Source organism: Floridaenema evergladense BLCC-F167, from assembly GCF_041929205.2.
Taxonomy (GTDB): Bacteria; Cyanobacteriota; Cyanobacteriia; order Cyanobacteriales; family Aerosakkonemataceae; genus Floridanema; species Floridanema evergladense.
This window is the reverse complement of record NZ_CM171625.1, coordinates 5,568,610-5,799,295: the sequence shown is the minus strand read 5'-3', so window position 1 is coordinate 5,799,295 and position 230,686 is coordinate 5,568,610. Positions and strand designations below refer to the sequence as shown.

Below are 230,686 nucleotides of genomic sequence, written 5' to 3'. Positions count from 1 at the left end.
CTAGCGAAACTGCGGCACTAAAACGCACTAACCAATCAGTGTCTTCGTAAAAAGCACGGGAAAGGGGTTCAAATGCCCGTCGATCTTCCAAATAACCTAACGCACCTGCTGCATCCGCACGAATTCCGTAGTCTGGATCGTTCTCCAGTAATTTTACCAGAATTGGATAACATTCCTCAGTTTGCTTCAACCCTAAAGCAAATACTGCCATTGAGCGAACCTGCAAATTTTTATCATGCAAAACTTTTTTAATCAACGGTACTGCTTCGATCGCTGGTACATCTCGCAATGACGCTAACGCAACCATTCGATCGCGGGAAGAATCGCTATCAAGCTGAGCAGAAATTTGTTCTAGCTTAGAATTACTCATGTTTGTGAAATCATTCTTTATATTTATTAATATAACTTATCCAAGACTTAACTAAGCTACAAACCAACAGAGCATAAGCAGCTGGAGACAGAAAAATAGCTACCGTAATTTTACGGATATAGTATCTGAACAAAAATTAGGTCAGTCAGACAAGAATAGGGAAGTGTTAACATTTCTAATATCATTAGGTCTAATCTGATTTGATAGCACTCGGAAGCGGGGATAATCTTAATCAGGGGATAAAAATTGAAATATGGAAACAGAAGGAATTAATAGCTTATATGAAAATCGCTTGAATCATCCGATCGATCAAGCTGCCTTACCGATTATACTGGCACGACAAGTACAGCCCCAAGGAGAAATGAATATTGATTTTCCTGCATCACTACTGGAACATATAAATTGTGCTTTAATTGCTACAGATAAAGATGGGACTATTACCTATTGGAACCGCTATGCAGAAACTCTTTATCAATGGACAGCCTCAGAAGTAAAGGGTAAAAATATCTATCAAATCACGTTAGCAGAAGAATCCGGGCAGCAAGCTTCAGCAATAATCGAGCAGTTATTAAGAATTGGTTTTTGGAAAGGAAAGCTTTTTTCCAGAAGAAGAGATGGGAGTAGGTTTTGGATAGAAATTACAATTTCCCCCATAAAAGATGATAAAGGCGAAGTAAAAGGTTTTGTAGGAGTTGCTGACGATACTGAAGTATTGACAATTACTAATAATATAACAGAAGGAAAAACTGCTAATGAACAGTTAGCAAAAAGTGAAGATCGTTATCGAATTGTTTCAGAATTGATTTCCGATTTTGCCTATGCTGCGAAGATAGATAGTGATAGTAACTTTAAAACGGATTGGATGACGGGTGCAGTGAGTCGCATTACGGGATATAACTGCGAAGAAATGGCAAATAGGGGAGGTTGGCAAAGTTTAATTCATCCCGAAGATTTGCCCAGATATTTAGAAAGAATGCAAAATTTATTGCTCTGGCAATCAGATATTAGTGAGTATCGAATTATTACTAAAGAAGGGGAAATTCGTTGGTTGCGTGATTATCGACAACCAGTTTATTGTGAAGATAGAGAGCGATCGCTAGTTGTTTATGGTGCAGCACAGGATATCACTGAACGTAAACAAGCAGAGGAAGCACTGCGTCAACAAACCGAACGAGAAAGACTGTTAGGAATGATTCACGAACGCATTCGTCAGTCTTTGAAAATAGATGAAATTTTAGGGCAAGCAGTAGAAGAAGTTCGCAGCTTTTTGCAAGTAGAAAGAGTTACTATTTATCAACTCGATGAAAGTGGAGATGGGCAATTTGTTGTAGAATCAGTAGCGGTAAATTGTGACTCAATAATTGGTTTGCCGTTTAAAGATGATTGTTTTAAAACCGAGTATGTAGAAAAATATCAACAAGGGTATATCTCGGCTATTGATGATGTTTACCAAGCTAACCTTACTGCTTGTCACTTGGAAATATTAAGCAAGTTTAAAATTCGCGCTAATTTAATAGTGCCGATCGTATTTAATAATAAATTATGGGGTTTGTTATGCGCTCATCATTGTTCTGAACCAAGGCATTGGCAACCATTTGAAATAGAGTCGTTGCAACAATTGGCGGTGAAAATTGCGATCGCGATCGAACAATCGGAATTGTATCAACAAATTAAAAAACTGAACGAAGATTTAGAAATCCAAGTCCAAGAACGCACGGCTGAATTAGAAAAAGCTTTGGAATTTGAAGCAACTTTAAAACGCATTACTGATAAAGTCCGCGATAGCTTAGATGAAAATCAAATTCTCCAAACAGCAGTCAGAGAATTAGCCATTGGACTAGGTATGAATTCATGTAATGCTTCAGTTTACGACTTAGAAAAAGACACATCTACAATCTGTTTTGAGCACGTAATTTGTGGGCCACAATACAAAGGTAGAGTGGCACAAATGGGAAATTTCCCGGAACTGTATCACAATCAATTATTGCAAAAACACTACTTTCAATTTTGTTCAATTCCCATCAATCCCGAAAGAGGACGAGTAGCAATGTTAGCTTGTCCAATTGTAGATAATCAAGGAGTATTGGGGGATTTGTGGTTAGTTAATCATCATGATTATGGTTTTAGTGAATTAGAAATTCGCTTAGTACAACAGGTAGCAAATCAATGTGCGATCGCTATTCGCCAAGCCAGACTTTACCAAGCAGCACAAACTCAAGTAGAAGAATTAGCCAAACTAAATCAACTTAAAGATGACTTTTTAAGCACAGTTTCCCATGAATTGCGAACCCCAATGGCGAACATGAAAATGGCAATTCAAATGCTGAAGATTTCTCCACCAGGCGATAAACAACAACGTTACTTACAAATTTTGCAATCAGAATGTAATCGGGAAACTGAACTAATTAATGATTTACTAGACTTACAAAGATTAGAAGCAGCATCTTATCCAATTTCCTTAGAAGAAGCGATCGACATTCCCGAATGGCTACCCGGAATTGTCGAACCATTTATTAGCCGTGCCCAAGAACGAAGTCAAATTTTACAAACACAAATGGCGCTTGACTTACCCGTACTAATTACCGATCGCGCAGGCTTAGGGCGAATAGTCGCAGAACTCTTAAATAACGCTTGCAAATACACATCTTCAGGAGGCAAAATTATTCTCAATATTTGTCAAGAAGAAGAGATTAAACCAACTTCAGAACCAGAAACAGAGTCAAATGATTTTACATTAGAAAATCTTCAAAATACTGTTACTGAAGTTATTACCTTTAGCGTAAAAAATCAAGCAGAAATTCCCGCAGAAGAGATACCCAACGTATTTAAAAAGTTTTATCGAGTGCCAAAATCCGACCTTTGGAAACAAGGTGGTACAGGTTTAGGACTTGCCTTAGTGAAAAAATTAGTAGACCAAATGAAGGGTAAGATTAACCTAGAAAGTCAAGAAGGTTGGACTACTTTTTATGTGAAATTACCAACCAAAATCAAATAGGTTCGTTGTGACGGCTTCAGTCGTACTCTAATCCTAGAACGCCGATTCAGTATTGTAGTCGGGGATGAGAAATCGGGTTCTTTCCCTAGCGCAGTCGATATTTTGTTACCCCAAGCCAAAGAAACCCGGTTTCTGGGATTACTGAATTGGTGTTCTAGATGAAAACGACTAAAGTCGTTACAACGAACTGAGAGAATTACTAATCTTTGGTATTCAACTTTCTTTCTCTAAGTTTGAGTAAAATTTCTGCGTGAACTTCGCGAGTAATGGGGTAAAAATAGGTTAAAATTAAACCCAAAATTAAAGATATAGTGGGCAAAGGGCCGATCGCAAACTTAATAGCAAACAACACAGCATCTGGTTGAACTGGGGGAGGATTGTTAGCTATAGGTTTGAGATATCCTGCCCAATCTAAACTTTTTAAAACTAGGAAAACTGCGATCGCCAAACAAACCTTTTGCAACAACACCACAAAACTATAATAAATTCCCTCCCGACGTTGCCCAGTTTTTAATTCATCCAATTCAATCACATCTGGTAACATTGACCAAGGAATTAAATAAGCAGTGGAAACACCAAAACCAGCCATAATTGCTAACACAAACATTAAAGTTACTTGAGTTGGCTGCAAGAAAAATAAACCAGCTTGGGCAATAATCCATAAACCCATACCCATAAAATAAACGCCTCTTTTCCCCACTCGCTGACTAACTGCACTCCAGACATATAACATAGCCAAAGCAGTTCCTTGAACGGCGAGAATTACTTGGGCAGTAACACTATCTGGCAACCGCATCCAAGAAACTACAAAATAAGGGATAATTGCCGCTGTTAATTGTACGCCTAACCAAGAACAAAGATAAATCCCAATCACATATAAAAATGGGCGATTACGCCAAACTATTTTTAATTGTTCCCAAATCGGTAAAGTAACAGCTTCTTCAATTTCTGGATGTCGGGAAGCTACTGCCAAAACCCGATCGCGAACTCCCCAAATGCACCAATAAATTGGTAAAATCGAAATTACCGCACAAACCAAACCAACTATTAAGAATTGCCGAACGCGATCGTTAGGAAACATTGCCGCAATAATCGCCACAATAATTACTGAAACAATACTGCCACCGATCGAAAAGCCAAACCGAAAACTATTTAATTTTGTCCGTTCGTCATAATCCAAAGTTAATTCTGGAGTCAATGCCGTGTAAGGTAAATTAATTACCGTATAAAACGCATTAAACAAAATCGAAACTATCACGTAATACCAAAACAATCCCCATTGATTCTCAGTATTAATTCCAGCAAAATTCGGCACGATCCACTGTAAAAAGAACGTAATTCCAAAAGGAATCGCCCCATAAAGCATCCAAGGCAACCGCCGACCCCATCTCGATTGAGTTCGATCGCTAAGTACACCTACGATCGGATCGTTAATCGCATCCCAAATTTTCCCAACCAGCAACACCCAACCCGCCAAACTCGGATTTAAACCAGCCACATCAGTCAAAAAATAAGCCGTATAAAATATCCCAATATTAGCTGTAATTGCTGCGCCCATATCACCCGCACCAAAAGCGAGTTGAGTACCCAGGTTCAGCTTTTCACTATCAGGGGTTTCATTAGCAAAATCGTCAGATGAGTTGTGCATCACTTAATTATATTTTGGATAAAAAGTACGTTGTTGCACTTTAGCGCTAAAATTTTACAATAAAACCAACCAAATTAATCGGAAAACACATAATAAAAAAATTTAATCTAATTCAGGAAAACCGATCGCCTATTTTACAAAATATTTCAAGAATACCCAATCACTCAGTTAGAGAGAACTTAATTGATTTATAAAATTAAATGATAAATTGTAGAACCGAACAAAATTTAATCTACAAATAACAAATTTGTAGTTAAGTTTGCTCAGTTAAGCCATTTGCTGCTTTATTATGATTGCATTAGCAAATTTACTCATTGATTGCGAATTGCTATCTCTAAACGGCTGAAAATCGGACAACAGATACTTGGAACATGGTTAAAGTATGTCATCTTCTTTAAGTCATAACTTTAGTCTTTCTCAACCAATGGAGAAAGAAGATTCGGCACAACAGTCGGCAAGAGATTGTCAATGGCAAACGCTTTTTGAGACTGCCTGGGATGCGATCGCGATCGTAGATAATCAAGGGCGTTACCTAGAGGTTAACCCCGCTGCCTGTGAATTATTCGGATTAGAGCCAGAAAAGCTACTAAAATGCTCTATTTCTGAGTTTACAGAACCAGAATTTGATTTCCTAGCCAGATGGCAACTTCCACAACAGCAAAAAATTCGCGGTGAGTTGCGGATATTGCGACTTGATGGCGAAATTCGCACAGTGGAATATGCAGCGACAGCGAAATCTTCGCCCGATCGCTATCTGTTAGTAATGCGAGATATTACCGAACGCAAACAAGCAGAAGCGCAAGTCGAAAAACTTACCCACCAACTATCACAAACTCAAGCTCAACTCCAGGAAACAGGCATTGAACCTGGGGGGAATGCTGCGGGAGAAACTCATCGCCTAGAGCAAATTGCCCGCCATATTCCCGGCGTGATTTATCAATTTCGGTTGCGTCCTGATGGGAGTTCCTATTTTCCTTATGCTAGTGAGGGGATGCGAGAAATTTATGGTTTTGCGCCAGAAGAATTGCGGGAGAATGCCTTAAAAGCTTTTACGGTTGTTCATCCTGAAGATTTAGATCGCGTCACTCAATCTATACTCAAATCAGCTGAAGACTTGACTCCTTGGTATTGCGAATATCGAGTGCGTTTTTCTGATGGAAGAATACTCTGGTTAGTTGGTCATTCTACACCCCACCGAGAACCCGACGGCAGTACTCTTTGGCACGGCTATATTCGGGACATTAGCGCTCAAAAAATCGCACAATTAGAACTAGAGCAATTTTTTAATGTTAGCCTCGATCTTCTCTGTATTGCCGATGTTAATGGTTATTTTCGCCGTCTGAATCGCGCTTGGGAAACTACACTTGGCTATAGTGTCAAAGAATTAGAAGGTCAACTCTTTCTCGATTTCGTTCATCCCGACGATCTTGCTTTCACTTTAGAGGCAATTTCTGAGTTGACTGAACAAAAACCCGTTTTACAATTTACTAATCGCTATCGTGCCAAAGATGGAACTTATCGATACATTGAATGGCGTTCCATAGCTTGTGGAGATTTGATTTATGCGGCAGCTAGAGATATCACAGAACGCAAACAGGTAGAAGAAGATCTGCAAAATTCCCTGAAACAATTATCAGATATTAAATTTGCTTTGGATCGAGTGGCGATCGTTGCTATCACTGATGAGCGAGGAACTATTAACTATGCCAACGATAATTTTTGCCAAATTTCTCAATATTCTAGAGAAGAACTCATTGGTAAAAACCATCGCTTGATTAAATCAGGTTATCATCCGCAAGAATTTTTTCAAAATCTTTGGCAGACGATTTCTACAGGGCAAGTTTGGCAAGGAGAAATCAAAAATAAAGCTAAAGACGGAACTTATTATTGGGTAGATACGACGATCGTTCCTTTGCTCGACGAACATGGTAAACCAAAACAATATTTAGCAATTAGAATTGATGTTACATCACGCAAAGAAGCAGAGGCAAAATTAATTGAAACTACCCAACTCCAACAAGTAATTTTAGATGGTGCTAACTACACGATTATTTCCACTGATACAAATGGCATTATCAAAACTTTTAATGCTGCTGCTCAAAGACTTTTAGGATATTCTTCAGCAGAAGTAGTAGACAAACTTACACCAGAAATTATTCACGATTCAGAAGAGATTAGACAAAGAGCGATCGAATTAAGTGCAGAACTAGGCAAAACCATTGAACCAGGATTTGAGGTATTTGTGGCTAAGGCACGTTTCGGAGTCGTTGACGAAAAAGAATGGTCTTATATTCGTAAAGATGGTTCGCGTTTTCCGGTGCAACTTTCTATTACTCCTTTGCGCGATCGAGAAGGAAAAATCACCGGATTTTTGGGTATAGGAAATGATATCACCGATCGCAAGCAAGCCGAAACAACCCTAAGACAAAAAACTCAAGAATTAGAAACAACTCTAAGTAAATTGCAAACTACCCAAACCCAATTAATTCAAGCGGAAAAAATGTCAAGTTTGGGGCAATTAGTCGCTGGGATTGCCCATGAAATTAATAATCCGGTGAGCTTTATTTATAGCAATATTCAACACGCAACTGATTATGTTAATAACTTATTTGAGTTAATTGACCTTTACCAAAAGTATTGTCCAAATCCACACCAGACAATTTCTAAATTTATAGAAGATATCGAGCTTGAGTATTTAAAAACCGATTTTTCCAACTTACTAAAATCAATGAAAAAGGGATCTACACGCATTCGCGATATTGTTAAATCCTTGCGAACTTTTTCTCGCTTAGATGAAGCAGATTTAAAAGAAATAGATATTCATGAAAATATCGAAAGTACCCTATTGATTTTGCAGAATCGGTTAAGCGGTAGGTTGGGAACATCAGAGATTATTGTTAATAGAAATTATGGGAAACTACCCTTAATCGAATGTTATGGTGGTTTACTAAATCAAGTATTTATGAATTTGTTGGTCAATGCGATCGATGCGATCGAACAACAAAGACAAAACCTAAAACATTCCCAAAATTTAGATTATATAGGCACGATTAAAATTACTACTACTAAAATTTCCGAAAATCGGGTTTCGCTCTCTATTCAAGATAATGGTTGTGGGATGACTCCGCAAGTAAAAGAAAAAATATTTAATCCATTTTTTACTACTAAACCTGTCGGCAAAGGGACAGGTATGGGATTAGCAATTAGCTATCAAATTATCACCGAAAATCATCAAGGTGATTTGCAGTGTTTTTCTACACTGGGAAAAGGAACTGAATTTCGGATTGTCTTGCCGATTCGCGAACAGCGATAATCCGATCGGCAAGAACAGCCAAAGATTTATTCAATTCATTCGCTCTCGTTATCAAGACCGAAGATGGCAGGCGTGATAGGTTTTGGCTTCTTGCCGTTTTGCGCTTCGCGAAACAGCCCTGCCCATCTCCTTACCTCCCCATCAGTTAGCCCACATTTGGATATTCGATATTAGAACTAACAGACTTTTTCAGTAAGCTCTAAGTACAATTAACAGGAAAAGAACCCAGATTTATTACAAGATATTAATTAGTTAACCAGGAAAATTACTTACTTTTATATCCGTTAGTGCTGATATTATCAGTAATAACTCGTAGAAGTAATTATGTATTTTTTGGGTAATTACTAAGAAATGATTTGTTGCTCTTTGGCAACAGTTATAACCCGCAAATTTATGAAATCTTATTTTTGAAATTTACTCAAAAAAAGGAACATTAAAACGTAAGACCCTATACTAGCAATAGTTTTCAGAGAATTTAAAGAATTGTATCTATATGCAAAAATATGTTGTTTTTGTAAAGACTGTCAAAATCTCTGGCATAACCAATGAGCATTGAATAATACTTGTATTTAGAAAAGAAAAAAAGCTTAATACCTGAATAAATCACCATAATGCCAAAAAAGATTAAGTGATTTTTACCAGTAACTAAGCTTCTAAATTATTCAAATAATGTGTGTTAATTGGAGAGCGAAATGATTGCTATCAAATCGGAAAACCTAGTCAAAAGTTTGACAACAGCCAGACTGAGTATTGGCGTTCGGGCAGCCTGTGTATCATTGGCAACACTAACAATGGTGACAGTTGCTAGCGTTCAAGCTGCTCATGCTGGGGCAATGCGACGTGATTTAACTTATACCCCGCAACAAACCTTACCAGGTAACGATGATGGCAGTACCGGGAGAGTTGATATTGGGTTTACAGCTAACTTCTTTGGTTTAAATTTCAACCAACTTTACGTTAACAACAACGGTAACGTTACCTTCGATCGCGCTTTGTCAACATTTACTCCGTTCGGTCTAACTAGCACTGCTAGCCAAATTATCGCACCGTTCTTCGGTGATGTTGATACTCGGCCTGGAAACCCTGTCACCTACGGACAAACTACTGTAAACGGTCGTCAAGCTTTCGCAGTCAACTGGGATAACGTTGGTTACTTCAGTTATGGTACAGATAGAACAAACAGCTTCCAGTTGGTGATGGTCGATCGCTCTGATACAGGAGTAGGAAACTTTGACTTTGAATTCAACTTCGATCGAGTTCAGTGGGAAGCTGGTAGTGCCAGTGGTGGAAGCAATGGGTTAGGTGGAAGCCCTGCGCGTGTAGGCTTTTCTAACGGTACTGGTGCGCCCGGTTCATTTTTTGAATTGGCTGGCTCAGCGGTGAATGGTGCCTTCCTTGATAGTAATCTCACCACTGGTTTAATCTACAATAGGTTAAACAGCGATGTAGACGGACGATACGTATTCGCAGCCCGAAATGGTAGTATTCAAACCGAAGTTCCCGAACCTTCTTCAATAATTGCTTTATTTACATTGGGTGCTTTAGGAGTAAATGCACTACGCAAGGGAAGAAAGGAAAGTAAAGTATCAAATTAAGCCAACGTTAATTATAGTTCGATAATAAAGGATGGTTAATTGTTCATTAGAACACTGATGAGCAATTAACCATCCTTTAGCTATTGCATATTAAACATCTGTAACGAAAGGTGTCGTATCATTTTTATATCAGAAATTACGACTTTATATGTCCGATCTTTACGTTTCCTGGTCAGATTACTACTCTAATATTGAAAAGTTGGCTGTGAAAATCTATCAGTCCAACTGGAAATTTAACCAAATTGTTTGTCTTGCTAGGGGTGGACTGCGAATTGGAGATACTCTCTCCCGAATTTATCATTTACCTTTAGCGATTTTAGCAGTGAGTTCTTACGGTGGCCCAGAAAATCGAGTGCGGGGTGCGATAACTTTTGCGAGTTACATTACCATGACTACTTCTCATTTAGAAAGTCATGTTCTGTTAGTGGATGACTTGGTTGATTCTGGGGTAACTTTGGAGGAGAGCGTAATTTGGTTAAAGCAGAATTTTGGCGACCAAGTAAAAGAAATTCGTACAGCTGTACTTTGGTATAAGGATTGTTCTACGATCGCACCAGATTACTATGTAGATTATTTGCCGGATAATCCTTGGGTACATCAGCCATTTGAATGTTACGAAAATATGGATTTAACTCAGTTAGCTGCTAAATACAGCGTTGAGTTAAACTCCAAACAGCCAGAGCCACAGGGGTAAAGTAAAGAAAAGTCCCATACAACCTACTGCAATTCCGGTTACGGCTAATTCGCGATCGAGATTGTAAGCTTCAGCTAAAATCAGCGTGGCAAAAGCTGGTGGCATCGACATTTGTAACACCATAACAAGCCGGGGAGAGCCAGTCATCCCCAGCATTGTTAGACCAATACCCAGAACTAGAGGGACTAACAGCATTTTAATGCACAAACTAACCAAGATTTGCGATAATCCCCGCAAAGAAGTTAATTGACTTAAGCGCATTCCTATCAACACTAAAGACAAAACTATTACTGTCCAACCAATTATTTGCAGAGTTATTTCTACAACATCAGGTAACGGTACTTTTCGGGAAGCAAGTCCCAATGCTAAACTCCACAAACCTGGATTTTTAATCACTGCAATGACAATTTGTTTGTAACTGGTGACACCCATGCCAAAACGCGCAGCTAAAGCTACAGCAAAGCCATAAGTACCTACCATACTACCTAAAAGGTCGTAAAATAATGCCCAACCAAAATATTGTTGTCCCAGTAAAGTGAGAGTAACAGGATAACCTAAATAACCAGTGTTTCCCACCATTGATGCTAGGAGAAAGCTGCCTTGGTTCGGTTTGTTCGTTGCATTTCTGGGCAATTTTCCCAGGCGTTGATTAATTTTTAGCCAAGTCCAAGCTAGTCCGGCTCCTAATAAAATTGCTGTCCAAGATACTAAAGGTGCAATCCATATTTGTCCAGACAAATTGGCACGGCGCAAAAAGCCAAAAATACCTATGGGGGCACCAATCCAAAACAGAAATTTTCCTAAATAAATTGGTGATGTTTTGGGAAGGATACGTCCAAGCAACCATCCTAAGAACACTCCTCCTGTCAGAGGAATATAGAGTTCCAGAAGTTTAATTCCTGGGCTGTTCATCTTGATTCGTTAGTTAACTATGTCCAGATTTTAAAGTTTGACAATCTCAAAAGGAAAAGAGTCTGGCGGTTAAAACCGCGACTACACAAACTAAGTCCGCCTACGCGGACTCCTATCATGAACCTGCGTCGGCAGGTTTTGTCTGTGTAGCCCGCGACTTTAGTCGCTAGGGCGATTCAAAACTATTCTTTTCAGACTTGTCTAAACTAGCTAACAAATGTTACCTAGTAGAAAAGCAGTCTTTCTAAACCGCTCAATTAGGTTGTTGACAAATGTTTGAAGGATTTTGGGAGAATATCTCTCGTTACCCCCGTTATTTTGTAACCATCATTCTAGGTGTATTCTTAAATACCTTTGGGTGGTTAGCACCGTTGTTTAAGCGTCCGGTTACGGCGATCGCTCTAGTTGGCTTTGTGGTGGCAGCCTTAACCTTTGTCACGCTAACCCTGAGAGCGATGTTAGGCTTAAGTTCGGTTTAGTTAGGATTGTAAAGCATTACTCATTCTGTCTTGAAGGCAGCGGATTACTATGGCTACGAGTCGTCGGGTTTCCCGCGTGGGCGCATTAATTAAACGGGAAGTCAGTCAAATGTTGTTAAACGGCATTAAAGACGATCGCGTAGGTGCAGGAATGGTCAGCGTTACAGATGTTGACGTTTCGGGCGACCTGCAACACGCGAAAATCTTTGTCAGCATTTACGGTACGGAAGAAGCGAAAGCGGAAACAATGGCTGGACTAAAAGCTGCAACTGGTTATGTTCGCAGCGAGTTAGGGCAAAGAGTCCGTCTGCGTCGGACTCCAGAAGTGATGTTTGTCGAAGATCGCTCGTTGGAACGTGGCGATCGCATCTTATCCTTGATAAACCAAATCAGCCAAAATCGACATGAAGAAGACTTCGCAGAAGATGAAGATGATGAGGATTATGTAGTTTCGGCGGAAGAAGAGGACGAGAAAGCTTGAAATCTTCTTTTTTACCCGAAATTGACACTCTTTCGCTACCAGAACAGGTAGCCCAAATGGTTATAGTCCGAGCTTCCGGCTATCTGTTCGATCATGAAATTAAGTATCCCCAATGGGAACTTCCTGCCGCCAAACTCCAGCATTTAATTTCTGATTTGGGTGTTGGCGGTGTTATTTTATTGGGGGGAAGTGCGATGGAATTGGCTTTGCGATCGCAACAATTGCAAAGCTGGGCAAAAATTCCCCTCCTCGTCGCCGCTGATATTGAAGAAGGCGTAGGACAACGTTTTTCTAGCGCCACTTGGTTCCCTCCACCAATGGCATTAAGCGCAGTTGCTCAAAAAAACCTCGAACTAGCTCTACTCTACGCCGAGCAAATGGGTGCAATTATTGCTCAGGAAGCTTTAGCAGTTGGGATTAATTGGGTACTTGCGCCAGTGGTGGATGTGAATAACAATCCTGATAACCCAGTGATTAACATCCGTGCTTTTGGCGAAACTCCCGAAATTGTCAGTCAATTAACTGCTGCTTTTATTCAAGGTGCGAAAAATCACCCAGTTTTAACGGTTGCCAAGCATTTTCCCGGACATGGCGATACAGCTGTAGATTCCCATCTAGAATTGCCGATAATTCCCCATGCTGAGGAAAGGTTAGCAGAAGTTGAGTTAGTGCCTTTTGTGAGTGCGATCGCCCAAAGTGTAGATGCCGTAATGAGCGCCCACCTGTTAATCCCCGCTTGGGACGAACACCTTCCAGCCACCTTATCCCACCAGATTTTAACCCAGCAATTACGCCACAAGTTAGGATTTGCAGGTTTAATCGTCACCGATGCCTTAGTCATGGGTGCCATTACCAACCGCTACGGTGCAGAAGAAACAGCAGTTTTAGCCGTAGAAGCTGGAGTAGACATTTTGTTAATGCCTGTGGACGCAGAAGCCACCATTCAAGCTATCTGCAATGCCGTCACCTCTGGACGCATCCCCCCCGAACGGATTCGCGCTTCTGTAGAGCGCATTTGGCAAGCAAAGGGCAAGGTTTTTGGGAGATGGGGAGATGGGGAGATGGGGAGATGGGGAGATGGGGAGATGGGGAGATGGGGAGATGGGGAGATGGGGAGAGGGGGAGATGGGGAGATGGGGAGAGATCTAGAACTAGAAACTCCCCCCATCCCCCTACCTCCCCACCCCCCCACCTCTTCATCTCCCCCCAGTCCCCCGCTCCAAATCGCTCAACCTCTAGCTTTGGAAACGGTAAATAACATCTTGCGGGACTCTACTCAAGTTTTTGGGTCACTGCCTTTAAGACTAGAAAATCTAATTAATTTACGAAACTTAATCCTGGTAGATGACCTTTTGGATTGTAAATATCTCTCTCGCCAAGCTCCCGCTGTGACAATACCGCAACGTTTGGGTTATCGGATACAGCTGGGCGATCGCAATTCTCCCGTTACTTCCAGCAGCGAGACTCTGCAACCAACACTCTTGCAAATCTTCCTTCGTGGCAATCCGTTTCGCGGTAGTGCAGGCTTAACACAGGTAGTTGAAGACTGGTTTAAAACTTTGTTAACTAATGGTGAACTGCAAGCTTTGGTAATTTATGGCTCTCCATATCTGAAAAATCAATTTCTGCCTTTTCTGCCGCCCGAAATTCCCTGTATTTCTACCTTTGGGCAGATCCCATCCGCGCAAGCGATCGCTCTAGAATTGCTATTCGGTAATAATCATTGATGAAATAGTAATTCTTATTCTCAATCCAGAAGCTACAACCTTGATATTTCGGCTGTTTTGCCTTAGTCGATCGTTTAAGTTTTCAATTACTTAAACCTTAACTATTTCCTAATCCTCTGGAGATACGCTTGAGAAAGGATGTTATTGGGAAAGCTTATGTTATGGAATCTTGATTGTCAAGATTTGATGACTTTTTTTACATCTATTAATATATTAAGATAGCAGTTAGCGTAAAAATGAAAATCGTTTAGTATAGCGAACTACAAACTATCTGCTTTTTCAACGATTATTTCTAGTCCTCCTAGCCGAAGAGTGAATAACAATGAGCGTGAATATAGTCTCTCCCACACCAGTTCAGTACTCTCTAGACGTGATTAAAGAAGAAGCACGTCGTTTCGTGCAGAAAGGTGTGATCAGCCGTCAACAGCCTATTTATACCTTGTGCCAGTACATTCCCGCCCGTGAATGGGCTTGGGTAGAAAGTGAGTTAGAGAAGAGTAACTTTTTGCTGCGCGATCGCATTGGTGATTTAATGGGACATGAAGAATGGGAAAATGACTAAAGCAAACTTTAGAGCAGTGTCGCAGAAACGATCGAGCAGTTGAAAATAGATGAAAAAATATAAAAACCTTTTTTCCTTCTGCCTTCTGCCCTCTGCCTTCTTTTAGTTGTGCCCGTTTTTCGCCAGATTTTAGTAATTACTTTATTTAACCGTCAGGTTTTTCCTGTTTACTACCTAGAAAATTAGCGACAAAAAGCTAACCGAACAGTTTTAGATTTGGGTTTCAGCTACCAAGTTTCCTGTCAAGAAAAAACTCAACATCTAAAATTTTAAGACTGATGATTTTCCGATCGCAGCTTTTCCAGTTCTTTACGCAAAGCAGCAACTTGATCTGTGAGTTCTTGTAACTCTTGCTGAACGTTAGGAGAAACTACCGGGTTATCTGTTGTGGTAGTTGCAGATGTTCCCGGTACATCACTTGACGTTTGACTATCTGGTTGACTTGGTTGATTTTGTTGGTTTCTCTGTTGCCAAAGAGAATCGACAAACTCCCTAGCCTCTTGTTCAGTAATTTCCCCTTTATCCGTCAATTCTGCCACTAGTTCGCTAAGTTCCGAGTGCATCAACTTAGCCAAAAATTCTTCTCGCTTTTGCGAGTCTTGCAAGCTTTCAATCAAAGCAGCAGTTGCGCCTACAGAGAGGCGAAACCCATTTTGCAAAAGTTGGATCACTGAGTCAGAGTTCATCGGCAAAAGTTATACGTGCCCTAGAACAAGTGAGCTAATCTTACAATACTTTGAGTAGAATTTATCGCCTTGTCAAAGCAGACTCCCTGGAGACTATCGATGAAATTGCTCTAAATACTGGTTGACATCTTCAATGACGCGAGTTAGTTCCGCCTCAGTAGAAAGGCGAATTCGCTCATCTCGCAGGGTGATTAACACTTTAGCCGCAAAGGGATTTGCCCAGATATTGGGATTGCAGAAAATTTCCAGAAATACATCACCAGTGTATTGGTATTCGATTGGTTCTTGGGGGCTGGTGCCACCACCGCTGGCAACTTTAGCGCTGGCAGCTTTCATGCGTTCTGTAAGTTCTTGGAGTGCTGCTTTTAGATTATTTGCGGCTGCGGGAGTAAAGCTAAAGGAAACCGAACCTTCCATGAGGTTGAATGTAATTGCTGAGGATGACATGGGGGATTATTTTTAACTTGTTGATTATTAATGCTAAAAGATTTGGCTACTGAGATAAAGGATTAGAACGAAAAGTTCAACAATCTTAGGATTGGTAATTTAAAATAAATCTCAATTAAACTTGAGTAAAAGCAGTTAAAAGACAGAATTAGCAAAAAGTCAAGTAATTTTATTAGATTTTAGTTCTACACTAGATTTAGAGAATTCGCTGCTTTAAGCAGGAGAATTATGAAAGATAATCGCGCTCAAGTCCGGCGAGTGTTATTGATTACCCTGTTGTTAAATTTATTTGTGATGTCTTTGAAAGCAACGGTAGGATGGTCAACAAATTCTCTGAGTTTGCTAGCAGATGCGTTACATAGTGTGGTTGATAGTTCGAGTAATTTGTTGGGGTTATTTATTAGTCATTTTGCTTCGCCAAAGCCCGATCGCGATCATCCCTACGGACATTTGAAGTATGATGCAGTGGGGGCATTAGCGATCGCTGCTTTCCTATTAGTAGCTTGTGTGGAAATTATCCAAGCGGCTATAGAAAGAGTGCTGATGGGAAGTAAACCAGTGCAAATGTCAGCTTCAGTATTATGGTTAATGTTGGTAGTCTTGGGAGTGAATATTTTTGTCACTATCTATGAAAGAAGTGTGGGAAAAAAAATTGGTAGTGGCATTTTGATCGCAGATGCTCAACATACTTTAGGCGATATTTGGATTACTGTATTGGTGATTGCTGGGTTAGTTGGGGTATGGATGGGTTGGCAATGGTTAGATGTGGCTTTAACTTTTCCGGTGACACTGTTAGTGTTTTGGAGTGGTTGGGAGGTGTTAAAGGAAAATTTGCCTTGGTTAGTTGATGAAATGGCGATCGCACCGGAGACAATATATGCGATCGCAATGGAAGTACCAGGCGTGATAAACTGTCATGAAATCGCTTCTCGCGGAGTTGTGGGTAGACAAGTGTTTGTGGAAATGCACTTGATTGTAGATGTTCCCGATGTGGAAACCGCCCACCGCATTACTGAGGAAGTAGAATCAAGGTTGCAAGAGAGATTTTCCCCGGTGAGAGTTCTGATTCATGTGGAACCACCTGCTTACAAAAGCGATCGAATTACTTATGACTCCCCTGAAAATCAAGGTAGTTTTCCACAGACTTAGTTACTTTTCCACAGAATTTTTCCAAGTTTTCCACAAAAAGTTAAGAAAACATCATCCTTAAGTATTTGCTCTATATCGATTTTTTACCGAAAACATCTGTTTGCTGGATCACAAAAAAGTAGAATGAGAATGTAGAAGAAAGAAGATTGAAACAAAGCTTTTTCACTTGTTCCTAAAAATTATAGCCGCCGATCTGTTTAGGAATTGTGTCCTAGCGATCTCTGCCTTCTGGTGTTAGTCTCCTTGGGGGTAGATTTCCCAGAGATTAGTAGTTTCGCGCAAACTTAGATGTTCGCCATTCCCTAAGATTAAATGATCTAATACAGGAACCTTCAAAAATTGCGCTCCTTGTAATAACTGAGAAGTTAAATGAATGTCGTCTTGACTTGGTTCCATGCTTCCTGAAGGGTGATTGTGGGCGACAATAACTTTGGTGGCACCTTGGCGAAGGATGTCGCGGAAAATTTCACCGGGATGAGCTAATGTTTCTGTAGCTGTACCGATAGTTAGGACTTGAGTGCCTAATAAACGATTTTTAACATCTAATAAGATGACAGCGAATTTTTCTTGAGGTTGCCACATTAATTCGTGACTGAGAGTGGCAGCGGCAGCAGATGGGCTATCAATTGCGGTACGTTCTAAAGGGCGAGTGGCAAAAGCTCTTTTTCCCAGTTCGATCGCTGCTAGAATTGTAGTCGCTTTGGCAGGGCCAATTCCCGGAATCACCATTAACTCAGCTGCGGTGATATCCCGCAGTACGACTAAAGGATCTCGCCCATGTTGACTTAATTGTTGCAAAATGTGTTGACCTAGACCGATCGCAGACAGTTTCCCCGCACCTTGACCCGTACCTAACAAAATCGCTATTAACTCAGCTGTGGTCAAATGTCTCGCACCATTGGTCAACAAACGCTCTCGCGGACGTTCGCTAATCGGAAGATCGGTAACTCTCAAACTATAGGTCATAAAAGACGAAGTAACGGAGAAAAATAGGAGCATTGAATTTATTTATCTCCTATTTTTCGGCAAAAATGACCCGTAATTCCGCCATTATTGGCTATACTGAGAATTACTGTATTTTTGCTGAGTTATTAGTCGCTATTCGTAAAATTTACTGAAAATTTGAGTTGGGACATGGGGAATAGAGAGTGAGATTCCTACAAATCAAGCATTTTACTACTGGCAGTAGGAGAGGCAGGTAGGTTTAGCTAGAACACTCAAGTAATACCTGTCGCCCAAATAAAGCTCTATGATTAATAACTGTAGGCTTTAACCTTCTTCGTTGCTCCTTCAACACCTTTAAATACTTAAATATGCTGAACTGGAAACATCAAATCCTCGCCCCGCCTCAAGAAATTGGCTATGATTATTTAACTAACAAAAGTTCCCCTACAAACTAAAATGCAGCGGAACAAAAAGCAACAGTGTGAGCAAGAAATAATTTAATTTTGGGAATTTTTTAACCTAGCCAAAGTCAAGAGAGAGAGGTAATATAGTGAAAAGATCGGGTTTGTTGCTAACGTCGGTACTGTTTGGTTTAATAGGATTGATTTCTTCCTTTATTTCTGGAAGTACAAATTGTAATCGAACTAGCCAAGAGTGCATTGTAGGTTCGCCAGATAGCGGTGTTGTGATTAACTCTGGCATAGCTCAACTAATAAATTTTCTCCCTATTATTTGTTTAATATTGGGTGCAGCTTTTTGGTTAGCTGGGTTTGTTCAATCTAGAAAAAACCAAAAGCGAAAGTTATTAGCAGCTGCTAAGACTGCAAGTGCTGCAAAAGAAAAAGGCGAAGCTTGGCATACTTTAGATGTGGAAAAAAGTTTGCGAGTTTTGGATAGCGATCGCAACACGGGTTTAACTAGCGAACAAGTAAAAGAAAGATTAGAAAAATATGGCCCCAATGAACTAGAGGAAACAGCGGGACGTAGTTCTTGGGATATTCTCCTCGATCAGTTTAAAAACATCATGTTATTAATGCTGATTGGGGTAGCTTTTGTTTCTGGTTTCTTGGATATTTTCAAGTTACAACAAGGTGATTTAGCAGATGGCGAAGTTCCTTTTAAAGATACGATCGCCATTTTGTTAATTGTAATTCTCAACGGCGTATTAGGTTATCTTCAAGAAAGTCGTGCGGAAAAAGCACTCGCCGCCTTGAAAAAAATGTCTTCGCCAAAAGTGCGAATCATTCGTGATGGCAGAACTTTAGAAGTAAGCGCTAAGGAATTAGTTCCCGGCGATATCATGCTGTTAGAAGCAGGGGTACAAGTAGCAGCAGATGGCAGATTAATTGAAGAGTCAAATTTACAAATTCGGGAAGCAGCATTAACCGGAGAAGCACAGTCGGTTGAAAAGCAAGCAGATTTAATTTTAGGAGAAGAAACGGCGTTGGGCGATCGGATTAACCTAGTATTTCAAGGTACAGAAGTTGTCCAAGGTCGTGCTAAAGTTCTAGTTACTAATACCGGAATGCAAACCGAACTAGGACGCATTGCCGAAATGTTGCAATCAGTGGAAAGCGAACCCACACCATTGCAACAAAGAATGACTCAGCTAGGTAATGCTTTAGTTACTGGTTCTTTAGTGCTGGTAGTTGTAGTTATCTTAGTTGGTTTAATCCGTACAGGTTGGAACTTCGCTACTTTTATTGCTTTAGTCGAAGTTTCTTTAAGTATGGCAGTTGCAGTAGTACCGGAAGGTTTACCTGCGGTAATTACAGTAACTTTGGCATTAGGAACTCAGCGCATGGTGCGGCGTAATGCCTTAATTCGGAAGTTACCAGCTGTAGAAACTTTGGGTTCGGTAACTACTATTTGTTCCGATAAAACTGGCACCTTGACTCAAAATAAAATGGTCGTGCAACAGGTAGCAACAGTTAACCAAAAATTCCACGTAACTGGTGAAGGTTATACTCCCGAAGGTGAATTTTGCTTAGAAGATAAAGCAGTAAATGTCAGTCAATATCCTGAATTGCAAACTCTGTTACTCGCTTGTGTAGAATGTAATGATGCAGAGTTACAATGCGAACCAAATAATGCACCGGGAAATAGTGGAGGAACCTGGAAAATTTTAGGAGATCCGACAGAAGGTGCGTTATTAACTTTAGCGGGTAAAGGTAATTTTCGGAAAGAAAATCTCAACCAACAAATGCCGAGAGTGGAAGAAATTCCTTTTTCTTCTGAACGCAAACGCATGAGTGTAATTGTCAAAGATGAATCTAAATCTTTGATGAAAAATTCAGCTAACTTTATTCTGTTTTCTAAAGGTTCCCCAGAATTGATTTTGCAACGTTGCACTTCCTATTTAGAAGGTTGGCAAACTGCACAGTTAACCGAACATCAACGCACAGAAATTCTGGAACAAAATAACCTGATGGCGAGTAAAGGTTTGCGAGTTTTAGGGTTTGCTTATAAACCAATGGACAATAAACCTTCAGGAGATTTATCGGAAGATGAATTAGAAAAAGAATTAGTTTGGTTAGGTTTAGTGGGAATGCTCGATGCGCCTAGACCGGAAGTGCGCGATGCGGTGGCAAAATGTAAGCAAGCGGGAATTCGTCCGGTAATGATTACTGGCGATCATCAGTTGACTGCGAAGGCGATCGCTTATGATTTAGGAATAGCACAAGAAGGCGATCGAGTTCTCACAGGTCAAGAATTACAAAAAATTAGCCAAGAGCAATTAGAACAAGAAGTAGATGAAGTTTCAATTTATGCTCGTGTTGCTCCCGAACATAAATTGCGAATTGTGCAAGCATTACAAAATCGGGGTAAATTTGTGGCAATGACTGGCGATGGTGTTAACGATGCACCTGCTTTGAAACAAGCTGATATCGGTATTGCAATGGGTATTACTGGTACTGATGTGAGTAAAGAAGCTAGTGATATGGTGTTGTTAGATGATAACTTCGCCACGATCGTTGCTGCAACAGAAGAAGGACGAGTTGTTTACACTAACATTCGTCGTTTTATTAAATATATTCTCGGTTCAAATATTGGGGAAGTTCTGACGATCGCAGCTGCACCAATTTTACTGCCAACAGGCGGAGTACCTTTAACACCGCTACAAATTTTGTGGATGAACTTAGTAACCGATGGAGTTCCGGCGTTAGCTTTGGCGGTAGAACCAGCAGAACCAAATGTAATGAAACGTCCACCTTTTAACCCCCGCGAAAGTATCTTTGCTAGGGGTTTAGGTTGGTACATGGTGAGAATAGGGGTAATTTTTGCGATTCTGACGATTATTTTAATGGAATGGGCTTATACTCATGCTCAAGGAAGTGGCGATCCTAATCGTTGGAAAACAATGGTATTTACTACTCTTTGTTTAGCACAGATGGGTCATGCGATCGCCATTCGTTCCAACACTCAACTAACAATCGAATTAAATCCCATGACTAACATCTATGTTTGGGCTGCGGTGATTTTAACCACAATATTACAGCTAATGTTAGTCTACGTTCCACCCTTAAGAGCTTTCTTTGGTACTCACTTTTTGGACTTAGGAGAACTGCTAATTTGTCTTGGTTTTAGTATGTTAATGTTCGTCTGGATTGAACTAGAAAAACTGTTCATCCGTTGGTACAAATCTAGACAATAAGAGGCAGAGGGTTAGGAGAAACAAGAAGAATCAAGAAGAATTAAAAAGACACCTGAGGTAATTGAGGGTCTTGTCGCAACGATCTCAAATTTTGCAGATTTGCTTTACTCGTGGTGAGAAAACGGTAGGTTTCTTGATACATGGTTTGCCAGTAGTGGTTGCTCATACCTTGGCTAACTTCCGTGGGGTCAACCATAGGGTGCGGCACTAGGTCGGCGCGGGGGTACATATAGCAGTAGTTACCGTTGCCTTCACCACCAATTTCCCGAAAGAATTTCTGGTTGGTCTCAATGTCGGCAGCATCCTCGTTTTCGGTCAGCACCATGAAGGTTGGTGTTTGCCTCAGCCTTTGAGCTTTATTGAAAACCTGAGTTTTGCCAAACCTAGCTGCTGCGGTCAGGGCACCAACTGGAAAGCGTAGATTAGGGTCCCAGCCGAGTTCCTGGATGTCAAGTGGGCCTGCTAGTTCGACATATTGCCGTCGGTCTTCGCCATAGATTTGTAATAACGGCGCATAGGCTACGCAACGCTTGATGCGTTGGGGTTGGTCAGCCGCAATTGCCAGTGCCACAGAGCCTCCGACTGACAGACCTGCCGTGTAAATGGGGTCGGGCATCGAGCTCAACTCATTCAGGCGATCGCGCGCATCCGTCAAGTAGCCCAGGTGAGATGAAACAAAGTAGCGATCGAAGTTGGGGTCATTATCGCGCTCGATCGCCAGGATAATTTCAGGCAGACGTGGCTCCAACTCTGTCAGGCGTGCCATGAGTGCCAGACGCTGCATAAAGCTGGGGCGTACAACCTGGTTATTGGAATTATTGCTCAGGTTAGCTAGATAATTTTGCAATACTGGGTCTTGCTGAATCTTCTGCTTCAATGGCTCCGCAATTTCGGGGCGTAGGTCGATCTGACACCAATTTTTGGCGGGATTAATGTATGTATGCCCAGATATTGAAGGTTGGTAGACATTGAAGCCATTGCGGAACAGGTAGTCTGCCAGTCGCCACATCTGATGTGGTTTAGCACTGAATCCGTGAAACACCATGACAGTGCCCAAAATAGGCTGACCTGGTGGATGGAACAGATAATAAGGATAGGCTCCTTTGCGGCGTTCGGGATTGGCATCAATGCGCTGAACATAGGCAGCGATCGCTGCTTTGGTCTGGTTAATCTGATCGGCAGTGGGGGCTATTTGGGGCAATAAAGTTGTAGTCATAGCGTGAGAAGGTAGTCACAATTGCTACTATTTAGTCAATAAGAATTAGGCTAACTCAAGCTAGGGGTAAAACACAATCTTCGAGAGGAAAATACTATTGACCTCATCGTAGCCTTGTTCTACCGTATTGGTCAGCACCCCGCAATAAATTGACGGCTGCGATTCGTTCTCTCGAAATGAGCAAGAATACTCAAGGATGAGAGGCAAGGAAGAAAGAAGGGGAAACCCAACAGAACCTTGACAACGCTTGCTAGTTCCTTGTTCCCAGTCCCCAGTCCCCAAAAATGTACTTAAAAAACTTACACTTGCTTCAGTTCCGCAACTATCAAGATCAATGGGTGGAATTTGGTGCGCCAAAGACTATTTTGGTGGGAAATAATGCACAGGGAAAATCTAATTTGTTGGAAGCGGTGGAGTTACTTTCGACTCTGAAAAGTCATCGGGTGACGCGCGATCGTGATTTAGTAAAAGAAGGTGCAGAATGGGGGAGAATTGTCGCTACACTGGAACGACAAACAGGCGAAATTGATTTATCTTTAACTCTGCGTCGGAATGGTCGTCGTACTGTTACTCGTGGTAGCGAAGCTCTTCATAGGCAAATCGATTTTTTAGGCACAATTAATACCGTACAATTTTCTAGTTTAGACTTAGATTTGGTCAGAGGTGGCCCGGAACATCGCCGCAGTTGGTTAGATACTTTAGTTATTCAATTAGAGCCTTTTTACGCTCATATTTTGCAGCAATATCATCAAATTCTGCGACAACGTAACGCTTTATTAAAAAAAATTCGGGAACAAGGAACGGTCAATGATACGTCTATTTCTTCTGTTTCCCGTTCTGAGTTAGCTTTATGGGATGCACAGTTAGTTACAGCTGGAGTGCGAGTGATGCGTCGTAGATCCAGAGCTTTACAAAGGTTAACACCTATTTCTTACTATTGGCATCAAGCTATTAGCGGAAGCACAGAAAAATTGGAGATTAAATATTTACCTAATGTGCCGATGGAAAATGATGATTTAGAATTGTTAAAACAAGCTTTTTTGGAGAAAATTCAACAACGAACTATTCCCGAACAACATCAAGGTACTACATTAGTAGGGCCACATCGCGATGAAGTAGAGTTTACTATTAATCAAACTCCAGCTAAACAATATGGTTCTCAAGGACAACAGCGGACTTTAGTGTTATCTTTGAAGCTGGCGGAATTAAAATTAATTGAAGAAGTAATTGGCGAACCACCTCTGCTTTTATTAGATGATGTTTTGGCAGAGTTAGATTTAACTCGTCAACATCAACTGTTGGAAACTATCCAAGCGCGATTTCAAACTTTAATTACTACTACTCATTTAAGCGCCTTCGATCCAGTTTGGCTGAATGCTTCACAAATTCTCTATGTGGAAGCGGGACATCTTTCCGTTCATGCTTGGTGAAGCAATATACAATTTAATATGGTGGTATGGCTCGTGCAGAGTCGCCAAGTGCTAAGAGATACACTTTTTAAATTACTTGTCCTCTGTATCTGAACATTAAACTCAGATCTGGCAGCCTGTGAGGTAGAACCTCCCAGATCTGGCAGCCTGTGAGGTAGAACCTCCCAGATCTCGTTACCAGGTTGAACCTGGTAACGAAAAATGGAGGCTCTGCCTCAAGGTAAAATATCTCAGTTAAAGCTGTTAGCTTTTTGTAAATTGCGAATTTAATTAACGAATTTAATAAACATAAAAATGGTAAAATTTGTCACCGATCGGCAAAAAATTAAAGAACTCGCTGAGTCTCTGTACCAAGTTAAAACTAAAGAACCGGAACGTATCTGGTTTCAAGGTAAAGATTTCTACTTTGATGTGTTTTTTAAAGTGGAAAATGAGGAAATTATTTGGTTTCAATTTACTTGGCAAGGAAATGTTGTTTCTTGGGATAAAAGCGAACCGAGTTTGAAAACTGGCGTAACTAATGAAATGAATCATGACCATTGCCTTTATCCCGCCAGTAAAACGGTTAAATTCGATTCTTGTCCTAATCAAGAATTGATTGAATTTGTGCAAGCGATCGTGAGAATTTGTGCGATCGAACAACCAATTTTTGCCCAAGCATTAAAGTTATTTAATTAAAAACTTGTTTTATCAATAATTAAATTCTTGCAAAAGTTCAAAATCTAGTTTTTTTAACCAGAGATAAACACAGATGAAATTAGTAATAATATCGACTTTTGCAAGAATTTTAGGCAATTAATGATGAATTTCCAAATTTAAAATATAGCGGCCTAATTGGACTTTTTCTGACCATAAATCGTATTCTAGGCGCAGATGTTCTGGCAAGGGATGTCCTTGTAAAACTAAGCTGCGGGTGAAGTTACGCAAGCGCAATTGCCAGTTAGTTTTTAAGGAATCATTATTTAACCAATAGCGACTTAAACCATAAACTCCCTTTTCCCAAAAATGGCGATAGCTTAATTTGCCGTTTCCCTGCATGGTCATAATTACGCGATTGGGAGAAATTTCTAACCACAAAAGACGGGGAGAGGGGGTTGTGAGTGGAGAAGCGATCGCCAATTCATCCGAGTTTTGTGGCATCCCCAGTCCGGGTTCTGTCAGCAGCAAATGAAAGCGAAGACGGTCTTTTTGATAAAGCGTCGCGGAAGTTTCCACCACCGACCAAATTGGCAGATCGGTGGAAATCAGAGATAGACACACGGGTTTACGATGATGCGTCAGCATAGTAAAGGAAAAGGAGAATAATTTAAGTGAAAATTTCCCAGTTGGGCAAAGAAAAGGGTAGGATCTAACATCACAGTCCACCACCAGTCTATCCCAATGTCAGTTCCTTTCGTCAGGCTAAAAGTTGTAGAAAATCAGCAATCTTTGGTAATTGAAAAACCTGTCTCTGGGTTGTCGCTACATGGCAATATCCAAATCCCAGGAGATAAATCTATTTCTCACCGTGCTTTAATGTTAGGTGCTCTTGCTCAAGGTGAAACCCAAATTCAAGGATTACTCTTAGGAGAAGATCCGCGCAGTACTGCTGAGTGTTTTCGCGCTTTGGGTGCAGAAATTTGCCCGTTAAATACTGAGTTAGTGCGGGTGCAAGGTATTGGTTTGGGTAATTTGTTGGAACCTTTAGATGTTTTAAATGCAGGTAATTCTGGGACAACTTTGCGGTTAATGTTGGGAATTTTAGCTTCCCATTTAGGAAGATTTTTTACAGTGACGGGGGATAGTTCTTTGCGATCGCGTCCGATGTCCCGTGTGGTAAAACCTTTACAAGAAATGGGTGCGAAAATTTGGGGACGCAAAGACGCTTCTTTAGCACCTTTAGCAGTTCAAGGTAAGCAATTGAAAGGGATTATTTATCATTCTCCCATTGCTTCGGCACAAGTAAAATCTTGTATTCTGTTAGCTGGATTAATGGCGGAAGGAGAAACTACTGTCATTGAACCTGCACTTTCTCGCGATCATAGTGAAAGAATGTTGCAAGCTTTTGGAGCTAAATTAAGTGTAGATTCAGAACGAAATAGCGTCACTATTTTTGGTGGCGCGAAACTGACAGGACAAACAGTAATTGTACCGGGAGATATTAGTTCTGCTGCTTTTTGGTTGGTTGCGGGTGCGATCGTCCCTGGTTCAGAATTATTAGTAGCAAATGTTGGCGTTAACCCCACTCGCACCGGAATTTTGGAGGTTTTAGAAATGATGGGTGCAGATATTCAACAGGAAAATCAAAGAATAGTTGCTGGGGAACCTGTAGCAGATTTACGAGTCAAATATAGCAATTTGAAAAGTTGCGAAATTGCGGGAGATATTATTCCCAGATTAATAGATGAAATCCCGATTTTGGCGGTAGCTGCTGTATTTGCTGAAGGGACAACTGTAATTCGCAATGCAGAGGAGTTAAGGGTTAAGGAGAGCGATCGTATTGCAGTTATGGCATCTCAATTAAACCTTATGGGAGCAAAAGTTACTGAACTACCCGATGGTTTAGAAATAGCTGGCGGAACTCCTTTAACTGGCGTTGATGTTGATAGTTACACCGATCACAGAATTGCCATGAGTTTAGCAATTGCCGCGTTGAATGCTCAAGGTATTACTACCATTAATCGCGCCGAAGCTGCTGCCATTTCCTACCCAAATTTTACCTCGACCTTACAACAAATCTGCCAAAGCAATTAACCCGTTCGTTGTTCCCAATGCAGTGGGAACAACGAACGGGAGTAACGGGAATTGAAATAATTCACACAAAAACCTGAGTATTGATTATCCTAGAATTTGAACTTAGCCAAATACCTAACAAAGTTAAATGCTATGAAAAGATTACCTTGGTTACGTTTAACTTTAAGTCGTTTGTTTCTTGGTTTCCTGTTAAGTTTGGGAATATTAGCACCTGCTACCGCAGTAGAAAAATTAACTTTGCAGTTAGGGCCTTTTCAACAATCTATTAGTGTATCTGATTTAGAACGCTTTGCCAAAACAGGCGAATTACCAAGAAATCTTCAACCTTTGTCTGTAGTTTTGACTCCTAAAGTGCAACAATTACTTTCTCAACGGTTGCAACTCGATCCGCAAATGACGGATAAAGTGTTACAGGAGTGGTTGCGATCGCCAATGTCAGAACAGCTACTCAAAACTTTAGGACGTGCTTTTCCTAATACTAAAATCGAAGATTTACAGGCGGCAATTTCTTTAGCTGCTAGACAAGCAAATGGATTAAGTTTAGTTGGTGTATTACGAGCAATTCCGGGAGAAAATGTTACAATTGAGGCCACTTCTTTAATAGCTATTGCTTTAAAGTTTAACCCTTCTTATTGGCAAAGTGAAGCTCTCGGCCTTTTATTTAAGCGAGAATTAAATGTTACTAATCCCCGATTTAATCCAGATTTTAACCCAGCAGAATTAGGTATAGAAAAAGTAGAACAGCAAATTTTATACTTGAAAGATTCCCAGCGCAATCGCTTGATTCCGGTAGATTTATATTATGCTAAAAATGCTCAAGGCCCATTAGTAGTAATGTCTCATGGTTTTGGGGCCGATCGCAAATTTTTAAACTATTTAGCTCGTCATTTAGCTTCTTATGGAATTACTGTAGCAGCATTAGAACATTCAGGAAGTAATGCTACTTGGGTTTCTCAAGCATCAATTAGTAATAAACCACAGGACTTAATGCCTGCTTCGGAGTTTGTCGATCGACCAAAAGATGTTAGCTTTTTACTAGATGAACTAGCCGAAATAAATCAAAAATCTGGCGAATTACAAGGCAAATTTAATACTGAAAAAGTTGTCGTAATCGGTCATTCTTTGGGTGGTTATACCGCTTTAGCTTTAGCTGGAGCCGAATTAAATTTACCAGCATTACGTCAAACTTGTAAATCTATTGTTCCACTGCTTCAATCTCCCGGAGAATGGTTACAATGTGCTGCTACTGATTTACCAAAAGCTCCAAAATTAGCAGATTCGCGGATAGTTGGTGCGATTATTTTGAATCCAGTTGTGGGTCAACTTTTTGGTGAAACAGGATTAAGAAAAGTCAGAATTCCTACCGTAACTTTAGCTAGTACAGAAGACGCTTTTACTCCAGCAATTACTCATCAATTAGAACCATTTCAAGAACTAGGAGGTAAAAAGTATTTGATTACAGCAGTAGGCGCAACACATTTAAGCGTAGGAAATCCTGAAAATTTAGCTCAACAAATTACTTTGCTCAAAGAACGTACCGGAGAAGAAGTTGAACCTTTACGGCAATTAGTTCGGGGTGTTAGTCTAGCTTTCATCAAACAATTTACCCCAGAAGCTGGCACTTACCAACCTTTTTTAAGTCCAATCTATGCTGAATCTCTTTCTACGCCTAAATTAGCATTACGATTAAATACGGAATTACCATCAAGTATTTCTCAATGGTTAAAATTTACTGCCAAATCCCAGAAAAATTAACACAGGTTAGAATAAGAGAGGAAAGGGAGGGCAATTCCAGTAAAACTTCGGAGAAATTATGATTGAAAGTATCATATTTATAATTTTTTTAGTTACTATTTTGGGTACTATCTATTTTTTCAGTTCGGCAAAGGTGATTAATCAAGGTTCAGAAGCATTAGTAGAACAGCTAGGAAAATATCATAAAACTTTGAAACCTGGGTTAAATTTTATTGTGCCATTTTTGGATACAATTGTGTGGGAAGAAAGTATGCGGGAACAGGTTTTAGATATTAAGCCACAAGAAGTGATCACCAAAGATATTGTTTCTATGACAATTGATGCTGTCGTGTATTGGAGAATAATAAATTTAAAGAAAGCTTATTATGAAATTGAAGACCTTGAAGAAGCAATCAAAAATTTAGTTTTGACGACGTTACGTTCCGAAATTGGTGGCATGGAATTAAAGGATACCTTTTCTAATAGCAGAAAAATTAATCAGGCGTTGTTAAATGAATTAGATGATGCTACAGTGAATTGGGGTATCAAAGTAATGCGCGTAGAAATTCAGGAAATCACACCTGTTAAAGCAGTGTTAGAGTCTTTACAAAAACAGAAAGCAGCTAAAATTCAAGAAGAAGCATCTATTAGTGAAGCGAAGGGAGTTGCTAATTACATAGAATTAGTTTCTGAGGCACTGAAAAGATCCGAAATTGACGGGAAGCAAGCGTTAAACTTTTTATTAGCTTTAAGATATGTGGATGCCAATACCGAATTAAGTAAAAGTAATAATTCTAAAATCTTATTTATGAACCCAGGAGCTTTGAATGAAGCAATATCAGAGTTGATGAAAAAGGATGATGATAATAATAATAATGGTGTTTAACTAAACTCGCCATATTGCATCAGCAACTAGGGAAACATCGCGCATTTCTTTAACATCATGAACTCGGAGGATATCAGCAGAATTGGCGATCGCAGCACAACAAGCCGCACCAGTTCCCCAAACTCTTTGTTTCGCATCAGGTTGATTTAAAATATATCCAATAAAACTTTTGCGCGATACTCCCACTAAAATCGGACAATTTAAAGCGCTAAATTCTGACAATCTTCGGATAATTTCCAAATTTTGCTGATAGTTTTTGGCAAAACCAATACCCGGATCGATAATAATTTTATTAGGCTCTACCCCAGAAGTTATAGCAGCATTAATTTGTTGTTTAAGAAACTGCGAAATTTCCTCAATTAAATCTTGATAATCGGTCAAACTTTGCATATTTTGCGGTGTTCCCCTGATGTGCATTAACACAATTGGTACGCCCAATTGCGCCACAGTTGGCAACATTTTTGAGTCAAAAGTAGCCCCAGAAATATCATTCACAATATCTGCACCAGCCAGAATAGCAGCTTTAGCTACTTCTGCTTTTGTAGTATCTACAGAAATAGGAATTGTTGAATCTTTACGAATCACCTCAATCACAGGTAAAATCCGATTTAGTTCCTCTTCCACAGAGACTTTTTGGGAACCTGGACGAGTTGATTCTCCACCAATATCAAGAATATCGGCACCAGATTCTACCAAATATTTCGCCTGAGAGAGCGCGGCATTTAAATTGTAGAAATCTCCACCATCACTAAAACTATCTGGAGTGACATTCAAAACAGCCATTAAATAGGTGCGTTTTCCCCAGACAAAAGTGCGATCGCGAATAATTAACTCGTCATTAGTCATTTGTCAATTGTCATTAGTCATTTGTTAATTGTCATTTATCATTAGTTATGAAAAAAAAAGATTAATCACCAATGACTAATGACTAATGACCAATGACAACGAACGTTACTTATAATTTACAATTCTGGCAAAACTGCTAGGTTCGAGGCTAGCACCTCCCACCAATGCACCGTCAATTTCTGGTTGAGCCATAATTTCATCGATATTATTAGGCTTAACAGAACCGCCGTACTGAATGGTAACATCAGGATTAGTTAATTGAGAGCGAATTAACCCAATCACTCGGTTAGCTTCGATCGCTTCGCAGGTATCACCAGTGCCGATCGCCCAGATCGGTTCGTATGCAATAATCACATTATTTTGATCGACATCCTCTAAACCTTTTGCTAACTGACTAATAATCAAAGACTCCGTTTCTCCAGCATCTCTTTGTTGCTTACTTTCGCCAACACAGAGAATAGGAGTAAGTCCATAACGTTGTGCTGCTATAAGTCGCAGATTCACAGTTTCATCAGTTTCGTTGAAATACTGACGGCGTTCGCTATGACCGACGATCGCATATCGTACCCCAATCTCCGTGAGCATGGGGCCAGAAATTTCGCCAGTATAAGCACCTTGTTCTTCCCAGTGAACATTTTGGGCTCCGAGTTGCACGCGACTACCATGCAAACTCTTGGATAAAATACCCAAATCAGTAAAAGGAACACATAGAATAATTTCCCGGTCTTCCGGGGTATCTTCTAAAGTGTGTAAGAAATTCAGTAGAAACTCCGACGCTTCCGCCTGAGTCTTGTACATCTTCCAGTTGCCAGCAATAACTTTTTTTCGCACAGTTACTTTGTAGGGACAAACATTATAGGGTAAATTCCAGTTTACGGCTTCTGGGGTCAATTTTGCTAACTAGTTGGGTAGTTGGTAGTCGGTAGTGGGTAGTGGGTAGTTGGTTATTCTTGCTTTTCCTTGGTTTTCCTGCTGCAATTATTGCTAATTGCGATCGCTTTCCAATTGCTCACCAGGAAAAAACTCAGCATCTAATATTTTTTCTAAACTATAAGGGCATTCTTGTGGAAAGTTTTCCTCTTTTAAAGATGTCTCTCGTAAAGCTAAGTCTAAAGCATCTGGATAAATTTCTGCTAAAGCTTTAGGTAAGTAAGGTTGCAAACTAGGATTTCTGCCAATTAATCTAAGAATCTTTCGTCTTTGTTCCCGAATCGTGAAAAGCCAACTTTTAGAGCGTTTACTCGGTTGGAATTCCCATTTTAGCAAATGCCCAATTAAAACTTCTAAACGACTTTCTAACTGACTTTGCTCCTGTCTACCCAAAGACTCAATCTCCTCAACCAAATTAGGGATATCTAAATTATTCCAATCTTCCTTTCGCAAAAACTTTGCTTGTTCAAGAGTCCAAGCATAAAAATCTATTTCGTACAATTCGCTTGTTTTATGTTCAATTCCTGATAAATTTTGAGTCATAATACTTTGTCCCACTCCATCAAATTGTAACTCCTCCTTCTTTTCTCTGCGCTCTCTGCTTCTGAAGCGGTTCAAAAAAATAGTGTTCACAAATAATGTAAGATTGCAATCATTACTCACCAGGAAAAAAGTCAAAATCTAATATTTGTTCTAAACCATAAGGATATTCTTGAGGAAAAGTTTCTTTAGATAAAGAAGTTTCATCAGCAGCTAACTTAAGCGCGTACTTGTAAACCTCACTGATAGCATCAGGTAAATAAGGGTTTAAACTCGGACTTTCTTGCAAAAGACCTAAAATTTGAAAACGTTGTTCATCAATAGTATTTGCCCAACTCTTAGAACGTTTATCAGATTGAAATTCCCACTTCAGCAAATGACCAATTAAAACTCTTAAACGATTTCTTAACTCTCTGCGGTCTTGTTTACCCAAAGATTCAATCTCCTCAGCTAAATTAGGAATATCTAAATTATTCCAATCCCTATTTCGCAAAAAATTTGCCTGCTTAACAGTCCAAGCATAAAAATCATTTTCGTATAATTCACTTGTTTTATCTTCTATTTCCGATAAATTTTGATTCATAAAAAACCTATTTAATATTATTTTTTCTCTGCCTCTCTACTCTTAGAACCCTTAAGTTTCCCCCCTTTATCCCTCCAAAGGGGGGTAAATTTTGCGGATAATTTAGGTGGCGATATCCGCGATCGCATTTTTCACTGTTGCTCTTTTATCTATTAACGATTTGCCGCCGATCGAGCCGCCGCAGCTTCATCCGGGTGAATGCCTAAGCGAGTTAAATTGATCCGCCCTTTATTATCAATTTCCCGCACTTTTACAATCACTTCATCGCCAACTCCCACTTCATCTTCCACTTTACCAACACGGTAATCTGCTAATTGGGAAATGTGAATCATGCCTTCTTTTCCGGGCAAAAATTCCACAAAAGCACCAATAGGAATAATTCTCGTCACCCGACCAACGTAAACATCACCTTCATTTAACTTTCGAGTTAAACCTTGAATCATTAATTTGGCACGTTCTGCTTTTTCCACATCAATAGCGGAAATCGTTACTGTACCATCATCATCAATATCGACTTTGGCACCTGTTTCTTCAGTAATTCCCTTGATAGTTTTACCACCAGGACCGATTACTAAACCAATCAATTCTGGATCGATTTTAATGATTAGTAAACGTGGCGCAAAAGGCGACATTTCGCTGCGTGGTTGGTCGATCGCAGCCAGCATTTTTTCTAAGATATGTAATCTGGCTGGACGTGCTTGGTGAATAGCTTTAGCAATGGTTTCGATCGGCAAACCATTGATTTTCATATCCATTTGTAGCGCAGTAATTCCTGTATCTGTCCCCGCTACTTTGAAGTCCATATCACCTAAAAAATCTTCAATTCCTTGAATATCTGTTAAGATGCGAACTTCATCACCTTCTTTAATTAATCCCATTGCTGCACCGCTAACAGGTTTTGCCAGCGGAACTCCGGCATCCATTAAAGCTAAAGTAGAACCACAAACGGAACCCATTGAAGTCGAACCGTTAGAAGAAAGTACTTCCGAAACAACCCGAATTACGTAAGGGAATAGTTCTTTTGACGGTATGACTGGGACGATGGCGCGTTCTGCTAAGGCACCATGACCAATTTCTCTTCTTCCGGGGGCACGTAAGGGTTTAGTTTCGCCAACGGAGAAGGGAGGGAAGTTGTAATGGTGCAGGTAGCGTTTTTCGTCTTCTGGGTGCAAGTCGTCGGCGAGTTCTTGCGCGTCTCCGGGTGTACCCAAGGTGACAATTGACATAACTTGGGTGAGTCCCCGGTTGAATAAACCGCTACCATGAACTCGGCGAGGTAAGATGCCAACGCGACAAGAAACTGGTCGAACTTCATCAAGTTTACGACCATCGACGCGTACGCCTTCTTCCAGAATTTGACGGCGCATGAGTTTCTTGGTCAATTCTTTGAAGAAATTACTCAAGGCTTTAGTATCTTCCGTAGATGCGACTCGGATGGAGTCTTCTTCCGGCAATTCAGCTATTCCCGCTTCGATGCTGGCTTTAACTTCGTCTAATGCTTCATCTCGTTGGTTTTTGTCGAACTCAAACCGCTTGAGGATTTCTTTGATTTGGTCGGTGGCGCGATCGCGGATATAATTTTTCAGTTCGCTGTCTATAACTGGTGGTTCTTCGTGAACTGTGTCAATTTCCAGTTCTTGAAGCAACTCTTTCTGCGCCGCAATTAGGTCGAGTACTGCTTCGTAACCAAAATCGATCGCCTCAATAATATCAGCTTCCGGCAATTGATTCGCCCCTGCTTCCACCATAATCACGCCTTCTGGGGAACCCGCAACTACTAAATCTAAATCCCCAGCATTGATTTCCGCATAAGTAGGATTAATGATAAAATCATCTCCTACCAGACCAACCCGCACAGCCGCCATTGGCCCATTAAACGGGATCTTTGCCAACATTACCGCAATCGAAGCGCCAGTCACCGCTAACACATCCGGTGGTACTTGCTCATCCATTGACAAGGTAGTAGCCACAATTTGAATATCATCCCGCAACCAACTGGGGAACAAAGGACGCAAGGGACGGTCGATCAACCGACCTGTCAAAGTTACCTTCTCTGGTGGACGACCTTCCCTTCTCAAAAACCCACCAGGAATTCTTCCAGCAGCATAAAGTCTTTCTTCGTAGTCCACTAACAAGGGGAGAAAATCGATCCCTTCTCTGCTTTCCGCCCGCGTCGCCGTCACCAATACACAAGTATCACCAGATTGAATAAGAACGGAACCACCAGCCTGTGGAGCAAGGAGGCCAACCTTTAATCTAATATCCCTCCCGTCAAAGGATATTGATTTGTCTAACTCTATCATTCGATCCTTCACTATCACAATTCTTTATCTGTCGCAATCGTAGCACTGTTACAGTGTCTCAGGGGAAACTTGGGGAGATGGGGAGATGGGGAGATGGGGAGATGGGGAGATGGGGAGGTGGGGAGGTGGGGAGGTGGGGAGGTGGGGAGGTGGGGAGGTGGGGAGATTTTTGGGAATTCATCTTACTGAGTCTAGGAAAATACGGAAAGGAGAATTGCCTAATTTTTTCTAATTTCCGCAATTATCCTGATGTACTTACTATCTGGATGGAAGCACAATATATACAGAGCAAAGGTTAATAACTTTAAAGTCCTATACAGAAACGAACCCCTCATAGAATAAAGTCTGTGAGGGTTTATATTTTTTGATTAGTTTGCTCTGTTGAGTACGAGTGAAAAAATCAAATTAATTATCCACTTCAGCCATTTCAATTGTACGGTCTTCCCAATCTTTTACTAAGAAGTTTAATGGTTTTTCTGTACGTAGTTTAAATCGCAATCCTCGAACTTGGATTCGCATTAATACTTGTTCTAAACAGTCGCGATCGAAACAAACATGACGTTGGCGATTTTTTGCGCCTAAACTAGCACCGGAAATAACGTGCAATTGAGTATTTTTTTTCAGTTGATACCACAGTCCATCGGATTCATTAAATTTGTTAGTAGCAGTCAGACTGGGGCCTGTTGACATATTATAAAGTGGGTCGATCGCAGCAGTGCCGATAGTTTGCTCGTAGTTGTAATAGTAGTGCAGAGGTACGTCGGCTGCGGGCAAATCTAGGACACCTTCATAAAATTTACGGGCAATCTCAAGGTCTGACACCATAATTGTATGTACTTTGGGGGCGCTGGTGAGGAACATCCACATTGCACCTGCGTAAGCTACCAGCAGCATTACCATGATTCCTTGGGTAGAAAACAGGGCATCGAAAGGTAAGGAAAGTAAAAAAGTGCTATCAGTAATGGAGGAAACCAGAGAGGTAATTACGTTGACTGCTAGAACCATGAATTTACAAAGGGTGAATGATCTGTAATTCTAGTCTATCAAGCCTCAAGGAGTGCGATCGAGTTCCTTAGAGATGGGGAGGATAGGGAGATGGGGGGATGGGGAGATGGGGGGATGGGGAGATGGAGAGGTTGATTAAGGTAAAATTTAAAACTTACATTTCAAAGCTAAAAATTTGTGCTTCAACAGTATAGTATTTGGTAAAATCTGATGATTTGATTGATTAGTCAAAGGGTAAAGTTGTGCAGATTCCTTATTTTACTGAAACCGATCATCCACAGATCAAGTCTCTGTCTCATTATAGCGATCGGGAACTATTGACTTTCTTCCAACGCTATCCCGAAGAAGGAAAATATTTTACAGCAATTTTTTGTCGATATAGTCCGATCGTCTATACTCTAATTGCCCACTCTGGTCGTTCTCCGGTACAGGTTGATTATTTATTTGCCCTGACTTGGCGACATATCTATTACGCGATGATGGAATTAGATTTGCGGGGGTCAAGTGCGCCCGGAATGGAAAATTTTAACCTGCAAAATTGGTTAATTAATATTACGGCACTTTGCATTAACCAAGCAGAAGTTCCACCTGTAGAATCAATTCATTATTCTTTAGAAGCTGCTTCTCCGCCTTTGTGGTGCTATACCCATCAAGCGTTAGATTTTCTACCTCCTTTGCAACGGTTAATTGTATTAATGTCGCAAACTTTTCAGTGGAGTGAGGCGCGAATTTCTGCTTATTTGCAAACGGAAGGGGAGACGGTTTCACCGCATCAGGTCAGGTCTTTGTTAATATCTGGTTTGCAAGAGTTACAACGGTCTTTGCCTGCTGATATTCGGGAAATTTATTTAGGTGAAGATGGCACGGTTGAAAAGCAGGAATCTTTGGTATGAAAGGTCTTGATGAATGGCGAAATAGCAAGAAGAATGGGGTAAAAAATTTACCTCACTCTCCATTTTTTGCATCTAAAAGATTAGCTTCTATTCGGAAGATGCGGGCAGAAGTTAAGCGAAAGAGATTGTTTTTTCTGTGTTTTATTCTGCCTTTTTACTTTCTGCTTTTAGGTGCGGCTGACCTAAACGAACAATTGAATATTCGGATTAATAATGGGACGCAGGGAGAGAGCCGAAATGAGGCCGATCGCTTAGTACGTTTGGGAGGTCAAGCACAACAAAAAGGTTTGTTAGATAAAGCAATTCCCTATTGGTTAACAGCCATAACTATTTATTCGGAAATAGGCGATCTAGAAGCAGTAGGTCGAACTTATGATTATGTGGGTTTAGCTTATGCTGATTTGGGTTTGTTCCGACAAGCTGAAGATGCACTGCGAAAAAGATTAGGTGTAGCGAGAGCAAATAGGGATTGGCAAGGTCAAATTTTTGGCTTGAATAATGTTGGTTCGCTTTTGCTAAAACAACGCCATATTTCGGCAGCGAAAACAACATTTAATGAAGCACTTTCTATTGCTCGTGCTACTAACAGTCCGGCTGGAATTGGATTATCTTTAAATAATTTGGGTTTAGTCGCAGCCAGTCAAAGAGATTATAATCAAGCGATTAGAAGATATGAGGAAGCTTTGATATATCGCAGTCGTGCTAGTGACCCGGTGGGAGAGGCAAATACTTATAATAATTTGGGTGATGCTTACCGGGCTACGGACAATTTTTGGGAGACTATCAAGGCTTATGGTGCGGCTTTGAGAATTGCGCGATCGGCGATCGATCGCCCCAATCAATTTCGTGCTATTGATGGATTAGTTAATACCTACAATTGCGCGAAAAATTACACCCGGACTTTAGATTTGTTGGAAGAACGTTTAGAAATAGCTCGCGCTTCCGAAAATCCTTACCAAGAGTTAAAATCACTCAAGTTATTAAGTCAATTTTACCGACAACAAGGTAAGAATCTGGAAGCGCTAATGGTACAACAACGGGCAGTTTATTTGGCACAAGAATTAAATCAACCTGGATTAATGGCAGAGTTATTAGGAGAATTGATTCAAATTCCCGTCAACAATTAATTCAAATAAACTGCACCTGTAGGTTGAATAGTCAAGGCAGATTTGTCCAAACTAAAACTGCTGGTGCGGTCAAATCTCACTTCTAAAACTCCCGGAGAAACAGGACGAGGATTAACAAATAAAAAGCCTCCGTCTGGACGGTAAAAAGTGAGAGTTGTGGGTGTATCAATTGAGCGTAAAGTAATATTATTGTTACCCGTTAAATAACGAGGTTGAGTTTCACCAATTACCTGATAAGTGATATCAGCGCCAGAGTTGTTAACTAACCTTAAATTGACTACTCCGTTAACTGGTCTAACACTAGTAATTGCCGCTTGTTGTTGTTCTGGTGTTGGGATTACTGTTCTTTGATTGGGTGCAGAATAGTTATTTTGTCGAATTAGTTGTTTGTTACCAACCTTTAACTCTTTACTTGCTCTTTGTTGACGTTCGATCATGTAATTGGAACAAATTCGTGCGGCATCAGTTTCGGTAGGTGCGGCAAAACTACCATCACGAACAGAAGGTGGTTCGCTAACACTACCAGAAGGCAAAGTTTCCAAAATAGAAGCAGGTTGGTTGTGATTTCTTGCCGTTGGATTTTGCCGATTTAGCGGAGATAAATTTTGTCGATCGAGAGAAGTACTATTAATATACTCCGCACAAATCCGGCTGCGTTCTAAAGGAGATAATCCATCATTTTCTGGTGTTTGATTCTCTGGTAAAGGGTTCATATTTCCAGGCATTCTAGGACTCATTTGAGCAACTGCTGGAACCGCAAGAATCAAGCTGCTAAAAATTACTCCTACTAGTCCAATTTGTTTCTTGATTTGCCGATTTGGTAAATTCATTTTATCCCTCAAGTTTTTATTAAATAAAGTGAAAGTATTTTAAAAAGGGGAGGTAGAACCTCTTACATCTCGTTACCAGGTTGAACCTGGTAACGAAAGATAGAGGCTCTGCCTCTTGGCGCAAGATCTCAGTTTTATGCTTCTTCCCAGAATTGGCGAACTTTTCCAGGTAGCCAGTCAGCTATTTCTTCAATTCTTTCTTGGGAAAGTTCATCTTTAGTCGCTGAGAACACGGCTTTCACTACTTGTTCCCGATCGACATTTGGTGGCATTCCACCTTCGTTAGCGACGCGGAATAAAAAGCGATCGTCGTTAATTTTAAAGATGCCGGGACCTTGCCAAGGTGGACGAACCCGACTTAAAAATCCGACAATGGGATTGGTATCTCTCCACAGGTCGGTAATTTCCATTTGCAGCGCTTTATCTTCTGTTGGCATTGCTTCTTCGTGGAGTTCTGCGGCGACGCGATCGGCTGCATCAGTTGTCATTAAATCACGCATGACTCGATACACGACTTCAGTCAAATCTCTGGCATCATAAGGTTCTGTTAAGCCAGCTTTTAACATGACTTTATGTAAGAAAGGCATATCTTTATCAGCAATTGGTACTGCTGGGCCTTTCTTTAAAGATTCAGGAGGATTTGCCTCCATTTCTTCTAAAGCTTTGCGACCTTTCTCAGTTAATTCTGCCTTTTTAAAAGTAATTAAATGAGGCAAGGGACTATCTGGAGCACCGTAAGTATTAGCAATTCTGATATCAACTTCTTTCGGGTTAACTGCATCAGGAACATCTTCCTGATTACCGTAAGCATTACCGCTAAATTCAGCGTTGATATATTGCTTTTGATTTAGATAATCCAAATGTCCTAAAAATTCTGCTGGAGTCAGTTCTCGACCAACAAAATCTCCTTCATTGAATTTAACTGCGTGCATCTCGTTGTTGTTACCAGTTTCGCTGATTTTCTTCAGCATTATGTAGACAACATCCTCTCTTATTCCTATTGTCATACTGCTATTAAACGTCTCCTAATCACTCTACTCATGCCTTGAGGCTAATATGAGAGCGGTATTAATTACCTCTGTCACAGGAGACATTCCCTTGTGAGTTGTTTTAACCCATTTTATTGTTAAATTTTTTCGCCGATCCCTGACTTAAGATAGATGAAATTAGTAAGAAAGTTAAGTAAGGATTAATAATAATTGATTAGGAATTAAATGTTTCTAAACGCTGTTGAGGTAAGGTGACAGTAACAGTTGTTCCTTGATTAATCATACTATCAATGCGAATATTGCCGTCATGATTTTGGGCAATTGCAGCTGCGATCGCTAATCCTAAACCCGAACCTGTCACTTTTCCCCGACTGCGTGCCGGATCGACGCGATAAAAGCGATCGAATAGATGAGGTAAAGCATCTTCAGGAATACCAATTCCGGTATCAATAATTTTGACTTGTAACTGAGGAAAACTACCCCGACGAAAAATTCGCTGCAATTCGATATTGACTTTACCTTTAGCTGGCGTATATTGCAGCGCATTACCGATCAAGTTGGTAAATAATCGTGCTAGTTGATCCCAATCTCCTAAAAGGGTAAAAAAGTCTTCTTCAGTTTCTTCTAAATACTTTTTCCCAACTCCAGATCCACCAATCTCTGCTTTTAAATCTAAGGAAAGTTCAACATTTTTTTCCTGTGCGACTAACTGTTGTTCTTCCACTACTTCCATTAGCAAAGCATCCAACGGACAAGCGGAAAACCGAGGTTGAATAATCCCACTATCTTGCCTTGCCAAAAACAATAAATCATCTACCAAACGTCCTAATCTTTGGGTTAATCTTTCGATTACTTTTAAGTGTTGGTAATGGGGTGCTAACTTTAATTCTGGATCGGCTAAAGCTACTTGGACGTTAGTTTGAATCATGGCGATCGGACTTCGCAATTCGTGAGAAGCATCAGAGGTAAATTGCTTTAAACTTTGGTAAGATTCCCTAACTGGTTCCATTGCTAAACCGGAAAGCAACCAACCAATTGCTGCTACACAAATTACCATAAAAGTTATGCCTAAACTCAAATCTAAGATTAACTGACGACTGGGTTTAGTAACTTCAAACCAAGGATGACTAACGCGCAAATATCCGATGACTTGTCTACCAATTTCTACTCTTTCTGTGATTTGGCGTAACAGGATAATGTTAGAAGAATTAGTATCACTTTTTCTCTCTATTCTTACTGTTTCTCCAGTGCGATTAGCATGAATGGGAATGTTTAAAGGTTCGGAAAAAGTAGACCAAAGTAATTCGCCATTGGGACTAAACCATTCTAAGTCAATGCGATCGTCTTCTACAGTATCCGCATTATCTCGAAAACTAGCTTCTAAGTTAATGCGGAATTTGTTTTCTGTAGTGTTTGATTCGATGACTAGCGATCGTTCCACCACTTCCACAACATGATTTAGAGTATCATCAACTCTTTCAACTAAAGTACTCCGCACATAAAGATAAACCCCAGTTGCAAATAATAGTAATAACACAGCAGTAACAGCGGCGTACCAAATAGCTAAACGGCGGCGAGTAGTTTGAAACATAATAATAAATTTGCTCAGTATTCTAATAATTTTCTAAATTATATAGCCAGTCTAAATGAGTCATGAAAGAAGTAAAAGGGTAATCTGGTAAAATAAGAACGGCTTGTAACCGAGAAGTAGAAATGAGAGCAGTAGAAGATTCAGAAGTTAGAAAACAGCTAAAGACTCTCGAAGATTTTATTAAAAGTAATCCAAAATCGGCAGAAATGAAGAGAGCATTAGCAGCTAAATTGGCGTTAGAGGGATATCGCTATGAGAAAATTAAAGAAATTTTAGCAGTCTCAGTAGGGTTTATCAGTAAATGGTTTAATGCTTTTAAAGTCGGCGGTAATGAAGCTTTAAAATCCAGGTATAAAGGCACAGAAAGTTATTTAAGCCCAGAAGAAAGAGCGGAAACAATTGCGTGGTTAATTCAGCAAAAAGCTTGGGATATTTCCGAATTAGAAACTTATTTAATTGACAAATATGATGTAGTTTTTCAATCGCGACAAAGCTATTATCAGATTTTTCAAGAAGCGAAAATCTCTTGGCAAAAAGGAGAACAGGTGAATCCTCGATATGATGCAGAATTAACTAAAAAAAAAACCAAGAAATTGCCGCACTTCTCGAAAAACATCGCACCGAAATAGAGGCCAGAAAGCTGGTGGTGTATATTATTGATGAATGCCATCTACTCTGGGACGATATCTGTGGTTATCTGTGGAACTTCATCAAAGAACCAGTGAAAATTCCACTGTTGAATCCCAAAGAAAGACAGACTTATTATGGAGCTTTAGATCTATTAACGAAAGAATTTATTCTCGACCCTTATCCCCAAGGAAATGGAGAAAACACTGTCAATTTTGTCACTCAACTACAACAAAGAAATCCGGGAGCCAAAATTTTATTGATCTGGGATGGAGCTAGTTATCATAGAGGAGAGGAAATGAAAAAATTTTTAACTCAACAGAATCAAGAAATGACTCCCGAAGAATGGAATGTTACTTGTCATAGATTTGCGCCTTACGCTCCCCAAGAAAATCCTGTAGAAGCAATTTGGCTACAGTTAAAAAATTTACTAAGAAGATTTTATCGGTTTGGTAAAAGTTTTGCCATTGTGAAGCGGTTATTTCAGCTTTTTGTTGATTTCAAACTTTTTAATGTTCCTAACTTTAAAAACTACGATGCTTTTTCACAATTCATTTAGACTGGCTATATATCTTCTCGATCGTAATAATTTTACATTAATATAGTTAAATAGCTACAACGAGGATAATCACTATGACTGCTACCCAAATCCATTTGTGGACGGTAGAAGAATATCACCGAATGATCGACGCTGGGATTCTTACTCCTGAAGATAAAGTTGAACTTTTAGAAGGTAAAATAATAGAGATGAGTCCTCAACGTCCACCTCACGCAGGTACAACTCAAAGATCGTCTGATTACTTGAAAGTAAGATTTAGAGGTATTGCTCATGTACGAATGCAGTTACCTATTACTCTCTCAAATTCAGAACCAGAACCAGATATTGCGGTAGTTAGGATCGATCCAAATGCTTATGGCGAAAATCACCCTAATCAGAATGATATCTTCTTATTAATCGAAATTTCTCATACTACTTTAAATATCGATCGCGAAGAAAAAGCACCTATTTATGCTAGAGCAAATATCCCTGAATATTGGATTTTAGATATTATCAACCGATGCGTTTATATTTTTCGTAATCCAACTGAATCGGGTTATCAAGAAGAAATTATTCTCATTGTAGATGCAGTGATCGCACCCTTAGCTTTCCCCGAAATAGAAATACCATTTTCTGAACTGTTTTTGCCTTAAATTTGTCTTTAAATAAGGATGCAGAATTTGCGAATTCAGCCGATCGCAGAGATACAAAAAGTAACAATAAGGTGCGACAGTTGATTTTATTTCAATAATCGAATAAATCCTGCTTGTTCAAAATGATGATCTGTCGTAAGTGCTTCTTGTAACCCAAGCTGCTGGATGATTATAAAAGAAGTAGCATCGACTAAAGACCAAGTTTTGTCCGCTCTATTTTTGAGTAAAGACCAAGCGGCTGTTTCTATCGCTGCATCTATGTAAATAACATTAACATAAGAAGCCGTTTTCACAGCATCTACATATTGAAATAGTTGCGAACGAGGCACACGCAAAGGACTATTTAGTAAAGCCACTAATTCAGCCACAATATAGTTACTTGTGACCATTTCTCTCTTTTGTTTTCTGGCTTTGGCGAACCATTCTTTTGCTTGTTGATGATAGGATTCACTGGCTACAAATAGTTCAGCCCATCCAGAAGTATCAATAAAGACTTTACTCAGCACTGGCAATTTCCTGTTGTAAAGCACTACCGATATAGCGATCGTGATGTTCACCAATGTCCTTAACTTCGGCTGTTAATGTACCCAATAATGGTGAAATTGGATCGAATTCATCTGGAGTTGGTGAACTTGCTAATTGAATTAGAGACTGCAAAACTAAGCTTTCTAAGGATATATTCATACTTTTTGCTCTTTGCAACAACTGTTCCTCTAGTTCGTCGGGAAGTTGAATTTCTAAAGTTTTGCTCATACTTTTAATTCTCTCGTATTTCTTATTATTTTCATACAAAAACGATTTAATTGCTAACTAACAATGAGATGCGTTGCACTTTTTGCGATCGCATTTGATCGCTCCCCAGAAAACTACACAATTAAATTATGCCAAGTACTTACTTATAATGTTCTGTTCATTATAAATTCTTTATAGCGATTCCTACTCAAGTGAGGTACAGCAAAACCCTTGATTAATCAGCAATTTAGCTCTTAGAGCCGTACCTCATCAGATCGAGAAATGCTATATTAGCTGGAATCATTTTGTCCCGAATAGCGATAAAATAATTCTCCCAGTGCTTCTTCTCCCCCAATTTCCCCATTACTAACAAACTTTTCTACTTCTATCGAACCATCATTCAAAATTCAACTTCCCATCTTTCTCCAGGTACAGCCACTGTCACCATAATTGCTTCATCTCGATGATGTGCTAAAGTGTAGCTGACTTTTTCTTGAGAATAATTCTGCAAGCGCAACTTTGCTACTGTCGCTTCAATCCATTTCAAATAATCTGTTTCGTACAAAGTTTTACTCATGCTGCACTCGCTTTTCCAAACTGAGTTAAGAAGCGGAACGCTTTCACTACAAAAGTAGCACAGGTATAGGGAGAGGTTTCATAAAAAGACCGCCAAGCAGCTGCTTTATACTCATCATAGCGATCGCTTTTATCAGGGAATTTCTCCAAAAATGCTAACCTGACAGCATGACCAATTAAAACATCTAAAACGATGTAATCTTCAATTTTTAAGTCAGGGTTACGTTCTGCGATCGCTGATAATTCCATTAAAGTTTCAATATTAACTTGGCGGTACTCTGGCGCAACAATTTTGTTCAATAAATGCTCAATTTGCAAAGCAAAATTCTTTTCACCCGAAGTCATTTCCGCCAGCAACCATTCACTATCTAAACGGTTGCGTCTCTCCAATTTATCCCCAATTACTAACCCTTTGCAATGTTTCAATAATTGCCAAACGCGAGGATAAAAATCTGGCGGAACTCGGTTTAAAGCGCCATCTCTTTGACGTTTGTGCAACCATCCGCCTTGTGATTCTGTTGTTTCTTCTTTTTCAGGAAGCACCACCCATTCGATATCTTTTTCTGATTGTTTGACGTGCAAAGATTCTTGTTGTCGTAACAACTCATTCATGTCTTCATAACCTGCAATTACTTGACGCACACGGCTTTTTACTTCAAAAGGGCTTAATGTCATTAAATGTTCATGCGCTTCGTCTTGAGTAATTTTTAATTCCTGTGCTAATTCACTGGTGATTAACAGAATTAAATACCCAACTCTTAAGGTTAGCAACCCGTTAAATAAGTCTGGTTCTGACTTGATTAATAAACCAAGATAGATTAAAATTTCTTGGGTGAGAACGCGATCGCGAATATCTTCCCCACAAAACTCTTTAATTTTATCACTAATTTCATGGTGCGACATTGGGCGAGTAATTAAGGAAGCTTCGCTATAAGCTTTACCCACAGAAATCTGTTTTTGGCGCACTAAAATATCCGTCACTGCATCCGATAAACCAATATCCACCATTCCCCTTAAACCTGCGGTGCGGCGAATTACCGTCCAGTGAATTATTGATTCCTTAGAGGTTTGATTAACTACACCTCTGACTGCTTTTTCGTAAATTTCTTTGAGTAAATCTGCTACTGTTACTGGATGTTTTGGCCCTCCTAAACCAGCATCGAAATTTACGCCTTTCAACCGAGTTAATGTTTGCAGTAACTCAACTTGTTCGTAAATATTTTGTGAATCTCGCAAACAATTAATCAAGAATCTGGTATCAGTTTCGTACTCTAATTTGAATTCCTGAGTATGACCCAAAGGCCAGTTTTTTTCCGGGTTATAAGTTAAATAATACTTAGCTGATGCTGTATTCTGAACCGGAGATTGAGTGAATTCAAAATCATGGATAAAATCAATTCTCTCTTTAGCTGATGTTTGCAGAAATTGTTGCAAATTGCCCAATTTAATCTGCACGCCATTGCAATAACCAGAATTTAGTTCTTGCATTAATGCCAACAATGCTTCACTTCCCGTTTCCAGCATAGAATGAGTTAACAATAAGGTCATTGTTGGTCTTCCCAACTCCATCCAATTACGCTGAATATAAGCTAATTCGCTTCTGATTTGATCTAATAGAAAATGGTAATCTAATGTCAAATAGAACTGTTGTTTATCTAAAAATGCGGGTAAGAAAACAATTGTTTCTCCGCGAACTCGGAAAATTCTCGAAGTAGTTAAACTGCGTAATCTTCGCACTGGACGACCAGTTAAACCCAATTTATCATTGCGTCCAATTTGGGTGTAAACTGTTGATAATTCACTTGCTTGACGCACTTGAATTGGTTCTACTTGTCGGGGTGTTTGGGTGGGAATTCCGTAATCTGCTAATTTAATTTGTAAGTCTTCATCTTCTGCTAAAAGGGCAATTTGTACTAAAGGTTTAGATTCTTTTCCAGTACACAAATGTCTACTTAAAGGATCGATATCTCCGATCGCAATTAACCCTTCATTTAATAACTGTCCTAAATAATACAGACTTTGCGCCCAAACTAAGGGAACATTTTCGTTAGGTAAGCGTGTTTGACTTTGGGGGTGCGATCGCTCAGCCTCGATCTTATCTTTTGGTACATAATAAAGTTCAGGTAATAATCGCAAACCTTCTCTTTCTATCAACAAACTCTCTAACTTTTGTTGATAATCTTGCGCTTGTTCCCTATCCCCACGAAACAAACCATCTAAAAATAGATAAGTGAAAAACAAAGGCCATTCACATTCTATATTTTCAAATTGCTTTAATTCCCAAGGTTCATAATGCAAACGGGTATGATCTTCGATCGCAGTTTGATGTCCATCTCTCAAGAAACGTTTACAACCGTAACAACCTCCTAATTTGTCTATAATTTTCTTTTTAGTACGTTCTACTAATTGTTCGTTCTCAACCGCAAATGCCGGAAAACTAATTACACTCAATAAAGCAGCATCCACTTCTTTGGAGCTAGATTCCCTTGGTAAAATCGACTTTAAAGTAATTCTAGCTCTAGCAATTTCATCTGGCAAAACGTGAATTACCGAAGCTTGACTACCTCTAATTCCAAACAAATTTATGCCATTAATTGCTTCTAAAGCTGCTTTCGCCATTCCCACCGAACTAGCATTTAATTCTGGGTTTCCGTGATTAATTTTATTGCCTCTTTCCCATAAACCATAGTCAGGTGTCCGGTAAGCTCGCCCGATATAGTAAACTAAATTCTGGACAAAATTCACCTCATCTAGCGTATAAATAATATGTAATCCTGAAGCCGTCATTTGTGCTAACATCAGCAGAAACAATGAAGTTGCATCTAACTGCAAATGTCCCCACTGATCGTCACCAACCACAATATCACCCGTGTTGGTATTGTATTTGGCGTGTAAAGCATCTAAAGGAGATTGAGTTTCTTTAAAACGTTCGACTTTGTGAGACTGACGCATCATGCAAAACAACAGTCCCCGCATCAATTTAACGACGCTTTGTTCCAATTCATAACTGCGTCCAAAGTCATCATTTAACTTGCTATATCCTAATGCTAATCCCCAAACAGCCAAAATACTGTAAACATTATCTCTCACCCAAGCATCTGTATAATCTCCGTGAGCATTTATGGCTGTAGAGGCTGGTAGTAAACCTGTAATCGGATTTTGCCGATCGAGAATTACAGTTTGAATTTGCTGATAGTAATAATCTAAGCGTACTTGCAGTTCGGAGAGCTTGTTTTTCATCATATTTTTGGCGATTTTGGCGAAATAATTGTCGATCGGCTTGAAGTTAATTGATCAAGTAGAAATTTACTCGAATTTAACAGACTAACTTAATATTTATTCTTTTTCCTACTATTACTTTATTAGTTTATTTCAACTAGTAAGTATTTGGCTAGTATTTTTAAATCTATTTTGCTAATTTTTGCACAATCTTTATAAAAAATCAACCAATCTTTCCGGTAACTTTAACAACAGTTTTGTAGAACATAAGTAGGGAATAAATCAGAATTCAACTTAGACCCAGAAAGTTTTAAAGTTGTCAACCTAGAGCAAAAGCAGGTGACGGATATGTGTACGAAATACAATAAAAATAATTCACCTTTTGTGCGGATTGTTTATTCTAAAGTGAAAGTTAACGGTAAAGTGGAGTTAGTGCCTTTGGAACTTTATGCAGATGGTTCTGTAAAAAAGGCGGTCTGAAGATTACAAAACTACTAACATTAAAGAAGAAGTAGTAGAAACAGAGTCTAATTTTTTGAGAAACTACACAGTAATGCAGCGTCAAGGTAAACTATGCTGCATAGAGAACGTGAGGAGAGTTTGTGCAAGAACAAATCATTACTAACACGCCTAGCTTTTCTGTACTGGGACTGCCAGTACATTTATTAGATGATTACCCAGGTTGGCTAATCGCGCAGTTGCACCAGCAATTAGGCGGGCACGTCATTACGCTAAATGCAGAAATGACTATGCAGGCGGAAAAGAACGCCACTTTAGCCCAAATTATTCAGCAAGCGGATTTAGTCATCCCTGATGGTTCTGGAGTCGTCCTTTACCTGTGGTTAAAAGGTAAAAAAGTGAAGCGTTGTCCAGGAATTGAGTTAGCAGAAACTCTTCTGTTATATGCGGGACAATTAAGTAAACCAATGCCAGTATTTTTCTTTGGTGGTGCGCCTGGGGTTGCAGCTAAAGCAGCCGAAATGTGGCAGGAGAAATGTCCAAAATTAGCGATCGCAGGCACTCAACACGGTTATCTCTCAACTGTAGAAGAACAACAACTACACCAAACTTTAAAAGAACAACAACCGAGTTTAATTTTCGTCGGGCTGGGAGTACCCCGTCAAGAACTCTGGATCGCTAAACATCGCCACCTCTGTCCTAAAGCGATCTGGATTGGCGTAGGTGGTAGTTTAGATATTTGGGCCGGGACAAAAAATCGCGCCCCCGCTTGGTTCCGAGAAAATCATTTAGAATGGCTATATCGGCTTTACCAAGAACCTTGGCGCTGGCGGCGAATGTTAGCTTTACCCCTGTTTGCTTGGAAAGCTTTAATAAGCAATTTTTTCCACAAATAAAGACGTTGCAAAATGGCACATCTCCACCAACGTCGTTCCGAAAATGTGAACGGCGATTTTTATGTCGATCGCACCTGCATTGACTGCGATACTTGTCGGTGGATGGCACCGGAAGTTTTTTATGAAGCAGGAGAACAGTCAGCAGTTTATCATCAACCTGCCAACCCCAGCGAAAGAGTCAAAGCAATCCAGGCTTTATTGTCCTGTCCCACTGCTTCCATTGGCACAGTTGAAAAACCAACAGATATTAAAGAAGTTCAAGAAACTTTCCCGATTTTAGTCGCCGAAAATGTTTATCATTGCGGCTATCATTCCGAAAAATCCTTTGCTGCTGCCAGTTATTTCATCACTCGTCCCGAAGGGAATATTTTGATAGATTCCCCTCGATTTACTCCGCCCCTTGTCAAACGTTTGGAAGCAATGGGTGGGATTCGTTATTTGTATTTAACACACAGAGATGATGTAGCAGATCATCAAAAGTTTCAAGAACATTTTGGTTGCGATCGCATTTTACACCAAGACGAAATTAGCACGGGAACTCGTAATGTAGAAATTCAAATTTCTGGAACCGATCCCATTGAATTTGCCCCAGATTTGTTAATTATTCCCGTTCCCGGACATACCAAAGGTCACACAGTTTTACTTTACAAAAACAGCTTTTTATTCACAGGCGATCACTTAGCTTGGTCGGAAACATTAAATCAATTGTATGCTTTCCGCCAGCATTGTTGGTACTCTTGGACAGAACTATTTAAGTCCATGCAAAAATTAGCAAGTTATCAGTTTGAATGGGTATTACCCGGACATGGCAGACGCTATCATGCTGATAAAGAAACCATGCAAAAGCAGATGGAAAAATGTGTTAGTTGGATGAAAAGCTAGAGAGCAGGGGAGCAAAGGAGCAGAGGAGCAAGAAAACTTCTTAACTCAGATCTTGCACTCAAAGGAGGTGGAACCTCCTGTGTTCTCGTTCCCAGGTTCAACCTGGGAACGAAGAATAGAGGCTCTGCCTCTTGGTGCAACGAAGAAACTTTCTTCTGCCTTCTGCCTTTCCCAGTCCCCAGTCCCCAGTCCCCAATCACATAGCGATCGATCGCTGTTGTTGCCGCTGTTTAATTCTTGCCAAACTGCCTGTAGGAATAGAATTAATTAACTGACGAGTGTATTCTGTTTTCGGTTGACGATAAATCATATCGGCAATATCAATTTCTTCGATTTTGCCGCTATTCATTACCATAATTCGATCGCTCATAAACTTAACCACACTCAAATCGTGGGAAATAAAAATGTAAGTCAAACCAAATTCTTGCTGAATTTCCTTTAACAAATTCAACACTTGCGCTTGTACAGAAACATCCAAAGCCGAAACCGACTCATCACAAATAATAAACTTTGGATTTAAAGCCAAAGCCCTAGCAATACAAATTCTTTGCCTTTGTCCCCCAGAAAATTCGTGAGGATAACGCTTCATCCAGTCAGGATTTAGACCGACTTTTTCTAACAGATAAGCGGCGCGATCGCGTCTTTCCCGATCTTTCTTTCCTATTTCGTGAATTCGCAAAGGTTCCATTACTGCATCGCCAATATTCATCCTTGGATCGAGAGAACTAAACGGATTTTGAAACACAATTTGCATCTCCCGACGCAACTTTTGTAAAGGCGCACCTTTCAAATTAGTAATATCACGTCCCTCAAAGAAAATCTGACCGCCCATTGGTTCAATCAAGCGCAATAAAGTCCGAGCTAAAGTAGTTTTACCGCAACCCGACTCTCCCACCAAACCCAAAGTTTCGCTCTTATAAACATCAAAAGAAATCCCATTTACAGCCATAATGTAGCGTTCTGTTTTCCCAAACATTCCTCGCACCGGAAAACCCACCTGAAGATTTTTTACAGACAAAATTGGCGCATCAGAAGTGTGAACTCGTGAGTGAGGACGAGAAACTGGGAATGGCGTACTTGAAACTCCTATTTGCTGATTTGAATTATCGCTTTTCTCCTCAATTTTCCATTCGCCATCATCAGTTTCTACCACTTCCATAAAATCAGAAACCGTTGGCAGATAGCGCACATTGCGATCCAAACTGGGACGACAAGCTAATAAACCTTTAGTATAAGGATGTTGAGGAGCCGAAAAAATTTGCCAAACCAGACCATATTCAACTATTTTGCCCCGATACATCACCGCCACAATATCAGCAATTTCAGCAATTACGCCCAAATCGTGAGTAATAAAAATCATCGACATTCCCCGACTCCGGCATAACTCGCGCAACAGTTCCAAAATAGTTGCTTGAACAGTCACATCTAAAGCCGTAGTCGGTTCATCAGCAATCAACACTTTAGGATTACAAGAAATTGCCATAGCAATCATAACTCGCTGCATTTGCCCCCCAGAAAGTTCGTGAGGATAGCGATCAAGCATCGCCAACTTCTGCTGATTAATATACTGATTAATTTCCTTCTCACTAATATCAACCGCCCACTCTCCAGCAGCAGAAGTATTAAGTTGTTCTTGTCGTCTAATCTCCAAAAAACCTTGCCGCAAATCCTCATCACTCGGCAGCAACTTCACCTCTTGTAACAGAGAAACCGCCAACCTTCTAGCTTGCGCCTCCGAAACATTTTGGTGCAAGCGAATTGCTTCTGTAATTTGAAAACCAATAGTATAAACCGGATTCAAAGAACTCATCGGTTCTTGAAAAATCATGGCAATCTCACCGCCTCGATACTGCTGCTTTCTGCGTTCCGGCAATTGCAGCAGATTCACAGCTTCAGCACCTTCTCCCGAACCTTGAAACCAAATTTCACCCAACACCCTGCTTGGACTCGGCACCAAACCCATGATTGCTAAGGAAGTAACTGATTTACCAGAACCCGATTCACCGACAATTCCTAGAGTTTGCCCCGGTTTCACCTGAAAAGAAATACCATCAACAGCTTTCGTAACCACAGGTGTTCTACCTGTACCTTTGGCAAGGAACTGAACTTGCAAGTTGCGAACATCGAGAACGGTGTCAGTCATGGAAGTCAAGCATCAAAATAACCACATCTTAACAGTGCAGAGGCTCAGATTTGTAGTACCAAGTACTTTAAATCCCCAACTTCTTAAAGGAGTTGGGGATCTCGATAGACAACTTTACCATGCTCGCAGCCAAAATCAGGATTTTTTGGCTATTTTTGCGAAGCTATTCCATATTTAAATGGCCTTATTTGACAAAGACGGAAATAATTGCTTAAATTATCGCCCTTGCTCTCCTATCCCCGCAAAGATGTGAGACAAACTACTTAGGCATAACGTTATTTGGGTTATCACTTTGTCTAAGTTGAGCATTGGCAGGCAAATTAGTGTTACCAGAAACCTTATTAAATACCAAAGCCCCTTTACCAAAAGTAGCTGGTCTAGGTTTTCCGGCTTCGATACCCTGTAGTTCCATTCGCAGTTTACCGTCGGGAGTAAACTCAAAAATCGTTTGGGCAGTTTTGTTGTTACTTGTCGTCAAATCCAATTGCATTGGTTTGCTAGTTGCAGAAGCAACTCGGTACCGCAGTTGTAAAGCTTGAGCTTTTTCTGAGTTTGATGGCAAGACAATAAATAACTTACCATCTTGTCCGAAAATAAAAGTGAGATTCTGAGTTGAAGAAACTCGGCTTTGCCAACTTCCCACCAATTTCTGGTTTATCGGGGTTGTAGCTTGATTGGTTGGTGGTGTTGACTGTGCTGTTGATGGTAGAACATCAATATTTGTGTTAACTGTACCAATTAAGCCCAAGAGTAAGCTAGAAACGAAAAGTTTCCTGAATGTTGGTACTGCACCCGAAAAATGATCGAAATTGATGATAGGGTTACGCATGGTGTTTCCACAGAGAATTCAACAAGAGATTACAGGTACGCACTTCTATTGTTAGGTTAATAGAAGGCTAGTCTTTGTGAAAGACGCAGTAGTTACCTCATTTGTGCCAGAGGCAGATTGCATCCACATAATATTCTTCGGGGTCATCTTAGCAAAACCATCGACAAATAATGATAACAGCAGGAGTTTTTTTAGATATAGTTGAGTTTCAGACAGAATCAAAGATCTAACTTTCATCGAAGTGTATTCATTTGGTTAGACATTTTTCCGGGGAGTGAGTCTCATGGTTGCTGAAGTACAAAAGCGGAATATGCAGAGTTTGCAAACAAATGCCGTTGATTTGTTAGGGCTGGTTGGTTCGTTATTACATCGTGTGAGTACGGCGCTGAGTTCGGATAGTGCTAGTGAAAAGTATGCCAAGTTTCAGCGAGAAGTTGCAGATGCGACTCGGAATGTTTCGGATTTAGAGTTGAGGATGGCAATTGTTGCGCCGATGAAGGCGGGTAAATCTACGATTATTAACGCTATTGTTGGTCAAGAATTATTGCCGAGTCGCAATGCAGCAATGACAACTTTGCCTACGGAGATTATGTTTGAGCCGCAATTGGCTGAGCCTGTTTTGATGTTGACTTCGCAGATGCAAGATATTTTTCGGGACACTTTTGTGGCTTTACAGCGCAAAATTGCTGAGTTGGGTTTAAACCGGGTGCAGGAAAGGATGGCACAGTATCCCCATTTGGCAAAGTTGCCGGAAAAGATTCAGAGTATGGGGGGAATTGCTATTGAGAACAGAATTTCTGGTCGGTTGTCTATTATTAATAGTTTACGGGGTTTGAATGATATTGTTCGTCTTTGTAGTGTTTTAGATCCGTTTTCCGATCCTTTGCAGTCGCTGATTGATGTACCAAGAATTTACACTCCTTTTTATCGATCGGGAATTACAGAAAAGGCAGATATTGCGGGTAAATTGGTAATTGTGGATACTCCGGGGCCGAATGAAGCGGGGGAAAATTTAAAGTTAGTAAATGTGGTGGCGGAACAGTTACAGGCGAGTTCGGTAATTTTAATTGTTCTGAATTTTACGGAGTTGAATACGAAGGCGGAAGAGGAAATTAAAAAGGATGTTGCTAGGGTAACTGAGTTGCGGGGAAAGGATAATTTATATGTTTTGGTGAATAAGGTCGATCAGCGCAAAGAGGGGGATATGACTCCCGAACAGGTGCGTCAATTTGTGGCGGCGGAGTTTGGGATTGGGGATGGAGAGGAGAACGATCGCGTGTTTGAAATTTCAGCGAGATGGGCGTTTTCTGCGGCTAATTTTTTGACAGAGGTGCAGCAACGTCCGGGTGTGGATGTGGGACAATTAAAGACGGCGCGATCGCTCGCTCAAGATGTTTTCCCTTTAGATTGGGAAGAAGAATTACAAGAAGTTACAGTCGCCCAACTAAAAAAGAAAGCCGAAAAACTTTGGCATAAATCTGGCTTTGATGCCTTTTTAACTAATGCCGTCAATGCTTTGATGACTGAAGCAGCACCCAGATGTATTACCTCTTCTTTGAAAATTGCTAAAGGTCGATTGCTAGAACTTTTGGAAGATACCCAATTACGCAGTCGAGCTATTAATGAAGATGGGGAAAAATTGCGGGTAGAAGTGGCAGCATTAGATGAAGATATTGATAGCATCGAAAACTGCCGTCACAGTTTGCAAGAAATTGAACAAATCAAAATTGATTTGCAGGCAAATTTAAATAATATTTTAGAAAAATTGCAACAAGAAGGTAAATTGAGTGTAGAAACATATTTGTTGCAAGAAGACCAACAAGTTGCTGATTTTGTGGAAAAAAGTGGGACAACTGGCAGAGCTTTTGTTAACTGGATTTCGCAACAAAAACAAGAAGTAGCAACTGAGTCTAAGCGACTCAGTTCAATGGAGTTTACTACTTTAAGGGAAGCCGAGGAATTTGCTGCCTTAGCTGTAGCTTATGCCAAGCGCCGAGTTGATTTGCTGTTAGAAAAAGTGCAGGAAAATACTGGTCAAGTAATTGATGAATCTCGGCAAAAAATGATGGAATTTTTAGAAAAGCAAACTAAACCAATTATCGATCGAGCTAGGGAAAGATTGAATGAAAATTTCCATTTAAATCTTTCTCTGCCTAATCTCAGATTTCATTCGGATTACTACATCGATCTGAACAAACCTTTAGTCATTCGCCATACTCGGAAGATCGATCAAGGTTACAGTGAAGTGGTAAAAAAGAAAAGGTCGTTTTTACATTTTATGTGGTTAGTTCCTTTTGAAATTACAGAAAAAGTCAAAAGACCGCACAAAACTGAGAACTTTTACACGGTTTCTTTGCAAGGAATAATTTATGAAATTAACAAGTTGATCGATCAAAGGATTAATGACATTAAACAGGGAATTAGTCAATATTTGGATGAAGATTTTCAGCAAAGAATTGATGACTTTTTTAATGATTTGGATGCTTACTTGAGTAACTATCGCGATAGTTTAAAACAAGCTCAAGTAGACCAACAGCTTTCTATTGAAGCCAAAGCTAAGTTAATTCAATCGCTTAATTCTTTAGTTCCTGAAGTTAAAGAACAGGTGAAAAAAGCTGATGGTTATCTCAGATATATGCAAGAGTTAGTGTCTAGTAATTAGGGGATAAGAAACAGAATAGGGGATGTAAGATAAAAAACAGAGCAAAACTATTTGCAGGTGGTGGAACAATCATGACTATTGCATCTCAAAAAATGTCTTTGGCAGAGTACCTTAACTTTGACGATGGTACTGATACTTGGTATGAATTGGAAAATGGGGAGTTAGTTGCCATGCCTCCAGAAAGCGATCGAAATCAGCGGATAGCATCTTTATTATTTGCCTTTTTTCTAAACCAAGGAATTTCTAGCTATCGGTTAAGAATTGGAACTGAAATAGTGGTAAGTAGTTTGCGGGCAACGACACGCTTCCCGGATTTAATCGTATTATCTGAAGAGTTAGCGACGGCATTGGAGGGGGCAAATCGATCGACCATTACACTCGATATGCCACCACCATTGTTAGTAGTTGAAGTAGTAAGTCCGGGACAAGAAAAACGCGATTATCGCTACAAAAGATCGGAGTATGGGGCGCGAGGGATTGCCGAGTATTGGATTGTCGATCCGATGCAACAAAAGGTGACAGTATTGGAGTGGGTAGAAGGTTTGTATGAGGAAAAGGTGTTTCAAGGAGATAGTGCGATCGCTTCTCCACTATTTGGTATTCTGAATCTTACCACTGCACAGATTCTACAGTAACAATGAGAAATTCTCAGTTAATCCGGGTGATACCGAGCAGAATGCCGCTGCTTTCTGTACCAACGATACCATTCTCCAGAAGAGCGAATTGCCAGCCAAAGTAGGATCATAGCAATTAATCCTCCCTGTCTGGGTGCGTCAAAGGCAAGTAACACTAAGACTACACATAAACCATCTTGGATAAAAACTAACCAAAGGGGTAAACCCCGCAGACGAAAAAACCAACCTGTTTGTACAAGTTGCAACACTAAAGCTAGTAATCCGCCGATCGTACCAACAAGTACAATCATCCATCCATCAAGGTTAGCTGTCTGCGCCACAAAAGCGCCAACAATTGCTCCCACTAACGGACTAAGTAAGAGATGAATAATTTGTAGAATACGCTGACCAAGGAGTTTTTTGGAAGCAAACAATTCAAATAATGACCAACTGGTGAGTATTCCCACTACTACTTGTGGATGAATGTGAGAAAGTATTGGTACGCGAGACCAGAGATTGTCTCCTTGCAAAAGTCCAATTAATAATAATGGTAGGGCAATTCTCCCTACACCTACCGCAGCGGAAGCAGAAAGCGCAGCAAGGAGTTCAATCATATTTACTGTTCTGGTTGTACTCTTAACCGAAAAGGGTAAACGCAAGTTTTTAACTTAATCGTTTCTTAATTGTAACCCTTTTTTTGTTGATAAGTCGATCGCTAATTTCAAGGGTTAATAATTTACTACATTATGTGTAAAATAAACTTTGTTGCTTCAATAGATTTAGGGCAACTCAACAGTGGATAATGGCGCGATATAGCATTATTCAACGCTAAATTACTCCCGCAGTTGTCACCAGAAAACCTGTCACTTTTAGCGATTTTCTTACCCAAGTTTGATATTTGTTGCAGATGATTGGGGCTGATAAAGTTCATAAGTTAGCTTACGATCGTGAAATATATTTATTAATGTAGCCTCCCATCCTGAGTAGAGTCTAAGTTTTCCATTGATTCTTTGTAGTACAGGTTGTTCTCCGTTGAACAGCAAAACTGCATCTCCTTGAAACCGATCGAGTAAGTCCAAAGTACCTTTTATTAAAGTATCTTTACCTTCTTTATAAGCATCTTTCGGATTAATACGGAAATCTACAACTATGCTTGGTTGAAAACCAAACTCTTCTGCTATAACTTCCTGCCCTATTTGACTTTTTAGGGTTGCGTATACAATAACACCTAAGCCAGCTAAACTATCTTTTTTGTGCCATTTTAGACCAAGATATTTGGAAATTATCTGCAAAGCCTCTACTGGTTTAATATTAGCTTCCAAGTTTAATATATAGTTTAATGCCATTTCTACCTCTCAGGATATTATCAATTTACAAAAATGAAATTTGCACCAACAATTCCACCTTTCAAGATGATAGCGTTATTTTTTAGTACAAGAATCTCTTTAAGACCTACAATAGGATAATATTTGAAGCTATATTGCGTACCCTTAAAGAGGTTGGTGCATAACAGTCAAATATTCGTCTTCCTATTCTGTAGTCAGGCTCCTTCAGTCCACGAACAGATGGATTTTGCCTCACTGTGTACCCTAAATTAGCAAGAGTTACTGCTGATTCGTTTTCTCGCATTAGTGAACGCAACACTTCAGGAGTTTGATTGGGGTACATTCTAGTAGGAGTACCTAGCAGTTTTCCTCTACCGTCTCGTGAAGGTTTAACAATATCAGGTAGTAAATTGTAGATCAACTTATAGCTGCCCTTGTAGATAGGTGATTACACTTTGCTTTCTGTAATTACTACCACAAAGTAAGTGTTTTTAGCTCATATAATTCGATAATTTTCAGCAAAATTTCTTTTTTATGCGTATTGATCTACAGTTGGCTTTCTTCTAAATATACTTTTCAGGTAATCTTTATAATAGAAAGTTTACCATAGTTAGTGAAAGTAACCAGTGATGCTGTTTTTCCAAATTGTCTTGCTCATCTTATTTAGCGGCTCGATCGCTTTTTACATTACCTGTGCCATCTGCACTCTCAAATTTTTTGCACCTAAACAACAGATGATCAACTCTTCCGAAGATCCTGTTTCGCTCATGATACCAGTTTGTGGTATTGATGAGGGAGCCTGGGAGAATTGGTCATCTTTTTGTCAGCAAAATTATCCTAACTATGAAGTGCTTTTTGGAGTGTTAGACCCGGAAGATTCAGCGGTTCCTTTGTTAAAAGAATTAGCGGCGAAATATCCCGATCGTGTCAAGCTATTAATCGGTTTAGAACCGCGAGGAATCAATTACAAAGATAGCAATTTAAGTTATCTTTTAGAAGCTGCCCAACATGAAATCATCATCTTTGCTGATAGTGATATTCGGGTAATTCCCAAATATATTAGTATTGTTACTGCTCCTCTAAAAGATCCCAAAGTTGGTTTAGTAACTTGTGGATATGTTGGCAAAAATCCTCGGACGATCGTAGCAGCTTTAGCTTCCTTTGGTCGGTGTTTTGATTTTATTCCATCTGCCTTAATTTCTAGGGTTATTGATGGTGGTTTTAAATTTGCTGTTGGCCCAACAATGGCAACTCGTAAATCATCTTTAGCAGAATTTGGAGGCATACATTTAAGCCGCATTGGGTCAGATTATAATTTAGCTAAACGAGCAGTAGAAGCTGGTTATCGCATAGAATTTTCTCGACATATTTTAGAGTCGGATACAACTGGCGAAAGTTTTTGGTCATTCTTTCAAAGAGAGGTACGTTGGGCGAGAACTATTCGGTTTAATCGAGGTTCACAATACTATGGAATGGTGTTTTGTTACGGTACTGTATACAGTGTTTTGTTATTGTTTATATCGGGATGGCAAAATTGGGCGATCGCACAGTGCCTACTAACTTTTATCATTCGCTACATTCAAGTACTAATTGCCATCTTTACTATCAACTGTCCCAAACTGTTACTTTGGCTTTGGTTACTTCCTATCAGAGATATTATAAGCCTAATTGTTTGGGCAATCGGCGCTTTTGGGCAACATATATATTGGCGTGGCAGATGGTTAAAAATTGAAAAAGACGGCTTGATTGTTCAAGGAGATAGTTAATCTGGGAACTGGGATACGGGCAATTGATGAATTGCCCCTACGACTGGGAACTGGTATTTATTATGGAGCAAACACTTGATTAAAATTCCCCTTTCCCTGTTCCCTGTTCTCTTATGTTGATAAAACCAAATCTTCTCCCTGCATTACCTGATAAGTATTAAGTAAGTAATTGGGCTGAAACAAAGTAATGAGATAACCTACTAAAATTAGTATCAAGGAAGTAATTACAATCGGGATAGCAAAAGGCAAATAAAGTAAATTGATCGGTTGTTTGATTAACATACCGCTAAATCTTTCCCAAAAAGCTTGCAGTTTGCTTTTGGTGTCCAACATTAAAGTAGAGTAAGATTTCCCTGAAGTTGAAATAGCGGTTTTCAGAAGAGATTTTTGCCAGTAATAATCATGACCCATCAGTAAAAAACGCCAGAAAAAATGCGAAATTCCTGATGGTGGTGCATGATTAGCCTTAGCTTGTGGATGTTGCCAAATGGTATAACCTTGTTCGAGTAAGTGATAAGCGTGAATCACGCAGTTGCCACGATATAAAGGTATGTCCAAAGGAATAGGATGTTTGAGTAAAAAATCTCTGCGAAAAGCGACATTATTTAAAAAGTATTGAGATGTTTTAGCTAAACTTTTTTTGTCAGAATATTGGGGAAAAATGTAGGTCAAAGCCATTGCTGTACCATAAGGGCCATTGCCCCTAGTGACGGTTTCTCCGGCTACGATTTGAATGTCATCCTCCTGATTAAAGGAAGTCAGTAAATTTCTTAGCCAATCTTTTTGGTATATGCAGTCAGAATCGCTGTAAACTATTATTTCCCCTGTCACTAGTTCTGCACCCAGCATTTTGGCTTCATAATAGCTAGTCTTGATGTTAGTGTGATGAACTTTGATCCAAGGGTACTGTTCGCAAAGCTGTTGGAGTAATTCAGGAGGAGTATCGCCGCTTTCAAGCAACAATACCTCGTTGGCTAACTTGGGGGAAATATCCTGATTTGCCAGTGAGTTCAGAGATTTAGCTAAGTCCCGAGGATTAGCGTTCGCCAAATTTTCGGTTTCCAGGACGATCGAAAAACTAGGTATATTCTGCATCAATGGTGCTTGTAAATCTTCCATCAGGTATATTCTCGATAACAATTTCTTATGAATATAATTTATTTTCTCTTGCGTTCGTCCTGGAAAATGGTCACTCTGGCTATTGTCACAGGTTTTCTCAGTGGTGCTAGTAGTGCTGGTTTGATAGCCTTGATTGGAAGTGCTGTCAGTAACAATCGTCACTCTTCATCAGCAGTTTTGGCTTGGGGATTTGTGGGGTTAGTGGTGCTAGTGTTGCTGACGAGTATTTTCTCTCAGGTGGTGTTAATTAAGTTAGCTCAGGATGCGGTCTTTCAAATGCAGTTGCGGTTGAGTCGGCAAATCTTGGCTTCGGAGTTGAGTCAGTTGGAAAAGTTAGGGACACCAAGGTTGCTGGCGACTTTGATTGAGGATGTGCAGGCAATTTCTCAAGCGGTTTTTAGTTTGCCTTTGATCTGTATTAATTTAGCGATCGTCGGTGGGTGTTTACTGTATGTTGCTTGGTTGTCGCCGCAAGTTTTGCTGATGATTTTGGTGTTGTTGGCGATCGCCATCAGCAGTTCCAATTGGTTTTTCAAAAAAGGCAGACAAATTCTAGCTTTAGCCCGTGAAGAACAGGATATCCTATTTAATAATTTCCGCACAATTTCCGAAGGAATCAAGGAATTAAAGTTAAATTATCAGCGTCGTCAAGATTTTTTAGTCGAAGATTTAACAGTTACAGCGGCAAATTTTCGACGGCATAATTTTCGCGGATTGTCTCTGTTTGCGGTTCACGCTAGTTGGGGTAAATTAATCTTTTTCTTTGCCATAGGTGCGGTATTATTTTTGCTGCCAAATGTGATTATCATTAACCCAAAAACACTCACTGCTTATGTCCTGACTTTCACTTATTTGATTTCTCCAATGGACATTATTGTGAATAAATTGCCTTTATTAACTAAAGCAGATGTAGCGTTAAAAAAGATTGAGGTATTAGGTTTAGCTTTAGCTAGTTATGCCGAAGCAGAACCAACTACGCCTGTATTGGTTGATTCTGCTAACCAAGATTTAAAACCGAATTGGCATAGTTTAGAATTGCGGGAAGTGACTCATGGTTATGGGAGCGATCGCGAAAATCTAGACTTTACCCTTGGCCCCATTAACCTAAGTTTTAAACCCGGAGAAATCGTCTTTTTGATTGGTGGCAATGGTAGCGGAAAATCGACTTTAGCTAAACTAATTACCGGACTTTATATTCCCGAATCCGGCAAAATTTGTTTAGACAATCAACCAATTACTCAACAAAATCGGGAATGGTATCGTCAGCATTTTTCAGTGGTGTTTTCCGACTTTTATTTATTCGAGCGACTTTTAGGTTTTGCTAAATATAATATTGATTCAGTAGCAGAAACATATTTGCGTCAACTACAATTAGACCACAAAGTAACAGTGGAAAATGGAAACCTTTCCACCACCGCACTTTCCCAAGGACAGCGCAAGAGATTAGCATTACTTACCGCTTATTTAGAAAATCGACCAATTTACCTGTTTGATGAATGGGCATCAGATCAAGACCCAATTTTCAAAGAGTTATTTTACACAAAATTTTTGCCCAAACTGCGAGATAAAGGTAAATTAGTGTTAGTAATTAGTCACGACGATCAATATTTTGGATTGGGCGATCGCATCATCAAACTCGACTACGGCAAAGTAATTTATGATAGTACATTTGCCTGAATTGGGGATTGGGGATTGGGGACTGGGGATTGGGGATTGGGGATTGGGGATTGGGGATTGGGGATTGGGGATTGGGGATTGGGGATTGGGGAATAGGAAAATTCAAAACTCAACACTTGGATCGGGATTTATGGATTTACATGATGAGCAGAATTAATTAATAAATTTGGTAAATCTGTGAATCGGGATCAAACTTTCTTCTGGTAAGGACAATTCATCAATTCTCCCTACTTCCCAGTCCCCAGTCCCAAGTCCCCAGTCCCCAGTCCCCAGTCCCAAGTCCCCAGTCCCCAGTCCCCAGTCCCAAGTCCCCAGTCCCCAGTCCCCAGTCCCCAGTCCCCAGTCCCCAGTCCCCAGTCCCCAAGACCTACAACAATCCTACTAAATGCAATGGCCCATGACCGCTAATTAACTCAATTAATAAAGCAATCAAACCAAGCATTGCTAACCGTCCATTCCAAACTTCCGCAGAAGGAGTTAAACCCCATTCCCAACGTTCTTGAGGGTACATTTTCACTTTCTTCTTCATTTGGGTGACTTCGGAAAGCAATAGTCTGGGAGAGTTGAGAGCGTCAACAACCAAATCTGCTAAAGCATTAATAAATACTGGGTGAGTATTTAAAGCGGGGACTCGACGGAAATTATGAATACCTGCTTCTTCAGCTATTTCTCGATATTCAATGTCGATTTCTTGCAGAGTTTCAATATGTTCAGAAACAAAGCTAATCGGTACTACTAATAAATTTTGTACGCCTTCATTAGCTAGTTCTTGAATGGCATCTTCTGTGTAAGGTTTGAGCCATTCCACAGGGCCAACCCGACTTTGATATGCTAATACGTGGGGATTTGGGCGATTTAAGGTTTGCATGATTAAATCTGTGCATTCCTCAATTTCTTTCTGATAAGGATCGCCTGCTTCTTCGACGTAACTAACGGGAACGCCGTGAGCGCTAAAGAAAATAGTTACTTCGTCGGGGTTGGAAAATCGATCGAGTTCCTCAGCAATCAACTGCGCCATTGCTTGTAAATAACTGGGTTGCTCGTACCAGGAACGAATTACAGTGTAATTAATTCGGTTTAATGAAGGGTCTTCTTGCCAAAGTTTTTCTAACAGACGGAAGCTAGAACCGCTGGTGCTGATGGAAAATTGCGGGTAAAGCGGTAGGATTACTAGTTTTTCGATGCGATCGCGCTTAATCTTAGCAACCGCTTCCTCAGTAAAAGGATGCCAATAACGCATCCCGATATAAATACCTACAGGTTGTCCTTTTTCCTTTAAGTTTTCTTGTAAAGCTTCTGCTTGAGCTTCCGTAACTTGACGTAAAGGAGAACCACCACCGATCGCCAAGTAGTTTTCTTGCGATTTTTTGGAGCGTAAACTAGAAATTAGCCATGCCAGAGGTTTTTGCAACCAAGGAAAAGGCAAGCGAATAATTTCCGGGTCAGAGAATAGGTTAAAAAGAAAAGGTCGGACATCATCGATTTGCTCTGGCCCACCTAAATTAAGTAGTAATACTCCAGTACGCCCCATAACGATTACAGTTTTCTAATGTTTTCATATTTGTTACCGATTTTAACAATATATCGCTTTAATTGTTTCAGTTAGCAACAATAAATACACAATTTTGCAGGAGAAAGGTTTTGGCGACTATTTTACGAGACTGGAGTTACCAGTATCAATGGCTGTACGATGCTATTTCCCGAATAGCAGCTTTAAGTGTGGGTGGCGAAGGGCGATTTCGTCAACTAGCTTTAGAAGGTTTAGGTATTAACTCACAAACAAAAATTTTGGATCTCTGTTGTGGTAGCGGTCAAGCTACTCAAGTTTTAGTGCAATATTCCCAAAATGTGATAGGACTGGATGCTTCTCCTTTATCTTTGCGACGAGCAAAAAATAATGTCCCGGAAGCTGAGTATGTGGAAGCTTTCGCTGAAGATATGCCTTTTGCAGATAATACTTTTGATGTGGTGCATACCAGTGTGGCAATGCACGAAATGAAATCGGAACAGTTAAGGCAAATTTTACAACAAGTTTATCGAGTGTTAAAACCAGGAGGAATTTTTACTTTAGTTGATTTTCATGCTCCCACAAATCCGCTGTTTTGGCCTGGGATATCTATATTTATGTGGTTGTTTGAAACGGAAACTGCTTGGGAGTTAATTAATACTGATTTGGTTGGGTTGTTGCGTTCTTTTGGTTTTCAAGAGTTGCAGCAACGTTTGTATGCTGGGGGAAGTTTGCAGGTAATTCAAGTTAGGAAATGAATCAAGGGAAAGATGAAATATGACTCAAGAATTAATCGATTTAAGAAAAAGTATTTTGGAGGGACGTTACAGTGATGCTTTGGCAATTGTTGATGAGTTAGAAGGAATGAGTAGACAAGCAATTCTGCGGAATATAAAATCCTACTTACGGATTTTGTTGATTCATTTAATTAAAAATCAAGTTGAACAGCGATTAACTAGTTCTTGGGCTAATTCAATTCGCGTTGCTATTGTAGAAATTAAAGAACTGAATCTCAAAGAGAATAAAACATCCTATTACGTTAAGTTGGATGAATGGCAGCAGTTATTGGAAGAGGAGATTGTGGAGAATGCGATCGCTCTTGCCAGCGAAGAAATCTTCAATGGAACCTACAATCAATTCCAACTTTCAGAAATAGTCGATAGAACGCAAATAATCGAAATTGCTCAGAATTTATTAAGTTTGACTTATACTCATTCAGCCAAAGAATTACCCACAGCTTTAACGGAAAATTTAATTCAGTTACCAGGCGGCGAAGATTGGATAAACAGATAAAAATAACATGGCAAAGGAGGGATCATAAAAGTTATGACTCAAGAATTAATTGATTTAAGAAAAAGCATTTTGGAGGGACGTTATAACGATGCTTTGGCGATCGTTGATGAATTAGAAGGAATGAGTAGACAAGCAATTCTAAGAAATATCCAATCTTATCTCAAAATTTTGTTAATTCACTTAATTAAAAACCAAATAGAGCAGCGGTTAACTAAATCCTGGGCTAATTCGATTCGCAATTCAGTTAGGGAGATTAAAAAACTGAATTTACAAGATAATAGAACTTCTTACTATGTCAAAGTAGATGAGTGGGAGACAATGCTTGATGATGAATTTGAGGAAGCAATTTCTTTAGCTAGTGAGGAAGTCAGAGATGGATTATACAGTCCTTATGAGCTTATGGATTTAGTCGATCGAGAGCAAATTATAAATACAGCTAAAAGCTTGTTGTTTCTCACTTACGATTACTCAGTAAAAGAGTTATTTTCAGTGGTTAATGATTATTTAACTCAGCTTCCTGGTGGGAAAGATTGGCAAATTAAAAAGCGCTAATGTTTCATGTGAGAAAACCGTTGCGGCTTGAATCTTTATTGAACGTTAGTTACAAGGGAATATAGTCAATTCTGTCTTTATATTCATCTTCAAAAGATGCTTCTGCTATCAAAATTAAATCTTGGATAACTTGACCAATATCTGCATTTTTCCGCAATGCTAAAATACTGGGTATATATCTGGATCGCCAATAGTGCAGACAATTAAATCTGGTTTCCTCGCTAAAAGTTGCTGTTTATAGAGCGGTAGCATATTTTCATCAATCAGGTATTTGCAAATTGTCATTTTTAAATTTGCTCAACCTCGCTTACTAATTTTTTCTGAGCTTTCAACTCACGGAGTTTAGCAACAAATGGAGGTGGATTTTTATCATATTCTGCTTCGGCTTTTTCGCAATAGTCTAACCAATCTTGGAAATATTGTCCGACAGTCTCTTTATTAGCAAGATAGTACAAAATTGTGGCGTAAACCTGTTCCAGAGTTACGGTGCTGAAGCTCTGCTCTATTTCTTCTGGGGTTTTATGATTATGAATGTATTCGTTAAGAATATGTTCGATACCGACGCGAGTTCCTTTGACGCGAATATCGTCTGGTCTTTGGAAATCAAAATAATCTTTTAGTCCTTGCATGGTTTTCATTCTGTTAATTATAATTCCCATATTATAACTTTATAAACAAATTATTTAACCAGTCGGTTGCAGCTTTGGTCGATCGCAATCCCAAAACCTTACAATAAGAATATTCCGGTTGTGCAAATAAAATCGGATATTCCTTCTGGCTAAAGTTGTTTTACCTGTTTCACTTGTACCAATGACAAAAATGCGCTGAGGTTACATTATTTTTACGGTTTTCTTTGAGTTCTAGAAGAACCAACTTTTGCTTCTAATGTTTGAATTCGTTCCTTTAATTCTATTACCAAAGTAGATAATCTTTGAAATAGGGGATCGGATGATAAAGTAGATGTGCTACCCCGATAAGGAACTGTTCGGGAAGTAGGCGGACGAACAGGAGTACTTAAGTTAGATCTAGATGGAGTTCCACCCTGGTATTGATTTAATTGGGATTCTATGCGCGTAAGTTGCGATCGCACTTGAAAATTTTCTGTTTCTAATCTACCAAGACGAGATTCTAAACCTGCTGATACTTGAGCTTTCACCTGAATAGGTATAATTACCATCATTCCGATAATCAGAATTAAGCAAAGTAGACGAAATTTGTTTATCATTATTATCTGCTCCTAGTAATTGCATAACCTTCTTCTATTCTAAGAAATTCACATGACAAGATCCGACCAACTCAATCGCTTTGACCGTCAGCTATGGAATCGATTTATAGCGATCGCACAGCCTTACTGGTATCCTACTTCCGGTAGAAGTAGCGCAACTTTTTTGATTTTGTTAGCGCTTTTGTTAATGTTTCTAGCAGCATTTTTGTTTGTTGTAATAGCTATTGTTAGCTTAAGTAGTCAATCTATCTTTCCGAAAATTTTTAATAACATTGCTCCTGGGTTAGCCCAAAATATTACTAAGCTGATCAATTCTCCAGGAATTCTCGTCATTGTCGCTACATTACTAGCACCAAGCATTGTTTTCTTCATCTATCGCGGGAATTTAATTCCCCGTTGGCGACCTTGGGCTTTGTTATCCATACTGCTATTACTTGCCTTTTCAGTCAGCGGTTTAAATGTAATTATTAGTTATGTAGCAAGATTTTTTCAAACTGCTTTAGCACAAAAAGATCAAGCAACTTATTGGCGATTTTTGTTTGTTTATGCCAGTGTTTTTGTAGTAGGAACACCGATTGTTGTTTACTATAATTATGTGCGAGAAAAACTAGGTGTAAATTGGCGAGATTGGCTAACAAATCGCTTTTTAGATGATTACTTTAGCGATCGGGCTTATTATGACATCAGCAATAACAGTAAAATTGATAATCCTGACCAAAGAATCACTGAGGACATTCGCTCATTTACTCGCACTTCCCTGGATTTCTTACTAATAATTCTCGGTTCAATTATTGATTTGATTGCTTTTACAGGTGTCCTTTGGACAATTTCTTTACCTTTGGTGTTAGTGTTAATTTTCTACGCCACATTTGGGACAGTTGGTACTATTTTAATTGGAAAACGTTTGATCGGAATTAACTTTACCCAACTGCGGCGAGAAGCAGATTTCCGTTATGGTTTAGTTCATGTGCGCGATAACGCTGAATCTATTGCCTTTTATCGAGGTGAAGACCAAGAATCTGTTGCTGTAAAACAGAGATTTATTGAAGTGCTACGTAATTTTAATATTTTGATCGGCTGGCAAAGAAACTTGCGGTTTTTTACTACGAGTTACAATTATTTTGTAGTCATTGTACCTGCTTTAGTTGTTGCTCCTAAATATTTTACTGGAGAAATAGATTTCGGTGCAATTACCCAAGCAAGTTTCGCTTTTAGTCAGGTTTTATCTGCTTTATCTCTGATTGTTACTCAGTTTGAATCATTGAGTGCTTTTGCCGCTGGTGTGAATCGTTTAGGTGAATTTGAAGACGCAATGATTACAAATGCAAAAGAACGTCCCGAAGGTGCAACTACAATTGACATGACAATTGATTCTCACTTAGCTTTGGAGCACGTTACTTTGGAAACTCCAAACTATCAGAAGATATTGGTAAAAGATTTGTCGTTAGATGTTGAACCTGGTGAAGGTTTATTAATTGTGGGACGCAGTGGTGCGGGGAAAAGTTCATTACTTCGCGCAATTGCTGGTTTGTGGAACTCTGGTACAGGAAAATTAGTGCGTCCTAAACTGGAAGAAATGCTATTTTTACCCCAACGTCCTTACATGATTCTTGGTACTTTACGTGACCAATTGTTGTATCCTTTTGCTAGTCGAGAAATTAGCGAAAGTAAACTGAGGGAAGTGTTAGTTAAAGTTAATCTTGCTGACTTACCAGAAAGAGTTGGTGGGTTTGATGCCCAATTAGATTGGTCAACGGTTCTTTCATTAGGAGAACAACAACGTTTAGCTTTCGCTAGGTTGTTATTAACTGAACCTAATTATGCAATTTTAGATGAGGCGACTAGTGCTTTAGATTTGCGAAATGAGGCTGAACTTTACGAACAAATACGCACTGGTAAAACAACATTTGTTAGCGTAGGACATCGGACCAGTTTGTTAGCTTTTCACAAAAAAGTTTTAGAACTTGATGGTGCTGAAGGTTGGCGAATTCTCTCAGCAGAAGAGTATGCGGCTCAAGAGAGTTAATTTGATTTAATGCTAAGATAGGGGCGATCGCAATTTCATTGAGTATTGCGATCGCTCTTTCCAAATTCATCCGTAGTGTCAATCTAAAATTCCATGACTCAAGAACTAATAGATTTAAGAAAAAGCATCCTTGAGGGACGTTATGTAGATGCTTTGGCGATTGTTGATGAATTAGAGGGAATGAGTAAGCAAGCAATTCTGCGAAATATTCAATCATATCTCAAAATCATGTTGATTCATTTAATTAAAAATCAAGTCGAAAAACGATTAACTAATTCTTGGGCTAATTCAATTCGTAACTCAATTAGAGAAATTAAAAAATTAAACCTACAAGACAACAAAACCTCTTATTATATTAAACTAGACGAGTGGGCATTGACCATAGAAGAAGAATTTGAAGAAGCTATTCGTGAAGCTAGTTTGGAAGCATTTAAAGGCATTTATAATGAATTTGAATTTACTCCAATGGTGGACAAAGCACAAGTAATCGAAATCGCACAAAGATTATTAGCTTTGACTTATTCTTACTCAGTTAAGGAATTACCTGCTATTGTGGCAGAGAATTTAACTCAACTTCCAGGTGGCGAAGATTGGAAAGCAGGAAGGAGATAATAAAATTGTGAACCAAGAAAGAATTAATTTCAGAGAACAAGCAGTTAACAAATTTATTGAGTTTGTTTTGTCCAGATTTATAGATGCAGAACAGCTGCAAGTTCGGATTAAATCTAATCTCAAACAATTAAGACGGGGTGAATTAGACGCACTGACTATTCAAATGTCTAATTTTCGGATGCAACCAAACTTAAGAGTTGCTGAATTTCAGTTAGATATCGGTGCTTCTGCTGTAAATATGCAAAGCATAATTCGCCGCAAAATTGAGTTGTTACATCCTTGTGAAGGTAAGCTCAGAATTGTAATTTCTCAAGAGCAATTAACTGTTGCGCTTAATGGCGAATTGACAAATTTATTTAACGATCGACAGCAAGAAATTCAATTTCAACAGGTTAGTTGCCATCTGCAAACAGAAAGCGCGATCGCATTTAATTTCAACTGGATTTCGTCAGGAAAAATTGAATCAGGAACCTGCATTACTAAACCCGAAATAGAGTCAAATAATCGTGCAATTGTGCTGATTAAACAAGATTTTCTCACTCAAGAACCACCAACAGAGTTTGTGAATTGCGCGATCGCACAAGTAAGCAATATTTTGAGCTTAAACGATCTTGCTAATCGTGGTACAACCTTTAATATTCAAAAAATAGAGATTGGAGCAGGTAAAGTTACAGTAGAAGCTAACGCCAACATTGAACAATTCCCATCTCCATAAAGTACGTTGTTGCGCTTTAGCGCTAATAAGAGCGCTGAAGCGCAACAACGTACATAATATCAATATCTTTTAAGGGTTAATAATTCTGTGCATATCCAAAACTGGTGGTGCAATTTCCGTTTGAGTTAGCATATCGTGAATTTGTCCGCGATGATGAGTTTGATGATTAAAAAAGTGAGTAATTAACAACTCAATTGGATCTTCATACAACTTTCCCTGATTATTGACATATTTAAGCGTCCCTTTGATAAACTCTTCAGTTAAATTAGCAGCAAAATTTTCAATGCGCCGATCTTCTAATGTTCTTGCTGCACTTAATTCCGCAAAGTCTTCATATAAAATTGTGTCGAGCTTAATAAAGGGGGTTTCTTGTCCAGTAAAGCGGCTTAACCAAATGCGATCGCCCACCATAATATGATTCAGCGTACCATGAATGCTTTTAAAAAATGCAGGTCTGACTCGCTTGAGTTCCACATCCGAAAGCAACGTACAAGTATCGTAAATCCGGTGATTCGCCAGAGTATTGTAACGCGCCAGCATTTGAAAGTGTTTTTGTAACATATTGTTTTTTAGTAAAAAAAGACACAGGATTTATTTCAAAAGTCTATTAAGATTCCAGAAATTAATAAATAGCTATTGACTGTTAAAATATTTTCCTTGTATCATACGTAAAAATACTGTGTGATCTAGGTTACTAAAAACGTTAAGCTATTATTAACAAAGCGGTTGGTAAACATATCAATCGCCTCAAAAGGACATTCGACAATGATACATTGGTTGACAACATTATCTGTCTGCACTGTTTTTTTGTATAATATTTTACTAGGAAATGTTCAGCAAGAATTAAGCCAAGGCATAAATTATTACTTACAGCAACTCAATGCGCTACCTGCGATCGAAAACATCAGTAGCGCAGAACTTTTCTTCAAAGATAGCAAAGTAGAAAGATTTCAGCGATTTTCGGAAGTAGTCAGAGACACAGATAAATTAGAAGGTTTATTCACGCTTTATCGCTGTCTGGAAGACGATCGAATTTACTTAGAAATTCAGCCAGAACAGTTAAATAAAAGTTACTTAGGTACAGTAACATTAGAATCAGGAATTGGCGAAAGTGGGATTTATAGTGGACTTGCTTTGCAAGACTTTCTTTTCTACTTCCGGCGCGTCAATAACAGCATACATTTTGTAATTCGTAACGTAAATTTCCGCACCACTTCCGAAAAACCAGAACACAAAGCATTAACTCGTTCATTTAGCGACTCAGTGCTTTATGCAGTTCCCATAGTTAGCATTTCTCACCATAAAAAAAGTATTTTAATTAATTTGGGTGACTTGTTAATGCAAGATTTTGCTGGAATAACTCCCCTATTAAAAAACTCATTATTCACGGACTATCAACTAGCAGAAAACAAATCATACTTTGGTGCAGTTAATAGCTTTCCTGAAAACCTAGAAATTGATTCAATTTATAATTTTTCGGCTAATCAAGGGGCAAATTTAATTACTTTACCTGATAGCAGAGCCCTAACTCTTCAAGTGCATTATAGCTTTTCCCAATTACCAGAAAATAACGGTTATATTCCCCGACTTGCTGACGAAAGAGTGGGATATTTTATCACTGCTTATCAAGATTTATCAAATTATAATAGCTCCGAATCTTTTGTACGTTATATTAATCGCTGGCATTTGGAACCAGCTGTTACTGATGCGCCTTTATCTGTGCCGAAAAAACCGATCGTATTTTGGATTGAAAATTCCATACCTTTGGAATATCGAGATGCTATTCGCGAAGGCGCTTTAATGTGGAATAAAGCATTTGAAAAAGCAGGTTTTTTCAATGCTATTCAAGTGCAACAAATGCCAGATGACGCTGATTGGCATCCCGCAGATGTACGTTATAATACGATTCGTTGGTTTAATTCGATCGATGCTTTTTTTGCCAAAGCACCAACCAGAGTTAACCCTTTAACTGGCGAAATATTAGATGCAGATATTATCGTAGATGCCAATATGGTGCGTTCTTTGCAACCAGAATATCGTACCTTAATCGAAGGAAGTTCAAATCAAAAATCCTGTAAACTTACAAATTCTAAAACCGAAGTTAGAGCAGACGATCGCTGTTATGGAATAGAATCTTCTTTACAAGCAGCGATCGGCGCAACAGCAATTTCAATGTTGCCAAATTCGGCGTTAGACAAGGAAAAAATGCAGGAATATGTGCATCAATATTTGCGTTCTTTAATTGCTCATGAAGTAGGTCACGCTTTAGGTTTGCGACACAACTTTCATGGTAGCACAATGTTATCGCCACAAGAATTAAACAATACTGAAATAACACATTCTAAAGGTTTAGTTAGTTCCGTAATGGATTATTTACCTGTGAATTTGGCACCACAGGGAACAGTGCAAGGTGATTATTTTCCGGCTACAATTGGCCCTTATGATGAATGGGCAATTATGTATGGTTATAAACCGAGTAATTTTGAATCAATTGGGGCAATTATTCCCGAAGCAGAAAAACCATTTTTAGAGCAAATTGTTGGGAGTTCGCAGCAACCAGAATTAGCTTATGCTACTGATGAAGATATCTGGGATATTAATCCTAATGCTAATGTCTGGGATATGAGTAATGATGTGTTGGTTTATTCTCAATGGCAAATGGATAATGCTCGTTTAATGTGGCAGAAACTTGACAAAAGTTATCTCATCAAAGGAGAAAGTTACAGTCAGTTACGGACGGTTTTCGACAAAATATTGATGTATTATTTCCGCAATGCTAATTTAATTGCAGATTATATTGGTGGGCAAATTTTTAGACGCAATTATGCTTTAGATGTAAATAACTGGGCTTTTGTACCCACAACTTTGACAAAACAACGTCAAGCTTTAGCTACTTTAAATGAGTATATATTTGCGGAAGATGCTTTTAATTTCTCGCCACAGTTACTCAATCAATTAGCACCTTCTCGCTGGAATCATTGGGGAAATTCTGTACCTATATCTCGTCTTGATTATCCAATTCACGATCGCATTTTGCGCGTGCAAAGTACGATTCTGCGATCGCTCTTAGATGGCGATCGCTTACATCGTTTATTAGACATAGAACTGAAAACCTTACCAGGAGAAGCGTTAACAATTCCCGAATTATTTGACACTTTGCAAAACAGCATTTGGACAGAAATTATCGGAGTTGAAGAACTAAAACCAATTTCTAGTATTCGCCGTTCTTTGCAAAGAGAACACTTAGATATTTTGCTGGAAATGGTGTTAAGAAAAACAGAAGTTCCTGAAGATGGGCGAACTCTTGCTTGGTACGAATTACGACAGTTACAAAAAGCGCTTTCTGCAAAGTTGAAAAAAGCAGAGGAAAAGCTTGATATTTATACAATTGCTCATTTGGAAGAAGTTAGCGATCGAATTACCAAAACCTTAAACGCTTCTTTGTTATCTCGATAACATAAAAAAGCAAAAACATTACCAATTATTTCACCCGACTATGCAAAATCTTGTAATTTATGCTAAATTCTCTGGCAATAGGGTGAAAATGAGGAAAATCGATGAAAATTGTAGAAGAGATCCCTTTGTTAGAAAAGATTCTTGGTGATTGGAAGGACATTATTGGAAGTCAATATGAACCTTATAAAAATCATGTGTATCGGGTGATAAATTTCTGTTTAATGTTTCATGAATGTAGCCAAGAAGAACTGGAAAAAATTACCATTGCTGGTTCTTTTCATGACTTGGGAATCTGGTCTAATAATACAGTTGATTATTTACCACCTTCTATAGAATTAGCGAAAAAATACTTGGAGGAGAGCGATCGAACCCAGTGGTCAACCGAAATCGCATTAATGATAGATGAACACCATAAAATTACCGAATATGCAGATAAGAAATATCCTTTAGTAGAGGTATTCAGAAAAGCTGACTGGGTTGATGTAACAATGGGTTTAAGAGCATTCGATTTACCAAAAAATGATGTTCAGGAGATAATAGATAAATTTCCAAATCTAGGATTTCATGCTAATTTAATGGAATTAACTAAAGCAGAGTTTATCAGACATCCATTTAATTTTCTGCCGATGATGAAATGGTAAAGCTGAGGAGCGATCGACTACTTCCTCTTTACTTATGACTGTTCCTTAATCTCCGGTTTTGCTACTTTCGGCAAGGCTTCAAATCGAAGATTTGTGATTTAATAAAAGTGCTAATTTAGTTGCGATCCCAAATTAGTTCTATTCGTTCCTAAGCTTTTTGTAAGGCTTAATTACTATTGCTCCAGGAATTATACATCTGTTTCCCAAGGATGTCGGAAATTTTCCCCAACAATAAACCTCGTTGTATTATTGGCAGGATAAGTTTTAACGTAAATAAGACAACCATTTTTTGAAGCTGGGCTATAAGGGCAATTTGATCCATACCGTAGCCAACTGTAAGTTGGGTAATCCCCTAATTCATCACTCCAAGTTCCTTCGATAACAAAGATTTCTTTCACCTCAGTCTCAACGACATTAGATAGCTTAGTACCAGGCTGCCACCGTTCAACCCAAACTTTTTCCGGGTATCCCACTTGCTTATAGAGAGGTTGAACCTCAATTTCTGCTACAACTCCAGTTTGCCAAGGCAAATCGAAAATATTCGTTCTTACTTGTTGACGAGTCTTGCCACCGTGTTGGCGTAATTTAACAAAAGTTAGACTCCTACAATTAAATAATTTATTATTATAACAATAAATTATTTGTTATCCCAAATTAGTTCTATTCGTTCCTGAGCTTTTTGTAAGGCTTTTTTGGGAGATTCACCTAACAATGCTGATTCAATTGCTCGACCAAGATTTTCTGATATACGGCTATATCCAGCAATAATTGGTCGATGTCCCGCCCATTTCATTTGTGCTAAAAAGACTTTTAACACAGGTTTTTGGGCGAGATAATTCTGATAAGCTTCACTTTGACTCGATTTGATGTTAATTGGCAAAAAACCAGTTCCAATACTAAATTCAGTTTGAAATTCTTCACTTAAAACATACTCTAAAAACTTTAGTGCCGCTTGCTCTCTTTCCGGCGTAGTTTTCATGACAAATAAGTTCCCTGTGCCCATTACTGTGGCTCTTTTTTTATCAGCAGGTATGGGAAATACATCAAAATCAACTTTACTTTTGATGATATATGTCCAAGGCCCGGTTAGCTGCATTGCCACGCGCCCATTAATAAAATCATCTTCTTCATAACCGCGTTCGGGAGCAGAAAGTTTAGCTGATCGATCTTTGAGAAAATCTTGCCAATATTCTAAGGCAACAATCGCTCCTGAATCGGTTAAATCTGGGCGATCGTCTTGTACTATTCTTCCTTCTGCACTCAACAAAAAAGGAAACCAAGTGAAAACTGTCCATTCTCCTTTACCAAATGGTAATAACATTCCATACTGTTCGGGGCGCTTGTCACCATTGCGATCGACTGTCAGTTTTTTCGCCGCTTTTCGCAACTCTTCCCAAGTTTTAGGAACCTCAGTAATACCAGCTGCGGCAAATAGTTTTGGTCGGTAAAAAACGGCAATATTACCAGTAGTATATGGCACCGACCACAGATGTCCATCTAGCCACAATTCCTTAATTGTACTTGGGATAATTTCTGACTTTATTGGTAATTTATCTAGCCAATCTTCCAGAGGTCGAATTGCACCCAGTTCAACAAATTGACCTGTAACTTGCGGATAAAATGCCAAAATATCTGGCGGAGCATTACCGACAACTGCTGTTAATATTTTCGGTAATTGCTGTTCTACTCCACCAGCAAATATAGATTCAACCTGAATATCAGGATGTGTTTTATTGAATTTATCTACCAGTTTTTCAAACACATCCCGATTAGCCGGAGGATTAATACCTTGCCATAGTGTCAAATGAATTATATTATTCTGTTTATTGATATTGATGGAATTTTGACAACTGGATAAAAATACCAGACACAAGCTGAGTAAAATTCCTAAAACAAAAATTTTCTTTTTGACCGCTACTGCTTGGATAAAAAAGGCTATGTGATTAAGGAAAAAATTTTTTAAGATCATAAACATTCTTTATCATAGATAAAATTAATTATCAACTTTTCTGATTGTCAATAAGTAAATTTTATGTGAAAATTCTTGCTGATGATGTATACTTAACAAAAGTTAAATCAAACAATAATACAAGTAAATTTACTAAGGCTAATTATATATTGATTGCCAAATAAAGAATTACTCAATGTTTGATTTTTTTGGGATTCGCGTCAGCATTAATTTATTTAGGGTTTCAATTATGAATAGTAACCTAATTCAAGAAAAAATTGAAAAATTTTTATCTTTTCTAAATAAAGAGTATCCTGATACATCAATAGTTATGTATGATGTTGGTGCTAGATATGGAATTCATTATCTCTATGCAGAATTATTGAAGTATCCAAATTTTAGCGTCATTGGATTTGAGCCAGATGAAGCAGAAGCATCTAAACTGAATGAGAATAATATGTCTGGAATCAGACAAACATTTCCGGTGGCTTTGGCTGAATCTGAAGGGACTAGAACATTGTATATTACTAAACATCCTGCTTGCTCCTCTCTTTACCCTCCTAATACAAAGATACTGAGTGATTATTTAATATCGGATTTGTTGGAAGTTGTTGATACTAGGTTGATCGACACCATATCACTTGATGAATTTATCGACAAATTTGAAGTAGCTAAACCTCATTACCTGAAACTTGATATTCAAGGAGCAGAATATGATGTACTCAAAGGCGGAAAATCAGCATTAACTAATAATATAGTGGGAATATTTTTAGAAACCCACTTGCAAGAAATATATCATGGAGCTGGCTTATTTTCTGATATTCATAACTTACTAACTCAGCTATGCTTCAAATTAATTTATTGTCAATATAATCCTAATTTGGGAGGAGAAATCGTTGAATTAGATGTAGCTTATGTGAAAAATATTCAGTCTTTAAATACCACGATCGATATCATGAGAGCAATAATGTTTTGTTTAGTTCATAGTAACTTAGAATTTGCTGCCAACATAGTTAGAGGTTCGATTCTTGATGAGACCAAGAAAATGAGTATTTTGGAAATTTTAGAGCAACCACTGCATCTTCAGGAGAGGGTAGTTGATTCAGAAGATTTATATATTAACAGTAAAGTAGAACTAAGAAAAATTCAAGAAGACTGGTGGAAATAAGATTATGCAAATATCAGCAAATAAATTATTGTTTATTTCTACTCCTGTTGGTGCGTTAGGTACAGGTATTGGAGGTGGTGTTGAACTGACACTATTTAACATTACCAAAGAGATGACGCGACGAGGATACAAGGTGGAAGTTATCGCACCACAGGGCTCTGTCATGCAGCCATTTATTGTGAAAGAAATTTCTGGGGAATTACAGATACCAGGACAAACACAAACCCGCACTAGCCCAATTACAATGCCAAAAAATTCTGTTTTGGCAAATATGTGGGAATATGCACGACAAGTGCAAGCTGAGTATGATTTAATTGTGAATTTTGCTTATGATTGGCTTCCTTTTTATTTGACACCATTTTTTCAGATTCCGATCGCTCATCTCATCAGCATGGCTTCTTATACAGATGCGATGGATCGGATTATTGAACAGGTAGCAACTAAATTTCCAGGTACTATTGGCGTTCACACTCAAACACAAGCAGCGACTTTTCAGTTGGAACAGGAATGTACTTGTTTGCTGAATGGCTTGGATTTATCGATTTATCAGTTTTGTGTTCAACCCAGTCATAATTTGGCGTGGGTAGGTAGAATAACACCGGAAAAAGGACTAGAAGATGCTGTAGCAGCTGCAAAAATTGCTGGCATTCCTCTGAAAATTTTTGGGGTGATACAGGATGAAACTTATTGGCAAAATATTTGTCAAGACTACCCAACTGAAACAATAAAATACATGGGCTTTTTATCTACATTTGAATTACAAAAAGAACTAAGTAAATGTTTGGGATTGTTAGTCACTTCCCGTGTAGTAGAAGCTTTTGGTAATGTTGCTATTGAAGCGTTAGCCTGTGGAGTGCCTTTAATTGCTTATCGGCGGGGTGGTTTGACAGAAATTGTCCAGGAGGGCAAAACTGGCTTTTTGGTAGAACCGGATAGTGTGCCAGGTTTGGTGGATGCTATTAGTCGGTTAAATGAAATCGATCGCTATGCTTGTCGGCAACAAGCAGAAGCAACATATTCTTTGGAGGCGATGGGCGATCGCGTGGAAAAATGGTTTAAAGGTATTCTCAATAGATGATGCCAGATCTTAATATCCGGGGTTTAATATTGGGATTTACTTTTCTAGGTACAAGCTATGCGATCGCTCCTACCTTAACAGCAAATTCTTGCATTTTGCCCCTACTCGCTGCCAAATCCTTGAGTAAAAATCCCATCTATTTCCGATTGAAAAATGTATTCATAATCAAACCTCAAAGAATGAGGATGGCGAATTATCGAAAATCCAAAATCGCTAACAACTTCTGTAGAGAAAGCAAACATAACTAGCTCGATTAGTCGCTTTTCAGCGATATTAGGTACTTGCACGAAGTAATCATGTTTTTCAAAGAAAACTTTTTCATGTTTGGGGACAATTATGCCATTTAATCTATGAGATGTTTGGATCGGTTTGATGATATTTTTAATAAAAGTTCCCGGAGATTTTTGCAAAGCTGTTAATCGTTCATGTTGTGCCCAACTCATTTGGTAAATCATTTTCAACAATTCAAAACCCAAAATGTAGTTGAAAACGCTGTTTCGTTCTTTAGTACTTAGAACTAAACGTAAAGCTGATTCCAAGTATAGATCGGGCTTGCGCCGTAAATCTTGAGAGGAATGAATAAAAGATTGCCGGACATAACTTTTTAAAAGTGTCTGATTAATCTCTGTATTAATATAAAATCTTTGTAAGTAGCTTTGTAATTGCTGTTGCGCGTCTCGATCTTGCAACATTCGAGCAACTAAACCATCAGCAGTATAATCATCTAAAAAGTCTGCTTGTACTTCTGGAGAAGCAGCGCATAGTAAATGACACAAAGACAAAACATAACGGCGCTGTTCCCAAGGTAAACTTTCAGCCCATTCTCTAGCAGGTGGGGGTAATTTTTCCAGCATACTTTTAGCAGTATTGGATTCAGCGAGGTGAGTTGTTTGAGAGTTGAGTTCAGTCATAACCTGAAACCAGGGGATAGTAAGGAAGAACTTGAGCCAGAATATTACTAAGGTAAAAAATGTTTAATTACTGGAACTCAAAAAGTACGCAAGTAATGAACTACCTTCGCCTTAGTTTTATTCCATCTACCACTAGTATTCCCAAAGATCTGCAAATAAACCCACTCTTTTGTTTAACTATTTTTAATAACTAAGTTAACTAAAAACTCCAAAAGTCGGTGACATTGTATCCAAGTTCGTCTAACATCCGACGCAGTAAGGGTAAGCTGAGTCCGATCACGTTGCTGTAACAACCGGAGATTTTTTCGATGAAAAGACCTCCTTTACCTTCTAATGCAAAGCATCCTGCACATTTGAGAGGTTCGCCAGTGGCAACATAAGCAGCAATTTGTCGATCGCTAATGTCAGCAAAATAAACCTCACTCACCTGATAACGGACTAAAGTTTTACCCTGTTGTAAGTCGATTAAAGCATGACCTGTTAACAATTCGCCAACTTTAGAACGCATTTTTTGCCAACGAGCGATCGCTTCAGCTGCATCAGCGGGTTTTCCGTAAATTTCTCCTTCCATTGCCAAAACTGAATCACAACTTAATACTAACCCTTCAGTTTGTTGCGCTGCCACTGTTTCCCCCTTTCGCAGCGCCAAAGTCTTCACTAATTCTTTAGGATCGCTAATATTTACCTGTGACTCATCATAATTACTGGGTAAAACAAGAGGATTAATTCCCACATTTTGTAACAGGCGAAGCCTTGCTGGAGAAGCTGAAGCTAAAATAAAATTTGGCATTTTTTTATTCATCATTTGTCATGGGTAATTGGTCAGTTGTCATTTGTCATCTGTCATTTGCGATCGGGATAATTTCTTGATTATTAATGTTTGGCAAAATGACCAATGACAAATAACCACTGACTAATTTAATAAACTTGGAATGAATCAACAACTTGCTGGAACTGATTTTTTATTTTTTGCCATCGCTTTTCGGTAGTTGAAGCATTAAAAGTGTAAAGTTTACCGTGATTAATAACTACACTAGCAAGATTATGTCGTTCTTGATTTGGCAATTTCACTGCATATTCTAAAAGGTAATAAGTTTTTCCGCCGCCTTCTCTTGCTTCTGCATTAACTAATTCTGCTTCTCTTCCCGATCCTGTTGGTGCGATCGCACTCTTAGACAATTTGTATCCTACCTCACCCGGAGTTCCCAAATCTGGAAGAGTTTTATCTGATGCAACTGGACTAATAACTACGCTCACATTTTCTGTTTCTTCAATTAAATCATGAAACACCACATCAGGGCCATTGGCTACTTGCACTGGACTCCAACCATTAGGGTATAAGAACTGATAGCCATCGCTGGTATCGATATAGCTTTTCAAACCGCTTGTCGGGGAAACACAACCATTTAAGGCAACAGTCAATACAATTAAAAGTAGCGCTACAATTCGGTTTAGCATTTGTCACATTCCCTGTATCAATGTTGTAATTTTCTTAGCGATCGTATTTTCCCATTTATGGGGTACTTTTTTTGGAACTAACAATTTTTGGAGGACAGATAATGTTGACTACCAGCGAAATTAGGTGGTTTTATCAAGGTGAAGTAGCGCCAGCAATTAAAAATTGGTTTACTAAGGACGTACTTAGAGAAAATTGTCAAACATTTGAACAGCGAGAAGATTGGTATTTACGAATACCTGGATGTGAGTTTTTGGGGGTAAAACTGCGCCAAAAGCAGTTAGAAAGTAAGTTGCGAGTTGCAGAATTAGGCGTTTTGTATTTAAGCAAAAATGTCATAGGCTCAGCTGAAAAATGGGTAAAATGGAGTTGCGACGATCCAGAAGCAGAGAGTTTAATTACTTCCGAAGTAGTTGCTAAAGGAGAATGGGTGAAGGTGGAAAAAGCGCGATCGCAAATTCGCTATTTAATCGCTGACGATGGTAGCTTAATTCCAACTTCAACAACAGGAACTTCTCAAGTAGGTTGTAATGTAGAACTTACTCAGCTAATTGTCGATCGCGATCGTTGGTGGAGTTTAGGTTTTGAAACTTCGGGAAAAAGTGATGATTTAATGCCTATTTTGGAAGCTGTAACTAATAAAGTATTTCAAACATTCCCCGAAGAAGAATTAAGTTTAAGAAATTCTTATGCTTATCCCAAATGGTTATCTCTGTTTGTTTAATTTTACCAGCCAGATCCCGATTTCTTCAAGAAGTCGGGGATCTATTTTCCTGCTTTTGCCAAAACCAATTTTCTTTAAGTTTTCTCATCCCTTGATTAGAGATATCCTCCCCATCCGAACGATAAACAAAACCTGTAATTACTTGAGAAAAGCGCGATCGATCTTGGCACGGAAAATAGGCTCTCCCGTACTTGTGGTGGAAAACTCTGGTTTTAGGGACTGGGGACTGGGGACTAGGGACTGGGAAACCTTGTGGAGTAAGCATTTGGCTAATTAATTAGGTTTACTTATCACCATGAGTACGCACCATGAGTACGGGAGAGCCAAATAAAACCAATAAAAATAAAAAATTAACCCAAAATAACCCAAAAAATTCCCATAATTTACACTTAAAATGCCGAAATATCAACTCCAAACAACTAACAATCAATACAATTAAAGTAAACCGCAAAACCAGAAAATTATTAGCGGAATTTCGCATATAATCGTAAAACTAAATTTTTTAAACCACAGAGGCATAGAGGACACAGAGAGTAGAAATAAAGAAATTTTCCCAATCCCCAATCCCCAATCCCCAGTCCCCAATCCCCAGTCCCCAATCCCCAATCCCCAATCCCCAGTCCCCAATCCCCAGTTACTCAGTCATTAAACTAATCTTACTCACCGTCCTCAAAATTTGTCCTGCCAAAATTGCTGCGCCAAAACCATTGTCAATGTTTACTACGCCGACTCCCGCAGCACAAGAATTCAACATTGTCAATAGCGGGGCAAGACCGCCAAAACTTGCGCCATAACCGACACTGGTGGGAACCGCAATCACCGGACAATCTGCTAAACCCGCTACCACGCTAGGCAAAGCGCCTTCCATTCCCGCTACCACAATCAAAACATTGGATTGGGCGATGACTTGACGGTTACTCAGCAAACGGTGAATCCCTGCGACTCCCACATCCCAGAGACGCTGTACCCGAAAACCGGAAAGTTCTGCGGTAACTGCTGCTTCTTCTGCTACTGGTAGGTCAGCTGTTCCGGCAGAAATAATGCCAATTGTCCCCGAATATTGAGGTTCTAAAGCAGCAGGAACGGTGGCGCAAATTCGGGCATTTGGGTAGTAGTAAAGTTGAGGAAGTTTTTCTTGTACTTCGGCGTAAACTTCGGGAGTAATTCTAGTTGCCATTACTACCGGATTTTCTTGTCGCATTGCTTGGAAAATTTGGGCAATTTGATCGGGTGTTTTACCGGGTCCCCAAATCACTTCAGGAAATCCTGTTCGCAGCTTTCGATGATGATCGATTCTGGCAAAGTCGCCCACTGATTCAAAGGCAAAATGCTTGAGTTTTTCCATTGCCACATCTGGGCTAACTCTACCATTGGCAACTGCTTCTAGTAGAGATTGTAATGCTTCAGGTTGAGTCATTTTGTTGGTTTAATTTTTGGCTAATGGTAGTTCGTAAATGTTCCAGAATGCGCCGCCTAATGCTGAGTATTTGATGCCTTTAATCCGATCGCGCACAGCTGCCAATGATAGCGGGTTAACCAAGTAAATTACTGGCAATTCTTCTTGGACAATATTTTGGAATTTGGCATAAATTTCTTTGCGTTTGTTTTCGTCTAATTCTTGTGCGCCTGCAATCATTAGGCGATCGATCTCTTTTTCCCAATCAGAAACTACCCAACCATTTATCGGCGGTTCACCTGGCGTTGGCCCTTGGTTAAAGCTATGCAAACCACCTGTGCTATTCCACACATTAGCACCATCATTTGGTTCCACTCCTCCAGTTAATCCTAGTAAATAACATTCCCAATCTCTAGTGTTAGAAAGTTTATCTACTAAGGTGCCAAAGTTAATCGGTGTAAAATCAACTTGAATCCCAATTGTACTCAAATCTTGCTTGATTTGTGCTCCCATTGCTTCCCGAATTTTATTACCGCTATTTGTCATTAATGTGAAGCGGACACGATTACCGTCCCAATCTAATAATTGCCCATCAGCGTTATATTTAAATCCCGCTTTTTGTAGTAATTCCTTAGCTTTTTCTAGGTTATAATTATAAACTTTCAGCCCTTTTTCGGGAGATAAGTAATAAGGACTTTGTACGGAAATAGGCGAATTTTGCGGTTTACCTAATCCACGAAAGACATTGTTAATCATGGTTTGGCGATCGATCGCATAAGCTACTGCTTGCCGAAATTCCCTAGTGTTAAACCACCGCGACTTTATGGGATTAACAATTGGTTGTCCATTAGCATTTTTCGCCTTATTTAAGTTAAAAGAAATAAAATTTGTGCCGGAAGCAGGGCCACCATTATAAATTGTAAAATTCCCCCGCTTTTCTTCTCGCTTTAGTAGGGAGAAAATGTCCGGTTGCACACTTATCGAATCCAAACTTCCTGAACGAAACTGCATTAAAGCCACATCAGTTGATTCTACAATTTGCCAAACCATTCTTTCAATATATGGCTGTTGCCGACCTTGACTATCTTTCCGCCAAAAATAAGGATTCCGACGAAAAATTATCCGTTGACTTGTGTCATATCGTTCTAAAGTATAAGGCCCATTAACTACTATTTCATTTGGTGGTGTATTCACTCCCCAAGTTGTCAGAAATACAGGTTTGCCATCTTGGTTTTTTTGATTAACATATTTTCTTAAAATATGCGCTGGTAATATCGGCAATCCAGTCACTCTTAAAAATGGGGCAAAAGGTTCTGGAACAGTAAATTCTACTCTGCGCCCATCTAATTTTTTTACTGTTGGCAAAGCCCGACTTGCACCAATTCTCAAAACATCTCTACTATCAGTAGGAATTCTTTCATTCAAGTATATTTCATTGTATGTAAAAATTACATCATCTGCCGTTAACGGTTTGCCATCTGACCATTTTAAATTCGGTTTAAGCGTAAAAACTATCTTTTTTTTATCTTCCGAAATTGTCCAAGATTCTGCTAAGTCTGGTTCAATTTTACCTGTCAAACCGTTTTCCGTAACCAATCCATCAAACATGATACTAGTAGGACTGGGTGCTTCTTGAACGAAAGGCGGGTTAAAAGTTTTTGGATCGCTAAGTATACTGGTAACAACTTGTGGAACTTGGGCACTGGCACTTTTAATTCTTAAGGCGCTACAGCTGCTAAGGGCGATCGCGCCAACGAACAACAACACTAAGAAAAATCCCGAAAACCTGATTCTTTTAATAGCCGAGTATTTCATCATCGATCTTCTCTAAAAATTAACTAATCTACTGAGTTTGTAGCCAACCAAGAAAATTTTTGCTTTGAGTAAAATAATTTATGCCTGCATCACCGAGAACTTGTTGAACTGCTGGCGTACTGAAGTCTCTGGTATTTCCACTCAGAAATACCTTGATTTCATCTGGATGTAAAGCTGCATGATTTAATATGGATTTGATAATCAAATTATCTACAATATCATCTTTAATCATCAAAGCTTCCGGTTGTGAAAGACTTATTTGTGATATCTCCTGAAGTGTATTTTCCTTTAATGTTATCATTTCTGCTTTTCTGAACATTTGAGTTACTGCTTCATTAAGGCGTTCCTGAATATCATTTAATCGATCTCTACTGCCAATTCTGGCTTGTTCAAGGGAGGAAACTAAAGACTTTGCATGAATTGATGTTCGATCTCTTTTTGATTCATTGATTTGTTTCTCCAATTCTCTCTGAAATTGCTGGCTATAAACTTTCTCTTTTTGCCATGTAGAAAGAATCTCCACATAACAAATACTTGGTATTGCTAGACGGACTGTTTCTGGTGTACTTCTTAGCAATATACCTGCTTCAGCATCTTGTCCTTTAGCAATACTCATCAGAAAATTAGTTTCAAGGTAAAGTATCACTTTCCAGTACTACCTCAGATTTTGTTGTTCCATCCGCTAACAGTTGTAATAAACCAATTTCTTCTACTCTATCTGATGCAGGTGGCTTTTCTGATTTCCAATGATAAGCTAAATCTCTTAACCACGCTTCCAGCAATGTTTCAAAATATGGATCGAAAATTCGTTTATTAGCAAATTCAGGATCGTAGTGGCTAAGTATATCCGCAGTTTTGAGATTCAGCAAAGCTTCCGAGATATTAACACTTTCTCCTGAAAAAATCTCAATCTCTGACAAATCAGCCAACATTAAAAAAGGGATAACTTTATTCAAATATTTACTGTATAATTTTAATTGAGAGAAGGCTTCCTGTTTTGCATGAGCTAAAGCTTTTACTTCAGCAATTAAAACCTCTTCTCCTTCATTATTGTAGGCAATAATATCGACCCATACTTTGCGAGTAAATTTTGCTGTTTCCATTACCTTTCATCCTTTTAACAAATCTCAGGTTTTCCAGCGACTTAATCAGCTGCTACCAGTAAAGCTACAGAATAGGCACAAATTCCTTCTTCTCTTCCTTCAGGGCCTAATTTTTCGTTGGTGGTGGCTTTAATGCTAATTTGGTCAGGTTTTAATTCTAAAACAGCTGCCAAGCGATCGCGCATTGCCGAAATATGCGGTTTCAATTTCGGACGTTCCGCGACAATTACCGAGTCAATATTACTCACTCGCCAACCTTTTTCCCGGACGAGTCGATCGACCTGACTTAACAACATTAAACTATCCGCCCCCGCCCATTTTGAATCGCTGGGCGGGAAATAATGACCGATATCCCCCAAACTTAACGCCCCCAGCATTGCATCCATAATCGCGTGAGTCAGGACATCAGCATCACTATGCCCTAATAATCCCATTTCGTGAGAAATCTGGACACCTCCCAAAATTAAAGGTCGTCCAGATACCAATCGATGAATATCGTAACCGTTACCTATGCGAATGTTCATGCTAGTTGCATCATATTTGCGTACTCACTTAACATTTCATCATAAGTTAGGCTCTCTGTGTCAGATTGGGGAGTCCAAAGTAACTCAAATACAGAAAGATATTCTGGTGGAGTAGCCGCAATTTTTTCTAATGCTTGCTTCAAATCTTGCGTTGAGTACACATCACCAAACATCGGGCGATCGTTCTCTGTCCCAATTAATAAAGTAACAACAATGTATGTCCCCGGTTCTTGTTCTGGTTTAACATCTTGTTTAAGTTGGCGCACTTTCCCCTTAACATTAGACAAGGTTTCTGCACTAAATTTCGTGCGTTCTTCTATGGAAATCTGATTGAAGAGTTTTTCCGCTTCTTCCCGACTCTTCACCGTTTTAGAACTAGCAGAAACGTGCGTCCAATTTTCTGGCGTTCGCAACAATGCTAACACCGACTCCTGCATTAATTCGGTTAGTCCTTCGGGAGTGTTAGTATCAATTTGCAAGCTTAAATCTGTTAGTTGTTTCTGCACTACATGGGCTTGTGCTAATAACCCAATTTGCACTTTACTTACAGTAACAATATTATTGTCTAATTCTTTGTTCCCAGTAGAATAAGTTACTATTTCTTCACCTGAACTGCTTTTACTGCTAATTGCGTTTTTCATGGCAAAAGCGATCGCCAACGCCAAAATTCCCAAAATCAAAATCAACACAATTATCGGCAGTGGTGAATAATAGTAACCATAGCCCCCACGATAATAACCTCCAGGCGCAACATACACATTCGTCGGACTTGTATAAGTCGGATTACTGCGATAACCTCCTGAATCATTATCAGAAAATCCTCGACTCGGAGCACTGCGGGAAGGCGAAGACCGATTAAAAGAACCTCCACCACTGCGCCCCCCACCCCGTTTTGCTAATGCTTCCTGACCAACATTTAAACTTACTTGTTTGTGAGTGGGCGTAAACTCAATGTTGACTGCATTAACTAACAAAAGAGAAACAGCAGCTGTACAACAAAATTGTAACTTAGACTTCATTCTCATAGGTCAAATTCAGAGCTTTACTCCGATCGTACTTCTTCCATTTAGATTGCCCTCACTCTCACTTACAATTTACTTATTTAATATTTGTTTACATAAATTTTTGTTTTGAATAAATACCCATCAAAATAAAAAACTTAAAGCTTCCTTTCTGCCTTCTTAATCAGCGGCTTCTTCACCTGATTGTTGCAGCCAAATTTGATATAAATCGGGACGACGATCGCGCGTTCTTGCAATCTGCTGTTGCGATCGCCAACGGGCAATCTCTCCGTGATTTCCTGATAGTAATACATCCGGTACTCGCCAACCACGAAATTCTGGTGGACGGGTATATTGAGGATAATCTAACAAAATCGCTTCAAAACTTTCAGCTTTCAAAGATTCTTCTTTCCCCACCGTTCCTGGCAATAACCGCACCACACCATTAATTAACGTTAATGCCGGAATTTCTCCACAAGTTAACACAAAATCTCCCAAAGAAACCTCACGAGTCACTAAATTTAACACTCTTTCATCAACCCCTTCATAATGACCGCAAATAATTACAATTTGCTGATAATTTGTCGCCAATTCTTTTAATAATGGTTGATTCAAAGTTTCCCCTTGGGGAGTCATTAAAATTACCTCCCGTTTTGGTAAAATTGGTAGAGATTCCACAGCCGCAAAGATCGGTTCTGGCTTCATTAACATTCCCACACCACCACCGTAAGGTTCGTCATCTACTCGTCGATGCTTATCTGTGGCATAATCTCTGGGATTTACCAGATTTACAGTAGCAATCTGTTTGGCTAAAGCTTTACCTAACAACCCGGAACTTAGTGGGGAAGTAAAAAAATCGGGAAACAGGGTAACAACATCTATCTGCACAATTTTATAATCTCTTGAAAAAGAACTACTATCTAGTGCAACGCCGCAGAAATAACCAATCAGTTGAAAAAAGGTAAAAGCCTTCTCTCCTTGGAACCCTCTGCCTTCTTGCATTAGTTTAGCTACAAAAGTTACCAAAAGATGGCAACAATAATGTTAAAAATTAGGACTCATTACCAATTTGGATAACTTAGTCCAATGGCAAGTTTTGTACTTTGATACTAACAGATTGTAGGATCTAGCTAATTTGTGAATAATGGCTAATTTCTGGCGATGAGGGACAAAAAATTTCATAAATGTTTAATAATAGGTTTTATAAACTACTATTATGTGTTAATGATTACGATCGAGAGCTTTAACCATACCAGTACTGAGTTCTGAGTAAGCAGTTACTTACTTTAGGATTATTAGCTTTCTCTTCATAATCGCAGGAGATGAGAAGGCGGAACTCAGGACAAAAATGAGGAGAACAAACATTTGTTAAGTATGGCTTAAAACTCAGGCTAACCGGAGAAGAGGAAACATAGAATGCTGCAATTAGAAGTTCAAGTACAGGAACAAAGAAAACCCCAACCGATGAAAACAGCAGTGATGGTGATTGGTGGTGCGGAAGATAAAGTACATGGTAGAGAAATTCTCCACGCTTTCTTTAATCGTTCTGGAGGAGCAGATGCTCAAATAGCGATCATACCATCAGCGTCTCGCGAACCTGCGATTATTGGCGAAAGATATCGGGTAATTTTTCAGGAGATGGGGGCGAAGCGGATCGAGATTTTGGATATTCGCGATCGCGTTCAGTGCGAAGAACCCGCTTACCATGAATTCTTAGAAGTTTGTACTGGTGTATTTATGACAGGTGGCGATCAGCTGAGATTGTGCGGATTGCTGGCTGATACGCCCTTTATGGAAAAATTACGCTTGGGTGTTTGGCAAGGTAGACTGACTTTAGCCGGAACTAGCGCAGGTGCAGCGGTGATGGGACACCACATGATCGCAGGTGGTGGAAGTGGCGAATGTCCCAACCGTTCCTTAGTCGATATGGCAACGGGTTTAGGTTTCTTACCAGAAGTAATTGTCGATCAACATTTTCACAATCGGAATCGTATGGCAAGATTAATGAGTGCTGTTTCCGCCCATCCCGATCGCTTAGGTATTGGTATTGATGAAGATACCTGTGCTTTATTTGAAGGAGACGGTATTATTCAAGTCTTAGGAAAAGGTACCGTCACCATTGTTGACCCTTCAGAAATTTCTTATACCAATCAACCATACATCGGTGCTACCGATCCGATCAGTATTTATAATTTGAGGGTTCACATTCTTAGTTATGGCGATCGCTATGATATGCGTCAACGCAAAATAATTCCTTCTTTAGGTGAAGGATGTGTCTCCGATCAAACAGGAACATAAAATTAACCTAGTGTTGTTCCTTTTGTCTGTGGCTGAAAATGTTGAACCTGAGTGCTGGCTATTCTAGTTAACTAGTAGTATTTTTAACGTTGTTGCTTAAGCAATTTCCTTGAAGCTATCAGGAAAAGCAAAAATGCTTCCAAAAAAGTGTTACTGGTGAACAGTTTAGTGTAGCCTCTGAATTTGAAACTAGATAATCGTGTTTACTGCTGTCCTGCTGCTCAATGACTCTCGGATATTGCCATGAAAATTCTTAAAATCCAGACGTTACGCGGTCCTAACTACTGGAGCATTCGACGACATAAACTTATCGTGATGCGTCTCGATTTGGAAGAACTTGCCGATCGCCCGTCGAACGAAATTCCAGGTTTTTATGAAGGATTGGTTCAAGTTTTACCTAGTTTAATAGAGCATTTTTGTTCCCCAGGGTGTCGTGGTGGTTTCTTGAGTAGAGTCAAAGAAGGCACGCTGATGGGACATATCATCGAGCACGTTGCCCTGGAACTACAAATGTTAGCCGGGATCGAAGTGGGATTTGGTCGCACTCGCGAAACGCCGGAACGTGGGATATATCACGTCGTAGTGGAGTACAAAGACGAACAAGCTGGTCGCTATGCAGTGCGGGCAGCGGTCAGGCTGTGTCAAAGCATCATCGACACAGGTACTTATCCCCAGGCAGAATTAGAGCAAGATTTACAAGACTTGAAAGAAATGGCAGCGGATGCTGCTTTAGGGCCAAGTACAGAAACTATTGTTAAAGAAGCAGAAATTAGGGGAATTCCTTGGACGGCTTTGAGTGCGCGTGCTTTGGTGCAATTCGGGCAAGGGGTATATCAAAAGCGCATTCAAGCAACTCTGTCTTCGCAAACGGGAATTTTAGGTGTAGAACTAGCTTCGGATAAAGAAAGTACCAAACAAATTTTACGGGAAGCGGGAGTGCCTGTTCCCAGAGGAACTGTAATCAATTTCTTGGATGAATTGGAAGAAGCGATCGCAGATGTGGGCGGATACCCGATCGTAATTAAGCCGTTGGATGGAAATCACGGACGCGGTATTACAATTAACATTGGTTCTTGGGAAGAAGCCGAAGAAGCTTACGATGCGGCAAAGGAAGTTTCTAAAGCTGTAATTGTGGAACGTTTCTATCAAGGACGGGATCACCGGATTTTAGTTGTCAATGGTAAAGTTGTCGCTGTTGCGGAAAGAATACCCGCCCACGTAGTTGGAGATGGGAAATCGACGATTCAAGAATTGATTGATGAAACTAATCGCGACCCAAATCGGGGCGTAGGGCATGATAATGTGCTGACGCGGATCGAACTCGATCGCACTTCCTGGCAATTGTTAGAAAAACAAGGTTACACCTTGGAAACAGTATTGCCAAAAGAGCGGATTTGTTATCTCCGGGCAACCGCTAACCTGAGTACAGGGGGAATTGCGGTCGATCGAACTGACGAAATTCACAAAGAAAACGTTTGGATTGCCCAAAGAGTAGCAAAAATTATCGGCTTGGATATTGCCGGAATCGATGTCGTTACATCTGATATCACTCGTCCATTGAAAGAAATGGATGGGGTAATTGTGGAAGTGAATGCCGCACCCGGATTTAGAATGCACGCTTCGCCTAGCCGGGGAATTGCGCGAAATGTCGGTGGCGCGGTAATCGATATGCTATACCCCCCCGGCACACCTTCCCGGATTCCCATTTTGGCTGTCACAGGCACGAACGGCAAAACTACAACTACTCGCTTGTTAGCTCATATTTACCGCCAAACAGGTGTGGTGGTAGGTTACACGACGACTGATGGCACTTACATCGGGGAATTTTTGGTGGAAAAAGGTGATAATACTGGCCCCCAAAGTGCTCAATTGATTTTACAAGACCCGACGGTAGAAGTAGCGGTGTTGGAAGCTGCTAGGGGTGGGATTTTGCGATCGGGATTGGGATTTGATGCCTCAGATGTGGGCGTTATCCTCAATGTCGCTGCCGATCACTTGGGTATTGCTGATATTGACACCGTAGAAAAATTAGCTCACGTTAAAAGTGTAGTAGCGGAAGCGATTCACCCCAATGGCTATGCAGTGCTGAATGCTGACGATCCGTTAGTTTCCGCAATGGCGCAACGGACAAAGGCACAGGTAGCTTATTTCTCGATGAAGCCTGAATCCCAGTTAATTAAAGAACATACTCGCTCTGGGGGAATTGCCGCAGTTTATGAAAACGGCTATATTTCGATTTTGAAGGGAGATTGGACGATTCGGATCGAACAGGCGATTAATGTTCCCTTGACAATGGCAGGAAAAGCACCGTTTATGATTGCTAACACTTTAGCCGCTAGTTTGGCTGCTTTTGTTCAGGGTGTGGATGTTGACGTGATTCGATCGGCAATCAAGACCTTCCGCGCTTCCAGCAATCAAACTCCCGGTAGAATGAATTTGTTTAACTTGGGCAAATATCATGCTTTAATTGATTATGCCCACAACCCGCACAGCTACCAAGCTTTAAGCGCTTTCGTTCGCAGTTGGCCCGGTGAAAGAATTGGGGTAGTGGGTGGCCCGGGCGATCGACGGGATGAAGATTTTGTCCAAATTGGGAAGTTAGCGGCAGAAATGTTCGATCGGATCGTCGTCAAAGAAGATGATGACAACAGAGGTCGGCAAAGAGGCGATGGTGCCAGGTTAATTATTGAAGGCATCAAGCAAGCTAAACCAGATTTCAATTACGAAACAATTCTTGATGAAACAAAAGCAATTAATGCCGCTTTAGATAGTGCCACTGTCAACAGTTTGGTAGTAATTTTACCCGAAAGTGTAAGTCGTGCTGTCAGCTTAATTGAAGCTCGTAATCCCATCCCTGACCCAGTACAACAACCCGCAACGGTAGAATCTAACAATGCAGTTACTTCCTCAGTAGGGAATTAGGGAACGGGGAACAGGGAACAGGTAAAATTTTAATTCTCCCCTTGTCCCCTTGTCCCCTTGTCCCCTTGTCCTCCTGTCTCCTGCTCCTCTGCTTCCTCCTGAGTTTTGTTCAATTCAGTTTTGAAACCCCTTAAAGTTTTACCCAAAGCACTGCCCATTTCGGGGATCTTTTTCGGGCCAAAAATTAGTAAAGCAACTACAGCAATAATGCCGATTTCTGGTAATCCTAATCCAAACATTTGCACCTCCAGGGAAGTAGATTAATTAATAGTTTATCTGATTAGGTGCGTTAGGAATTTTTTAGAACGCAGATGAAAGCAGATAAACGCAGATGAACGCAGATGTAAGCGCAAGTTTGTTGTGAGGACTTCAGTCCTTCTCTTTCCGGCAAAAAACTATTGATGTCAAATTTCAGTGAAGGTAAGAAAGGAAAAGGTACACAATTCTTTATAGTTAAATTTGATTACACTTTATTCCAAATAGTATATGAGTAAGGTATATTTAGTTCGGTTTTGGCATAACTCTTGATTAGCTGATTAAAATTACTCTAAATACTATGAATATTCCAGCTATTGTTGATGTTGTAATCGGGTTAATTTTTATTTACCTAATTCTTAGCTTGCTGGCTTCAGAAATTCAAGAGTTAATTGCTACAGTGTTGCAATGGCGAGCGCAACACTTAAAACAATCAATTATTAATTTGCTTGCAGGTGATACGATCGCCGATCGAAATATAGAGGCAGCTAAAAGACTGACAAAAGATTTGTATAATCATCCTCTGCTTAACGATATAAATCAAGAGGCAAGAGGATTATTTGCTATAATGTTTCGGAAAGTTACTTGGTTTGTCTCGTGGGTTTATCAAGGAATAACTGGTAGAGAGGGAGTTTTTGGGAATAAAGTTAGTGCGCCTTCGTATATTCCCGGAGAAACTTTTGCCACTGTTTTGATTGACAGACTAGGAATTGCTAAATTAGTTGAGCCGTTAGTTGAAGCAAAGTTTGATCGCTTTAGAAATTCAATTATTGAAAATATTGGCAATATTATTGATGGTAATGAAGAAATTCTAAACTTGCAAGAGTTGGAAGCGGAGTTAAACAAAAAATCTGCTAAAAATGAATATTATAAATTGCTGCAAGTTGATTTATACAGAATTTATAAGCAGTTTACTAATCGCGAGCTTACCCTAATTACAGCAGTAGATAAAATATCCCTAAGAATCGATCGCTTTATCACTCAATTACCAGATGAAAAGCCAAAGAAAGAACTAGCTATGTGGAAGCTAGATTTATTTGGAGTGCAGAATGAACTGGCGATCGCAAATGGTGGTTTAAAGCCTACATTGGAAGAAATTGCAGATTTAATCAATTTAAATAGTAGAACTTACCAAGCTTATAAAGAGCAACTTCAAACATATTATCGACAAAGATATCAGAACGTTGTTGACGAACTGCAAAATTTTCTGCTACTGTTCGATGCCAGTACTCGGATAATTATTAATCCTTTAGAAACCGACTTTTTGACAAAAGACAGTATCTTAGAATCGCCAGATTATGCGAAATTTTGGGCTAATGATTCAATTGACTCTGGTTTTAAATTAAGTATGCCTTTGTCTAGTATGGATCGAGAAGTAGTAAACATTATCCAAACTAAAATTCAAAACAATTCACCGGAACAAGATAAATTAGAAGCTTTTAAGCAAGGGTTTGGTGAAGAAGCTCGGAAAATGATGAGTTTCAAGCTGTTAAAGTTGAGACGGAAAGATATATTTTCGTTTGGGATTTTGCTAGGCTTTTTAATAGTTGCTTGGAATGCTGTTTTTCTTTGGGTAAATTTCTTTATTACACCTGAAGGAGGAATAGTTTTGGTTCTAATTATTATTACTACTCTTGGGTTAATTTTATTAGTTAATCAAGACCGTAATTCCAAGAATTTAAATCAGGAAGGAAATCTAGAAAATTTAGCGAGTACATTTTTTGCAACAGCTTCTAAGATTGAGAATAGTGAAGAAAATTTGATTAATCAATATACATCGGAATTTAAAAATGAAATTGGACAACTGAACAAAAATCCAGATAACCTTAACTGGGAGTTGATAAGATTAGGACAGTGTTTTCGGCAAAACTACCGAGTTTTAGTTAATGATAATGCAGATATTGACTTACCTTTTATTCCTAGCTCTGTAAAACAGAGTGTTGCTACGCTAGTTAGACGAGCAAAAACGAAGATCGATCGCACTGGAAACGAAGTAATTCAGCTACGGGAAGAGATAGAAATTTGGTTCGATCGATCGATGGCTCGCACATCAGGAGTTTATAAGCGCAATGCTAAAGGAGTTAGTTTATTAATTGGTTTTGGATTAGCCATTCTCACAAATTCTAACTCGATTTACATTGCAAATCAGCTGGCATACGATCGAGAACTACGACAAGCAGTAGCACAGGGAGCAGAGAGATTTATTGCCGATGAAAATCAACAATCTTCTTCGCTTTCGGAGGATCGCCTGCGCGATCGTAGTAAAATAGTTTCTCAAATTTTAGATGAACAACTTAAATTGCCGATCGGTTGGAGTCCAAGAATTTTAGGTAAACAATTGAATTGTGAATTACCGAGAAATGCTCGTGATGATGATTGGGAAAAACTATTTGATAAGTGCATTAAAACTAGCAAAAAAGATAGACCTCTAAATTTTGATGTAATTTACAATGCAGTTGCTAATGAGAGAAAAAAAGATAATCCCACTAGAATTTACGAACAAGCTCAGGAAAGATATAAAAAAGCTCGCGAGAAGAGTAGAAAATCGCCAATTTACTTTGTTCCCACTGCCATTTTAGTCATGATTATAAATTCAGGAAAATGGTTAGTTGGAATCTTATTTTTAGTAGGATGGTTTGTTACATCTGTAGCGATTTCAATGGGATCTTCTTTTTGGTTTGATATGTTGAATAAGGTAATAAATGTTCGCAATACAGGCAGTAAACCGCCTTCTTTAGCAAATCAAACTTCTGTAAATTCGGAGAAAAGTTCTTAGGTTTGTTGTGAGGACTAAAGTCCTCACAACTGAAATCGTCACAACGAACTAAATTTTTTCCTTATTGTTTCTTTTCATTCTATTCTTATATAAGGCTAAAATATTGCACTTTTTATTAACCAGATAATGTTACAAAATGTAAAATCTTCCCTACGGGAACAACAACACTCTTTAATTCGCCAACTTGCTGATTGTATTGAGTCTACTTGGGAACAATACTTACAATTAGAACCGTATCACCTCCCAGAAGATTTGGGATATGTGGAAGGGCGACTGGAGGGGGAAAAGTTGACGATCGAAAACCATTGCTACCAAAGTCCGCAATTTCGCAAAATGCACTTAGAATTGGCGAAAGTCGGCACTTCTTTAGATATTTTACATTGCGTAATGTTTCCCCGCCCCGAATATGCTTTACCGATGTTTGGGACAGACTTAGTTGGCGGTAGAGGAAATATTAGTGCGGCGATCGTCGATCTTTCTTCAACTAACCCCGATCTAACTTTACCAGAAAACTACAAAAATGCTCTTTCTGGGTTGCCTGCGATCGACTTTTCCCAACCGCGAGATTTACCAGAATGGGGCGATATTTTCTCGGAATTTTGTTTATTTATTCGTCCAGGAAATGCAGAAGAAGAAACGCAGTTTTTAACTAGAGTTCGCGACTTTTTAACTATTCACTGTCAGCAAGCAAAAATTGCCCAACCTGTTGACGAACAACGCCGTGAAGAAATTTTAAAAGGTCAACGTTATTACTGCACAAAACAACAAAAAAACGATAAAACCCGCAGAGTTTTAGAAAAAGCTTTTGGTAATGAATGGGCAGAACGTTACATGACAACAGTTTTGTTTGATTTTGTTTAGGTTTTTTGGTAGTGGGTAGAGTATTTGCAGAGTAAGGAGGTGGAACCTCCAGCGATCTCGTTCCCAGGTTCAACCTGGGAACGAGAAACAGAGGCTCTGCCTCAAGGTCGAGAAACAGAGGCTCTGCCTCAAGGTGTTCTTATCTCAACTACCAACTACCAATTAAGAGGCTTTTACCAAACTCTTATCAACAGCTTGAATTGGTAACTGAGGATGATAGAAAGCTGGGTGAATCAAAGATTGCGCTAATAAACGACGATAGAGGTCGCTGAGTTGAATAGCAACACCCGTCCAACTAAAGTTTTGTTGAACTCTGATTGATGCTTGTTTGCGGAGTTTTTGCGCCCAAATTTCATCGGCTAAAATGCGATCGATCGCCCCAGCAAAAGCCTCAACATTTTGTGGTGGAACTAACAAACCCGTTTCTTCAGGCATCACTGTAAACCGCAAACCGCCTACATCAGAAGCTACCACAGGCGTACCGCAAGCCATCGCTTCAATTGCTACTAAACCAAAAGGTTCGTAATGACTGGGAATTACACAAACATCAGCAGCAATGTAATACAAAGGTAAGAGATCGTGACCAATTCGCCCAGTAAAAATGGTATTGTTTGCTAATCCTAATTCTTGCACAATACCCTCAATTCTGGCTCTTTCTAAACCGTCGGCTTGACCAGGTTCGCTACCCCCGACAATGACTAATTTTAGGTTAGCGTAAGGATGCAAATCTTCTGCTTCTTGAGTTTCAATTTTAGCTTTTAGTTGAGCACAAGCACGCACTAAAGTTTCAATTCCCTTGCGTCGATCGAAACGTCCCACATATAAAACAATTTGTGCGTAAGGATCGAAACCTAGTTTTGTCCTTGCGTCTGCTTTTGGCATTGTAATACGGAAGTTTTCAATGTCTGTACCACAAGGAATAACTTCAATATTACCTTCTTGAGAAACTAAGGAACGGAGAATTTCTTCCTCTTGAGGACTGGTAGCAACAACACAGTTTGCCCGTTCTAAAATTTGTTTTTCAACTGCTAATCTAGTTTCAGCAATTGGGGGTTTTTTCCCTGTAGCTTGATACTTAACTGCACCAAGGGAATGATAGGTGTGAATTAATTGAATGTTGCTGCGTTCTTGTAAACGCAAACCTACCCAAGCGGAAAGCCAATAATTAGTATGAACTAAGGGATAATTTGTGCCTTCTTTAACTTGGAATTTTTGGAATGCTGACACAAATTCTGGCATATATTCCAGTAAGCGATCGCGCCCAATAAACTCCTGTGGCCCCGCTACTAAGCGAATTGTGCGACAATGAGGCGAATGTTGCACAATGGTTGCATCTTCCGGGTGTACTTTGCGAGTGAACATATCGACTTGCCAACCTAATTTGGCTAAAGCTTCACCCACTTGACGCACATAAACATTTTGACCGCCTGCTTCTTCCTTACCAATTTCCGCAGCAGGATCGCCATGATCGGAAATTAAAGCGATCGCTTGTCGAGAAGGAACTTCGATTTTTGTAGCGGCAAAATGTGTTTTTGGAGGTAAGGAAGATTTTCCTTGAGAATTCTTTGTAGAGGACTGTAAGGAAATTGTATTCATGACTTCACCTCTTTTAATGGTTAGTCATTGGTCAATAGTGATTCTTAGTTTATCACTAACCAACTCAATTAAAGAATCATTATTGACGAATGACTTTGTTTTTGTTTGCAAAAAATTAGTGCAAGTTTACCCTGTCAAATTTACTTAATGTAGCTAAAAGCGCTAAATTTTTGGTGCTATTAATTCGGAACAAAACCTCGCAAAATCAATTCCTACAAATTCTGATTGCTTAAAACTCGTGTGTGTAAATGTCCGTTGCTGCGTTCAAATTTTCCCGCTAAAATTTGTTGATAAACTGCCTCGTAACCATCAGTCATTTGTTTGACGCTGAAATTGTTGGCAATGTGTTCCCGGCAAGCTTGGCGATCGATCTGTTCAATCTTCTTCACAGCGTTAATACATTCTGTCACATCTTTACACAAGAAACCTGTCTTGCCATCAGCAATTACTTCGGAAGTTGAACCTAAATTTATCGCAATTACTGGGGTACCAGCTGCCATCGATTCAACCATCACTAAACCAAAAGGTTCTCGCCAAGTAATAGGGAATAAAGTAGCAATTGCCCTTCCCATTAATTCATTTTTTTGATAATGATTCGCTTCTCCTGAATACTGAATTTGTTCGCCGTCAATGTATGGTTCTACTTCTGTAGCAAAAAATTCCTTATCAACCACATCAACTTTACCCGCCATTTTTAATGGTAAACCCACAGCTTTAGCAATTGCGATCGCATGATGCGGCCCTTTTTCCGGCGACATCCGACCTAAAAAAGCTAAATATGGTGGTTCATCAGGTTGGGGATAAAACTTATGACTATCAACATCAATTCCGTTGTAAACCGTTGCTACATAATTTAACCCTAATCTAGGTTCCTTTTGCGTATGGGAAATACTGATGTAAGGTTGTTCCTTAGCATAGCTAAAGATTTTTTCGTGATCAGGAGTAAAAATTCCATGCAAAGTATGAACGGTGGAAGTTTTCACCAATTTGGCGTAAGGCAATGCCGCATGACCCGTATGCGAATGAATGATATCAAATTCTGAAGCCCGTTCATACACATGACTGAGTTGCAGCATTTCATAAACACCGTACTCTTTCACGCTCGGATCGAGTCTAATTGCACAAGGATGCACTGATTCAAGCTTAGCCAAGCTAACAGAATCCCCTGATGCAAATAGCGTTACCTCATGTCCCCGTCGAACTAGCTCATCAGTTAAAAGACTGACAACTAATTCAATTCCCCCGTATGCTGGTGGTGGCACTCTTTCCCAGAGTGGCGCAACTTGAGCAATCCGCATAATAAACCTCCTAAAATCGAAAATTTTCAGTTAGAAGCGCCTGCTTTTTTTGACTTCGGAGTGCGATCGAGCGACTCACTTGCATTAAAATTAGGGTTAGCGTTAAGCACTATGCTTTTGTGAGAATTTAACTTGAATTCTATATTTTCAAATCACTTCTTCGCCAATCACCTAAGTAGGGAAATCCCTATCTCTAACAGCCAAAAAATGTATTAGATTTAACTGATTTTTTTTCTGTTTTACCCTTTTGCCATCTATCTTCAGGCACAAAGCTAAATAAAATCGGCGGTATAACTCAGACAATAAATAGCTTTTATGACTGGAAACAACTGTAAATAAAGGACAAAACAGCTTTAGGAGGCGAGCCATATTTAGTTATTTCTGCAACTAAGGAAGATATTTCTTAGTTTTAATCTAATTCATGTTCGGTAAATACTACCTCCCGATCGAGAAAACACACATAAGTAAAGATTGATTAGAAACGAAAATTTGGTAATATCACCCTGAATTACTATTATCTGATAAACACCTCAGTAATCACTTTTTCAGAGAAATTAATCTGATTATTTCTTTGCTTTATTAGTTGGTTTCGTACCGGATTGACCACCTGGTTTAGCTGCGTCGTTATTTGGTGCTTTGGTTTTGTCTCCTGCTAGAGGTGTTGGGGGTCGTCTCATTGGCGGCGGCGGCGGGGTTGGCGCTGCTCCACCTGCGGCTTTAGGCGCATCTCGGCGAGTCGCAAAACTAACGTTAACACCATCATTAGATTGCTCTAAAACTAACAACGGTGTAGGTTTCGCTTTTTGATCCCATTCCATGTGGACAATTCGACCTTGAATTGTCGGTTGCCAATTATCTTGGTCTTCGCTGGGACTCAAGAAAGTTTCAATACAATCAATAATTTGATTGATGGTGGCAGAAGTAGCTTGGGTGGGTAATTTCATCAACCGAATTTGAATTCGGAACAACACAGCCTTTTTAACTTTTACTCCTTCTACTGGTACATACTCAACATCAAAAATTTCATCAACTTGTCTTCCAGAAGCACTAGCAATCCCTACAGCTGTTTGTTGAGCTTGGTTGGGACGGAGAGCAACGGCAATTTTTTCCTTGACTTTTACCTTGATTTGATTGACGATCGCAAAGTGAAACACCTCTTCTGCCATCCGCATCCGCAAATAATCTAGGTTGAACTCCCTGGAATAAACCAAGTCTGGATTAGTTTCCATCTTGCGAATCGTTTCCAGAGCTAACTTTAATTTTTTGTCCAGTTCTTTGATGCGGAAGTCTTCAAATCTAATCTTTTTATTCAATTTATCTATCTGAAGCTTGGAATATATACCCAAAGCTAGTAGCACTACAGCTAACCCTCCAGAGACTCCCATCCAAATGTCAAATGATGAATCGGTGGGATTTGGTTTCTTGGCAGGGGTTTGCGCTAACAGGGGATCTACGAGAATAATTGAAGCTGACATTAGTCTAATCCTACAGGGACGTAAGTATCTACTTATAGAATGCCCTTTCCAGAGGTAATTGCATCAACTAAGTCAATTAAAATAGAGAAATATAAATATATCAGTAATTTCACGTAAATTTTTATATATTTAATTAATTTAATATACAATTTACTAGACTAAAGGCAAGTTATGTCTCGCTACAAAGTTAACTAAGATGGAAAACAATACTGCTCGGTTAAGTATTTTTACCTTGTATGTATAAAAAATTATAACACTAAGAAAAATCAGTAAGTAAGAAAGGTAAGAAAGGTAAGCATTACTGTTACTATAAATTTTAGAGAAAATTTGTTGCTTATAATACTGTATGGTTCCCATTAAAGGAACAGGGTGGAAAAATTTAAGCTGGAAGTGTTATTTCGATCGCCTCAAAAGATTTTTTAATTTGGCGATCGTCCGAAGAATTGTATCTAGCGTTACTAAATAGAATCAATAAAAATGACAAGTAAAGCAATCAAACTAGAATTAACGAGACAACAGGCTGAAACTAACGAATCGCCTAATTGGTTAGCCCTTGTCTCCTTATTTGTCGGTATAATCGGCATATCTTTTGCGGCAATTTTTATTAAGTTAAGCGAATCCGAACTGAATCCTTATGCAACCATATTTAATCGTTTATGGATCAGTACTGTTAGCTTAGGATTAATCAATGGAATCCAAGGGATTCATCGGCGATACGCAACAGATCCACAAGAAGAACCTGCGCCCAAAAATAGTGACAACTTTACTAAATATATCTGGTTATTTGTGGGGTATGGAACTTTTTTTGCTGCGTCTCAAATATTTTGGGCTTGGTCAATCACCCAAACCAGTGTAGCAATCTCAACAGTATTGCATAATCTGACTCCACTGTTTACTTGTTTGTTAGCTTGGCTATTATTTGGTCAACATTTTGACAACAAATTTATTTTTGGTATGTTGATTGCCTTAAGTGGAGTTTTTGCGATCGAATTAGAGGATTTACAATTTGCCACAGGCAAAGTTCAAGGAGACTTAGCTGCTGTAGTTTCAGCGGTTTTAGTGGCTGGATATTTGCTGATTGTAGAAAGACTGAGAACTAAATTTTCGGCTAATAAAATTTTATTATGGGGTTCAGCGATCGCCACCTTAGCAACTATCCCAATCCTGTGTTTAACTCAAGAGCGAATTTTTCCCTATTCTTGGAAAGGATGGTTATTTGTGATTGGGTTAGCATTGGTTTGTCAAATTATTGGTCAGGGGTTAATTGTTTATAGTCAAAATATGCTGTCTTCGGGATTTGTGGCGATCGCCTTTCTCCTAGATCCAGTACTCACTTCCCTGCAAGCTTGGCTGATTTTTTCCGAAAGATTAAGTGTTTCTAGTTGGCTCGCTTTTGCGGTAGTTTTATTAGGGATATATTTCGCTCAACTTAGTAAATCAGCGGCGAAAGAAAAAAATCCGTAACCAAGTAGGGGTAATTCATGAATTACCCCTACAACGGGGATAAAATCCGAAATTTTCGGTAATTTGATTCAGATTGCTCGTATAACTCTTTTACAGCAAGAGTTATGAGCATTTTAGGGAGTAGAACAAGCCGTACATATAGTTCGGTTGTACTCACTGGAAAAGAAGTTTTGTAGTTTGTTAACTTTAAATTAAGAAACATGAAAGGACAGGACACTACTATGAACGATCTGTCAAACAAAAACCCCGACTTCTTTGACAACTCCGAAGGTAACAACCTGTTGTGGCAATATGTCAGATCTCTGCAACCGGAGATTATCAGCGAACTTTCCAAACCCTCCTTGGAAGCAGCTAAGGTAATGGAAGCTAACTTAATGGGGATGTTGGGAACTTTACCACCAGAACACTTTGGCGTAATGATTACTACCTCAAAAGAAAACCTGGGACGCTTGTTAGCTTCCGCAATGATGAATGGCTACTTCCTGCGGAATGCCGAACAAAGAATGGGTTTTGAAAGATATTTGCAAGCAGCAACAGAAAGCAGCGAAACCGATCGCTAATCAGCGAAGGCACCAAGGCAAAAGGCAGAAAGTAAAAACTAAGAAAAGCTGCCTTAACCTTCACTTCGCTAATAATTATCCCCGGAATGGAATATAAAAAATCATTCTCTGCTTAAATTGGTAATTTCTTCAAATTGAAAGTTATTTACCAATTCTGTTAATTTTTCTGTTAATTCTGCTTTGTCTGGAGGAATTTTGGCAATTAATTTCAAAATTTCTTCGTCATCGGCACAAATAGCGGCGTGATTTAATTGCGCTAACCATTCAGCAGACATGATAGAGAGGTCAGCCATTGTTAGTTTTTCGGCTGTTTTCACTGAAGTTTGGCTTTTGTGAATCTCTTGAGTAGGAATTGTTTGTTCGTATAAATAACGTACTCCTAAGTGTTCGCTAATTTTGGCAAGAATTTCTGGGATGCGGAAAGGTTTACTGACGAAATCATCACAACCAGCGTTTAAAATGCGATCGCGATCTTCACTAAAAGCATTAGCAGTTAGAGCAATAATTATTGGGTTATAGCTGGGTAATTTTTGAGATAGTTGTTTAATTTTTTCGGTTGCTTCTAACCCATCCATTACAGGCATTCGCACATCCATCCAAATTAAATGCGGTTGCCAACTGGTAAATAAATCAATTGCTTCTTTGCCATTATTGACAACACAAACTTCAAAGCCAACTGATGTTAATACCTTGTGTAAAAGTTGGCGGTTTTCTTGGTTATCTTCTACTACTAATAGACGATAAATTGGTTGGTCTGGCGCTAAGGCTATAACGTTGCCTACATTATTTTCTCGTTGGCGATCGCTAATAATCCCAATATTAACATTAATATCAAATTTTACCGTAGTACCTTTACCTAATTGACTGTTAATATTAATATCTCCACCCATTAATTGAACAAATTGGCGACTAATGGGTAAGCCTAAACCTGTACCTTCCATTGACTTTCGCCCAGTTTCACTTTGAAAAAATGGTTCAAACAAATAGTTAACTTCCTCTGGATCGATACCAGGGCCAGTATCTTCTACTTCAAACAAAAGTTTACATTTAATTGTCGATTTTTCTACATCAAAATGACGCGAACTTTCAATAACTTTTACTCGCAACTTTACTGTACCTTTTTGGGTAAATTTAATAGCATTAGCCAGCAAATTAATCAATACTTGCCGTAATTTACTTTCATCGGTTTTCACATATTGAGGTAGGTCAAGTTCCCGATCGAATAATAACTGTAAATTTTTTGATTTAGCTTTTAGCTGTAACATTTCTTCTAAACCATCTAGCAGATGATATAAATTAAAAGAATTTTCATTGAAAGTTATCAACCCAGCTTCAATTTTAGAAACCTCTAAAACATCATTAATTAAGGAAAGTAAATGCTCGCCACTGCGCCCAATAATTCCTAAATATTCTTGCTGTTCTTCATTTAAAGAATGCTGAGCTAAAACTTGAGTAAAACCTAAAATTGCATTCAGAGGAGTTCGCAGTTCATGACTCATTTTAGCTAAAAATTGGCTTTTGGCACGGTTAGCTGCTTCGGCTTCAACTGCTGCTTGTTGTAGTGCTGATTGGTAAAATTTTAAAATTGCAAACATTAAAGTATTTCTTAATTCGGCGGCTGCATCAATCTCAATTTGTTTCCAAGGCAAAGATTTTTCTCTAACTGTCTCTTTCCACAGTTCAAAAGAATTACGGGGCGAAAGATGTATAATTCCATCATCTTTTCTATCATCTTTAATTATGAGAGGTTCATTCGGATTTCCTCCCCAGTTTACTGTTTGAATTACTTCTGGTCTTAACCAAATTATTTGGTAAGTAATATCATCAACAAAAATAGAAATTGCTAGTAAACCGCTGGTTGATTCTTTGATTTGCTTCGCTGCGGGATAAACTTGGGAAAGGCAGTTTGTATGAAATACTTCTTTTTGGCTGTAATGTTGTAACCAATTAATTATACCTTGGCTTTGTTCTCTGGCTGGGGTTTTACCAACTAAAGTTAAATTTCCACCAAAACAGATAATCGCACCTTGAGCATTGACTAGTTCTAATAAACTATTTTGTTTTTCCCTAAAAATCTGAGTATTGACATTTTTAGCTAACAAAATAATTTTTAGCTCCTCCTGAATAACTTTGATTTTCTTGCTGTATTTTTCAAATTCTTGTTGTTGTTTATTGACAATTTCTAGGGACATTACTTGCCCAAGTAATTCACATACTTTACGAATCTCATAATTTACATATCGGGGCGAACAATGATGACAGACTATTAGCCCCCAAAGCTTTCTATCTGTAATTAACGAAGTACATAAAGATGCTGAAACTCCCATGTTTTGCAAGTATTCTATGTGAATAGGAGATACACTTCTTAAAACTGATAAACTTAAATTTAGAGGAGTATTTGTAACAGGATTATCTTTGGGGATAATTGGTACTGGCTGATAGTTTACATCAACAATTAATCTTAGCCAGTTTTTATAATATAACTGTCGTGCTTGTTCAGGAATATCAGTTGCCGGATAATGTAAACCTAAAAAAGGTTCTAATCCTTCTCGTTTATTTTCAGCAATTACTATACCACTTTCATCTGGCTCAAATTGATAAATCATTACTCGGTCATAACCAGTAATTTTTCTTACTTCCTGTGCTAATAATTCAGTCATTTGCTGAAAGTCATTAGCATTTTTAATATTCATAATTGCTGCTTTAGCTAAGTGATAAAAGCTGATTGTAGAAAAATTTTTTTTATCTAAATATTGCTCCATTTCCAAAATTAACACTCCCTCGTAGCGATGAATTATACATTCAACCTCTTTGTGAGAGTCAACAGTTTTGATGGAGAGATTCAGTGGATTATATATATCTATATTTCCTGTGGCTATATATTCCTGTAATTGATTCAGTTGAGCTTGATTTAGGAACTGACCTAAACTATGATTAATTAGTGATTCTGCCGGGATACCCAAAAATTCTGCTGTGTTCTGACTAGCTTGCAGAATAATTAAATCCGGTTCTTGAAGAGTTAACAGTACGCCATGAGGCTGGATGTAACCAGGGGTATGGATAGCCTGTAGCTCACAATTTGTTAAACCAATTAATTCTGAGGAAACGAACTCTGTAAGATCCATTTTTAAGAAATTATGAAGAAATAAATGCCGTTGTAGAAAAAATGATGCTATGATTCCTTTTTAACATAAGTTAGGTACGTAAGTAGTCAAATAAAACATTTAGTTACCAAAAGGTGTGAAGCAACTAAGTATAATTTTGCCAGTAAGAGCTAAAGGTTAACCGTGACAGTAAATCAGCCTCTCAAAAACTATATTAATGGGGAATGGCAGGGATCGAGTGCCAGCAACTACTTACAAGTAGTTAATCCTGCCACAACGGAAATATTAGGTACTGTACCTTTGTCACCCGCAAGTGAGGTAAACGCAGCAGTTGCAGCCGCAGCAACTGCGGGAAAAGTGTGGCGACAAACTCCGCCAACTGAACGAGTGCAGTATTTATTTACATTAAAAAACCTCTTAGAAGCAAGTTTCACAGATTTAGCAGAAACCATAACTATTGAGTGTGGTAAAACATTAACTGAAGCTAAAGGTGAACTGCGAAGGGCGATCGAAAATGTGGAAGTCGCCTGTGGTATTCCTATGTTAATGCAGGGATACAACTTAGAAGATGTGGCGCGGGGAATAGACGAATTTATGATTCGGCAACCTGTGGGAGTCACGGCGATAATTTGCCCTTTTAACTTTCCGGGAATGATTCCTTTTTGGTTTTTACCATATTCCATTGCCTGTGGAAATACGGTAATTGTGAAACCTTCGGAAAAAGTACCTTTGACAATGGAAAAAATTTTCCAATTGTTAGAGCAAACTAAACTGCCAAAAGGAGTAGTAAATTTAGTTAACGGTGCTAAAGAAGCGGTAGATGCTATTTTAGATCATCCTACAATTCGGGCAATTAGTTTTGTTGGTTCTACACCAGTTGCCAAGTATATTTATAGTCGCGCCGCTGCTAATGGGAAGCGCGTTCAATGCCAAGGCGGGGCGAAAAATCCAATTATAGTTTTACCGGATGCAGATATAGAAACAACGGTAAAAATTGCGGCTGATAGTGCTTTTGGTTGTGCGGGACAACGTTGTTTAGCGGCATCTTTGGCGGTGACAGTTGGAGAAGCAAAAGATAGTTTCACAGAGGCGATCGCAAACGCTGCATCTAAGCGCGTGGTAGGATACGGTTTAGAGCCGAACGTGGAAATGGGGCCAGTAATTTCTCCTGAGAGCAAACAAAGAATTGAAAATTTAATTCAAGTGGGTATTAATGAAGGGGGAAATTTATTAGTTGATGGCAGAAACCCGCAAATTTCCGGTTATGAAAAAGGTAACTTTATTAAACCGACAATTCTGCAAAACATTAATCCTCAAGGAGAAATTGCTCGTACAGAAATTTTTGGCCCGGTGTTAGGTTTAATTCATTTAGATACTATTGAGGATGCGATCGCATTTGTCAACAGCGGCGACTGGGGAAACATGGCTTGTTTATTCACCACAAATGGTGCCGCTGCTCGAAAATTCCGCTATGAAGCCGAAGCTGGTAATATTGGCATTAATATTGGCGTAGCTGCGCCAATGGCATTCTTTCCTTTTAGCGGTTGGAAAGCGAGTTTCTTCGGCGACTTACACGGACAAGGAAGAGACGCTGTAGAATTTTTCACCCAAACAAAAGTTATTGTTGAACGTTGGCCTAAAAATTGGTCAAGGCAATTTTAGAAATTGGTATGTTGTTGCGCTTGAAAGCTATTAATTAAGAGCTTTTATTTCATCTGTGAACAAAGATTCTAAATCACCCTTGATTAATCAGCAATTTAGTTCTTAGAACCGTACCTTATCAGATCGAGAAACGCTATAATTAGAAATTAACTATCAATGTTTAGCGATCGCTTCCAAGGAAATTTCCTCACCTAAATGTTGCTCTATATACTCAATTGTCTGCTTCAATGAGATTAAAATTCTTAAACTCCAGTTTCAAGAGGAACTAAAATAAGGGACATACTGTATGAAAATTGGAATTGTAGGTTCGGGAAATATGGGTGGAAGTCTGGGTAAAATCTGGGCAAAAGCTGGATATCAAGTGGTTTTTTCTTATTCCAGAGATGAGAATAAGCTACATCAATTAGCAGCTTCAGTAGGAGGAAATGCTACTGTTGGAACACCCGCCGAAGCCGTATCTCAAAGTGATGTTGTAATGCTTGCAGTGTGGGTTCCGGCAATAGAAGAAGTGTTGGTCAAAGCAGGTTCTCTTGATGGCAAAATTGTCATTACTTGTGTTAGTGGGTTGCGTCCTGATTTTACAGGTGAAACGATCGGAATCGCCACCGACTTAAAATTTTCCGTTGGCGAAACCATTCAAAAAGCTGCACCCAAAGCCAAAGTTGTAGAAGCATTTAACATGACATTTGCAGAAATTCTCGCTTCCGATTCTCGGCAATTTGGTAGCGATCGACCTAGTATTTTTTATTGTGGAGATGATGCAGAAGCAAAAAAAGTAGTAGCAGAATTAATTGAAGTTTGTGGTTATGAAGCTGTAGATGCAGGTAATTTGATAGTTGCCCGTTCCTTAGAAACCTTAGCAACTGCCTGGGTTCAATTTGCTGCTGCCAGTCATTTATTCCCCAATTTGGCACTAAAAGCCCTGCGAAGATAATAAATTTATCAACACTCTAGAGGCGAAGCAAACGGAGCAGAAATCTAGGGTTTGAGCCATAATATTGTTGCCCGAATGCTTCGCCCCTACCCTTAATTCGGGCTTGCTGTGTTAAAGATAATTTGTACAAGAGAAATCAGCAAACTTTCCTTCATGGTTGAGGAAAGCAACTTCATTTTCAATGCCGAAAAAAAACATACAGATAGTAGGTGAAACCGCTCATTTATTTACTATTGTAGAGTGCGTTACGCTGCGTTAACGCACTCTACAGTTTTAAAAGTTAATTATCCATTATTATTTTTTATTTCTGTTGAATCTTGAGAGTGTTTTGCTAACGGCATGACTAAGATTTTATCAACTCGGTTGCCGTCCATATCTACTACTTCAAAACAAAAATCTTTCCACTCAAATTTATCGGTAGCGATGGGGATTTTGCCTAAATGCGCCATTACTAAACCACCCATTGTATTGTAACTGCCTCTTTGTTCGCGAGTCAATTCTTCAATTTCAAACATTTCTAAAAATTCATCTACAGAAAACATTCCATCAATTAACCAAGAGCCATCATCCCGTTGCACGGCTGAGGGTTCGTCAGTATCGTAAACTGAGGGAATTTCTCCGACAATTTCTACTAAAATATCATTGAGAGTAACTAAACCTTGAATTACTCCGTATTCATCAACTACAAATACAATATGAGTCCCTGTTTGTTTAAACATTTCTAGAGTTTTTAACCCTCTAGTGCTTTCTGGAACAAACAAAGGTCGGCGCAAAGATGCAGATAAATCTAATGGTTGGGATTCTAAACAACGAGAAAGAATATCGGTGACTGATAATACGCCAAGGACATTATCTAATTCTCGTTGGCAAACAGGAAAGCGGGAATGTTGGCTGTTAGTAATTTTTTGTCGATTTACTTCTGTGGAATCTTCGATGTTTAACCAAACTATTTCTGGTCGAGGTGTCATTAATGCGCTGACTGGTCGATCGCCTAAGCGGAACACTCTTCCTACCATATCTTGTTCGGCTTCTTCAAAAGTTCCGGCTTCTGTACCTTGCTCAATTAATACTTTAATTTCTTCTTCTGTGACTTCGGGTTCTACAGAAGGTCTAATTCCTAATATTCGTAATACTAACTGAGTGGAAGCACCCAAAAAAGAAACAAAAGGCGCAGTAACGATCGCCAAAAATCGCATCGGTATAGCCACAATTGATGCGATCGGTTCGGGACTATTTAACGCCATGCGCTTAGGCACTAATTCACCGATGATTAACGTTAAATAAGTAATAATTAAAACGGCAATTACGGAGGCGATCGGATCGACGTAAGCTCTGAGAAAGGGGATATTAGCTAAGATTGGTCTGACATACCTAGCGATCGTCGTTTCACCAAAAGCACCAGAAACAATGCTCAACAAGGTAATGCCAATTTGCACTGTGGGGAGAAACTTATTCGGCGCATTTGCTAAAGATAAAGCGAGTTCAGCTTTATTGTCACGGATAGCCATCTGTTGCAAGCGTACCTTGCGGGAGGAGACGATCGCCATCTCCGACATCACCAGAAAGCCGTTCGAGACAATCAGCAGTAAGATAATCAGAAAATCGGTAGTTAGAGACATGGGATCTGAGAATATAAGGCAAAAAAAGGCTCCAAAGCAGATGGCAGAAAGGTTTGTTCAGCTTTTATATTCAGCTTTTATTCAATCATTTCTACCCTGCTGCACTAATTAAATGCTAAATCCTATAAAACGATAATCTACTTCCAGAAAGTTAAAACCTGGGGGTAAATGCAGTTTCCTTATTTAAAATGGTTCTTTAGAGGTAGAGCGATCGAAACTATTGCTTTCCCTACCTTCCGTCTTCCACTGTAAAGCAAACTCTTCAATCTAAAATCCAAAATCCAAAATCTAAAATCCAATGACCTTTTCTTCGATTATCCGTGCTTTGGGCCGATCGCCACTGACTAACGAAATTCTCACCAAGCTTAACCGACAACAGCATCTCAGGTTGAGCGGTGTTCCGCGTCTTCCCAAGGGTTTAGTCGCTTCGGCGATCGCGCAAACTGCGGCAAAAAACCTGTTTGTCGTCACCGCTACTTTGGAAGAGGCGGGACGTTGGACGGCGCAGTTAGAAGCGATGGGTTGGCAAACGGTGCATTTTTATCCGACTTCGGAAGCTTCTCCCTACGAACCTTATGCGCCGGAGTCGGAGATGACTTGGGGACAAATGCAGGTTTTGTCGGATTTGATTAGTCATGGGTCAGAGGAATCAGCGGGTAAAATGGCGATCGTGGCGACTGAGCGATCGCTTCAACCCCATTTGCCACCACCAAACGTCTTTCAAGAGTATTGTTTGACTCTGAAGTTGGGAGAAAGCACGGATTTGGATGATTTTTCCCGAAAGTTGGCGCTTATGGGTTATGAACGGGTTTCTTTGGTGGAAACTGAGGGTCAATGGAGTCGTCGCGGCGATATTATTGATGTTTTCCCGGTTTCGGCTGAGTTACCTGTAAGGTTGGAGTGGTTTGGCGATGATTTGGAGAAGATTCGGGAGTTTGATCCTTCTACTCAGCGATCTTTGGATAAAATTGAGCGTTTGTTGTTGACTCCGACGGATTTTACGGCGATTTACCGGGGAGTTTTGGGGGAGGAATTGAACCACGATAGCGAAGCGAAACGCGATAGCGTTTTAGACACGAAGGACACGAAGGAAGAGGAAGAGGAGGAGAGGGAAGAGGTTTGGCGGTTGTTGCGATCGGCTTTTGCGGAACCTGCTTGTTTGTTGGATTATTTGCCGGATCTTACTTTGATTGCTGTTGATGAACCGGAACAGTGTGAGGCGCATAATGCTGTTTGGTTTAATGCGGTTGAGGAACAGTGGAAGTTGGGGACTAGGGACTGGGGACTGGGGACTGGGGATGGATCTACTATTCCTAAGTTGCATTGTTCTTTTGAGAGTTGTTTGGGGTATGGTTCGCGGTTTCATCGGGTAGATTTGTCGGAAATTGCGGAAGATTCTTCGCTTAATTTGTCTAGTCGTCCGGTTCCGGCGACTCCCCATCAGTTTGCTAAGTTGGCGGAAACTTTAAGACAGGAAAGGGAACGGAATTTTGCAATTTGGATTGTTTCGGCGCAACCTTCGCGATCGGTTGCTTTGTTGCAAGAACATGATTGTCCGGCGCAATTTGTTCCGAATCCTCGCGATTTTCAAGCAATCGAAAAGTTACAGGTTCAGCATACGCCTGTGGCGGTGAAATATTCCGGTTTGGCGGAGTTGGAAGGGTTTATTTTGCCGACTTTTCGCTTGGTTGTTGTGACCGATCGCGAATTTTACGGACAACATTCTTTAGCTACACCAAGTTATATTCGCAAACGGCGACGTGCAGCTTCTAAACAAGTTGACCCGAACAAGTTACAAGCGGGTGATTATGTAGTCCATAAAAGTCACGGAATTGGCAAGTTTCTGAAGTTAGAAAAGCTAACAATTAATAATGAAACTCGCGAATATTTGGTAGTTCAATATGCTGATGGTTTACTCAAAGTAGCAGCAGATCAATTGGGTGGTTTGTCGAGATTTAGAAGTACGACAGATAAACCCCCAGAATTAAACAAAATGACCGGGAAAGCTTGGGAAAATACCAAGTCAAAAGTTCGCAAAGCAATCAAAAAACTGGCAGTTGATTTATTGAAATTATACGCTCAACGCGCTCAACAGGAAGGTTTTACTTATCCGGTTGATAGTCCTTGGCAAGAAGAAATGGAAGATTCTTTCCCTTACCAACCAACCCCAGATCAATTAAAGGCAACCCAAGATGTCAAACGGGATATGGAATCGCCTCGACCAATGGATCGTTTGGTTTGTGGCGATGTTGGTTTTGGGAAAACGGAAGTTGCAATTCGGGCAATTTTTAAAGCGGTGACTGCTGGTAAACAAGTCGCCGTTTTAGCACCAACAACAGTTTTAACTCAGCAACATTATCACACTTTAAAAGAGCGTTTTGCTCCCTATCCAATTAACGTCGGTTTGTTGAATAGATTCCGCACCGAAGAGGAAAAACGCGATATAATTCGCCGCCTCGCAACGGGTGAATTAGATATAGTTGTGGGAACTCAACAACTGTTAGGTAAAACTATCGCTTACCGAGATCTGGGTTTATTGGTAGTGGATGAAGAACAACGGTTTGGTGTTAACCAAAAGGAGAAAATTAAGAGTTTAAAAACGCAAGTTGACGTATTAACTTTGACCGCAACTCCAATTCCCAGAACTTTATATATGTCGCTTTCGGGAATTAGAGAAATGAGTTTAATTACAACTCCGCCTCCTTCCCGTCGTCCGATTAAAACACATCTTGCACCTTACGATCCAGAAGCAGTGAGAACAGCAATTCGTCAAGAACTCGATCGCGGAGGACAAATATTTTATGTAGTTCCCAGAATAGAAGGAATTGAAGAAACAGCGACAAAAATAAGAGAAATGGTTCCCGGTGCGCGAATTGCGATCGCACATGGTCAACTCGATGAAGCTGAATTAGAATCCACAATGTTAACCTTCAGTAATGGCGAAGCAGATATCTTAGTTTGCACCACAATTATTGAGTCTGGTTTAGACATTCCTCGCGTTAATACTATCCTGATTGAAGATGCACAAAAATTCGGTTTAGCTCAACTTTATCAATTACGAGGAAGAGTTGGTCGTGCAGGAATTCAAGCACACGCTTGGTTATTTTATCCCAAGAAAAGTCAACTTTCTGAGGCGGCGCGTCAACGTTTACGAGCTATTCAAGAATTTACTCAATTAGGTTCTGGTTATCAATTAGCAATGCGCGATATGGAAATTCGTGGCGTTGGTAATTTGTTGGGTGCGGAACAGTCGGGACAAATGAATGCGATCGGTTTTGACCTCTATACAGAAATGTTACAAGAGGCGATTCAAGAAATTCGCGGTCAAGAAATTCCCCAAGTTGATGATACGCAAATCGATCTGTCTTTGACGGCGTTTATTCCCTCTGATTATATAACAGATTTGGATCAAAAGATGAGCGCTTATCGATCGGTCGCAGCGGCTAAATCGAAAGAAGAATTAGAGCAAATTGTGGCGGAATGGAGCGATCGTTATGGCAATATTCCTCCTGCTGCAAGACAATTGTTAAGAGTAATGGAACTCAAACAAGTGGCGAGAAAATTAGGTTTTTCGCGCATCAAACCTGATGGGAAACAGCACGTTATTTTGGAAACTAAAATGGAGGAACCAGCTTGGAATATCTTAGCGGGGAATTTGCCGGAAAATTTGCGATCGCGTTTTGTCTTTACTCCGGGTAAAATAACTATTCGAGGCTTAGGTGTGGTAAGTGCTGATAAACAATTACAAAGTTTAATCGATTGGTTAAGCAAAATGCAGGGAGCATTACTAGAACCTGAACTCGCTCTTAATTAGTACGTTGTTGCGCTTCAGCGCTCTTATCAAGAATTGTTATAAGAGCGCTGAAGCGCAACAACATACCTGACAAAGGACAAAGGACAAATGACAACTTTAGAAACTCGTTTACGATTCCTTCAGGAAGTGGCTATTTTTCAGGAAATTGAACACAATGATTTTTTGCCAGAACTCGCTAAAAGTTTAGAAGAAGTTGTGTTTCCTGCTAATCACACAATTTTTACTAAAGGTGATGAGGGACAATTGCTTTATATTTTGGTTTCTGGTAAGGTCAAGGTACATTTAGATGATTTTACTCTTGCTTATTTAGAACCGGGTAGTTATTTTGGCGAAATGGCGTTATTTGAATCTCGGACGCGATCGGCTTCTGCTACTGCTATTGAAGAGTCTAAATGTTTAATTTTAACTGGGCAACAAGTCTATCAAGCAATTAAGCAAAGTCCTGATATTGCTATCAATATTATTCAACTTCTTGCCCAAAGAATTCGCAAATATAATCGACTTTTCGGCGCTTCTGAAGAACTATTTTACTTAAAATTGAAAAAGTCAGCTTGAGTATAACTCAGATCTTGCATCAGGGGAGGTAGAACCTCCCAGATCCTCGTTCCCAGGTTCAACCTGGGAACGAAGAATAGAGGCTCTGCCTCTTGGCACAAGATCTGAGTATAAGTCGAAATGTTTTACATTAGAAATTAGGAATGGGTAATTGCTTATGATGCTCAGTGAAACTAACCTGCAACTTTTACAAGGTATCCCAATGTTTCGGGATATTGAACGAGAAGAAGTTTTATCACGACTCGCTAATAATTTTTCAGAAGTAGAGTTTCCCGCAGGTTACACCATTTTCAAACAAGGCGGAACAGGCTCTTTCTTTTACATTTTAATTTCTGGTGTTGTACAAGTTCATTTAGGAGGTTTGCAACTAGCACAGTTAGAAACAGGCGCATATTTTGGTGAAATGTCCATATTTGCTCCTGAACCTCATTCTGTTTCAGTAACAACTTTGTCACCTTGTAAGTGTTTAGTATTAACCCAAGAACAAATTTATGAACTAATTAAAGAAAGCCCAGAAATTGGGGTGAATATTATTCGGGTACTAGCGGGAAGAGTGCGGATATTGAATCAACAATTTAGTGCTTGTTTGCGCGGTTTCCTCACAATAGCTTGGGCAGATGGAGAATATAATGAAGAAGAAAAAGAAGTCATTGAAAATTTACTCCAAGATAACATTTACCCCGATACAAATATAGGTTCTCTACACCCAATTTCTGCTACAGAATTAGCTGCTGCTTTACATGGCAATAAATCCTTAATTGAAAACTTTGTTAGAACCGCAGTAATTGTGGCTTTAGCTAATGGGACTTATTCGGAATCTGAAGATCGAGTATTACGAGAGTTTTGTACTGCTTTATTAGGTGAAAAATTAGATATTTTAGAAGCGTTAAGAACTCTACTAAGTCCAGAAAGTTTAGAGGTAAAAACACAGATTTCTGCAAAAGGAAAACCTATTTTCGTTACTCCAAGTGATGTATTACAACCTGTACGGAAATTTTTGGATGACATGGATATTGATAGCCCTTATATGGCGCGATTTTTGTGTAAAATGATTCCGCCCCAATGTCCTTTTGAACGGGATATAGTTTTGTTTGGACATAAAGTGATACATATTCCGCCAATGTGTAAGCTAAACCCATTGTACGAACAGTTAGTAGGTTTGCGTTTTCGGGCACTTTCTTATTTAGCTGATGAGTGTAAAGAGGATATTTCCCAATACATTTAATCAAAAAAAAGGTGGGTTTTATGCCCACCTAAGTTTATGAAGAAGTTGGAAAATGGAAAACTTGAAATTTAAACTTTTTCGCTTTGATAAACAGGAGTAACTGTGAGGGTAAATGTTGTAGTTGATTGTTTAAAATCAGTTTTTTTGGGCTTGGCTGAAACTAGCCCTTTGGCAACAAAAGAAGTTAAGAAAGTAATCAGATATAAAGGTACAACCAAAGGCCAAGAAATGGTGATTATAACTAATACTACAAAAGATAAGAAATAACTTTCTGGAGTTGGTGCAGCGTAAGGTTTAAAAAAATCTAACCAGTTTTTGCCAAAATAGAAACTGATTAAAAGATAAATAATTATTGAAGTAGCTATCACTAAGTTCACTGTAGTTCATCCTAAAAAACTTCCCACTAAGAAAATTGTAGTGTTTGCGAAAGTGATTTTAAGAATTTATCCAAATGTTTCACATAAAATTCATCAAATTTGAGTGTTTATAAAGTTTCTTTGAAATTAGCGATCGCTTCTTCATAAACTGCCAAAGTCTCTTGGTTCACTCTGGAAACATTTAACCACTCTAAATTTGTTTTAGCTTGATGTTGCCATTTGTGCAGCATTTCAGGCGAGTTCAACAAATTAGATAAAGCATTTGCCAAAGCACAACTATTTTTTGGAGTAACTAAAATTCCCGCTTTTCCATTATCCAATGCTTCCGGTATACCATCAACATTAGTTGCTACAATTGCACAGCCTGCTTCTCGCGCTTCCGAGAGTACTAAACCGAAAGGTTCTTGATGGGAAGCTAACACAAATATGTCGCAAGATAGAAGATATTTTTGCGGTTCTGGCTGAAAACCTACAAAGTGAATTCGATCGCTAAAAGCTGTATTTTGCGCCTGATTTTCAAATATTACTCTATCCGGGCCATTGCCGACTAAATATAAATGTAATCCGGGAAAGTTAGCGGCAATTTTGCTAAAAGCATCAATGAGTTCAGCTATACCTTTGCGATGATACATTCCGGCGACAGTGACGATCGCCGGACGTGATAAAACTAATGGTTGATACTCTGAAATATTGCGAGTGCGAGGACTACCCAAAGTGCCATTGTAAACTACAGAAATTTTGCTTTTAGGGATACCACGCCGCATCATAGAAAAGGCTACAGCATTACTAATTGCAATTACGCGATCGGCTAAACCCATTAATATTGCACTGCGTTGAAATTCATTATGCACCGTTGAAATTAAAGCATAATTAAACCCCGGTTTTAATAATCTTGCTAACACGACTCCTGTCATCATGTGAGCCTGTACAATATCCGGCTGAAATTCGCGTACTATTTCCCGATAAAATCGAGTGGCCTTAATTAAATTAACCGGATTTCTTGCCTGATTTAAAACAAAATGCTTCACTCCATATTGTGCTAACAAAACTTCAAATTCGCCCCCCGCAGAAGCAACAGCAACCTGATGACCTGCTTTAGCTTGGAGACAGGAGAGGTCGATCGCCACATTGATAATACCATTACCAATTTCTCGAACGTCATTTAAAAGATGTAAAATTTTCACGGTTAGGGACTAGGGATTGGGGACTAGGGATTGGGGACTGGGGAAAAGAAAAAATAATTATTCTTTCCTCTTTCTCTTCCTCTGTGTCCTCTGCGTCTGGAGCGGTTTAACAAATATTTATTACAACAAATTAGCCGACAGCTGATAATTTTTTTGAGACTCAACACCTAAAACTTTGAGATATTGATCTACAACATTATCCACAGTAAAATCTAAAGCTCTTTCCTGCAACAATTGCGAATTAGTTGGGTTTTTCAACGCCTCTAAAATAGCATTTGCCAAAGCATTCACATCTCCCACTGAAACTAACTTACCATACTTTCCATTTTCCAAAATTTCTGCTGGACCACTCGGACAATCAGTAGAAACAACCGGAGTACCAACCGCCATTGCTTCCGCTACCACATTACCAAAACCCTCCCAAGCAGAAGAAAGTACAAACAATTTCGCCTTTGCCATATAAGTATATGGATTATCTTTAAATCCCGGCATATCTACATCATTTTCTAATCCTAATTCTCGCACCAAAGCTTCTAATTGAAGACGCTTCTCTCCCTCACCTAAAATCATTAACTTAGCCGAAATTTGCTGTTTTACAATGGCAAAAGCTTTAATCAAAGTAGGAAAATCTTTTTGTGGGACTAATCTACCTACTCCTAGAATTACTGGCGGTTCTCCTGATGTAAACCAAGGGCGATCGATCGGTTCTTTTGCCTTCTCAAATAATTCCGGCATGACTACAGGATTGTAAATTACATCGATGTTATTTACAGGTACTCCTGAAATTTGCGAAACATCTTCAGCAACACCTTGAGAAGCGGCAATAATTCCATCAGCTAAAGGATACCATTGTTTGACTAAATAAGGTCTAATTTTGCTCATAATTCCAGAGTCATTTCGGAATTGTTGAGAAAGATTTGTTTGGACACACATAATTATTTTCGTCGGTGTGTCAGAAAGACGTTTTGCCCAAGTAGCAGCGCTGAGAATATCTAAAGCCGAAAGCAGAAATGTAGGCTGTTCCAGTTGCAAATAACGCCGCAAATTTAAGGTTTTCCAAAAGATGACTGGAGAGCGAGAATTTAAGTTAATTAATCGCACTTCTGGAGGGATTTTTTCTAAATATTCACCTTCAGCTTGAGCGAGTATTAAATCAGTTTTAATTCCCCGTTTGGCTGTACCTGTGGCTAAGTGTAACATGGCTCTTTCTGCACCGCCGCCATCAAGGTTAGGAAGGAAAAAACTGAGAGAAAGATTTGGGTTAGTCATAGGTTTAGGATGGGTAATCTTTGTTAAGGACTGAGCGCAAGTATTAATGCTTTATCTGGTATGTTCAAATTGATAGTTGAAGTAGAAGATATTGGCTGAGAAGACATATTGCCATTGTCGTCTAGGGAATAGCTAATTACTTCTTTAATCGGCGTACTCAAACTAATAGTAACGGGAATATCTGGGGGTGTAATTTCTCGCACGGGTGTACTGCTGATGTCGCCGTTAGAAATTTCATGCCAAAGTGCTAAGTAAAAGGTGCCATTTTGTTTTTGTAGTAAGAGGTGATGGAGGTATTGGGTGCGATCGTACTCTGGAGGCGGATTAACAGAAATGCTGTAATCTAACGAACTAGGAGTAAAATTAGCACCAGGATCTTTGAGCAAGTCAATTACATTTTTCAAAGCTGTGTAAGCAGGTTTTGGACTTAGATCGTTACGCAATAAACCAAAATTTGCTTCTGGATTATCAGGGTTATTGAACTCATCAAGAAATTCATAAGATGTAGTACGAATAATGCCTTTGCGAAAATATTCTAAAAATAATCGTGGCATATATTTGCCTTGCATTCGCTCAGAAATACCATTTCTAGAAGTGTTGTAACCTGTTTCTGTTGCTGCCATTGGTTTGTTACCAAATGGCGGTGCCCAAATATCAAAAGCATAAGGCCATTCATCAATATTAACTGCCGGAAAATTCCCCTGCCAAAAGTACTTTTCGATCGTGTTATAACTAAAAGGTGCGCTATAACTATTACCGCCACCTGGATAGGGGTGAAAACTCCCCCAATCAACATAATTAGTTAAGGTATCTTTTCCCAAAGGTGACTTAGTTTCGTAACCGTAACTTTGTCCTAATGCTGGCCCGATTACGGTAAGATTTTTCGTGTTAGGATCGCTTTTTAAAGTGGTATAAAGGTCTTTTTGAAAAGCAATTACGCCTTCAGGAAAACCTTGATTTTGATAAGAAATATTGGAACGAGGCCAAAAAATATCTGGTTCATTTGGCCCTTCTACAGAATCAATAGCAGCAGTGGGTTGATTAGCAGCTGCGATCGCATCTTTAAGTTGAGTAGGAGTACCTTCACTTGGTTGAACTCCCACTTGACTTTTAATTCCAACTGCGGCTAAATCTTGGATGCGAGGAGAGAGAGTATCGCGCACATGACGGATACCTAATTCCACTAATTTTTGCTTGACTTCTTCATATCTGGAACCGTAGGGAGTATCGGGATAACCCCAGTGAGTAACCACGCCAATACTATCAACAAAAGCATCGGCACTTTTAGCAATTTCAACATTGGTATTTGGTGCAGCTTGGGGATTATTTGATTTCATTTCCTGCCCTATTGAAACTACTAAAATAAACAGCAATGTGGCTGTAATTATGGTGATTAATCTCTGTTTATTCATCTGCGGTAAAAATTTCCTTTTCTAATCTTTCCTTTTCATTTCCGCAAGATATCACCCCGATCAATAATTGACTAATCTGTTGATTAATTGTTGTCAAGTCAAAGCGTTGACTAGCAACAATTTGCCCTTGTTGGGCAATCGTTTCACATAACTCTGGATGCTGGCGACAGTGATTAATAATTTCTGCCAATTCCAGAGAATTTCCAGGTGTTACCAACCAACCTGTTTTTTGATGTTCGACTAATTCGATCGCACCTCCAGCTTTAGCAGCAATTACAGGTTTCCTGCATAACATTGCTTCGACAATTACTCGCCCAAAAGGTTCAGGTGAAATTGAAGTATGAGTAATTAAATCGCAAGCTTTCATTAAAGGTACGATATCTGCTTGAAACCCTAAGAACTTCACCCTTTTTTCTAAACCTAAATTTGCTACTTGTTTGTGTAACTCTTGGACATAATCTTCTTCACCAAATAGGGCATCTCCAACTAAAATTGCTGTGACATTATCCGGGCAATGGGTAAGTGATTCAATTAAAATATGCTGCCCTTTCCAAGGAGATAAACGGCTAAAATGTCCAATGACAAATTGCCGATCTATTCCTAAATTTTGTCTAAGGTAGTAAATTTTTGATTCATCAATGTCATAAATTTTAGATGTAAAACCATTATAAACAACTTTAGTAATTTCTGGGTTTCCTCCTGCTTCGATAAATGCTGTTTTGGTTGCTTGAGAATTAGCTATTACTAATGATGCAAAACGATTAGCTAATGTAACAGCAATCTGACGGTTAATTTTACTGAAATGCTCTAAAGAGAGGATGTCATGTAAGTGATAAACTAGAGGACGATTGGTGAAGAAACTGGCGATCGCACCCACTACTAAAGCTTTTTGCGTATTAGCATAAATTAAATCATAATTATGGCTAATTTTAATTACTTCACTAATCAAAGGTGTAATTTGACCAAAACTACTCAAACCTTGAATCAAACTGCTCTCTTTCCTAACTTTGATTGCCTGATTTGTTAAAACTTGAACAGGAATTTCTTGTTGTTCTAGCAACTCTTTAAAAGCACCATCAGCAAACAAACCTACTAAACATTTATCTCGATAAGGTTTCGCAATATCCAACAAGCACAATTCTGCGCCTCCTGGTTTCCCGCTTTGATCAAGAAATAGAATTTTCATCATCAATTTATCGCTAGGTTAACTGTAAATTTTCCAAGGCGAATTATTAGCAAAAAGCATATTTTTTAAATGCTGACGACTCAAATTTTCCGAACAGTATTTTTCAGCAAACTTTTTGCCATTTTCACCAAGTCTCTGACATTTTTTCGGGTCATTCCAAAGATTAACAATTGCTTCTGCTAAAGCATCTGGCGCAAATGGTTTGCAGGTAACGCCATTATAATCGTCTATTACATAGTCACTAACTCCACGAGAATTAGTAATAATAAATCCTTTGCTAAGGTGCATTGCAGCAACTAAAGTAAAGTGACCGCAAGGTACTTCTGCACCTTTAAGTGGTAACACCATAAACCGAGAATGTTTCAGGATATTCATAGCATGAGGTTCAGAAATGTTCACCAAAACTTTGACATTTGGTGGAATTTCTAAATCTTTTCTATTACTAGGTCTAACCACAATAACCATCTTTAAATCTGGCAATATTTTCATAGCTTCCATGAGAGTTTTATAGTCTCGCGCATTACCCCCAATAGCACAGATATAATCGCTTTCTTCTAGTGGTGCTTGCGGTTCAACTCTTGGTGGATTCATACACCAAAGTTTCGTTTCAATAAGTTCTTGGGAAATCCCAAAATATTCGCTGTAAAGTTGCTTTTCTAATTGGGAATGAACGATGAATTGATTGACTTTTTTAAAAGCTATTTTCATGAATTGGCGTTTTAACCCATGAGGCAATTCATGAAAGTTGAAAGAATAGGCAATGTGCTTAGTTTTTACACCTAAGCAGAAGGCAAAAAAAGCACACCAAAATGATAATCTGGGATTGTGTGCAACCAGTAAATCAGCTTGATGTTGTTTTGCAGAACGAACTGCTTCTAAACAGGTACGAACTCCTGATAATCGAGTGTATTTTTCTAAAATTCCTCGTGGTTTATCATAATGAAAATGCCAATGGAGTTGATATTCGCTTAGTTCAGGTGCGAACCATTGCCAGTTTTCGCCCCAAGCAGGTGTACAGCAAACAATACTAGAAGGATTTTTCATGGTTAAAAATCAGGTTTAAAAACGAGTAAGTTGATGTGATTGATTGCGATTTTCTTGAGTTGTTGAATTAAGTAGATTGCCCTGACAAACCCAGAAGGTAAAAAACACTATTATTAGTACAAAAATAGCACTAATAATTTGTCCAGTTCGTTCTTCTAAACCAGCTTCTAGTGTTAACATAACCTGATGTTGTCCTGGCGGTATCGACACACTTAATAAACCCTCACCTGTTGATGGTTGTACTGGCAAAAGACGCGACTCACCGTTAATTTTGGCAGTCCAACCAGGATAGTAAAATTGATGGATACTTACCCAAAGATTAGTTGTGGCATTGCTTTGCAGAACTATATTTCTTGGTTGCCATTTTTCGACTGATAAATTACCTTGTCCGACAGCTATTTTTGCTCGTTCAAAGCTATTAGCTAATTGTCTAATTCCCGATTCTGCAAAGATTTCTGGAGATACCCATTTCGGGCGGTATTCCGGTGCATCTAAACTAACACTTAATTCTTGATTAACGTCTATTGGCTTTTCTAGGCTAGTGTATTTAATCAAGAGTTCAGAATTAGTATAAATATATGTGACTACAGCACCAGATAATAAAAGAATAGCAATTAGTGAAGCTGCGATCGCTAAAATTTGCTTAGTAGCAATGTTAATTGGTTTTTGAATTGCTGCAATTCCTAATGCTATAAGTGCTGTAGTAGCTACTGTCAAAATAGTATTAAATCGCCAAGGATGCTGAATTCTTTGAATTATAAAAAAGATTTGCCATATTGGTTTACTTAAAGGTAACGTCATCAAAAAAGCACTGACAGCAATGATAATCCAATATAGACTTTCTTTTCTAATTGTTGGTAAGGGATGCTTTTTAGCGATGACAAACGCTGCACAAGCTAACCCAGTTACAAGTACAGTTTGCAAACCTAAATATTGCACAAATTTAGAATTAAAGAAATGCTCTCCCCAAAACAAAAAGTTGCTATCATAAAAATATCTCCCTGTCGTTATTGCTGTCATGGAAATGTATTTTTGGGTAGTCATGGCAGGCAATAAGTAAATTGCCGACAAACCAATGCCAAGTAGCATAGCAATTATGAGAGATATTAAAGCTGATTTTCTTTGTTTTCTTGGAGTTAATACTAATAGATAAGAAATAGGAATAATGGAAAACATTAACACAGTTATTAAGTGAGTCATAATTAACAGAGCGTAGCTAATAGCAAAACCTACCACAGCAAATTTAGAGCCTCTGCTAATTTTGCGAGTGAAATATAAAAGTAAGGGAAGCCAAACAAAACTCCAGTGTTCTGCGTAGGCAAAACGAGTGTAAAAATCAACTGCCCAGTGATAAGGCAAAGCCATATAAAGAATTGCTGCCATAAACGCTGGAGTTTTATTAGTAATATCTTTTAACCAAATATAAGCAGTAATTCCAGAGGCTATGAGAGCTAAAGCAGCAGATAAACTTATTGGATGCCAACCATATTGATCGTTGGGGAAAAAAGGATGAAATAAACTACTAAAATAATAGGAAATAGGCCCATAAAAGAAAAAAGCTGGACTCCCTAAGCCTGAGTTCATATTTTGCAGCCATCTAGGGTAAAGTTCTCCAGCCCAAAACTGTTCAGCGAAATTTTTCGCCCATTTTAAATGAAAGGCAATTAAGTCATGTGCTTCGTAAACTTGCCCGAAAATTGCTGGAATAGCCAGGATAAATCCAATCAGGACTATTCCTAAAATATGAATTCTTGTAATCTGTTTCTTTTGAATTAATAACATGACAGTAATTTCCTGTAATTCAATGCTAAATACTTAAGTTTTTGCGGGAGTATTCTTTGGTTGAGTGTTGTATTTATGCGCTGCTAAAGCTATACCTAAAAATCCCCACAAAACAACACCAAAAACCCCAGCAGTTGCGCCATTTAAACCTATTTGAGCGAATACACCAAAGCTAATAGCACGAGCCGCACCCATAAAGGAATCAAAACGAACTTCAGGGTATTGTAATAAGCTAAAAATTAATAAGATAATTCCGCCTAAGTAGGGGAGAGCGCCCAACCAACCAAATGAGTAAAAGATGTCTAAAATGCCACTGTCAATATTAGGGCCTAAAGCTGCATTTCCTCCTAAGCCATTACCAATAATTTGTGTTAAAGCAATACCTAAATAAGTTTGATAGCGTTCAGATCTTTCGTTGTAACTTACATCATCGTCAGCATTAGAAAGGGATTGAATTCTGGGGGCAATTACGGAAGAGAAAGGTTCAACATTAGCTAAGGGAACTACGAGAATTACTATTACTAAAAGTGTAATAATTAATCGCATTTGCAATTTAGCTTTGAGTGATGAAGTTAAGATAAAAATTGCTACTAACCAACCTAACCAAACTGCTCTTGCTGATGATAAAAGTAGGGAGAGATAACCCACTCCGGCAGATGCAAAACGTAAAGATCCTTTGCCATTAAATAGTAGTAATAAACCTGCCATCATTACTACGGCAAAGGGTTGAGGAGAATTCATGGTACTAAATACCCGAATTCCTAAAGGTTCAGGCGATCCAAATGCAACTGCTCCGGTATTGACAATCCAAAATCTATCCCATTCAGGTGCTACTAAATATTGCCATACTCCGTAGCTTCCAGTTACTAATACTCCCCATAAAAAAGTGCGTTGAATATTTTGACTAAGTTGGGGATAATTTCGCCAGTTTATGAATAAATGAAATCCGAAAGCGATCGGAGTTAGCCAGTTAAGACAAGCAAGCATAGCAGAAGTAGGTGAGGCTTGAATTAAGCCGATTAAAAAAGCGTAACCAACTCCTAAAAAAGATAGGATAAAAGGCAATCCTCCTTGGTAATAACTTTGGGGAAGATAGCGTAAAAAAGAAGCAAATGTAATTAGGGTAACTAAGGGTGGTGCTAACAAAATTGGACTAGGATCTACCCAACCACTTTTGAGATCCACTAAGCGACGAATCCAAGGTGCGAGAAACCATATCCACCAAGTAAAACCTATGTAAAGAATGGGATATCTTCGATATAAAAATACTCCAACTATAAAAGATGCTGCGGGAAACATTAAACGTAAAATCCCACCTGCATTCGCCAATATACAGACTGCTATGAAGAGTGTGAAACCTAGAATTACTGTCCAAGCTTGGGCAGGTTGTAAACTAATATGAAAGCTTTTTTTGGGTAGGTAATTAGTCATTAGCGATCGCACTTTTGTTGACAAGCTTGTTCGTATAATCCCAGATTTTTCTGAGCAATTTTTGCCCAACTGTAAATTTGTGCAGTCGCATAAGCATTGCGCCGCAATTGTTCTAACAAAGAATGATTAGTAATCAAGTTTCGTTGGTGTAATAGGGAATTACTTTTACGCGATCGCGCACTCTTTGATCGAAATCTGCATAAACTTGCGCTGGATCGGGACATTCAAAACATTTTGTTCTTAAACTTTTAGCCAACTTTGCCTAATTCATGCTGCATTTGGTGATATTTCCAAAGTTTGCCTCGCTGTTCCAACAATTCGTTGTATTTTCCCTGTTCGACAATCTTTCCTGCTTCTAGAACTACCACTTTGTTGGCTCTAACGATTGTCGAAAGTCGATGAGCGATCGCAATTACTGTCCTACCTTGAGATAGTTTTTCTAAAGACTCTTGAATCAACCTTTCAGAAACAGAATCTAAGGCACTTGTCGCTTCATCTAAAATCAGAATTTCTGGGTCACGTAGTAACGCACGAGCGATCGCAATTCGCTGCCTTTGACCACCAGACAACCTCACGCCTCTGTCCCCTAATTGAGTATCAAAACCTTCCGGTAATTCCTGGATAAATTCCCAAGCATTAGCTAATTTAGCCGCTGTCAAAATTGCTTTTTCATCAGCATTTTCTGTGCCATAAGCAATATTATCTCGCACCGAAGCATTGAAGATAAATGTATCCTGACTCACCACCGCTAACTTGCGACGCAAGGAATTAATTTCAAACTCTCGCAAATCGATCCCATCAATTAAAATTTGCCCTGCGGTAGGATCGTAAAATCGGGGAATCAAATCTGCCAAAGTAGATTTTCCTGCACCTGAAGCTCCTACTAATGCCGTTGTTTTTCCCTTTTTAATGGTTAAGGTAACATTGTGCAGTACCAAATTATTTGTGTCATAACCAAAATCAACTGATACAAATTCAACGCCTCTTTCTAAACCAGTGAACGGTAATTTACCATCGATTAAATATGGCTTATCATCAGTTCTCAGCAGTTCCTTAATAGAGCTTAATGGCCCTTGAAAGCTGCTAATTTGTGCCCGCGAACCATTCATTTGTCGGATAATTGGCATTAAGCGAAATAAGACAAATAAAAATGTTAGTAATCCTGCCGGACTCAGTTGTGATTTAGGAATTAAAGTAGCGAATGCTAACAACAAAATTCCTACTAAAATTGCCGTCGCTCCCCCTTCAGCTAAAGGTTCAACAGATGCACTTGCAGCCAAGCCTTTAATTGCTGCTTTTTTCAGTCGCGAACTAGCATCGTAAAACCTTTTTCGCTCAAAATCTTGAGTGGCAAAAGCTTGAACTGTGCGAATCCCATTAATAAATTCCAGCGCTACTGAAGCATACCAACCGCCTGCTTTAGACCACTCAAAACTAGCTTCTCTAACCCTCCCTAATAAGGTAGTAATTGCTGCTGATAATAAACCAAACAGCATTATTGAAATAACAGTTAACTGCCAAGAGAGGAGAAGCATTGAAATGATATAAGCAATTAAAGTAGAGCTTCTAGTAATTAAAAAAGAAGTAATGCCAAAAGCATGGGATATTTGGTGTACTTCCGAAGTTAAACTATTAACTAACTCACCAGAACGAATTTTGGCAAAGTATCTTAAGCTGAGAGATTGCAACTGTTCAAAAATCCTTTTACGTAAGCGATCGGCTAAAGTGTGATTGGCAATTTCGCTGTATACTTGACCCAAATAAGTAAACCCAGTTCGTAATAAAGTTACTACTAAAATCAGGGCTGAAACTCGATAAAGTCGCTCCATATTTGAAGTATTTATTCCTAAAAACCAAATGTCAAACCAGTGAATTCCCGTTTGAATTGGCTTGGCTTGAGGGTCTGTTAAACTTTGGAGAAAAGCTAACAAAAATCCAACTCCAAATCCCTCAAAAGCTGCTGCCATAAAAGTAAAAAATAGAGCTAATAATGCGACTTTACGAAGGTATTTGAATTCTCGGAGAATTATGTAGTTTTCTTGCCAAAATCTTGTAGCTTTGAGTAAATTCCGAAGCGGTGTTAGCTGTTTAAGAGTCATGCAATTTTCCCAGGTCAGTTATGAATTAATAAGCGCCGAAACCCGAAATAACTTTGAGCATTGTTAGTGGTAATATTTTCAAGTCTCGCCACAAAGACCAGCTATGCAAATATTCTAAATCGCAACGATTTACAGCATCTAAATCTAACAAATTCGATCGCGCTTTTACCTGCCAATCTCCAGTTATGCCTGGTAGTGCATTTAATCTTTTTTGTCCTTTTTTGTTAATCCTGATTGCATCGTACAAAGCCCAAGGACGAGGCCCGACTAAACTCATTTCACCCCGTAATACATTAAATAATTGTGGCAATTCATCCAAGCTATATTTACGCATCCATCGTCCTAAAGGAGTAACGCGAAAATCATCTTTGCATTTGTGCAAACCTTTCTGATTTGCCATTACCTGATGGTGATACTTTTCTGCATCCACTATCATTGTCCTGAATTTCAAGATGCGAAATAATTTGCCTCTTTCTCCCACGCGCCATTGAGTGTAGAAAATTGGCCCTGAAGAATTAGCCCGGATTAGTATTGCCAGTCCCAGCATTAGTGGACTTAATACTGTTAGTAATAAAGCTGCAACGCTCCAGTCAAACACACGCTTGAGACCCCAGCTGAGGGGATTCCGCATTCTCGGTAATCCGTGAGCAGAAGGCAAGCGTAAATATACTGCTTTGTTAGCTTGCTCGCCCGCATCTGCCCAAAGTCTTAGTTTATCCTCGCTGATGTCTGGATCGAGTAAAACCAAGCGTACAGGCGAGTTTTGTAGGCATTTAACCAGTAGTTCTCGGTTCTCCAAGGCTGGTAAATATGGTTGATTTGTTCCAGGGCGGGAACTTACCAGTAACTTACCGAGTCTCCACTTAAGTATATACTTAGGCTCGGCATAATCAAAGTTTTGCCGATCGCCTGGTATCAATTCTTTTAAGGTACAAACTTTAAAAGTTGTCATCTGCTTTTCCCTTTTACGAAATCACTTTAAGGTAATTTGTAGTTAATGTTGCCATTGATTAAAGAGCCTGGTACTCAAGGTACTTGAACTAGTTCAATTTGTTTAGTATGTAATTGTCTTTGCTTTCATAGTCTAGTTATGAAGTTTTATTAAAACGTCTATCTAAAGGATGAAGAATCTGTTAGTTTACCTAATTTAAAATCAACATTAAATAGAGCTTGCTGAAAAAATTTTTGGGTAGCCGATCGCTGGATATACCAATTATTAGATTTCGGACGATCAAACATATCGTTATTAAATTACAAAGCAAAAAAAACTTAAACGTTGTTAAATTAAGTTGGTGTTTTTTGTAACAAACCAAATTGATGTAACATCTGTAACACAGAGCAAGTAAATAATTTTGCTATGCCTGGTTTTCTTAAACTTTATCTACTTTTAGATAGATATCCAACGGACAAGTTGTTGTTAGCTTTGTTCTAGCCTGATGTTTACATTCAAAAAATTTTTATAATTATGAAAATTGCTTTAGTACATGATTATTTAACCCAAAGAGGTGGAGCAGAGCGAGTTTTTGAACTCCTTTGCAAGCGCTATCCTAATGCCGACATTTTTACATCTTTGTACGACCGAGAGAGAACTATAGATTTAGGCGATCGCACAGTCTATACTAGTTTCTTACAAAAAATTCCTAAAGCATCAAAGTACTTTCGGCTCTTAGCTCCTCTATATTTTCCTGCATTTCGCGCTTTAGATTTACAAGACTACGATTTAATTATTAGTAGTTGTAGTAGTTTTGCCAAAGCAGTAAGAAAAGCTCCTCAAGCTAAACATATTTGCTTCTGTCATAATGTCACTAGATTTCTTTGGGATACTCAAACTTATCTCCGAGAGTATGCGGATTATAAATTATTTGCTCCGGTAATTGAACCGATATTCGACATTTTGCGACAGGTAGATTTAAACTACGCCCAAGAACCCGATATTTATATTGCTAATTCCCATACTGTAGCCAAGCGAATTCAAAAACATTATGGAAAACCAGCGATCGTAATTAACTATCCTATTAATACCAATCAATTTGTATTCTCTGAATCAAAAGAAAATTTTTATCTCGCTTCAGCACGCTTACTCGGTTACAAACGTATTGATATCATCGTCGAAGCTTTTAACTGGTTAGGATGGCCTATTTACATATTAGGTGATGGGCCTGAACGGGAAAATTTAGAATCTATAGCTTTAGAGAATATCAAGTTTTTAGGTCATGTTACTGATGCCGAACGCAGTCAATTAATGGCAAAAGCTTGCTCCGTAATTGTCGCAGCATTAGAAGATTATGGTTTAGTTCCCGTAGAAGCAAATGCCAGCGGAACACCTGTAATTGCTTACGGTGCAGGTGGCGTATTAGACACTCAAATTCCCGGAAAAACTGGAGTATTTTTTCATAAACAAACACCAGATGCGCTGCAAGCAGCGTTGCTGGAAGCTCAGAAAATTTCCTGGGATTATCACAAAATTCGTAATCACGCTGTAAGTCAGTTTTCTGAAACAGCTTTTTTTAGTAAAGTAGATAGAGCGATCGCAGAATTTATTTAATTGCTTCGAGGTTAAATATGGTAAACGTAAACGCAACTAACTTTAATCCGGCAGCTGAAACCGAACCAGGTTACGGGCAACTTTTGGCAATTTTAATGCGTCGCCGTTATTGGTTATTAAGTGTTCTCTCCGTAGTTTTAGCTATTACTACTATCATAACTTTAACCACCAAACCCACTTATAAAAGCTCTATGCAGCTATTAGTAGAGCCTAACTATCAAGGAAAACGAGAAGATTCTAAAAACACTGAAAATGACTTTGCTGATTCCAATGTAGAAATAGATTACGCTACACAACTTAACCTAATGCGAAGTTCGCAATTAATCCAAAAAGCAGTGGATTTACTCCGTCCACAGTACCCAAAAATTACAGTAAAACACATTAAAAATGCGTTGGTAGTCAATCAATTAAAAGAAGATAAAGTTAACACGAAAATATTTGAAGTTACTTATATAGATAATGACCCAATCAAAACTCAAAATGTCCTGCAAACTATTAAAAGTGTTTATCAAAATTATAACCGCGAACAACAGCAACTTCGGTTAACTAAAGGTTTATCTTTTATTGACGCTCAAATACCATCATTACGTGAAAGTACTGTCCGTACTGAAGCTGCTTTAGACAAATTTCGGAAAAGTCAAAACCTGATTCAACCGGAATTGCAAGCAAAAGCATTAATTGAATCATTAAAAGATGTTCAATACGAACTTCGCACCGCCCGCGCTCAATACCAAGAAGCTTTAGCTAGATTTCAAACATTAGAACAACAGGTTAAACGATCGCCACAAGATGCCGTAGTTTCCTCCCGCCTCAGTGAATCTACACGCTATCAAACCTTACTCAACGAAATTCAAAAAATCGAACTAGACTTAGCTAAAGAACGTCAGCGTTTTACTGATGATAATCCGACAATTCAAAACTTATTAGAACAACGTCAAAGACAGTTAGCTTTACTCCAAAAAGAACAACAAATAGTTCAAGGTAATAATCAAGTTACCCCCAACCAAACTAATAGTAACTTGCTCGAAAAAGGACAATTAGGCAAACTTGATGTTGACCTTTCTAGTAGACTTTTACAAGAACAAACTAACGCACTTGGATGGCAAGCAAGAGTACAAACATTAACCCAGAAAGCACGGCAACTTCAAACAGAATTGCAGCGCTTTCCAGGGATGTTATCAGAGTACAATCGCTTAGAACCACAAGTAAAACTGAATCGAGAAACCCTGGAACAACTGTTAAAAGCAAGACAAGATTTAAGCTTAGAAATTGCCAGAGGTGGTTTTGATTGGCAAATGGTAGAAGAACCACAATTAGGCTTGCAAATTGGTCCGAGTTTGAAGCGTAACTTGCTGTTAGGTGCAGTCGTTGGTTTAATGTTAGGTGGTATTGCTGCCTTTATCCGGGAAATGATTGATGATGCAGTTCACACCTCTGATGAATTGAAAAAACAAGTTGATTTGCCATTACTAGGAATCATCCCTCAGTTAACGCCTCATATTAGAACGGAACCAATTATTCACTTACCTTTCCGTCAACAACCAATCTTAACTTCTTCAACTATTGAATTAATTAGTTGGCAACCTTTTCGAGAAGCTTTGGATTTAATTTATCAGAATATTCAATTAGTAAATTCTGCTGGTTCTTTAAAATCTCTGGTTATTACATCTGCTTTAGCGGGAGAAGGTAAATCTGCGATCGCATTAGGTTTAGCAATTAGTGCTGCTCGTTTACATCAAAGAGTATTATTAATTGATGCTGACTTACGCCGTCCTAGTTTACATAAAGAACTGAATATTCCGAACGATCGCGGACTTTCCACATTACTAACCAGTGATGTTTCCCTGCGAGATGAAACTAGTATTCAAATATCTCGCCAACATAATAACATTTCGATTTTAACTGCTGGGCCAACTCCACTCGATCCAGCACAACTTTTAAGTTCGCAAAGAATGCGCGAATTAATGGCAAATTTTGAGCAATCTTACGATTTAGTATTGTTAGATGCGCCTCCAGTTTTAGGCATAGTAGACGCAATTTTAGCCGCATCTTTTTGCAGTGGTGTAGTATTAATTGGACGCATTGGCAGAGTTACTCGCACCGAATTAACTCAAGCTACCAATATGTTGCATAAATTAAATGTAATTGGTGTTGTTGCTAATGGTGCTGATGGATTTAGTAACGGTTACTCATCCTACCTACAACAAAATCAGGAATTATTACAGGCAAGAATGAGATGAAGATCAATAATCATCATCAAATTCATCGAGAAATTCTATGCTTTCAACAAATTCGTAAAGTTGGTCTTTTAATTCCTCAGTTTCATCCTCAATTTCTCCAGGTTCTTCATCATGAAGAAAATTACGCTGACAACTGACTACATACATATAATCATCCACATCAAAAACAACTATTCCTCGATAAGCATTTAACCTTATGGGAGGCTGACTATTGTGAGAAACAGTCATAGTTGAGCCTTCTGGCAGATCCACAACGGCAAAGAAAGCGCCAAAATTCAGGTCTGCTAGATATTGTTCATAGATGACTTTTGCATTAGGAATACCATTCACAATTGATTGAGAAAAGTATTCCTCTAAAATAGCTTTGAGATAGTTTTCTTTGCCTAAATTTTCAATTTTTTCTGCCTCTGCATCTACATCGATCGCTTGCCAGTAGTCAATTCTTAACAGAGTGCCAAAATCATCAGAAAATGTGACCGTTCCAGGTTGGGAATCTACCTTACCACCTTTTTCTAACTCGACGGGAACTGGTACGCTAAAATTACCTGTTGGCGCATCATAATATTCAAATTCAGATATTTCTAAATCATCAATCTCTGCTACATCTTCTAATACTGCATCAATAATTTCTTGAGCTTGTTCGTCTGGAATTTCTAGAGCTATTTGCAGTTCTGTTAAAAACTCTACTCCTTCATCGCTTACCTCTCCCCCGTCTACTAGCATAGTTGCTGCGGCTTCAAAGGCATCTAGCGTTAAATCATCTGGTAGATATTGATAAGCAGTATTAAATAATGTTCCTAAATCTTCCTGTTCGGCAATATCGAGTATTCGATCGACCAGTTCCGATATTTCATCTTTTGCGTAGTCAGCACAAAGGTCTGATTCCCAAAGAATATTTTCTAACTTTGTTAATTCTGCATCATCGTAATCGGGTTTTACTGCTTCAATAGCAACTATAGCGATCGCTGCAACAGTTTCTTCTGGACTCAGCATTTCTGTCAATCTATCCGAATTGAAAATACTATCATATTTGCCCATAAGTTTTACTCTCAATCTTTACAGCTGTGATATTTATAGCAAATTTTCACTTTTATTCAAGAGTACAGCATTACATCAAGGCTAATATTTTATCTACTTTTTGATTAAAAATTAGTGAGTTTCTATCAGTAAAATCTCATCTATTTTCTCGATCTATTGATTTAGTAACAAAAATTACCAAAAAACTTTTGCTTATAGTTCATGAAAACTTTAACCAATGATTGATTCTTTTTATCTGTTTCTTGATTGAAAAAATACTATTTGCCGTTATATTAATAATCAAGATGATAAAAGCACTGAACAAAAAGAAAAACTTATGAATACTATATTGATTAGCGATCGCGCCACCATAGCACAACGACAAACAACCAAGATTCAGCAATTTGATTTACTTCAACCCTTGCGTCAATGGTTTGATCGACTGGAGATTTCCAACCCCAAGTTAGCCAAATTCATCTACAAAGCGATTCCAGCGCAATGTCCCTTTGAACGCGATATCGTATTGTTCGATCGCAAAATCGCCCACATTCCCCCCATGTGCAAACTCAATCCCCTTTACGATCAACTAGTTGGCTTGCGTTTTCGCGCCCTTTGTTATTTAGTTGATCAATGTGGAATGGATATCAGCTAAACCAATGCAAAGTACAACCGAAATTAAAGTAATTCATCAACCGAGTCAAGAACAACTCAACCAATTAGGCGTATCCAAATGGCCTATTTGGGCAAAAGAAGTATCAGAGTTTCCTTGGACTTACGATGAATCCGAAACTTGTTATTTATTAGAAGGCGACGTAATTGTTACACCTGTAAATGGTGAACCAGTACAAGTAAAGAAAGGCGATTTAGTCACTTTTCCCGCTGGAATGTCTTGTACTTGGAATATTAAAAGCGACGTAAGAAAACATTATAAATTTGGCTAAAGATTGAGTACAACAAAGCTGGAATGTACGACTAAAGTCGCTACTACGAACGAACAATTTAGCCCTGAAAAGCTTACAATCCTGGGGACTTGACGATCGCTAAACTAACCACCATCAAGCCTCCAGGATTGTGAGAAAAAATGTAAGATTTCCTAACAAACCCGAAATTTAATGCAGAACTGCTCTCATTTATTCCGCAGTTGCTAATTCAGTTTCGGTGCTGCCACGAGTGCGTTTGCGGGTTAAGCTGTTGAACAGCATCATCCCGATCGCTTTAATCAAATTACCTTCTAATTCCATAAACATTTTCATGTTCATGCCAAAAGCAGCATTAGCTTCGTCAACAATGCGATCGGCAGTAGCTTCATCGATCGGCAATTCATTCAAAGCTTGGCGATAATTATTTTTAAAAGCCTTCTCATCAGGGATATCCTTGAATTCGTAGAAAGCAGTACCACCATCAGTTAAATTCATTGCCCGAACCGCAATGTTTTTCAGAATTTGACCACCGGAAAGGTCGCCCAAATAGCGGGTGTAAGATTGAGCAATCAGCAATTCTGGCTCATTTTCCGAAACTTCATGAATGCGTTGCACGTAGGCTTGAGCAGCTGGAGAAGGAGCCACTTGATCGCGCCAGTTTGCACCGTAATAATAGCTGAGGTCTTGTTCTAAGCTTTTTTTGCGATTGAGTTCCTTGAAGTAAATTTTGGAGAGGATGGGGTGATTTTTGTGCTTTTCCATCTCTTCTTCGATCGCACAATACACGAAGTAGAGGTTAGCTACTAATTTCCGATAAGATTCCTTTTCTACTACTCCTTTTAAAAAGCACTTGACAAAACCAACATTTTCTGCCATTGAGTGAGATTTTTTGGTGCCTTCACGCAATTTGGTTGCTAAGTTACTGCTCATACTAAATTACTTTCCCTTAAATCTTTTGAGGAGCGTGTCATCTTTGCCAAGGTTTAAAAAACCTGCCTTAAAGCAACATTAGACTGATTTGATGAGAATTTTCATTAAGTTTTTTTACAAACTTGTGAGGATTGAAGGTACTTTTGGGAATACTACTTAGAAAAAATTCCGGCTAATAAACAGAGTAATAGGGCTTCTGTCCACTCTACGACTGCTCCGTAAGTATCGCCTGTGTGTCCGCCTAATTTGTAATTAAACCAAGCACCTGTTAAAACTGCGATCGCACTGCCACCAAAAGCCATTCCTGCCGACATCAACCAGCGATCGCTATCTAAAATTAACAAAAATCCACTCAAACTTAAAAGTAACAATAGTCCCGGTATTAAGTCACGGGGAGAAAGATTTGATTCTTTATGAATTGCGCCTTTACCAGTAGGCTTGAGGTAAGGGTAACAGATAATTGCCACTAACTGTCCCCAACGTCCCCAACCAGCTACTGCCATTAAAGCTAACCAACGATGGGATTGAATATCATGCAGAGCAGCGGTTTTGAGTAGAATAATCGCGATCGCAGCCATCGCCCCAAAAGCCCCTGTAAGACTATCGGACATCACTTCTAAGCGCCGTTTGGGATCGGGTGTAGCTAATCCATCAGCAGTATCCATAGCCCCGTCTAGGTGCAAACCACCTGTTATACCAATTCCCGCTAAAATAACTAACACCGACTTGGTTAAAACTGGCATTCCCAACAGCTGCAAACCAGAATCTAACAATCCCAACATTCCCCCAATTATCACTCCGATCAAAGGTGCAAGGCGAGCGATGCCGCGAAATGCCAGCGTCCAACTACTTGGCACAGGTAAACAGGTATAAAATGCGATCGCAGCTGCTAAAGTCGCCGTTTGCTGCTGCAAAAATCCCAACACCTGTTTAGTCCAATGTTTGTTCTTAGTCATTTGTCATTTGTCATTGGTAATGGGGGACAAGGAAAAAGAGGTGGGGGGGTGGGGGGAGAGGAAGAAGTGGGGGAATGGGGGGGTAGGGAGGTGGGGGGAGTTTCTAGCTCCAGATCTCTCCCCATCCCCCCATCTCCCCATCTCCCCATCTCCCCATCTCCTCTGCTCCTCTGCCCTAATATATTACTGGGAAAAGTCGATCGGAAATTTCGGTATATATGATGATGGGTTACTAAAAAATTCTAAGATAAGATGATCTCGTCACCTAATTTAGGGTTAAGGCTCATCCTTAAAGAAAAATCCTACTACGGGCGTATCGTAGTAGGTAATCGTTACCTAATTAGTTGGGTTACTGAACAGGATTTTCTTGGCTTCTGAGTTTAGTATGCCCATCGGTAAGACCAAAATTTCATCGGTGACGAAATTCTATTTAAAAGTTTAGTGAGGCTGTAGGGCTTCACCCCTGTTGTTAGTTATACAACTTCCTTGCCAAGATAAAGGCGCATTAGATAAGAGGATTTTTGGTTATGACTTACGATCGATCTTCTAAACGGCTACCAGCTCCCTGCATTATAGATACCGGAATTGTAGTCAATAAACTAGATATGCGGCGACTCCTGATGGATTTGCGTTATGTTCGTTATATACATCTCATCGAGGGTAATTTACAAAGTCAGGGTGAAGGCTATGTCCTAGAAGTCTTTTCCGATCCGCAACGCTCCACTCTGGTAGCTAATCATGCACTTTACCTCAATGTTGATAGTTTTGATTACTTAGAATTACAAGTCTCTGGAGAAGGCGAATCTTATTTCGATTTAGTTCAAGACCATCGTCGCTTAAGGTTGATTCCACTAACCAATCTTCTGCAAGACCGTTCTAGTGCTAATCTAAATGCTTCTGACTTGGAAGCAGTAGTAGACCAAGTACTCTCAGCAAAGTGGGATCTCCAGATTGACGATGAAGGTGAAGATACGTTTTGATTAGCAGTTTTTCGTTTGTTTGTCAAGCTTGCTGTACCAATAGTCAAGCTAGAGCCGGAGTTTTTTCGACACCTCATGGTGAGGTAGAAACACCTCGGTTTATGCCTGTGGGAACTTTGGCAACTGTAAAAACTGTGACACCACAACAGTTACAGGCGACAGGGGCGCAAATGATTCTAGCGAATACTTATCATCTGCATTTGCAACCAGGAGAGCAAATTGTAGCTGGTGCAGGTGGTTTGCACAAGTTTATGGCTTGGAATGGGCCAATTTTAACAGATTCTGGTGGTTTTCAGGTTTTTAGTTTAAGCGAATTACGCAAAATAACGGAAAATGGTGTGACTTTCCGATCGCCACGAGATGGCAGAATTATTGAGTTAACGCCGGAAAAATCTATTCAAATCCAAAACGCGCTAGGGGCGGATGTAATCATGGCATTTGATGAATGTCCGCCTTATCCAGCAACGAGAGAAGATGTAGAATTGGCGACAGAACGGACTTATCGCTGGTTAAAACGGTGTATTGCTGCTCATCAACGTCAAGATCAGGCGTTGTTTGGGATTGTGCAAGGGGGTGTGTTTTTAGATTTGCGCCAGGAAGCTGCGATATCTTTGACTCAGTTAGATCTTCCAGGTTATGCGATCGGTGGCGTGAGTGTAGGAGAACCTCCAGAATTAATAGAGAAGATTGTTAGGGCGACTGCGCCGATGTTACCTGCGGAAAAACCCCGCTATTTGATGGGTGTGGGAACTTATCGGGAAATGGTGCAAGCGATCGCCGCTGGTGTAGACTTATTCGATTGTGTGATTCCTACCCGTTGGGCACGTCATGGTACGGTTGTGGTGGGTGGCGAGCGTTGGAATTTGAAAAACGCTCAATTTCGGGAAGATTTTACGCCTTTGGATGAGAGTTGCGATTGTTATACCTGTCAGAACTTCACTCGCGCCTATCTCTGTCATTTGGTGCGAACTCGCGAGATCTTAGCTTATACGCTGCTGTCAATTCACAATATTACTGAGTTGGTACGTTTTACGCAAAGAATTAGAGAAGCAATTTTGCGCGATCGCTTTACAGAAGAATTTGCTCAATGGCTGGCACCAACAGCATCATCTTTATAACCTTGTCATGTTAAGATATATGGCAATTCTGAAAACTGTGTTGGAAAGGAAGGTTAACTGATGGAAGCGGCGCTCTTACTAGCAAAATTGCCTGAAGCTTTTTCGATGTTCGATCCACTGGTGGATGTTCTTCCGATTATCCCCGTGTTTTTCTTACTGTTGGCTTTCGTTTGGCAAGCAGCTGTTGGTTTTAGATAAACAGATTAATAGTCTCATTTCAAAAAAATTTGTGTGGCTACTCGGAATTTTCGGGTAGTCACATTTTTTGTTGCGATCGCTCCAATTATAAAGGTAGATACTGAACTCGGTTAGCAAAGTCTTCAAGTTCGCACACTTTAGCAATTAATTCCAAATCTCGCACACAAACACCGATGGAAATAATAGATTTACGAGCATAGACGATGCCAGAAAAGTTTATTTCTTCCGCTTGACGACGGTTAGCCTCTGCTAGAAAATCTTGGTCTTGTGTAAATAAGAGGCGCTGAAGTTCAGTTGCTCGATCGAGTATGATCGGATCGGGAAAGCTAGTAAGCCCATCTTCTTGAACTGTCAGAACCTCTACATTTCGCTGACGTAATCCAGTTGTAATTTGTCGAGCTACGTTTTCATCCATGTAAAGAGCTAGACTCATTTGATTAATCCTTGTGCTCTGAGTCTTTTAGATACAGGAGATTCACCTGCTTCTTTTTGCATCTTTGCAGCGTATTCTTCTCGCCTTTCCATATCAGCGTCAATTTCTGCTTTATGTTCCCAGTAATAAGCTAAGGCGGAGTGAATTTGACTCATGCTTAAATGAGGATATTGAAAGTGTAATTCTTCAGGACTCCAACCGTAGGCGTAAACTGAGGTGATTAATTCAACTACTTTCATAGTGCTGCCAACTATAATTGGTACATTCTTGGCATCGAGATGTACATATTTGTGGTCGGTGGGTGTAAATTGAGAGTTTGTATTTGTTAGTTGAGTCATGATGGTTATTTTGATAGCTGTATTAATGCTTATTTTAAGCGATCGCACAGATTAACTACCTGGAATCACGCTGCTAAATAATCGTTCCACAGGACAAGTAAATCCTGGTAAAAGAGGGCTGGTTAAATTATCTTCTCGATATAATGTTACGGCTAATCTTAAAATTCCGTTTTCCCGACGATAAATTTCTATTTTGATTTGTTGGCGATCGAATATCCAATATTCTCGAACTCCTTGAGATGAATACAGTTTTAATTTTAATTCTCGGTCTCTTTTTTCCTGCACTTCTCCGGGAGAGAGAACTTCAATAATTAATTCTGGCGCACCTGTTAAATGTCCAGCTTCATCTAATATTTCTGCTAACCTTTCTTTACTTGCCCAAACTACATCAGGAATTACATTATCTGCATCTGTGAAAATAATGCCAGGGGCGAAGGCAGTTCTACCGCTATTAGTCTGAGTTGACCAAATTTCTAGCTCAGTAGCAATTTTTACGCATACTTCTTGATGTTTCCAGTCAGGTGCTCTAGTCACAAATAAGTCTCCATTAATTATTTCATAGCGTTTGCCATCGTCTGGAAATAATTTCAAGTCAGCAGTTGTCCAACTTACTTTATCTACTATTGTGGGAGACATAGGTGAAATCCAGATTGCTTGTAATTTAAATTTTGGCTCAGATGTTTTTTGATTAGAGCCAGCTTTCTTTATTTTATGATATTTTAGGCGATCGCACACACTAACCGCCCTGAATCACGCTGCTAAATAATCGTTCCACAGGACAAGTAAATCCCGGTAAAAGAGGACTGGTTAAATTATCTTCTCGATATAATGTTACAGCTAATCTTAAAATTCCGTTTTCCCGACGATAAATTTCTATTTTGATTTGTTGGCGATCGAATATCCAATATTCTCGAACTCCTTGAGATGAATACAGTTTTAATTTTAATTCTCGGTCTCTTTTTTCCTGCACTTCTCCGGGAGAGAGAACTTCAATAATTAATTCTGGCGCACCTGTTAAATGTCCAGCTTCATCTAATATTTCTGCTAACCTTTCTTTACTTGCCCAAACTACATCAGGAATTACATTATCTGCATCTGTGAAAATAATTCCCGGAGTTGTTGCTGCATCTCCTAATCCTGTCTGTCTCGACCATAACTTTAATTCAGTACAAATATTGTCAGCAACATTTTGATGCTTCCAGTCAGGTGCGCTAGTCACAAATAAGTCTCCATTAATTATTTCATAGCGTTTGTCGTCATTGGGGAATAGCTCCAAATCGGCAGTTGTCCAACGGACTTTATCTTTTATGGTGGGGAACATAGTAATGTTTTAGAAGTTTTTTAATTTGGAAATTACAATCAAAATGATTTTTATCAATTATAACTTACATCTATTAAAATTTTTGTTGATTGTGTTTTTCCTTTAAACATTCCCAGTTTTACCTAGACTTGGTTAAAATGACCTTGAACCCATAAAAGCCATTTAACAAGCTAAACTAGCAATAGTTAAATAAAATGCCGCAGAAAATCGAATCACTATGCCAACTTATAAAGGAATCTCCAGCGAAGCTTTTCGTCATCCGCTCGATCGCGAAGCCGAAGAAACTCTCCGCAATTTACCTGGCTTCGATCTGATCGCCAGCAAATTTGTCGAGTTTCTCTACGAACGTCCCCAATTTGTTTATCATCTGGGTAACAGTATTCAAGTTGGGCCAAGGCAATATTCTACCATTTATCAAATGTTTCGCGAATGTGTAAAAGATTTAGATATTTACCCAGAACCAGCTATATTTATTAGTCAATATCCTTTAGCTAACGCTTATGCTTTAGGTCAAGAACATCCTTCAATTGTACTAAATTCGGCACTTTTAGATTTGATGAGTGAAGCTGAAATTCGATCGGTAATTGCCCATGAATTAGGACATATTAAATGTGGTCACACTATCTTAACTCAAATGGCGCTTTGGGCGATTAGTACGGCTTCGTTTATTGGCGAAATGACCTTTGGTTTGGGTAATTTGATTAGTGGTGGTTTGATTTATGCTTTTTATGAGTGGAAAAGACGATCGGAATTGTCAGCCGATCGCGCTGCTTTATTAGTAACCGATCAACTTAATCCAGTTTTAATGTCAATGATGAAATTAGCTGGTGGTAGTCTCAAATATGGTAATGAATGCAGTCTACCGGAATTTATTCAACAATCACAAAGATATCAGAATTTAGATGAAGACGGACTGAACCAAGTTTATAAATTCCTGCTCTATAATAACCTAGCTCAAGGCGTTTTTCTCAGCCATCCTTTTTTAGTAGAACGCATTAGCCATTTACAACAATGGTCTGGTTCCGATCAATATCACCAAATTCGTAACGGTAATTATCAAAAATCTGCCGCCGAAGGTGCAGTTGATGTAAAAGCGGAAACACCGACAAGTCAAGAGGAAATTTTGCGCCGTCAAATAGAGGAGTTGCAGAAAGAGATCGATCGCATTAAAAAGAAACCTCAGTAATAGGTAATGGGTAGTTGGTAGTTGGTAATGGGAATAATAATTTAGCTCTTGCCAACTATTCTATTACCAAGGACGAATGACAAATGACAAATGAGTGTAAAATTTGTGAAGTCACTGTTTATGATAACCAAGCCTTAGTTACTAGGCGGGGTAAGTTTAGTTTAAAGGGTGGACAGCAGGAGATTGCGATCGACAATCTACCCCTAACTGTTCAGGCTGATTCTGTAACAGCAAGATGTTTAGGTAATGCAGAAATACAACTATTAGCAGTGCATACAGAACGGACATTTGCTAATGACTCATTACAGCAAAGAACTAATCAAATTTTAGGAAAAATTCGACAATTAGAAGAACAAAGACGCTTTCTAGAAGATAAAATAAACTCAGTCCAATTACAACAGGTTTTTATTCAAAATTTTAGCGAGAGATCTGTAGACAGATTCACTAGTAATTTAACTTCTGAACCAATTAATCTTAACGAAGTTCAAGAATTACTTGACTTCCTGGGTAAATCTTATCAAAATTATGCCCAAAGCATTTCTGAAAATGAAAAACAACTAACAGAAATAGAAAAGCGTTTAGAAATATTAAATCAACAATTAAAACAATTACAGCAGCCTGTTTCTAAACAAATTCACAGCAGCGTTAACATTGTAATTACCTTAGAAACACCTTTTCCTAAAGATTGTGAATTAGAAATTACTTATCTCGTCAGTCAGGTTAATTGGACACCATTTTATGACTTACGAAGTAATAGCAATGGCAAAGAAATAAATCTTACTTGTTTAGCAGAAATTAGGCAAAAAACTGGAGAAGATTGGACAGATGTTAATCTCACTCTTTCCACAGCTAAACCAACTTTAGTTACTCAACCAATAAAATTAGAACCTTGGTATATTACTGGTTATAAGCTTCCTTTTTGTTCGCAGAGAAATCTCCAAACTAATGATGATTTTGCTGAGTTAGAAGCTTTATTAGCAGAAGGGAATGATACTGACAAAAAACAAGATTTAGTGCGATTACAGAAACTAGTCGATCGCACAACTAAATCTATAGGTGTAGTTACATTTTACCTCAATAAAAATTACACTATTCTTTCAGATGGTACACCCCATAAAGTTACTGTTCTTAATCAAAATTTACCTTGTCGTAAAGAATATATTGCCATACCTCGACAAATGAGTTTTGCTTACTTAGAAGCAACAGTTACTAACAGTACAAATTTAACTTTCTTACCAGGAAAAGCTAATATCTTTTTTGATAATGCTTTGATTGGCACTACCGAATTAGAAAATATTGAGCCTGAACAAGAGTTTAAATTAAATTTGGGTATTGACCAAGATTTAAAAATTGAGCAAGATTTAGTAGAACGAAATATCGAGATAATTGGTAACTATCGTCGCACTACTTATGGTTATAAATTGACAGTGCTTAATTTAAAAACAGAAAAAGTTAAACTGAGATTGATTGTCCAATTGCCAGTTAGTCGCGATGAGAAAGTAAAAGTTAGGTTGCTTAGTACAAAGCCAGAAATTCATCTAGGAGAAATGGGACAATTAGAATGGTTACTTAATTTAAAACCAAAGGGAAAACGGCAAATTAAACGGGAAATTTATTATCAGTTTACTATTGAGCATTCTACTGAAATTACAGTAGAGAGTTTAGATATTTAGTGAGTTACGGGAAGGCTATCGCTTACATCTGTGTTCATCTGCGTTCATCTGCGTTTTTAAAATCAAAAATATTGCGCTTTACCAAGAATTTACTTACTTAATTATCCCCTTTGCGCGGAGTTTTTTCGCAAGAGGAGATTCTCCAGCTTGCTTGCGTAAATTTGCCGCATATTCTTCTCGCTGTTGTATATCTGCATCGAGTTCTTCTTTATGATCCCAGTAATAAGCTAGTGCTGAATAAATTTGGCTCATGGTTAAATAGGGATGTTGAAAATGGAGTTCTTCGGGACTCCACCCGTAAGCAATTTGTCCTGTTACTAATTCGATAACTTTCATTGTAGTTCCAGCGACGATCGGGATATTGCGATCGTCTAATTCTATATATTTATATTCTGTGGTTGTAACCCACATTCCGCACCCTCAACTGTCACAATCGGAAATTACGGAGAAAAGAAGGCTAAACAAGAGTAAAAAGAGACATATTCAGTCAAAAAAGACATTTGAGTAGCCCTAAATAATCCAGAATGGCATCAAAACCTATTCTCAATAAGTAGCAATAAGAATCCGTTGCAGATCTCTAGTTATTTGATAAATGAATGAGGATATTGAATGTCTAAATAATCAGTTAACCTAATATATGCTCTTAAGCCACCGGATTTTTTGACTCAATAAAGGAGAGCTACTCGTAAAAGCAACTAGCTCTTGGTAATCAGTAAAATGAATTAATTGTTAAATAAACAGACAAAAAAATTAGGTATTTAACTTATAGTAACGAAGACAATCATCTGGTAATAAATCCAGGATAAAATCTCTATCTTGAGTCCAATTAGAAATGTGAAGTTCCTGATTAAGTAGAACTAAATGAATTGACTGGAAACATTGAAATATCCATCTTAAAGTGGGACGGTTAGTAGCTTTACCCAACTGATTTTTAATGGTAGATTTGGATTTAGATAAAGCGGCTCGTAATTGTCTTTGTGCCAGTGTATAGACCAGCAAGCATAGACCCATAATCATGGCTAATGATTCAATTCTTTCCGGGCTTTTGAGAAAGATACTATCGGCAAAAAATAATGGGTCTTTCAGAAAGCCAAATCCCCGCTCACAAGACTGTTGAGCTTTATATTCTATAAGCATTGAATCATTGCTGAGTACAGTTGAGTCTAAAACATTTGTGGCAATAATGAAACGTCCGGCACTCAGAACATCGCTGTTAATTTTAGCTTCATTCCGGCAAACTGTAGCCCAGATAGAGTAAGCTTTTTCTGGTGGATTACCTGGTTTATTTATAGTAATTTCAGTAACTTTACTCGACTCTATTTGATGATATTTAAACGTTTTCGACAGTTTGGCTAATGCCTTGATTGCATCAGCCTCACAAGCAAATTTATCTTGGGATAACTGTTTCAATTCCTTTAAGGTTTTGGCTTGAGCTAATTCAATTTTTTGGGACAGCTTTCGTAAGTCTGATTCCCTTCTAGCTTCACTCTGCACTACCAGCCATCTTTGCTCTACTCCGGCATAAGTTGCTGTTGTTTCTCGAAATTTATATCCAGTCAAAGTACTAGGAACGAATTCTGATTCTGGTAAGGTTGATACTAATGATTGCGCTGATTTTATACTTAAAGGTACGCGACACAACCAGCGTAAATCTGACATCAACTTAATATTTGTTTCCGTATATAAAGCACAGTCTGCAACTATGAGACTATCAACTTCTAGTTGTTTTTGATAGTCTACTGCTATTTGACCAAAGCATGATGAGTCAGCTTGATTTCCCGATGCTAATTTCAAAAAGATTGGTATATCTCCATCTCCTGTACATATTAGCTCTATAATAAATTGTTTTAAATCTGGTCTGTGGTCACGGGAATAACCGTATGTTATGGTTATTTCTTTGGGTGATTTTACTGCTAATTCTTCTGGCGTTTGTGCATTGACTGTTGGTTGATTTACAAAACTTACTTCGGGTAAACTCGAATTGTATTCTCCATGTACGTGCATCGAGGATGAATCTAGATGTGATGATGACAAAGATACGTTAAATTTTTTAGCTGCATTTAAGGCAATTACTAAAAATATTGTATCTAGCCCTTTGCTAAATAGCTTATCCATGATTCTCCCCAGTTTATCATCATTGAGATATTCTGGCTTGACTCCAGTTCCTATCAAGTGTTCACAGGCAATGTTTTCAAAAAACTTAGGAAACATATATAACGGTTGAGATACAAATCCTAATCCATTTAAAATCATTGCTTTGACCACCTGACCAGGACTTACTTTTTCTCCTGATTCTTCACCGATTAATTCATTGATAATTTCTACTATCCCGATTGCGTCTACGATTCCTGCTACTATACCTAAATGGTCTAAGTTTTGAATCAGAATTTCTTGATTACTTAACATCACAACCTAATTCTCCACAACTTTATAGGTAATTTTCCCATTTCTCTGGTTGTGAGCAATCAATTTTTTTCAACTTTTCATTTAGCTCCTTGTTCCCCAATTTTTGTTGTCTGAAACACAAAATTTACCTTTTGACCCATTTCCACCACTTAATGCTAATTATTAGCATTAACCTTCTTAACTCTGGTTAGTCTTTAGTTCTTCTGTACTATCAAATTCGCTTTTTATGATCTGTGACAGTTGAGGGTGCGGAATGTGGGTTGTAAGAGTCATTATGATTGCTTGGTTGAGTTGGTTTTTTTATTTTATGCGCGATCGCACTTCACCATAACAGCATCAATCCTCTAAATCTACTTGTTTAACCTCATCCAAATTTAACTCTAACGCCTCAGCAATTTGCTCATCACTCAAGCCAAACAGCCTTAATTTATTAACTGTTTCTATTTTAGTTTTATCCTGGGATTGTTGAAGCTTAGGAGTCTGAGACTGATTTAGATTAGAAGTAGTAACTTTACTAGATATTTCCTTACTTAAATCTTCTATAACTTTTTCAACAATTGATAGCATATCCATCTCATCTACAATCTCAATTATGGCATTTATCAATCTATTGTAAAATGCTTCCTCGCCTGTCAATCTATACCAAAATTCTTTACCCATATACACTGTATAATCTCTTGACAGTTCTAAAATAAAAGAATTCATTTCACTTCTTTCCCCATAGATTGTACAAAAAACAAAGTCATCAGAGCTAATTTTAAGATTATTAGTTTTTGCTCTATTTCTTGCTTCTCGGAAATGATTTTTGATGGTAGTTACATCATCTCTATTAATTGAATCTGGGCCTGATTTCAATTGACAATATTTCTTTGTAAAATCAATTTGGTCTACAAACTCTATATCAATCCCAGGCGTTGTGGAACCAAAACCTTCAAGGACTGTAGATATAAACTTTTGCATTGCTGTCCCAAATGTAGTAGTTATAGATGTACCAAGAACTCTGGGATATATTAAAATTTTGGCGATGCTAACTGGCGATGTATCACCAGTCAAATATTTAGCTAAGTAAAACCATAAAAAAGGATTTATTTTAAACTCTTGAAGTCTTTTGAGCTTTAAAGTATTTTTTCTATGATTATTGATAATTTCATCTCTAAAAAAAGCTTTAAATTTATCTAATATCTCAGTGCGTTTATTGTCTGGAATCATAATTTTTTGTCAAATTTAACTTGGTTTAATAATGTTTTCATTAGGTGATAAACTACTGGAATCGGAACAGCATTTCCAAATTGTTTTTTGGCTGTATCTTCATTTTCAGCCATAATAAACCAATCGGGAAAACCTTGCAATCTACCAGCGTCTTTAGCAGAAATAGGCTTGAATTTCTTTTTTTTGTAAATCTCTTTAATAAATTTATTTTTATACTCTTCAGGATTTTCACATCCTTCTATAGAAATCTTGGCTATATAGTCTTTATTACCTGTAGCTGTCAAAGTAGGGATAATATCGGAATGAGGTAGAAATACTCTATAAACACCGTTGATTCCTGTAGAGTTTTTAGAATTGACAAATTCGTATCCTTCATTTTCGATATAACGAAGAATATTTTTTTCAATAAGCTTATTTAGTTCTTTTTGTTTAAGCTTTGGGATTAATTGTGCTAAAACTTCAAAGGATAAAGGATTTCCGTCTTTTGCACCATATTGCTTTTTTCTTCTATTTTTTAGAATTGTATAGCAGATCAACTTTTCTCTTTCGCTAGTCCTAATGATATCCCATGAATGAATAGTAGTGTGACCATCTCTTGTATCACAAAAAATAAAAAAATCATTTAGTTCATCATTTTTTTGAAAACGATTTCTGGAACGCGGTATCTTTTCACCAAACAAAATTTCTGCGGCTAATTTGCTTTTGCTAAATTTACTGCAATGCTGTACTCCTTCAATAAAGCTATATAATTTAGGTTTAATTTCTAAGGGTTCGGGAAAAGAAAAGTTTTTATGGTGTTCTAAATCATTTCTTATTCCTACTATAAAAACTCTTTCCCTATTTTGTGGAACTCCAAAGTCATAAGAATTCAGTAATTGCGACTTAACAGAGTAACCTATTATTGCAAAATAGTTAACTATATATTCAAAACTTTTTCTATTAATTGGTTCTATTAAGCCTTTGACATTTTCAAAGATAAAAACTTTCGGCTTATTTATTTCCACAACTCTAATAGTATCTAACCAAAGTTTACCTCTAGGATCTTCAAATCCTTTGAGTTTACCCGCTACAGACCAAGGTTGGCAAGGAACACCACCAACTACTACATCTACTTCAAAGGGTAACTTATTTATTTTACGAATATCTCCTAAACTTGCTTCTGGTAAATTCTTAAAATTACTCTCATAAACTTTTATAGCTTCTTTATCAACTTCTGAATAGCCTAAACATTTACCTCCTAGTTCTTCTAAGGCAATTCTAAAACCTCCTATACCAGCAAATAAATCTATAAAGGTAAAGTCAAATTTTTCATAAGTGTATTTAAAGGGATGAAACAATTCTAATTGTTTAACATAACACACTTCCTCAGTAATACTTTTCATTTGAAGTTAAAGAAATTTATACAAATTTAATATAAATTTTACTATAAATTTTATAATTGTCAATTAATGTAATCTAGACAAATGAAAATTAGGTTAGCACTCCCTTCTGAGAATAAACCCCGGAAAATCGATCGCACTTCCCACAATCCAGTTTCCAGGGGTATAATCATGAAAATTCTGAGTAAAGCCCAATATTCCTAATGTTAAAAACACAGATGAATATCGGACTTTGCTAGAAGTTATTTGCTGTTCCCATTACCATTAGCGTTACTTGCCACAACTTTTTCGGCAACTTTATCTGGTACTTCTTGCAAATGGTCGTATTTCCAATTAAAGAAACCTACACCCATTGTCAGACTGCGTAACTCAATAATAAAGTCACGCATTTCCGCTTGTGGCAAATAAGCTGAGATTTTATCCCAACCTTTCCAACCATCTTTTGCTTCGTAACCTAACACTTGTCCCCGTCTCCCAGTGAGCAATTGCAAGGCTTTTGCGGTAAAATCTTTAGGAGTGGAAATTTCGATCGCCGTAATAGGCTCCAACAAAACAGGTTGACACTGAGGTAGTCCTTCTTGCATTGCTAAACGTGCAGCTTGCTTAAAGGCTTGTTCCGAACTATCTACCGTGTGATAAGAACCATTAGTTAGCGTTACTGCTACATCAACAACTGGGAAACCTAATGGCCCATGTGCCAAATATTCGCGCACGCCTGTTTCTACACCAGGAATATATTGACGGGGCACTACTCCACCGACAATTTTTTCATCAAAGTTGAAACCTTCGCCACGACTTAAAGGTTTAATATCCAAGTAAACATCGCCAAATTGTCCATGTCCGCCGCTTTGGTGTTTGTAGCGTCCATGTACGGAATTAGCAGGTTTGCGGATGGTTTCTTTGTAGGGAACTTGCGGTAAATGTGTCGCCATTGGCAAGTTATACTTGCGACGCAAACGGTCTAAAGCTATTTGCAGGTGAATATCACCTTGTCCCCAAAGGATAACTTCGCGAGTGTCGCCATGTTGTTCCCAAGCTAAAGAGGGGTCTTCTTCGATTAACTTGGCAAAAGCCGTACTAATTTTAACTTCATCGTTGCGTTTTTCCGCAGTCACCGCTAAAGCATAAACCGGAGTCAACTGTTCCGCCTTGGGTAACTCAGACTCCGGTTGTCCGCTGTTAGTTGAGAGGGTATCGCCCGTTTTTATGCCCTCTAACCTGCCAATAGCCACAATTTCGCCAGCTTTCGCTTCTTGGACTCCCGTTTGTTGTTGACCTGTGAGACGATATAAACCACCTGCACGCACACCGTTGAGAGTTGTACCGTCAGTCAGAACACCTTGCCAAACTCTGACTAAAGAAAGTTTGCCACCTTGAGGAGTGAAGTAAGTTTTCAATACTTGGGCTAGGGGTGCTTCGCCTTTGAGGGAAATTCCGCGCCGTTCTTTGATTGTGTCTGGTTCTGGGGCTTCGCGCAAGAGGGCTCCTAGTAAGGGTCGCACGCCAAAGTCTTTTTCGGCAACTCCTAAGAATACGGGTACAATTAAGTCTGCACCTAGTTCCATTTTTAAGTCGGCGACTATTTCTTCTTGAGGCGGTTCAATTTCTTCGAGGAGTTCTTCGAGTAGACGATCGTCAAAGTTAGCTAACTCTTCTAACATTTCTTCCCTAGCGGCGTGTTCTTGTTCTTTGAGTTCTGCGGGGAAGAGTACGGGGTCAGCTGGCGCACCGGGATGATAATGATAAGCTTGTTCTGTTACTAGGTCAATAAACCCGATCAGGTTTTCCCCTTGACCGATCGGATATTGATGCGGAACTAAGGGACGACTAGAAACAGCTTTCAAGGCGTGCAACACATCCATGAAGTTGTTGTTCGCCCGATCCATTTTGTTAATGAAAACCAAGTGGGGAATTTCCCAGTCGTCGAGGAATTTGAACAGGGGGGCGAGGGTGAGGACGCGATCGCACGCTGGTTCACAAACTACCACTGCTGCGTCTACACCAATCAAAGCGTTACAAGTTTCTTGAGCAAATTCTACCGAACCCGGACAATCTAAAAATGTGAAATTAATGCCTTCGTATTTGGTGTTTGCTACCGATACTTCCACACTCATTTGGCGATCGCGTGCTTCAGCAGAACTATCTCCCACAGTATTTTTATCTTTGATACTGCCTTTGCGCGAAATCGCACCTGTAACGAATAATAAACTTTCTAGCAAGCTAGTTTTACCGCTTAAATAAGGGCCTACGATCGCAACATTCCGGCAGTTAGAAACAACTTTTTCGCTCATAAAATCCTCCTTTACGACTGCCCTTTTACTTGATCCCTATAGCAGTCGCATCTACTAACGTTTGCAATTGTTCTGTTGAGTTTTAGGTTTTAGACCTAACTAAAATCCAAAGGAAATCTAAAATTTTTTTTGCCCAGTTGTCCTTCAATAAATCTCCTATCTGTGAAGTTACCTCGGATTTCATCTGAGGTTAACCCCTATTTAACACACTGTCACAAAAAGCTAGTTTTGCTTTATATTTAGGTTTAACAAATATGAATATTTGAAAATATTTCTCTATATTTACAATCATAAAAAAAAGGGACTGGGGACTGGGGACTAGGGACTAGGGACTGGGAGACAAGGGGACAAGCTGACAAGGAGAATTTTTATCTTCTGCCTTGTGCTCCCCTGCTCCCCTGCTCCCCTGCACCCCTGCACCCCTGCTCCCCTGCTCCCCTGCTCCCCTGCACAATTATTGCTGCGAAGAAGTAGTCGCTGGACGAGATCCTCCGTTACGTTTGGCGATTTGTTGTTGCAAAATTTCCACAGCTTTTGCATATTGGGGATCTTGCAAGGTGCCAATTGCGTCGCGGTTCTTCACCAACTGTTGCTTTTGCGCGTCGGAAAGTTCAATCACCACGTTAGGAGCAATTCCGGCGTGATTAATGTCTCTACCGCTGGGGGTGAAGTACTTAGCAATAGTTACTGCTAATCCCGATCCATCTCCCAAAGGTCTTACCGATTGTACTAAACCTTTACCAAAGGTTTTTGTTCCCACCAAAACGGCGCGATTGTTGTCTTGCAGTGCGCCTGAGAGAATTTCGCTAGCACTAGCAGATCCACCATCAACCAAAATCACCAATGGTTTATCGGTTAATTGACGATGGTTGGCTTTTTGGCGTTCGCTTTCGCCTTGACGATCGACCGTTGAGACGATCGATCCCTCTTTCAACCACATCCGAGCAATATCAATACTGGAATAAAGCAACCCACCTGGGTTAGAACGTAAATCCAAAATATAACCAGCAACGCTTTGTTTTTCTAAAGCCTGAATCGCCGCACGCATTTCTGGCGCAGAATTGGCGCTAAACTGGTTCAAACGAATATAACCCAATCCCCCTGGTACATCTTTACGAGCGTTGTAACGTACTGGGTGAATTTCGATCCGTTCCCGTTTAAGTTTAAAGGTTTGTTCTTGATTCTTCCGCTTAATAGTCAGATTCACTTCTGAACCTACTGGACCGCGAATCAAGTTAACCACATCGTTGACATTCATCCCTGAAGTGTTCTTGCCATCAATCTTGACGATTTCATCTTTGGCAAGCACCCCAGCTTTCGCAGCTGGTGTACCTTCAATCGGAGCAATTACAACTATTTTCTTAGTTTGTTCATCCTGAGTTAACTGGATACCCACACCTGTCAATTCCCCAGAGGTATCGATTTGCATACTTTTAAACTCTTGGGGGTCCATAAACCGGGTGTAGGGGTCATCCAGCTTTTTCAGCATTTCCCGGATTGCTTTGTAGGCATCTTCTTTAGTAGCGTAAGTCCGGCTCAGGTATTCGTTACGGATGGCTTGCCAATCTACTTGGTTAAAGGTGCCATCTACGTAACTGCGATCGACAATCTGCCAAACTTCATCAACAAGTTCTTTAGGACTTTCTCTGAAAAAAGCTTGACTGGAAAGATGAATACCAGCGCCTGTGACAGCAACAGTCGTTAACACCGCAGCTGTCGCACTTACGAAAAGACCTTTTCTAGTTATTGTCATACTGTTTTTACTGAGCCGGAGGGAAAAAAACTGTTCTGCAAATTAAGCCCAATTTAGCACAGGCTTCTTAAGTCAAAGTTCAGTGCTTATGACTATTTTGCTAATGGCATATTTACTTTGTGACACGGTAGTTAAGGGTCAACCCAACGACCGTCTGCTTTGATTAAGTTGATTAACTCCTCCACACCTTGCGACTCAGGGACTTTTTTAATTTCTTCTCTGCCACGATACAGAGAAATATAACCGGGTTGTTTTCCGACATAACCGTAATCGGCATCTGCCATTTCTCCTGGGCCATTGACAATACAACCCATTACTGCTATGTCCAAACCAGTCAGGTGTTTAGTGGCTTCTCGTACTTTATGCAACACTTCTTCGAGGTTGAACAAGGTACGACCGCAGGAAGGACAGGCGACATATTCGACCATCGTTTTCCTAAGTCCCAAAGCCTGAAGAATACTATAGCAGACTGGAATCTCTTTTTCTGGTGCTTCGGTGAGGGAAACGCGAATTGTGTCACCGATGCCGTCAGCTAAAAGAGTGGCAATTCCCGCCGTAGACTTGATTCTGCCATATTCCCCATCCCCGGCTTCGGTAACACCTAAATGTAGAGGGTAGTCCATTCCCAGTTCATCCATTCGCTTTGCCATCAAGCGATAAGCGGCAATCATCACGGGTACGCGGGAAGCTTTCAGGGAAATTACTAGGTTACGGTAATCGAGGGATTCACAAATGCGAAGGAATTCGATCGCAGATTCTACCATCCCCTCCGGCGTGTCGCCGTAAGTAAACAGCATTCTCTCAGCAAGCGAACCATGATTAACCCCGATTCGCATCGCCTTACCTTGATCGCGCAAAGAAACCACCAAAGGTTCTAAAGTTTCGCGGATTTTTTCGCCAATTTCGTCAAATTCACTTTGAGTAAATTCGCTTCTATCCGGTCTGGGTTTCTCAAACACATATAATCCCGGATTAATCCGCACCTTGTCCACATATTTGGCGACTTCCAAGGCAATTTTCATGCCATTGTGGTGAACGTCAGCGACTAAAGGCACATCTTGGTAAGTTTCCCGGAGTTTTTGCTTAATTTCGCCAACTGCTTTAGCATGACCGACACTAGGAACAGTAACGCGCACAATTTCGCAGCCAATCTCATGCAAGCGACGAATTGCGGCAACTGAGCCATCAATATCCATCGTGTCTTCGTTAATCATCGACTGTACCACCACCGGGTAGCCCCCGCCAATGGTAACGTCAGCGACTTTCACCGGACGAGTTTTCCGCCGTTTGATTACGGTATCAAATTCCGGTTGACTGGTAGTAGCGGGATTGGGCAGTGTTTGCATAACCTTTTCTTTACTTTGCTGTTCCTCTCTGTTTTTCAGGTTGCCACAGAAGGGGACAATTTTGGTTAATCAGATTCAGGAAGTAGCTGCTGAAATTTGTGATGATAAAGATCAGCTTTCTCGTTTTTTACCAATTATGGCAGAAGGAATAGATTACACCAATTTACAAAACCTACTAGCTGCTGAAAAATGGGGAGAAGCTGATCGAGAAACAGCAAGGATTATGCTCAAAATAGCTAAACGAGAAGAAGAAGGTCGGCTAATTTCTGAAGATATGAGAGCATTTCCCTGGGAAAACCTCCGCACGATTGACCAACTTTGGGTAAAGTGCAGTAACGGACGCTTTGGCTTTAGCGTACAGCAAAAAATTTGGTTAAAAATCGGTGGTAAGCCAGATTATGACTACAAAGTTTGGAAAGAGTTTGCCGATCGCGTAGGCTGGTATGTGAAAGAAAAAGACGATTGGTTTGGAAACCTGAACTTCTCCCAAAATGCCCCCATAGGGCATCTCCCTTGGAGTTGTTTTTTGTGGGAGTCGTGTTTTATGGAGTGGGATGAATGTATAGAGGAGGTGTCTTTTCTCTTGTTCTCTCTTCTCTCGGTACTGAGAATGAAAGTAAAAGAAATCATTAAACAGATAGAAGAAGATGGCTGGTATCTTGTCAGAACTAGGGGAAGTCACCGTCAGTATAAACATCCAACAAAATCAGGTTTAGTTACAATTCCAGGTAAACCATCTGATGATTTAGCTCCTGGTACATTAAATAGTATTTGGAAACAAGCTCAGTTGAAACAACAATCAGAAAATACAGAACACCAAGAAGAAACTGAAGAGGAATCAAACTAATGCGTTATGCAATTGTAATTGAAAAAGCAGCAGAAAATTACTCAGTTTATGTTCCAGATTTACCGGGATGTGTAGCAACTGGTGTAACTATTGAAGAGGTTGAACAGCAAATTAAAGAAGCAATTTCTTTTCACTTAGAAGGATTACGTGAGGAAGGTTTACCAATTCCCGAAGCAACTACTTTATGCGAATATGTCCAAGTTTAGTTACTTATTAAATGTAGAGAGCAACGAAATTATATGACAACAAAAATAAATATCAGTAAGTTGGGTAATTCCCTGACTTTACAAATTCCAGATGAGATTGCTGAAACTCTCAAACTTAAAGTGGATGATACAGTAATCTGCACTCTAGAGAACGGCAAAATTGTCTTAGAACCTGTTAAGAAAAGCTTAGACTACACACTCGATGAATTATTAGCAGGTGAAATAGAAACCAGTGAAGAGGTTTTTTGGGGTAAAGCAGAAGGAGAAGAAGTTTGGTAAGCTATATTCCTGAACGCGGTCATTTTATTCGCCTCAATTTTGATCCTCAAGCTGGACACGAACAGATGGGAATTCGACCTGCTTTAGTCGTAAGCCAAACTCAATTTAATCAGAAGATGGGGTTTGTGTTTGTGTGTCCAATTAGTAATACTCAACGCAAAAATCCCTTTTATATTCCGATTCCAGAAGGTCAAGCGGTGACGGGTGTAATTATGACAGATCAATTGCGATCTTTAGATTACCTTGCTAGACAAGCAAGCTTTCTTGGTGATTGTCCAAAGGATGTATTTGAGGAAGTTTTGCGGCGCATAAAACCAATTTTGTTTGAAGTTGAGAAATCAGACGAACAAGAAGATACATCTTCTTAAAAAGAGCGATCGCACTTTCCCCCAAAACTCCCCACCAAAATGTAAAATAGTCAAATACAATTTCAATCCTGTATCAACTATTTGCTAATATTTAAAAGCAAATATCTCCATTTCGCTTATGACATTAGCAATTGTAGCTGAAAAAGCACCTCTGCATATTACTGCTGATGGTGTAGTTCGAGTAGGCAAAACTCGCGTAACCTTGGACACTGTAGTTGCTGTTTTCAAACAAGGAGCGACTACAGAAGAAATTGTTTACCGTTATCCATCGCTAAAACTTGCTGATGTATATGCGACTATTGCCTTCTATCTCAACCATCAAGATGAAGTTGAAGCATATTTACAGCTACGACAGCAGGAAGCTCAAGAAGTTCGTAATATGAATAAGGCGAGGTTTGATCCCCAAGGTTTGCGCGACAGATTATTAGCTCGCAAAGCTGAACGGGAAGTATGTTGAAATTCCTTGCTGATGAGAACTTTGATAATACCATTGTTAGAGGATTATTTCGCCGTAAACCAAGTATTGATATTGTCCGAGTTCAAGATGTTGGTTTATCAGGTGAGGAAGATCCAATTATTTTGGCTTGGGCAGCCCAAGAAGATAGAATATTGCTAACTCATGATGTTGCTACAATTACACGCTTTGCTTATGAAAGAATCAGGGAAGGTTTACCGATGCCTGGTGTGATTGAGGTGAGTACAGATGCACAAATTGGTCGAGTGATAGAAGATATTTTGATGGTTATAGATTGTAGTTTAGAAGGCGAATTAGAAGGACAAATTTATTATCTTCCGCTTTAATATAATCAGCAGGATAATGAAAACTCTAAGGTAAATCGAAAATCGAAAATTGAATTAGCGATCGCACCATCCCCCCCAAACTCCTCTCACCAAAATGTAAAATGGTAAAATGCGATGACACAATTTGTGGTTCTGACACATGAATACCCTACAAGATATTGAACAAGCTATTAAGCAACTTTCTCCAGAGGAACTCGCGGCTTTTCGTACCTGGTTTGCGGAATTTGATGCAGAAATCTGGGATAAACAGTTTGAAGCGGATGTAGCAGCAGGTAAGCTTGATGCACTTGCTGAGAAAGCATTAAAACATTTACTGGAAGGAAGTTGCACTGATTTGTGATTCAAATTATCCCAAGTGGAGAGTTTGCTGATGAGCCAAATTAACTATGATTCAATGTCTAATGCTGAGTTGAAACAGTATTTTCTCAAACATCGTGGAGATCAAGCTGCTTTGCAAGCGTACTTAGATCGAATTAATCAACGTCCACTGACAATTATTGCTAGTCCTGAAGATCCTGATTTTGATGAGAAGGTTCAAGCGGCTATTCGTCGAAAGTTAGAAGCGGCGAGAAATAAAAGTAGTCAATAGTTATAATGATTGGTTATTTACAATTAATATTGATGAATAATCAACGCAATCAGGAAAATCTAAAATCCAAAATTTAATTAGCGATCGCACTATCCCCCCCAAACTCCTCTCACTAAAATGTAAAATGGTAAAATGCGATCGCCAAAAATTTCAACTATTTTGATTCGGTAAAATCGGGAATTACCCATTGGGGTGGCTGGGACATTTTTTTTCTTAAAGCAGCTTCGGCTATTTCGTGCATTCTATCTAACGAGACATCGTTGATAAACTTGGATGCAGAGGCGACATATTCCTTATTTGGACATTTGTCACCCAAAACACAGCCATTAACGCAGGCTTCCGCACAGTTTATTGTGGTAGCTTCCATGTTCTCCTTCCTTAAGTTCCTTTTTTCATCAACCACGATACAAGACTGCGATCGAATGAAAATTTCTTTTACAAATTGTAATACATAAGCTTAATGATTGGCATCACACTCAAGAAATGGTTAAACTTCAGACATACTTATGATTAATATCTGGTATTTGGCAAAATTGACGATTATGATTGAGCAGTACCAGCCATTTTTTAGCTAATTGACAGGTAGGATCAACAATGGCTTTGCAAGTAGAAGTTTTACAAGAAACTTTCCAACAAATTAAAGAACAAACTGATGAGTTCGCCATCAGTTTTTATGAAAACCTCTTTCACGATTATCCTCAAATTCAGCCTTTGTTTGCGCGGACAAATATGATGGAACAACGCAAGCACTTAGTCCGCGCTTTAATGTTAACTATAGAAAATATTCGGGATACCGAAACGGTGAATGATGCTTTAAAGCAACTTGGTGAGCGTCATGTACAATATGGAGCGCTGAAAGAGTATTATCCTGATTTCTGTGCTGCTTTGTTGAAAACTTTTGAATTATATTTGGGAGAAAAGTGGACAACAGAGGTCAAGCAAGCTTGGATAGAAGCTTTTGCAGCCATATCTGAAATAATGTTAAAAGGTACAGAGAAAGTAGCTTGACAAAATAGTGTTTTTTAGCACTTGATGAGTTAAAATCTCTTAAACTTCCCTGTTGTGTTTACTTGATTCGTAAGAATGTCTAACTCTTCACCTCTGACTGTTGGCTCGAAGCTAGAAAATCGCTATGAAATTGTCCGTGAGTTGGGACAAGGTGGCTTTGGACGGACTTACTTAGCGATCGATATTAACCGTTATCAAGAACCTTGTGTTTTAAAAGAATTTGCTCCCCAAATTCAAGGTGCTAAGGAGTTACAAAAAGCGGAAGAGTTATTTGAACGGGAAGCAAGTGTCCTTTACAAATTGCAGCATTCGCAAATACCAAATTTTCGCGAGTTTCTGCGATCGCAATTAAACAGCAAACCAGCACTATTTTTAGTGCAAGACTATATCGAAGGTGAGACTTACGCACAACTTTTAAAACAGCGTTGTTTTAGTGAAGCGGAAGTAGTCCAATTGCTGCAACAAATTTTGCCAGTATTAGAATACATTCACTCTCAAGGTGTCGTACACCGGGATATTTCGCCGGAAAATTTGATGCAGCGTAGTGTTGATAAAATGCCAGTTTTAATTGATTTTGGAGGTGTGAAAAAAGCGGCGACAACTGCTGTTTCTAAGGCAACTGGACAACCTGTAGTAACTTTGTTGGGTAAGGAAGGTTATGCGCCACCGGAACAAATTCGCCAAGGAAAAGCTTTTCCTTCTAGTGATTTGTATGCTTTAGCCGTGACGGTTTTGGTGTTACTTTCTGGGAAACAGCCAAAGGAATTTTATGATAATTCTAAAGCGGTTTGGCACTGGCAACAATACATTAGTGTGAGTCCAGAGTTGGGGAAAATTTTAGATAAATGTTTGGCTTATAAACCGAGCGATCGCTATCATTCAGCCAGAGAAGTGTTGCAGGTTTTACTAACAGTTAGCAATCCTAATCCTCAGCCTATTGCTAATCCTAATCCTCAACCTGTTACTGCGGGTAATCTCAATATTTCCCAAATGCCAACTCTTAATTTTGTTGGTCGTAATTGGAAAACTAATGTTACTCAAGTTATTGCTAATGTAGGAAGAACGATCGTTAAATTACCTGCTAAAAAGCTATTTGGAGTAAAGTTTATAGCTAATACTTTGAAAATAGGTGTAGTTGTAGCGGTGGGAGTAGGCGCTTGGAATTTAGCTCAAGCAGAATTGTTAAAATTACCAAAGAAAATATCTTTTCCTTTACCTAATTTACCTAGTTTACCTAGTTTACCTAAATTACCTAATTCGACGACTTTAACTAAAGCTGAATTGGATCGTCAAGCGGAAATTATGCGACGGAGTAAAGCTTTAGGTGTAACGGATTTTTATACTCAAGTCGATCGCCTATTCTACAGCAAATATCCCGAACTAAAAAGACGTGCTTTAACCGAAAAACCAGAGGATGCTAAATATCGTCAGCGTTGGTATGATATTGCTGAAGATTTATTAGATAAATTAGAGAAAGAGAAATCTATTTAAAAGTGGGTAAAAAACAAAACTGATGTCACAGACATTAGCAACGAGTGGTACGATCGCAGCAATTGCCACAGCAATTGTTCCCCAACAAGGTAGCGTGGGAATTGTGCGAGTTTCGGGAACAGAAGCAATAGCGATCGCACAACAACTTTTTCATGCACCCAGTAAGCAAAAATGGGAAACTCATCGTATCCTTTATGGTTATATTCGCCATCCCCAAACTCAACAATTAATTGATGAAGCGCTACTTTTAATCATGCAAGCGCCTCGTTCTTTCACGCGAGAAGATGTTGTCGAATTCCACTGTCACGGAGGAATTATGGCAGTGCAACAAGTATTACAATTGTGCATCGAACAAGGTGCTAGATTAGCGCAACCGGGAGAATTTACCCTACGAGCTTTTTTAAATGGCAGAATTGATTTAACCCAAGCAGAAAGTATTGCTGATTTAGTTGGCGCAAAGTCGCCGCAAGCTGCACAAACTGCTTTAGCTGGATTACAAGGAAAGTTAAAAGAACCGATTCATCAATTAAGAATTACCTGTTTAGATATTTTGGCAGAAATTGAAGCCAGAATTGATTTTGAGGAAGATTTACCACCATTAAATGAGGAAAATATTGCTGCACAAATTGCCGAAGTTACCGCCAAAGTTCAGCAAATTTTAGCAACTGCCGATCGCGGAGAATTGTTGCGAACTGGGATTAAAGTTGCCATTGTCGGTCGCCCAAATGTGGGAAAATCTAGTTTGTTAAATGCTTGGAGTAAAAGCGATCGCGCCATCGTCACCGAACTACCTGGAACTACCAGAGATGTTGTCGAATCTCAGTTAGTTGTCGGGGGAATACCTGTACAAGTTTTAGACACTGCGGGAATCAGAGAAACTAGCGATATTGTAGAGAAAATTGGTGTTGAGCGATCGCGCCGTGCAGCGGAAGCAGCCGATCTAATTTTACTAACAATTGATGCCCAAATTGGTTGGACAGCAGCCGAAGCAGAAATTTATCAGGAAGTCAAAACTTGTCCGGTAATTTTAGTCATGAATAAAATTGACTTAATTACAGAAAATCAAAAGCAAAATTTATTAGCTGAAATTCCCCAATTTCAATTTCAAGTTTACACTGCTGCCGCACATAACCAAGGAATTGAAGAATTAGAAACAGCAATTTTAGCAGCGATTAATGCTGGTAAAGTGCAAGCCGCAGATCTAGATTTAGCAGTTAACCAAAGACAAGCAGCCGCCCTTACAAAAGCAAAAACTTCCTTAGAACAAGTCTTAACTACTATTGCCGAACAATTACCCTTGGACTTCTGGACAATTGACTTGCGTGGAGCAATTCAAGCATTAGGAGAAATTACTGGAGAGGAAGTAACAGAATCAGTACTCGATCGCATTTTCAGCCGCTTTTGTATTGGTAAATAGTAAATTCATTCTATTACCAACTAGCAAATTTAAGCAGGAGGGCGCAACAATTGTTTTACCGTTCCTACTAACTCTTGCGGATGAAAAGGTTTAGCGATGTAAGCATCTGCGCCTTGCTTCATCCCCCAATAGCGATCGAACTCCTCTTTCTTCGCAGAACACATCACCACAACTAAATTCTCAGTCTTCTTATCGCTTTTGAGACGACGGCAAACTTCATAGCCATTCATTCGTGGCATTATGATGTCCAATACCACTAAATCAGGAGGATTTCCGTCGATTTGTTCCAGTGCTTCGACACCATCACTAGCCTCGCTGACTTTTAGCCCCATCTTTTTGAGCAAGTCAGAGATCATTTCCCGTTGAGCTTTATTGTCTTCCACAACTAGAACTGTAGTCATAGGATTTCTACCCAAATTGTTTAGTTCAGGCACGTACAAGGTTAAGAAGGTTATGTATTTATCGTAACATTACTCTTTTTACGATAAAATCAACTAACCTTGTACCTCTATTATCACACTTCAACCAATCTAAGCAAATTTCCAGTTGACACATAGCTAATTGTTCGATAAGGAGCAGGGGGAGTTGAAGAGGTGGGGGGGTGGGGAGGTAGGGGGATGGGGGGAGTTTCTAGCTCTAGATCTCTCCCCATCTCCCCACCTCCCCATCTCCCCATCTCCCCAATCATCTAGGACGACCTAAAGTAGTGATGTACAAAACTGCTTCATCAGTGGGAATGCCCAAAACTTCGTTTACTTGATCGTCGAAGAAGCCACCGATGCCGCTGACTCCCAAGTTGAGGCGAATAGCAGCTAAATTGAGTCTTTGTCCTAAATGTCCGGCATCCATGTGTAGGTAGCGGTAAACGCGATCGCCATATTTTGCCACTGCGGTTTTTAAATCAGCTGTGTGGAATAGTACGGCTGCGGCATCTCTGCCTAATTCCTGTTGTAAACACAAATAATACAATTCGCGCCGGAAGTTTTTAAACCGTATTTGCCGCAATTCTTGAGCTTGGGGAGCATAATAATAGCAGCCTTCTTCTAACCCATCTACTCCACTTACAGCAATAAAGGTTTGAATTAAACTTAAATCAAAATAATCTGGCGATCGGTCTAAATCTTGCTCGATATAATGTTGCGGTTGATAAGTAAAATCGAGTAAAGCTTTCAGTTCGTCTAATGCCAAGTTAGCACCGTTATAAGCACGAGTGGAACGTCGGCGCAAAATCGTATTTTCTAGTAATTCTTGGTTTTCTCCCCAGCTTATTGGTTCAGTGATGGTACTCACTTTTAGGCAAAAAGGAAAATTATATTTATCTTCTAATGATGACTGATTAGTAACTTCAGTTTTTCCCGTTTCGGCAGAAATTTCTGTTGCTTGATGGAAGTATTTGATTAATTCTCCATCGGGAACTCGCGGATAATTTGTATCAATTGCAGAGGGTAATGCTGTGACTTCTAAAGATAGGTTTTGCTGGGGATCTAATAAGTCAGCTAAAGGAATTACGGTAGTTGTTCCTTCTTGTTCGGAATCAAGATAAAGTAGTTCGTTGAGTGCGCGATCGTTAAATCCACCAATTAAATGTGGACGATAATCAACCATTGCGCCAGCTAATTCTATATTGCCTAATAAATGTCCCGTGTCCAAAAAAATTCTCCGGTAAGCTCGGTCTTGGTAACGCCAAGCGGAACGATAAAAAATTGCTGTGGTGACGATCGCTAATTGCGTATTATTTAAAACTGGATGCCAAAAGCAAACTGTTTGCAATTCTGTCCAAACTTGATTTTCCCAAAATTGAATTAATGAATGGGTTTTTGGCTGATAATTGTACAATCCTGCGGGTAACAATGGGGTGCCACGCGAAATTAAATAAACTTCCGCTGGATATAAACCACCCGCCGAAGGAGCCGCTCTTAAGTAAACTGGTTCCCCGGTCATTGTCAACATTTTAGCGGTTAATCCATAACTGCAAAAAAGTAAGTGGGATAGCCGTTTCCACCAATCATCTTCTGAGGAGTTGACAATTGTTTCGGATTTTTCTGTAAGATATGGTTTGAGGTCAAAAGAAATACCAAGTCTATATTCTTTGAAAGGTGTAGGCTGGCGTGACCAATCTAACCCCTGACTCTTGGTTGCTATGGTTTTAGGATCGTATTTGGTTCGCTCGTGATAATGTTGAGCGATCGAAATTTTTGCTGTGGTCATACCAGTTTTCTTTCTGCTTCGCTTTTGATTTTGACATTAAGACGGTAAAAAGTGTTATGTCCAGAGATACAAAGTGACATACATTAAATAGGAAAAATGTCAATGATAATCTTATCAAGAAAAAAAGGTAAAATTACCGTGCATTTGTATTTAGATCCACATCCAAATCTAAAAAAAATATTAAAAAAAATATAAGTTTCTTTACAATGGTTTAAATTAGAATTTCACTTAAGCATAAATACTCTATGTTTTCCTCAAGTCATCAACTTAGTGGTGTAGTGACAGTATTAAAACCAAAATGCAGCATTTAAGTGCAGAAGAATTACTAGCTCAATATGCTAACGGGACAAGAGACTTTTCTCAAATTAATTTAATTCGAGCTAACTTGTTTGAAGTAAATTTATCAGATGTTAATCTCTATCAAAGCAATCTTCAAGAGGTGTATTTACCTTATGCTGATTTAAGCAATGCTAATCTTTGTCAAGCACAATTCCAAGCAGCTGAATTAAGTGATGCTAACCTCAATCAGACTAATTTATCCCAAGCTAATTTAGGGAATGCTAATCTTTGCAGAGCTAGTTTGCGATACGCTAATTTAAAAGGTGCAGATTTATCAGGTGCTAATTTACAAGGCGCAGATTTGTATCATGCCGATCTCAGTGACGCTAATTTAAAATATGCAGATTTAACTGGTGCTTATTTAGAAGCAGCTAAGTTAGATGGGGCGCAACTTACTGGTACTAATTTTTATCGTGCTAAAAAGGTAAACTTATCTGAAGCGAATTGCGATCGCACCACTGTTTTTCCCGATGGATTTTGTCGAGATAGTTAATTACAGCAAAGAAAGTTGGGTTGTATTTAGCAATTAGAAATTGATAACGCTGATGAATATTCTACACGATTGTAGTATTGGGAGAGGATCGCTTCTATTTTAGCGACTCCAATGGGTTTAGTTAAGTACTCATTAGCTCCAGCTGCTAAACAACGATCGCGTTCCCCTTCGATCGCTGTTGATGCAAGCATTACTACTGGTATATGAGCTAAAGCTGGTTGCGATCGCAGCATTTTTAATAACTCTAAACCCAGGAGATCGGTTGCTAAATCCATATCTAATAATATTAACCCAGGCTCAATTATTCGCACCTGCTCCAAAAAACCCTCACTGCTTGATAAATGCTCTACTTTGTAGTTCAAAACTTTTAAATAATTCTGTAAAGTTGTAGCACTTTTACGATCGTTTCCTATTAGTAAAATTGGTCTTTTTTCTAGCAATTCCTCTCCTAACAAAACCATTTCTCTATTATTTGTAATTTCTTCTTCTTGATATTGGTATGAATGAGCGAAAATATTTTTTAATGATAAATCTGGTAAATAAATAGTAAATTTGCTCCCCACTCCTAGCTGGGATTCCACAGTTAAATCTCCTCCATGTAGTCGAGCTAAACGACGAGTTAAAACCAAACCTAAACCAGTTCCCTGATATTGACGATTCAGTTTACTATCCAATTGGGAAAAAGGCTGAAACAGTTCAGAAATATCTTCAGAAGCAATGCCAATTCCTGTGTCAGCAACAATAAATGAAGTTCCTTTTGGTTGTTTTTTGACGATTAAAGTTACTTCTCCTGTTGGAGTAAATTTGATTGCATTGGAAAGCAAATTAAGTAACATTTGGCAAAGGCGACGTTGATCGGCAATAAAATGACTGACTTGCGGATCGATTTCACTTTTTAAAACTAAACCTTGACTTTTAGCTCTTTCTTCTACAATAGACAAGCAGTAATAACATAATTCTCTTATTTCCACACTTTCGAGCATTAGTTCTTCTTTCCCTGCTTCCACTTTAGCTAAGTCGAGGATGTCGTTAATTAATGAAAGCAAATGTTCTCCACTGCTATAAATGCAGTGCATATACTCTTTTTGTTTAGCGTTAAGTTGTCCATAAAACTCTTGTTGGAGCATTTGGGATAAACCCAAAATTGAGTTCAACGGAGTCCGTAATTCATGACTCATGTTAGCCAAAAATTCACTTTTAGCACGATTAGCTGCTTCTGCTTCTAACTTGGCTTTTTCTAATTCTTCGGTGCGTTGTTTAACTAAATGCTCTAAGCGTTCGTAGCTGATAGCGTTGTAAAGTGCGATCGTCGCTTGATCGGCAATTCTTTCTAGCAATTTAATTTCTTCATCTGTGAAGTTACGATAAGATAACGTTGTATGTAAACCTAAACCACCAAACAAACTATCATGGATAAAGATTGGTACGCTCAGAACTGAACGAACCTGATATTTGTCAATGCTTTCTTGTTGGGCAGGTGTTACGGGACAAGGTGGATAATGAGGTACATGAAAAGCTTTGCCATTATTAAATTCAGAATCAGGATCTACTAAATCAGGCCATTCAGAAATCGGTACTTTAAAATCTAACATTGAAGGAATTTCTGGGTTAGCTAACCATTCATTCAATACCTGAATTTGTCCTGATTCGGTATTGAAAATAATTACCCGATCGACACCGAAGCATTCACCAGTTAATTGCACAATTTGTTGTAAAATATATTCAAGATTCAGACTCTTATTGAGAAATCGAAAGATTTGATTTAAAATTTTCTCTCTCTCAGCTTGTTGCTGGTTTTTTAAGGCGGCTTCTTTATATTTGGTAATCTCCAAACGATCGATAATTAAGTTATTCTCTAGCTTTTTATTTTTAGTTTTCACTGCAAATGCTTGGAGTTCGCGTTTTATAATCGGCACTAACCTAGTTAAATTATCTTTAATTAAACAATCATTTGCTCCAGCTTTAATCGCAGCTACTATCATATCTTCACATCGTTTTTCCAAAAGTACGATAACTGGTAAGTCTAACCCTCTCATTCTAATTAGCTGCAATACTACCAAGGCATTAAAATCTGGTAACGAATTATCAGCAATCACAACATCCCAATCTTGTCTTGCGAAAGCTGCATTCATAGCTTTAGGTGTTTCTACTATCGTGGAAAATAAGGTATAACCACCACGCTTTAGTTCATTTGCTAACAAGTTAGCGTCATTTTCGGAGCTTTGAATTAGTAAAAAACGTAGGGGTACACTCATATACTTTGTTATTGAAATGAAAATGTTACTTCTGAAACATAGGTATTTAGTTTTTTAGTAGAATCATTTAAGTAAATACTCCTTTTACTTAAAGGCTCAATTAATTAACTTTTAGTTTAATAGTAACTTGACTTAGTAGCATAAGTCTACTACTCCTATAAAGTTGGCTGATTGTAATCAGATAGCGATCGCCTAATTCTTACCATAATTTCTCCTTTGTATATGTTGTGAAGACTACAACACTAACAATTTAAAAGAACGATAAAAAAAAATCCCGAAATTATTTACTAAGATAGCTTTGTAAATCTTACTTTGGTTCTTTAACTATCTTAATCCTTAAATCAATCAAAAATTTGCTTCTAAAGGCAAACTCCGTTTTATAAATTTGAATATGGTATGATAAAAAGTTTGCACATCATTAGTCAGTTTAAAATCAGGAGTTACCCTTATGGCTCGGATGTACTACGATTCTGATGCCAATTTAGATTTATTGGCAAATAAAACGGTAGCAATTATCGGTTATGGTTCCCAAGGTCACGCTCACGCCTTAAATCTGAAAGATAGTGGCGTTAACGTAATCGTCGGTTTGTATCCTGGTAGTAAGTCGGCATCTAAAGCTAAAGAAGCGGGATTGGAAGTTTACAGCGTTGCTGAAGCTGCTCAAAAAGCCGATTGGATTATGATCCTACTGCCAGATGAGGTGCAAAAAAGTGTTTATAAGAACGAAATTGAGCCATATTTGACAGAAGGCAAAGTTCTCTTTTTCGCTCACGGTTTCAATATCCACTTTGCTCAAGTAGTACCACCTGCGAATGTAGATGTGGTGATGGTAGCACCTAAAGGCCCAGGACACTTGGTAAGACGGACTTACGAACAAGGAGAAGGAGTGCCTTGTTTGTTTGCGGTTTATCAAAATGCTAGCGGACAGGCACGCGATCGCGCAATGGCCTACGCTAAAGGCATTGGTGGGACTCGCGCCGGAATTTTGGAAACTACCTTCCGCGAAGAAACCGAAACCGATTTATTTGGCGAACAAGTTGTCCTCTGTGGCGGTTTGAGCGCCTTAATTAAAGCAGGTTTTGAAACCTTAGTTGCTGCTGGATATCAACCAGAACTCGCTTACTTTGAATGCTTGCACGAAGTCAAATTAATTGTTGACTTAATCGTAGAAGGCGGGTTAGCGAAAATGCGCGACAGCATTTCTAACACCGCTGAATATGGCGACTTAACTCGTGGTCCCCGTATTGTCACCGATGAAACTCGCGCCGAAATGCAGAAAATTCTCCAAGAAATCCAAACAGGTCAATTTGCCAGAGAATTTGTCCTGGAAAATCAATCTGGCAAACCAGGTTTTACCGCCATGCGTCGTCGGGAAGCCGAACACGACATTGAGGAAGTTGGTAAGGATTTACGTGCCATGTTTAGCTGGCTGAAGAAGGACTAATCTTTGCCAGTAGGGTGAAGGGGGCAGGGGAGATGGGGGGATGGGGGGATGGGGAGAGAGAGATTCTGGAGCTAGAAATTCCCCCCACCCCCCTACCTCCCTACCTCCCCACTTCTTCCCAGTTCCCAATCACTGCCCTCCCCGCTCCTGTTTTTCAATGGCTTTTTCGGTGCGTTCGTAAGGATTTGTTGGTTGTTTTTTGGGAAACAAACCTAGCATGAAGTTGTTGATTGTGGTTCGAGTTTGTAAGCTGGCGTTACTAACGGGTGGGAAGGGAATGCGATCGCCCAGCAAAACAAACAGCAAAAATAGTACAATCAGCAAGGGAAACTTAGCTTTGGATAGCATAACAATAAATTAACTAAATAGTTAATCAATTCGCTTAATTCTATTGTTCCCAATTCTTGAGTCAACAGAGCTATTTTTTGAGTTTATTTAAGGGTGAAGTTTGCCATCAGGCATTTTGGCTTCTTGGAAGTTAGCCCCTTCTACATTAGCGCATCCTAGAACATTTAAACTGAGGGCGGCTGTGCGATCGCTGGCTTTAACATTTAAACCCAAATTAGCACTCCGGGGGTCGTCATTTGTTGGTGTAGTTCCTAATTTAAAACCTAAAGAACCTCCATCATTATTAGCTCTTAGCCTGAAACTAATACCCAAACAACCTAAATCAGCACGTTCTAAATTAGCTTTGGTGAAGTTGGCTCTTTTTAAGTTAGCATTTCCCAGTTTTGCGCCTTCTAAGTTAGCACCCTCTAGGTTAGCTCCTTCCAAGTTCACGCCGCTTAAGTCGGCTCCTTGTAAATTAGCATTTCTCAGGTCGCATCGGGGACATTCCCTAGTTTCTAGCAATTTTTCCACTCGCTTTTGAGTGTTGAAAGCAGAAATGTAGAAATACGACCCGACTCCTGCACCAAGTAAAATTATCAAAACGGTAAGATGCTTGAATTTCATGGCTAAATTATAGAAGCTGCTCTGGCTTCCTTAGTCAAGTAGTTGATCCTTACTACTAAAGTTCCCTCTTCCGATCCGGAAGTTCACATAAACTTAAGTAAAAACTCTTAGGCTTAATCTAGATCCCCGACTTCTTGAAGGAGTCGGGGATCTGAGTATTGTTAATTGTCAGCTGCTAATTTAGAAAGATTCTCACCTGTAACCCGACAAATTCGCCAGTCTGGTAACACATCGGCACCCATACGTTGATAAAAGCCGATCGCAGGTGCATTCCAATCTAATACGCTCCATTCTAAGCGACCACAACCCCGTTCAACTGCTAATTTAGCTACATGAATTAGTAATGCTTTACCAATACCTTGATGCCGATATTCTGGTAACACAAATATATCTTCTAAATATATTCCTGGTTTAGTTAAAAAGGTAGAATAGTTAGGAAAAAATAAAGCAAAACCTACTGCTTTGTCATCTAATTCAGCTAATATTGCTTCGGCGTAAATGCGATCGCCAAATAAGTGAGATTCTAAATCTGCAATATTCCCGGTGACTGCATGAGATAACTTTTCGTATTCAGCCAAACCTTTAATTAATTCAAATAAAGTTGGCACATCTTGGGGCGTTGTCGATCGCAAAATCAAATTTGTCATTGCTAATAGGTGATTAGTTAACCAACGTTATTTCTGAACACCACCTATTTTACCAGAGAATAGTCAAAAGAATTTAGATCTCCGACTTTTTCAAGAAGTCGGGGATCTGAATACATTTAAATTTATTTCAACCAACTTTTGAGACGTTGAGCAATTTGGGGACGGCGTAATTTTCGCATCGCTTTACTTTGAATTTGGCGCACTCGTTCGCGGGATAAATTGTACAAATTACCCACTTCTTCTAAAGTGCAAGGTTCGCTGGTTGTTAAACCATAACGCAGAGAAATCACGTCTTTTTCTCTCGGTGTGAGGACATCACCCAATACTGACCAAATCTCCTGACGTAACATGGTATCATTCATTTGTTCTTCAGGAGATTGGGTGTCGCTATCTTCTAACAAATCAACTAATTCTGTATCTTCTTCTCTTCCAACTCTGTGGTTTAACGAAAGCGATCGCCTGCGTAATTGTTGTAATTGATGCAGATGTTCTAAGGAAATTTCTAAAGCTCTTGCTACTTCTGCTTCTGTAGGGTTTCTTTTTAACTGCTGCTTTAATTCCCTTTGAACTTTTTTCAATTTATTTAATTTTTCAACAATGTGAATTGGTAAACGAACCGTTCTAGCATCATTAGCGATCGCTCTGGTAATCGCTTGGCGAATCCACCAGTAAGCATAAGTCGAGAACTTATAACCTTTATCGGGATCGAACTTTTCTGTAGCACGGTTTAACCCCATTGCACCTTCTTGAATTAAATCTAAGAATTGTACTCCTCGATTTAAATATCGTTTGGCGATCGACACTACTAATCGCAGGTTCGATCGAATCATTTTCCGTTTCGCTACTTTTCCCTGATACAAACGCTGCTCTAATTGTCGCTCTGTTAATCCCAGTCTTGCTGCTATCTCTGCTACCGTTGGCTGTTTACCCAATTCTTGATGTAAACTTCTTTGGGTTTCTTCTACTGTTACTAAAAATTGCACCCGCTTGGCTAATTCCACTTCTTCTTTTGGTTTCAGTAGAGGATATCTTGCCATTTCCTTAAAGAAAGCCCCTACCGAATCATCCGAATTCATCTTATGATAACCCGATGTCGGATAAGACTCTATTTCCTCAACTTCAACTGTTTCATCTGCGGTGGAAAGTTCTACTTCACTGTTAACTAAATCAATTTCCGAAGGTTCGATATTGATATCAACTTCTACATCAATATCAATATTAGTACCGATGGTTAATGGTTGGGTTTCCGACAAATCTAACTTGGTGATATTCATAAGCAAACTCTTTTTGTAATTTTGTTAAACTCACATCCCTAGAACCAGCGTTTCCTTTAATACATTCCATTCTTAATATCTACACAAATTGCCCCCTGATAGTGAACGAAACAGTTCGTATTTCTTTAGAAAAATTTAAGATTTTTGTCTTTTCGACCATTTTAGTCCGGTCAACTCAATCTTGCCAGTTTTTGTCTTTTTTGCTTGGGGAGGATGGTACCAACAGAGGAATACTTTATTAGACTACCGCAAGTGTTTTTTGCCATTGTTTTCCCAGTTACAAAATAACAACGTGAAAGCCTTAAATTGAAATAAACCTCTTTTACCGTTGTGACAAATGTTTCTCTGTAACCATTATATTGCTGAACTACTCAACAAAACTTTGTAAAAGTTTTCGATTTCGATCACAGCATCTCATGTAACATATAGCTTTGCTCTCTATCAATAGGTGTAAAATGACGGTCTTGCCAAAGTAAGAAAATGTTTAACCTGTTTTATTTAATAGTGATATGAAATACTAGGGAAGGGTTAGTTCTCTATTGAAAAAGCCTGTCATTAGATAGATATATTTAAGAAAGCAGAAAGGAGCAAGGCTTAGATCTTCAGCTTTTTACTTGTTTTTCATTTTTAAATCATTTTCTGTGACGCTGCACTAGGAAAATATATAGATGAGCTAAATTGATGGTGAATTTGTGATTTATTTGGGCGGAAAGGTAAGTTTTTAGTCAGCAAAATCAGCCCTTAGCTCGGTAGAATAAACTGGTTAAGTATCGATCGCCCCCAGAAACGAAGTATTGAGTGATTCACAATATGTCTAGTCCCCGTTGGCAGTTTTCCCCGATGTTAGCTGAACCAAAAGCAACTTATGAAACTACCATGTCGAGAAATAGATGGGTAGAGGTGCTGGTAGATTCCCCTGGAGCGCAGGAAGAGTCACAAAACCAAAAGTTGTACACTTACAGGTTGCCAGAGGATTTAGAAGTAAAACCTGGGGATATTTTGAGCGTACCATTCGGGGCGCAAGTTTTGGGCGCGATCGCCATTCGGTTACTCGAACACCCACCAGGAAATTTAGCAACCGAGAAAATACGGGATGTTGAGGAAGTTGTAACCTCCGGGTTTTTTCCGACTAACTACTGGGAATTACTGAAAAAGGTTTCTACGTATTATTACACACCTTTAATGCAAGTAGTGCGAGCAGCCTTACCACCGGGATTGCTGACGCGATCGCAAAGACGCATCCGCCTGATTCCCGAAGCTATTCCCCCGGGCGCAACAACCTTCCTCAACCTATCGGCGCGACAAATTCTTGAACTCCTGCAAGGTGCGAAAACCGGAGATTATACTTGGCAATATCTTCAATCCAAAGTTAGAGGCGGAAAACAAGGACTGAGAGAATTACTCAAACGAGGTTGGGTAGAAAGCTATTTAGAAACACCCAGACACGCCCAACCAAAACAAAAACAAGCTGTAACGCTAATTGCAGAGATTAACAAAATTGAACTCACACCCCGACAAGCAGAAATTTTGAGCATCTTGCAGCGTCAGGGTGGAGAATTGTGGCTCAATGAATTATTGCAGCTTTGTAAAGCCAGTTCCACAACTCTCAAAGCATTGGAACAAAAAGGCTATATTACAATTCAGTATCGGGAAATTTTGCGATCGCTCCAAGAACCAGAACAAGCACCCGACAGAGCAAAAGTTTTAACACCCGAACAAGCAGCAGCTTTGGAAACGATTAACAAGTTACAAGGATTCGCCCAAGTCTTATTGCATGGCGTAACAGGTTCCGGGAAAACCGAGGTATACTTGCAAGCGATCGCCCCCATCCTAGAACAAGGAAAATCCGCCTTAGTTTTAGTTCCAGAAATCGGATTAACACCACAGTTAACCGATCGATTTCGCGCCCGTTTCGGAAGCAAAGTCTGCGTTTATCACAGCGCCCTTTCCGAAGGCGAACGATACGACACCTGGCGACAAATGTTAGCAGGCGAACCGCAAGTAGTCATCGGTACTCGTTCCGCCGTCTTCGCCCCCCTACCCAAACTAGGTTTGATCGTCCTCGACGAAGAACACGACAGCAGCTTCAAACAAACCGCCAGAACACCCACCTACCACGCCCGCAACGTCGCCTTATGGCGTGCAGAACTGATCGACTGTCCCCTAGTTTTAGGTTCCGCAACTCCCTCCCTGGAGAGTTGGATTGAAGTCAGGGGAGCAGGGGAGCAGAGGGGCAGGGGAGCAGGGGAGCAGGGGAGCAGGGGAGCAGGGGAGCAGGGGAGCAGGGGAGCAGGGGAGCAGGGGAGCAGGGGAGCAGGGGAGCAGGGGAGCAGGGGAGCAGGGGAGCAGGGGAGCAGGGGAGCAGAGGGGCAAGAAAACTCTTTAACTCAAAACTCAAAACTCAAAACTCAAAACTTTCCAAAATACTACCTTTCTCTTTCCCAACGCATTCAATCTCGACCATTACCACCTGTGGAAGTGGTGGATATGCGTCAAGAACTGCGGGAGGGGAATAAGTCTATTTTTAGTCGATCGCTCCAAGAAGCATTACAACAATTACAAGAGCAACGTAAACAGGGAATTCTCTTTATTCATCGTCGCGGACATAGCACCTTTGTCTCTTGTCGCAGTTGTGGATATGTGATTGAATGTCCTAATTGTGATGTATCTTTGTCTTACCATCACACCGAAGAAAGAGCACCAGAAATTCTACGCTGTCACTACTGCAATTTTATCCGTTCTCACCCCGACAATTGCCCAGAATGCAATTCACCCTATTTAAAATTCTTCGGTAGCGGAACGCAAAAAGTAGCGGAAGAATTAAGAAAATTATTGCCTCAATTGCGAGTCATTCGTTTTGACAGTGACACCACTCGCACCAAGGGATCTCATCGAACTTTATTAACACAATTTGCCAATGGCGAAGCTGACTTATTAGTAGGAACTCAAATGCTCACAAAAGGGTTGGATATTTCCCAAGTTACTTTAGTGGGAATAGTCGCCGCTGATGGTTTATTACATTTCTCCGATTATCGAGCTACAGAAAGAACATTTCAAACTTTAACCCAAGTAGCAGGTCGTGCAGGTCGAGGGGACGATCGCGGTCGAGTAATTCTGCAAACTTACAACCCCGAACATTCAGTAATTCAAGCAGTGAAAAACCATGATTTTCAGTCATTTATCCAAACAGAATTACCTGTAAGAGCAGAATTAAATTATCCCCCTTATGGTCGGTTAATTCTCATTCAATTAAACAGCATAAATTCCGTAGAAGTTCAAGAAGCAGCAGAAATGTTAGCAGGTTGGTTGCGTCCTCCAACAAATAGTAATAGCTATGAAATTTTAGGCCCTGCACCCGCTAGTATTATGCGAGTAGCTAATAGATATTATTGGCAAATTCTCCTGAAATTACCAGCAAATATAATTGTGGATTTGCCTAACTTTAATGAATTGCGCGATTTATGCCCGAAATCAGTTAGTTTGACGATCGACGTTGACCCAATAAATATGATGTAAATAATACCAAATCCGACTTGAATACCCCCGTTATGTCTTTAGTCCGCGTAGGTGGACTTTGTTTGTGTAGTCGTGATTTCAATCGCCTAATAATATGGGGGTAGCTAAACCGGATTTGGTATAAGAAGCCGCTCGCCGTGCAAGTATAATCTATTGAGTAATTTTACTGAAAATCACTCTCTTTAGTTTCCCTTGTTCTCCTAACTTTCCATTTCCCAAAACTTAGACCATACCAAGAATTCGTCTGCCAGATATTAAAATAAATGGAAACTTGATACATAAAATATTTTAAGCAAATATACTTAAATTTAGTTTTTGATTTTTACCGACTACTCAAAATTCTGCTAAACCTCTGAATTTTTTCTGCAAGAATACACGCAAAGAAGTTCCAATTATGGCTGAAAAACTTTGCTATAACTTTGCTAAAAAAACCGTTTTTGTATCTTTGTAACTTCACAATGGGAAAACTAAAGTTGTAGACATAGCTTAAAGAAGTAAAGGCAGGACAAAGAAATGAACAATCATGTTGCATCAACCTTACTTAAAACTTTCGTTGCCACTGTTGGTGTTATTTCCGTTACAGGACAAGCAGCAAACGCCGGAGTTTTAAGGAATGGAACAACCATCAATACATTTATGGAATGTATTAATGATGGAATTGCTCTTGTTGTTGGCAGCAGTCCAGCCCAGAATGGTTGGTATTATGCTACCGATTCTAGTAATGATGGTTCTGGTGGCTCAGTATACGAAATATATGGTATGGGGATTAAGGAAACTGAGTCTAGCATTATGGTGGCGCTAAGAGCCAATATGCCCTTGACTGGAAATGATACAGGCGGTCCTGCTGACGGAAATATTGGCTGGGGCGATATGTTCTTCAATTTTTCCGGGCTAAATTTTATGGATGCGATGAATCAGGGTCAGATGTTTGGTGTTCGTTTTGCTGGTACTAATGATTCTAGGGTTTCGCAAGTTGGTTTATATAGTGGTGTTACTGCTACAAGCGTTACAGCAGAAAATTCTGGCTATGGTAGCATCGACGGTTATAACAGCAGCATGGGTTCCAATGCTAGTTTAGGCGATTTAGCTCGCGATACTAATTATTTTGACAGAACTAGAAGTTTGAACGCGATCGCTTCAGGAACATTTATTACCGGACTTAACTTTCTTACCACTACTCAATTAACTACTGCTGGCTTTGATTTGAACAGGTTTGCTGGTAGTCAAACTATCGCTTTCTCGATCGATAAGTCTAGTCTTCCTGGTGCATCTGTACCAGAACCTTCGGCAATTTTAGGTTTAACTGCTATTGGCGCATCTATTTTTGCCAGCAAGTTGGGTAAACGGCGTGCGATCGGTTCATAATCTCTACAATACCTTTTGTCCGATCGATTTTCTCCAATAGTTTAAGAATATTTGTCAATCTCCGTCTCAGAAAGTTACGGAGATTTTTATTTATAGCGATTAAGCGGGACAAACAGAGGTATTACTTCCGTCTGATTTTAGTTGTTGATATGTTAGGCTAAATCGTCCCACTGTACCCGGAGTTGCACTGGTTACTAATAAATCATAAGTTCCAGCGAGCGGTAATTTTGTCCTAATTATTGCATTGATGACATTTTCCTGTTTAGGCTGTTGCTCTAGCATCTGACCGTTAGGAGCATATAGTATCAATACAGGGTTAACTAATGATTGATTGATCTGTAATGTATCTCCGCGTCTTTGGGAAGCGCTACCTCCAACTAAACTCAATCGAATTAGTCGATCTTTTTGCCCATTTAACGAGAACCGTTGAAAACGTCTACCCTGAAATCGATAATCACTTGATGAAAGCCTACCTTGAATAGTTTTGTCACATTCTAAGCGAGTAGAATTGGAGATTCTCGCCGGAGATGGTAGTTGATTTTGGGCAATTAAAACTTGAGTGTTATTAGTTTGTTTCGGCATTAAAGCTTGAGCAAAACCATTAGGAAAAAAAAGCGGATTACTCAAGATGGTTAAACAAAAACCTAAAAGGCAACAAGCTAAATATACACTCAATTTGGTAAAATGACTTTTTTGTAACTTTTTTGCCACCTCTTAGTTTTCCCCACTATATCTAATTTTTGAGTCAAATTATAGCAGTTGCCAAAGCGGTTAGGACATTTTTTATTTCCCTTTCTTGTTGTCTATTCTCTTGAAGTCAAAAGATGATGTCCTAACCGATATGTCCGTTGCTATATTAATTTTTTAAGCAATGCCAGAGGGACTAGTCCATAGACGTTGTAGCATTCGATCGATCTCTTCGGCTTGTTCTTCCTTGCCCTGAGACTTAAACAAATCTCTGGCTTTTTTAAAAGCTTCAATAGCTTGGTCTTTTTGACCGGAACGATTCATAATTAAACCTAAGTTAGCGTAAGCTTCGGCAAATTCTGGCTGAATACGAATTGTTGTTTGCCACTGTTTAACTGCTGCTTCTATTTGTCCTTGTTGGGCGAGGACATTACCTAAGTTGTAGTAAGCTTTGGCATAGTTGGGATTAATTTTTATTGCTGCTTTATACTCTTTTTCAGCAGCTTTATAATCTTCTTTTTCCACTAGCATATTGCCCAAATTGTAATGAGCTTCTGCCATGTTTGGTTGAATACTTAAGGCTTTTCGATAAGCTGCCATAGCTTCGGTGTCTTTACCTTGAGTCGCGAAGGCTACTCCCATATTTAGATGCGCTGCTGCTAAGTTGGGATTCAATTCTAGGGCTTTTTGGTATTTGGCGATCGCTTCTGCCAATTTCCCTTGCTGTTGCAAAGAAATTCCCTCTTCATAATAATCTTGAGCTTGTTCTTTATTTTGGGAAACTTGAGCAACTACACTCTCAATTGTTGACCGATTTGTTCCCTGTTTCTGCCAACTTGACTCGGATAACGCTGGGGAAGCATGACTCAAAGTGATGCCAGTAACAGCCGCAGTTAACAGGTTGATGAAAAAATAAGTATTTTTAATCATTGACATGAAATGAAAAGTGTGTATTAGGAGCAGTAGCTGCTTTTTGCAGATTAAAACTAATGATATCGCCATCGCAAAGAAAAGCTAGTGTTTTACTAAAAGTTCTGCGGCGACTAATTCTTTTTGAATGGCTAAAACTGCGGCTTGAGTGCGATCGCGCACTTCCAACTTTTGTAAAATGGCATGAACATGAACTCGCACGGTGCCAATGGTAATGTACAGCAGTTCCGCAATTTCCTGGTTGCTTTTTCCTGCCGCTATCAGCGCCAAAATTTCCTGTTCCCGACGAGTCAGAGGATTTATTAACGCTTCTGATGATTTAGCATCAGAAGGCGAATTTGCAGCAAAAGCGGCGCGAATTTCCGTAGTAACGGTTTGATCCCACCAAGAAGCACCTGCGGCGACTGAACGCAGCGCTAAAATTAAAACTTCTGCCTCAATTCCTTTGAGACAATATCCTTGAGCACCTGCGGCAATTAAGCGTTCGATCAGAGGTTTTTGGGAATGGGAAGTTAAAACTAAAATTGGCAATTGCGAGTGTTGTTCTTTGATGCGGCGACAAGCTTCCACGCCGCCAATTCCCGGTAATCCCACATCTAAGAGTACGACATCTAAAGGATATTGATTTGCTAATTCTACAGCAGTTTCGCCGTCAGTTGCTTCTGCTACTATTTCTATTCCTGGTTCCTGTTGCAAACGCATATATAAACCCAGGCGAAATAATTCATCATCCTCAACTAAAAGTATCCGCAAAGGTGCAGGTTTCATTAGGAATTCTCAGAAATTGAAATTGGGAGTCGAAAACCAAACAAAGCGCCAGAAGGAGAAAGGTTTTCTGCCCAAATTGTACCGCCATGTGCGGCAATAATTTGCCGACTTAGATATAAGCCTAACCCAGAACCTTGACTTTGGCGATCGCTACTTCCTTGGTAAAATCGCTCGAATAAGTGAGCTAGTTCATCTATGGGAATTCCTTGTCCACTATCTAAAATTTTGACTACTTGTTGATGGGAATCACTTTCCAAAATCACGTTTATTTTACCGCCACGAGGAGAATGATTAATCGCATTAATTAGGAGATTGGTAAATACTCGCTGTAATTGTAAAGCATCTCCATTTACCCATAAGTTTTGCCGAAAATTTGATGCACCATAATTAAGTGTAATATGCACGCGACGCGAAGCTGCTAATTCTGTCAAAGTAGCGATTACTTCTTCAACTAACGATCCCAAATTGACTGTTGCTAGTTGCAGTTTTAACCCTTCAGAATCGTAATGATAAATATCTAAGAGAGTTTGGACTAATTGCAGCGTTGATCGATGAGAACGCACCATCATTTCTAATACTTTACGTTGAGCAAAACTACATTCACCAAATTGCCCTCTTTGAAAAGATTTAATTGTTTCAATCGCCCCTAAAATGGGAGTTCTTAAATCATGAGTCAGCGTAGAAACAAAATCTTCTCGCATACTAGCTAGTCGTTCTTGGTAAAGTAATTGAGTTTGCTGATTAGCTATTGCTTCTTCATAATAACGAATGCGATCGCTTAACCAACCTGTCACCACAAGTGCCAATACTGCAATTAACCGATTTGCCAAAGTTGGTAGAGAAAAATCGTAGTCAGGAATGAATAAATTTACCAATGTTAATGCCGAAGCTGCTAAAGTTACTTGTAAATTTGCTTTTCTACCCAAACGATAATTAGTCAATAAAATTGGCCCTGTATAAAGGTAGCCAAACACATATTCCGATGGTGTAGCATATTCTAAAGCGATGACGATCGCAAATGCGATCGCAATCATTATCCAGGTATTTCTGCGATCGTTCTTAGTAAAAATAGCTGCTTTCATCATTCACAATTTACAAATTGTAGGATGCGTTAGTAACGCACCATTCCCAATATTAACGTAAAACCTCCAAAAAAATCACAACTATACTTCCAGATATAGATCCCTTTATAACTCCAAATATAGGTAACAACTGAAAGCTATTTAAAAATATATAGACGCAAAATATACAAACCATAATAACCACACCTAAACAAATTTATATCACCGATCTAATGTAAACAATTCCCAAATAAACAAAAATGATTGTAGAAATTCCCATTGGCTAGAAACATCATGAAAACCATAAACATGATGAAACCTAGACTGACTCAAGTAACAATACAATTCAACAGTTGTTACTGCGGTTTACCCTTATCTGCAATTAAATTACCCAAACATTGCCTTTGTTTAGGAATCATCAGAAAAGATGAATTAATTTTAGCCAGCAGTGAACCAACAATTAACTGTGGAGACGACATTTTAGCCCTAGCAATTAAAGGAGGAAACGCCCCAGAACTTGAATTCATCCTCAGAAAACATCATCCAATTTTTTGGTCAGGTATCAGCTGCGATATAGCAAAAAAACACCATCCCGATCGCTAAGAATTATTCCAGTGTTAAAAGTTTTTTGTTAACTAGATTTTGGTAAATATTATATGTGGCAAGGATTTTTACAAATTGCACTAACTCTCGTCATTTTAATTATCATCACCCCCTTTTTTGGACGCTACATGGCGCGAGTATACTTAGGTAAAAAAACATTTTTAGAACCGATAATTTCTCCAACAGAACAACTAATTTATAAACTCAGTGGCATTGCTTACCCAACAGAAATGACAGGTTGGCAATATATCAAAGCCCTACTTTATAGCAACCTATTCATGGGGATTTTCGTTTATTTAATATTCCTGTTACAAGGAGTTTTGCCCCTAAACCCAACTAACTTAAGTGCACCTAGTTGGGATTTAGCATTACATACAGCAATCTCATTTTTAACTAACACAAACCAACAGCATTATTCCGGCGAAACAACCTTAAGTTACCTCAGCCAAACAGTAGCTATTACTTTTTTAATGTTCACTTCCGCAGCAACAGGATTAGCAGTTGGCATTGCCTTTATTCGGGGATTAACAGGCAGACCATTAGGCAATTTTTACGTTGATTTAATTAAATCAATTACTCGAATTTTACTACCGATTTCTTTAGTCGGGGCATTACTATTAATAATTTTTGGTGTACCGGAAACCTTAGCAAGTCCAGCTACAGCAACTACTTTAGAAGGTAACATTCAAGTAATAGCCAGAGGCCCTGTAGCCAGTTTGGAAATTATTAAACAATTAGGAGAAAATGGCGGTGGATTTTTTGGGATAAACTCTGCCCATCCCTTTGAAAATCCTAATGCTATAACCAATTTAATTGAAATCCTTGCTATGGTTAGTATTCCCGCAGCATTGATTTACACTTACGGGATATTTGCTAATAACACCAAGCAAGCGTGGTTACTGTTTTGGATGGTATTTATCATCTTTGTTTTCTTAATTGGAATTAGCGCCATTAGTGAATATCAAGGCAATCCTTTAGTTAATAAACTTTTAGGCGGACAACAACCGAATTTAGAAGGAAAAGAAGTGAGATTTGGTTGGGTTGAAACTGCACTTTGGGCAATAGTAACTACAGGAACAATGTGTGGCGCAGTTAACGGAATGCACGATTCTTTAATGCCTACAAGCGGTTTTTCCACCCTGTTTAATTTGTTTTTACAAATCATTTGGGGAGGTCAAGGAACGGGTACAGCTTACTTGTTTATTTATCTAATTTTGTCTGTGTTTGTCACAGGATTAATGGTAGGAAGAACTCCCGAATTTTTAGGGCGAAAAATTGAAAAACGGGAAATAGTTCTGGCTAGCGTTATCCTGTTAGTTCATCCAATTTTTGTGTTAATTCCAGGGGCAATTACCTTAGCTTTTCCGGGAATTTCGGGAATTACTAATCCTGGTTTTCATGGAATTTCTCAAGTAATTTATGAATATGCCTCCGCTTCAGCAAATAATGGTTCTGGTTTTGAAGGTTTAGGAGACAATACATTGTGGTGGAATTTAAGTGCTAGTGTCAGTCTTTTGGGAGGACGTTACATTCCAATTATTGCGCTTTTGCTATTAGCAGATAGCATGAAAAACAAACAACCAGTACCAGAAACTAGGGGTACTTTACGCACTGACACAGTTTTATTTACTAGTGTGACAGCTGGCGTAATTTTGATTTTAGGTGCGTTAACTTTCTTTCCGGTTTTAGCACTAGGGCCGATCGCAGAAGGTTTCCAAATAGCCAATTAAATCCCCTTAGATCCCCGACTTCTTGAAGAAATCGGGGATATCCAACCCTATATAACTAACAATAAGTAATCACAAAAATGAGCAATTCTACTTCTAAACCCAGACGTACACCCCAAGGCCCAAGAGATTCTCGTCGCCACACACCAAAAGTAGATACAACAGGGATTTATCAAAGGGCTATTCGCGATTCTTTCATCAAACTTGACCCCCGCGTACAAGTAAGAAATCCGGTGATGTTTGTCGTTTGGATTGGTACAATTATCACCGCATTATTAACAATCAATCCTTATTTGTTTGGCAATGTACCAGGGGAAAACTTGCGTTTTTTTAATGGTTTAATTACTGTAATTTTGTTTTTGACATTAGTCTTTGCCAACTTCGCGGAAGCAGTCGCAGAAGGCAGAGGAAAAGCCCAAGCAGATGCCCTACGTTCTACCAAATCAGACACCATTGCGAGAAAACTTTCTCCTGACGGCAAAGTTCAAGAAGTAAGTTCTACAACTTTGCGTCGAGGTGACATTGTTAAAGTAATTTCTGGCGATATTATTCCGGCTGATGGAGAAGTAATTTCTGGTGTTGCTTCTGTTGATGAATCTGCAATTACCGGAGAATCTGCACCAGTTTTAAAAGAACCTGGTTCTGATATTGCTAGTTCCGTTACAGGCGGTACAAAAATCATTTCTGATGAACTAACAATTAGGGTAACAGCTGACCCTGGAAAAGGTTTTATTGATAGAATGATTGCCTTAGTAGAAGGCGCAGAACGTAGCAAAACACCGAATGAAATTGCTTTAACTGTTTTATTAGCGGTTCTCACTCAAGTATTTCTCATCGTTGTAGCGACACTTCCTCCGGTTGCTAATTATGTAAAAAATCCGGTCAGTGTGGCGATTTTAATTGCCCTTTTAGTCGCCTTAATTCCGACTACAATTGGCGGTTTGTTGAGTGCGATCGGGATTGCCGGAATGGATAGAGTTGCCCAATTTAATGTAGTTGCTACTTCGGGAAGGGCGGTTGAAGCTTGCGGCGATGTCAATACTTTAGTGTTAGATAAAACCGGGACAATCACTTTAGGAAATCGCCTCGCAGAAGAGTTTATTCCGGTTAATGGTCATTCTCAAGAAGATATTGCCAATGTCGCTTTAGCTGCTAGTGTTTTTGATGAAACACCGGAAGGAAAATCAATAGTTAGATTAGCAGAAAGATTGGGTGCTAAAGTGAATTTTAACCACGAACAAGCTGAAGGAATTGAATTTTCTGCCAAAACTCGCATGAGTGGCACAGATTTACCAGATGGGAGAGAAATTAGAAAGGGTGCCGTAGATGCAATTAAAGGATTTGTTCGTTCTCGTGGAGGCAAATTAGCCGCAGATTTAGACCAAGCTTATGAAAGAGTTTCCCGCCTTGGTGGTACACCTTTAGCTGTTTGTCAAAATGGCGATATTTACGGGATTATTTATCTCAAAGATATCATTAAACCGGGAATTCGAGAAAGATTTGAACAACTGCGACGCATGGGTGTTCGTACAGTTATGTTAACCGGAGATAACCGAATTACTGCTTCCGTAATTGCCCAAGAAGCGGGTGTTGATGACTTCATTGCTGAAGCAACTCCTGAAGACAAAATTGCTGTAATTCAAAGGGAACAAGCTGAGGGAAAATTAGTAGCAATGACGGGAGATGGCACTAATGATGCGCCAGCTTTAGCCCAAGCAAATGTCGGTTTAGCAATGAATTCTGGTACTCAAGCGGCGAAAGAAGCGGCGAATATGGTTGATTTGGATTCTGATCCTACAAAATTAATTGATTTGGTGACAATTGGCAAACAATTATTAATTACTCGTGGGGCTTTAACTACTTTTTCTGTTGCTAATGATATCGCTAAATATTTCGCAATTCTGCCAGTAATTTTTGCGGCAGCGGGTTTACAAAGTCTGAATATTATGGGGTTGGTAAGTACTCAATCTGCGGTGTTATCGGCGTTAATTTATAATGCTTTAATTATTCCTGCTTTAATTCCTTTAGCACTTAGAGGAGTGAAGTTTAGACCTTTGACTGCTAATCAACTTTTGCAACGTAATATTTTGCTTTATGGTTTGGGTGGAGTTGTGGCACCTTTCATTGCAATTAAAGTTATTGATGTTTTGATTTCTGTTGTTGGTTTAGCTTAAAGAGAATAGAGGTAAAAATGATGAATTTGCCAGCATCGATCGAGTTAGTAAAAATTCAGTTACGCAGAAGACCTTGGGCAAGTTTAATATTTTTAGGAATGTGCTTAAACCTAATAATTGCTCCTGCTGTTTATGGGGCTGCTGGTGGGGAAATTGAGCGAAGTTCGGCTTGGGCGATCGGTCTATTAGGTTTATTAACTTTAGGTCTTTCTATTTATCTATTTGTTGTCATTTTTCAACCGGAGCGTTTTTAAAATGATTAGAGAAATTTCGCGGGCAATTCGTGTTAGTTTGGTGTTGTGGATATTAACAGCTATCCTTTATCCAGCAGTTATTTTAACAGTAGGTTTATTACCACCTCTGCAATATAAAGCAAATGGTAGCATCATTACTAATTGGCAAGGACAAATAGTTGGTTCAGCTTTAATTGGTCAACCTTTTACTTCAGATAAATACTTCTGGAGTCGTCCTAGTACTACCAATTACAGTAGTTTTACCAAAGAAGAATTTAATCCGACAAAACCAGAAAATATTACCCAAAGAACTGGTACTTCTGGTGCTAGTAATTTGGCTCCTAGTAATCCTGATTTAATTAAAAGAATTGAACCAGAAATCAATCGTTTAAAACAAGCTGGAATTCCACCAACAGCAGATTTAATTTATACTTCTGGCTCTAGTTTAGACTCTCATATTAGTGTAGAATCAGCTAAAGCTCAGATTACTAGAGTGGCAAAAGTGCGATCGCTAAATCCCAACCAACTAGAAATTCTAGTTACTAAAAATACTGACGACAGATTTTTAGGCATTTTTGGAGAACCCGGAGTCAATGTATTAAAATTAAATCTGGCATTGGATAATATACCCGTAGCTCGATAAATTTTCCAAGAATAAAGTTTGAAGATTTTGGCGGTTTTAACCGCAACTACACAAACAAAGTCCACCTACGTGGACTTTCAGAATTGGAACCTGCGTAGGCAGGTTTTGTATGTATAGCCGCGACTTTAGTCGCATGGGCAATACCAAATTTTCCCCGATAACCAACCATTTATGATTCATTCCAGTGAGATTTTCTATCAAGCTAATTCCCAACGTCGAGGCAAACACAAAATATTTATTGGTATGGCTCCCGGCGTTGGCAAAACTTACCGAATGTTAGAAGAAGCCCATAAATTAAAAGAGGAAGGAATTGATGTTGTAATTGGATTATTAGAAACTCATGGAAGAGAAGAAACAGCCAAAAAAGCAAGAGGTTTAGAAGTAGTTCTTCACCAGGAAATTATCCACACTGGCATTATTTTAAAAGAAATGAATACCAATGCCATTATCGCCCGTCAACCTCAATTAGTCTTAGTTGATGAATTAGCTCATACCAATGTACCAGGCTCAATAAGAGAAAAAAGATACCAAGATGTAGAAGTGATTTTAGCCGCCGGAATCAATGTTTATTCTACTGTAAATATTCAACATTTAGAAAGCCTCAATGATTTAGTGGCTAAAATTACTGGTATAGTGGTTAGGGAGAGAATTCCCGATCGCATTTTAGACGAAGCAGACGAAGTAGTAGTTATCGATGTCACCCCAGAAACCTTACAAGAAAGATTAAAAGAAGGCAAGATTTACACCACAGATAAAATTGAACAAGCTTTACATAATTTCTTTAAACGTCGCCACTTAGTCGCCTTAAGAGAATTAGCTTTAAGAGAAGTCGCTGATAACATCGAACAAGATGCCGTTACCGCCAGCCCAACTGATAGATATTGCAGCGTTCATGAACGAGTTTTAGTTTGTATTTCCACCTATCCTAACTCAATTCAATTATTACGAAGAGGCGCAAGAATCGCCACTCAATTACACGCCCGTCTTTATGCTTTATTTGTAACTCCACCAGATCGTTTTTTAACTAAAGAAGAAAGTATACACATTGAAACTTGCGAAAATATTTGTCGTCAATTTAATGGTATATTTTTAAGAGTAACTAGTACAGATATTGCTCAAGCGATCGCAGACACCGCCCACAAATACCACATTACCCAAGTCGTCTTAGGACAATCACAAAAATCTCGTTGGGAACTATTCTGGCGAGGTTCCCTAGTGCAAAAATTAGTCAAATATCTTAAAGACGTAGATTTGCACGTCATCGCCACCCAACAAACTAAATCTAAGTAATACAAAATAGACTTCTTGTAAAAGTCAGAAATCTTGATTGTTTAACCACAGATGAATACAGAGATTGTCTATTTTGGCAACAGTCTAATGTAGAGACGTTTCATGAAACGTCTCTACAGTAAGGGGTGTTCATTTTTGGTTACGCCTTCGGCTATAAAAATCGGTAATTAATCATGGATAATAATTAATTGGTTAACTTACTCATTACCAAATGACTAGAGTAATAGGTTTAATAAGCGGTACATCAGTAGATGGGATCGATGCCGCATTAGTAGAAATTTTCGGCACAGAACTAGACCTGAAAATCGAACTTTTAGCCGGGGAAACATACCCCTATCCGCCTGCATTAAGAGAAAAAATTTTAGCAGTTTGTGCTAACTCGGCTATTTCTATGGCAGAATTAGCAGAATTAGATGATACGATCGCCCAAGTCTTCGCCCAAGCCGCCCAAAACATTCAAACAAACCACCCAAAAGCCGAACTTATTGGCTCACACGGACAAACAGTTTACCATCGTCCACCCCAACAAAATTCTTTAGGTTACAGCCTACAGCTAGGACGGGGAGAAGCAATCGCCCAGTTAACTGGAATTAACACCATCAGTAACTTTCGCGTCGCAGACATCGCCTGTGGTGGACAAGGTGCGCCTTTAGTATCCCGTGTCGATGCCTTTCTCTTGAGTCATCCCACAGAACATCGCTGCATACAAAACATTGGTGGGATCGGAAATGTAACTTATTTAGCACCGAGAAATCAGGAAAATTGGTTACAATCTGTCTGCGGATGGGATACAGGCCCCGGAAACTCGCTTTTAGACCTAGCAGTGCAGTATTTAACAGGTGGAAGTAAAACCTACGACAAAGACGGCGAATGGGCGGCTAGTGGGACACCCTGCATTCCCTTAGTTGAATATTGGCTACAAAACCCATTTTTCCAAGAACCACCGCCCAAATCCACAGGGAGAGAATTATTTGGCGTAGATTACTTTCAACAATGTTTGGCAGATATTAAAAAATATGAACTAAGTTCTGGTGATTTTCTCGCCACCTTGACCGAACTTACCGTCGCCTCAATAGTACAAAGTTACAACAAATTCTTGCCGAAAATGCCAGACAAAGTGTTAATTTGTGGTGGAGGTAGTCGGAATCTTTACTTAAAAAAACGCTTGGAAACCAATCTAAACCAAAAGTCAGAAACAAAAATCCCTGTTCTCGCCACCGATGAAGTTGGTTTGAGTGCAGACTATAAAGAAGCGATCGCATTCGCTGTCTTAGCCTATTGGCGAAACCAGGGCATACCTGGTAATCTTACGCAGGTAACAGGTGCTCGAAAAGAAGTAACTTTAGGGAATATTTACCTTGTTACCGATCGACTCCGTGTTAGCATAGAGTCTTGATAATCGCGCGGTGAGCAATCGTAGCAAGGGATAGAAGCGTGGCTCACACCTTTCTGTTAGAGTCGGGGCGTTGGACGTTACAAGGAAACTGGCTTGAACGTAACGGAATGCCTATTATTGTTAAAGGGAAAACCCTGGTAGCATGGCGAGAAAACTGGTTCACAATGGTGACACAGTTAATGTTTCCCGACAGCGATCGGGAAAACATCACCTTCCAATACCGGGGACGTTTAGATCTAGGGGAACGCCAGTATACATTCGTGTTGCAGCATAATTTATTAGGGCGCGTCGAAGGAGAAGGTTGGATCGCCCCAGAATCGATCGTTCAACGATACTGGGTATTAGGCGATCGACAACGCCGCAGCGGTTTTGAAACCATGCACCAGATAACCGACAACCAATACTATATGTCCAGCAGCATACTAGCCGGACACTATCTAACCAGTATGATGGAAGTCACATTAGAACGTCAGCCAGAATAGAATTATCCTTGATTGTCAACTAGTGATGATTTGGTCAAATAAAAAAATGATTTAATTGGTGTGAGGTTTAGCAACCAAACCATCATTTACTTAACTCATGGATAATTTAAAAATTAACAATCCCTCTGTCTGATGGCGCTGACAGCTAGAGAATGCCAACACCAAAGGCGAATATCGTATGAAAGTTAAGGGGAAGTAAGGCTACTGTCTAAGGGGTAAAAAACATTTCTCTACCTAAGAAATCGAGGCAACTTCTTGATGTTCTGAAGATCGAAAAACTAAAAAACTGTTCTTATCCAACTGACCTGCTCTTATATTTCATTAACGCTCCTTTTTGAGCGGAGCTTTATCAAAATGACAGATCCGAAAGATCCAAATATTGGTCGCTTACTTGACGATCGCTATCAGCTAATCGAGTTGATAGGGACAGGCGCTATGGGTCGGGTTTATCTAGCTAATGACACATTGTTAGGAGGAGTCCCCGTTGCCGTTAAATTCCTGTCACTAGGAATTCAAAATCAAAAACTACGATTGCGCGAACGATTTGAACAAGAAGCCCGAACCTGCGCCCTTTTAGGTCAAAAAAGTTTACACATTGTCCGCGTCACAGATTTTGGCGTGGATGAAAACAGCACACCATTCTATGTAATGGAATATCTACAGGGAGAAAGCCTTAGTGATGTAATTCGCGCTCAAGCCTTACCATTACCCAAATTCCTCAGCCTAGCGCGACAAATCTGCTTAGGATTACAATGCGCCCATAACGGCATCCCTGTAGAAGGACAAATTTGCTCAATTATTCACCGGGACATCAAACCCAGCAACATATTAGTAATCCAAGACCCCAGTCTAGGACAATTAGTAAAAATTCTCGACTTTGGCATTGCCAAACTACGTCAAGCTGATAGCGACCAAACTAACTATTATTTAGGAACTCTGGCTTACTCTTCACCAGAACAAATGGAGGGTAAGGAACTAGACAACCGCTCAGACATTTATAGTCTGGGTGTCTTAATGTTTGAAATGCTCACCGGGAAAATGCCATTACAGGCAGAAACCCACTCTTTTGGAGGTTGGTACAAAGTTCATCACTTCCAGAAACCACGCTCTTTTGATTCCACAAATCCTGATTTAAAAATACCAAAAGCTCTAGAAAGCTTAATTATGAGTTGCTTGGCAAAAACACCAAGCGAACGTCCCCAATCAGTAGCAGAAATTCTGAAAGCTTTAGAACCTTTAGAACAAAGATTTAGTACAGGTAGGCAAATTGGTCAACGTATTGGGAGCAAGCTTTCGGAAATCTCCCAAGTACAGCAAGCAAAAGTGCTGAACACACCTTCAGCTTCACCAGAAGAAATAGAACGGTTGGCAAGAATGCAAACTTGGCCTCCAGATAAACCTCAAGCAGAAATTGTCTTTGCCAATTCTTTAGGTAATAGTAAACAGAAGTTAGCTACGCTCTGGGTAATGCTGAAAAAGGCGGACATTCAACAGCGCATGGTTTGCAAGCGCTATAATCAATTCTTGTTTTCCATGACTCCTCATCCGATGCTGCTGTGGATTACGGCACTTTATACTCGTGAGGCTGGTGCTAGGTGGTTGCGTTGTTATTTGGATATGAAAACCCCTCAAGGTGAGGAAATTACGCAACTTTTGGGAGAAACAGGTAAATATTTGGTATTGTTATTTCCTCTGGAGGAGCCGAAACGCTGTATTCATGTACTCAATGTGAGTATTGCTCCTACTCAATGCCAATTACTGCAACAGTGGTCACAAACTAGTCAGGCGTTGATCTCGACGGGTTCGCCAAAAATGAGTAAGGAGTTACTTCATAATCAGTTTGAAAGGATTAAGCCGCAAATGTTGATGAAATTAGAATCTAGTTCTTCTTTAGGTCAACTCGATGACAAGTTAGAGAAACAGAGCTAAGTTAACCAGTTAATTGGTAGAAAATAAGCTTATTTAGGGGAAAGTTATCGTTAATTTCCCCAAAAACCTTTGTATTGATAATTTAGTCAAATTACTTTAGCTTGATTGAGTTTGGTGAGGAGTTGGTAAGAGTTTTTCTTTGAAGCAAGGCCAACTATTTGAAATAATTGATTGTGGAGCGCTCTTGAATTAGAATCGTCGGAAAAGTGTAGATGAGGTTTTTTTACTACTGAGTCCGGTTTTGAATTGCGGGTTATTGTTTAGTTGACGCCCCATCATCCCCAGCTTCTTTCCCCAAGGAACAAAGCAAGAGAAGGAGGTCGCCTACTGCGACGATACTCTATTCAAAATGTGGACTTGGTTCTAAGCCCCACTGGTGCTTGAGTAGATGTTTGTAGGTCGCTTCTCTATAAACCATTTGTTCATAAAGCTTCATGAGAAAGTCTTGAGCTTGTTCCAGGCTCATTTGTTGTACTTGGGTCTGGAAGGAACGAATATTGAATTGCTGTTCTAGAGAAAGTTCGATAGGTTGATTCATGACTATCTCCTAAGAAAGAGTATAAGTGATAAGTGAATTGACTTTAGAAGTCTTTTTCCAATGCAGTTTGAGCAGATGCGGTAGTTAGGTTTCTACCTTATATTACAGAATATAACAATTATTTGACAAAATGCTCATACTGCTGTGGATGTATAGTTCTAAAATCAAAAGGAGGATAAGCGTTTCTGGACATTTCCATAGCGCTTAATGGTATTTTTAGCAAGTACTTAAAATAAAAATTGCTCAGGATGAACAAAAATGCTGAGTACAATTACCTAGATAGCCAAAATTTATTTGCTCTCAAGTGATGAAGAGGCTGGAAAGGGCTGGAGAAATAATATAAATGAACTGGATGTATAAATTTCTTCATCCAGTTACGATCGCATTTAGCATTTAAGTTTTTCTGGTTTTGCTCAGGAGTCTTGACTAACCAACTCTTCGATCGCCACAATAACCACAGTAATATTGTCTCGTCCGCCATTCTCTTTAGCGGCTTCTACCAGTGCTGTGGCGGCTTTGTTACATAAGGGATACTCTAAGAGTTGGGCAATGTTTGATTCTGGGACTTCTTCTGTTAGTCCATCGCTACATAAGAGTAGGCGATCGTCTTTTTGAACATCCAAAGGGTGAATTTCTACCTGAGCTAAATCTTCCCTTCCCAGACATTGGGATAACATATGTCGCCAAGGGTGAACTTTGGCTTGTCTGGGGGTCAAATCTTTAGACCTCATTGCTCTGGCGACCCAGGTATGATCTTCGGTGATTTGCTCTAATGTCGAGGCACGTAGACGATAGAGGCGAGAGTCACCGACATGAGCTACCCAAGGAGACTGTCCTCTAAAAACTAGTACCACAGCGGTCGTCCCCATATCTGACCGTTCTGGGTGTTCGCGTTGGTCTTTTAAAATTGCTTGATTTGCCTCGAAAAAGGCTGCTCCTAAAAGTTGTACAGAGTCTTGTTCGGAAGTCCAATATTTATCCAGATAGGACTGAATAGTTTCAGTAGCTATCCTACTTGCTTCTTGACCACCTGCGTGTCCGCCCATACCATCAGCGACGATAAAAAATCGTCCTTGTGGGTCAATATAATAAGCATCTTGGTTTGCCTTGCGTACCACTCCAGGGTCAGAAACACCATCAAAGCTACTTTTCATACCCTTGGTAATATACCAACAAAATAATTAACACAATCAAATTTAGAACATTCTTTCATAGCGGTCTAAGCGTCGTAGCAATCTTATTAAAGCTAAAGACACTATGACTGCTATTAGAGCGGCCACGATCGCTAGACCTACCTTATCATGAACAAATAAGATAGTAGCGGAAAGCGTGAAAGCACTTATTATTAAACCGTAAGTCGTACCCATTTGTGTACCGTTAATCCGCCGCAAAATGCGATCGGTTTCTGTAGAACGGACGCGCACGCGGATATCGCCCCGCTCTAATTTTTCTAGTGTATCCTCAATTCGCCTGGGTAAACCAAGGGCGGTGCTGCTAACTTGGGCAGCTTGACGACCGAGTTCTCCTAATAGGCTATTGGTGGGATCGAAACCGTTTCCTTCGCTCATAAGCTGCATTGTAAAAGGTTGAGCAACTTCCATAAAATTAAATTCGGGATCTAAACCTTTACCGACTCCTTCTAGGGTAGAAAAAGCTCGCATGACAAAGGTAAAGGTAGCGGGGAACCGAAAAGGCTGATCGTAGGCGATTTCGTATAGGTCATCTGCGATCGCGTTTACCGACTGAGTTTCAAACGGCTTATCCATGAAGTTATCCAGCATATACTGGATCGATCGCCGTACCGGGCCCATATCATCGGTAGGAGCTAAAGCACCGAGTTTGACTAGGGAGTTCATGACGCGATCGCCATCCTTAGAAGCAATCCCAAACAGCGTTTCCATCAACTGTTCCCGCACGTTGGTTTCAATTTTCCCCATCATCCCGAAGTCGTAGAAAATCAAAGCCCCGTCAGCACTAACAGCGATGTTACCAGGGTGAGGATCGGCGTGGAAAAAGCCGTAATAGAGCAATTGTTGTAAATAAGCTTTTGCTCCTAATTGGGCTAAAATTTTCCGGTCTAATCCTGCCGTTTCTATTGCTTCATAATGGCTAATTTTAATTCCCGGTAAATACTCCAGAGTTACTACTCTAGGTGAAGTATAACGCCAATAAACGCGGGGAACTTTTACCCAATCAGCATTGCGAAAGTTCCGCCGAAAAGTATCTGCATTACGTCCTTCATTTAGGTAATCTATTTCCAGCCACAAAATGCGACAACACTCTTCATAAATCCCTAACCAATCTCGACCACGACCCCATTTAGGATGATTTTGGAAATAGCGAGTGATGCCTTTAAGAATTTCTAGATCGATCGTAAATAGCTTCACTAAACCTGGACGTTGTACCTTTACTACTACCTCTTCACCGGAATGTAGTTGAGCTTTGTGTACTTGTCCCAAACTAGCTGCTGCTAGAGGAATCGGGTCAAAACTGCGATAGAGTTCTGGAACTTTTTTCCCTAAATCCTGCTCGATAATTGCTTCTACTTGTTCGTAACTAAAAGCCGGAACTTTATCTTGCAGTTTAGTCAATTCTTCAACATATTCGCTGGGAAATAAATCAGCCCTAGTGGAAAACAATTGCCCAACTTTAATAAAAGTTGGCCCCAAATCTAGGAAAGTATCTCGAATCCAGATGGCTTGTTTTTTTCGTCTCGCCGCTTTTTTGGCTTCTGTCATTCCCCCTGGATAACTCCAGGGTTTACTATCAAGCCATAGTTCAAACATGAGGGTGAGAACGAAACCCCAAATGTCTAAAAAACGGCGTTGACGCGAGTAATTTTCTCGATTCCAACGGTAGGCTTTATCTTTGTATGGTTTTCCCATATTCCAAGACCTGCCTGATACCTTTGGAAAGGCAACTCCTTCGCTGGGGGAAATTTTTTCTGAGTATGGGCGATCGCTATATCGCTTGGGCATGGGATGGTAGGCAGGACAGATATTCGCGTTTACAGCTTTACTTAACTAAATAGCTCAAGAAAATAATTTTCCTTGACTATGAAACGTACAGCAATTTAGCTACCGTCTCTTTTCTATACTATAAGACCTAAAGCGATTAGCGGGAAAAGCTTAAAAGAGAAAACTTCTCACTCTAAGATGACTTTATTTCCCTCAGAACCTTTCTAATTTACACCGAACGATTAATGCGATATCTTTGCAATTCGGCCCTTAATTCAGCAACTTCGGCTCTAAGTTCATCAATCATCGCTTGTAAATCTTGTTCTTGATTGAATCCAGAACTATAGGAAGAAGTATAGCCGCTAGACCGCCCCTGCATAGACAATTCTTCTTCTCTTCTTGCCCTTTCTAAAACTTGTTGGGTAAATTGGCGCAAGTTTTCCCTTTGTTCGGCATCAAATTTACCGACTTCACTCATAAAGTTAGTCAGGGCGGATTCTACTTGTTGGTTTAGAGTTTCGGCAACTGCTCTACCTACGAAAAAAGCTTGAATCAGAGGATTGCTCATGGAAAATTTTGCTCCTTGATAACCGACTGAATTATAACGCGCTCGGAGGAGGAGCGGGGACGTGAAGGGGTTTTAAATGGGAGCATCCCAATTTTGCCAAAATACCAAGCGATTAGAAATCGCGGCTACACAGACAAAGCCTGCCTCCGCAGGCTAAAAGTCCGCGCAGGCGGACTTGGTTTGTATAGCCCCAGACTTCCAGTCTGAGGGGCAATTTACACATTTGGGATGCTCCCTTTTCAACTAATCACCTATATTCGCATCAATTGAAACTGATAAAGCTCTTCACAACTTCGTGTCTCCACCTTCCTGTACTCCCTGTGTTTCCTGTGTTCCCTGTGTTCCCTGTGTTCCCTGTGTTCCCTGTGTCTCCACATCTTTGCGTCTTTGCGTTCCCGTATCCTCAGTGGCGGGGATAGGGGGCATGATTTGGACAGCTGGAGATGGGGGAGAGGATTCTTTATTAGGTGCAGTTTGATTGGTGGAATTATTAGTTGGTGTGGGTTGGGTTTCTGTTGGGGTATTTGCTTCTGGGGTGGTTGAGGAATTGGGATTGGAAGTTGTTGCTTCTGATGATGGGTTGGAGTTGGGGGTTTCTGTAGTGGGTTGGGGTGTGGTTTGGCTGGAGTCTGGAACAGGTTGTTGATTGCGCTGGTAGGAACGGACTCTGCGGCGAGGACGTTGTGGGTTGGGTTGTGCTTCCTCTGTGGATGTTCGTGGGAAATTTCTTTTAGTTGGTGTATTTCTAGTGCGCGAGTTTTTTGGGGATGGTTGTGGTTCGGGGGTGGGGGAGAGGGTAGGTTCGGTAGTGGGCCAATTGTTGGTGGGGGGGAAGGATTGGGGACGTTGGAAGATGGTGGTGCTGTTGCTAAAGCGGAGGGCTAAACCGAAGGCGATTCCGACTAGGGCGGCGATCGATGCGATAATGGCTAGGGATTTGAGTTTGGGATTTGGGATGCGGGGTGATTTCCTCGCCCCATCCGGCGCAATAGTTTCGGTAGCATTAGTAGTTAGCTCAAGATTTTCCGGTTCTGTGCTGGGCAGTAGAGACAACCAATTTTCTATAGTTTGCGGGCGTTTGGCGGCTTCCATTTCCATCCCGCGCAAAATTGCTTGTTCGGTTTGGCGGTTAATGTTGGGATTGAGTTCGCTAGGATTTGGTAGGGAAATTCGATCGCGCAAAGCAGATGCTACTGGTGGTTGTCCTGTCAGCAAAAAATACAGAGTAGCAGCTAAAGCATAAACATCCGTAGCCGGACTACGGCGAGCTTGTGGTAAATATTGTTCTATGGGTGCATATCCAGCAGATAATACGCCTGTGTGAGTTTGGGTAACTCCAAGAGTAAATTCCCGGGCAATCCCAAAATCGATCAAAATTACGGTTTCTGTACCTTCGCGCCGAATAATATTTTGGGGTTTGACATCTCGGTGAAGTAACCCATTTTTGTGTACTACCTTTAAAGCCGAACCAATTTGACGGATGTAGCGGATGGCTTGTGCTTCTGCTAAAGGCTGTCCTGGGGCGACCAATTCGGCTAAGGTCGGGCCAGGAATATAATCCATAACAATGAAAGACTGCCCTTCTTCCTCGAAAAAGTCTAGCACTCGCACAATGTTGGGATGCTGACATTTGGCAAGTCTTTGGGCTTCAGCAATAAATTGTTGCTGAAATCGTTCAAAATACCCTTCTCGGCGCAGTTCTTCGTTCAGGGTTTTAATCACAACCGTCTGTCCTAGATAGTTGTGGGTGGCTTTGTAGGTAATGCCAAATCCTCCCTGACCAATAGCGTTTTCTAGAACGTACTTGCCATTTTGTAGGACTTTACCAGCAGTGATGTTCATGGGCAACAAAGGAAGCAACTTTAAAGGGTGCCAGTCTCCTATAATAAGCTACTCTTTGGCAATTGCCCTAAAGATCTTATGACAGTATCAAAGAAAACTGTTTTTGGCTAGGGTTTTAGTGGAAGGTGTATCTAAGTTTGTTAGTATCATTTGTTCTACTAACTTTTTTGGTGTGAGGTTAAATGAATAATTGCTTGTGGGAGAGTTGGTTAATCAGTTCAACGATTTTAATTGCTAGTGGGTCGATATTTGGGAGTGCGATCGCAGCACAGGTGACAGACAATGGAAAAATTAGGGGAGAAGATGCGATCGTAGTTGCTCAAGTTTCGGGTTCGGGAGAAACTAATTCACTAGATTTTTCCGAAATAGACCAAGTAACATCTGTTTCCCAATTGCGCGATGTCCAACCGACTGACTGGGCGTTTCAAGCATTACAATCTTTGGTAGAGCGCTACGGTTGTATTGAAGGTTATCCCGATCGCACCTATCGTGGTAATCGGGCAATGACTCGTTATGAATTTGCTGCTGGATTAAATAGTTGTTTAGATCGAATTCAAGAATTAATCGCCTCTTTACCCCAAGGTGTGAGTCGTGAAGATATCGATCGTTTACGAAAATTACAAGAAGAATTTGCCGCAGAATTAGCAACTTTGCGCGGTCGAGTTGATGCTTTAGAAGCCAGAGTTAGTAAAGTAGAAGCCCAGCAATTTTCTACTACTACTAAACTTCGCGGTTTTGTTGCTTTCAACCTCAGCACAGCTGCCATTGCTGGAGATGAAGTTAAAGTCGAAGGTTTTAGTGGTCCACCAGCGATGGCTATGCGCGATCCTGTAACTAATCGTCCAATGGTAAGAAGGGCAGGTAATCCCAATACTACCTTAAGTGGATTAGCATGGTTAAATTTCAACACTTCCTTTAATGGCAGAGATTCCTTAGTCACTAAATTAGTAACTGGAAATGGTAATTCACCAGTCAATCAGTTGCTTTCTGCGGGATTATTTAACACTGCTGGCACACCATTTTTCGATCAAACTGCTGGTGTATTCGCCAATCAAGTTGTACTTGGTGAATTATTCTACAGTTTCCCCGTCGGCGATAATCTACGACTTACTGTTGGCCCAAGAATTAACTGGTTTCTTCACTTTGATTTTAATCCTTTCACTCTACCTTTTACAGGTGCTAATACCTTCAACACCATTAATAGCTCTTTTGCCACTTCTACTAAGCGGGGTGCAGGTGCAGTTGTAGAATGGACTATTTCCAAAAACTTCGAGTTTCGCACGGGCTATTTAGTAGAAAATATTGAGTTTATTCCTGGTGTTCGTCCTGCTGCCGATCCTAACCGAGGTTTGTTTAATGGTGCAGATACAATTACGGCTGAGTTGACTGTTAAACCAGCACCAACAGCTAATATTCGTTTCCTTTATCAACGTTCCAATTTAGCCAGAAATTTTCTCGGACAAATCGCTGCCCAGCCAATTTTAGGAGTAGCTGATGATGGTTTTGGTGGTAGAGTTCATGATGCCACTGCTGATACTTTCGGGGTAAACTTTGATTGGTTAATTACTAAAAGTTTTGCAGTTTTTGGTCGTTATTACTATTCCAGTACCAACATTAATCCGATTAATCCCAGACTTCCCGACGGCAATATTAACGCCCAAAATATCCAAGGTGGTTTAGCTTTTCCTGACTTAGCGAAAAAAGGTGCTTTAGGAACTCTAACTTTTGTCATTCCCTTTGATGTTTTGCAAGGTCGGAGATTTTTAGTTGCTGGTGGAGGTAATGGTGGAACTCAATACGAAATTGGTGCAACTTACTTCTTTCCTATATCCACAAATGTTGCCATTATGCCATCTTTGTATGTGATTGGGAATATCAACAATTTCGATGATAACCCAACAGTTTTTGTTGGTAACTTACAAACTCAATTCCGCTTTTAAAGCATATAAGTTCAGAATTGTTTGTTGTGAAGACTTTAGTCTTCTATTCTGGGAAGGACTGAAGTCCTCACAACGAACTTTTTTAGAAGGAAATGTCTGGTTGGGTGGGTTTATTTTGATAGTTGGGAGTAGTTGTTTGTAACCTGCGTCTTTGATTATTTCTCATGTTTTCGATCGCTTCTGGTGGGGTGTTAGGGCCGATCGCACCACAGTAATATAAATTCATCACAGCTTTAAATGCCCAATCATTTGGTGATACATCTCGAAAGGGAATGGGCAAAGTTTCAGGTCTACCTTGGACACAAGCATTAATTACTTGTTCTTCACTAACTTGTGCTGTAGTTTGAGGTGCGCTAGTTTGGGCTAACGTGGGTAATGCCAAACACAAGGAAGTGAACAGGGCGGAAGTAGCTATTTTCAAGGGTTTCATGGTTTTAGTTTCAGTTTTTCAGGATAGTTTGAGTTGATTAATAATAGAATCTTCTTCAATTTGTGCTTTAGCAAAACGTTTCGCTAAAGGGGGAACGTACACCAATGGATTACTAAAACCGGAGAAAATATGAATGCCTGTAAAATTGGGAATTTCTCCGATTACTGGTAAACGATTATGACTAAATGCTACTAAACAATGATGCCAAATTCCTGGTAAGGTTGCCAATTGGGGGAGAATTTTTCCGACTTGGGTTCGCAGGTCGGTTTCGCTGGTTTTAGGATCGATGTTAGCATGGCGATCGCTCAAAGTCCGGCTAATTTGTCCAATGATAATTCTGCCATTTTTAAATTGAATCGCCCCCGGATCTAAAATATACGGCACTATCTCTATTTCTGGTTTCTCCCACAGATGTTCAACTGCCGATGTGGTAGAATCTGCTTCTAGCTGAAACCGTTTTATTTGTGCTGGCATAACTAAAGTTTTTAACTTCATCTCAACGGGGGGAATTTCAATTAATTCAGAATGGGTAAAATACAATCTAACGTTGATTCCCGCAGCTTTAAGTAAACTGCGACTAACTCCCCCAGCACAAACTACAACATTCGCACTTTGGTAAGTTTCACCGTTCGTTTTTACTCCAAAAATTCGCTGTTTTTCCTGAAGAAAATCCAAAACTTCAGCTATTTGGATTTCTCCACCTAATCTCATCATTGCTTGAATGTAAGCTTTGGTAGTTAATTCTGGATTAATATGTCCATGTTTAACTGTTAAAGCACCATTGATAGACTCAGGACTTAATAAAGGTTCGACTTCACAAGCTTCTCTGCTATTTAGCAGTTTCGGGGGAATGGCAAATTGACTGTAAGCAGAGGCAATTTTTTCGGGATCTTCGCTGACATCAATTGTTAAAATTAAGTCTAATTCCCGAAACTCTGTATCAGCTTCTAATTCTTCCGATAAAATGCGATGACAGGCAATTCCTTCGGCACAAAGTTGACGAGTTAATTCTGTTGTTCCTGACCAATATGCTAACCCACCGTAGCTGTAACGAGTAGCATTTTGTGGCTGGACTTCTTTCTCTAAAAGTAGCACGGAAAAGCCTACCTTTGCGAGTTCGTAACTTAATGTTGCACCTGTAATTCCGCCGCCAACAACAATCCAATCGTATGTTTTCATTTGTCGATTTCACCCAGTAGTTAAAGATTTAATTTAGCAAGTTCTGCGGGTAATTTAAACTTGCCTTCAGCATCGGGAGGAAATGCGATCGCATCAATAACCGCATCAGTATTTAACGCCCCATAAATATGCGGGAACTTTTCTTCTCCTACCGCTTCATATTTAATTTCTGCTTGCACTTTATCTGAATCAATACAGAGTAAAACTAATCCGGTTTGATTCGCAAAAAATTTATTAGCAGTTTTTTCAACTTGTTGTATAGTTGAACAATGGATAAAACCTTCTGAATCTAGTGTATTGTTGTAGTAAGTTCCCCTAAGTTTCGCTTGTTCCCATTCTGCTTTTTGGGTAATGTGTAAAATCAGCTTCAAGTAATTTTCCTCCATCTAAAGCAGTAATTTTGTTACAGATCAACTAAACTTAACCTAAATATAAATTATAGATAACCTTAGTGCTAGAAAATAACAAAGAAAAGCAATGAATACCGACACCTCATTGGGACTTACGCCAAAAACGCAGTGCTGTTACCTGTTTACTAAAAAGAGTTCCGGTAAGCAGTTAACGGTCGCTAACCATTTTATGGTAAAGCGTAAGTCCTATTCATGTTTGCTATTTTTTAGAATTTAGAAGATATGATTAATTATGAGTGACTTTTCTGAAGAGAAATGGCAAAGAATTAAGTTTTTAGCTGCAAGATTACAAGCAATCAAAAATTTATTGAGTACTTTTATTAAAGAAGTAAATAATCAACCATTTGCGGAAGATTTACAGCCAATCAAAAGACAATTAGAATCTGATTTTGAAAAGACTCTAGATGAATTACTGCAATTAATCGATAATAACACTATTAATAACGGTAATAATGAAGTGAATAATCATTAGATTTTTAGGGAATAGAAAAAAATCAATTATTCTTACAAATATCTAAAAATCAAAGATAAACTAGAAAACACACTAAAAATTTTAGGAGTGTTTGGTGATGAATGGGGAAGCAGAAAAACCTGTTACTTATCGAGGTGGGTGTCATTGCGGCGCGGTGCGATTTCAGGTGATAGTCGATCGCCACGAAGTAGTTGATTGTAATTGTTCAATTTGTAAGAAGAAGGGTTTTTTACATTTAATTGTCCCGAAAGAACAATTTACCCTGTTGCAGGGGGAAGATGCTTTAACAACTTATACTTTTAATACGGGAGTAGCGAAACATCTGTTTTGCCGCATTTGTGGGATTCATTCTTTTTATATACCCCGATCGCACCCCGATGGCATAGACGTAAATGTGCATTGCTTGGATGAAGATGTCCTGTCACGGTTTCACATTGTTCCTTTTGACGGCGCAAATTGGGAACAAAATATAAATAAACTGCGAGAAAACTAGGAATTTGGGAACAATTAAATGCCAAAATAAATATTCTGCAATTTCAGACTCGAAACACTCATGGTACAATCACAAAGATACCGGATTACGCTTTTACCCGGTGACGGTATCGGCCCGGAAATAATGGCTGTTACAGTAGATGTATTAAAAGCAGTAGGTCGGCAATTAGATATCATCTTTGAATTTCAACAAGCAAAAATCGGCGGTGCTGCGATCGATGATACAGGCGATCCGTTACCCCCCGCTACACTGGAAATTTGTCGCAACAGTGATGCTGTTTTACTCGCTGCTATTGGGGGTTGGAAATGGGATAATTTACCTTCTCAGCAACGTCCCGAACGAGGACTTTTAGGATTAAGGTCGGGATTAGGTTTGTTTGCTAATCTGCGACCTGCGAAAATTTTACCCCAATTAATAGACGCTTCCACATTAAAAAAAGAAGTGGTAGAAGGTGTGGATATTATGGTAGTCAGGGAATTAACTGGGGGAATTTATTTTGGTCAACCCAAGGGAATTTTTGCTACCGAAACGGGGGAAAAACGGGGTGTAAATACGATGGCATATACTGAAAGTGAAATCGATCGCATCGGTAAAGTTGCCTTTGAAACTGCTCAAAAACGTAGAGGTAAACTTTGCTCCGTCGATAAAGCTAATGTGTTAGAAGTGTCGCAATTGTGGCGCGATCGGATTACCAAATTAGCCCCAGAATATCCAGATGTAGAATTATCTCATCTTTATGTAGATAATGCTGCTATGCAATTAGTTCGCGCCCCGAAACAATTCGACACAATCGTTACCGGAAATTTATTTGGCGACATACTTTCTGATGCAGCGGCAATGTTAACAGGTAGTATTGGTATGTTACCTTCTGCCAGTTTAGGTGCAAGCGGCCCCGGAGTGTTTGAACCAGTCCACGGATCTGCCCCTGACATTGCTGGTCAAGATAAGGCAAATCCCCTAGCGCAAGTACTTAGCGCTGCTATGATGCTGCGTTATGGACTTAATCAACCCCTCGCTGCCGATCGCATCGAACAAGCTGTATTACAAGTCCTAGACAAAGGTTATCGCACAGGCGATATTATGTCAGAAGGAATGACACTTTTGGGCTGTCGAGGCATGGGAGATACCCTACTGACAGAACTAGAAAACCTCCAATCCTAATCTTCCTCGTGTTAATTGGCAGCTATTAATATCAGCTGCCGCAGCACCTAAATAAATCCCAGAGAAAATGGACTAAAACTGTGGTACAAAGTGGAAATCAACAGCTAGATATTGACATCAGTTCAACAGCTATTCCAGCTTTACCTGACCCAGGTATACTGAAAGCTGCTCGGAACATTTATCGCCTCTACTACGAAGTACATCCCAATGTTTCGCAGCGTCCCTTGGGTGTGGTAATCAATCGTAAAAATTATCGAGGTAAACTGATTTTTTCCCAGAAGATAGTTCTCCTCCCTACAGAATGTTTTGTACCCTTTAATGAGATTGAATCAGAATTATACTAACATACTGATTCAACTATTGTTAGAGTTATAACTAAGAGCCTGTAAGTGTAAATTAAATAATTGTTAGGATTGCCTAGAGCTAAATTTAGGCAAAATCTATGTATGGAAAAGTTTTCAGATTTTAGACGATCTCCATTCAGTTGACTTAAATTGAACTTTCCCACCTCAGCGTAATATTTCATGTTATAAATACTACTGATCTTGCTAATAAAACTTTGCTAACACGGTTTAATTATTTTATATATTTTATAGATTTATTATTAATAATAAAATTTTCAGTATTAAAGAAATATCATAGTAACCATACAAACTTCTAGTGTAGCGTGGTAGAAATAACTTTACAGCGAAAAGGGTCTTGTTCAAACCCTGTTTCCGCTTACCCGCTGTACTCTACCTGCTTGTACCAGTAATGCTGATTCAGCATTTACCAGAAACTATGGAACCGAAACAGACAGAAGAAGCACTTAAGGAAAGCGAAGCACGTTTTCGCAATGCTTTTGATTATGCTGCCATTGGCATGGCAGTAGTAGGATTAGATGGACAATGGTTGGAAGTTAATCGTTCTCTATGCGAAATTGTTGGTTATTCAGAACAAGAATTATTAAATACTAATTTTCAAGCTATTACTCACCCAGATGATTTAGTAAAAGATGTTAATTTAATCCAGCAATTATTGACTGGTGAAATACGTTATTTTCATCTAGAAAAACGCTATATTCATAAATTAGGATACTCAGTGTGGATTTTTTTAAGTGGTTGTTTGATTAGGGATACAGAAAGTAAACCATTATATTTTATTTCGCAAATTAAAGATATTACTGAACGTAAATTAGGTGAAGAAAAATTGCGATCGAGCGAGGAAAGGTTGCATTTAGCTTTAGAAGCTTCGGGAGATGGTTTGTGGGATTGGAATGTTGTTACTGGAGAGCTTTATTTAAGCCCGCAATGGGTTAAGATGCTGGATTATGAAGTGACAGATTTGCCATATCACGTTAGTACTTGGGAAAGTTTAATTCATCCTGACGATCGACCTTGGGTAATGAATAAGCTGAACTCTCATTTACAGGATGATTCATTTTATTATAAGTTTGAATATCGGTTAAAAACTAAGTCTGGTGAGTGGAAATGGATTGCTAATTATGGCAAAGTTGTCATGCGCGATCGCAATGGAATGCCTCTGAGAATGATCGGAATTCATCGTGATATTAACGATCGTAAACAAGCTGAATTAGCTCTTATTTATAGCAGAGATCTCAAAGAAGCTATTTTTAATGAGTCTACCGATGCCATTTTTTTAGTTGACGCTGAAACTCTTTTGAATGTAGATTGTAATCGGCGAGCAGTAGAATTATTTGAAGTTGATAGTAGAGATGAATTACTTAATATAGAAGGACAAAGTTTGCAAAAGTTCCGATTCACAGATGCCGAGTTAACCAATATCGTCGCAGAAATTAGAACTCAAGGTTTTTGGAAACGAGAAATGGAATATGTGACTAAAAAAGGTAAAGTTTTTTGGGGGAATTTTACAACTAAACAAATTGAAGTAGCTGGAAAAAAATTCAATTTAGGAAGAGTTACAGATATTACTAACCGCAAACAAGCAGATGATAAACTTAGGGCTTCTTTAAAAGAAAAAGAAGTATTACTTAGGGAAATTCATCATCGAGTCAAAAATAATTTACAAGTAATTTACAGCTTACTAAATTTACAATCTAAATATATAAAAGAAGAAAAAATTTTAGAAATATTCAGAGAGTGTAAAAATCGTGTTAGAGCAATGGCAATGATTCACGAACAACTTTATATTTCTAAGAATATGTCCCAAATTAAATTAGATGATTATATTAAAAACTTGGCTCAAGAATTATTTCGCTCCTATAAATTACCAGGTAGTTTAATTAGTTTATATACTGAATTGGATGAAAACGTTTTTCTAGACACTGACTTGGCAGTTTCTTACGGTTTAATTGTTAATGAGTTAATCTCTAATTGTCTAAAATATGCTTTTCCTCAAGTAAGAAAAGGAGAAGTAAGAGTTAAGGCAAAGTTAGATTCAGAGAATAAATTAACATTAATAGTTGGTGATAATGGAGTGGGATTACCTCAACATTTTAACCTGGAAGAATCGAAGCATCTAGGTTTAAGAATAGTCAAGCTTTTAGCTCAACAAATAGGTGGTGAATTTAGATATGATAGTAACAATCAAGGTACAGAATTCAAAATTTTGCTAAATTAAATTCTAACCAAAATTCAAGCATAATAAATAAGGTAAAGATGGAACCAGCCAAAATTTTAATAGTCGAAGATGAAGCAATTGTCGCTATAGATTTACAAACAACTTTGGAAGATTTGGAATATATAGTGACAGCAGTGGTTGAATCGGGGGAAATGGCAATTGAAAAAGCTAGAGAAACTCAACCTGATTTAATTTTAATGGATATTAGATTAGCAGGGCAAGTTGATGGCATTGAAGCAGCTGAGGTGATCCGATCGCAATTAGATATTCCAGTAATTTATTTAACCGCTTATTCAGATAAAGAAACTTTAAACCGTGCTAGATTAACATTGCCATTTGGTTACTTAATTAAACCTTTTGAAGATAGAGAATTGCAAACTACTATTGAAATGGCATTGTATAAACATCAGATAGAAAAGCAGTTACGAGAAAATACTCAATGGTTTACAGCTATACTTAAAAGTATTAGTGATGGAGTAATTGCTAACGATCGTCAAGCTTGCGTTACTTTTATGAATCCGATCGCGGAAAATCTAACAGGTTGGCAACAGGAAGAAGCAATGGGGAAAAGTTTTTTAGAGGTTTTCCAAGTAATTAATGAAATCGATCGCACTCCCATTAATATTCCTTTAACAGAAGTGTTAGAAACAGGTAATACTATTAATTTACCTCCTGAAACTTTACTAGTGACAAAAAACGGTAAACTAGTGCCAATAGGAGATAGCGCCGCACCAATTAAAGATAATAAAGGTAAAATTAAAGGTACAGTCTTGGTTTTTCGGGATATTTCTGGACAAAAACAGGCGGAAGCTAAATTATCCTATCAAGCATTTCACGATTCATTGACGGATTTACCAAATCGAGCTTTATTCTTAACAAGACTGCAACAAGCAATCGAACAAACAAAACAGCAGCAAAATTACTTATTTGCGGTATTATTTGTAGATATCGATCGTTTTAAAGTAGTCAATGATAGTTTAGGACATATTATCGGAGATCAACTACTAATTGCGATCGCATCTCGGATCAAAAATTGTTTGCCCACGATTCATACGGTTGCTCGGTTAGGCGGAGATGAATTTGCTATCCTATTAGAAAATGTTGCCAATACTCAAGCTGTTTGTGCTATTGCCAACCTCTTGATTAGAGAATTAAGTCTGCCTTTCATCGTCCAAGATTATGAATTATTTGTTAATGCCAGTATCGGTATTGTCATGAGTTCGGAAACTTTTGACGGGAGCGAAACTTTGCTTCGTAATGCTAACATTGCTATGTATCGAGCCAAGCGATTTGGTGGATCTCAATATCAAATATACGATCGCTCCATGCACGCGCAAGTTATAGTACAACTACAATTAGAAACCGAACTTCGTAGAGCAATCGAACGCCAAGAATTTGTAGCTTACTATCAACCAATTGTTTCATTAACTAACAGCCGAATTATCGGTTTTGAAGCTTTAGTGCGCTGGCAACATCCGCAACGTGGTTTAATAAATCCTGGGGAATTTATTACTTTAGCTGAAGAAACTGGATTAATAGTACAAATTGATTGGTTAATCATGCGTCAAGCTTGTCAACAACTGAAATTATGGCAAGAGCAAATACCATTTGCTCAATCTTTAACTATGTCAGTGAATCTTTCCGGTAAACAATTTGCTCAAGCAAATTTGGTTGAAAAAATTACACAAGTTTTACAAGCTATTGATTTAAATCCCAGCTTCTTAGATATAGAAATTACCGAAAGTACCATTATAGAAAATGCTGAATTTGCGATCGCGGTAATTCAACAACTAAAAGAGTTAGGAATTGAAGTTCACATAGATGATTTTGGCACGGGTTATTCTTCCTTAAGCTATCTGCATCGCTTTCCTAGTAATACCCTGAAAATCGATCGCTCTTTTATCAGCAGTATCGATCAGGATACTCACAGTTTAGAAATTTCCAAAGCAATTGTAATCTTATCACATAACTTAGGCATAGAAACAATTGCCGAAGGAATAGAAACATTACCACAACTAACGAAACTCCGCGAATTAAACTGTGAATATGGGCAAGGTTATCTTTTTTCTGCACCCCTAGATTGGGAAGCAGCAACCAACTTTATTAGATCGCAAATGCAAAACTTACAGGGAGAATGAAAAGTGGATATTTTAATAGAATTATCCCTCAATATATTTGTATTTTTCTTAGGTTCATGTTTTGGTAGTTTTCTCAATGTAGTTATTTACCGATTACCAGCCGGATTATCCTTACTTCATCCACCTTCTCGCTGTCCTAAATGCTTAAATCAACTAAAACCTTATGATAACGTTCCGGTTTTTGGTTGGTTATGGTTGCGGGGGCGTTGTCGCTATTGTCACAGCAAAATTTCGCTCCGCTATCCTTTAGTAGAATTAGCAACGGGAATCTTATTTTTGTTAGTCTTCTGGCAGTTCGGTTTCTCCTTACAAACCCTTGCTTATTGGGCATTTTTATGCTGGTTATTAGCCCTGGCTTTAATTGATTTAGATACCATGACTTTACCCAATCCTCTAACTCAATCCGGGCTAATTATTGGTTTATTATTTCAATTTTTACTAGGCTATGTACCAAATTACGCTTTAACCCAAGGAATTAATCAGTTATTCGCAGGTATATTGGGTGCGGTTTTAGGAATTTGGATATTTGATTTGATTATTATTGTAGGTTCAACGATCTTCGGACAAGCTGCAATGGGCGGAGGAGATGCCAAACTAGCCGCTATGATGGGAACTTGGTTGGGTTGGAAGTATTTATTATTAGCTGGATTTTTGGCTTGTTTAATCGGATCGCTTGTGGGCGGAGGAGCGATCGCCCTTGGCTTACTCAGCCGACGACAAGCTATGCCCTTTGGCCCTTTCTTAGCACTGGGGGCAGCGATAACTGTTTTCTTTGGTGAGCTAATTTTATCAACCTATTTAAAAGTATTTTTTCCCTTGAGCTAGAACATCGATTCAGTATTGTCGTCGGCGATGAGAAACCGGGTTTCTTTCGCTCGCACAGTCAATATTTCGTTACCCCAAGTCAAAGAAACCCGGTTTCTGGGATTACTGAATTGGTGTTCTAGGAATTCGTTTGAGTTTGTTGATTCGGAATATGACTGTGTATAACTACAACCCATTTACCTGTCTTTGGGTCACGATACGTGGTAAAAGGATTCGGCTTTAAATATTTGTCGTAAACCTTCATTTGGCTATAGTCTCCCAATGGTAACTATGAAATATATTCTAGTTCGGAGCAGAATTCTCCTAGCGTGATTCCTAACAAGGAAACAAGTGACTTCCCTGATGTTTAAATGTAATTTATATCACATTAGAGTTGTGATTTGCTCCAAGCATTAGCATTAAATATACTAAAGTCTGGCGGTTTTGCCTAGATATTATGTTATAATTTCTAAATGCTGAAAAATAAAGCAATTTAAAAAACAGCTTGAAATCCTCCCTTCCTTGGTTGAAGTAGGAAAGAAATAGACCTCCATTCATACTAAGATCGAGTTTCCAAAGCAGTTTAGATAATACCCAGGCTTAGTTAGCAAAAATTATTTTCATGTCTTTATTTGATTGGTTTGCAAATCGGAAGAAATCCAACAGTCCCATTAGTCGAGAACGGCAAGAAAGAGAAATTGCCGATGGACTGTGGACGAAGTGTGAAGCTTGTGGTGTGGTGGCTTATACCAAAGACCTGAAAGCTAACCAAATGGTTTGTCGGGACTGCGGTCATCACATCAGAATTTACAGTAACGATCGCATCCGTCAGTTGATAGATAATAATACTTGGATAGCGATGGATGAGGGTGTGCGTCCCACAGATCCGCTGCAATTTCGCGATCGCAAAACATATCGCGATCGACTGCGAGACACCCAAGAAAAAACAAATTTAGTCGATGCAGTCAATACCGGAATTGGACTACTCGAAGGCGAAAGAATCGCTTTAGGAGTAATGGACTTCCGGTTTATGGGTGGCAGCATGGGTTCAGTAGTCGGCGAAAAACTGACTCGGGTGATTGAAAGAGGGACACTGGAACGCTTACCCGTAATCATAGTTTGTGCCTCTGGTGGAGCCAGAATGCAAGAAGGAATGTTGAGCTTGATGCAAATGGCAAAAATCTCAGCCGCCTTAGAACGTCACAGAGAAGCCAGACTGCTTTACATTCCCGTATTAACTCACCCGACAACCGGAGGCGTAACCGCCAGTTTTGCCATGTTAGGGGATATTATTCTGGCAGAACCAAAAGCGACGATCGGCTTTGCAGGCAAACGAGTCATCGAGCAAACCCTAAGAGAAAAATTACCAGAAGGTTTCCAGACTTCTGAGTATTTGTTACAGCATGGTTTCGTAGATGCGATCGTCCCCAGAACCAACCTTAAATCCACACTAGCCCAACTAATTCGCCTCCATCGTCCCCAACCAACCCACTCAACTAGCCATCACGTTTCCCTATCAGGAGTAATAAACGTCGGTACAGAACGCTACGCACCAGTTTCCCCAGAGTAAAATCTTTTAGGGGGGAAGCGATCGGAGCAGCTTCAGAAGCAAAAAGAGTTAAATTTATTAATTTGTAGTTGTCTGACTATTCCCGTCACATTAGCTAAGGAGAAGGCTGGACAATAATTTTGCCTTTTCCTCTAGCATTGTCAGTTACTTATTTGAGACTATACTCGTAGTAGCTTTCTATAGGGTTAATGGGCGAAAAAATGAAAACTAGTGCTCAATCAGCAATGTATGCCAAGCACGCGCAGCTAATGCAAGCACGCCAGCAAAATTATTTTGATAAGCCTAGTATTGAAGCTTTATCCCTGATTCCCGAAGATGTTCAGCGCGTATTAGAAGTAGGTTGTGGTGGTGGTGCAACACTACGGACTTTAAAAGAAAGTCGTCTTAAAGAAGGACGTATCTGTGAAGTTGTGGGAGTGGATATTGAGGCAGGAGCGATTTCACGAGCTAAGGAATATTTGGATGCTGCTTATTTAATGAATGTCGAAGAAGACGAATTAACTGACTATCCCCCTAGCTATTTTGACTTGTTAATTATGCAATATGTTTTGGAACACTGTGTTAATCCTTGGGCAGCTTTGCGCCAATGGTTAGCCTTATTACGTCCGGGTGGTTATCTGATAGCTGGAGTACCAAATATTGCTAATTATAAATTTCTGAAACGCTTAATATTAAAAGATGAATTTACTTACGAACCTGCTGGTATTGTTGATTGGACGCATTTGCGATATTTTACTCGCACTTCTTTCAACGAACTTTTAACAGGTGCAGGTTTAACAATTTGCGAAACTCTGGGATTGCCAAAAGAAGTAAAAGTTAGTAGTAAGTTCCGTTATTTGATGCGGTTATTTCCGGCGCTAAATCGCTTTACTTATTATGCCTATGTGGTGCTGGCACGTAAGGAAAAGGAAACTCCCGGAGATTATATTCCTTTTAAGAAAACGTACACCCTTTAAATTGTCTACAAAACCAAGGAAGAAATCGCTAATTTATGCCATTAATATCCGTAATCATTCCTCTATACAATAGCGAAAAAACCATTCGCGAAACCCTGGAATCAGTTCTTCAGCAAACATTTTCAGATTTTGAAATTATCGCAGTTAATGATGACTCAAAGGACTCTACGTTAGATATTCTTGCTACCATTAAAGACCCCCGACTTAAAGTATTTTCTTACCCGAATCGAGGTCTAACAGTGAACCGAAATCGAGGTCTGGCTCTAGCTCAAGGAGAATTTATTGCTTTCTTAGATCACGATGATTTGTGGACAGCAGATAAACTGGAATTACAGCTAAAAGCTCTGCAAGAAAATCCCCAAGCAGCAGTTGCTTATAGCTGGGTTGATTTGATTGATGAGTCGAGTCAATTTATTCGTTCCTGTCCCCACTTTAAGGATAGAAGAAATGTCTATGAAAGAGTTTTAACAGATTTTATTGTAGTTGCAATATCCAATCCTCTAATTCGGAAGTCAGCTTTAGAAAAAGTGGGATATCTTGACGAATCTTTATTTGGCCCTGACGACCTAGATTTATTTCTCCGTTTGGCTGAACATTTTGAATTTGAGGTAGTAGAAAAAACTCAATTTTTATATCGCATAACTAATGGTTCAGTTTCTGCTAGTGTGGTTAGGCAAGCAAGAGAAACTTTAAAAGTAATTGAATCAGCTTGCCAACGTTATCCTGAATCTACACAACACTTGCAAAAAAATCTGATTACCAATGTTTATATGCACGGTGCTTTTAGAGCCTTAGACGCAGCCAACGGACGACAAAATGGCATCGCATCAGCTAAATGTTTGTGGGAAGCAATGAAAAATGATCCTTCAGTATTGCGGCGCGGAGGTATAGGGATAGCATTATGTAAAATCGCCGCCTTACTTATATTACCTTCAGGAATGTATCCGAAATTGATTAACCAAGTTAAGCAGGTAAAAAAGTCCATGAATCCGAAAAATAAAACTCAAAGATAAGCCAACTCAAATAAATTATACATTAGTAATCAAACCCGATAACTGAGAATAAAATTAGGTGATGGTAATGCCAAAAGTTAGTATCGTTTTGCCAAATTACAACTACGCCAGATACTTGGATGAGCGCATTCAAAGTTTACTCAACCAAACATACAAAGATTTTGAATTGATTATTTTGGATGATGCTTCCACAGATAATAGTATAGAGATCATAGAGAAATATACAGCAGATCCCAGAGTCAAAACCAAGTATTTTAGTGAAAATAGCGGCTTGCCTTATCAGCGGTGGAACGACGGCGCAGATATGGCAGAGGGAGAATATTTATTAATTGCTGGCGCTGATGACAGTTGCCATCCAACTTTACTAGAAAAATTAGTCGATAAATTAGATAATCATCCTAATGTAGGTTTGAGTTTTAGCCAATCTTGGAAAATAGATAGTGAGGGAAAACGTTTGTCTTCTATGAAGAAATGGACAAATGATTTAAATAAAGAACGATGGAATCAAGATTTTATAGATGCTGGAAAAAATGAAATGCAATATTTGCTTTTCAAAAACACACTTCCCAATGCCAGCGCAGTCTTGATGCGGCGCAATGTCTTTTTAAAGGCGGGAAATTTTAATATAAAAATGCGATTGACTGCTGATTGGTTACAGTGGATTAAGATGCTGGAAATTTCAGATATTTCTTTTCTAGCTAACCCGCTAAATTATTTTCGTCACCATGAAGGTACAGTAACAAGTAAAGCTGTTAAAAGTGGTCTTAGTCTGGAAGAAGCTTATCAAGTTCAAAAATATATAATTAAGAATCCAAACTTGGGTCTTTCTAAAGAAATTATCGATAAAGCTTCTGATATATTTGCAGAATATTGGGTGCAAACAGTTGTTGATACCATTAAGGCGCGTTCAAAAATAGATTTCTCACGCCAAATAAGGGTTTATCGAATCGCCCATAGTATCGACCCAAAAATCACCGAACGGCTAATAAAAAAATTTTCCCGTCGTTTATTAAACTTAATCAAGTAAGTAGGAGACACAAATCTTGAATAAGCCCTCAATTCGCACACTAGTTATTACCAGAGAAATACCCTATCCGCCAATGAATGGATATCTTTTGCGGAATTGGCAAAATATTAGCATTATGACTAAATTTGGTGCTGTTGGTGTTTTTGCTACTTTTGACTCAAAGCAAAATTCAATTGATAGCCTTCCTGGTGTTACTTTGTGGCATCCTTGCAAAATTAATAAACCTTCTTCCTTTGGAGAAACTGTTAAAAGATTAAGTTGGCGGATACGTCCATCGGGAGATTTATTTGTATATAGATTATATAGTCAGACAGCTGCTCAAGAGTTAGAAGAAGTCATTAAAAATTTTCAGCCAGATTTGCTAATTTTTGAAGAAATATGGATGTATCGCTACTTGCCTGTAGTTAAGAAATATAAGTTGCCAATAATATTTGATAATCATAACGTAGAAGCGCTAACCAAAAAATTTTCTAGCAATCAAAGCTGGTTTTCTCAAATCAAAGAAAAGCTACAATTTTTTCAGCATAAAAACATTGAAAGAGAGTTAACTCACCAAGCTAAACAAGTGTGGGTATGCAGTGAAGAAGATACTCATCTCCTACAAGAAGTCTACGGAAAAGTATCAGATATTCGCGTAGTTCCCAATGGTTTGAATGTAGCAAATTATGATAGCGTTCGTTTGGGTAAATGCAGTCTTCCCGAAGGATTAGAAGAGAAACAGCGCAATTTTATATTTATGGGAAATTTTGCCTATCCACCTAATCGAGAAGCTGCTGAATTACTGATTAACGAAATTTACCCACAACTTAGCAAAATTTATCCAGATTGTCGCTTGCTTTTAGTCGGACAAAACCCAAATCAATTTATGCGAGAAGCAGCAAACAAAGAGCCGAGAATTATTGTTACTGGTAGAGTTCCAGAAGTGCTACCTTATCTCGCTGCTGCTAGCGTTGCTGTTATACCTTTGTTACAAGGTGGAGGAACAAGGTTAAAAATTCTCGAAGCTTTTGCTGCTGGATGTCCTGTAGTTAGTACCGCGAAAGGTGCGGAGGGATTAAAAGCTAAAGATGGGGAACATTTGTTAATTAGAGATCAGATGGATGAAATTGTTGCGGGAGTATCGCAAATTTGGTCTGAGCCTAATTTAGCAGAAAAACTTGCTAATTCTGCTTATGAATTGGTAAAAAATGAGTATTCTTGGGAAGCGGTAAGTCGCCAAGTGGAACCTGCCATAAGTGCAATTGTTTCGGGATTTACTCAAGGATAGCTATTTGGTGTTTTTGGGTGAATTTTGCCCAAAAATTTTATTTAGTCTAACTTTAATAGATGAGGATAATTTGTCGGGATATTCAATAAAATATCGCAATCTAATATTTAGGTATTCCCAAACAAGCAGCACTTTTTCAATAGGAGATAATTTGTTGATATATTGGGAGACAATGCGATCGTAGTTCTGAAAAGATTCCGATACATTATCGTAAGTTTTAGAACCTGTAATATAGCGATAGTTTCCCCAAGTTTCATCTACATACTTAACTGTTGCTGCTTGAACTGCTTCAAAGATAAAAATTACATCCATGACATATTTTTCTTCCAAGCTATACAACCCGATTTTTTCATGTAAGGATTTATGATAAAAATAGGCTACTGGATTGACCGGAAAATTACGTTCTGCCAAGAGTTGTACAAGCTTTAATTTGCTTGGCTTGTTGACATATTTTAGTTTACCACTATCTAACCAAACATTACAATTTCCTACAAGTAAGGTTGGTTCTGGCAGATTTTGAAAAAGTTCTTTAACGCGGTTTAATACGTTTGGTTCGTAGTAATCATCGACATTAAAAAATCCAATAATTTTATGTTTAGCCAGCGCAATCCCTTTATTCATAGCATCTGATTGTCCGCGATCTTTTTCGGAAATCCAGCGAATGTGTGGGTATTTTTCTGCGTAGTGCTGGACAATCTCTAAAGTTCGATCGGTTGAACCACCATCAACGATGATATGCTCAATATCAGAACAAGCTTGGTCAATCACAACTTTGATACAGGACTCGATAAAGCGATCGCCATTGTAAACTGGTGTAATTATACTAATCATGCTTACCTTTATAATAGTGGTATATATCTTCAACAACCATGTCTCTTAAATTATAGTGTTCCTATCTCACTTGGGGAAAAATTGAGTTATGGCAGAACAACCTAAGTTAAGCATTATCATCAATAACTATAACTATGGTAAATTTTTACCCGATGCAATAGATAGCGCCCTCAATCAAACTTACCCGCATACAGAAGTTATTGTAGTTGATGACGGTTCTACTGACAATTCACGAGAAATTATCACCAATTACCAAGACAAAATCATCCCTATTTTAAAAGACAATAAAGGACAAGCATCAGCTTTTAATATCGGCTTTGCTCAAAGTCGGGGTGAAATTATTTGTATGCTAGATGCTGATGACTTGTTTTTGCCGGAAAAAGCAGCAGAAATCGTGAAGATTTATCAACAGTATCCCGACATTGGTTGGTGTTTTCACACTCTTAAAGTAATGAATCCTGAAACCGGGAAAACTTTTAAAGTTAGTCGTCCTACAACTTTTGGGAATTTAGATTATCGAGATTACATTAAAAGCGGACAAAGACGCTTCGTTCATCCTGCCACATCTGGTATTACTTATCGACGTTCTTTATTAAGTTTAATTCTTCCTATGCCGGAAGAACCGCCCTTAAGTGACAATTATATAAAACTTGCTACATATTATTTAAGTTCAGGTTTTTACCTGGATCAAGATTTTGCTATTCAAAGAGTACATGGCGACAATGCCTACACTTTTAGGTTTGACAAATTGCCTTATAGAGCTAGATTAGATGTAGTAACAGCTTATTGGTTAAAGCAAAAATTCCCTGAATTATCCAAATTTACCAATAAAGTTTTTGCCGATGGAATTAGCACCTATTGGCGTTGTGGTGGAGTGGAAAAAGACTATAAAAAACTTGTGCAAAATTATTGGTCTTCTGTTTCTCCACTAGAAGCTTTAGAGATTTTGGGCAGATGCCTTTATCGCATTGTCAAAAAACAGTACAATTAACTTTAATTGGTTTTAGAAACGCCGAGAACTTCTAAATATTTTTGCGTGGCATATTCTAAGGTAAATTGCTGCAACCAAGTTCGATCGACTTTTTTATAATCACCAGCTAATACTCGCAAAATTGCTGCTGCCATTGCTTCGCTGTCACCCACTGGCACTAATTCCCCGTATTTACCATTATCTAAAATTTCCGCAGGGCCACTGGGACAATTAGTAGAAACTACGGGAGTTCCTGATGCCATTGCTTCTACTAAAACATTACCGAATCCTTCCCAAGCTGAAGATAAAGCAAGTAGCGCTGAACGCGCCATGTACGCATAAGGATTTGATACAAAATTGATCCAACCAACATGATTTTCTATGTCTAATTCTCGGACTAAATTATTAAGTTGCTCTCGTTCTTGTCCACTTCCTAGTATTAATAATTTAGCTTTGCGCTGTTTTAAAACTTTTGCAAAAGCCCGAATTAAAGTGGGATAATCTTTTTGAGCAATTAATCTTCCTACTGCTAATATTACTGGAGGTTGTCCGCTGGCAAACCAAGGATGTTCTACTGGTTCTTTTGCCTTTTCTTCTATGTCTGGTGTGACTACTGGATTGTAAATTACTTTGATGCGTTCTTGGGGAATTTTTGTGACATTTGCTAAGTCGGTGGCAACTCCTTGGGAAACTGCAATAATGCCATCAGCCCAAGGATAAAATAATTTTGCAGCTATGGGAGTTAGGCGTGCTGTTAACTGTGGTAAACGCTTGGCTTCTACTGATAAAGTGTTGTGTTCGGATACGATGATTCTAGTAGAAACTCCGGCTAAACGTTTTGCCCACAAAGCAATTTCACAGGGATAATGCAAGGCGGAAAGTAAGGCAAAAGGTTGCTCTTTTTTTAGGTAATTTGTGAGTTTGGGAATGCTTGTGGGTAATTTGGGTGCTTGTAAGTCTACTACTCGCACGTTGGGATGTACTTCCGCATCATAAGTAGCTTTAATTCTGGTAAGTACTAAGTCTACTTTTAATCCTTTTTCGACAAAGCTACGTGATAAGTTTACCATTACTTTTTCTGCTCCGCCTCCAGCTAAGGAGCGCAAAAAAATGGCAATGTGGGAGGGTGTTTTATTCATCTGAATAGGTGATTTTAAAGTTTACCTAATTTTGACTTGTCAAGTGTCTGAAAAATTAGTAACGCAAGTTGCTAGTTATTATTCCCCCTTGAGTAAGGGGGGTTAGGGGGGATCTAACGCTGTGGTTAATAGGTTTAGATCCCCCCAACCCCCTTACTCAAGGGGGGCTAAGAAAGAACTAGATTTATAATTAGCAACTTGAATTAGTATATCTGATTACACAGATTTTCATTATTATATGATATGTCAAATGACCAAAAAATGCAATTAGGAACAGCAAATTTTTTGGGCAATTTTTAAAATTAAATTCCTATTTAAAACCTCAGCCATAAGAGAAAATATTATTGCTTCTACATGAGTTCAATAAAGTTATGAAATTTAAACTAATGCCAGTGTTATTACCTTTGGCAGTTATCACTATGACTCTTTCAGTTTACTCTGCTGTGCCTGGTCACATTCAACAACTGCAACAAACTAAACGGTGTGAGAGATGTGATTTGAGTGGCGCTAACTTGCAAGGAGCTAATTTGAGTTATGCGAAAATAGATGGATCTAAATTGAACGGTGCTAATTTAAGCTCTGCAAATTTAAATTATGCCACCCTTAGTAGTATAGACTTCTACGGAGCTAACTTAAGCGGAGCTATTTTAACTAACGCTTATTTCAGATATGCTTATTTAGCAAATACTAATTTGAGTGGAGTGAATTTAAAAGGAAGTGAATTTGCAACGGCTTATTTATCACAAGGAGTTAACCTAAGTTCTGCTAATCTTTCTGGTCTAGATCTTAGCAATGTTACTTGGTTTCGTGTTAACTTGAGTCGTGCTAACTTAAGTGGTGCTAATTTAAATAATGCCGTATTAATTAATGTTGATTTGAGTGGAGCCAATTTAAGTGGAGCTAATTTGAGGTACGCTAAACTCCAAAACGCCAATCTTCAGGGAGCTAATTTGAAGGGTGCTAATTTGTGTAACGCTACTTTGCCGGGTGGACAAGTTTCTCAGCAGGGTTGTCGTTAAGGAGTTGCTGCGCTTTAGAACTCTTATTAGCACTGAAATAGTAGCGCTAAAGCGCAACAACGTACCTATCTTTATTCCTCGAAGTTCTCTTCCTCTTCATCGTCGGAAAATTCGTCGCCACCGAAGCGGGGTTGTGCGGGAATGGCGGCTACGATCGCATCAATCACCTTAGAAACCGGAACAATTTCTAAACCATAATCGGGGAATTTTTGACCTTTGGGAACGATCGCTTTTTGAAACCCAAGTTTCGCTGCTTCTTTTAACCTTAATTCCATTTGGGAAACAGAGCGAACTTGTCCGCCTAAACCGACTTCGCCAATTAACACGGTGCGAGGATCGACAATCCGATCGCGAAAACTCGCCACCACTGCGATCGCAATTCCCAAATCTACCGCTGGTTCTTCCACATTTAAACCACCAGCAGAAGCTACATAAGCATCCAATTTCGATAAAGGAATTCCCACCCGTTTTTCCAACACTGCCAAAATTTGTAACAGGCGATTGTAGTCAACTCCCGTAGTAGAACGACGGGGACTAGAATAACTTGTCGGACTTACTAAAGCTTGCAATTCCACTACTAACGGACGAGTGCCTTCACAAGCAACAACGATCGCCGTTCCCGGTGCAACTTCGTCCCGATTTCCTAAGAATAATTCCGAAGGATTGGCAACTTCTCTTAATCCCCGATCGGCCATTTCAAAAATGCCGATTTCGTTGGTTGCGCCAAAGCGATTTTTTACCGATCGCAATAACCGATGGGAAGCAAAGCGATCGCCTTCAAAATACAATACCGTGTCTACCAAATGTTCTAAAACTCTGGGGCCTGCGATCGCTCCTTCCTTAGTAACGTGACCCACAATTAACATCGTTATATCATCACGTTTCGCCACCTTCATTAACGCCGCAGTACATTCCCTTACCTGCGCCACCGAACCAGGCGCAGAAGTCATTGACGGTAAAAAAATCGTTTGAATACTATCAATTACAGCTAAATTTGGTTTCAGAGATTCTAACTCCTTTAAAATCTCCTCCAAATCAGTTTCAGCTAACACATAAAGTTTTGGTTCACTTACCTCCGGTAACTCCAAATTTTCTGCTGAATCTGTCGATTCTGACTTTTCCATCTCCGAATTAAAATTCTCACCAACACCCAAACGAGAAGCTCTCAACTTTACTTGTTGTCCCGACTCTTCGCCAGAAACATAAAGAATGCGTCGTTCCTCAGAAAGTCGATTTGCCACCTGAAGCAACAAGGTAGATTTACCAATTCCGGGATCTCCACCAATCAAAACCAAAGAACCCGGAACTACTCCCCCACCTAACACTCGATTAAATTCTCCGTAGCCAGAAGACCACCTTGCTTGTTGTCTGTCAGTAATTTGGGAAAATTTTAAAGACAACCTGGGCTTTGGTTCATCATGCACCGCTGATTTACCATTACTCCGAGTCCCTCCCTGCCAACTACCACGACTGGGAAGAGCAGATGATTGAGTGATGAGCTGTTCTTCGAGGGAATTGTAAGTATTACAGGCAGGACACTTACCAAACCATTGTGGAGACTCGGCCCCGCATTCATTACATATATAAGTAGTTCGAGGCTTAGGCATTGTGTTAATTGTAAAAAAGTGTAAACATTAGCTCCTAATTCTTAAATTAGCTTCAAATGCAGCAAGCATAAGAATTTCGGCTAAAAAGAACTGAACTCTTTAGGGTAATATCTTAATTAATGGTACTAAAAATTAATGAAGAGAAACGCTACAGATTTAAGGAGATTTGAGTAACTTGGAAAGCCACAAAGAGAAAATTTTGGTGGTAGACGATGAAGCCAGCATTCGCAGAATTTTGGAAACTCGTCTGTCGATGATTGGCTATGATGTCGTCACTGCTGCCGATGGGGAGGAAGCCTTAGAAACCTTTCGCAATGCCACTCCTGATTTAGTAGTTTTGGACGTAATGATGCCAAAACTCGATGGTTATGGTGTTTGTCAGGAATTGCGAAAAGAATCGGATGTACCCATCATTATGTTAACGGCTTTAGGAGATGTAGCCGATCGCATCACAGGCTTAGAATTGGGCGCAGATGATTATGTCGTCAAACCCTTTTCCCCTAAAGAATTAGAAGCTCGTATCCGTTCCGTACTTAGACGGGTAGACAAAAGCGGCATTTCCGGTATCCCCAGTTCCGGTGTCATCACAGTTGTCAATATTAAAATTGACACCAATAAACGCCAAGTCTACAAAGGTGATGAGCGAATTCGTCTGACTGGTATGGAGTTTAGTTTGTTAGAACTCTTAGTCAGCCGTTCGGGAGAAGCTTTTTCTCGCTCCGAAATCCTCCAAGAAGTATGGGGTTACACTCCCGAACGTCACGTAGACACTCGTGTAGTCGATGTTCACATCTCTCGTTTACGAGCTAAGTTAGAAGATGACCCAAGCAACCCAGAACTGATTCTCACTGCTAGAGGCACAGGCTATCTCTTCCAACGTATTATTGAGCCGGGAGAGGCTGAGAAGTAAGGGACAAGGGGACAAGGGGACAAGGGGACAAGGGGACAAGGGGACAAGGGGACAAGGGGACAAGGTGATAAGAAAACTCTTTAACTCAAGACTTTACCCAAGGGCAAAGCAGCAGAGGAGACAGTTGGAGCAATTTTTGCCTTATAAATTTCAAGGTTTGGATATTCCCCTTTCCTCTTTAACCTTTGAATTGTAGAGGAATATTAAATTTTTTCGATGAATTGACTTAATTAAATTCAAAAAGAGTAACAAATAATAGCTTTTGGTACTCAGTATGAGTTTAAACTAAACATAGGGACAAGAAATAATTCTGTAAAGGTTAACATCGGTTGCTTTCTAATAAACTATTAAAAAAATTTAACTTAACTAGAATTTGTATTATCTTAAAATAAGGTAGTAAAAATTAACAAATTGAAATCTTTAGGTTAACTAATTTTGGCAATGGAAAATCGTAAAGAAAAGATTTTGGTGGTAGATGACGAAGCCAGCATTCGCAGGATTTTGGAAACCCGCCTGTCAATGATTGGTTATGATGTGGTCACTGCTGCTGATGGTGAGGAGGCTTTGGAAACTTTCCGCAATTCTAATCCTGACTTGGTGGTTTTGGATGTGATGATGCCGAAACTTGATGGTTACGGTGTTTGTCAGGAGTTTCGTAAGGAATCGAATGTGCCGATTATTATGCTAACGGCTTTGGGAGATGTAGCCGATCGCATCACAGGCTTAGAATTGGGCGCGGATGATTACGTTGTCAAACCCTTTTCTCCTAAAGAGTTAGAAGCTAGGATTCGTTGCGTGTTGCGTCGGGTAGACAAATCAGGCGGTTCGGGGATTCCCAATTCGGGAGTAATTTCGATCGGTAATGTGAAAATTGACACCAATAAGCGGCAGGTTTACAAGGGCGATCGCAGAATCCGCCTCACAGGAATGGAGTTCAACCTTCTGGAATTGTTGGTGAGTCATGCAGGAGAGGCAATTTCGCGATCGGACATCCTGCAACAAGTCTGGGGGTATACTCCAGAAAGACTGGTAGATACTCGCGTGGTTGATGTTCATGTTTCTCGTTTACGGGCAAAATTAGAAGAAGACCCCAGCAACCCAGAATTGATTCTGACTGCTCGATCGATGGGTTATCAGTTTCAACGCTTGGGCGATTTTGGGGAAAACGAAAAATAATTATCTGTAAATGGCAAGGGACAACAACCAAGTTTTAAAATCTCTCCCGATCGTGGTTGGTGCTTTAGGAGGAACTTTACTCTTCGTCAACCGGATTCTTACCCCAGAATTGGCGGATTCTCAAGCTCGTTCTGATGCTTTAGGTATTTTGTTGAGTGCTTTGTTGATTTTCACTGGGTTACTCTGGCAACAAGTACAACCGCGATCGCCAGAAGCAGTAGAATTGATCGGTAAAGAAGGATTTGAACTCGCCCCAGATTTACCAGAAGCAGTGAAAACCGAACTAGCTTGGGCATCCCTGATGTTGTTAACTAATACTGCCACTCGCACGGTAGTAGTTTGGGATCGAGGTAAAGTTTTATTACGCCGGGGCATTTTGGGCGATAATCCAGAAGTGAAGCCAGGGGCAATTCTACAGCGAGTTATAGACAAGCAAAAACCAGTTTATTTAGTAGATTTAAAACTCTACCCAGGACGGATTGAATTTGATTACCTACCAAGAAATACTCAAGGTGTAATTTGTCAACCGATCGGTAAACGTGGGGTTTTAGTGTTGGGTGCTAATGCGCCACGCAGTTACACCCAGCAAGATGAAAATTGGATTGCCGGAATTGCTGACAAACTAGATGTATGCTTCAGCTGTTACTTAAATGATGTTACACCAGCTGAGATTTGACGAACGCAAATGATAATTTTGTATTGGCTACTGATTGTGTTGATGGTTGTGGGAATTATTGGGGCTTTAGTTCCGGGAATTCCAGGGGCTAGTCTAATTTTAGTTTCCATTTTTGTTTGGGGAGCGATCGACGGCTTTACCCAAGGTGTCTGGATAGCGTTAGCAACAGCCTTAGCAGTTCTGTTGCTGAGTTTGGGCATAGATTTTGTAGCTACTTACTGGGGCGGAAAACAAGCTGGCGCTAGTAACTGGGGACAAATTGGTGCTTTTGTCGGCTTAACTTTGGGATTCTTTGGCTTGCTACCAGCCTTACCTTTTGGCGGGCCACTTTTGGGTATATTAATTGGGCCATTACTAGGTGCTATTATTGGCGAGTTCCTGTATCGCCGTGATTTAGAGTTTGAACCTAGAATTAAGCTGGCAGCACAAGCAGGTGTGGGGATTGTAGTTGGTAATTTGGTTGGTAGGTTGATTCAGGGTGTATTGGCGATCGCTTCAGTAATAGTTTTCATCTTCACTACTTGGCCCCCCGGAGTCACCTAAACTGGCAGCGGAGTTCCGCCTTTTAATAAATTTAATTTGTCCATCTGGTTGAATATCAGCAGGTGTCCAACCAAGATGTAAATAAAATCCATAAGCCCTAATTTTTGGATCGTTACTTGTTAATAACCAAATCTGTTTTATTCCTTCTTGTAACCACAACCATTCTTCAGCTTGCTGCATTAAAGCACGTCCAGCACCACGACCTGTAAAAGAAGGCAAAATAAACATGGCAAAGATGGTTTTTTCGGTGGCATTTGCCATTGAAAAACCAATTGGTCGATCGTCAATTTCTGCAATCCAGGCCCGACAATCAGCGAGCAACATTTCTGCTATAGTTTCTGGAGTAATTCCTAAATCAGCTAACTCTTCACGAGACTGATAATTTTCAATCACGCTAGTTCTAATCTCAAAGAGAGTTTCTATATCTTCAATTTGTGCTTCTCGGATTTTCATGAAGCTGATGTTTATTGGTTTTTTTTACTTGTTCCGGTTAATTAAATTTTAGTACCCGGAGAATGTTGCCGACACTTAAAACAGATAAAATACTTCCGGCACTAAACACACTTAAAATAGTTCCGGCACTTCCAAAACTCAAAATACTGCCAACACCACCAATACTCAAAATACTACCCACACTACCAATACTTAGAATACTTCCAGCACTACCAATACTTAGAATGCTGCGGTAACTTGCTAAACTTAAAAAACCTTGTTCGGGAAGCAACCAAGATATATTCATAATTTGCTCTCCTTTGCAGTTAAATTAAAAAGCTTGAATCAACAACCTGTTCAATTGTAAAAGGCATTTCCACTGGAAAATTTTCCATTGGTTTTTCAGTTTCTTTAGCAGCATCTCTCCTAGCGCGTCGATAATATTTGTTTACCCATTCGGAATCTTCAATAAATCTTTTTAAACTCGGAGTATCTTCCAAACAATCCTGAATTTTGTCTCGGCAATTAGAGATTGTGTTATCCCAGCTTTTGGTTCTTTTTTCAGGTTGGTATTGACATTTCAGTAAGTGCATTAAAAGGACTTGTAAATAACTGCCAAGTTCTTTCTGTTCGCTGCGCCCCAAAGTTTCTAATTCCTCAACCAAATTCTCAATATCTAACTTTTCCCAGTAGCCTTTTTTCAATAATTCAGCTTGTTGTTCTGTCCAGAGTAGGAAATCGCGATCGTACAATGTAACATCTTTTGAAAAACTCATAATTTAGTAACTGAAGGCTCTAGATGAAAATTAAACTTCTTGCAAAAGTTTAGATTCGGAACTTTTACCATAGATGACCGCAGATACAGAAAAACACACAAAAATGAAAAGATATGGATACTTTGCTTTTGCAAGAAGTATAAATAATTTGGTGATTAGCTGTAAATTTTGCTGTAATAAGCTTGATACTCTTCAGATAACAAAGGTTTCCACCAAGCTTCGTTATCTAAGTACCATTGAACTGTTTTTCTCATCCCTTCTTTTACAGTAACAGAAGGTTTCCAGCCTAACTCTGTTTGCAATTTTGAGGAGTTAATTGCATATCTTCGATCGTGTCCGGGTCTGTCTTTAACAAAAGTGATTAATTCCTTACAAGGACGTACTGGTAAATTAGGTGCTAATTCATCCATTAACTCGCACAAAATGTGTACTAAGTCAAGATTTTTCACTTCATTATTGCCGCCAATGTTGTAAGTTTCCCCTGGCTTTCCACTATGAATTACTGTGTCTAAAGCCAGACAATGATCTAACACAAATAGCCAATCTCGGATATTTTGACCATCACCATAAACAGGTAAATTCTTACCAATTAAGGCATTAATACACATCAAAGGGATTAACTTTTCAGGAAATTGATAAGGGCCATAGTTATTTGAGCAATTAGTAATAATTGTCGGCATTCCGTAGGTGTGATAATATGCCCGTGCTAGGTGATCGCTGCCAGCTTTTGATGCCGAGTAAGGACTGTTGGGTGCATAAGGTGTAGTTTCGGTAAAAGCTGGGTCGTCGGGGCTTAAAGTACCGTAAACTTCATCGGTGGAAACGTGCAGGAAAAGTCCTGAAGTTAAGGAAGCATTTTTCCAATGTTGGCGGAAAGCTTCCAATAGCGTGAAAGTTCCGACTACGTTGGTTTGCACGAAGGCACCTGGGCCTAAAATTGACCTGTCAACGTGCGATTCAGCGGCGAAATGGGCAACTGTATCAATATTCTCTTCTTGTAAGAGTCGATCGACTAAATCTCGATCGCAAATATTACCTTCGACAAAACGAAAATTTTCCTTTCCCGCCAAAGATGCTAAATTATTACGATTTCCAGCGTAGGTGAGAGCATCCAATACGACCATTCGATCGTCTGGATAGCGATCGCACCAGTGAAGGACGAAATTAGCACCAATAAAACCCGCACCTCCCGTCACCAACAACCGACGAGGTGTTCTAACTTGATCTTTGGAAAAACTATCTGTCATTAGTTGCTATTTTCTCCTCTGTCCGGTTTAAACTTTTTTTCAGTCCGACTATAAACAAGTGTATCAGTTAGGTGTGAGGAGACAATTGTGACTCAGGTGGCTTTGAAACAGAAAAGCATTGTTACCCTGGCGCAGGAAGGCAATCCCGAAGCGATCGCTGCCTTAATTAATCAGGTGATTGCGAAAAAGGGCGTAACTGCGATCGCGAAAACAAAAGATAATTGGCTGCATATCGTTTTGGTTGCAGATGAAATTCCCGATCGATCGGTCTTATTTCGCTTCATTATTGACGGAATTACTCGCCTCAACCCGCGTCATATCGATTGCGTGAGGCTTTACGGGCGCAGAAGCGACCACAAATGGCCCACTTGGACGGAAGCTTTTGATTTAGCCCAAACTCCCTACTTTCCGCCCATTGCACCTCAATTCACTACAGTTCCTCATCCTCTAGAACAAAGAAAGCGCAAACCGCCAAAGTACACAAAAAAGTTCAAAAAAAAGGTTCGTTTAATGTTAGTGGGTGGGGTTACTTGGCTGATGGTAGCCATATTAGGGGTAGTTTTCAGCTATCAAATTAACTCACCTGTTCGCCACAAACGCCAGCAACTACAACCTTTAGAACAAAAAGATCCGACCACTCCAGAAACTCAAACTCCAACTCCTCAAGCTAGTAAAAAACCTACACCAAAAGCCACACAACAACCTGCTGTCGTAACTTCACCTGTCATAGATGATAAAAATTCTATTACGCTTAAAGCTGTGGGAGATATTGTTCCTGGCACCAATTTTCCTAATAATAGATTGCCGCAAAATAAGCAAGAATTGTTTCAAAATGTCAAAGCATATTTACAAGGAGCAGATATACTATTTGGCAATTTTGAAAGTACATTAACTAACTATCCTAATACGGCAAAAGATACTAGCCGTCCAATGGTTCATGCCTTTCGCAATCCGCCAGAGTATGCCAACCTTTTAAAAGAAGTTGGCTTTACTGTGATGAGCGTAGCTAACAATCATTCTTTCGATTTTACCATCAAAGGCTTTGAAGATACGATTAAAAATTTAGAAAGTGCAGGTGTGAAAACTGTAGGGAAGAAAAACCAAATTCTTTATAAGAACATCAAGGGTGTAGATATTGCTTTTATTGGCTTTAGTCATTTGTCTTGGCACAATTCTTTAAATGATTTGCCATCAGCGATCGCACTTGTCAAAGAAGCCCAAAAAAAAGCCAGTTTTGTAATAATTTCTTTTCATGGTGGTGCGGAAGGAACAGGTGCAATGCGAGTTAGAAATCGTCAGGAAAATTTCTACGGAGAAAATCGCGGAAACTTAGTACTTTTTGCTCGCACTCTGATCGATAATGGTGCAGATTTGGTGTTAGGACATGGCCCTCACGTTCCCAGAGCAATGGAATTATATAAAGGCAAATTGATTGCTTATTCTTTGGGAAATTTTGTCGGATATCGGACTTTATCTACTAGAGGTGTGTTAGGAGAATCCTTGATTTTAGAAGTTAAAGTCAACTCCCAAGGAGACTTTATTTCTGGCAAAATTACTCCTGTACAACTAGACAGAAGGGGCATTCCTTATCCCGATCGGGGTAAGAACAGTATTCCAATAATTCGTAATTTAACTAAATTGGATTTTCCCGAAACAGAACTGAAATTTGATTTAAACGGTCACATTATGAAACAGGAAGAAAGAAACGACTAAAATAGTTACAACGGACTAATAACAAAAGGTCTGTTGTAATAAATTCAGTCGTGCAAATTCCTAACAACAAACTAGCTTGAATTTAAAATTGCTCAAGTTCATCTAACAAACTTTCTAAAGCTGATTTAATTTCTCCTGATGTTGTTGTGGAAGTGCCGAATTTACGGATGACAATACTAGCAGCTAAATTGCCTAAAACTGCTGCTTCCCAAACTGAGGCACCAGCACATAAACTTAATGTTAAAGCAGCAACAACTGTATCGCCAGCACCAGTAACATCATACACATCTGTGCGGTTAAAAGCGGGTATATGGGAACTGGATGAATCAGTACGATCGAACAAACTCATGCCAAATTCTCCGCGAGTAATTAAAATTTGTTGCGCCTGAGTTAATGTCAACAAATCCTTTCCCGCTTGGTCTAAAATTTCCAGTGAAGAAATTGGATAACCTACCGCTTTTTCTGCTTCTGGCAAATTAGGAGTAAACAAAGTTGCACCTGCAAAACGTTGTAAATTTTGCTGGGTATCAACAATAGTTAAAGGGTGAGTTAAAGCTGCTGCAATTACCGGGGGAGTGAATACACCATCACCATAATCTGAACAAACTACTACATCAACTTTTTCTACTTGAGAGCGAATGTAATCAGCTAATTGTAATTGTAAACTTTCTTCTGGTAAATCGTCAGATTTGCGATCGACCCTAACAATTTGTTGCGTTACTGACTGACGTGCGTGCCCAGAAATTCTCGTTTTTGTCACCGTCGGACGATGCAAGTCTAAAAAAATACCACTAGTGTCAATTTCCGCAGCTTCAAAAATCCGTCGCAAAGCTTGACCTTGATCGTCTTTACCTAATAATCCTACTACCTGAACTTGCGCCCCTAACTTCGCTAAATTATAAACTGCATTAGCTCCTCCACCAGGCACTTGTTTAGTCTGTTCGTGACGGATAATTAAAACAGGTGCTTCACGAGAAACCCTTTCTACTTGTCCTGTCAAAAATTCATCAAGAGTTAAATCTCCCACAACTAACACTTTAACTTGATCAAAGTTCTCCACAAATGAAAATAATTTCTCTGAAGAACTATGCAGTTGTTTAGCAAAAGATGAATCCAGAATCATAGGCAAGTATTAAAGTTTAATTAGTTTAACGATTAGCAGCTTCCGAAGCAGTAGGTAAATCTTTTTGATCTATAGCAAAGCGATATTGGTAGATTTCATATTTGCCGCTAGCAGGAAAATCACGCTTTTTCACTTGATCGATCGCCAAGTCATTAAGTTGATTATAACCAGTACTCTGGATTAATTTTGTTTCCAAAATTTTGCCTTCTGGATCGACTAAAACAGCAATTCCTGCCTGACTAACAGATGGTAATTTTATCTTAAACGAAGAACGAACTGTATCGTCAAACGGTTTTTTAGGGGCATTTAACCTATTTGAATACTGTCTAACTTTGTCCTTCCACCAGTCATTAAAGGTTGCATTTGCGTCGAGTTCTCTTGTATTGGTAGCATCGTAACCATACGATACTTTAATTCGAGCTTCTACATCTTCTTGATTAATATCATTCCTCAAATTATTGCGACTTTGTAGGTCGGCTAAACTTATATCATCTCTATTTTGACTTTGACTCTGAGTACTTGTTTCACCCCCAACTAAATTTGGCTGCAATGGATTGCGATCGAGTAATTCCCCTGTTGTTTCATTATTTCGATTTCGATTTTGATTACCCCGAACTTGAGTTCTTCTTTGACTAGATTGAGTAGTTTGTGTAGATTGAGCAGATTGAGCAGATTGAGTAGTATTTAAATTTTGCTGTTGTTGAGCAAGATACCTTTTATAAGAGTTATAAGAGTCCTCAAATTGGCTAACAGACATTCCTCTATCTGGTTGAGATTGATTTCTTTGTTGTAGCTGAATTTCTGCTCTTTTTTGAGTTGGCGATGGCGAATCTAAATTTGATTGACGACTAGTTATTTTTTCATCAATTTGAGGCTGTTTTATCCGCGAAGATTGATTATTTCTCCGATTGTTTTTTACAGTTTCTTGAGGAGATTTAGGAACTGTAGTTCGATCGCGACGGCGCGAAGTTGGAGTTTTCACCTCTGGAGTTTTCACTTCTGGAGTAGGTAAAGGTGGGGAAGGATTGGGGTTGTAAATGGGAAAACTCGGTGGTGCTGGTAAAGTAACTTCTGATTTAGCTTGGGGCAAACTAGGCAAAAGATTGACAGGAGTTTGTTCCTGTGGCAGAGGTAAAGTTGGTTGCGTTCTCTGTTGGGCATATTCTGGCAACCTGAGAATTTCCTCTGGCGTTAATTGTACAACTCTCACGCTGCGTCGATCGCTTGCTACAGCTGTTGGTTTATCAGCCATTGGCACTACTGGTTGATAAAACCAAAATAGCGAATGCAGCCCAACAGAGGTTAATGCTGCCACAACTAACGGCAAATTTAGAGTTCCAGTTATGGTGTTGATGGGTGAAAGGTGAGACATAGCAGATAACTTAAGCTAAGTTTTGCGATCGATCGTGGGGACTGGGGACTGGGGACTGGGGACTGGGGACTGGGGACTGGGGACTGGGGACTGGGGACTGGGGACTGGGGACTGGGGACTGGGGACTGGGGACTGGGGACTGGGGACTGGGGACTGGGGACTGGGGACTGGGGACTAGGGATTGCTTATAGATCCAGCGTTTTAACCACTAATCTAGTTTACTTATTACCATAAGTACGAGAGATCTATATTTCATGTTAGCGACACAAAGTTTAGACTATCAGAAGTATCCCCTAGTTGGTTATATCTTAAAGGCACTAGACAGGAAATTTCCTTAACTCAAAACTCTCCCAGTCCCCAGTCCCCAATCCCCAGTCCCCAGTCCCTAACCCCTAATCACCTTGACAATTAGCAACGAAAAATAGTGCAATTTCAACTCGGAGCGATCGCGCAAATCATCATACACTACTTGCTCAGCTGTAGTTGCCCGTTCCACCACATAACTATGCTGCAACAAATCTCTTTGCTGTAACATTTGCCAAACCTGCGGATAAACTGAACTTACCTTCATTAACACCACCACATCCGCCCAATTTAAAACCGCTTCTAACTCTTCTACCCGATAAAGAGCAGGTAAAATCACCAAACGTTGATCCCTTATGGTTAAAGGTAGCCCCAAAGCTGACGCTGCTGCCATTGGCGAAGCAACTCCCGGTACTGTCTGCACCCTTACTTCTGGGTGTTGCTGCTGCAAAGTTGCTGCCAAATAAGTAAAAGTGCTGTAAAAACTAATGTCTCCCTCACAAACAAAAGCAACATCCTCTCCACGTTGCAAATATTCCCATACCTGCTGCGCCGCTAGTTGCCATGCCGAATTTAAACCTGCCTCATCCTGGATGTAAGGAAACTGTAAAGCTAACTGCACCCGATCGCATATCCATTGCCAAACAATAGTCTGCGCTATCCCCTTTTTACCCCCAATTCCAGCCGGAAAAGCCACAACTGGTACACTTTTGAGTAAATTTAATCCTTTTAGAGTAATTAACTCTGGATCTCCTGGGCCTACACTAATTCCGTAAAGAGTGCCTGTTTGCACGACGATCGACAAAATTTTTGATTGTTTACTTTTCTAAGGTAACAAAGGTTTTTCTAGCTCATGTATCCGTTTTTGCTAAAAATCTAAGTAATTATACAGATAAAAATTTCAGTTGATAAGCATAAAATTTTACTAGAAGTTAAATTAAGTAACTACTGAAAATACTTCTAGACACAAATTTACCAGTAAATTCTGAAATTAGAGCTATTAGAACCAAAATGCCATTACCTGTTGTTATTTTACCTGGATATCTTGAAGGGGCGACTGCTTACATAGCCTTAGAGAAAAGCTTACAAGAACTTGGTTTTCCTACGGTAACAGTACCATTACGAAAGAGAGATTGGTTGCCGACGGTGGGCGGTCGATCGATGGTGCCGATTTTACGCAGACTAGATCGTACTGTCAAACAAAGTTTGAAGCAAAACAACGCCTCTCAAGTTAATTTAATTGGACATTCAGCAGGTGGTTGGATTTCCCGAATTTACATTGGAGAAAAACCATATACTATTCATGGCGATGCGATCGAATCAGATCGGCTTTGGAGCGCTCATCCTCATGTCGCCTCACTCGTATCTTTGGGAACTCCTCACATTAGTTTAGAACGTTGGACAAAACGTAATTTAGATTTTGTTAACAGTAACTATCCTGGTGCGTTTTATCCCTACGTTCGTTATGTTTGTATTGCCGGAAAATCCGTTTTTGGCGCAAGAAAAAAAGGGAGTTGGTTAGCTTTTAACAGTTATCAAATCACCTGTGGTAACGGTGAAACTTGGGGAGATGGAATTACACCGATCGAAGCCGCACATTTAGAAGGCGCAGAAAATATCACCATTGAAGGCATTAGACATTCTCCGAAATCACCTGGAATGTGGTATGGTTCTCCTGAAATTTTGCCACTTTGGACAAAGTGTTTAGTTTAATTTGTCATTTCTTACTTGCTATTAGTCATCTATCCATTGAGTTTATTACTGTATTCCTCTTGTCGGCTTTAGATTTAAGCTTTTTCCAAAGAAGGTTCTCTTACTGAATAAGGAATTGGTACTTCTTCAACTTTTGGAAGTTTTTCTAATACTAAAGGAGAAGAAGGACTAGCACCAGATAAACGTTTGAGTAAATTCGGTCGCAAATCGTGTAATAGGTAGATAATGCGATCGCCAATCTGCCATTCTTCCGCCACCGGAACAATCATCAAATGTTCGTCTCTTTCCATTAGCAAAGGCACAAATTCTCCCGAATGAATTAACGCTTGCAAATGTGCCTGTTGAAAAGCAAAACCTTCTTCTTTTAATTCAGTTTCTCCCAACTTCACTTTGCCATCATTTAAATATTCATTCCAAGTTTTAATTTGTAAATGTTGCACAAAAGCTTGTTGAATTTTACTATGATGATTCTTATTTTCATTACTTAGTTGAGGATCGCGAGGGAATACAGCTAAAACTCTCGGAGGGGAAAACTCTTCAGTTGCTCTTTGCGCCAAAACTAAATTTACTTCCCCATTATTAGTCATAGAAATAAAGGTTCCCGCCGTAGCTAATCCAGCTTTTTCCAATACTTCCATATCCAAAGCACTACTTAAGAAAACTCGCAAATTTTCCTGTTCTGCTAACTTACAAGCTTCTGGATCGGTATCAATCAAAACAGCTGATTCACCTCGTTCTTGGAACATTCGTGCAATCAACCTTCC

General features: G+C 39.3%; 210 protein-coding genes and 1 pseudogene (2 of these 211 running past the window's edge). 104 read left to right on the top strand and 107 right to left on the bottom strand.

The window, feature by feature from the left end; translation table 11 throughout:
• A protein-coding gene (locus ACE1CA_RS27765; protein WP_413278292.1) for a HEAT repeat domain-containing protein crosses the window boundary here: on the bottom strand, positions 1 to 370 show its 5' portion. 296 nt of this gene lie to the left of the window's left edge; only the first 370 of its 666 coding nucleotides appear in the window; it begins with the start codon at positions 368 to 370; the stop codon falls past the left edge of the window.
• A 253-nt stretch (positions 371 to 623) separates the two neighbouring features.
• Between ACE1CA_RS27765 and ACE1CA_RS27760 the strand changes: the two genes are divergently transcribed.
• Positions 624 to 3,365: a sensor histidine kinase gene (locus ACE1CA_RS27760; protein WP_413278293.1), complete on the top strand. Its 2,742-nt coding sequence runs from the start codon at positions 624 to 626 to the stop codon at positions 3,363 to 3,365.
• Positions 3,366 to 3,564: 199 nt separating this feature from the next.
• Here the strand turns inward: ACE1CA_RS27760 and ACE1CA_RS27755 are convergent, their stop codons facing one another.
• Positions 3,565 to 5,013: an MFS transporter gene (locus ACE1CA_RS27755; protein ID WP_459563623.1), complete on the bottom strand. Its 1,449-nt coding sequence runs from the start codon at positions 5,011 to 5,013 to the stop codon at positions 3,565 to 3,567.
• A gap of 382 nt (positions 5,014 to 5,395) precedes the next feature.
• Between ACE1CA_RS27755 and ACE1CA_RS27750 the strand changes: the two genes are divergently transcribed.
• The 3 genes from ACE1CA_RS27750 to ACE1CA_RS27740 all read left to right on the top strand — a co-directional run bounded on the left by ACE1CA_RS27750 (position 5,396) and on the right by ACE1CA_RS27740 (position 10,615).
• A complete protein-coding gene (locus ACE1CA_RS27750; RefSeq protein ID WP_413278295.1) occupies positions 5,396 to 8,326 on the top strand; it encodes a PAS domain S-box protein in 2,931 nt (976 codons plus the stop codon).
• A 692-nt stretch (positions 8,327 to 9,018) separates the two neighbouring features.
• Positions 9,019 to 9,921, top strand: a complete 903-nt coding sequence (locus ACE1CA_RS27745) for a nidogen-like domain-containing protein (protein WP_413278296.1) — start codon at positions 9,019 to 9,021, stop codon at positions 9,919 to 9,921.
• 148 nt (positions 9,922 to 10,069) lie between these two features.
• Positions 10,070 to 10,615, top strand: a complete 546-nt coding sequence (locus ACE1CA_RS27740) for a phosphoribosyltransferase (RefSeq protein WP_413278297.1) — start codon at positions 10,070 to 10,072, stop codon at positions 10,613 to 10,615.
• Here ACE1CA_RS27740 and ACE1CA_RS27735 read toward each other — a convergent pair.
• Positions 10,583 to 11,527 carry an AEC family transporter gene (locus tag ACE1CA_RS27735; protein WP_413278298.1) on the bottom strand — a complete coding sequence of 315 codons (945 nt, stop codon included), beginning with the start codon at positions 11,525 to 11,527 and terminating at the stop codon, positions 10,583 to 10,585. The two genes, ACE1CA_RS27740 and ACE1CA_RS27735, sit on opposite strands and share 33 nt — an antisense overlap.
• 272 nt (positions 11,528 to 11,799) lie before the next feature.
• Here ACE1CA_RS27735 and ACE1CA_RS27730 point away from each other — a divergent pair, with 272 nt between their 5' ends.
• From ACE1CA_RS27730 to ACE1CA_RS27715, 4 genes are all read left to right on the top strand, one after another.
• The gene (locus tag ACE1CA_RS27730; RefSeq protein WP_413278299.1) at positions 11,800 to 12,006 is read left to right on the top strand and encodes a DUF751 family protein; all 207 of its coding nucleotides are present in this window, start codon (positions 11,800 to 11,802) and stop codon (positions 12,004 to 12,006) included.
• Between the two features lie 49 nt (positions 12,007 to 12,055).
• On the top strand, positions 12,056 to 12,487 hold the full coding sequence (gene rbfA, locus ACE1CA_RS27725) for a 30S ribosome-binding factor RbfA (RefSeq protein WP_413278300.1): 432 nt from the start codon (positions 12,056 to 12,058) through the stop codon (positions 12,485 to 12,487).
• 56 nt (positions 12,488 to 12,543) lie between these two features.
• Positions 12,544 to 14,214 carry a glycoside hydrolase family 3 protein gene (locus ACE1CA_RS27720; protein WP_486517984.1) on the top strand — a complete coding sequence of 557 codons (1,671 nt, stop codon included), beginning with the start codon at positions 12,544 to 12,546 and terminating at the stop codon, positions 14,212 to 14,214.
• A gap of 322 nt (positions 14,215 to 14,536) precedes the next feature.
• Entirely contained in the window at positions 14,537 to 14,776 is a 240-nt protein-coding gene (locus tag ACE1CA_RS27715; RefSeq protein ID WP_413278854.1) for a DUF4327 family protein, read from the top strand.
• A gap of 269 nt (positions 14,777 to 15,045) precedes the next feature.
• On the opposite strand, the gene ACE1CA_RS27710 is transcribed toward ACE1CA_RS27715, so the two are convergent.
• A complete protein-coding gene (locus ACE1CA_RS27710) occupies positions 15,046 to 15,462 on the bottom strand; it encodes a hypothetical protein (protein WP_413278855.1) in 417 nt (138 codons plus the stop codon).
• A gap of 93 nt (positions 15,463 to 15,555) precedes the next feature.
• Positions 15,556 to 15,909 (bottom strand): hypothetical protein, encoded by a 354-nt coding sequence (locus tag ACE1CA_RS27705; RefSeq protein ID WP_413278856.1) that lies wholly within the window; start codon positions 15,907 to 15,909, stop codon positions 15,556 to 15,558.
• A gap of 228 nt (positions 15,910 to 16,137) precedes the next feature.
• On the opposite strand from ACE1CA_RS27705, the gene cdf31 reads away from it, so the two are divergent.
• A complete protein-coding gene (gene cdf31 / locus ACE1CA_RS27700) occupies positions 16,138 to 17,058 on the top strand; it encodes a CDF family zinc efflux transporter Cdf31 (RefSeq protein ID WP_459563639.1) in 921 nt (306 codons plus the stop codon).
• Positions 17,059 to 17,292: 234 nt separating this feature from the next.
• On the opposite strand, the gene radC is transcribed toward cdf31, so the two are convergent.
• Positions 17,293 to 18,024, bottom strand: coding sequence for a RadC family protein (radC, locus tag ACE1CA_RS27695; RefSeq protein ID WP_413278869.1), 732 nt, complete (start codon positions 18,022 to 18,024; stop codon positions 17,293 to 17,295).
• Positions 18,025 to 18,883: 859 nt separating this feature from the next.
• Between radC and ACE1CA_RS27690 the strand changes: the two genes are divergently transcribed.
• On the top strand, positions 18,884 to 21,658 hold the full coding sequence (locus ACE1CA_RS27690; protein WP_413278870.1) for a cation-translocating P-type ATPase: 2,775 nt from the start codon (positions 18,884 to 18,886) through the stop codon (positions 21,656 to 21,658).
• A 40-nt stretch (positions 21,659 to 21,698) separates the two neighbouring features.
• Here ACE1CA_RS27690 and ACE1CA_RS27685 read toward each other — a convergent pair whose 3' ends face one another.
• Positions 21,699 to 22,874, bottom strand: coding sequence for an alpha/beta fold hydrolase (locus tag ACE1CA_RS27685; RefSeq protein ID WP_413278857.1), 1,176 nt, complete (start codon positions 22,872 to 22,874; stop codon positions 21,699 to 21,701).
• Positions 22,875 to 23,158: 284 nt separating this feature from the next.
• Between ACE1CA_RS27685 and recF the strand changes: the two genes are divergently transcribed.
• Both recF and ACE1CA_RS27675 read left to right on the top strand, forming a co-directional pair.
• Positions 23,159 to 24,304: a DNA replication/repair protein RecF gene (gene recF, locus ACE1CA_RS27680; protein ID WP_413278858.1), complete on the top strand. Its 1,146-nt coding sequence runs from the start codon at positions 23,159 to 23,161 to the stop codon at positions 24,302 to 24,304.
• Between the two features lie 294 nt (positions 24,305 to 24,598).
• The gene (locus tag ACE1CA_RS27675) at positions 24,599 to 24,982 is read left to right on the top strand and encodes a hypothetical protein (RefSeq protein ID WP_413278859.1); all 384 of its coding nucleotides are present in this window, start codon (positions 24,599 to 24,601) and stop codon (positions 24,980 to 24,982) included.
• Between the two features lie 117 nt (positions 24,983 to 25,099).
• On the opposite strand, the gene ACE1CA_RS27670 is transcribed toward ACE1CA_RS27675, so the two are convergent.
• Positions 25,100 to 25,588, bottom strand: a complete 489-nt coding sequence (locus ACE1CA_RS27670) for a hypothetical protein (protein ID WP_413278860.1) — start codon at positions 25,586 to 25,588, stop codon at positions 25,100 to 25,102.
• 96 nt (positions 25,589 to 25,684) lie between these two features.
• Here ACE1CA_RS27670 and aroA point away from each other — a divergent pair, with 96 nt between their 5' ends.
• From aroA to ACE1CA_RS27655, 3 genes are all read left to right on the top strand, one after another.
• Positions 25,685 to 27,037, top strand: a complete 1,353-nt coding sequence (aroA, locus tag ACE1CA_RS27665; RefSeq protein WP_413278861.1) for a 3-phosphoshikimate 1-carboxyvinyltransferase — start codon at positions 25,685 to 25,687, stop codon at positions 27,035 to 27,037.
• Between the two features lie 132 nt (positions 27,038 to 27,169).
• Positions 27,170 to 28,792 (top strand): alpha/beta hydrolase, encoded by a 1,623-nt coding sequence (locus ACE1CA_RS27660; RefSeq protein ID WP_413278862.1) that lies wholly within the window; start codon positions 27,170 to 27,172, stop codon positions 28,790 to 28,792.
• A gap of 58 nt (positions 28,793 to 28,850) precedes the next feature.
• Positions 28,851 to 29,657, top strand: coding sequence for an SPFH domain-containing protein (locus ACE1CA_RS27655; protein ID WP_413278863.1), 807 nt, complete (start codon positions 28,851 to 28,853; stop codon positions 29,655 to 29,657).
• Here the strand turns inward: ACE1CA_RS27655 and folP are convergent, their stop codons facing one another.
• The 5 genes from folP to ACE1CA_RS27630 form a co-directional block, all read right to left on the bottom strand.
• Positions 29,658 to 30,503, bottom strand: coding sequence for a dihydropteroate synthase (gene folP, locus ACE1CA_RS27650; RefSeq protein ID WP_413278864.1), 846 nt, complete (start codon positions 30,501 to 30,503; stop codon positions 29,658 to 29,660). It abuts the gene before it with no gap.
• 105 nt (positions 30,504 to 30,608) lie between these two features.
• Positions 30,609 to 31,334: a triose-phosphate isomerase gene (tpiA, locus tag ACE1CA_RS27645; protein ID WP_413278871.1), complete on the bottom strand. Its 726-nt coding sequence runs from the start codon at positions 31,332 to 31,334 to the stop codon at positions 30,609 to 30,611.
• A 153-nt stretch (positions 31,335 to 31,487) separates the two neighbouring features.
• Positions 31,488 to 31,976 (bottom strand): DUF29 domain-containing protein, encoded by a 489-nt coding sequence (locus ACE1CA_RS27640; RefSeq protein ID WP_413278865.1) that lies wholly within the window; start codon positions 31,974 to 31,976, stop codon positions 31,488 to 31,490.
• A gap of 112 nt (positions 31,977 to 32,088) precedes the next feature.
• Positions 32,089 to 32,556: a DUF29 domain-containing protein gene (locus ACE1CA_RS27635; protein ID WP_413278866.1), complete on the bottom strand. Its 468-nt coding sequence runs from the start codon at positions 32,554 to 32,556 to the stop codon at positions 32,089 to 32,091.
• A gap of 152 nt (positions 32,557 to 32,708) precedes the next feature.
• A complete protein-coding gene (locus tag ACE1CA_RS27630; protein WP_413278867.1) occupies positions 32,709 to 34,859 on the bottom strand; it encodes a polyribonucleotide nucleotidyltransferase in 2,151 nt (716 codons plus the stop codon).
• Positions 34,860 to 34,936: 77 nt separating this feature from the next.
• Here ACE1CA_RS27630 and ACE1CA_RS27625 point away from each other — a divergent pair, with 77 nt between their 5' ends.
• Positions 34,937 to 35,158, top strand: a complete 222-nt coding sequence (locus ACE1CA_RS27625) for a hypothetical protein (protein WP_486517560.1) — start codon at positions 34,937 to 34,939, stop codon at positions 35,156 to 35,158.
• Positions 35,159 to 35,264: 106 nt separating this feature from the next.
• On the opposite strand, the gene ACE1CA_RS27620 is transcribed toward ACE1CA_RS27625, so the two are convergent.
• Positions 35,265 to 35,864 (bottom strand): glyoxalase-like domain protein, encoded by a 600-nt coding sequence (locus ACE1CA_RS27620; protein WP_486517559.1) that lies wholly within the window; start codon positions 35,862 to 35,864, stop codon positions 35,265 to 35,267.
• A 242-nt stretch (positions 35,865 to 36,106) separates the two neighbouring features.
• On the opposite strand from ACE1CA_RS27620, the gene ACE1CA_RS27615 reads away from it, so the two are divergent.
• Together ACE1CA_RS27615 and ACE1CA_RS27610 are read left to right on the top strand one after the other, a co-directional pair.
• Positions 36,107 to 36,757 carry an RNA polymerase sigma factor gene (locus tag ACE1CA_RS27615; RefSeq protein WP_413282065.1) on the top strand — a complete coding sequence of 217 codons (651 nt, stop codon included), beginning with the start codon at positions 36,107 to 36,109 and terminating at the stop codon, positions 36,755 to 36,757.
• Positions 36,754 to 37,884 (top strand): tetratricopeptide repeat protein, encoded by a 1,131-nt coding sequence (locus tag ACE1CA_RS27610; RefSeq protein WP_413282066.1) that lies wholly within the window; start codon positions 36,754 to 36,756, stop codon positions 37,882 to 37,884. Before ACE1CA_RS27615 ends, ACE1CA_RS27610 begins: the two co-directional genes overlap by 4 nt.
• On the opposite strand, the gene ACE1CA_RS27605 is transcribed toward ACE1CA_RS27610, so the two are convergent.
• From ACE1CA_RS27605 to ACE1CA_RS27595, 3 genes are all read right to left on the bottom strand, one after another.
• Positions 37,881 to 38,714 (bottom strand): hypothetical protein, encoded by an 834-nt coding sequence (locus tag ACE1CA_RS27605; RefSeq protein ID WP_413282067.1) that lies wholly within the window; start codon positions 38,712 to 38,714, stop codon positions 37,881 to 37,883. The genes ACE1CA_RS27610 and ACE1CA_RS27605 overlap by 4 nt on opposite strands.
• A gap of 134 nt (positions 38,715 to 38,848) precedes the next feature.
• Positions 38,849 to 39,721 (bottom strand): DUF2267 domain-containing protein, encoded by an 873-nt coding sequence (locus tag ACE1CA_RS27600; RefSeq protein ID WP_459563743.1) that lies wholly within the window; start codon positions 39,719 to 39,721, stop codon positions 38,849 to 38,851.
• Between the two features lie 196 nt (positions 39,722 to 39,917).
• Positions 39,918 to 41,294 carry a sensor histidine kinase gene (locus tag ACE1CA_RS27595; RefSeq protein ID WP_413282069.1) on the bottom strand — a complete coding sequence of 459 codons (1,377 nt, stop codon included), beginning with the start codon at positions 41,292 to 41,294 and terminating at the stop codon, positions 39,918 to 39,920.
• Positions 41,295 to 41,416: 122 nt separating this feature from the next.
• Between ACE1CA_RS27595 and ACE1CA_RS27590 the strand changes: the two genes are divergently transcribed.
• A protein-coding gene (locus ACE1CA_RS27590) for an IS630 family transposase (RefSeq protein ID WP_459563618.1) occupies positions 41,417 to 42,480 on the top strand; the annotation gives its coding sequence in 2 pieces (ribosomal slippage) (positions 41,417 to 41,873 and positions 41,873 to 42,480; 1,065 coding nt in all).
• 74 nt (positions 42,481 to 42,554) lie between these two features.
• Positions 42,555 to 43,112 (top strand): Uma2 family endonuclease, encoded by a 558-nt coding sequence (locus ACE1CA_RS27585; protein WP_413279521.1) that lies wholly within the window; start codon positions 42,555 to 42,557, stop codon positions 43,110 to 43,112.
• An 86-nt stretch (positions 43,113 to 43,198) separates the two neighbouring features.
• Here the strand turns inward: ACE1CA_RS27585 and ACE1CA_RS27580 are convergent, their stop codons facing one another.
• The 4 genes from ACE1CA_RS27580 to ACE1CA_RS27565 all read right to left on the bottom strand — a co-directional run bounded on the left by ACE1CA_RS27580 (position 43,199) and on the right by ACE1CA_RS27565 (position 47,660).
• A complete protein-coding gene (locus ACE1CA_RS27580; RefSeq protein WP_413279520.1) occupies positions 43,199 to 43,618 on the bottom strand; it encodes a type II toxin-antitoxin system VapC family toxin in 420 nt (139 codons plus the stop codon).
• Positions 43,608 to 43,865 carry a hypothetical protein gene (locus tag ACE1CA_RS27575; protein WP_413279519.1) on the bottom strand — a complete coding sequence of 86 codons (258 nt, stop codon included), beginning with the start codon at positions 43,863 to 43,865 and terminating at the stop codon, positions 43,608 to 43,610. Before ACE1CA_RS27575 ends, ACE1CA_RS27580 begins: the two co-directional genes overlap by 11 nt.
• 379 nt (positions 43,866 to 44,244) lie before the next feature.
• The gene (locus tag ACE1CA_RS27570) at positions 44,245 to 44,421 is read right to left on the bottom strand and encodes a hypothetical protein (RefSeq protein WP_413279518.1); all 177 of its coding nucleotides are present in this window, start codon (positions 44,419 to 44,421) and stop codon (positions 44,245 to 44,247) included.
• Positions 44,418 to 47,660: a glycoside hydrolase family 15 protein gene (locus tag ACE1CA_RS27565; protein ID WP_413279522.1), complete on the bottom strand. Its 3,243-nt coding sequence runs from the start codon at positions 47,658 to 47,660 to the stop codon at positions 44,418 to 44,420. Before ACE1CA_RS27565 ends, ACE1CA_RS27570 begins: the two co-directional genes overlap by 4 nt.
• 327 nt (positions 47,661 to 47,987) lie before the next feature.
• On the opposite strand from ACE1CA_RS27565, the gene ACE1CA_RS27560 reads away from it, so the two are divergent.
• The 3 genes from ACE1CA_RS27560 to ACE1CA_RS27550 all read left to right on the top strand — a co-directional run bounded on the left by ACE1CA_RS27560 (position 47,988) and on the right by ACE1CA_RS27550 (position 49,876).
• The gene (locus ACE1CA_RS27560) at positions 47,988 to 48,119 is read left to right on the top strand and encodes a hypothetical protein (protein ID WP_413279517.1); all 132 of its coding nucleotides are present in this window, start codon (positions 47,988 to 47,990) and stop codon (positions 48,117 to 48,119) included.
• A 122-nt stretch (positions 48,120 to 48,241) separates the two neighbouring features.
• On the top strand, positions 48,242 to 48,994 hold the full coding sequence (locus tag ACE1CA_RS27555; protein ID WP_413279516.1) for a WecB/TagA/CpsF family glycosyltransferase: 753 nt from the start codon (positions 48,242 to 48,244) through the stop codon (positions 48,992 to 48,994).
• Positions 48,995 to 49,006: 12 nt separating this feature from the next.
• Positions 49,007 to 49,876, top strand: coding sequence for an MBL fold metallo-hydrolase (locus ACE1CA_RS27550; RefSeq protein ID WP_413279515.1), 870 nt, complete (start codon positions 49,007 to 49,009; stop codon positions 49,874 to 49,876).
• Between the two features lie 196 nt (positions 49,877 to 50,072).
• Here the strand turns inward: ACE1CA_RS27550 and ACE1CA_RS27545 are convergent, their stop codons facing one another.
• A complete protein-coding gene (locus tag ACE1CA_RS27545) occupies positions 50,073 to 52,019 on the bottom strand; it encodes an ABC transporter ATP-binding protein (protein ID WP_413279514.1) in 1,947 nt (648 codons plus the stop codon).
• A gap of 259 nt (positions 52,020 to 52,278) precedes the next feature.
• Positions 52,279 to 52,848: a hypothetical protein gene (locus ACE1CA_RS27540; RefSeq protein WP_413279513.1), complete on the bottom strand. Its 570-nt coding sequence runs from the start codon at positions 52,846 to 52,848 to the stop codon at positions 52,279 to 52,281.
• Positions 52,849 to 53,131: 283 nt separating this feature from the next.
• On the opposite strand from ACE1CA_RS27540, the gene ACE1CA_RS27535 reads away from it, so the two are divergent.
• Together ACE1CA_RS27535 and ACE1CA_RS27530 are read left to right on the top strand one after the other, a co-directional pair.
• Positions 53,132 to 55,510 carry a dynamin family protein gene (locus tag ACE1CA_RS27535; protein WP_413279512.1) on the top strand — a complete coding sequence of 793 codons (2,379 nt, stop codon included), beginning with the start codon at positions 53,132 to 53,134 and terminating at the stop codon, positions 55,508 to 55,510.
• 71 nt (positions 55,511 to 55,581) lie between these two features.
• Positions 55,582 to 56,145, top strand: a complete 564-nt coding sequence (locus ACE1CA_RS27530) for a Uma2 family endonuclease (protein WP_413279511.1) — start codon at positions 55,582 to 55,584, stop codon at positions 56,143 to 56,145.
• A 17-nt stretch (positions 56,146 to 56,162) separates the two neighbouring features.
• Here ACE1CA_RS27530 and ACE1CA_RS27525 read toward each other — a convergent pair whose 3' ends face one another.
• Both ACE1CA_RS27525 and ACE1CA_RS27520 read right to left on the bottom strand, forming a co-directional pair.
• Complete coding sequence (locus ACE1CA_RS27525; protein WP_413279510.1) at positions 56,163 to 56,738, bottom strand: DUF4126 domain-containing protein; 576 nt, start codon at positions 56,736 to 56,738, stop codon at positions 56,163 to 56,165.
• A 267-nt stretch (positions 56,739 to 57,005) separates the two neighbouring features.
• Positions 57,006 to 57,470 carry a SitI3 family protein gene (locus ACE1CA_RS27520; RefSeq protein ID WP_413279509.1) on the bottom strand — a complete coding sequence of 155 codons (465 nt, stop codon included), beginning with the start codon at positions 57,468 to 57,470 and terminating at the stop codon, positions 57,006 to 57,008.
• A gap of 605 nt (positions 57,471 to 58,075) precedes the next feature.
• On the opposite strand from ACE1CA_RS27520, the gene ACE1CA_RS27515 reads away from it, so the two are divergent.
• Entirely contained in the window at positions 58,076 to 59,215 is a 1,140-nt protein-coding gene (locus ACE1CA_RS27515; protein ID WP_459563662.1) for a glycosyltransferase, read from the top strand.
• A 111-nt stretch (positions 59,216 to 59,326) separates the two neighbouring features.
• Here the strand turns inward: ACE1CA_RS27515 and ACE1CA_RS27510 are convergent, their stop codons facing one another.
• Complete coding sequence (locus ACE1CA_RS27510) at positions 59,327 to 60,334, bottom strand: glycosyltransferase family 2 protein (protein ID WP_413279507.1); 1,008 nt, start codon at positions 60,332 to 60,334, stop codon at positions 59,327 to 59,329.
• 27 nt (positions 60,335 to 60,361) lie between these two features.
• Between ACE1CA_RS27510 and ACE1CA_RS27505 the strand changes: the two genes are divergently transcribed.
• Positions 60,362 to 62,011: a cyclic peptide export ABC transporter gene (locus ACE1CA_RS27505; RefSeq protein ID WP_413279506.1), complete on the top strand. Its 1,650-nt coding sequence runs from the start codon at positions 60,362 to 60,364 to the stop codon at positions 62,009 to 62,011.
• Positions 62,012 to 62,378: 367 nt separating this feature from the next.
• Here the strand turns inward: ACE1CA_RS27505 and hemH are convergent, their stop codons facing one another.
• Positions 62,379 to 63,542, bottom strand: coding sequence for a ferrochelatase (gene hemH / locus ACE1CA_RS27500; protein WP_413281468.1), 1,164 nt, complete (start codon positions 63,540 to 63,542; stop codon positions 62,379 to 62,381).
• 110 nt (positions 63,543 to 63,652) lie between these two features.
• On the opposite strand from hemH, the gene ACE1CA_RS27495 reads away from it, so the two are divergent.
• From ACE1CA_RS27495 to ACE1CA_RS27485, 3 genes are read left to right on the top strand one after another with little or no spacing between them, the layout of a single operon-like run.
• The gene (locus ACE1CA_RS27495) at positions 63,653 to 64,276 is read left to right on the top strand and encodes a class I SAM-dependent methyltransferase (RefSeq protein ID WP_413281469.1); all 624 of its coding nucleotides are present in this window, start codon (positions 63,653 to 63,655) and stop codon (positions 64,274 to 64,276) included.
• Positions 64,277 to 64,295: 19 nt separating this feature from the next.
• Complete coding sequence (locus tag ACE1CA_RS27490; protein WP_413281470.1) at positions 64,296 to 64,811, top strand: DUF29 family protein; 516 nt, start codon at positions 64,296 to 64,298, stop codon at positions 64,809 to 64,811.
• A gap of 33 nt (positions 64,812 to 64,844) precedes the next feature.
• Entirely contained in the window at positions 64,845 to 65,363 is a 519-nt protein-coding gene (locus ACE1CA_RS27485) for a DUF29 family protein (protein ID WP_413281471.1), read from the top strand.
• Positions 65,364 to 65,522: 159 nt separating this feature from the next.
• Here ACE1CA_RS27485 and ACE1CA_RS27480 read toward each other — a convergent pair whose 3' ends face one another.
• The 3 genes from ACE1CA_RS27480 to ACE1CA_RS27470 all read right to left on the bottom strand — a co-directional run bounded on the left by ACE1CA_RS27480 (position 65,523) and on the right by ACE1CA_RS27470 (position 66,588).
• Positions 65,523 to 65,648, bottom strand: a complete 126-nt coding sequence (locus ACE1CA_RS27480) for a hypothetical protein (protein WP_413281472.1) — start codon at positions 65,646 to 65,648, stop codon at positions 65,523 to 65,525.
• A 2-nt stretch (positions 65,649 to 65,650) separates the two neighbouring features.
• Positions 65,651 to 65,992, bottom strand: coding sequence for a DUF433 domain-containing protein (locus tag ACE1CA_RS27475; protein ID WP_459563722.1), 342 nt, complete (start codon positions 65,990 to 65,992; stop codon positions 65,651 to 65,653).
• Positions 65,993 to 66,204: 212 nt separating this feature from the next.
• Complete coding sequence (locus ACE1CA_RS27470; protein ID WP_413281474.1) at positions 66,205 to 66,588, bottom strand: hypothetical protein; 384 nt, start codon at positions 66,586 to 66,588, stop codon at positions 66,205 to 66,207.
• Positions 66,589 to 66,640: 52 nt separating this feature from the next.
• On the opposite strand from ACE1CA_RS27470, the gene ACE1CA_RS27465 reads away from it, so the two are divergent.
• The 3 genes from ACE1CA_RS27465 (at position 66,641) to ACE1CA_RS27455 (ending at position 69,941) form a co-directional block, all read left to right on the top strand.
• Positions 66,641 to 68,614: an ABC transporter ATP-binding protein/permease gene (locus ACE1CA_RS27465; RefSeq protein WP_413281475.1), complete on the top strand. Its 1,974-nt coding sequence runs from the start codon at positions 66,641 to 66,643 to the stop codon at positions 68,612 to 68,614.
• A gap of 93 nt (positions 68,615 to 68,707) precedes the next feature.
• The gene (locus ACE1CA_RS27460) at positions 68,708 to 69,226 is read left to right on the top strand and encodes a DUF29 family protein (protein ID WP_413281476.1); all 519 of its coding nucleotides are present in this window, start codon (positions 68,708 to 68,710) and stop codon (positions 69,224 to 69,226) included.
• Between the two features lie 7 nt (positions 69,227 to 69,233).
• On the top strand, positions 69,234 to 69,941 hold the full coding sequence (locus ACE1CA_RS27455; protein WP_413281477.1) for an LmeA family phospholipid-binding protein: 708 nt from the start codon (positions 69,234 to 69,236) through the stop codon (positions 69,939 to 69,941).
• Between the two features lie 69 nt (positions 69,942 to 70,010).
• On the opposite strand, the gene ACE1CA_RS27450 is transcribed toward ACE1CA_RS27455, so the two are convergent.
• On the bottom strand, positions 70,011 to 70,502 hold the full coding sequence (locus tag ACE1CA_RS27450) for a DinB family protein (protein WP_413281478.1): 492 nt from the start codon (positions 70,500 to 70,502) through the stop codon (positions 70,011 to 70,013).
• A gap of 204 nt (positions 70,503 to 70,706) precedes the next feature.
• On the opposite strand from ACE1CA_RS27450, the gene ACE1CA_RS27445 reads away from it, so the two are divergent.
• Both ACE1CA_RS27445 and ACE1CA_RS27440 read left to right on the top strand, forming a co-directional pair.
• Positions 70,707 to 73,397: a zinc-dependent metalloprotease gene (locus ACE1CA_RS27445; RefSeq protein ID WP_413281479.1), complete on the top strand. Its 2,691-nt coding sequence runs from the start codon at positions 70,707 to 70,709 to the stop codon at positions 73,395 to 73,397.
• Positions 73,398 to 73,498: 101 nt separating this feature from the next.
• A complete protein-coding gene (locus ACE1CA_RS27440) occupies positions 73,499 to 74,038 on the top strand; it encodes a hypothetical protein (protein WP_413281480.1) in 540 nt (179 codons plus the stop codon).
• A 188-nt stretch (positions 74,039 to 74,226) separates the two neighbouring features.
• On the opposite strand, the gene ACE1CA_RS27435 is transcribed toward ACE1CA_RS27440, so the two are convergent.
• Both ACE1CA_RS27435 and ACE1CA_RS27430 read right to left on the bottom strand, forming a co-directional pair.
• The gene (locus ACE1CA_RS27435) at positions 74,227 to 74,568 is read right to left on the bottom strand and encodes a cupin domain-containing protein (RefSeq protein ID WP_486517558.1); all 342 of its coding nucleotides are present in this window, start codon (positions 74,566 to 74,568) and stop codon (positions 74,227 to 74,229) included.
• 107 nt (positions 74,569 to 74,675) lie between these two features.
• The gene (locus tag ACE1CA_RS27430; protein WP_413281481.1) at positions 74,676 to 76,007 is read right to left on the bottom strand and encodes an ABC transporter substrate-binding protein; all 1,332 of its coding nucleotides are present in this window, start codon (positions 76,005 to 76,007) and stop codon (positions 74,676 to 74,678) included.
• A gap of 229 nt (positions 76,008 to 76,236) precedes the next feature.
• On the opposite strand from ACE1CA_RS27430, the gene ACE1CA_RS27425 reads away from it, so the two are divergent.
• Both ACE1CA_RS27425 and ACE1CA_RS27420 read left to right on the top strand, forming a co-directional pair.
• The gene (locus tag ACE1CA_RS27425; protein WP_486517557.1) at positions 76,237 to 77,154 is read left to right on the top strand and encodes an FkbM family methyltransferase; all 918 of its coding nucleotides are present in this window, start codon (positions 76,237 to 76,239) and stop codon (positions 77,152 to 77,154) included.
• A gap of 4 nt (positions 77,155 to 77,158) precedes the next feature.
• Positions 77,159 to 78,232, top strand: a complete 1,074-nt coding sequence (locus ACE1CA_RS27420) for a glycosyltransferase family 4 protein (protein WP_413281483.1) — start codon at positions 77,159 to 77,161, stop codon at positions 78,230 to 78,232.
• Positions 78,233 to 78,333: 101 nt separating this feature from the next.
• Here the strand turns inward: ACE1CA_RS27420 and ACE1CA_RS27415 are convergent, their stop codons facing one another.
• The 3 genes from ACE1CA_RS27415 to psbP form a co-directional block, all read right to left on the bottom strand.
• Positions 78,334 to 79,143: a cobyrinic acid a,c-diamide synthase gene (locus tag ACE1CA_RS27415; RefSeq protein ID WP_413281484.1), complete on the bottom strand. Its 810-nt coding sequence runs from the start codon at positions 79,141 to 79,143 to the stop codon at positions 78,334 to 78,336.
• Between the two features lie 199 nt (positions 79,144 to 79,342).
• Positions 79,343 to 79,945: a Maf family protein gene (locus ACE1CA_RS27410; protein WP_459563723.1), complete on the bottom strand. Its 603-nt coding sequence runs from the start codon at positions 79,943 to 79,945 to the stop codon at positions 79,343 to 79,345.
• 116 nt (positions 79,946 to 80,061) lie between these two features.
• Positions 80,062 to 80,601 (bottom strand): photosystem II reaction center PsbP, encoded by a 540-nt coding sequence (gene psbP, locus ACE1CA_RS27405; RefSeq protein ID WP_413281486.1) that lies wholly within the window; start codon positions 80,599 to 80,601, stop codon positions 80,062 to 80,064.
• Positions 80,602 to 80,702: 101 nt separating this feature from the next.
• Here psbP and ACE1CA_RS27400 point away from each other — a divergent pair, with 101 nt between their 5' ends.
• The gene (locus ACE1CA_RS27400) at positions 80,703 to 81,323 is read left to right on the top strand and encodes a hypothetical protein (RefSeq protein WP_413281487.1); all 621 of its coding nucleotides are present in this window, start codon (positions 80,703 to 80,705) and stop codon (positions 81,321 to 81,323) included.
• Positions 81,324 to 81,348: 25 nt separating this feature from the next.
• Here the strand turns inward: ACE1CA_RS27400 and ACE1CA_RS27395 are convergent, their stop codons facing one another.
• The 8 genes from ACE1CA_RS27395 to trmD all read right to left on the bottom strand — a co-directional run bounded on the left by ACE1CA_RS27395 (position 81,349) and on the right by trmD (position 88,050).
• Positions 81,349 to 81,588 carry a hypothetical protein gene (locus tag ACE1CA_RS27395; RefSeq protein WP_486517556.1) on the bottom strand — a complete coding sequence of 80 codons (240 nt, stop codon included), beginning with the start codon at positions 81,586 to 81,588 and terminating at the stop codon, positions 81,349 to 81,351.
• Positions 81,589 to 81,957: 369 nt separating this feature from the next.
• Entirely contained in the window at positions 81,958 to 82,740 is a 783-nt protein-coding gene (larB, locus tag ACE1CA_RS27390; protein ID WP_413281488.1) for a nickel pincer cofactor biosynthesis protein LarB, read from the bottom strand.
• A gap of 9 nt (positions 82,741 to 82,749) precedes the next feature.
• Complete coding sequence (locus ACE1CA_RS27385) at positions 82,750 to 84,534, bottom strand: ABC transporter substrate-binding protein (RefSeq protein WP_459563724.1); 1,785 nt, start codon at positions 84,532 to 84,534, stop codon at positions 82,750 to 82,752.
• A gap of 28 nt (positions 84,535 to 84,562) precedes the next feature.
• Complete coding sequence (locus ACE1CA_RS27380) at positions 84,563 to 85,150, bottom strand: PIN domain-containing protein (protein ID WP_413281490.1); 588 nt, start codon at positions 85,148 to 85,150, stop codon at positions 84,563 to 84,565.
• A gap of 13 nt (positions 85,151 to 85,163) precedes the next feature.
• Positions 85,164 to 85,637 (bottom strand): hypothetical protein, encoded by a 474-nt coding sequence (locus tag ACE1CA_RS27375; RefSeq protein ID WP_413281491.1) that lies wholly within the window; start codon positions 85,635 to 85,637, stop codon positions 85,164 to 85,166.
• 41 nt (positions 85,638 to 85,678) lie between these two features.
• Positions 85,679 to 86,161 carry a 2-C-methyl-D-erythritol 2,4-cyclodiphosphate synthase gene (gene ispF, locus ACE1CA_RS27370; protein WP_413281492.1) on the bottom strand — a complete coding sequence of 161 codons (483 nt, stop codon included), beginning with the start codon at positions 86,159 to 86,161 and terminating at the stop codon, positions 85,679 to 85,681.
• Positions 86,158 to 87,180, bottom strand: coding sequence for a DUF1517 domain-containing protein (locus ACE1CA_RS27365; protein ID WP_413281493.1), 1,023 nt, complete (start codon positions 87,178 to 87,180; stop codon positions 86,158 to 86,160). Before ACE1CA_RS27365 ends, ispF begins: the two co-directional genes overlap by 4 nt.
• 162 nt (positions 87,181 to 87,342) lie before the next feature.
• A complete protein-coding gene (gene trmD, locus ACE1CA_RS27360; protein ID WP_413281536.1) occupies positions 87,343 to 88,050 on the bottom strand; it encodes a tRNA (guanosine(37)-N1)-methyltransferase TrmD in 708 nt (235 codons plus the stop codon).
• Positions 88,051 to 88,578: 528 nt separating this feature from the next.
• Between trmD and ACE1CA_RS27355 the strand changes: the two genes are divergently transcribed.
• Positions 88,579 to 89,460 (top strand): cyanophycinase, encoded by an 882-nt coding sequence (locus ACE1CA_RS27355; RefSeq protein ID WP_413281494.1) that lies wholly within the window; start codon positions 88,579 to 88,581, stop codon positions 89,458 to 89,460.
• Between the two features lie 243 nt (positions 89,461 to 89,703).
• Positions 89,704 to 92,382 carry a cyanophycin synthetase gene (gene cphA / locus ACE1CA_RS27350; protein ID WP_413281495.1) on the top strand — a complete coding sequence of 893 codons (2,679 nt, stop codon included), beginning with the start codon at positions 89,704 to 89,706 and terminating at the stop codon, positions 92,380 to 92,382.
• Between the two features lie 29 nt (positions 92,383 to 92,411).
• Here the strand turns inward: cphA and tatA are convergent, their stop codons facing one another.
• Complete coding sequence (gene tatA, locus ACE1CA_RS27345; RefSeq protein ID WP_413281496.1) at positions 92,412 to 92,621, bottom strand: twin-arginine translocase TatA/TatE family subunit; 210 nt, start codon at positions 92,619 to 92,621, stop codon at positions 92,412 to 92,414.
• 317 nt (positions 92,622 to 92,938) lie between these two features.
• Here tatA and ACE1CA_RS27340 point away from each other — a divergent pair, with 317 nt between their 5' ends.
• Positions 92,939 to 95,413 carry a hypothetical protein gene (locus ACE1CA_RS27340; protein ID WP_413281497.1) on the top strand — a complete coding sequence of 825 codons (2,475 nt, stop codon included), beginning with the start codon at positions 92,939 to 92,941 and terminating at the stop codon, positions 95,411 to 95,413.
• A 126-nt stretch (positions 95,414 to 95,539) separates the two neighbouring features.
• A complete protein-coding gene (locus ACE1CA_RS27335) occupies positions 95,540 to 96,274 on the top strand; it encodes a phycocyanobilin:ferredoxin oxidoreductase (RefSeq protein WP_413281498.1) in 735 nt (244 codons plus the stop codon).
• Positions 96,275 to 96,436: 162 nt separating this feature from the next.
• Here ACE1CA_RS27335 and ACE1CA_RS27330 read toward each other — a convergent pair whose 3' ends face one another.
• The 3 genes from ACE1CA_RS27330 to ACE1CA_RS27320 all read right to left on the bottom strand — a co-directional run bounded on the left by ACE1CA_RS27330 (position 96,437) and on the right by ACE1CA_RS27320 (position 100,643).
• Positions 96,437 to 97,783, bottom strand: coding sequence for a glycosyltransferase family 4 protein (locus tag ACE1CA_RS27330; RefSeq protein WP_459563725.1), 1,347 nt, complete (start codon positions 97,781 to 97,783; stop codon positions 96,437 to 96,439).
• 299 nt (positions 97,784 to 98,082) lie between these two features.
• Positions 98,083 to 99,168: a glycosyltransferase family 4 protein gene (locus ACE1CA_RS27325; RefSeq protein WP_413281500.1), complete on the bottom strand. Its 1,086-nt coding sequence runs from the start codon at positions 99,166 to 99,168 to the stop codon at positions 98,083 to 98,085.
• Between the two features lie 563 nt (positions 99,169 to 99,731).
• Positions 99,732 to 100,643 (bottom strand): hypothetical protein, encoded by a 912-nt coding sequence (locus tag ACE1CA_RS27320; RefSeq protein ID WP_413281501.1) that lies wholly within the window; start codon positions 100,641 to 100,643, stop codon positions 99,732 to 99,734.
• Between the two features lie 477 nt (positions 100,644 to 101,120).
• On the opposite strand from ACE1CA_RS27320, the gene ACE1CA_RS27315 reads away from it, so the two are divergent.
• Positions 101,121 to 102,107, top strand: coding sequence for a DMT family transporter (locus ACE1CA_RS27315; RefSeq protein WP_413281502.1), 987 nt, complete (start codon positions 101,121 to 101,123; stop codon positions 102,105 to 102,107).
• 221 nt (positions 102,108 to 102,328) lie between these two features.
• The gene (locus tag ACE1CA_RS27310; RefSeq protein ID WP_413281503.1) at positions 102,329 to 102,667 is read left to right on the top strand and encodes a DUF760 domain-containing protein; all 339 of its coding nucleotides are present in this window, start codon (positions 102,329 to 102,331) and stop codon (positions 102,665 to 102,667) included.
• 101 nt (positions 102,668 to 102,768) lie between these two features.
• Here the strand turns inward: ACE1CA_RS27310 and ACE1CA_RS27305 are convergent, their stop codons facing one another.
• Positions 102,769 to 105,792, bottom strand: coding sequence for an ATP-binding protein (locus tag ACE1CA_RS27305; RefSeq protein WP_413281504.1), 3,024 nt, complete (start codon positions 105,790 to 105,792; stop codon positions 102,769 to 102,771).
• Between the two features lie 162 nt (positions 105,793 to 105,954).
• Here ACE1CA_RS27305 and ACE1CA_RS27300 point away from each other — a divergent pair, with 162 nt between their 5' ends.
• Together ACE1CA_RS27300 and ACE1CA_RS27295 are read left to right on the top strand one after the other, a co-directional pair.
• The gene (locus ACE1CA_RS27300; RefSeq protein ID WP_413281505.1) at positions 105,955 to 107,433 is read left to right on the top strand and encodes a CoA-acylating methylmalonate-semialdehyde dehydrogenase; all 1,479 of its coding nucleotides are present in this window, start codon (positions 105,955 to 105,957) and stop codon (positions 107,431 to 107,433) included.
• Between the two features lie 286 nt (positions 107,434 to 107,719).
• Complete coding sequence (locus ACE1CA_RS27295) at positions 107,720 to 108,367, top strand: NADPH-dependent F420 reductase (RefSeq protein ID WP_413281506.1); 648 nt, start codon at positions 107,720 to 107,722, stop codon at positions 108,365 to 108,367.
• 284 nt (positions 108,368 to 108,651) lie between these two features.
• Here ACE1CA_RS27295 and ACE1CA_RS27290 read toward each other — a convergent pair whose 3' ends face one another.
• Positions 108,652 to 109,986 (bottom strand): hemolysin family protein, encoded by a 1,335-nt coding sequence (locus tag ACE1CA_RS27290; RefSeq protein WP_413281507.1) that lies wholly within the window; start codon positions 109,984 to 109,986, stop codon positions 108,652 to 108,654.
• 298 nt (positions 109,987 to 110,284) lie between these two features.
• On the opposite strand from ACE1CA_RS27290, the gene mfd reads away from it, so the two are divergent.
• From mfd to ACE1CA_RS27270, 4 genes and pseudogenes are all read left to right on the top strand, one after another.
• Complete coding sequence (gene mfd, locus ACE1CA_RS27285) at positions 110,285 to 113,800, top strand: transcription-repair coupling factor (protein WP_413281508.1); 3,516 nt, start codon at positions 110,285 to 110,287, stop codon at positions 113,798 to 113,800.
• An 87-nt stretch (positions 113,801 to 113,887) separates the two neighbouring features.
• Positions 113,888 to 114,355, top strand: a complete 468-nt coding sequence (locus tag ACE1CA_RS27280; RefSeq protein WP_413281509.1) for a cyclic nucleotide-binding domain-containing protein — start codon at positions 113,888 to 113,890, stop codon at positions 114,353 to 114,355.
• Positions 114,356 to 114,512: 157 nt separating this feature from the next.
• Positions 114,513 to 114,803, top strand: a pseudogene (locus tag ACE1CA_RS27275) (cyclic nucleotide-binding domain-containing protein); the annotation flags it as partial.
• Positions 114,804 to 114,908: 105 nt separating this feature from the next.
• On the top strand, positions 114,909 to 115,580 hold the full coding sequence (locus tag ACE1CA_RS27270; RefSeq protein ID WP_459563726.1) for a Mo-dependent nitrogenase C-terminal domain-containing protein: 672 nt from the start codon (positions 114,909 to 114,911) through the stop codon (positions 115,578 to 115,580).
• Positions 115,581 to 115,648: 68 nt separating this feature from the next.
• On the opposite strand, the gene ACE1CA_RS27265 is transcribed toward ACE1CA_RS27270, so the two are convergent.
• From ACE1CA_RS27265 to hepC, 12 genes are all read right to left on the bottom strand, one after another.
• Complete coding sequence (locus tag ACE1CA_RS27265) at positions 115,649 to 115,957, bottom strand: hypothetical protein (protein WP_413281511.1); 309 nt, start codon at positions 115,955 to 115,957, stop codon at positions 115,649 to 115,651.
• A gap of 107 nt (positions 115,958 to 116,064) precedes the next feature.
• Entirely contained in the window at positions 116,065 to 117,141 is a 1,077-nt protein-coding gene (locus tag ACE1CA_RS27260) for a glycosyltransferase family 4 protein (RefSeq protein WP_413281512.1), read from the bottom strand.
• A 120-nt stretch (positions 117,142 to 117,261) separates the two neighbouring features.
• On the bottom strand, positions 117,262 to 118,410 hold the full coding sequence (locus tag ACE1CA_RS27255) for a glycosyltransferase (protein WP_413281513.1): 1,149 nt from the start codon (positions 118,408 to 118,410) through the stop codon (positions 117,262 to 117,264).
• Between the two features lie 23 nt (positions 118,411 to 118,433).
• Positions 118,434 to 119,822 carry a hypothetical protein gene (locus tag ACE1CA_RS27250; protein ID WP_413281514.1) on the bottom strand — a complete coding sequence of 463 codons (1,389 nt, stop codon included), beginning with the start codon at positions 119,820 to 119,822 and terminating at the stop codon, positions 118,434 to 118,436.
• Positions 119,815 to 121,008: a glycosyltransferase gene (locus ACE1CA_RS27245; protein ID WP_459563727.1), complete on the bottom strand. Its 1,194-nt coding sequence runs from the start codon at positions 121,006 to 121,008 to the stop codon at positions 119,815 to 119,817. Before ACE1CA_RS27245 ends, ACE1CA_RS27250 begins: the two co-directional genes overlap by 8 nt.
• 18 nt (positions 121,009 to 121,026) lie before the next feature.
• Positions 121,027 to 122,052 carry a glycosyltransferase family 4 protein gene (locus ACE1CA_RS27240; RefSeq protein WP_413281516.1) on the bottom strand — a complete coding sequence of 342 codons (1,026 nt, stop codon included), beginning with the start codon at positions 122,050 to 122,052 and terminating at the stop codon, positions 121,027 to 121,029.
• 15 nt (positions 122,053 to 122,067) lie between these two features.
• Positions 122,068 to 123,834 carry a 6-pyruvoyl-tetrahydropterin synthase-related protein gene (locus ACE1CA_RS27235; RefSeq protein ID WP_413281517.1) on the bottom strand — a complete coding sequence of 589 codons (1,767 nt, stop codon included), beginning with the start codon at positions 123,832 to 123,834 and terminating at the stop codon, positions 122,068 to 122,070.
• Between the two features lie 33 nt (positions 123,835 to 123,867).
• Entirely contained in the window at positions 123,868 to 125,265 is a 1,398-nt protein-coding gene (locus tag ACE1CA_RS27230) for an O-antigen ligase domain-containing protein (RefSeq protein ID WP_413281518.1), read from the bottom strand.
• Complete coding sequence (locus ACE1CA_RS27225) at positions 125,265 to 125,402, bottom strand: hypothetical protein (RefSeq protein ID WP_413281519.1); 138 nt, start codon at positions 125,400 to 125,402, stop codon at positions 125,265 to 125,267. The genes ACE1CA_RS27230 and ACE1CA_RS27225 overlap by 1 nt, the downstream gene beginning before the upstream one ends.
• Positions 125,399 to 125,521: a hypothetical protein gene (locus ACE1CA_RS27220; RefSeq protein ID WP_413281520.1), complete on the bottom strand. Its 123-nt coding sequence runs from the start codon at positions 125,519 to 125,521 to the stop codon at positions 125,399 to 125,401. Before ACE1CA_RS27220 ends, ACE1CA_RS27225 begins: the two co-directional genes overlap by 4 nt.
• On the bottom strand, positions 125,514 to 127,364 hold the full coding sequence (gene hepA / locus ACE1CA_RS27215; RefSeq protein WP_413281521.1) for a heterocyst formation ABC transporter subunit HepA: 1,851 nt from the start codon (positions 127,362 to 127,364) through the stop codon (positions 125,514 to 125,516). Before hepA ends, ACE1CA_RS27220 begins: the two co-directional genes overlap by 8 nt.
• A gap of 25 nt (positions 127,365 to 127,389) precedes the next feature.
• Positions 127,390 to 128,316 carry a heterocyst development glycosyltransferase HepC gene (gene hepC, locus ACE1CA_RS27210; protein WP_413281522.1) on the bottom strand — a complete coding sequence of 309 codons (927 nt, stop codon included), beginning with the start codon at positions 128,314 to 128,316 and terminating at the stop codon, positions 127,390 to 127,392.
• Positions 128,317 to 128,829: 513 nt separating this feature from the next.
• On the opposite strand from hepC, the gene ACE1CA_RS27205 reads away from it, so the two are divergent.
• Both ACE1CA_RS27205 and ACE1CA_RS27200 read left to right on the top strand, forming a co-directional pair.
• Positions 128,830 to 129,909 carry a glycosyltransferase gene (locus ACE1CA_RS27205; protein ID WP_413281523.1) on the top strand — a complete coding sequence of 360 codons (1,080 nt, stop codon included), beginning with the start codon at positions 128,830 to 128,832 and terminating at the stop codon, positions 129,907 to 129,909.
• Between the two features lie 17 nt (positions 129,910 to 129,926).
• The gene (locus ACE1CA_RS27200) at positions 129,927 to 132,149 is read left to right on the top strand and encodes a GumC family protein (protein ID WP_413281524.1); all 2,223 of its coding nucleotides are present in this window, start codon (positions 129,927 to 129,929) and stop codon (positions 132,147 to 132,149) included.
• A gap of 3 nt (positions 132,150 to 132,152) precedes the next feature.
• Here ACE1CA_RS27200 and ACE1CA_RS27195 read toward each other — a convergent pair whose 3' ends face one another.
• Entirely contained in the window at positions 132,153 to 133,187 is a 1,035-nt protein-coding gene (locus tag ACE1CA_RS27195) for a tellurite resistance TerB family protein (protein ID WP_413281525.1), read from the bottom strand.
• A 316-nt stretch (positions 133,188 to 133,503) separates the two neighbouring features.
• Here ACE1CA_RS27195 and ACE1CA_RS27190 point away from each other — a divergent pair, with 316 nt between their 5' ends.
• Entirely contained in the window at positions 133,504 to 133,818 is a 315-nt protein-coding gene (locus ACE1CA_RS27190) for a Mo-dependent nitrogenase C-terminal domain-containing protein (protein ID WP_413281526.1), read from the top strand.
• A 4-nt stretch (positions 133,819 to 133,822) separates the two neighbouring features.
• A complete protein-coding gene (locus tag ACE1CA_RS27185; protein WP_413281527.1) occupies positions 133,823 to 134,107 on the top strand; it encodes a cupin domain-containing protein in 285 nt (94 codons plus the stop codon).
• Positions 134,108 to 134,296: 189 nt separating this feature from the next.
• On the opposite strand, the gene ACE1CA_RS27180 is transcribed toward ACE1CA_RS27185, so the two are convergent.
• Together ACE1CA_RS27180 and cobS are read right to left on the bottom strand one after the other, a co-directional pair.
• Complete coding sequence (locus ACE1CA_RS27180) at positions 134,297 to 135,016, bottom strand: biliverdin-producing heme oxygenase (protein ID WP_413281528.1); 720 nt, start codon at positions 135,014 to 135,016, stop codon at positions 134,297 to 134,299.
• A gap of 152 nt (positions 135,017 to 135,168) precedes the next feature.
• On the bottom strand, positions 135,169 to 135,972 hold the full coding sequence (gene cobS, locus ACE1CA_RS27175; protein ID WP_413281529.1) for an adenosylcobinamide-GDP ribazoletransferase: 804 nt from the start codon (positions 135,970 to 135,972) through the stop codon (positions 135,169 to 135,171).
• Positions 135,973 to 136,499: 527 nt separating this feature from the next.
• Between cobS and ACE1CA_RS27170 the strand changes: the two genes are divergently transcribed.
• Genes ACE1CA_RS27170 through ACE1CA_RS27160 form a run of 3 tightly spaced genes read left to right on the top strand, consistent with a single transcriptional unit; the run spans position 136,500 to position 138,268 of the window.
• A complete protein-coding gene (locus ACE1CA_RS27170) occupies positions 136,500 to 136,952 on the top strand; it encodes a hypothetical protein (protein ID WP_413281530.1) in 453 nt (150 codons plus the stop codon).
• The gene (tgt, locus tag ACE1CA_RS27165; RefSeq protein WP_413281531.1) at positions 136,949 to 138,070 is read left to right on the top strand and encodes a tRNA guanosine(34) transglycosylase Tgt; all 1,122 of its coding nucleotides are present in this window, start codon (positions 136,949 to 136,951) and stop codon (positions 138,068 to 138,070) included. The genes ACE1CA_RS27170 and tgt overlap by 4 nt, the downstream gene beginning before the upstream one ends.
• A gap of 60 nt (positions 138,071 to 138,130) precedes the next feature.
• On the top strand, positions 138,131 to 138,268 hold the full coding sequence (locus ACE1CA_RS27160; protein WP_073592768.1) for a photosystem II reaction center protein K: 138 nt from the start codon (positions 138,131 to 138,133) through the stop codon (positions 138,266 to 138,268).
• Between the two features lie 85 nt (positions 138,269 to 138,353).
• On the opposite strand, the gene ACE1CA_RS27155 is transcribed toward ACE1CA_RS27160, so the two are convergent.
• The 4 genes from ACE1CA_RS27155 to ACE1CA_RS27140 all read right to left on the bottom strand — a co-directional run bounded on the left by ACE1CA_RS27155 (position 138,354) and on the right by ACE1CA_RS27140 (position 140,360).
• The gene (locus tag ACE1CA_RS27155) at positions 138,354 to 138,701 is read right to left on the bottom strand and encodes a DUF5615 family PIN-like protein (RefSeq protein ID WP_413281532.1); all 348 of its coding nucleotides are present in this window, start codon (positions 138,699 to 138,701) and stop codon (positions 138,354 to 138,356) included.
• Positions 138,698 to 139,039: a DUF433 domain-containing protein gene (locus ACE1CA_RS27150; protein WP_413281533.1), complete on the bottom strand. Its 342-nt coding sequence runs from the start codon at positions 139,037 to 139,039 to the stop codon at positions 138,698 to 138,700. Before ACE1CA_RS27150 ends, ACE1CA_RS27155 begins: the two co-directional genes overlap by 4 nt.
• Positions 139,040 to 139,090: 51 nt before the next feature.
• Positions 139,091 to 139,675: a Uma2 family endonuclease gene (locus ACE1CA_RS27145; protein ID WP_486517555.1), complete on the bottom strand. Its 585-nt coding sequence runs from the start codon at positions 139,673 to 139,675 to the stop codon at positions 139,091 to 139,093.
• Positions 139,676 to 139,775: 100 nt separating this feature from the next.
• Positions 139,776 to 140,360 (bottom strand): Uma2 family endonuclease, encoded by a 585-nt coding sequence (locus ACE1CA_RS27140; RefSeq protein WP_486517554.1) that lies wholly within the window; start codon positions 140,358 to 140,360, stop codon positions 139,776 to 139,778.
• A 217-nt stretch (positions 140,361 to 140,577) separates the two neighbouring features.
• Here ACE1CA_RS27140 and ACE1CA_RS27135 point away from each other — a divergent pair, with 217 nt between their 5' ends.
• Both ACE1CA_RS27135 and ACE1CA_RS27130 read left to right on the top strand, forming a co-directional pair.
• Positions 140,578 to 141,546: a M48 family metallopeptidase gene (locus ACE1CA_RS27135; RefSeq protein ID WP_413280666.1), complete on the top strand. Its 969-nt coding sequence runs from the start codon at positions 140,578 to 140,580 to the stop codon at positions 141,544 to 141,546.
• A gap of 83 nt (positions 141,547 to 141,629) precedes the next feature.
• Positions 141,630 to 143,219 (top strand): mucoidy inhibitor MuiA family protein, encoded by a 1,590-nt coding sequence (locus tag ACE1CA_RS27130; RefSeq protein ID WP_486517553.1) that lies wholly within the window; start codon positions 141,630 to 141,632, stop codon positions 143,217 to 143,219.
• A gap of 93 nt (positions 143,220 to 143,312) precedes the next feature.
• Here the strand turns inward: ACE1CA_RS27130 and ACE1CA_RS27125 are convergent, their stop codons facing one another.
• The 7 genes from ACE1CA_RS27125 to ispG form a co-directional block, all read right to left on the bottom strand.
• Entirely contained in the window at positions 143,313 to 143,630 is a 318-nt protein-coding gene (locus ACE1CA_RS27125; protein WP_413280664.1) for a DUF433 domain-containing protein, read from the bottom strand.
• A gap of 339 nt (positions 143,631 to 143,969) precedes the next feature.
• Positions 143,970 to 145,625, bottom strand: coding sequence for an IS1634 family transposase (locus ACE1CA_RS27120; protein ID WP_413280663.1), 1,656 nt, complete (start codon positions 145,623 to 145,625; stop codon positions 143,970 to 143,972).
• 336 nt (positions 145,626 to 145,961) lie between these two features.
• Positions 145,962 to 146,834, bottom strand: a complete 873-nt coding sequence (locus tag ACE1CA_RS27115; RefSeq protein ID WP_413280662.1) for a PmeII family type II restriction endonuclease — start codon at positions 146,832 to 146,834, stop codon at positions 145,962 to 145,964.
• Positions 146,831 to 148,216 (bottom strand): DNA cytosine methyltransferase, encoded by a 1,386-nt coding sequence (locus tag ACE1CA_RS27110; RefSeq protein WP_413280661.1) that lies wholly within the window; start codon positions 148,214 to 148,216, stop codon positions 146,831 to 146,833. Before ACE1CA_RS27110 ends, ACE1CA_RS27115 begins: the two co-directional genes overlap by 4 nt.
• Before the next feature lie 239 nt (positions 148,217 to 148,455).
• Positions 148,456 to 150,504: an elongation factor G gene (locus tag ACE1CA_RS27105; protein WP_413280660.1), complete on the bottom strand. Its 2,049-nt coding sequence runs from the start codon at positions 150,502 to 150,504 to the stop codon at positions 148,456 to 148,458.
• A 454-nt stretch (positions 150,505 to 150,958) separates the two neighbouring features.
• Positions 150,959 to 152,257: a carboxyl-terminal processing protease CtpC gene (gene ctpC, locus ACE1CA_RS27100; RefSeq protein ID WP_413280659.1), complete on the bottom strand. Its 1,299-nt coding sequence runs from the start codon at positions 152,255 to 152,257 to the stop codon at positions 150,959 to 150,961.
• A 131-nt stretch (positions 152,258 to 152,388) separates the two neighbouring features.
• Positions 152,389 to 153,603 (bottom strand): (E)-4-hydroxy-3-methylbut-2-enyl-diphosphate synthase, encoded by a 1,215-nt coding sequence (ispG, locus tag ACE1CA_RS27095; RefSeq protein WP_413280658.1) that lies wholly within the window; start codon positions 153,601 to 153,603, stop codon positions 152,389 to 152,391.
• Between the two features lie 61 nt (positions 153,604 to 153,664).
• Between ispG and ACE1CA_RS27090 the strand changes: the two genes are divergently transcribed.
• The 8 genes from ACE1CA_RS27090 to ACE1CA_RS27055 all read left to right on the top strand — a co-directional run bounded on the left by ACE1CA_RS27090 (position 153,665) and on the right by ACE1CA_RS27055 (position 156,693).
• Positions 153,665 to 154,450: a GUN4 domain-containing protein gene (locus ACE1CA_RS27090; RefSeq protein WP_413280657.1), complete on the top strand. Its 786-nt coding sequence runs from the start codon at positions 153,665 to 153,667 to the stop codon at positions 154,448 to 154,450.
• Complete coding sequence (locus ACE1CA_RS27085) at positions 154,450 to 154,656, top strand: type II toxin-antitoxin system HicB family antitoxin (protein WP_413280656.1); 207 nt, start codon at positions 154,450 to 154,452, stop codon at positions 154,654 to 154,656. Before ACE1CA_RS27090 ends, ACE1CA_RS27085 begins: the two co-directional genes overlap by 1 nt.
• Before the next feature lie 33 nt (positions 154,657 to 154,689).
• On the top strand, positions 154,690 to 154,935 hold the full coding sequence (locus tag ACE1CA_RS27080; protein ID WP_413280655.1) for an AbrB/MazE/SpoVT family DNA-binding domain-containing protein: 246 nt from the start codon (positions 154,690 to 154,692) through the stop codon (positions 154,933 to 154,935).
• Positions 154,929 to 155,303, top strand: a complete 375-nt coding sequence (locus tag ACE1CA_RS27075) for a type II toxin-antitoxin system PemK/MazF family toxin (RefSeq protein ID WP_413280654.1) — start codon at positions 154,929 to 154,931, stop codon at positions 155,301 to 155,303. Before ACE1CA_RS27080 ends, ACE1CA_RS27075 begins: the two co-directional genes overlap by 7 nt.
• Before the next feature lie 118 nt (positions 155,304 to 155,421).
• Positions 155,422 to 155,760 (top strand): DUF433 domain-containing protein, encoded by a 339-nt coding sequence (locus ACE1CA_RS27070; RefSeq protein WP_413280653.1) that lies wholly within the window; start codon positions 155,422 to 155,424, stop codon positions 155,758 to 155,760.
• Positions 155,754 to 156,104, top strand: coding sequence for a DUF5615 family PIN-like protein (locus ACE1CA_RS27065; RefSeq protein ID WP_413280652.1), 351 nt, complete (start codon positions 155,754 to 155,756; stop codon positions 156,102 to 156,104). Before ACE1CA_RS27070 ends, ACE1CA_RS27065 begins: the two co-directional genes overlap by 7 nt.
• A gap of 139 nt (positions 156,105 to 156,243) precedes the next feature.
• A complete protein-coding gene (locus ACE1CA_RS27060; protein ID WP_413280651.1) occupies positions 156,244 to 156,444 on the top strand; it encodes a hypothetical protein in 201 nt (66 codons plus the stop codon).
• A 30-nt stretch (positions 156,445 to 156,474) separates the two neighbouring features.
• Positions 156,475 to 156,693: a DUF6887 family protein gene (locus ACE1CA_RS27055; protein ID WP_413280650.1), complete on the top strand. Its 219-nt coding sequence runs from the start codon at positions 156,475 to 156,477 to the stop codon at positions 156,691 to 156,693.
• A 154-nt stretch (positions 156,694 to 156,847) separates the two neighbouring features.
• Here the strand turns inward: ACE1CA_RS27055 and ACE1CA_RS27050 are convergent, their stop codons facing one another.
• Positions 156,848 to 157,060, bottom strand: coding sequence for a hypothetical protein (locus tag ACE1CA_RS27050; protein WP_413280649.1), 213 nt, complete (start codon positions 157,058 to 157,060; stop codon positions 156,848 to 156,850).
• A 227-nt stretch (positions 157,061 to 157,287) separates the two neighbouring features.
• On the opposite strand from ACE1CA_RS27050, the gene ACE1CA_RS27045 reads away from it, so the two are divergent.
• The 3 genes from ACE1CA_RS27045 (at position 157,288) to mnmE (ending at position 160,609) form a co-directional block, all read left to right on the top strand.
• Positions 157,288 to 157,701, top strand: a complete 414-nt coding sequence (locus tag ACE1CA_RS27045; RefSeq protein WP_413280648.1) for a globin family protein — start codon at positions 157,288 to 157,290, stop codon at positions 157,699 to 157,701.
• 75 nt (positions 157,702 to 157,776) lie between these two features.
• Positions 157,777 to 159,192, top strand: a complete 1,416-nt coding sequence (locus ACE1CA_RS27040) for a protein kinase domain-containing protein (RefSeq protein ID WP_413280647.1) — start codon at positions 157,777 to 157,779, stop codon at positions 159,190 to 159,192.
• Positions 159,193 to 159,214: 22 nt separating this feature from the next.
• Entirely contained in the window at positions 159,215 to 160,609 is a 1,395-nt protein-coding gene (mnmE, locus tag ACE1CA_RS27035) for a tRNA uridine-5-carboxymethylaminomethyl(34) synthesis GTPase MnmE (RefSeq protein WP_413280646.1), read from the top strand.
• Positions 160,610 to 160,638: 29 nt separating this feature from the next.
• Here mnmE and ACE1CA_RS27030 read toward each other — a convergent pair whose 3' ends face one another.
• Both ACE1CA_RS27030 and ACE1CA_RS27025 read right to left on the bottom strand, forming a co-directional pair.
• Positions 160,639 to 161,010: a response regulator transcription factor gene (locus tag ACE1CA_RS27030; RefSeq protein WP_413280645.1), complete on the bottom strand. Its 372-nt coding sequence runs from the start codon at positions 161,008 to 161,010 to the stop codon at positions 160,639 to 160,641.
• A 283-nt stretch (positions 161,011 to 161,293) separates the two neighbouring features.
• Entirely contained in the window at positions 161,294 to 162,817 is a 1,524-nt protein-coding gene (locus ACE1CA_RS27025) for a SagB/ThcOx family dehydrogenase (protein WP_413280644.1), read from the bottom strand.
• 298 nt (positions 162,818 to 163,115) lie between these two features.
• Between ACE1CA_RS27025 and ACE1CA_RS27020 the strand changes: the two genes are divergently transcribed.
• Positions 163,116 to 163,649, top strand: coding sequence for a pentapeptide repeat-containing protein (locus ACE1CA_RS27020; protein WP_413280643.1), 534 nt, complete (start codon positions 163,116 to 163,118; stop codon positions 163,647 to 163,649).
• A 26-nt stretch (positions 163,650 to 163,675) separates the two neighbouring features.
• On the opposite strand, the gene ACE1CA_RS27015 is transcribed toward ACE1CA_RS27020, so the two are convergent.
• Complete coding sequence (locus ACE1CA_RS27015) at positions 163,676 to 165,904, bottom strand: ATP-binding protein (protein WP_413280642.1); 2,229 nt, start codon at positions 165,902 to 165,904, stop codon at positions 163,676 to 163,678.
• A 448-nt stretch (positions 165,905 to 166,352) separates the two neighbouring features.
• Between ACE1CA_RS27015 and ilvC the strand changes: the two genes are divergently transcribed.
• Positions 166,353 to 167,348: a ketol-acid reductoisomerase gene (gene ilvC, locus ACE1CA_RS27010; RefSeq protein ID WP_413280641.1), complete on the top strand. Its 996-nt coding sequence runs from the start codon at positions 166,353 to 166,355 to the stop codon at positions 167,346 to 167,348.
• Between the two features lie 129 nt (positions 167,349 to 167,477).
• On the opposite strand, the gene ACE1CA_RS27005 is transcribed toward ilvC, so the two are convergent.
• The 4 genes from ACE1CA_RS27005 to ACE1CA_RS26990 form a co-directional block, all read right to left on the bottom strand.
• Positions 167,478 to 167,696, bottom strand: coding sequence for a hypothetical protein (locus ACE1CA_RS27005; protein ID WP_413280640.1), 219 nt, complete (start codon positions 167,694 to 167,696; stop codon positions 167,478 to 167,480).
• Between the two features lie 87 nt (positions 167,697 to 167,783).
• On the bottom strand, positions 167,784 to 168,302 hold the full coding sequence (locus ACE1CA_RS27000; RefSeq protein WP_413280639.1) for a pentapeptide repeat-containing protein: 519 nt from the start codon (positions 168,300 to 168,302) through the stop codon (positions 167,784 to 167,786).
• A gap of 161 nt (positions 168,303 to 168,463) precedes the next feature.
• Positions 168,464 to 168,949: a GNAT family N-acetyltransferase gene (locus tag ACE1CA_RS26995; RefSeq protein WP_413280638.1), complete on the bottom strand. Its 486-nt coding sequence runs from the start codon at positions 168,947 to 168,949 to the stop codon at positions 168,464 to 168,466.
• Positions 168,950 to 169,071: 122 nt separating this feature from the next.
• Positions 169,072 to 170,223 carry an RpoD/SigA family RNA polymerase sigma factor gene (locus tag ACE1CA_RS26990; RefSeq protein WP_413280637.1) on the bottom strand — a complete coding sequence of 384 codons (1,152 nt, stop codon included), beginning with the start codon at positions 170,221 to 170,223 and terminating at the stop codon, positions 169,072 to 169,074.
• Between the two features lie 810 nt (positions 170,224 to 171,033).
• Between ACE1CA_RS26990 and priA the strand changes: the two genes are divergently transcribed.
• Both priA and ACE1CA_RS26980 read left to right on the top strand, forming a co-directional pair.
• The gene (gene priA, locus ACE1CA_RS26985) at positions 171,034 to 173,739 is read left to right on the top strand and encodes a primosomal protein N' (RefSeq protein WP_486517552.1); all 2,706 of its coding nucleotides are present in this window, start codon (positions 171,034 to 171,036) and stop codon (positions 173,737 to 173,739) included.
• Between the two features lie 513 nt (positions 173,740 to 174,252).
• On the top strand, positions 174,253 to 175,104 hold the full coding sequence (locus ACE1CA_RS26980; RefSeq protein ID WP_413278674.1) for an XDD3 family exosortase-dependent surface protein: 852 nt from the start codon (positions 174,253 to 174,255) through the stop codon (positions 175,102 to 175,104).
• A 99-nt stretch (positions 175,105 to 175,203) separates the two neighbouring features.
• On the opposite strand, the gene ACE1CA_RS26975 is transcribed toward ACE1CA_RS26980, so the two are convergent.
• From ACE1CA_RS26975 to ACE1CA_RS26960, 4 genes are all read right to left on the bottom strand, one after another.
• Positions 175,204 to 175,815: a hypothetical protein gene (locus tag ACE1CA_RS26975; protein WP_413278675.1), complete on the bottom strand. Its 612-nt coding sequence runs from the start codon at positions 175,813 to 175,815 to the stop codon at positions 175,204 to 175,206.
• A gap of 153 nt (positions 175,816 to 175,968) precedes the next feature.
• The gene (locus tag ACE1CA_RS26970) at positions 175,969 to 176,727 is read right to left on the bottom strand and encodes a tetratricopeptide repeat protein (protein ID WP_413278676.1); all 759 of its coding nucleotides are present in this window, start codon (positions 176,725 to 176,727) and stop codon (positions 175,969 to 175,971) included.
• Between the two features lie 78 nt (positions 176,728 to 176,805).
• Positions 176,806 to 177,489 carry a response regulator gene (locus ACE1CA_RS26965; protein WP_413278677.1) on the bottom strand — a complete coding sequence of 228 codons (684 nt, stop codon included), beginning with the start codon at positions 177,487 to 177,489 and terminating at the stop codon, positions 176,806 to 176,808.
• On the bottom strand, positions 177,489 to 178,574 hold the full coding sequence (locus ACE1CA_RS26960; RefSeq protein WP_413278678.1) for a sensor histidine kinase: 1,086 nt from the start codon (positions 178,572 to 178,574) through the stop codon (positions 177,489 to 177,491). Before ACE1CA_RS26960 ends, ACE1CA_RS26965 begins: the two co-directional genes overlap by 1 nt.
• A 270-nt stretch (positions 178,575 to 178,844) precedes the next feature.
• Here ACE1CA_RS26960 and ACE1CA_RS26955 point away from each other — a divergent pair, with 270 nt between their 5' ends.
• From ACE1CA_RS26955 to ACE1CA_RS26915, 9 genes are all read left to right on the top strand, one after another.
• A complete protein-coding gene (locus ACE1CA_RS26955) occupies positions 178,845 to 179,153 on the top strand; it encodes a TrkA C-terminal domain-containing protein (protein WP_413278679.1) in 309 nt (102 codons plus the stop codon).
• A gap of 53 nt (positions 179,154 to 179,206) precedes the next feature.
• The gene (gene kdpA, locus ACE1CA_RS26950) at positions 179,207 to 180,883 is read left to right on the top strand and encodes a potassium-transporting ATPase subunit KdpA (RefSeq protein WP_413278680.1); all 1,677 of its coding nucleotides are present in this window, start codon (positions 179,207 to 179,209) and stop codon (positions 180,881 to 180,883) included.
• A gap of 77 nt (positions 180,884 to 180,960) precedes the next feature.
• The gene (gene kdpB / locus ACE1CA_RS26945) at positions 180,961 to 183,054 is read left to right on the top strand and encodes a potassium-transporting ATPase subunit KdpB (protein ID WP_413278681.1); all 2,094 of its coding nucleotides are present in this window, start codon (positions 180,961 to 180,963) and stop codon (positions 183,052 to 183,054) included.
• 17 nt (positions 183,055 to 183,071) lie between these two features.
• Entirely contained in the window at positions 183,072 to 183,308 is a 237-nt protein-coding gene (gene kdpF, locus ACE1CA_RS26940; RefSeq protein ID WP_413278682.1) for a K(+)-transporting ATPase subunit F, read from the top strand.
• 1 nt (position 183,309) lies between these two features.
• Positions 183,310 to 183,930, top strand: a complete 621-nt coding sequence (gene kdpC, locus ACE1CA_RS26935) for a K(+)-transporting ATPase subunit C (RefSeq protein ID WP_413278683.1) — start codon at positions 183,310 to 183,312, stop codon at positions 183,928 to 183,930.
• 171 nt (positions 183,931 to 184,101) lie between these two features.
• A complete protein-coding gene (locus ACE1CA_RS26930; protein WP_413278684.1) occupies positions 184,102 to 185,220 on the top strand; it encodes a sensor histidine kinase KdpD in 1,119 nt (372 codons plus the stop codon).
• A gap of 211 nt (positions 185,221 to 185,431) precedes the next feature.
• Positions 185,432 to 186,616 (top strand): anhydro-N-acetylmuramic acid kinase, encoded by a 1,185-nt coding sequence (locus ACE1CA_RS26925; protein WP_413278685.1) that lies wholly within the window; start codon positions 185,432 to 185,434, stop codon positions 186,614 to 186,616.
• 38 nt (positions 186,617 to 186,654) lie between these two features.
• Positions 186,655 to 187,098: a hypothetical protein gene (locus ACE1CA_RS26920; protein WP_413278686.1), complete on the top strand. Its 444-nt coding sequence runs from the start codon at positions 186,655 to 186,657 to the stop codon at positions 187,096 to 187,098.
• 354 nt (positions 187,099 to 187,452) lie between these two features.
• A complete protein-coding gene (locus ACE1CA_RS26915) occupies positions 187,453 to 189,027 on the top strand; it encodes a serine/threonine protein kinase (RefSeq protein WP_413278687.1) in 1,575 nt (524 codons plus the stop codon).
• Positions 189,028 to 189,367: 340 nt separating this feature from the next.
• On the opposite strand, the gene ACE1CA_RS26910 is transcribed toward ACE1CA_RS26915, so the two are convergent.
• From ACE1CA_RS26910 to ACE1CA_RS26890, 5 genes are all read right to left on the bottom strand, one after another.
• The gene (locus tag ACE1CA_RS26910; RefSeq protein WP_413278688.1) at positions 189,368 to 189,565 is read right to left on the bottom strand and encodes an NblA/ycf18 family protein; all 198 of its coding nucleotides are present in this window, start codon (positions 189,563 to 189,565) and stop codon (positions 189,368 to 189,370) included.
• 413 nt (positions 189,566 to 189,978) lie between these two features.
• Entirely contained in the window at positions 189,979 to 190,719 is a 741-nt protein-coding gene (locus ACE1CA_RS26905; protein ID WP_413278689.1) for a PP2C family protein-serine/threonine phosphatase, read from the bottom strand.
• Between the two features lie 42 nt (positions 190,720 to 190,761).
• Positions 190,762 to 192,450, bottom strand: coding sequence for an ABC1 kinase family protein (locus tag ACE1CA_RS26900; protein ID WP_413278723.1), 1,689 nt, complete (start codon positions 192,448 to 192,450; stop codon positions 190,762 to 190,764).
• Positions 192,451 to 192,751: 301 nt separating this feature from the next.
• Entirely contained in the window at positions 192,752 to 193,090 is a 339-nt protein-coding gene (locus tag ACE1CA_RS26895; RefSeq protein WP_413278690.1) for a DUF6825 family protein, read from the bottom strand.
• 285 nt (positions 193,091 to 193,375) lie between these two features.
• Complete coding sequence (locus ACE1CA_RS26890; RefSeq protein WP_486517551.1) at positions 193,376 to 194,932, bottom strand: serine/threonine protein kinase; 1,557 nt, start codon at positions 194,930 to 194,932, stop codon at positions 193,376 to 193,378.
• Positions 194,933 to 195,114: 182 nt separating this feature from the next.
• Here ACE1CA_RS26890 and ACE1CA_RS26885 point away from each other — a divergent pair, with 182 nt between their 5' ends.
• Positions 195,115 to 196,872 (top strand): iron uptake porin, encoded by a 1,758-nt coding sequence (locus ACE1CA_RS26885; RefSeq protein WP_413278692.1) that lies wholly within the window; start codon positions 195,115 to 195,117, stop codon positions 196,870 to 196,872.
• 82 nt (positions 196,873 to 196,954) lie between these two features.
• On the opposite strand, the gene ACE1CA_RS26880 is transcribed toward ACE1CA_RS26885, so the two are convergent.
• Genes ACE1CA_RS26880 through ACE1CA_RS26870 form a run of 3 tightly spaced genes read right to left on the bottom strand, consistent with a single transcriptional unit; the run spans position 196,955 to position 198,852 of the window.
• Positions 196,955 to 197,302, bottom strand: a complete 348-nt coding sequence (locus ACE1CA_RS26880; protein ID WP_413278693.1) for an S-layer protein — start codon at positions 197,300 to 197,302, stop codon at positions 196,955 to 196,957.
• Positions 197,303 to 197,320: 18 nt separating this feature from the next.
• Positions 197,321 to 198,481: an NAD(P)/FAD-dependent oxidoreductase gene (locus tag ACE1CA_RS26875; RefSeq protein WP_413278694.1), complete on the bottom strand. Its 1,161-nt coding sequence runs from the start codon at positions 198,479 to 198,481 to the stop codon at positions 197,321 to 197,323.
• Between the two features lie 20 nt (positions 198,482 to 198,501).
• Positions 198,502 to 198,852 (bottom strand): DUF952 domain-containing protein, encoded by a 351-nt coding sequence (locus ACE1CA_RS26870; RefSeq protein WP_413278695.1) that lies wholly within the window; start codon positions 198,850 to 198,852, stop codon positions 198,502 to 198,504.
• Between the two features lie 271 nt (positions 198,853 to 199,123).
• Between ACE1CA_RS26870 and ACE1CA_RS26865 the strand changes: the two genes are divergently transcribed.
• The 12 genes from ACE1CA_RS26865 to ACE1CA_RS26810 all read left to right on the top strand — a co-directional run bounded on the left by ACE1CA_RS26865 (position 199,124) and on the right by ACE1CA_RS26810 (position 212,372).
• Positions 199,124 to 199,363 carry a hypothetical protein gene (locus ACE1CA_RS26865; RefSeq protein WP_413278696.1) on the top strand — a complete coding sequence of 80 codons (240 nt, stop codon included), beginning with the start codon at positions 199,124 to 199,126 and terminating at the stop codon, positions 199,361 to 199,363.
• Between the two features lie 97 nt (positions 199,364 to 199,460).
• Entirely contained in the window at positions 199,461 to 199,856 is a 396-nt protein-coding gene (locus ACE1CA_RS26860) for a GFA family protein (RefSeq protein ID WP_413278697.1), read from the top strand.
• Between the two features lie 60 nt (positions 199,857 to 199,916).
• Positions 199,917 to 201,017: a 3-isopropylmalate dehydrogenase gene (leuB, locus tag ACE1CA_RS26855; protein ID WP_413278698.1), complete on the top strand. Its 1,101-nt coding sequence runs from the start codon at positions 199,917 to 199,919 to the stop codon at positions 201,015 to 201,017.
• A gap of 80 nt (positions 201,018 to 201,097) precedes the next feature.
• The gene (locus ACE1CA_RS26850; protein ID WP_413278699.1) at positions 201,098 to 201,361 is read left to right on the top strand and encodes a hypothetical protein; all 264 of its coding nucleotides are present in this window, start codon (positions 201,098 to 201,100) and stop codon (positions 201,359 to 201,361) included.
• Between the two features lie 436 nt (positions 201,362 to 201,797).
• A complete protein-coding gene (locus ACE1CA_RS26845; RefSeq protein WP_486517550.1) occupies positions 201,798 to 203,597 on the top strand; it encodes a PAS domain-containing sensor histidine kinase in 1,800 nt (599 codons plus the stop codon).
• A 38-nt stretch (positions 203,598 to 203,635) separates the two neighbouring features.
• Positions 203,636 to 205,735, top strand: a complete 2,100-nt coding sequence (locus tag ACE1CA_RS26840) for a GGDEF domain-containing response regulator (RefSeq protein WP_413278701.1) — start codon at positions 203,636 to 203,638, stop codon at positions 205,733 to 205,735.
• Positions 205,736 to 205,738: 3 nt separating this feature from the next.
• Positions 205,739 to 206,560, top strand: coding sequence for a prepilin peptidase (locus tag ACE1CA_RS26835; protein WP_413278702.1), 822 nt, complete (start codon positions 205,739 to 205,741; stop codon positions 206,558 to 206,560).
• A 601-nt stretch (positions 206,561 to 207,161) separates the two neighbouring features.
• Positions 207,162 to 208,109, top strand: coding sequence for an acetyl-CoA carboxylase, carboxyltransferase subunit beta (accD, locus tag ACE1CA_RS26830; protein ID WP_413278703.1), 948 nt, complete (start codon positions 207,162 to 207,164; stop codon positions 208,107 to 208,109).
• A gap of 200 nt (positions 208,110 to 208,309) precedes the next feature.
• Positions 208,310 to 209,065: a class I SAM-dependent methyltransferase gene (locus tag ACE1CA_RS26825; protein WP_413278704.1), complete on the top strand. Its 756-nt coding sequence runs from the start codon at positions 208,310 to 208,312 to the stop codon at positions 209,063 to 209,065.
• 35 nt (positions 209,066 to 209,100) lie between these two features.
• Positions 209,101 to 210,078 carry a glycosyltransferase family 2 protein gene (locus ACE1CA_RS26820; protein ID WP_413278705.1) on the top strand — a complete coding sequence of 326 codons (978 nt, stop codon included), beginning with the start codon at positions 209,101 to 209,103 and terminating at the stop codon, positions 210,076 to 210,078.
• Between the two features lie 61 nt (positions 210,079 to 210,139).
• Positions 210,140 to 211,105 carry a glycosyltransferase family 2 protein gene (locus ACE1CA_RS26815; RefSeq protein ID WP_413278706.1) on the top strand — a complete coding sequence of 322 codons (966 nt, stop codon included), beginning with the start codon at positions 210,140 to 210,142 and terminating at the stop codon, positions 211,103 to 211,105.
• 16 nt (positions 211,106 to 211,121) lie between these two features.
• Positions 211,122 to 212,372, top strand: coding sequence for a glycosyltransferase family 4 protein (locus ACE1CA_RS26810; protein WP_413278707.1), 1,251 nt, complete (start codon positions 211,122 to 211,124; stop codon positions 212,370 to 212,372).
• Here ACE1CA_RS26810 and ACE1CA_RS26805 read toward each other — a convergent pair whose 3' ends face one another.
• On the bottom strand, positions 212,373 to 213,203 hold the full coding sequence (locus ACE1CA_RS26805) for a glycosyltransferase family 2 protein (RefSeq protein ID WP_413278708.1): 831 nt from the start codon (positions 213,201 to 213,203) through the stop codon (positions 212,373 to 212,375). It lies immediately after the preceding gene.
• A gap of 88 nt (positions 213,204 to 213,291) precedes the next feature.
• Between ACE1CA_RS26805 and ACE1CA_RS26800 the strand changes: the two genes are divergently transcribed.
• The gene (locus ACE1CA_RS26800) at positions 213,292 to 214,194 is read left to right on the top strand and encodes a glycosyltransferase family 2 protein (RefSeq protein ID WP_413278709.1); all 903 of its coding nucleotides are present in this window, start codon (positions 213,292 to 213,294) and stop codon (positions 214,192 to 214,194) included.
• A 2-nt stretch (positions 214,195 to 214,196) separates the two neighbouring features.
• Here the strand turns inward: ACE1CA_RS26800 and ACE1CA_RS26795 are convergent, their stop codons facing one another.
• Positions 214,197 to 215,312, bottom strand: coding sequence for a glycosyltransferase (locus ACE1CA_RS26795; RefSeq protein WP_413278710.1), 1,116 nt, complete (start codon positions 215,310 to 215,312; stop codon positions 214,197 to 214,199).
• 371 nt (positions 215,313 to 215,683) lie between these two features.
• On the opposite strand from ACE1CA_RS26795, the gene ACE1CA_RS26790 reads away from it, so the two are divergent.
• The gene (locus ACE1CA_RS26790; RefSeq protein WP_413278711.1) at positions 215,684 to 216,331 is read left to right on the top strand and encodes a pentapeptide repeat-containing protein; all 648 of its coding nucleotides are present in this window, start codon (positions 215,684 to 215,686) and stop codon (positions 216,329 to 216,331) included.
• Between the two features lie 71 nt (positions 216,332 to 216,402).
• On the opposite strand, the gene radA is transcribed toward ACE1CA_RS26790, so the two are convergent.
• On the bottom strand, positions 216,403 to 217,938 hold the full coding sequence (gene radA, locus ACE1CA_RS26785; protein ID WP_413278712.1) for a DNA repair protein RadA: 1,536 nt from the start codon (positions 217,936 to 217,938) through the stop codon (positions 216,403 to 216,405).
• A 175-nt stretch (positions 217,939 to 218,113) separates the two neighbouring features.
• Between radA and rpaB (ACE1CA_RS26780) the strand changes: the two genes are divergently transcribed.
• The 4 genes from rpaB (ACE1CA_RS26780) (at position 218,114) to ACE1CA_RS26765 (ending at position 221,243) form a co-directional block, all read left to right on the top strand.
• Positions 218,114 to 218,848, top strand: coding sequence for a response regulator transcription factor RpaB (gene rpaB / locus ACE1CA_RS26780; RefSeq protein WP_193982543.1), 735 nt, complete (start codon positions 218,114 to 218,116; stop codon positions 218,846 to 218,848).
• Positions 218,849 to 219,289: 441 nt separating this feature from the next.
• Positions 219,290 to 220,024, top strand: coding sequence for a response regulator transcription factor RpaB (gene rpaB / locus ACE1CA_RS26775; RefSeq protein ID WP_413278713.1), 735 nt, complete (start codon positions 219,290 to 219,292; stop codon positions 220,022 to 220,024).
• A 10-nt stretch (positions 220,025 to 220,034) separates the two neighbouring features.
• Positions 220,035 to 220,700 (top strand): cofactor assembly of complex C subunit B, encoded by a 666-nt coding sequence (locus ACE1CA_RS26770; protein WP_413278714.1) that lies wholly within the window; start codon positions 220,035 to 220,037, stop codon positions 220,698 to 220,700.
• A 9-nt stretch (positions 220,701 to 220,709) separates the two neighbouring features.
• Positions 220,710 to 221,243 carry a DUF456 domain-containing protein gene (locus ACE1CA_RS26765; protein ID WP_413278715.1) on the top strand — a complete coding sequence of 178 codons (534 nt, stop codon included), beginning with the start codon at positions 220,710 to 220,712 and terminating at the stop codon, positions 221,241 to 221,243.
• Here ACE1CA_RS26765 and ACE1CA_RS26760 read toward each other — a convergent pair.
• The 4 genes from ACE1CA_RS26760 to rfbB form a co-directional block, all read right to left on the bottom strand.
• A complete protein-coding gene (locus ACE1CA_RS26760; protein WP_413278716.1) occupies positions 221,196 to 221,696 on the bottom strand; it encodes a GNAT family N-acetyltransferase in 501 nt (166 codons plus the stop codon). The genes ACE1CA_RS26765 and ACE1CA_RS26760 overlap by 48 nt on opposite strands.
• 37 nt (positions 221,697 to 221,733) lie before the next feature.
• A complete protein-coding gene (locus ACE1CA_RS26755) occupies positions 221,734 to 221,982 on the bottom strand; it encodes a hypothetical protein (RefSeq protein ID WP_413278717.1) in 249 nt (82 codons plus the stop codon).
• Positions 221,983 to 222,001: 19 nt separating this feature from the next.
• Positions 222,002 to 222,451, bottom strand: a complete 450-nt coding sequence (locus ACE1CA_RS26750; RefSeq protein ID WP_413278718.1) for a DUF29 domain-containing protein — start codon at positions 222,449 to 222,451, stop codon at positions 222,002 to 222,004.
• 155 nt (positions 222,452 to 222,606) lie between these two features.
• A complete protein-coding gene (rfbB, locus tag ACE1CA_RS26745) occupies positions 222,607 to 223,698 on the bottom strand; it encodes a dTDP-glucose 4,6-dehydratase (protein ID WP_413278719.1) in 1,092 nt (363 codons plus the stop codon).
• A 510-nt stretch (positions 223,699 to 224,208) separates the two neighbouring features.
• Here rfbB and ACE1CA_RS26740 point away from each other — a divergent pair.
• Positions 224,209 to 225,411 carry a CapA family protein gene (locus ACE1CA_RS26740; protein WP_459563633.1) on the top strand — a complete coding sequence of 401 codons (1,203 nt, stop codon included), beginning with the start codon at positions 224,209 to 224,211 and terminating at the stop codon, positions 225,409 to 225,411.
• 82 nt (positions 225,412 to 225,493) lie between these two features.
• On the opposite strand, the gene ACE1CA_RS26735 is transcribed toward ACE1CA_RS26740, so the two are convergent.
• From ACE1CA_RS26735 to ACE1CA_RS26725, 3 genes are all read right to left on the bottom strand, one after another.
• Entirely contained in the window at positions 225,494 to 226,534 is a 1,041-nt protein-coding gene (locus tag ACE1CA_RS26735) for a bifunctional heptose 7-phosphate kinase/heptose 1-phosphate adenyltransferase (RefSeq protein WP_413278721.1), read from the bottom strand.
• A gap of 25 nt (positions 226,535 to 226,559) precedes the next feature.
• Positions 226,560 to 227,906, bottom strand: a complete 1,347-nt coding sequence (locus ACE1CA_RS26730) for an energy transducer TonB (RefSeq protein WP_413278722.1) — start codon at positions 227,904 to 227,906, stop codon at positions 226,560 to 226,562.
• A gap of 385 nt (positions 227,907 to 228,291) precedes the next feature.
• Positions 228,292 to 229,002, bottom strand: coding sequence for a precorrin-2 C(20)-methyltransferase (locus tag ACE1CA_RS26725; RefSeq protein ID WP_413279283.1), 711 nt, complete (start codon positions 229,000 to 229,002; stop codon positions 228,292 to 228,294).
• Between the two features lie 218 nt (positions 229,003 to 229,220).
• Here ACE1CA_RS26725 and ACE1CA_RS26720 point away from each other — a divergent pair, with 218 nt between their 5' ends.
• Positions 229,221 to 229,922 carry an esterase/lipase family protein gene (locus tag ACE1CA_RS26720; protein WP_413279284.1) on the top strand — a complete coding sequence of 234 codons (702 nt, stop codon included), beginning with the start codon at positions 229,221 to 229,223 and terminating at the stop codon, positions 229,920 to 229,922.
• A 74-nt stretch (positions 229,923 to 229,996) separates the two neighbouring features.
• Here the strand turns inward: ACE1CA_RS26720 and ACE1CA_RS26715 are convergent, their stop codons facing one another.
• A protein-coding gene (locus ACE1CA_RS26715; RefSeq protein ID WP_413279285.1) for a cation:proton antiporter crosses the window boundary here: on the bottom strand, positions 229,997 to 230,686 show its 3' portion. 1,233 nt of this gene lie beyond the right edge of the window; 690 of the gene's 1,923 nt are visible here — the last part of the coding sequence; its start codon lies off the right edge, out of view; the stop codon is at positions 229,997 to 229,999.

Bases quoted from the DNA above. Each gene is read 5' to 3' on its own strand.
- ACE1CA_RS27760 (WP_413278293.1), top strand. From the start codon at position 624: ATGGAAACAGAAGGAATTAATAGCTTATATGAAAATCGCTTGAATCAT.
- ACE1CA_RS27755 (WP_459563623.1), bottom strand. From the start codon at position 5,013: ATGCACAACTCATCTGACGATTTTGCTAATGAAACCCCTGATAGTGAA.
- ACE1CA_RS27750 (WP_413278295.1), top strand. From the start codon at position 5,396: ATGTCATCTTCTTTAAGTCATAACTTTAGTCTTTCTCAACCAATGGAG.
- ACE1CA_RS27745 (WP_413278296.1), top strand. From the start codon at position 9,019: ATGATTGCTATCAAATCGGAAAACCTAGTCAAAAGTTTGACAACAGCC.
- ACE1CA_RS27740 (WP_413278297.1), top strand. From the start codon at position 10,070: ATGTCCGATCTTTACGTTTCCTGGTCAGATTACTACTCTAATATTGAA.
- ACE1CA_RS27735 (WP_413278298.1), bottom strand. From the start codon at position 11,527: ATGAACAGCCCAGGAATTAAACTTCTGGAACTCTATATTCCTCTGACA.
- ACE1CA_RS27730 (WP_413278299.1), top strand. From the start codon at position 11,800: ATGTTTGAAGGATTTTGGGAGAATATCTCTCGTTACCCCCGTTATTTT.
- rbfA (WP_413278300.1), top strand. From the start codon at position 12,056: ATGGCTACGAGTCGTCGGGTTTCCCGCGTGGGCGCATTAATTAAACGG.
- ACE1CA_RS27720 (WP_486517984.1), top strand. From the start codon at position 12,544: ATGGTTATAGTCCGAGCTTCCGGCTATCTGTTCGATCATGAAATTAAG.
- ACE1CA_RS27715 (WP_413278854.1), top strand. From the start codon at position 14,537: ATGAGCGTGAATATAGTCTCTCCCACACCAGTTCAGTACTCTCTAGAC.
- ACE1CA_RS27710 (WP_413278855.1), bottom strand. From the start codon at position 15,462: ATGAACTCTGACTCAGTGATCCAACTTTTGCAAAATGGGTTTCGCCTC.
- ACE1CA_RS27705 (WP_413278856.1), bottom strand. From the start codon at position 15,909: ATGTCATCCTCAGCAATTACATTCAACCTCATGGAAGGTTCGGTTTCC.
- cdf31 (WP_459563639.1), top strand. From the start codon at position 16,138: ATGAAAGATAATCGCGCTCAAGTCCGGCGAGTGTTATTGATTACCCTG.
- radC (WP_413278869.1), bottom strand. From the start codon at position 18,024: ATGACCTATAGTTTGAGAGTTACCGATCTTCCGATTAGCGAACGTCCG.
- ACE1CA_RS27685 (WP_413278857.1), bottom strand. From the start codon at position 22,874: ATGACTACAACTTTATTGCCCCAAATAGCCCCCACTGCCGATCAGATT.
- recF (WP_413278858.1), top strand. From the start codon at position 23,159: ATGTACTTAAAAAACTTACACTTGCTTCAGTTCCGCAACTATCAAGAT.
- ACE1CA_RS27675 (WP_413278859.1), top strand. From the start codon at position 24,599: ATGGTAAAATTTGTCACCGATCGGCAAAAAATTAAAGAACTCGCTGAG.
- ACE1CA_RS27670 (WP_413278860.1), bottom strand. From the start codon at position 25,588: ATGCTGACGCATCATCGTAAACCCGTGTGTCTATCTCTGATTTCCACC.
- aroA (WP_413278861.1), top strand. From the start codon at position 25,685: ATGTCAGTTCCTTTCGTCAGGCTAAAAGTTGTAGAAAATCAGCAATCT.
- ACE1CA_RS27660 (WP_413278862.1), top strand. From the start codon at position 27,170: ATGAAAAGATTACCTTGGTTACGTTTAACTTTAAGTCGTTTGTTTCTT.
- ACE1CA_RS27655 (WP_413278863.1), top strand. From the start codon at position 28,851: ATGATTGAAAGTATCATATTTATAATTTTTTTAGTTACTATTTTGGGT.
- folP (WP_413278864.1), bottom strand. From the start codon at position 30,503: ATGACTAATGACGAGTTAATTATTCGCGATCGCACTTTTGTCTGGGGA.
- ACE1CA_RS27640 (WP_413278865.1), bottom strand. From the start codon at position 31,976: ATGACTCAAAATTTATCAGGAATTGAACATAAAACAAGCGAATTGTAC.
- ACE1CA_RS27635 (WP_413278866.1), bottom strand. From the start codon at position 32,556: ATGAATCAAAATTTATCGGAAATAGAAGATAAAACAAGTGAATTATAC.
- ACE1CA_RS27630 (WP_413278867.1), bottom strand. From the start codon at position 34,859: ATGATAGAGTTAGACAAATCAATATCCTTTGACGGGAGGGATATTAGA.
- ACE1CA_RS27625 (WP_486517560.1), top strand. From the start codon at position 34,937: ATGGGGAGATGGGGAGATGGGGAGATGGGGAGATGGGGAGGTGGGGAG.
- ACE1CA_RS27620 (WP_486517559.1), bottom strand. From the start codon at position 35,864: ATGGTTCTAGCAGTCAACGTAATTACCTCTCTGGTTTCCTCCATTACT.
- ACE1CA_RS27610 (WP_413282066.1), top strand. From the start codon at position 36,754: ATGAAAGGTCTTGATGAATGGCGAAATAGCAAGAAGAATGGGGTAAAA.
- ACE1CA_RS27605 (WP_413282067.1), bottom strand. From the start codon at position 38,714: ATGAATTTACCAAATCGGCAAATCAAGAAACAAATTGGACTAGTAGGA.
- ACE1CA_RS27600 (WP_459563743.1), bottom strand. From the start codon at position 39,721: ATGACAATAGGAATAAGAGAGGATGTTGTCTACATAATGCTGAAGAAA.
- ACE1CA_RS27595 (WP_413282069.1), bottom strand. From the start codon at position 41,294: ATGTTTCAAACTACTCGCCGCCGTTTAGCTATTTGGTACGCCGCTGTT.
- ACE1CA_RS27585 (WP_413279521.1), top strand. From the start codon at position 42,555: ATGACTGCTACCCAAATCCATTTGTGGACGGTAGAAGAATATCACCGA.
- ACE1CA_RS27575 (WP_413279519.1), bottom strand. From the start codon at position 43,865: ATGAGCAAAACTTTAGAAATTCAACTTCCCGACGAACTAGAGGAACAG.
- ACE1CA_RS27570 (WP_413279518.1), bottom strand. From the start codon at position 44,421: ATGAGTAAAACTTTGTACGAAACAGATTATTTGAAATGGATTGAAGCG.
- ACE1CA_RS27565 (WP_413279522.1), bottom strand. From the start codon at position 47,660: ATGAAAAACAAGCTCTCCGAACTGCAAGTACGCTTAGATTATTACTAT.
- ACE1CA_RS27560 (WP_413279517.1), top strand. From the start codon at position 47,988: ATGTGTACGAAATACAATAAAAATAATTCACCTTTTGTGCGGATTGTT.
- ACE1CA_RS27550 (WP_413279515.1), top strand. From the start codon at position 49,007: ATGGCACATCTCCACCAACGTCGTTCCGAAAATGTGAACGGCGATTTT.
- ACE1CA_RS27545 (WP_413279514.1), bottom strand. From the start codon at position 52,019: ATGACTGACACCGTTCTCGATGTTCGCAACTTGCAAGTTCAGTTCCTT.
- ACE1CA_RS27540 (WP_413279513.1), bottom strand. From the start codon at position 52,848: ATGCGTAACCCTATCATCAATTTCGATCATTTTTCGGGTGCAGTACCA.
- ACE1CA_RS27535 (WP_413279512.1), top strand. From the start codon at position 53,132: ATGGTTGCTGAAGTACAAAAGCGGAATATGCAGAGTTTGCAAACAAAT.
- ACE1CA_RS27530 (WP_413279511.1), top strand. From the start codon at position 55,582: ATGACTATTGCATCTCAAAAAATGTCTTTGGCAGAGTACCTTAACTTT.
- ACE1CA_RS27525 (WP_413279510.1), bottom strand. From the start codon at position 56,738: ATGATTGAACTCCTTGCTGCGCTTTCTGCTTCCGCTGCGGTAGGTGTA.
- ACE1CA_RS27520 (WP_413279509.1), bottom strand. From the start codon at position 57,470: ATGGCATTAAACTATATATTAAACTTGGAAGCTAATATTAAACCAGTA.
- ACE1CA_RS27510 (WP_413279507.1), bottom strand. From the start codon at position 60,334: ATGGAAGATTTACAAGCACCATTGATGCAGAATATACCTAGTTTTTCG.
- ACE1CA_RS27505 (WP_413279506.1), top strand. From the start codon at position 60,362: ATGAATATAATTTATTTTCTCTTGCGTTCGTCCTGGAAAATGGTCACT.
- hemH (WP_413281468.1), bottom strand. From the start codon at position 63,542: ATGGGGCGTACTGGAGTATTACTACTTAATTTAGGTGGGCCAGAGCAA.
- ACE1CA_RS27490 (WP_413281470.1), top strand. From the start codon at position 64,296: ATGACTCAAGAATTAATCGATTTAAGAAAAAGTATTTTGGAGGGACGT.
- ACE1CA_RS27485 (WP_413281471.1), top strand. From the start codon at position 64,845: ATGACTCAAGAATTAATTGATTTAAGAAAAAGCATTTTGGAGGGACGT.
- ACE1CA_RS27480 (WP_413281472.1), bottom strand. From the start codon at position 65,648: ATGACAATTTGCAAATACCTGATTGATGAAAATATGCTACCGCTCTAT.
- ACE1CA_RS27475 (WP_459563722.1), bottom strand. From the start codon at position 65,992: ATGCAAGGACTAAAAGATTATTTTGATTTCCAAAGACCAGACGATATT.
- ACE1CA_RS27470 (WP_413281474.1), bottom strand. From the start codon at position 66,588: ATGATAAACAAATTTCGTCTACTTTGCTTAATTCTGATTATCGGAATG.
- ACE1CA_RS27465 (WP_413281475.1), top strand. From the start codon at position 66,641: ATGACAAGATCCGACCAACTCAATCGCTTTGACCGTCAGCTATGGAAT.
- ACE1CA_RS27460 (WP_413281476.1), top strand. From the start codon at position 68,708: ATGACTCAAGAACTAATAGATTTAAGAAAAAGCATCCTTGAGGGACGT.
- ACE1CA_RS27450 (WP_413281478.1), bottom strand. From the start codon at position 70,502: ATGTTACAAAAACACTTTCAAATGCTGGCGCGTTACAATACTCTGGCG.
- ACE1CA_RS27445 (WP_413281479.1), top strand. From the start codon at position 70,707: ATGATACATTGGTTGACAACATTATCTGTCTGCACTGTTTTTTTGTAT.
- ACE1CA_RS27440 (WP_413281480.1), top strand. From the start codon at position 73,499: ATGAAAATTGTAGAAGAGATCCCTTTGTTAGAAAAGATTCTTGGTGAT.
- ACE1CA_RS27430 (WP_413281481.1), bottom strand. From the start codon at position 76,007: ATGATCTTAAAAAATTTTTTCCTTAATCACATAGCCTTTTTTATCCAA.
- ACE1CA_RS27425 (WP_486517557.1), top strand. From the start codon at position 76,237: ATGAATAGTAACCTAATTCAAGAAAAAATTGAAAAATTTTTATCTTTT.
- ACE1CA_RS27420 (WP_413281483.1), top strand. From the start codon at position 77,159: ATGCAAATATCAGCAAATAAATTATTGTTTATTTCTACTCCTGTTGGT.
- ACE1CA_RS27415 (WP_413281484.1), bottom strand. From the start codon at position 79,143: ATGACTGAACTCAACTCTCAAACAACTCACCTCGCTGAATCCAATACT.
- ACE1CA_RS27410 (WP_459563723.1), bottom strand. From the start codon at position 79,945: ATGAATAAAAAAATGCCAAATTTTATTTTAGCTTCAGCTTCTCCAGCA.
- psbP (WP_413281486.1), bottom strand. From the start codon at position 80,601: ATGCTAAACCGAATTGTAGCGCTACTTTTAATTGTATTGACTGTTGCC.
- ACE1CA_RS27400 (WP_413281487.1), top strand. From the start codon at position 80,703: ATGTTGACTACCAGCGAAATTAGGTGGTTTTATCAAGGTGAAGTAGCG.
- ACE1CA_RS27395 (WP_486517556.1), bottom strand. From the start codon at position 81,588: ATGCTTACTCCACAAGGTTTCCCAGTCCCTAGTCCCCAGTCCCCAGTC.
- larB (WP_413281488.1), bottom strand. From the start codon at position 82,740: ATGACTCAACCTGAAGCATTACAATCTCTACTAGAAGCAGTTGCCAAT.
- ACE1CA_RS27385 (WP_459563724.1), bottom strand. From the start codon at position 84,534: ATGAAATACTCGGCTATTAAAAGAATCAGGTTTTCGGGATTTTTCTTA.
- ACE1CA_RS27380 (WP_413281490.1), bottom strand. From the start codon at position 85,150: ATGAGTATTGCTAAAGGACAAGATGCTGAAGCAGGTATATTGCTAAGA.
- ACE1CA_RS27375 (WP_413281491.1), bottom strand. From the start codon at position 85,637: ATGGAAACAGCAAAATTTACTCGCAAAGTATGGGTCGATATTATTGCC.
- ispF (WP_413281492.1), bottom strand. From the start codon at position 86,161: ATGAACATTCGCATAGGTAACGGTTACGATATTCATCGATTGGTATCT.
- ACE1CA_RS27365 (WP_413281493.1), bottom strand. From the start codon at position 87,180: ATGAAGTCTAAGTTACAATTTTGTTGTACAGCTGCTGTTTCTCTTTTG.
- ACE1CA_RS27355 (WP_413281494.1), top strand. From the start codon at position 88,579: ATGCTGCAATTAGAAGTTCAAGTACAGGAACAAAGAAAACCCCAACCG.
- cphA (WP_413281495.1), top strand. From the start codon at position 89,704: ATGAAAATTCTTAAAATCCAGACGTTACGCGGTCCTAACTACTGGAGC.
- tatA (WP_413281496.1), bottom strand. From the start codon at position 92,621: ATGTTTGGATTAGGATTACCAGAAATCGGCATTATTGCTGTAGTTGCT.
- ACE1CA_RS27340 (WP_413281497.1), top strand. From the start codon at position 92,939: ATGAATATTCCAGCTATTGTTGATGTTGTAATCGGGTTAATTTTTATT.
- ACE1CA_RS27335 (WP_413281498.1), top strand. From the start codon at position 95,540: ATGTTACAAAATGTAAAATCTTCCCTACGGGAACAACAACACTCTTTA.
- ACE1CA_RS27325 (WP_413281500.1), bottom strand. From the start codon at position 99,168: ATGCGGATTGCTCAAGTTGCGCCACTCTGGGAAAGAGTGCCACCACCA.
- ACE1CA_RS27320 (WP_413281501.1), bottom strand. From the start codon at position 100,643: ATGTCAGCTTCAATTATTCTCGTAGATCCCCTGTTAGCGCAAACCCCT.
- ACE1CA_RS27315 (WP_413281502.1), top strand. From the start codon at position 101,121: ATGACAAGTAAAGCAATCAAACTAGAATTAACGAGACAACAGGCTGAA.
- ACE1CA_RS27310 (WP_413281503.1), top strand. From the start codon at position 102,329: ATGAACGATCTGTCAAACAAAAACCCCGACTTCTTTGACAACTCCGAA.
- ACE1CA_RS27305 (WP_413281504.1), bottom strand. From the start codon at position 105,792: ATGGATCTTACAGAGTTCGTTTCCTCAGAATTAATTGGTTTAACAAAT.
- ACE1CA_RS27295 (WP_413281506.1), top strand. From the start codon at position 107,720: ATGAAAATTGGAATTGTAGGTTCGGGAAATATGGGTGGAAGTCTGGGT.
- ACE1CA_RS27290 (WP_413281507.1), bottom strand. From the start codon at position 109,986: ATGTCTCTAACTACCGATTTTCTGATTATCTTACTGCTGATTGTCTCG.
- mfd (WP_413281508.1), top strand. From the start codon at position 110,285: ATGACCTTTTCTTCGATTATCCGTGCTTTGGGCCGATCGCCACTGACT.
- ACE1CA_RS27280 (WP_413281509.1), top strand. From the start codon at position 113,888: ATGACAACTTTAGAAACTCGTTTACGATTCCTTCAGGAAGTGGCTATT.
- ACE1CA_RS27255 (WP_413281513.1), bottom strand. From the start codon at position 118,410: ATGACTAACCCAAATCTTTCTCTCAGTTTTTTCCTTCCTAACCTTGAT.
- ACE1CA_RS27250 (WP_413281514.1), bottom strand. From the start codon at position 119,822: ATGAATAAACAGAGATTAATCACCATAATTACAGCCACATTGCTGTTT.
- ACE1CA_RS27245 (WP_459563727.1), bottom strand. From the start codon at position 121,008: ATGAAAATTCTATTTCTTGATCAAAGCGGGAAACCAGGAGGCGCAGAA.
- ACE1CA_RS27240 (WP_413281516.1), bottom strand. From the start codon at position 122,052: ATGAAAAATCCTTCTAGTATTGTTTGCTGTACACCTGCTTGGGGCGAA.
- ACE1CA_RS27235 (WP_413281517.1), bottom strand. From the start codon at position 123,834: ATGTTATTAATTCAAAAGAAACAGATTACAAGAATTCATATTTTAGGA.
- ACE1CA_RS27230 (WP_413281518.1), bottom strand. From the start codon at position 125,265: ATGACTAATTACCTACCCAAAAAAAGCTTTCATATTAGTTTACAACCT.
- hepA (WP_413281521.1), bottom strand. From the start codon at position 127,364: ATGACTCTTAAACAGCTAACACCGCTTCGGAATTTACTCAAAGCTACA.
- hepC (WP_413281522.1), bottom strand. From the start codon at position 128,316: ATGACAACTTTTAAAGTTTGTACCTTAAAAGAATTGATACCAGGCGAT.
- ACE1CA_RS27205 (WP_413281523.1), top strand. From the start codon at position 128,830: ATGAAAATTGCTTTAGTACATGATTATTTAACCCAAAGAGGTGGAGCA.
- ACE1CA_RS27200 (WP_413281524.1), top strand. From the start codon at position 129,927: ATGGTAAACGTAAACGCAACTAACTTTAATCCGGCAGCTGAAACCGAA.
- ACE1CA_RS27195 (WP_413281525.1), bottom strand. From the start codon at position 133,187: ATGGGCAAATATGATAGTATTTTCAATTCGGATAGATTGACAGAAATG.
- ACE1CA_RS27190 (WP_413281526.1), top strand. From the start codon at position 133,504: ATGAATACTATATTGATTAGCGATCGCGCCACCATAGCACAACGACAA.
- ACE1CA_RS27185 (WP_413281527.1), top strand. From the start codon at position 133,823: ATGCAAAGTACAACCGAAATTAAAGTAATTCATCAACCGAGTCAAGAA.
- ACE1CA_RS27180 (WP_413281528.1), bottom strand. From the start codon at position 135,016: ATGAGCAGTAACTTAGCAACCAAATTGCGTGAAGGCACCAAAAAATCT.
- cobS (WP_413281529.1), bottom strand. From the start codon at position 135,972: ATGACTAAGAACAAACATTGGACTAAACAGGTGTTGGGATTTTTGCAG.
- ACE1CA_RS27170 (WP_413281530.1), top strand. From the start codon at position 136,500: ATGACTTACGATCGATCTTCTAAACGGCTACCAGCTCCCTGCATTATA.
- ACE1CA_RS27160 (WP_073592768.1), top strand. From the start codon at position 138,131: ATGGAAGCGGCGCTCTTACTAGCAAAATTGCCTGAAGCTTTTTCGATG.
- ACE1CA_RS27155 (WP_413281532.1), bottom strand. From the start codon at position 138,701: ATGAGTCTAGCTCTTTACATGGATGAAAACGTAGCTCGACAAATTACA.
- ACE1CA_RS27150 (WP_413281533.1), bottom strand. From the start codon at position 139,039: ATGACTCAACTAACAAATACAAACTCTCAATTTACACCCACCGACCAC.
- ACE1CA_RS27145 (WP_486517555.1), bottom strand. From the start codon at position 139,675: ATGTCTCCCACAATAGTAGATAAAGTAAGTTGGACAACTGCTGACTTG.
- ACE1CA_RS27140 (WP_486517554.1), bottom strand. From the start codon at position 140,360: ATGTTCCCCACCATAAAAGATAAAGTCCGTTGGACAACTGCCGATTTG.
- ACE1CA_RS27135 (WP_413280666.1), top strand. From the start codon at position 140,578: ATGCCAACTTATAAAGGAATCTCCAGCGAAGCTTTTCGTCATCCGCTC.
- ACE1CA_RS27130 (WP_486517553.1), top strand. From the start codon at position 141,630: ATGACAAATGAGTGTAAAATTTGTGAAGTCACTGTTTATGATAACCAA.
- ACE1CA_RS27125 (WP_413280664.1), bottom strand. From the start codon at position 143,630: ATGTGGGTTACAACCACAGAATATAAATATATAGAATTAGACGATCGC.
- ACE1CA_RS27120 (WP_413280663.1), bottom strand. From the start codon at position 145,625: ATGTTAAGTAATCAAGAAATTCTGATTCAAAACTTAGACCATTTAGGT.
- ACE1CA_RS27115 (WP_413280662.1), bottom strand. From the start codon at position 146,834: ATGATTCCAGACAATAAACGCACTGAGATATTAGATAAATTTAAAGCT.
- ACE1CA_RS27110 (WP_413280661.1), bottom strand. From the start codon at position 148,216: ATGAAAAGTATTACTGAGGAAGTGTGTTATGTTAAACAATTAGAATTG.
- ACE1CA_RS27105 (WP_413280660.1), bottom strand. From the start codon at position 150,504: ATGAGCGAAAAAGTTGTTTCTAACTGCCGGAATGTTGCGATCGTAGGC.
- ctpC (WP_413280659.1), bottom strand. From the start codon at position 152,257: ATGACAATAACTAGAAAAGGTCTTTTCGTAAGTGCGACAGCTGCGGTG.
- ispG (WP_413280658.1), bottom strand. From the start codon at position 153,603: ATGCAAACACTGCCCAATCCCGCTACTACCAGTCAACCGGAATTTGAT.
- ACE1CA_RS27085 (WP_413280656.1), top strand. From the start codon at position 154,450: ATGCGTTATGCAATTGTAATTGAAAAAGCAGCAGAAAATTACTCAGTT.
- ACE1CA_RS27080 (WP_413280655.1), top strand. From the start codon at position 154,690: ATGACAACAAAAATAAATATCAGTAAGTTGGGTAATTCCCTGACTTTA.
- ACE1CA_RS27070 (WP_413280653.1), top strand. From the start codon at position 155,422: ATGACATTAGCAATTGTAGCTGAAAAAGCACCTCTGCATATTACTGCT.
- ACE1CA_RS27065 (WP_413280652.1), top strand. From the start codon at position 155,754: ATGTTGAAATTCCTTGCTGATGAGAACTTTGATAATACCATTGTTAGA.
- ACE1CA_RS27060 (WP_413280651.1), top strand. From the start codon at position 156,244: ATGAATACCCTACAAGATATTGAACAAGCTATTAAGCAACTTTCTCCA.
- ACE1CA_RS27055 (WP_413280650.1), top strand. From the start codon at position 156,475: ATGAGCCAAATTAACTATGATTCAATGTCTAATGCTGAGTTGAAACAG.
- ACE1CA_RS27050 (WP_413280649.1), bottom strand. From the start codon at position 157,060: ATGGAAGCTACCACAATAAACTGTGCGGAAGCCTGCGTTAATGGCTGT.
- ACE1CA_RS27045 (WP_413280648.1), top strand. From the start codon at position 157,288: ATGGCTTTGCAAGTAGAAGTTTTACAAGAAACTTTCCAACAAATTAAA.
- ACE1CA_RS27040 (WP_413280647.1), top strand. From the start codon at position 157,777: ATGTCTAACTCTTCACCTCTGACTGTTGGCTCGAAGCTAGAAAATCGC.
- mnmE (WP_413280646.1), top strand. From the start codon at position 159,215: ATGTCACAGACATTAGCAACGAGTGGTACGATCGCAGCAATTGCCACA.
- ACE1CA_RS27030 (WP_413280645.1), bottom strand. From the start codon at position 161,010: ATGACTACAGTTCTAGTTGTGGAAGACAATAAAGCTCAACGGGAAATG.
- ACE1CA_RS27025 (WP_413280644.1), bottom strand. From the start codon at position 162,817: ATGACCACAGCAAAAATTTCGATCGCTCAACATTATCACGAGCGAACC.
- ACE1CA_RS27020 (WP_413280643.1), top strand. From the start codon at position 163,116: ATGCAGCATTTAAGTGCAGAAGAATTACTAGCTCAATATGCTAACGGG.
- ACE1CA_RS27015 (WP_413280642.1), bottom strand. From the start codon at position 165,904: ATGAGTGTACCCCTACGTTTTTTACTAATTCAAAGCTCCGAAAATGAC.
- ilvC (WP_413280641.1), top strand. From the start codon at position 166,353: ATGGCTCGGATGTACTACGATTCTGATGCCAATTTAGATTTATTGGCA.
- ACE1CA_RS27005 (WP_413280640.1), bottom strand. From the start codon at position 167,696: ATGCTATCCAAAGCTAAGTTTCCCTTGCTGATTGTACTATTTTTGCTG.
- ACE1CA_RS27000 (WP_413280639.1), bottom strand. From the start codon at position 168,302: ATGAAATTCAAGCATCTTACCGTTTTGATAATTTTACTTGGTGCAGGA.
- ACE1CA_RS26995 (WP_413280638.1), bottom strand. From the start codon at position 168,949: ATGACAAATTTGATTTTGCGATCGACAACGCCCCAAGATGTGCCAACT.
- ACE1CA_RS26990 (WP_413280637.1), bottom strand. From the start codon at position 170,223: ATGAATATCACCAAGTTAGATTTGTCGGAAACCCAACCATTAACCATC.
- priA (WP_486517552.1), top strand. From the start codon at position 171,034: ATGTCTAGTCCCCGTTGGCAGTTTTCCCCGATGTTAGCTGAACCAAAA.
- ACE1CA_RS26980 (WP_413278674.1), top strand. From the start codon at position 174,253: ATGAACAATCATGTTGCATCAACCTTACTTAAAACTTTCGTTGCCACT.
- ACE1CA_RS26970 (WP_413278676.1), bottom strand. From the start codon at position 176,727: ATGTCAATGATTAAAAATACTTATTTTTTCATCAACCTGTTAACTGCG.
- ACE1CA_RS26965 (WP_413278677.1), bottom strand. From the start codon at position 177,489: ATGAAACCTGCACCTTTGCGGATACTTTTAGTTGAGGATGATGAATTA.
- ACE1CA_RS26960 (WP_413278678.1), bottom strand. From the start codon at position 178,574: ATGATGAAAGCAGCTATTTTTACTAAGAACGATCGCAGAAATACCTGG.
- ACE1CA_RS26955 (WP_413278679.1), top strand. From the start codon at position 178,845: ATGAAAACCATAAACATGATGAAACCTAGACTGACTCAAGTAACAATA.
- kdpA (WP_413278680.1), top strand. From the start codon at position 179,207: ATGTGGCAAGGATTTTTACAAATTGCACTAACTCTCGTCATTTTAATT.
- kdpB (WP_413278681.1), top strand. From the start codon at position 180,961: ATGAGCAATTCTACTTCTAAACCCAGACGTACACCCCAAGGCCCAAGA.
- kdpF (WP_413278682.1), top strand. From the start codon at position 183,072: ATGATGAATTTGCCAGCATCGATCGAGTTAGTAAAAATTCAGTTACGC.
- kdpC (WP_413278683.1), top strand. From the start codon at position 183,310: ATGATTAGAGAAATTTCGCGGGCAATTCGTGTTAGTTTGGTGTTGTGG.
- ACE1CA_RS26930 (WP_413278684.1), top strand. From the start codon at position 184,102: ATGATTCATTCCAGTGAGATTTTCTATCAAGCTAATTCCCAACGTCGA.
- ACE1CA_RS26925 (WP_413278685.1), top strand. From the start codon at position 185,432: ATGACTAGAGTAATAGGTTTAATAAGCGGTACATCAGTAGATGGGATC.
- ACE1CA_RS26915 (WP_413278687.1), top strand. From the start codon at position 187,453: ATGACAGATCCGAAAGATCCAAATATTGGTCGCTTACTTGACGATCGC.
- ACE1CA_RS26910 (WP_413278688.1), bottom strand. From the start codon at position 189,565: ATGAATCAACCTATCGAACTTTCTCTAGAACAGCAATTCAATATTCGT.
- ACE1CA_RS26905 (WP_413278689.1), bottom strand. From the start codon at position 190,719: ATGAAAAGTAGCTTTGATGGTGTTTCTGACCCTGGAGTGGTACGCAAG.
- ACE1CA_RS26900 (WP_413278723.1), bottom strand. From the start codon at position 192,450: ATGGGAAAACCATACAAAGATAAAGCCTACCGTTGGAATCGAGAAAAT.
- ACE1CA_RS26895 (WP_413278690.1), bottom strand. From the start codon at position 193,090: ATGAGCAATCCTCTGATTCAAGCTTTTTTCGTAGGTAGAGCAGTTGCC.
- ACE1CA_RS26890 (WP_486517551.1), bottom strand. From the start codon at position 194,932: ATGAACATCACTGCTGGTAAAGTCCTACAAAATGGCAAGTACGTTCTA.
- ACE1CA_RS26885 (WP_413278692.1), top strand. From the start codon at position 195,115: ATGAATAATTGCTTGTGGGAGAGTTGGTTAATCAGTTCAACGATTTTA.
- ACE1CA_RS26880 (WP_413278693.1), bottom strand. From the start codon at position 197,302: ATGAAACCCTTGAAAATAGCTACTTCCGCCCTGTTCACTTCCTTGTGT.
- ACE1CA_RS26875 (WP_413278694.1), bottom strand. From the start codon at position 198,481: ATGAAAACATACGATTGGATTGTTGTTGGCGGCGGAATTACAGGTGCA.
- ACE1CA_RS26865 (WP_413278696.1), top strand. From the start codon at position 199,124: ATGAGTGACTTTTCTGAAGAGAAATGGCAAAGAATTAAGTTTTTAGCT.
- ACE1CA_RS26860 (WP_413278697.1), top strand. From the start codon at position 199,461: ATGAATGGGGAAGCAGAAAAACCTGTTACTTATCGAGGTGGGTGTCAT.
- leuB (WP_413278698.1), top strand. From the start codon at position 199,917: ATGGTACAATCACAAAGATACCGGATTACGCTTTTACCCGGTGACGGT.
- ACE1CA_RS26845 (WP_486517550.1), top strand. From the start codon at position 201,798: ATGGAACCGAAACAGACAGAAGAAGCACTTAAGGAAAGCGAAGCACGT.
- ACE1CA_RS26840 (WP_413278701.1), top strand. From the start codon at position 203,636: ATGGAACCAGCCAAAATTTTAATAGTCGAAGATGAAGCAATTGTCGCT.
- accD (WP_413278703.1), top strand. From the start codon at position 207,162: ATGTCTTTATTTGATTGGTTTGCAAATCGGAAGAAATCCAACAGTCCC.
- ACE1CA_RS26825 (WP_413278704.1), top strand. From the start codon at position 208,310: ATGAAAACTAGTGCTCAATCAGCAATGTATGCCAAGCACGCGCAGCTA.
- ACE1CA_RS26820 (WP_413278705.1), top strand. From the start codon at position 209,101: ATGCCATTAATATCCGTAATCATTCCTCTATACAATAGCGAAAAAACC.
- ACE1CA_RS26815 (WP_413278706.1), top strand. From the start codon at position 210,140: ATGGTAATGCCAAAAGTTAGTATCGTTTTGCCAAATTACAACTACGCC.
- ACE1CA_RS26805 (WP_413278708.1), bottom strand. From the start codon at position 213,203: ATGATTAGTATAATTACACCAGTTTACAATGGCGATCGCTTTATCGAG.
- ACE1CA_RS26800 (WP_413278709.1), top strand. From the start codon at position 213,292: ATGGCAGAACAACCTAAGTTAAGCATTATCATCAATAACTATAACTAT.
- ACE1CA_RS26795 (WP_413278710.1), bottom strand. From the start codon at position 215,312: ATGAATAAAACACCCTCCCACATTGCCATTTTTTTGCGCTCCTTAGCT.
- ACE1CA_RS26790 (WP_413278711.1), top strand. From the start codon at position 215,684: ATGAAATTTAAACTAATGCCAGTGTTATTACCTTTGGCAGTTATCACT.
- radA (WP_413278712.1), bottom strand. From the start codon at position 217,938: ATGCCTAAGCCTCGAACTACTTATATATGTAATGAATGCGGGGCCGAG.
- rpaB (WP_413278713.1), top strand. From the start codon at position 219,290: ATGGAAAATCGTAAAGAAAAGATTTTGGTGGTAGATGACGAAGCCAGC.
- ACE1CA_RS26770 (WP_413278714.1), top strand. From the start codon at position 220,035: ATGGCAAGGGACAACAACCAAGTTTTAAAATCTCTCCCGATCGTGGTT.
- ACE1CA_RS26765 (WP_413278715.1), top strand. From the start codon at position 220,710: ATGATAATTTTGTATTGGCTACTGATTGTGTTGATGGTTGTGGGAATT.
- ACE1CA_RS26760 (WP_413278716.1), bottom strand. From the start codon at position 221,696: ATGAAAATCCGAGAAGCACAAATTGAAGATATAGAAACTCTCTTTGAG.
- ACE1CA_RS26755 (WP_413278717.1), bottom strand. From the start codon at position 221,982: ATGAATATATCTTGGTTGCTTCCCGAACAAGGTTTTTTAAGTTTAGCA.
- ACE1CA_RS26750 (WP_413278718.1), bottom strand. From the start codon at position 222,451: ATGAGTTTTTCAAAAGATGTTACATTGTACGATCGCGATTTCCTACTC.
- rfbB (WP_413278719.1), bottom strand. From the start codon at position 223,698: ATGACAGATAGTTTTTCCAAAGATCAAGTTAGAACACCTCGTCGGTTG.
- ACE1CA_RS26740 (WP_459563633.1), top strand. From the start codon at position 224,209: ATGTTAGTGGGTGGGGTTACTTGGCTGATGGTAGCCATATTAGGGGTA.
- ACE1CA_RS26735 (WP_413278721.1), bottom strand. From the start codon at position 226,534: ATGATTCTGGATTCATCTTTTGCTAAACAACTGCATAGTTCTTCAGAG.
- ACE1CA_RS26730 (WP_413278722.1), bottom strand. From the start codon at position 227,906: ATGTCTCACCTTTCACCCATCAACACCATAACTGGAACTCTAAATTTG.
- ACE1CA_RS26720 (WP_413279284.1), top strand. From the start codon at position 229,221: ATGCCATTACCTGTTGTTATTTTACCTGGATATCTTGAAGGGGCGACT.